Origin of the sequence: Thermoanaerobacterium xylanolyticum LX-11 (assembly GCF_000189775.2) — a bacterium.
In the GTDB taxonomy this organism is placed as follows: domain Bacteria; phylum Bacillota; class Thermoanaerobacteria; order Thermoanaerobacterales; family Thermoanaerobacteraceae; genus Thermoanaerobacterium; species Thermoanaerobacterium thermosulfurigenes.
This window is the reverse complement of record NC_015555.1, coordinates 445001-675686: the sequence shown is the minus strand read 5'-3', so window position 1 is coordinate 675686 and position 230686 is coordinate 445001. Positions and strand designations below refer to the sequence as shown.

At 35.2% G+C, this 230686-nt stretch carries 195 protein-coding genes, 1 tRNA gene, 2 rRNA genes and 8 riboswitches (2 of these 206 cut by a window edge); of the genes, 41 read left to right on the top strand and 157 right to left on the bottom strand.

Annotation, left to right across the window (positions count from 1 at the left end; all coding sequences use genetic code 11):
- The 5 genes from THEXY_RS03285 to THEXY_RS03265 form a co-directional block, all read right to left on the bottom strand.
- Positions 1-3250, bottom strand: the 5' portion of a protein-coding gene (locus tag THEXY_RS03285; protein ID WP_013787432.1) for a DNA polymerase III subunit alpha. 185 nt of this gene lie to the left of the window's left edge; the window shows 3250 of its 3435 coding nt (coding positions 1-3250); it begins with the start codon at positions 3248-3250; its stop codon lies beyond the left edge, outside the window.
- Positions 3251-3260: 10 nt separating this feature from the next.
- On the bottom strand, positions 3261-4568 hold the full coding sequence (locus tag THEXY_RS03280) for a DRTGG domain-containing protein (RefSeq protein ID WP_041592066.1): 1308 nt from the start codon (positions 4566-4568) through the stop codon (positions 3261-3263).
- 50 nt (positions 4569-4618) lie between these two features.
- A complete protein-coding gene (locus tag THEXY_RS03275; RefSeq protein ID WP_013297295.1) occupies positions 4619-4885 on the bottom strand; it encodes an HPr family phosphocarrier protein in 267 nt (88 codons plus the stop codon).
- Positions 4878-5843, bottom strand: coding sequence for a DNA-binding protein WhiA (whiA, locus tag THEXY_RS03270; protein WP_013787430.1), 966 nt, complete (start codon positions 5841-5843; stop codon positions 4878-4880). Before whiA ends, THEXY_RS03275 begins: the two co-directional genes overlap by 8 nt.
- 87 nt (positions 5844-5930) lie before the next feature.
- Positions 5931-6167 carry a hypothetical protein gene (locus THEXY_RS03265; RefSeq protein WP_013787429.1) on the bottom strand — a complete coding sequence of 79 codons (237 nt, stop codon included), beginning with the start codon at positions 6165-6167 and terminating at the stop codon, positions 5931-5933.
- 187 nt (positions 6168-6354) lie between these two features.
- Between THEXY_RS03265 and glgP the strand changes: the two genes are divergently transcribed.
- On the top strand, positions 6355-7974 hold the full coding sequence (gene glgP / locus THEXY_RS03260; RefSeq protein ID WP_013787428.1) for an alpha-glucan family phosphorylase: 1620 nt from the start codon (positions 6355-6357) through the stop codon (positions 7972-7974).
- A gap of 71 nt (positions 7975-8045) precedes the next feature.
- On the opposite strand, the gene THEXY_RS03255 is transcribed toward glgP, so the two are convergent.
- The 7 genes from THEXY_RS03255 to THEXY_RS03225 all read right to left on the bottom strand — a co-directional run bounded on the left by THEXY_RS03255 (position 8046) and on the right by THEXY_RS03225 (position 16021).
- The gene (locus tag THEXY_RS03255) at positions 8046-9770 is read right to left on the bottom strand and encodes a glycoside hydrolase family 13 protein (protein WP_041592065.1); all 1725 of its coding nucleotides are present in this window, start codon (positions 9768-9770) and stop codon (positions 8046-8048) included.
- 14 nt (positions 9771-9784) lie between these two features.
- A complete protein-coding gene (locus THEXY_RS03250; RefSeq protein WP_013787426.1) occupies positions 9785-10603 on the bottom strand; it encodes a helix-turn-helix domain-containing protein in 819 nt (272 codons plus the stop codon).
- A gap of 104 nt (positions 10604-10707) precedes the next feature.
- Positions 10708-11790 (bottom strand): hypothetical protein, encoded by a 1083-nt coding sequence (locus THEXY_RS03245; RefSeq protein WP_013787425.1) that lies wholly within the window; start codon positions 11788-11790, stop codon positions 10708-10710.
- The gene (locus THEXY_RS03240) at positions 11787-12770 is read right to left on the bottom strand and encodes an acyl-CoA dehydratase activase-related protein (RefSeq protein ID WP_013787424.1); all 984 of its coding nucleotides are present in this window, start codon (positions 12768-12770) and stop codon (positions 11787-11789) included. Before THEXY_RS03240 ends, THEXY_RS03245 begins: the two co-directional genes overlap by 4 nt.
- 131 nt (positions 12771-12901) lie before the next feature.
- On the bottom strand, positions 12902-13783 hold the full coding sequence (locus THEXY_RS03235) for a sugar ABC transporter permease (RefSeq protein ID WP_013787423.1): 882 nt from the start codon (positions 13781-13783) through the stop codon (positions 12902-12904).
- 4 nt (positions 13784-13787) lie between these two features.
- Positions 13788-14708 (bottom strand): carbohydrate ABC transporter permease, encoded by a 921-nt coding sequence (locus THEXY_RS03230; RefSeq protein WP_013787422.1) that lies wholly within the window; start codon positions 14706-14708, stop codon positions 13788-13790.
- A gap of 50 nt (positions 14709-14758) precedes the next feature.
- Entirely contained in the window at positions 14759-16021 is a 1263-nt protein-coding gene (locus tag THEXY_RS03225) for a sugar ABC transporter substrate-binding protein (protein WP_013787421.1), read from the bottom strand.
- Between the two features lie 661 nt (positions 16022-16682).
- Between THEXY_RS03225 and THEXY_RS03220 the strand changes: the two genes are divergently transcribed.
- Entirely contained in the window at positions 16683-18776 is a 2094-nt protein-coding gene (locus THEXY_RS03220) for a methyl-accepting chemotaxis protein (protein ID WP_013787420.1), read from the top strand.
- 64 nt (positions 18777-18840) lie between these two features.
- Here THEXY_RS03220 and THEXY_RS03215 read toward each other — a convergent pair whose 3' ends face one another.
- The 12 genes from THEXY_RS03215 to THEXY_RS03165 form a co-directional block, all read right to left on the bottom strand.
- Positions 18841-20973 carry an alpha-amylase family glycosyl hydrolase gene (locus THEXY_RS03215; RefSeq protein ID WP_013787419.1) on the bottom strand — a complete coding sequence of 711 codons (2133 nt, stop codon included), beginning with the start codon at positions 20971-20973 and terminating at the stop codon, positions 18841-18843.
- Between the two features lie 175 nt (positions 20974-21148).
- Complete coding sequence (locus tag THEXY_RS03210) at positions 21149-21973, bottom strand: carbohydrate ABC transporter permease (RefSeq protein ID WP_013787418.1); 825 nt, start codon at positions 21971-21973, stop codon at positions 21149-21151.
- Positions 21973-22851 carry a carbohydrate ABC transporter permease gene (locus tag THEXY_RS03205; protein WP_013787417.1) on the bottom strand — a complete coding sequence of 293 codons (879 nt, stop codon included), beginning with the start codon at positions 22849-22851 and terminating at the stop codon, positions 21973-21975. Before THEXY_RS03205 ends, THEXY_RS03210 begins: the two co-directional genes overlap by 1 nt.
- A gap of 77 nt (positions 22852-22928) precedes the next feature.
- Positions 22929-24269: an ABC transporter substrate-binding protein gene (locus THEXY_RS03200; protein ID WP_013787416.1), complete on the bottom strand. Its 1341-nt coding sequence runs from the start codon at positions 24267-24269 to the stop codon at positions 22929-22931.
- A 401-nt stretch (positions 24270-24670) separates the two neighbouring features.
- Positions 24671-30259 (bottom strand): alpha amylase N-terminal ig-like domain-containing protein, encoded by a 5589-nt coding sequence (locus THEXY_RS03195; RefSeq protein ID WP_041592193.1) that lies wholly within the window; start codon positions 30257-30259, stop codon positions 24671-24673.
- Positions 30260-30632: 373 nt separating this feature from the next.
- Positions 30633-31604 (bottom strand): YvcK family protein, encoded by a 972-nt coding sequence (locus THEXY_RS03190; RefSeq protein ID WP_013787414.1) that lies wholly within the window; start codon positions 31602-31604, stop codon positions 30633-30635.
- A 45-nt stretch (positions 31605-31649) separates the two neighbouring features.
- A complete protein-coding gene (gene rapZ, locus THEXY_RS03185) occupies positions 31650-32504 on the bottom strand; it encodes an RNase adapter RapZ (protein WP_013787413.1) in 855 nt (284 codons plus the stop codon).
- 5 nt (positions 32505-32509) lie between these two features.
- Positions 32510-33241 (bottom strand): PHP domain-containing protein, encoded by a 732-nt coding sequence (locus THEXY_RS03180; RefSeq protein ID WP_013787412.1) that lies wholly within the window; start codon positions 33239-33241, stop codon positions 32510-32512.
- A 7-nt stretch (positions 33242-33248) separates the two neighbouring features.
- The gene (murB, locus tag THEXY_RS03175; RefSeq protein WP_013787411.1) at positions 33249-34154 is read right to left on the bottom strand and encodes a UDP-N-acetylmuramate dehydrogenase; all 906 of its coding nucleotides are present in this window, start codon (positions 34152-34154) and stop codon (positions 33249-33251) included.
- Positions 34155-34311: 157 nt separating this feature from the next.
- Positions 34312-34482 (bottom strand): hypothetical protein, encoded by a 171-nt coding sequence (locus tag THEXY_RS13080; protein WP_013297276.1) that lies wholly within the window; start codon positions 34480-34482, stop codon positions 34312-34314.
- 13 nt (positions 34483-34495) lie between these two features.
- On the bottom strand, positions 34496-36892 hold the full coding sequence (locus tag THEXY_RS03170) for a heavy metal translocating P-type ATPase (RefSeq protein ID WP_013787410.1): 2397 nt from the start codon (positions 36890-36892) through the stop codon (positions 34496-34498).
- Between the two features lie 18 nt (positions 36893-36910).
- On the bottom strand, positions 36911-37225 hold the full coding sequence (locus THEXY_RS03165; RefSeq protein WP_013787409.1) for a DF family (seleno)protein: 315 nt from the start codon (positions 37223-37225) through the stop codon (positions 36911-36913).
- 175 nt (positions 37226-37400) lie between these two features.
- Between THEXY_RS03165 and THEXY_RS12310 the strand changes: the two genes are divergently transcribed.
- Together THEXY_RS12310 and THEXY_RS03160 are read left to right on the top strand one after the other, a co-directional pair.
- Complete coding sequence (locus THEXY_RS12310) at positions 37401-37553, top strand: DUF1540 domain-containing protein (protein ID WP_013787408.1); 153 nt, start codon at positions 37401-37403, stop codon at positions 37551-37553.
- Positions 37554-37738: 185 nt separating this feature from the next.
- On the top strand, positions 37739-38029 hold the full coding sequence (locus tag THEXY_RS03160; RefSeq protein WP_013787407.1) for a hypothetical protein: 291 nt from the start codon (positions 37739-37741) through the stop codon (positions 38027-38029).
- A 50-nt stretch (positions 38030-38079) separates the two neighbouring features.
- On the opposite strand, the gene THEXY_RS03155 is transcribed toward THEXY_RS03160, so the two are convergent.
- The 16 genes from THEXY_RS03155 to THEXY_RS03080 form a co-directional block, all read right to left on the bottom strand.
- The gene (locus THEXY_RS03155; RefSeq protein WP_013787406.1) at positions 38080-39351 is read right to left on the bottom strand and encodes an Nramp family divalent metal transporter; all 1272 of its coding nucleotides are present in this window, start codon (positions 39349-39351) and stop codon (positions 38080-38082) included.
- Between the two features lie 174 nt (positions 39352-39525).
- On the bottom strand, positions 39526-40818 hold the full coding sequence (locus THEXY_RS03150; protein WP_013787405.1) for a homocysteine synthase: 1293 nt from the start codon (positions 40816-40818) through the stop codon (positions 39526-39528).
- Positions 40819-40947: 129 nt separating this feature from the next.
- A riboswitch (SAM riboswitch) is annotated at positions 40948-41050 on the bottom strand.
- Positions 41051-41124: 74 nt separating this feature from the next.
- On the bottom strand, positions 41125-42831 hold the full coding sequence (gene polX, locus THEXY_RS03145; RefSeq protein WP_041592064.1) for a DNA polymerase/3'-5' exonuclease PolX: 1707 nt from the start codon (positions 42829-42831) through the stop codon (positions 41125-41127).
- 131 nt (positions 42832-42962) lie between these two features.
- Positions 42963-44150 (bottom strand): MFS transporter, encoded by a 1188-nt coding sequence (locus tag THEXY_RS03140; RefSeq protein WP_013787403.1) that lies wholly within the window; start codon positions 44148-44150, stop codon positions 42963-42965.
- Between the two features lie 12 nt (positions 44151-44162).
- Positions 44163-44558 carry a HEAT repeat domain-containing protein gene (locus tag THEXY_RS03135; RefSeq protein ID WP_013787402.1) on the bottom strand — a complete coding sequence of 132 codons (396 nt, stop codon included), beginning with the start codon at positions 44556-44558 and terminating at the stop codon, positions 44163-44165.
- The gene (locus THEXY_RS03130) at positions 44555-44887 is read right to left on the bottom strand and encodes a hypothetical protein (protein ID WP_013787401.1); all 333 of its coding nucleotides are present in this window, start codon (positions 44885-44887) and stop codon (positions 44555-44557) included. Before THEXY_RS03130 ends, THEXY_RS03135 begins: the two co-directional genes overlap by 4 nt.
- A gap of 76 nt (positions 44888-44963) precedes the next feature.
- Positions 44964-45024: riboswitch (Fluoride riboswitch) on the bottom strand.
- 24 nt (positions 45025-45048) lie between these two features.
- On the bottom strand, positions 45049-46236 hold the full coding sequence (locus THEXY_RS03125) for an MFS transporter (protein ID WP_230197630.1): 1188 nt from the start codon (positions 46234-46236) through the stop codon (positions 45049-45051).
- Between the two features lie 134 nt (positions 46237-46370).
- The gene (eno, locus tag THEXY_RS03120; protein WP_013787399.1) at positions 46371-47657 is read right to left on the bottom strand and encodes a phosphopyruvate hydratase; all 1287 of its coding nucleotides are present in this window, start codon (positions 47655-47657) and stop codon (positions 46371-46373) included.
- 60 nt (positions 47658-47717) lie between these two features.
- Positions 47718-47779: riboswitch (Fluoride riboswitch) on the bottom strand.
- Positions 47780-47859: 80 nt separating this feature from the next.
- A complete protein-coding gene (locus tag THEXY_RS03115) occupies positions 47860-49599 on the bottom strand; it encodes a dynamin family protein (RefSeq protein ID WP_013787398.1) in 1740 nt (579 codons plus the stop codon).
- A 99-nt stretch (positions 49600-49698) separates the two neighbouring features.
- The gene (locus THEXY_RS03110) at positions 49699-50118 is read right to left on the bottom strand and encodes a universal stress protein (RefSeq protein ID WP_013787397.1); all 420 of its coding nucleotides are present in this window, start codon (positions 50116-50118) and stop codon (positions 49699-49701) included.
- A gap of 1 nt (position 50119) precedes the next feature.
- Complete coding sequence (locus tag THEXY_RS03105; RefSeq protein WP_013787396.1) at positions 50120-51247, bottom strand: cation:proton antiporter; 1128 nt, start codon at positions 51245-51247, stop codon at positions 50120-50122.
- A gap of 168 nt (positions 51248-51415) precedes the next feature.
- Positions 51416-51475, bottom strand: a riboswitch (Fluoride riboswitch).
- 90 nt (positions 51476-51565) lie between these two features.
- The gene (locus THEXY_RS03100; protein WP_013787395.1) at positions 51566-53062 is read right to left on the bottom strand and encodes a MutS-related protein; all 1497 of its coding nucleotides are present in this window, start codon (positions 53060-53062) and stop codon (positions 51566-51568) included.
- Positions 53059-54594, bottom strand: coding sequence for a MutS-related protein (locus THEXY_RS03095; protein WP_013787394.1), 1536 nt, complete (start codon positions 54592-54594; stop codon positions 53059-53061). Before THEXY_RS03095 ends, THEXY_RS03100 begins: the two co-directional genes overlap by 4 nt.
- Before the next feature lie 63 nt (positions 54595-54657).
- A riboswitch (Fluoride riboswitch) is annotated at positions 54658-54721 on the bottom strand.
- Between the two features lie 70 nt (positions 54722-54791).
- Positions 54792-55724, bottom strand: coding sequence for a cysteine synthase A (gene cysK, locus THEXY_RS03090; protein WP_013787393.1), 933 nt, complete (start codon positions 55722-55724; stop codon positions 54792-54794).
- 150 nt (positions 55725-55874) lie between these two features.
- Positions 55875-56099 carry a copper ion binding protein gene (locus tag THEXY_RS03085; protein ID WP_013787392.1) on the bottom strand — a complete coding sequence of 75 codons (225 nt, stop codon included), beginning with the start codon at positions 56097-56099 and terminating at the stop codon, positions 55875-55877.
- Positions 56100-56180: 81 nt separating this feature from the next.
- On the bottom strand, positions 56181-57338 hold the full coding sequence (locus THEXY_RS03080; protein ID WP_013787391.1) for a geranylgeranyl reductase family protein: 1158 nt from the start codon (positions 57336-57338) through the stop codon (positions 56181-56183).
- 188 nt (positions 57339-57526) lie between these two features.
- Positions 57527-57634: riboswitch (SAM riboswitch) on the top strand.
- A 63-nt stretch (positions 57635-57697) separates the two neighbouring features.
- On the opposite strand from THEXY_RS03080, the gene metA reads away from it, so the two are divergent.
- Together metA and THEXY_RS03070 are read left to right on the top strand one after the other, a co-directional pair.
- Positions 57698-58615, top strand: a complete 918-nt coding sequence (metA, locus tag THEXY_RS03075; RefSeq protein ID WP_013787390.1) for a homoserine O-acetyltransferase MetA — start codon at positions 57698-57700, stop codon at positions 58613-58615.
- Between the two features lie 144 nt (positions 58616-58759).
- Positions 58760-60112, top strand: coding sequence for an APC family permease (locus THEXY_RS03070; protein WP_013787389.1), 1353 nt, complete (start codon positions 58760-58762; stop codon positions 60110-60112).
- 36 nt (positions 60113-60148) lie between these two features.
- Here THEXY_RS03070 and THEXY_RS03065 read toward each other — a convergent pair whose 3' ends face one another.
- The 6 genes from THEXY_RS03065 to THEXY_RS03040 form a co-directional block, all read right to left on the bottom strand.
- Positions 60149-62056, bottom strand: coding sequence for an acyltransferase family protein (locus tag THEXY_RS03065; RefSeq protein ID WP_013787388.1), 1908 nt, complete (start codon positions 62054-62056; stop codon positions 60149-60151).
- A gap of 213 nt (positions 62057-62269) precedes the next feature.
- On the bottom strand, positions 62270-63016 hold the full coding sequence (locus THEXY_RS03060) for a cysteine hydrolase family protein (protein ID WP_013787387.1): 747 nt from the start codon (positions 63014-63016) through the stop codon (positions 62270-62272).
- 40 nt (positions 63017-63056) lie between these two features.
- Positions 63057-63479: a PaaI family thioesterase gene (locus THEXY_RS03055; protein ID WP_013787386.1), complete on the bottom strand. Its 423-nt coding sequence runs from the start codon at positions 63477-63479 to the stop codon at positions 63057-63059.
- 25 nt (positions 63480-63504) lie between these two features.
- Entirely contained in the window at positions 63505-64071 is a 567-nt protein-coding gene (locus tag THEXY_RS03050) for a sigma-70 family RNA polymerase sigma factor (protein WP_013787385.1), read from the bottom strand.
- A gap of 264 nt (positions 64072-64335) precedes the next feature.
- The gene (locus THEXY_RS03045; RefSeq protein WP_041592062.1) at positions 64336-65025 is read right to left on the bottom strand and encodes a C40 family peptidase; all 690 of its coding nucleotides are present in this window, start codon (positions 65023-65025) and stop codon (positions 64336-64338) included.
- Positions 65022-65139, bottom strand: a riboswitch (cyclic di-AMP (ydaO/yuaA leader). (Overlaps the previous gene by 4 nt.)
- A 92-nt stretch (positions 65140-65231) precedes the next feature.
- A complete protein-coding gene (locus tag THEXY_RS03040) occupies positions 65232-66455 on the bottom strand; it encodes an IS110 family RNA-guided transposase (protein WP_013787383.1) in 1224 nt (407 codons plus the stop codon).
- A 407-nt stretch (positions 66456-66862) separates the two neighbouring features.
- Between THEXY_RS03040 and ku the strand changes: the two genes are divergently transcribed.
- The 3 genes from ku to THEXY_RS03025 all read left to right on the top strand — a co-directional run bounded on the left by ku (position 66863) and on the right by THEXY_RS03025 (position 70327).
- Entirely contained in the window at positions 66863-67672 is an 810-nt protein-coding gene (ku, locus tag THEXY_RS03035) for a non-homologous end joining protein Ku (protein WP_013787382.1), read from the top strand.
- Positions 67673-67674: 2 nt separating this feature from the next.
- A complete protein-coding gene (locus tag THEXY_RS03030; RefSeq protein WP_013787381.1) occupies positions 67675-68598 on the top strand; it encodes an ATP-dependent DNA ligase in 924 nt (307 codons plus the stop codon).
- Positions 68599-68665: 67 nt separating this feature from the next.
- Complete coding sequence (locus THEXY_RS03025) at positions 68666-70327, top strand: peptidoglycan D,D-transpeptidase FtsI family protein (protein ID WP_013787380.1); 1662 nt, start codon at positions 68666-68668, stop codon at positions 70325-70327.
- Between the two features lie 26 nt (positions 70328-70353).
- Here the strand turns inward: THEXY_RS03025 and THEXY_RS03020 are convergent, their stop codons facing one another.
- Both THEXY_RS03020 and THEXY_RS03015 read right to left on the bottom strand, forming a co-directional pair.
- Positions 70354-70722 (bottom strand): NusG domain II-containing protein, encoded by a 369-nt coding sequence (locus THEXY_RS03020; RefSeq protein WP_013787379.1) that lies wholly within the window; start codon positions 70720-70722, stop codon positions 70354-70356.
- A complete protein-coding gene (locus THEXY_RS03015) occupies positions 70709-71758 on the bottom strand; it encodes an FAD:protein FMN transferase (RefSeq protein WP_013787378.1) in 1050 nt (349 codons plus the stop codon). The genes THEXY_RS03020 and THEXY_RS03015 overlap by 14 nt, the downstream gene beginning before the upstream one ends.
- Before the next feature lie 165 nt (positions 71759-71923).
- On the opposite strand from THEXY_RS03015, the gene THEXY_RS03010 reads away from it, so the two are divergent.
- Both THEXY_RS03010 and THEXY_RS03005 read left to right on the top strand, forming a co-directional pair.
- Positions 71924-72634, top strand: a complete 711-nt coding sequence (locus THEXY_RS03010; protein WP_013787377.1) for a polysaccharide deacetylase family protein — start codon at positions 71924-71926, stop codon at positions 72632-72634.
- Positions 72635-72648: 14 nt separating this feature from the next.
- On the top strand, positions 72649-73194 hold the full coding sequence (locus THEXY_RS03005; protein WP_013787376.1) for a YkoP family protein: 546 nt from the start codon (positions 72649-72651) through the stop codon (positions 73192-73194).
- On the opposite strand, the gene THEXY_RS03000 is transcribed toward THEXY_RS03005, so the two are convergent.
- The 7 genes from THEXY_RS03000 to galT all read right to left on the bottom strand — a co-directional run bounded on the left by THEXY_RS03000 (position 73191) and on the right by galT (position 80988).
- Positions 73191-74474 (bottom strand): ABC transporter substrate-binding protein, encoded by a 1284-nt coding sequence (locus THEXY_RS03000; RefSeq protein ID WP_013787375.1) that lies wholly within the window; start codon positions 74472-74474, stop codon positions 73191-73193. The two genes, THEXY_RS03005 and THEXY_RS03000, sit on opposite strands and share 4 nt — an antisense overlap.
- A gap of 46 nt (positions 74475-74520) precedes the next feature.
- Positions 74521-75156: a ferritin family protein gene (locus THEXY_RS02995; protein ID WP_013787374.1), complete on the bottom strand. Its 636-nt coding sequence runs from the start codon at positions 75154-75156 to the stop codon at positions 74521-74523.
- Positions 75157-75234: 78 nt separating this feature from the next.
- Entirely contained in the window at positions 75235-75960 is a 726-nt protein-coding gene (locus THEXY_RS02990) for a YesL family protein (RefSeq protein WP_013787373.1), read from the bottom strand.
- A gap of 84 nt (positions 75961-76044) precedes the next feature.
- A complete protein-coding gene (locus THEXY_RS02985; protein ID WP_041592192.1) occupies positions 76045-77235 on the bottom strand; it encodes an ROK family transcriptional regulator in 1191 nt (396 codons plus the stop codon).
- Positions 77236-77246: 11 nt separating this feature from the next.
- Positions 77247-78236: a UDP-glucose 4-epimerase GalE gene (galE, locus tag THEXY_RS02980; protein ID WP_013787371.1), complete on the bottom strand. Its 990-nt coding sequence runs from the start codon at positions 78234-78236 to the stop codon at positions 77247-77249.
- Between the two features lie 17 nt (positions 78237-78253).
- Entirely contained in the window at positions 78254-79411 is a 1158-nt protein-coding gene (locus THEXY_RS02975) for a galactokinase (RefSeq protein WP_013787370.1), read from the bottom strand.
- Positions 79412-79428: 17 nt separating this feature from the next.
- Positions 79429-80988, bottom strand: a complete 1560-nt coding sequence (galT, locus tag THEXY_RS02970) for a UDP-glucose--hexose-1-phosphate uridylyltransferase (protein WP_013787369.1) — start codon at positions 80986-80988, stop codon at positions 79429-79431.
- A gap of 268 nt (positions 80989-81256) precedes the next feature.
- Between galT and THEXY_RS02965 the strand changes: the two genes are divergently transcribed.
- Together THEXY_RS02965 and THEXY_RS02960 are read left to right on the top strand one after the other, a co-directional pair.
- Positions 81257-81604 carry a nucleotidyltransferase domain-containing protein gene (locus THEXY_RS02965; protein ID WP_013787368.1) on the top strand — a complete coding sequence of 116 codons (348 nt, stop codon included), beginning with the start codon at positions 81257-81259 and terminating at the stop codon, positions 81602-81604.
- Positions 81570-81974 (top strand): HEPN domain-containing protein, encoded by a 405-nt coding sequence (locus THEXY_RS02960; protein ID WP_013787367.1) that lies wholly within the window; start codon positions 81570-81572, stop codon positions 81972-81974. The genes THEXY_RS02965 and THEXY_RS02960 overlap by 35 nt, the downstream gene beginning before the upstream one ends.
- A gap of 48 nt (positions 81975-82022) precedes the next feature.
- On the opposite strand, the gene THEXY_RS02955 is transcribed toward THEXY_RS02960, so the two are convergent.
- The 4 genes from THEXY_RS02955 to THEXY_RS02940 form a co-directional block, all read right to left on the bottom strand.
- The gene (locus THEXY_RS02955; RefSeq protein WP_013787366.1) at positions 82023-82382 is read right to left on the bottom strand and encodes a hypothetical protein; all 360 of its coding nucleotides are present in this window, start codon (positions 82380-82382) and stop codon (positions 82023-82025) included.
- A gap of 65 nt (positions 82383-82447) precedes the next feature.
- The gene (locus tag THEXY_RS02950) at positions 82448-82675 is read right to left on the bottom strand and encodes a hypothetical protein (protein WP_013787365.1); all 228 of its coding nucleotides are present in this window, start codon (positions 82673-82675) and stop codon (positions 82448-82450) included.
- A complete protein-coding gene (locus THEXY_RS02945; RefSeq protein WP_013787364.1) occupies positions 82617-84812 on the bottom strand; it encodes a heavy metal translocating P-type ATPase in 2196 nt (731 codons plus the stop codon). Before THEXY_RS02945 ends, THEXY_RS02950 begins: the two co-directional genes overlap by 59 nt.
- 30 nt (positions 84813-84842) lie before the next feature.
- A complete protein-coding gene (locus THEXY_RS02940; protein WP_013787363.1) occupies positions 84843-85079 on the bottom strand; it encodes a hypothetical protein in 237 nt (78 codons plus the stop codon).
- Positions 85080-85239: 160 nt separating this feature from the next.
- On the opposite strand from THEXY_RS02940, the gene THEXY_RS02935 reads away from it, so the two are divergent.
- Positions 85240-88101, top strand: a complete 2862-nt coding sequence (locus THEXY_RS02935; RefSeq protein ID WP_013787362.1) for a cation-translocating P-type ATPase — start codon at positions 85240-85242, stop codon at positions 88099-88101.
- A 23-nt stretch (positions 88102-88124) separates the two neighbouring features.
- On the opposite strand, the gene THEXY_RS02930 is transcribed toward THEXY_RS02935, so the two are convergent.
- The 17 genes from THEXY_RS02930 to THEXY_RS02850 all read right to left on the bottom strand — a co-directional run bounded on the left by THEXY_RS02930 (position 88125) and on the right by THEXY_RS02850 (position 107597).
- On the bottom strand, positions 88125-89411 hold the full coding sequence (locus tag THEXY_RS02930; RefSeq protein ID WP_013787361.1) for a sn-glycerol-1-phosphate dehydrogenase: 1287 nt from the start codon (positions 89409-89411) through the stop codon (positions 88125-88127).
- Positions 89408-90520 (bottom strand): GntR family transcriptional regulator, encoded by a 1113-nt coding sequence (locus THEXY_RS02925; RefSeq protein WP_013787360.1) that lies wholly within the window; start codon positions 90518-90520, stop codon positions 89408-89410. Before THEXY_RS02925 ends, THEXY_RS02930 begins: the two co-directional genes overlap by 4 nt.
- Positions 90521-90705: 185 nt before the next feature.
- Positions 90706-92187, bottom strand: coding sequence for an L-fucose/L-arabinose isomerase family protein (locus THEXY_RS02920; RefSeq protein ID WP_013787359.1), 1482 nt, complete (start codon positions 92185-92187; stop codon positions 90706-90708).
- A 36-nt stretch (positions 92188-92223) separates the two neighbouring features.
- Positions 92224-92865: an L-ribulose-5-phosphate 4-epimerase gene (locus tag THEXY_RS02915; RefSeq protein WP_013787358.1), complete on the bottom strand. Its 642-nt coding sequence runs from the start codon at positions 92863-92865 to the stop codon at positions 92224-92226.
- The gene (locus THEXY_RS02910) at positions 92834-94528 is read right to left on the bottom strand and encodes a ribulokinase (protein WP_013787357.1); all 1695 of its coding nucleotides are present in this window, start codon (positions 94526-94528) and stop codon (positions 92834-92836) included. The genes THEXY_RS02915 and THEXY_RS02910 overlap by 32 nt, the downstream gene beginning before the upstream one ends.
- A gap of 13 nt (positions 94529-94541) precedes the next feature.
- Complete coding sequence (locus tag THEXY_RS02905) at positions 94542-95939, bottom strand: L-fucose/L-arabinose isomerase family protein (protein WP_013787356.1); 1398 nt, start codon at positions 95937-95939, stop codon at positions 94542-94544.
- 91 nt (positions 95940-96030) lie between these two features.
- Entirely contained in the window at positions 96031-97011 is a 981-nt protein-coding gene (locus THEXY_RS02900; protein WP_013787355.1) for an ABC transporter permease, read from the bottom strand.
- Positions 97012-97026: 15 nt separating this feature from the next.
- Entirely contained in the window at positions 97027-98523 is a 1497-nt protein-coding gene (locus THEXY_RS02895; RefSeq protein ID WP_013787354.1) for a sugar ABC transporter ATP-binding protein, read from the bottom strand.
- 11 nt (positions 98524-98534) lie between these two features.
- A complete protein-coding gene (locus THEXY_RS02890; protein ID WP_013787353.1) occupies positions 98535-99506 on the bottom strand; it encodes an ABC transporter permease in 972 nt (323 codons plus the stop codon).
- A gap of 83 nt (positions 99507-99589) precedes the next feature.
- Positions 99590-100777, bottom strand: coding sequence for a sugar ABC transporter substrate-binding protein (locus tag THEXY_RS02885; protein ID WP_041592189.1), 1188 nt, complete (start codon positions 100775-100777; stop codon positions 99590-99592).
- Positions 100778-100968: 191 nt separating this feature from the next.
- Positions 100969-102450 carry an alpha-N-arabinofuranosidase gene (locus THEXY_RS02880; protein ID WP_013787351.1) on the bottom strand — a complete coding sequence of 494 codons (1482 nt, stop codon included), beginning with the start codon at positions 102448-102450 and terminating at the stop codon, positions 100969-100971.
- Between the two features lie 427 nt (positions 102451-102877).
- On the bottom strand, positions 102878-104272 hold the full coding sequence (locus tag THEXY_RS02875) for a glycoside hydrolase family 1 protein (protein WP_013787350.1): 1395 nt from the start codon (positions 104270-104272) through the stop codon (positions 102878-102880).
- Positions 104256-104765 (bottom strand): hypothetical protein, encoded by a 510-nt coding sequence (locus THEXY_RS02870; RefSeq protein WP_013787349.1) that lies wholly within the window; start codon positions 104763-104765, stop codon positions 104256-104258. The genes THEXY_RS02875 and THEXY_RS02870 overlap by 17 nt, the downstream gene beginning before the upstream one ends.
- Positions 104766-104844: 79 nt before the next feature.
- On the bottom strand, positions 104845-106170 hold the full coding sequence (celB, locus tag THEXY_RS02865) for a PTS cellobiose transporter subunit IIC (RefSeq protein ID WP_013787348.1): 1326 nt from the start codon (positions 106168-106170) through the stop codon (positions 104845-104847).
- A 58-nt stretch (positions 106171-106228) separates the two neighbouring features.
- Positions 106229-106537, bottom strand: a complete 309-nt coding sequence (locus tag THEXY_RS02860) for a PTS sugar transporter subunit IIB (protein ID WP_013787347.1) — start codon at positions 106535-106537, stop codon at positions 106229-106231.
- Between the two features lie 169 nt (positions 106538-106706).
- Positions 106707-107237 (bottom strand): glycine/betaine/sarcosine/D-proline family reductase selenoprotein B, encoded by a 531-nt coding sequence (locus tag THEXY_RS02855; protein ID WP_013787346.1) that lies wholly within the window; start codon positions 107235-107237, stop codon positions 106707-106709.
- Positions 107238-107264: 27 nt separating this feature from the next.
- Positions 107265-107597, bottom strand: a complete 333-nt coding sequence (locus THEXY_RS02850) for a PTS lactose/cellobiose transporter subunit IIA (RefSeq protein ID WP_013787345.1) — start codon at positions 107595-107597, stop codon at positions 107265-107267.
- A gap of 300 nt (positions 107598-107897) precedes the next feature.
- Between THEXY_RS02850 and THEXY_RS02845 the strand changes: the two genes are divergently transcribed.
- Positions 107898-110597 (top strand): sigma-54-dependent transcriptional regulator, encoded by a 2700-nt coding sequence (locus THEXY_RS02845; protein ID WP_041592061.1) that lies wholly within the window; start codon positions 107898-107900, stop codon positions 110595-110597.
- 36 nt (positions 110598-110633) lie between these two features.
- Here THEXY_RS02845 and THEXY_RS02840 read toward each other — a convergent pair whose 3' ends face one another.
- From THEXY_RS02840 to hprK, 9 genes are all read right to left on the bottom strand, one after another.
- Complete coding sequence (locus THEXY_RS02840; RefSeq protein ID WP_013787343.1) at positions 110634-111677, bottom strand: Gfo/Idh/MocA family protein; 1044 nt, start codon at positions 111675-111677, stop codon at positions 110634-110636.
- A 74-nt stretch (positions 111678-111751) separates the two neighbouring features.
- Complete coding sequence (locus THEXY_RS02835; RefSeq protein WP_013787342.1) at positions 111752-112672, bottom strand: sugar phosphate isomerase/epimerase family protein; 921 nt, start codon at positions 112670-112672, stop codon at positions 111752-111754.
- Positions 112673-112694: 22 nt separating this feature from the next.
- A complete protein-coding gene (locus tag THEXY_RS02830; protein WP_013787341.1) occupies positions 112695-113429 on the bottom strand; it encodes a sugar phosphate isomerase/epimerase family protein in 735 nt (244 codons plus the stop codon).
- A 10-nt stretch (positions 113430-113439) separates the two neighbouring features.
- Positions 113440-114525 carry a Gfo/Idh/MocA family protein gene (locus THEXY_RS02825; protein ID WP_013787340.1) on the bottom strand — a complete coding sequence of 362 codons (1086 nt, stop codon included), beginning with the start codon at positions 114523-114525 and terminating at the stop codon, positions 113440-113442.
- Positions 114526-114539: 14 nt separating this feature from the next.
- Complete coding sequence (locus THEXY_RS02820) at positions 114540-115532, bottom strand: LacI family DNA-binding transcriptional regulator (RefSeq protein WP_013787339.1); 993 nt, start codon at positions 115530-115532, stop codon at positions 114540-114542.
- Positions 115533-115803: 271 nt separating this feature from the next.
- On the bottom strand, positions 115804-117276 hold the full coding sequence (locus tag THEXY_RS02815; protein WP_013787337.1) for a long-chain-fatty-acid--CoA ligase: 1473 nt from the start codon (positions 117274-117276) through the stop codon (positions 115804-115806).
- 16 nt (positions 117277-117292) lie between these two features.
- Positions 117293-118228: an ROK family protein gene (locus THEXY_RS02810; RefSeq protein WP_013787336.1), complete on the bottom strand. Its 936-nt coding sequence runs from the start codon at positions 118226-118228 to the stop codon at positions 117293-117295.
- An 18-nt stretch (positions 118229-118246) separates the two neighbouring features.
- Complete coding sequence (locus THEXY_RS02805; protein WP_013787335.1) at positions 118247-118969, bottom strand: phosphatase; 723 nt, start codon at positions 118967-118969, stop codon at positions 118247-118249.
- Positions 118970-119027: 58 nt separating this feature from the next.
- Positions 119028-119942 carry an HPr(Ser) kinase/phosphatase gene (gene hprK, locus THEXY_RS02800; protein WP_013787334.1) on the bottom strand — a complete coding sequence of 305 codons (915 nt, stop codon included), beginning with the start codon at positions 119940-119942 and terminating at the stop codon, positions 119028-119030.
- A gap of 154 nt (positions 119943-120096) precedes the next feature.
- Here hprK and THEXY_RS02795 point away from each other — a divergent pair, with 154 nt between their 5' ends.
- The 4 genes from THEXY_RS02795 (at position 120097) to THEXY_RS02780 (ending at position 123919) form a co-directional block, all read left to right on the top strand.
- Complete coding sequence (locus tag THEXY_RS02795; RefSeq protein ID WP_013787333.1) at positions 120097-121077, top strand: biotin--[acetyl-CoA-carboxylase] ligase; 981 nt, start codon at positions 120097-120099, stop codon at positions 121075-121077.
- A 140-nt stretch (positions 121078-121217) separates the two neighbouring features.
- Positions 121218-122255 (top strand): ABC transporter substrate-binding protein, encoded by a 1038-nt coding sequence (locus THEXY_RS02790; RefSeq protein ID WP_013787332.1) that lies wholly within the window; start codon positions 121218-121220, stop codon positions 122253-122255.
- Between the two features lie 22 nt (positions 122256-122277).
- Positions 122278-123111, top strand: a complete 834-nt coding sequence (locus THEXY_RS02785; RefSeq protein WP_013787331.1) for an ABC transporter permease — start codon at positions 122278-122280, stop codon at positions 123109-123111.
- Positions 123112-123148: 37 nt separating this feature from the next.
- Entirely contained in the window at positions 123149-123919 is a 771-nt protein-coding gene (locus THEXY_RS02780; protein ID WP_013787330.1) for an ABC transporter ATP-binding protein, read from the top strand.
- A gap of 35 nt (positions 123920-123954) precedes the next feature.
- On the opposite strand, the gene uvrC is transcribed toward THEXY_RS02780, so the two are convergent.
- The 13 genes from uvrC to THEXY_RS02715 all read right to left on the bottom strand — a co-directional run bounded on the left by uvrC (position 123955) and on the right by THEXY_RS02715 (position 140914).
- A complete protein-coding gene (gene uvrC, locus THEXY_RS02775) occupies positions 123955-125808 on the bottom strand; it encodes an excinuclease ABC subunit UvrC (RefSeq protein ID WP_041592188.1) in 1854 nt (617 codons plus the stop codon).
- Positions 125809-125843: 35 nt separating this feature from the next.
- Positions 125844-127271, bottom strand: a complete 1428-nt coding sequence (locus tag THEXY_RS02770; protein ID WP_013787328.1) for a peptidoglycan D,D-transpeptidase FtsI family protein — start codon at positions 127269-127271, stop codon at positions 125844-125846.
- Positions 127243-128487 (bottom strand): FtsW/RodA/SpoVE family cell cycle protein, encoded by a 1245-nt coding sequence (locus tag THEXY_RS02765; RefSeq protein ID WP_013787327.1) that lies wholly within the window; start codon positions 128485-128487, stop codon positions 127243-127245. The genes THEXY_RS02770 and THEXY_RS02765 overlap by 29 nt, the downstream gene beginning before the upstream one ends.
- An 11-nt stretch (positions 128488-128498) precedes the next feature.
- Positions 128499-128900: an FHA domain-containing protein gene (locus tag THEXY_RS02760; RefSeq protein ID WP_013787326.1), complete on the bottom strand. Its 402-nt coding sequence runs from the start codon at positions 128898-128900 to the stop codon at positions 128499-128501.
- Positions 128901-128912: 12 nt separating this feature from the next.
- Positions 128913-131693 carry an excinuclease ABC subunit UvrA gene (gene uvrA, locus THEXY_RS02755; protein WP_013787325.1) on the bottom strand — a complete coding sequence of 927 codons (2781 nt, stop codon included), beginning with the start codon at positions 131691-131693 and terminating at the stop codon, positions 128913-128915.
- Positions 131694-131735: 42 nt separating this feature from the next.
- The gene (gene uvrB, locus THEXY_RS02750; protein WP_013787324.1) at positions 131736-133721 is read right to left on the bottom strand and encodes an excinuclease ABC subunit UvrB; all 1986 of its coding nucleotides are present in this window, start codon (positions 133719-133721) and stop codon (positions 131736-131738) included.
- Positions 133722-133822: 101 nt separating this feature from the next.
- Complete coding sequence (locus tag THEXY_RS02745) at positions 133823-134539, bottom strand: 2-phosphosulfolactate phosphatase family protein (protein WP_013787323.1); 717 nt, start codon at positions 134537-134539, stop codon at positions 133823-133825.
- Between the two features lie 12 nt (positions 134540-134551).
- Entirely contained in the window at positions 134552-135784 is a 1233-nt protein-coding gene (locus tag THEXY_RS02740; RefSeq protein WP_013787322.1) for a PDZ domain-containing protein, read from the bottom strand.
- Positions 135785-135793: 9 nt separating this feature from the next.
- Positions 135794-136993 (bottom strand): S41 family peptidase, encoded by a 1200-nt coding sequence (locus tag THEXY_RS02735; RefSeq protein WP_013787321.1) that lies wholly within the window; start codon positions 136991-136993, stop codon positions 135794-135796.
- A gap of 123 nt (positions 136994-137116) precedes the next feature.
- A complete protein-coding gene (locus THEXY_RS02730) occupies positions 137117-138256 on the bottom strand; it encodes a murein hydrolase activator EnvC family protein (protein ID WP_013787320.1) in 1140 nt (379 codons plus the stop codon).
- Positions 138257-138268: 12 nt separating this feature from the next.
- Positions 138269-139156, bottom strand: a complete 888-nt coding sequence (gene ftsX, locus THEXY_RS02725; RefSeq protein WP_013787319.1) for a permease-like cell division protein FtsX — start codon at positions 139154-139156, stop codon at positions 138269-138271.
- A complete protein-coding gene (ftsE, locus tag THEXY_RS02720) occupies positions 139146-139832 on the bottom strand; it encodes a cell division ATP-binding protein FtsE (protein ID WP_013787318.1) in 687 nt (228 codons plus the stop codon). The genes ftsX and ftsE overlap by 11 nt, the downstream gene beginning before the upstream one ends.
- A 32-nt stretch (positions 139833-139864) precedes the next feature.
- The gene (locus THEXY_RS02715) at positions 139865-140914 is read right to left on the bottom strand and encodes a PucR family transcriptional regulator (protein WP_013787317.1); all 1050 of its coding nucleotides are present in this window, start codon (positions 140912-140914) and stop codon (positions 139865-139867) included.
- 312 nt (positions 140915-141226) lie between these two features.
- Between THEXY_RS02715 and THEXY_RS02710 the strand changes: the two genes are divergently transcribed.
- The 5 genes from THEXY_RS02710 to THEXY_RS02690 all read left to right on the top strand — a co-directional run bounded on the left by THEXY_RS02710 (position 141227) and on the right by THEXY_RS02690 (position 146358).
- Complete coding sequence (locus tag THEXY_RS02710) at positions 141227-142351, top strand: class II glutamine amidotransferase (protein WP_013787316.1); 1125 nt, start codon at positions 141227-141229, stop codon at positions 142349-142351.
- On the top strand, positions 142348-143853 hold the full coding sequence (locus THEXY_RS02705) for a glutamate synthase-related protein (RefSeq protein ID WP_013787315.1): 1506 nt from the start codon (positions 142348-142350) through the stop codon (positions 143851-143853). Before THEXY_RS02710 ends, THEXY_RS02705 begins: the two co-directional genes overlap by 4 nt.
- 62 nt (positions 143854-143915) lie before the next feature.
- Entirely contained in the window at positions 143916-144359 is a 444-nt protein-coding gene (locus THEXY_RS02700) for a 4Fe-4S dicluster domain-containing protein (RefSeq protein ID WP_013787314.1), read from the top strand.
- Positions 144360-145625, top strand: coding sequence for an NAD(P)/FAD-dependent oxidoreductase (locus THEXY_RS02695; protein WP_013787313.1), 1266 nt, complete (start codon positions 144360-144362; stop codon positions 145623-145625). It abuts the gene before it with no gap.
- A gap of 1 nt (position 145626) precedes the next feature.
- Positions 145627-146358, top strand: coding sequence for a GltB/FmdC/FwdC-like GXGXG domain-containing protein (locus tag THEXY_RS02690; protein WP_013787312.1), 732 nt, complete (start codon positions 145627-145629; stop codon positions 146356-146358).
- 45 nt (positions 146359-146403) lie between these two features.
- On the opposite strand, the gene THEXY_RS02685 is transcribed toward THEXY_RS02690, so the two are convergent.
- Both THEXY_RS02685 and THEXY_RS02680 read right to left on the bottom strand, forming a co-directional pair.
- Complete coding sequence (locus THEXY_RS02685) at positions 146404-147519, bottom strand: ABC transporter ATP-binding protein (RefSeq protein WP_013787311.1); 1116 nt, start codon at positions 147517-147519, stop codon at positions 146404-146406.
- A gap of 224 nt (positions 147520-147743) precedes the next feature.
- Positions 147744-148199 (bottom strand): CBO0543 family protein, encoded by a 456-nt coding sequence (locus THEXY_RS02680; RefSeq protein WP_041592187.1) that lies wholly within the window; start codon positions 148197-148199, stop codon positions 147744-147746.
- Between the two features lie 124 nt (positions 148200-148323).
- A riboswitch (Lysine riboswitch) is annotated at positions 148324-148516 on the top strand.
- Positions 148517-148647: 131 nt separating this feature from the next.
- On the opposite strand from THEXY_RS02680, the gene lysA reads away from it, so the two are divergent.
- Complete coding sequence (lysA, locus tag THEXY_RS02675) at positions 148648-149970, top strand: diaminopimelate decarboxylase (RefSeq protein WP_195890945.1); 1323 nt, start codon at positions 148648-148650, stop codon at positions 149968-149970.
- Between the two features lie 38 nt (positions 149971-150008).
- On the opposite strand, the gene THEXY_RS02670 is transcribed toward lysA, so the two are convergent.
- Positions 150009-150608 carry a 50S ribosomal protein L25/general stress protein Ctc gene (locus tag THEXY_RS02670; protein WP_013787308.1) on the bottom strand — a complete coding sequence of 200 codons (600 nt, stop codon included), beginning with the start codon at positions 150606-150608 and terminating at the stop codon, positions 150009-150011.
- 138 nt (positions 150609-150746) lie between these two features.
- On the opposite strand from THEXY_RS02670, the gene THEXY_RS02665 reads away from it, so the two are divergent.
- Positions 150747-150822, top strand: a tRNA-Arg gene (locus THEXY_RS02665).
- A 13-nt stretch (positions 150823-150835) separates the two neighbouring features.
- Here THEXY_RS02665 and THEXY_RS02660 read toward each other — a convergent pair.
- A complete protein-coding gene (locus THEXY_RS02660; protein ID WP_013787307.1) occupies positions 150836-151252 on the bottom strand; it encodes a type II toxin-antitoxin system HicB family antitoxin in 417 nt (138 codons plus the stop codon).
- Between the two features lie 53 nt (positions 151253-151305).
- Positions 151306-151440, bottom strand: coding sequence for a type II toxin-antitoxin system HicA family toxin (locus THEXY_RS12710; protein ID WP_268257777.1), 135 nt, complete (start codon positions 151438-151440; stop codon positions 151306-151308).
- A gap of 248 nt (positions 151441-151688) precedes the next feature.
- Here THEXY_RS12710 and THEXY_RS02655 point away from each other — a divergent pair, with 248 nt between their 5' ends.
- The 7 genes from THEXY_RS02655 (at position 151689) to THEXY_RS02625 (ending at position 158541) form a co-directional block, all read left to right on the top strand.
- Positions 151689-152078 carry a YmaF family protein gene (locus THEXY_RS02655; protein WP_013787306.1) on the top strand — a complete coding sequence of 130 codons (390 nt, stop codon included), beginning with the start codon at positions 151689-151691 and terminating at the stop codon, positions 152076-152078.
- Between the two features lie 97 nt (positions 152079-152175).
- Positions 152176-152532, top strand: a complete 357-nt coding sequence (locus tag THEXY_RS02650) for a hypothetical protein (RefSeq protein ID WP_013787305.1) — start codon at positions 152176-152178, stop codon at positions 152530-152532.
- Between the two features lie 118 nt (positions 152533-152650).
- Entirely contained in the window at positions 152651-153634 is a 984-nt protein-coding gene (locus THEXY_RS02645) for an ABC transporter ATP-binding protein (RefSeq protein ID WP_013787304.1), read from the top strand.
- The gene (locus THEXY_RS02640) at positions 153600-154307 is read left to right on the top strand and encodes an ABC transporter permease (RefSeq protein ID WP_013787303.1); all 708 of its coding nucleotides are present in this window, start codon (positions 153600-153602) and stop codon (positions 154305-154307) included. Before THEXY_RS02645 ends, THEXY_RS02640 begins: the two co-directional genes overlap by 35 nt.
- Before the next feature lie 12 nt (positions 154308-154319).
- The gene (locus THEXY_RS02635; RefSeq protein ID WP_013787302.1) at positions 154320-155702 is read left to right on the top strand and encodes a GldG family protein; all 1383 of its coding nucleotides are present in this window, start codon (positions 154320-154322) and stop codon (positions 155700-155702) included.
- Positions 155699-156592, top strand: a complete 894-nt coding sequence (locus THEXY_RS02630) for a DUF4340 domain-containing protein (protein ID WP_013787301.1) — start codon at positions 155699-155701, stop codon at positions 156590-156592. Before THEXY_RS02635 ends, THEXY_RS02630 begins: the two co-directional genes overlap by 4 nt.
- 194 nt (positions 156593-156786) lie before the next feature.
- Positions 156787-158541, top strand: a complete 1755-nt coding sequence (locus tag THEXY_RS02625) for a cell division protein FtsA (RefSeq protein WP_013787300.1) — start codon at positions 156787-156789, stop codon at positions 158539-158541.
- Between the two features lie 42 nt (positions 158542-158583).
- Here THEXY_RS02625 and THEXY_RS02620 read toward each other — a convergent pair whose 3' ends face one another.
- Positions 158584-159567 (bottom strand): acyl-CoA dehydratase activase, encoded by a 984-nt coding sequence (locus THEXY_RS02620; RefSeq protein ID WP_013787299.1) that lies wholly within the window; start codon positions 159565-159567, stop codon positions 158584-158586.
- 129 nt (positions 159568-159696) lie between these two features.
- Between THEXY_RS02620 and THEXY_RS02615 the strand changes: the two genes are divergently transcribed.
- A complete protein-coding gene (locus THEXY_RS02615; RefSeq protein ID WP_013787298.1) occupies positions 159697-161217 on the top strand; it encodes an ATP-dependent metallopeptidase FtsH/Yme1/Tma family protein in 1521 nt (506 codons plus the stop codon).
- A 12-nt stretch (positions 161218-161229) separates the two neighbouring features.
- Here THEXY_RS02615 and THEXY_RS02610 read toward each other — a convergent pair whose 3' ends face one another.
- The 16 genes from THEXY_RS02610 to THEXY_RS02535 form a co-directional block, all read right to left on the bottom strand.
- Positions 161230-161910 carry a TIGR01906 family membrane protein gene (locus THEXY_RS02610; RefSeq protein WP_013787297.1) on the bottom strand — a complete coding sequence of 227 codons (681 nt, stop codon included), beginning with the start codon at positions 161908-161910 and terminating at the stop codon, positions 161230-161232.
- A 3-nt stretch (positions 161911-161913) separates the two neighbouring features.
- Positions 161914-163404, bottom strand: coding sequence for a hypothetical protein (locus tag THEXY_RS02605; RefSeq protein WP_013787296.1), 1491 nt, complete (start codon positions 163402-163404; stop codon positions 161914-161916).
- 15 nt (positions 163405-163419) lie between these two features.
- Positions 163420-164382 carry a coiled-coil domain-containing protein gene (locus tag THEXY_RS02600; RefSeq protein WP_230197627.1) on the bottom strand — a complete coding sequence of 321 codons (963 nt, stop codon included), beginning with the start codon at positions 164380-164382 and terminating at the stop codon, positions 163420-163422.
- Positions 164383-164396: 14 nt separating this feature from the next.
- Positions 164397-165977, bottom strand: a complete 1581-nt coding sequence (locus THEXY_RS02595; RefSeq protein ID WP_041592060.1) for a HEAT repeat domain-containing protein — start codon at positions 165975-165977, stop codon at positions 164397-164399.
- A complete protein-coding gene (locus THEXY_RS02590; protein ID WP_013787293.1) occupies positions 165964-167583 on the bottom strand; it encodes an Hsp70 family protein in 1620 nt (539 codons plus the stop codon). Before THEXY_RS02590 ends, THEXY_RS02595 begins: the two co-directional genes overlap by 14 nt.
- Before the next feature lie 43 nt (positions 167584-167626).
- Complete coding sequence (locus THEXY_RS02585; protein WP_013787292.1) at positions 167627-169570, bottom strand: MBL fold metallo-hydrolase; 1944 nt, start codon at positions 169568-169570, stop codon at positions 167627-167629.
- 80 nt (positions 169571-169650) lie between these two features.
- Positions 169651-170043 (bottom strand): dihydroxyacetone kinase phosphoryl donor subunit DhaM, encoded by a 393-nt coding sequence (dhaM, locus tag THEXY_RS02580; RefSeq protein ID WP_013787291.1) that lies wholly within the window; start codon positions 170041-170043, stop codon positions 169651-169653.
- 17 nt (positions 170044-170060) lie between these two features.
- Positions 170061-170702 carry a dihydroxyacetone kinase subunit DhaL gene (gene dhaL / locus THEXY_RS02575; protein WP_041592059.1) on the bottom strand — a complete coding sequence of 214 codons (642 nt, stop codon included), beginning with the start codon at positions 170700-170702 and terminating at the stop codon, positions 170061-170063.
- Between the two features lie 26 nt (positions 170703-170728).
- Positions 170729-171727, bottom strand: a complete 999-nt coding sequence (dhaK, locus tag THEXY_RS02570) for a dihydroxyacetone kinase subunit DhaK (RefSeq protein ID WP_013787289.1) — start codon at positions 171725-171727, stop codon at positions 170729-170731.
- Positions 171728-171887: 160 nt separating this feature from the next.
- Positions 171888-173519 carry a sigma 54-interacting transcriptional regulator gene (locus THEXY_RS02565; protein ID WP_041592058.1) on the bottom strand — a complete coding sequence of 544 codons (1632 nt, stop codon included), beginning with the start codon at positions 173517-173519 and terminating at the stop codon, positions 171888-171890.
- A gap of 54 nt (positions 173520-173573) precedes the next feature.
- Positions 173574-173939 carry a DUF1667 domain-containing protein gene (locus THEXY_RS02560; protein ID WP_013787287.1) on the bottom strand — a complete coding sequence of 122 codons (366 nt, stop codon included), beginning with the start codon at positions 173937-173939 and terminating at the stop codon, positions 173574-173576.
- Position 173940: 1 nt separating this feature from the next.
- Positions 173941-175209 carry an NAD(P)/FAD-dependent oxidoreductase gene (locus THEXY_RS02555; protein ID WP_041592185.1) on the bottom strand — a complete coding sequence of 423 codons (1269 nt, stop codon included), beginning with the start codon at positions 175207-175209 and terminating at the stop codon, positions 173941-173943.
- Positions 175210-175212: 3 nt separating this feature from the next.
- Positions 175213-176694, bottom strand: a complete 1482-nt coding sequence (locus THEXY_RS02550) for an NAD(P)/FAD-dependent oxidoreductase (RefSeq protein WP_041592184.1) — start codon at positions 176692-176694, stop codon at positions 175213-175215.
- Positions 176695-176835: 141 nt separating this feature from the next.
- Positions 176836-178326 (bottom strand): glycerol kinase GlpK, encoded by a 1491-nt coding sequence (glpK, locus tag THEXY_RS02545; protein WP_013787284.1) that lies wholly within the window; start codon positions 178324-178326, stop codon positions 176836-176838.
- 36 nt (positions 178327-178362) lie between these two features.
- A complete protein-coding gene (locus THEXY_RS02540; RefSeq protein WP_013787283.1) occupies positions 178363-179094 on the bottom strand; it encodes an MIP/aquaporin family protein in 732 nt (243 codons plus the stop codon).
- Between the two features lie 61 nt (positions 179095-179155).
- Positions 179156-179725 (bottom strand): glycerol-3-phosphate responsive antiterminator, encoded by a 570-nt coding sequence (locus tag THEXY_RS02535; protein WP_013787282.1) that lies wholly within the window; start codon positions 179723-179725, stop codon positions 179156-179158.
- Between the two features lie 241 nt (positions 179726-179966).
- Between THEXY_RS02535 and THEXY_RS02530 the strand changes: the two genes are divergently transcribed.
- Genes THEXY_RS02530 through THEXY_RS02520 form a run of 3 tightly spaced genes read left to right on the top strand, consistent with a single transcriptional unit; the run spans position 179967 to position 181830 of the window.
- On the top strand, positions 179967-180326 hold the full coding sequence (locus THEXY_RS02530; RefSeq protein ID WP_013787281.1) for an ArsR/SmtB family transcription factor: 360 nt from the start codon (positions 179967-179969) through the stop codon (positions 180324-180326).
- 1 nt (position 180327) lies between these two features.
- Positions 180328-181404, top strand: coding sequence for an ACR3 family arsenite efflux transporter (arsB, locus tag THEXY_RS02525; RefSeq protein WP_013787280.1), 1077 nt, complete (start codon positions 180328-180330; stop codon positions 181402-181404).
- Between the two features lie 15 nt (positions 181405-181419).
- Complete coding sequence (locus THEXY_RS02520; RefSeq protein ID WP_013787279.1) at positions 181420-181830, top strand: arsenate reductase ArsC; 411 nt, start codon at positions 181420-181422, stop codon at positions 181828-181830.
- Positions 181831-181883: 53 nt separating this feature from the next.
- On the opposite strand, the gene THEXY_RS02515 is transcribed toward THEXY_RS02520, so the two are convergent.
- The 18 genes from THEXY_RS02515 to THEXY_RS02430 form a co-directional block, all read right to left on the bottom strand.
- Entirely contained in the window at positions 181884-182513 is a 630-nt protein-coding gene (locus THEXY_RS02515) for a glycerol-3-phosphate acyltransferase (RefSeq protein WP_230197655.1), read from the bottom strand.
- Between the two features lie 20 nt (positions 182514-182533).
- Positions 182534-183619 carry a glycosyltransferase family 2 protein gene (locus tag THEXY_RS02510; protein ID WP_013787277.1) on the bottom strand — a complete coding sequence of 362 codons (1086 nt, stop codon included), beginning with the start codon at positions 183617-183619 and terminating at the stop codon, positions 182534-182536.
- Between the two features lie 42 nt (positions 183620-183661).
- Positions 183662-184576 (bottom strand): cation diffusion facilitator family transporter, encoded by a 915-nt coding sequence (locus THEXY_RS02505; RefSeq protein ID WP_013787276.1) that lies wholly within the window; start codon positions 184574-184576, stop codon positions 183662-183664.
- 20 nt (positions 184577-184596) lie between these two features.
- The gene (locus THEXY_RS02500; RefSeq protein WP_013787275.1) at positions 184597-185559 is read right to left on the bottom strand and encodes an acyl-CoA dehydratase activase; all 963 of its coding nucleotides are present in this window, start codon (positions 185557-185559) and stop codon (positions 184597-184599) included.
- A 1-nt stretch (position 185560) separates the two neighbouring features.
- Complete coding sequence (locus THEXY_RS02495) at positions 185561-186655, bottom strand: 2-hydroxyacyl-CoA dehydratase (protein ID WP_013787274.1); 1095 nt, start codon at positions 186653-186655, stop codon at positions 185561-185563.
- On the bottom strand, positions 186656-187654 hold the full coding sequence (locus tag THEXY_RS02490; protein WP_013787273.1) for an acyl-CoA dehydratase activase-related protein: 999 nt from the start codon (positions 187652-187654) through the stop codon (positions 186656-186658).
- A 92-nt stretch (positions 187655-187746) separates the two neighbouring features.
- Entirely contained in the window at positions 187747-189135 is a 1389-nt protein-coding gene (lpdA, locus tag THEXY_RS02485; protein WP_013787272.1) for a dihydrolipoyl dehydrogenase, read from the bottom strand.
- A gap of 19 nt (positions 189136-189154) precedes the next feature.
- Positions 189155-190552, bottom strand: a complete 1398-nt coding sequence (locus tag THEXY_RS02480; RefSeq protein WP_013787271.1) for an MFS transporter — start codon at positions 190550-190552, stop codon at positions 189155-189157.
- A 262-nt stretch (positions 190553-190814) separates the two neighbouring features.
- Complete coding sequence (locus THEXY_RS02475) at positions 190815-191180, bottom strand: hypothetical protein (protein WP_013787270.1); 366 nt, start codon at positions 191178-191180, stop codon at positions 190815-190817.
- 65 nt (positions 191181-191245) lie between these two features.
- Positions 191246-191452, bottom strand: a complete 207-nt coding sequence (locus tag THEXY_RS02470) for a 4Fe-4S dicluster domain-containing protein (protein ID WP_013787269.1) — start codon at positions 191450-191452, stop codon at positions 191246-191248.
- 33 nt (positions 191453-191485) lie between these two features.
- The gene (locus tag THEXY_RS02465) at positions 191486-191803 is read right to left on the bottom strand and encodes a NifB/NifX family molybdenum-iron cluster-binding protein (protein ID WP_013787268.1); all 318 of its coding nucleotides are present in this window, start codon (positions 191801-191803) and stop codon (positions 191486-191488) included.
- A gap of 150 nt (positions 191804-191953) precedes the next feature.
- Entirely contained in the window at positions 191954-193051 is a 1098-nt protein-coding gene (locus tag THEXY_RS02460) for a TDT family transporter (RefSeq protein ID WP_013787267.1), read from the bottom strand.
- Positions 193052-193177: 126 nt separating this feature from the next.
- Positions 193178-193462: an ArsR/SmtB family transcription factor gene (locus THEXY_RS02455; RefSeq protein WP_013787266.1), complete on the bottom strand. Its 285-nt coding sequence runs from the start codon at positions 193460-193462 to the stop codon at positions 193178-193180.
- A gap of 84 nt (positions 193463-193546) precedes the next feature.
- Complete coding sequence (locus THEXY_RS02450; RefSeq protein WP_013787265.1) at positions 193547-194581, bottom strand: lysylphosphatidylglycerol synthase transmembrane domain-containing protein; 1035 nt, start codon at positions 194579-194581, stop codon at positions 193547-193549.
- 15 nt (positions 194582-194596) lie between these two features.
- Positions 194597-195562, bottom strand: coding sequence for a delta-lactam-biosynthetic de-N-acetylase (pdaA, locus tag THEXY_RS02445; protein ID WP_013787264.1), 966 nt, complete (start codon positions 195560-195562; stop codon positions 194597-194599).
- 66 nt (positions 195563-195628) lie between these two features.
- Positions 195629-196201, bottom strand: a complete 573-nt coding sequence (cas4, locus tag THEXY_RS02440; protein ID WP_013787263.1) for a CRISPR-associated protein Cas4 — start codon at positions 196199-196201, stop codon at positions 195629-195631.
- Positions 196198-196467 (bottom strand): hypothetical protein, encoded by a 270-nt coding sequence (locus tag THEXY_RS02435; RefSeq protein WP_013787262.1) that lies wholly within the window; start codon positions 196465-196467, stop codon positions 196198-196200. Before THEXY_RS02435 ends, cas4 begins: the two co-directional genes overlap by 4 nt.
- A 105-nt stretch (positions 196468-196572) precedes the next feature.
- Positions 196573-198918: a sugar phosphate nucleotidyltransferase gene (locus tag THEXY_RS02430; protein ID WP_013787261.1), complete on the bottom strand. Its 2346-nt coding sequence runs from the start codon at positions 198916-198918 to the stop codon at positions 196573-196575.
- 129 nt (positions 198919-199047) lie between these two features.
- On the opposite strand from THEXY_RS02430, the gene THEXY_RS02425 reads away from it, so the two are divergent.
- Positions 199048-199980, top strand: coding sequence for a Na/Pi cotransporter family protein (locus tag THEXY_RS02425; protein ID WP_013787260.1), 933 nt, complete (start codon positions 199048-199050; stop codon positions 199978-199980).
- A gap of 62 nt (positions 199981-200042) precedes the next feature.
- Entirely contained in the window at positions 200043-201134 is a 1092-nt protein-coding gene (locus THEXY_RS02420; protein WP_013787259.1) for a GerAB/ArcD/ProY family transporter, read from the top strand.
- Positions 201135-201152: 18 nt separating this feature from the next.
- Here THEXY_RS02420 and glyA read toward each other — a convergent pair whose 3' ends face one another.
- Complete coding sequence (glyA, locus tag THEXY_RS02415) at positions 201153-202385, bottom strand: serine hydroxymethyltransferase (RefSeq protein WP_013787258.1); 1233 nt, start codon at positions 202383-202385, stop codon at positions 201153-201155.
- Between the two features lie 273 nt (positions 202386-202658).
- A complete protein-coding gene (locus THEXY_RS02410) occupies positions 202659-203594 on the bottom strand; it encodes a dipeptidase (RefSeq protein ID WP_013787257.1) in 936 nt (311 codons plus the stop codon).
- 148 nt (positions 203595-203742) lie between these two features.
- Here THEXY_RS02410 and THEXY_RS02405 point away from each other — a divergent pair, with 148 nt between their 5' ends.
- On the top strand, positions 203743-205167 hold the full coding sequence (locus THEXY_RS02405; protein WP_013787256.1) for a PIG-L deacetylase family protein: 1425 nt from the start codon (positions 203743-203745) through the stop codon (positions 205165-205167).
- A gap of 20 nt (positions 205168-205187) precedes the next feature.
- On the opposite strand, the gene hisIE is transcribed toward THEXY_RS02405, so the two are convergent.
- The 14 genes from hisIE to THEXY_RS02335 all read right to left on the bottom strand — a co-directional run bounded on the left by hisIE (position 205188) and on the right by THEXY_RS02335 (position 224909).
- Entirely contained in the window at positions 205188-205868 is a 681-nt protein-coding gene (gene hisIE / locus THEXY_RS02400) for a bifunctional phosphoribosyl-AMP cyclohydrolase/phosphoribosyl-ATP diphosphatase HisIE (RefSeq protein ID WP_013787255.1), read from the bottom strand.
- Positions 205868-206632 carry an imidazole glycerol phosphate synthase subunit HisF gene (gene hisF / locus THEXY_RS02395; RefSeq protein ID WP_013787254.1) on the bottom strand — a complete coding sequence of 255 codons (765 nt, stop codon included), beginning with the start codon at positions 206630-206632 and terminating at the stop codon, positions 205868-205870. Before hisF ends, hisIE begins: the two co-directional genes overlap by 1 nt.
- Positions 206629-207339 carry a 1-(5-phosphoribosyl)-5-[(5-phosphoribosylamino)methylideneamino]imidazole-4-carboxamide isomerase gene (gene hisA, locus THEXY_RS02390; RefSeq protein WP_013787253.1) on the bottom strand — a complete coding sequence of 237 codons (711 nt, stop codon included), beginning with the start codon at positions 207337-207339 and terminating at the stop codon, positions 206629-206631. Before hisA ends, hisF begins: the two co-directional genes overlap by 4 nt.
- Positions 207340-207361: 22 nt before the next feature.
- Positions 207362-207964 (bottom strand): imidazole glycerol phosphate synthase subunit HisH, encoded by a 603-nt coding sequence (gene hisH, locus THEXY_RS02385; protein ID WP_013787252.1) that lies wholly within the window; start codon positions 207962-207964, stop codon positions 207362-207364.
- A 16-nt stretch (positions 207965-207980) separates the two neighbouring features.
- Positions 207981-208565 carry an imidazoleglycerol-phosphate dehydratase HisB gene (gene hisB, locus THEXY_RS02380; protein ID WP_013787251.1) on the bottom strand — a complete coding sequence of 195 codons (585 nt, stop codon included), beginning with the start codon at positions 208563-208565 and terminating at the stop codon, positions 207981-207983.
- A complete protein-coding gene (gene hisC / locus THEXY_RS02375; RefSeq protein ID WP_013787250.1) occupies positions 208562-209617 on the bottom strand; it encodes a histidinol-phosphate transaminase in 1056 nt (351 codons plus the stop codon). Before hisC ends, hisB begins: the two co-directional genes overlap by 4 nt.
- A complete protein-coding gene (hisD, locus tag THEXY_RS02370; protein ID WP_013787249.1) occupies positions 209617-210900 on the bottom strand; it encodes a histidinol dehydrogenase in 1284 nt (427 codons plus the stop codon). The genes hisC and hisD overlap by 1 nt, the downstream gene beginning before the upstream one ends.
- A gap of 25 nt (positions 210901-210925) precedes the next feature.
- Positions 210926-211570 (bottom strand): ATP phosphoribosyltransferase, encoded by a 645-nt coding sequence (gene hisG, locus THEXY_RS02365; protein WP_013787248.1) that lies wholly within the window; start codon positions 211568-211570, stop codon positions 210926-210928.
- On the bottom strand, positions 211563-212723 hold the full coding sequence (gene hisZ, locus THEXY_RS02360; protein WP_013787247.1) for an ATP phosphoribosyltransferase regulatory subunit: 1161 nt from the start codon (positions 212721-212723) through the stop codon (positions 211563-211565). The genes hisG and hisZ overlap by 8 nt, the downstream gene beginning before the upstream one ends.
- A gap of 103 nt (positions 212724-212826) precedes the next feature.
- Entirely contained in the window at positions 212827-213522 is a 696-nt protein-coding gene (locus THEXY_RS02355) for an endonuclease/exonuclease/phosphatase family protein (RefSeq protein ID WP_013787246.1), read from the bottom strand.
- A gap of 93 nt (positions 213523-213615) precedes the next feature.
- Positions 213616-214575: a slipin family protein gene (locus tag THEXY_RS02350; protein ID WP_013787245.1), complete on the bottom strand. Its 960-nt coding sequence runs from the start codon at positions 214573-214575 to the stop codon at positions 213616-213618.
- Between the two features lie 127 nt (positions 214576-214702).
- Positions 214703-215791 carry a DUF1648 domain-containing protein gene (locus tag THEXY_RS02345; protein ID WP_013787244.1) on the bottom strand — a complete coding sequence of 363 codons (1089 nt, stop codon included), beginning with the start codon at positions 215789-215791 and terminating at the stop codon, positions 214703-214705.
- A gap of 12 nt (positions 215792-215803) precedes the next feature.
- Complete coding sequence (locus tag THEXY_RS02340) at positions 215804-216184, bottom strand: GntR family transcriptional regulator (protein ID WP_013787243.1); 381 nt, start codon at positions 216182-216184, stop codon at positions 215804-215806.
- 124 nt (positions 216185-216308) lie between these two features.
- On the bottom strand, positions 216309-224909 hold the full coding sequence (locus THEXY_RS02335; protein WP_049781473.1) for a glycoside hydrolase family 94 protein: 8601 nt from the start codon (positions 224907-224909) through the stop codon (positions 216309-216311).
- Positions 224910-225252: 343 nt separating this feature from the next.
- Between THEXY_RS02335 and THEXY_RS02330 the strand changes: the two genes are divergently transcribed.
- Complete coding sequence (locus THEXY_RS02330) at positions 225253-226449, top strand: IS701 family transposase (protein WP_013787241.1); 1197 nt, start codon at positions 225253-225255, stop codon at positions 226447-226449.
- A 44-nt stretch (positions 226450-226493) separates the two neighbouring features.
- Here the strand turns inward: THEXY_RS02330 and THEXY_RS02325 are convergent, their stop codons facing one another.
- From THEXY_RS02325 to THEXY_RS02315, 3 genes are all read right to left on the bottom strand, one after another.
- Positions 226494-227861 (bottom strand): RsmF rRNA methyltransferase first C-terminal domain-containing protein, encoded by a 1368-nt coding sequence (locus THEXY_RS02325; protein WP_013787240.1) that lies wholly within the window; start codon positions 227859-227861, stop codon positions 226494-226496.
- 126 nt (positions 227862-227987) lie between these two features.
- A 5S ribosomal RNA gene (gene rrf / locus THEXY_RS02320) occupies positions 227988-228096 on the bottom strand.
- 50 nt (positions 228097-228146) lie between these two features.
- Positions 228147-230686, bottom strand: a 23S ribosomal RNA gene (locus tag THEXY_RS02315); it runs 833 nt beyond the window's last position.

Here is a 230686-nt window from a genome sequence, read left to right as displayed (position 1 = left end):
TTACATTAAGCCACAGTTTTTCCCTTATCCTGTGTGTAAGTGGTTCGACTTCATCGCATAAAATCTTTGGCTCTTCATCTTCTCTTAAACTGACTTTGCCCTTTATTATAACAGGGAGATCTTCACTTAAAAATTTTGAATACCTTTCGTACACAGCAGGAAATACGATGACTTCGATGGTACCATACAAATCTGCAAGATTTACAAAAGCCATCATATTGTTATTTTTTGTAAACTTTATTTTTTTGCTCTCTACAATCCCTACCAAAACAACATCCTGATCATCAAAGGCAGATTTTTTTACAAACGAATCATCGCTATTTTTCAAGTCTCTGGTTGTACAATTTGCTATTCTTCGTATGTCGTCTTGATATTCGTCAAGTGGATGACCGCTAATATAAAGCCCCATAGTCTCTTTTTCCATAGAAAGTATTACGCCTTTAGAAAATTCTTTGATATCTGGAAGCGAATAGTCGATTTTATGGCTTTCTGAATCACTTTCAAATAAAGACATCTGTCCCTTTATATTTTTCTCTCTGCTTCTATGAATGCTTTCCATGATGCCTTCGTAAACAGCCAATAATTGAGATCTGTAGACACCAAATGAATCGAATGCACCAGCTTTTATGAGACTTTCAACGGCCTTCTTGTTTAATTGCATTTCGTCTATTCTCTCAAAAAAGTCTATGATAGAAGTGTACCTGCCATTTTTCTTTCTGTCTTCTACAATTTCCAGAGTGGCGTTTAACCCAACATTCTTAACAGCAGCAAGGCCAAATCTGATTTTGCCATTGACGACGGTAAAGTAGGAATAGCTTTCATTTATGTCTGGCGGCAAAATCTGTATACCAATCTTTTTTAGAACTTGTACATAAAAAGCCACCTTGTCCGTATTATCAACAAAGCTATTAAGCAATGCAGCCATGAATTCAACAGGATAATACCGCTTTAAATATGCTGTTTGAAATGCCACAACAGCATAAGCTGCAGCATGAGATTTATTGAATGCATAATTGGCAAAATCTATCATTTCGTCAAAAAGCCTGTTAGCTGTAGCTTCATCGACGCCTCTATTTACAGCTCCCGGTACAACGTAATTCCCATTTTCATCCTTAATTCCATAAATGAAGTTTTTTCTCTCTTCCTCCATGACCTTCATTTTTTTCTTCGCCATAGCACGGCGAACCAAGTCAGACCTTCCCAATGAATACCCTGCCAGATCCCTTACTATTTGCATAACTTGTTCCTGATACACCATGCAACCGTATGTGACATCAAGAATTGGTTTAAGAAGTGGATGTTCATACTTTATATTCTCAGGGTTATTTTTATTTTCTATGTATCTTGGTATTTGATCCATCGGTCCCGGTCTATAAAGCGATATACCCGCTATTACATCTTCCAACTTTTCTGGCCTTAGCTCTGTCATAAACTGTTTCATTCCAGATGACTCTAATTGAAATACGCCCTCAGTATCACCTCTGCTTATCAGTGCATAAACTTCTTTATCTTCAAAGTCAATACTGTCTATGTCAACATCTATTCCTCTGGTCTCTTTTACGATATCCAAAGTATCTCTTATGACAGTAAGTGTCCTTAAACCTAAAAAATCCATCTTTAAAAGACCTAATTCTTCCAAAGTCGTCATTGTAAACTGTGTGACAATAGAGCCTTCATTTTTTTGAAGTGGCACGTATTTAACCAGTGGTTCACTGGATATAACTACGCCAGCAGCGTGTGTAGAAGCATGCCTCGGAAGACCTTCAAGAGATCTTGAAATATCAATTAATCGCCTAATCTTCTCGTCTTTTTCGTACTTATCTTTTAGCTCTGGATTTAACTCGATTGCTTTATCTATAGTCATACCCAGTTCGAAAGGTATCATTTTTGCAATGACATCAACTTCAGCGTAAGGGAAGTTTAAGGCACGCCCCACATCTCTTATGGCAGCCCTGGCAGCCATTGTACCAAATGTTATTATCTGAGCCACTCTGTCTTCTCCATACTTTTTGACTACATAATCAATTACTTCTTGTCTTCTCTCATAGCAAAAGTCAGAGTCTATATCTGGCATGCTTACTCTTTCAGGATTCAAAAATCTTTCAAAAAGAAGATTGTACTTTATAGGATCAATCTTTGTTATGCCGAGGCAGTATGCCACAAGACTTCCTGCAGCCGAACCCCTTCCAGGACCAGTCATTATTCCATTGTCGCGGGCAAATTTAATAAAATCCCAAACGATTAAAAAGTAATCAACATATCCCATCTTTTCTATCACAGAAAGCTCGTAGTTTAGCCTTTCCATCACTTCATCAGTTGGATTTGGATACCTTTTATATAACCCATCAATACATAACTTTCTCAAATATTCATCAGACTTCATGCCGTCTGGCACTTCAAACTTAGGAAGCTTCGTTTTATTAAATTCAAATTCCAGATTGCACATATCAGCAATTTTTACCGTATTCTCCAAAGCTTCCTTGCAATAAGAAAACATCTCATACATCTCATCAGGTGATTTTAAATAAAACTGATCTGTTGGAAATGACATCCTGTCAGAATCATCCATATTTTTACCTGTCTGGATGCACAAAAGGACTTCATGTGCCAAATGATCCTCTTTTTTAAGGTAGTGAACATCATTTGTAGCCACAAGAGGTATGTTTAGCTCTTGTGAAAGCTTTATCAATTCTGAATTTACTTTTTCTTGTTGGCTTAAACCGTGGTATTGAAGCTCCAAATAAAAGTTACCTGTTCCAAAAATAGAGTTATAAAAAATAGCAGTCTCTTTAGCTTTTTCATAATCATCAGATATGAGATATGATGGTATTTCACCGCCAAGACATGAGCTAAGCGCTATCAGACCTTCACTGTGTTCTTTTAAGTACTGATGATCAATCCTCGGTTTATAGTAAAAACCATCAATAGATGCCTTTGAGACAATTTTCATCAAATTTTCATATCCAGTCATGTTTTTACATAGTAAAATTAAATGGTAGTTTAGATTATCTATGCCGTATTCTTTATCGTATAGTGATCTTGGAGAGACGTAAATCTCACATCCAATTATAGGTTTTACACCATAAGATACGGCTTCTTTGTAAAAGTCAATGGCACCGTACATGACGCCATGATCTGTAATAGCTATAGAGTTCATTCCAAGCTCTTTTGTCCTCTTTATAAGCTCTTTTATTCTGCATGAACCATCAAGAAGACTGTATTCGCTGTGAACGTGCAAATGTACAAACATCATAATCACCTTAAAAAAGTTTTTTGTTCTTTAAAAGCCTCAAAGACATCAGCGCTTTTGCAATCATTGTTTCTTCGTATAAAACCGATATCTCAACTTTGCAAAAATTACCGCTGTAGTCAATAATAGAAGTATTAACCTCAATTGTTTTTTCAGCTTGTAGAGGCCTTATAAAATAAACCAAAAAATTATCTACAACAGCATCAAATCTTTTATTTCTCGTTACTGATGATATGCCACATTCGCTCATAAGCATCATGAGGGCGCTACTGCTGACTGTTCCCAATTGGTTTACCATGTTTTGCGGTATCGTACCATAAAATTTCATCCCATCCTGAGTTTTCTCAGCATGAAAGTCTTTTAATAATGTGTCATTGATAGTCTCCTCGATCTGAGGTTGTTTTGCCATGTACTGAAGCGCTTTTATCACATCTTCCCGACTTATTATGCCGACAAGTTCTTTATTATTGGTAACAGGCAAAACCTCTATATTCCACCATATCATGAGATGAGCTGCGAAAGCTACAGTTGTAGTTTCAGTGACGTATATTGGATTTCTGGCCATTATATCTCCTATTTTATCATTATCGTCAGCTTTAGCTATTTCTCTTGATGTAACTATTCCAACCAAAGTACCGCTTTCATCTACAACAGGATACCTTGTATGGCTTGTCTTATTTAGCAATGCCTTCCAATCATTTACTGTCTGATTTGTCGTCATGTAGATAGGATTAGATGACATGATATTGCTTACAAGCAGTATCCTCTTCTTAGTCATCCTCTCATTGATTGCTTTGTTTATTAAGGTTGCCACAGTAAAGGTATCATAAGTAGTAGAGATCAATGGCAATGAAAGCTTATCTGCCAAAGTTTTAACTTCTATTTTAGCATCAAATCCACCTGTTATAAGGACGGCAGCACCTGCTTTTAATGCTGCCATCTGTGCATTATCTCTATTGCCGAGTATAATAAGATCACCGGGTTGAATATATTTTACCATTTCTTCAGTTGTCATGGCGCCTATCAAAAATTTATTAAGCTCTATATTGAGCCCATTCTCTCCGCCTAAAACAATTCCATCCACAACATTCTTTATTTCCTCGTAGGTCAGTCTATCAAAGGACTTGCTTTTAGGCTTTGTCCTTATGGTACCTGCTCTCGGAATAGTTGTCACAATGTACATGCTTTCTGCATCTTTTATGGCTTTATATGCAGTGCCTTCGCTTATCTTTAAAGCCTGCGCTAAACTCCTTACTGATATTTTGGTTCCTTCTGGCAGGCTTTTTAGATACTCCAGCACCCTCTCATTTTTAGTCATAAAAAAATCATCCTTCATGCAAAAAAGGTTTCCTAAGAAACCTTTTTAGATTATTCTTCTCCAAATTTTGAATCAATTAGATCAACAAGTGCCTTAATTGCTTCTTGTTCGTCGCTGCCATCAGCGATAAGTTTCACTGTATTTCCCTGTGCAACACCTAATGACATAATACCCATGATGCTTTTTGCATTTACCTTTTTATTTTCTTTTTCCACCCATATCTGTGATGAAAATTTGCTAGCCGCTTGTACAAATAAAGCTGCTGGTCTCGCATGAAGACCTGTCTTATTTTTAATTTCTACTGTCTTTTCAGTCATAATTGTTGACTCTCCTCTCTTTTAATTTTGATACTATTTCTTCAATTTTTCTTAATCTATGATTTACTCCTGATTTTCCAACAGGAGGATCTAGCATTTGACCCAATTCTTTAAGGCTTATATCTGGATATTTAAGCCTTTTTTCTGCAATCTCTTTTAAATTATCCGGGAGATAATTAAGCCCTACGCTGTTCTTTATATAATTTATATTCTCTATCTGCCTCAATGATGCATTGATGGTCTTTGTTAGATTAGCAGTCTCGCAATTAACAAGCCTGTTTACATTATTCCTTATGTCTTTATATACGCGTATATTTTCTAAGTTTAATAAGGAATTATGTGCCCCCATTATGTTTAGGACATCTACTATTTGTTCTCCCTCTTTTAAGTATACTACATAATTATTTTTTCTTGCAATAATTTTTGAATGCAAATGATAATTATTTATTAATTTGCTTAAATCCTTAGCATGATCTAAATTGTGCGTTATAAATTCCAAATGGTACGCCTTTTCTGGATCGCTAATCGAACCGCCTCCAAGAAAAGCCCCCCTAATATAGGCTTTTTTGCAACACTTTTTGCTAACAATGCTTTTGTCTATGCCATAATTTAACTTACTACCTTCACTGTCATACTTTAAAAGTCCAACTTCTCTCAATATGTTCTCGGCTGCGTCTTTGTCAGAGACTAAGATCAAATAACTTAAAGATTTTTTTAGTTGGCTATTTCTCCTCACCATCACCTCTGCCACGACATTGAATATATCTTTTAAAAGCTTAAATGCCAATCTTGCTACAGAAGCATTTTCAGTTACAAGACTTAAACTAATTCTTTGATGACCATATATAGATATTGAACCAATTGTTCTTATCAAAGCAGCAAGTTCAGCTAATTTGCAACAGTTATCGTCGGGGTATATTCTTGACAACTCGTTTTTTGTGATAGACGAAAAGGACATATAAATCACCTCGCCGGGTCCTATATCTATTATACTACATAATTTTAAAAAAACTCCTATAATTTTTTATAGGAGTCTAAAAATAATTTAGAAATCTAACTTTTTTCTTTCCCAATCTAAATAATCTTTCGAGGTTTTCCAGTCAGCTATTTCTCTTGATGAAAGCCAATCTTTGAATTCTTTATAGTCTTTCCACTCTTCATATTCGCCAAGCTCATTTAATCTTTTTGCAGCTAAAAATCTAAAAATATCAAGGCTTCCATACAGCTTTTCGTATTCTTTATAGTAGTGATAATCTCTTCCATATCTCTCATTTGCCTCCATAATCTCACCCCAATCACAATATGGAAAGATGGCACTTAGCCATATTTTAATATATACTGCATAATATTCACAAATCTCAAATAAGGTTACTTAAACATCCATTTGACTACAAAATTTTGTGCAACCCATTGCATTGCTGATTTTTTAATATTATAATATACTTAAAAGTTTTATAAGGAGGTATAATATGGATAGAGGAAAACTTCCAAGAGTAGCATACTTTTGCATGGAGTATGGGCTTCATTCAGATTTTAAACTTTACGCTGGAGGTCTTGGAATCTTAGCAGGTGATCATTTAAAAGCCGCAAAAGAATTAGGCATGCCGCTTGTAGGCATCGGTATACTATGGAAACAAGGTTATACAGAACAGCATATAGGCGAAGACGGTTATCCTTATGATGCATATCATAACTACAAATACGATTTTCTAAAAGATACAGGTGTAAAAGTAAAAGTTAAAATTAGAAATCAAGATGTATACTGCAAAGTCTGGCTTGTAGATAGTTTTGACAATGCTCCACTGTATCTTTTAGATACAGACATACCTGAGAATGGAGACAGATGGATAACAGGACAACTTTACGGTTGGTTTGGCGAAGAAAGAGTAGCACAGGAAATCGTGCTTGGAATCGGTGGCGTAAGGGCTTTAAGAGCGTTGGGAATTGACGTCGATGTCTATCACTTCAATGAAGGCCATGCAGCATTAGCAGCATTAGAGCTTATACGGGAGAAAATGGAAAATAAAAATATGATGTTTAATGAAGCTTGGAATGCAACACGACAAGAAGTTGTATTTACAACACATACACCTGTAATTGAAGGAAACGAATCTCACAACATAGAGCTTCTCATGTACATGGGTGCAAACAATGGTCTAACAATTGAGCAAATGGCTCAAATAGGCGGAGTTCCTTTTAATATGACTGTTGCGGGGCTAAGACTTTCACGAATCGCAAACGGTGTCGCAAAATTACATGGTCAGACGGCAAACAAAATGTGGGCACATGTTGACAATGCAGCTCCAATCATATCAATTACAAACGGTATTGATAGAAAGACATGGGTAGATAATAGAATTACGGAAGCATACAATAAAGGTGAAAATCTCCTGAAAACACATAATATAATAAAACAAGAATTAATTGATTTTGTATATGATCGCACTGGTGTAAAACTTGATTCTGATAAATTGTTAATAGGCTTTTCAAGAAGAGCTGCTCCTTACAAGAGAAGTGACCTAATTTTCACAAATGATGAAGTTATAGGTGAGTACTTAAAATCAAGAAAAATACAAATGGTGTTTTCCGGAAAAGGACATCCTTTAGACGATGTTGGTAAAAAAATTGTCGCAAAACTAATTGAGATGACCAAAAAATACCCAGAAAGTGTCGTATTTCTTCCTGATTATGATATGACAATAGGCAAAATGTTGACAAGAGGTTCCGATGTTTGGCTTAACAATCCTCGAAGGCCAAAGGAAGCAAGCGGTACATCTGGTATGAAAGCTGCTATGAACGGTGTATTAAACTTAAGTATTTTAGATGGCTGGTGGCCTGAAGCTTGCATTGACGATGTAAATGGCTGGCAATTTGGCGATGGATTTGAATCTGATGATGTGGAAATTTTAGATAAACATGACTTAGAAGCTTTGTACGATGTATTGTTAAATAAAGTTGTACCAACATATTACAACGATAAAGCAAAATGGGAAAATATGATGAGAGAAAGCATTAAAACAACCTATGATGCCTTTTCAGCAAATAGAATGCTTAAAGAATACTACGAATTAATGTATATAAAACGTTAAAATTCATATGTTTTAAGCCGGACTATTTGTCCGGCTTAAAACATAAAGATTAACTTAAAATATTCATTGATTTATTTCAAAATATAGGCACAGTTTGGCTCTAATGATACAATTTTACCCCTTATTTTTATCTTGCCCATTCCTAAAATATCTAGTTTCCCTTGTACGCCATTTAATAATATTGAATGCTCTTTGCTGCTATCATTTATTATTACAATAATAGATTTACCTTTGTATTCCCTTTTGAAGCTTATAATTCCATCTCTTGCATAAAGTGTCTTGTATGTTCCATATCTTAGTTCTTCATTTTCCTTTCTCAAAGAAATAAGCGTTTTATAAAAATTAAATAATTTTAAGTTTTGTTTTTCTTCATTCCAAATCATACATCTTCTACAATCTGGATCATAACCACCAACCATACCAACTTCATCTCCATAATATATATATGGAACTCCAATATATGTAAATTGGAAGACCAATGCCAGCTTCATCCGCACTACCATACCATTGCACATTGTCAAAAATCTCTCTGTATCATGGCTTCCTATTAGGTTTAACATAGCCCTATTAACACCATCCATATGCCTCATCAAATGTTCAGTTATAATAGTGTTAAATCGTTTTGCATCTATTCTTCTTTTTGCAAAAAAGTCAACAAGAGCATTCTTAAAAGGATAATTCATGACGCTATCAAACTGGTCACCATAAAGCCAAGGTGATGCATCATGCATAACCTCACCAACAATTATGGCATCATGCTTCGCTTTTTTCACAATCTCCCTAAATCTTCTCCAAAAATGATGGTCTATTTCATTTGCGACGTCAAGCCTCCAACCGTCGATGTCAACTTCTTTAATCCAATATTCGGCAACATTAAGCAAATACTCTTGTACATCAGGATTTTTGGTCATAAGTTTCGGCATTCTCCATTCATGATCCGCAAATGCTTCATACGATGGAATAGGTGTTGTTTTTATAGGCCATTCATAGATATTAAACCAGTCCCAATATTTTGAGTCTTTTCCATTCTTAATCACGTCTTGAAATGCGAAAAAGTCATAACCACAATGGTTGAAGACAGCATCAAAAATAACTCTTATCCCATTTTTGTGACATTTATCAATTAATTCTTTAGCCTTATGAGTGTCACCAAAATGAGGATCTATTTTATAATAATCTGTTGTATTGTATTTATGCGTTGACGGTGACAAAAATATCGGTGTCATATATATTGCATTAATTCCAAGATCCTTAAGATATTCAACTTTATCAATAATTCCCTGTATATCTCCTCCAAAAAATGTAGTTGATTCAGGTTTCTCACCCCAAGGTCTCACATTTTCTGGATCATTTGATTTATCTCCATTGTTGAACCTATCAGGAAATATTTGATATACAATGCAATCGCTTGTCCATTTTGGTGCAAAAAAAACGTCCATGTCACATATATAAGGATACTGAAAGAATCCGTGAAAACTATTTTCTGGTCTCCTTTGGTAGAATCCTGATTCTGTGTAATAAACTTTTTCGTTCCTATTAGATATTAAATAAAAAAAGTATGCAAATTTTTTGTTCAGTTTAATTGTCGTTTCATAATAATCGAATAATTCATTTGATTGAGTTAAAAACATTTCTTTTACTTTGAACTTACCCATCCAATCATACCTGTCACGATAAAAAATGTAACATTTTTTTATGTCTGAAGAAGCAGTTCTCAAGACTATATGAAGCTCATCCTTATTTAAAGGATATGCAAACGGAACATCGCTTTTATGATATACAGCTTGTCTTATCATGTAATACCCCTTTCTCATTTTTCAAGTTTTACAGTTACTGGTGCTGGAATATCAATGTGTGGTATTTCTTTGCCATCTACTGTTATTTTAGCATCTGGAGGATTACCCATCAAGATTTCTATGCTGTTTTTGACATCAAAAGTTTTTATCATGCCTGATGTCATCAAATACTGATAAGTATCCACACCATCCACTTTCACACTAACCCAACATTTTTGTCCAGGTATAGATAGATCGACTTTGTATGAATTATCGGCAGGTGAAATTTTATAATCAAATTCGCTTTTCGTGCTGTTTACCAAGTTGAAAGTAGTGTTTTTTTCGTTATTGCTATAAACATTATTGGCTGTTGTATTGTCTCTGTTATCATTTTGTATTTTATGGGTAGTGTTATTAGAGCTTTGCTCTGCACTTGGGAGAGGAGCCAGTCCTTTGTTTATCTGGCTTACCATGTAATATATACCAAATGCAAAAAGGCACACCACCAAAACTCCTATAAATGGTTTTATAAACCTTCTAAGGAGTGCTGATAAATCAAAAGAACTTTCTTCTTCTAAAAGTGTAGTTGCATGTTGTACTACATCATCCTTTTCTTTAGGTTCCTCAAAAAGATAGCTATACTTTTTTAATAGATCATTTGCATCTAATCCTACAGCCTCTGCATAACTCTTTACAAAACCTTTAGCGTAAACTAAAGCTGGGATTACATTAAAATCGCCGTCTTCTATCGCTTTCAAATATCTTGTACGAATTTTCGTAATCTCCTGAAGATCGTCAAGTGTCATTCCTTTTTTTAATCTCGCATTTTTTAATATATCACCAAGTTCATTCATAAAATCACCTCATAGTCGATCTTCCATAAAAAAATAAAATCTATTTATATACAAATATAAGTATACCAATAATTTATAATTTTTTCGATATCCAGATAAAAATTTTAATATTTTTTTATATTTTTCAATCTCCTCCTCTCCAATAAATCTTTAAAGGCTTCTAATCTTGTCTGATACCCAGCTTCACCAGTCTTTTCATCGTAACTTAAAGACATAACTGGTATATTCTTATCGCTACTTATTTTGGCAATTATTCCTTCTGCAACAATTTCAGGTGTACAAGTAAAAGGAAAAATTTGTATTATCCCATCGTAATTTTTTTCTGCATATTTTACAGTATTTGCGACAGTATTTAAACCGTGACCGCCGATATCCCTTTCTAAATACCCATGCGCATATTTTTTAAATTCCATTCTTTGAGGCAATTTAAAAGCACTGTTTATCAAATAATCTGAAAGAAAATCAGTTTTAGTAACTTCTATACCTAATTCATTCAACGATCTGCAAATATCTAAATTAGAAAAAGGCTCAAGCATAAGATATATTTCCCCTACCAAAGCAATCTTAAGCTGAATCTCTCTTTTTATGGTTGCATTTTGTTTCAACTTCTTCAATCCTTCTCTATAAATATCATCTAGTTCTCTTTTGTTTTTAGCATTTTTTATTCCGTCTATATATTTTTCAAAAATTTTAGTCGTAATTCCTGTTTCATTCTCATGTGCTCTTAAGATTAAAAGCTTCTTTTCAAATTTATCAGCAATTATCATTTTTTGAACAGCAAAAATAAAAGCCTTTAAAGCATCTCTCCAATATACGTCTGGAAAATACGATGAAAGTTCTTTTAAAAAACCAATTAACCTTCCGTGAGGCGGATCTAATATTATCATATTAAACTTGTATCCAAGATCAATCAATGTTTCTCTTTGTGCTTGTCCATAATAACCAAATCTGCAAGGACCTATACCACCCAACATTATTATAGTATCAGCGCCATTTTCAAGCGCTTCTATAAAATTCCCAAGATTTATCTTATATGGGAGACAAACAAACTCAGGCGAGTATTTTACTCCAATTGATAGTGTTTTATTAGTTACAGGTGGTGGCTCTACAACATCTATATTGATTCCTTCAAACATCGTCTTCAGTATCATATTTAATGAACCCATATGTGGATATGTTATTTTCATGCCATAATCTCTCCTTTTCGCCATCTTAACAAATCCATAAAGGCTTCTAACCTAGTATTTAAACCTGCCTCACCAGTATGTTCATCAATGGTTATGGGCATAAATGGAATCCCGCCATCTCTCTTGTAATCCCTTTCTAAAAGGTCATCAGTGATAGAGTCTGGCCCACATCCAAAAGCAGAAACAGATATTACCCCGTCCACTTCTTTGCTCTCGATAAAATATTTACCTGCACCTAAAATATCCCTTCCGTAAGTCCAAAATAAATCTTTTTGAAGTTTGCTGGCACCATTTTCAATTTTATCTCTTTCTATCATATTTGTCGTAAGCACATAAGCTCCCATATTCTTAAGCCTATTTATCAATCCCATAGATAAATAATCATCCATTATGTCATAGGAATGGGCTAATAAAGCTATTTTTAAATCCCCTTTTGTATTTGCATCTAATTTTTCCCCTTCCATAATCTTTATTGCTTCTGTATTTGAAAATCCTTCTCTAATAATGCATTCAAAAGTCCTTTGCCTTTTTAAAGATTTTTCGTATGCGTCTTTAATTTTACTTGTGCTATCAACAAACAGCTTGCCAACTCTCAAAATTTCTCTTTCCATAAACTCTTCTCCACGATAGTAATCAATCTTCATATCTATTATTTGTGGCAAATCAGAAATCAGATTTCTCACTAAGTCAGGCAAACCCAAAAATTTTGAACAAAGATATCTACGTCTTTCTACGCTTATAACTCGTGGAACAAATATATAATCAATACCTTTTTCCTTTAAATCAATCACATGACCTATAAATGTCTTGACAGGAAGGCAGGTTTCATCCACGCAAGTCTTGATGCCATCATCAATTATTTTTTTGCATGTATCACTTGAAGTAACCACTTCAGCACCCAGTTCTTCAAAAAATGTTTTCCACATAGGATAAAAGTTGTAGTATAAAAGTCCTTTTGGAATACCAACTTTTTTACTCATCTCTTACCTCCGAACTTTTTAATAAAATCAAAACACTATTATTTTTAACATTAAACGCCCATAATATACAAAAAAACACTGGAATACATTCCAGTGTTTACAGTTTGTTCCATGTGTAACATTTTATCCTTTTATCCTTTTACAGCACCAGCTGCAAGTCCCTGCTGCAAATACCTCTGCAAAGCCATAAATATAATTACAAGAGGCAATGATGCTACAACAGACGCTGCCGCAAATAATGTCCAATGGGCTGAAAATTGATTTGTAATAAATCTTTGCAGTCCAAGTGCTACAGTATAACTCTCAGGCGATTTCAGTACAGCACTCGATAATATAAATTCGCTATATGTCCCTATAAAGCTAAACAAAAATATTACAACAAGCATAGGTGCAGTAAGTGGCAATATTATTCTAATAAATATTTGCCAATATGATGCACCATCAACCAATGCCGCTTCATCAAGTTCTTTTGGCAATCCATCTATATAACCTTTTAGAAGCCATATATTAAAAGCACTGCCACCTGCAAGTACCAATATAAATACATACAAGTTATCGAGCAAATCTAATTTTGCCAAAATTCCGTATATCGCTGGCAAAGACATAAATGTCGGAAACATCTGTAAAATCAAAAGGGTCATTAATCCATTTTTTCTTCCAACGAATTTCATTCTGCTAAATGCATATGAGGAAGTAGATGTTAAAATAGATTGTATGATCGCCACACCAAAGCACAAAATCATGCTGTTTTTTATCCATGTTAATAGTTGTGTTTTCTGAAACAAGTCTATATAATTTTGAAAGCTTACTTGCTTTGGAAAAATCGTACCAGAGAAAAAAGCATCACCTGTCCCTAACGAAGCACCTACAACCCATGCTACAGGGAAAAGAATTATTACAATAAAAATCCAGATTATAACTCTGCTAACCCACAAAGTAACTTTCTCATTTGGACGCATTTTTCGATCTTCTTTTAATTTCTTTTTATTCATATTTGCATTAGCTGAATCCATCAATCTAGTCCACCTCCTCAAATGCATGCGTCATCCTCATATTTACATAGCTTAATGTCCCAATTATCAAAAATATAATTATTGACAATGCTGATGCCAAATCGTATCTATTAAATTGCATTGTCATTTTATAAGCCGCACTTACAAGTAAATCTGTAGTACCAGCAAAAGCCGTATCTGTTCTTGGAGGACCTCCACCAGTTATCAAAAACACGGAACCGAAATTATTAAAATTAAAAGCAAATGATGAGATAATAAGTGGCAGCGCCGATGACATAAGCATAGGAAGTGTTATAAGTCTTAACTTTTGAAACCAAGTAGCACCATCCAAATCTGCTACTTCATATAATTCTGGTGGTATGGCTTGTAATCCACCTAAAGATGCATTCATCATAAAGGGATATCCCATCCACGCACTGGCAATTATTATTCCCACTCTTGCCCAGAACGGATCAGTAAGCCAAGGAATTTTTGAAATATGCAAGTAACTTAACAAAGTATTTATCCCACCATAATCTTGATTATACAGACCCTGCCAAGCTAATATTGCAATTGTTGATGGCAATGCCCAGGGAATTATAAGTATAGCTCTATAAATATTCGTTTCCCACATATTTTTGTTGTTGAGTAAAACCGCTAAAAATAAACCTATGACATAATTAGCCAATGTTGCTATCGCTGCAAAAACCACCGTCCATAAAAGCACTGGTAAAAAAACCGTTCTTAACGGTCCATTGATAATATCTATAAAGTTTTTAAATCCTACAAATTGATATTGTTTAAAATGATTTAAGCTGAAGTTAGTAAACGCAATATATATAGTATATGCAATAGGTAAGAAACTTAATACTGTCATTGATAATATTGCAGGTGACAAAAACGCATAAGGTGTCAATTTGTCCCGAATTTTTGTTCCTGTCTTCATAAAATGTCCTCCCTCTAAAATAATTGGAAAGGGGCATTTAGCCCCTTTATTTATTGCTGAGTAGCAATACCCTGCTTTATCTGATTGACCATATCATCTGCTGCCTTATCAGGAGTTGCTTTACCTGATGTTACAAGCTGCAGTGCATTACCAGCCGGTGTCCAAACTGCTGTCATAGCAGGAATGTTTGGCATAGGAATAGCATTCTTAGCTTGTTCAGCAAATGCATTTAAAATATCATTGTTTTTAACTTCATCATTGTTTAACACAGAATTGAGAACTGGAATTCTATTACCTGTTTCAAAAAGAGGCAATGCCGTATTTTGAGCAAGATATTTTAATAAATCCCATGCTTCTTGTTGATGTTTAGAATTAGCGCTTACAAAAGCTGCCTGTACACCAGCAAATGAAGGCATCGGCTTTCCATCGACTGTTGGCAATGGAGCTACTTTAAAAGGAACATTTGCTTTCTTAAACCCATCAACATCCCACGGACCACTTATATAAAGTCCTATCTTTCCATTTTGGAAATTGCCTTTAGCTATATCGCCTTTAATATCGGCAGTCATAAACTTATAAGTTTTTACAAAATCCCTTATCAAAGACAAACCTTTTTTCGCACCATCATTATTTAATCCTATATCGTTTGGATCGAGAGCTCCTCCATTATTTTTAAATACATAACCACCATAAGCAGCCATAAATGCAAAGCTGTAGTAGAAATTATTTATATCATACTGGAATCCAACTTGCTGTCCAAGCTTAATCAAGTCGTCAAGTGTAGCTGGAGGAGTTTGAATTTTGCTTGTATTGTAGAAAAGTCCGTATGTCTCCATTGATAATGGTATTGCGTACATTTTTCCATCATATGAAACTGCATCTATGCTCATCGGGACATAATCAGATTTATTAATGACTCCGTCAGGTACTTCCGCTAAAAGTCCAGCCTTTTGGAATGTTCCAAGATTATCATGGGGCAATCCAAACATAATATCTGGCCCTTTACCGCTCTGAGCTGCCGTAGAAAATGCCTGGAAATCACTCTGATCAGCCAATACTTTTACTTTATTGCCTGTCTCTTGAGCCCATTTGTTAGCGATTTCTTGTACCTTAGCTATTTCAGGATCTGTCAAATGTGACCATACCGTTAATTCAACTGGCTCCTTTTTTTGCTGTGTCTGAGCAGTGTTATTAGAACTATTATCTGAAGACTTTGATTCATTTGTCTTGCTGCTTCCACAGCCGGTTAAAGCAACTGATAATAGCAATACCACGGCAGTAAGTATTGCAAAAATTTTTGTGTACTTTTTCATGTAAATCCTCCTCACAAAATAAAATTTTATGATTTTTTTGGGTATATCCCAAAATTTTATTTCAAACTTCAATATAAGCTTTTATTACAATGTTTACATGTGTAGTTATTGCATATCTGTCACTGCTTTACATAGATTTTCTATATATAAGTTCTAAAACCAAATAAAACGACAACGCACTTTATCTTTCTTCAACATAATAACAAATTGACGTACATTAACTAAAAAATGCTGCAGACAAACTTCACAATCATAATCTTTTACTATTATCATCCCCTTAGTGATTACTATTAAATTACAGCAATCGCTTTCTTTGACACTATTTTTAAAAGCGCCTAACTGCAAATAAAATTTGCAATCGCTTGCGCCATATCTAATATAATTGTATCTCCAGATTCAAATATTGTCAATATATTTTTTATAAAAATTATTATTTTTTGTTTATTACAAAAGTTACTTAACATTTCAATCAATGCTATTATATAATTGTTTTTAAATTTTTGTAATTACGATTTTTATTAAATTTCATTAAACATAAACAAAGCGATGTTAATTTCAAACTATTCTATATATTCCATTTGCAATTTTATGTATTAATGTTATAATATTATTATGCAATCGTTTGTGTTCTTTGCTTATTTAACTTAGAGGAGGAGTAATTATGAGCAAAAAATTGTTAATACCTCAAACCACTCATAAGCAAAAATTAAATTTAATTAAGCCAAATTTGCAAAAACTTGTAATAAACAACAAAAGCATTTTTACTAAGTTAATGATTTTTATTGCTTTAATTATAATTTTGCCACTTACATTTACAGGTTATATGTCTGCAAACAAATCTACTCAAATTCTAAATGCTCGCATCGACATTTCTAACAAGGATACTCTTGGGCTTATAAATAATTATGTAAATCTTTTTAAAAATGATGTAGAAACTCAGATTACCATTTTATCTGATAGCAGTCAATTATTAAATTACGGCAAAACAGATTTTGCAACAGATAATCAAAGTCTTCAAGACTTATTCACAAATATTTTAAATACAAAGAACAGTAAAATATCAATAATTTATTTTGCAACAACTGACAAAAAAATGATTCAATCACCAGATTTGCCTCTTGATTCGAATTATGATCCAACGGCACAAAAATGGTACAAAGACGCAGTAGAAAATCCCAACTCAATAATATGGACAGGGCCCTACAGTAATAATGGTACAAACGGTGCAGTTTTTACTGTATCAAAAGCTGTTAAAAGTTCATTAACATCTGCTGCCTCTGATGTAATAGGTGTTTTAGCCTTTGACATTAACCTTGATTCCCTTTCTAATATGATTTCATCAATTGCGATAGGTAAAACTGGGAATGTATATATTTTATCAAAAGATGGTATTATATTAGCAAGTAAAGATAAAAATAACCTTTTTACTTATATAACCAAAAAAAATTATGGCAAAAAGATGATTTCTTTAAATGATACTACCTTTCAATACTCTGATAACGGAATAATAAAATTTGCAACGATAAAAAATCTCAGTAACTTCGGTTGGAAAGCAGTTGTTGATATGAATTCTTCAGAATTCAATGATAGTGTGTCACAAATAAAGTATAATATAATTTTGTTTAGCTTAATATGCCTCCTGATAGGGCTTCTAATAGCATATTTTTTCTCAAAAGGCATTACATCTAATATAAAGAAGATCATGCAAATCATGAATGAAGCTTCAAAAGGAAACATAACTCAAAAAATAAATATAAAAGCAAAAGATGAAATTGGATTGCTTGCAAATGGTTTTAATGAAATGATTGATGGCATTAAAAATCTCATAATAGAAGTATTTAATGCCGCAAACAATGTTAATTTTTACTCCGAAAAGTTGACTTCTTCATCGCAAAAAGCTGAAATAATAACAAATGAAGTCGCTATTGCAATGAAAGAAATCGCAGAAGGCGCTCAAGAACAAGCTAAAGATGCTGAAAATAGTGCATCACTTACGGATGAATTAAGTAAACATGTAGATATTGCAATTAAGAATTCAGAAAACATAAACAATGAAACAAACAATGTAATTTACGCTACTAATCAAGGAATCGAAAATATAAAAGATTTAAGTGAGAAATCTAAATTAACTGATTTAATGCAGAATAAAGTAAAAGAATCGACCTCATATCTTAAGAAAAAATCAATAGAGATTGGCAATATCATAGAAACAATAACTTCAATTGCAGATCAAACTAATCTTCTATCGCTAAATGCTGCTATAGAGGCAGCAAGAGCAGGTAAAAGTGGCAAAGGATTTGCTGTTGTTGCTGATGAAGTCAGAAAACTGGCAAGTCAGTCATCGAAAGCAGCTAATACTATAGAACAGATAATAAGAGAGATACAAACTAACATAGATACAACATATAAAATTGTTGAAGATGCTACCTCATCAATAGAAGAACAAAATAAAGCATTGGACAAAACAATACATACTTTCTATGATATTCAGTCAGCTGTAAATTGTATTGTCAGTGAACTAAAAAAATTAAATAATTCGATGGAAAAGATATCGCAAAGTAAAACTAATATGATAACATCTATTGAAAATATAGCATCTGTAACTGAAGAAACGGCAGCATCTACTGAAGAGATCTCCTCATCTGCTGAAACTCAAAAAGAAGCGATAGATGAGATATTAAAATATGCAAGAGATTTAAATGCTATTGCTAATACATTAATGGCTGCTGTTAACAAGTTTAAGATAAGTACATAGATTAAGAATAAATTAAAGGTCAAGAAATCAAAACAATTAGATCTCTTGGCCCTTATTATTTTATTTACTGTTGCCAATTTACAATTACAGTGCCAGTACCAGATGATGGAACTGCATAAGTATGATTACTACCACCTTCCCATGTTATCGTATTGCCATTTTTCTTTATAAACTTAAATTGTATTGTTGTGCCCGCTGGAACACTTACATCATAATACCATGTAGGATACTGATATACTACCTGATTAAACATTGGTCCGATTGCTTTTGACGTATTCCAGTTTCCTAGCTCAGCCACATTACCAGTAAGATAAACATTCTCTCCATATACTGTACTTGCATTATTTACAACAAATCTAACACATACCTGATTGCCTGTAAGAATGTTAATATTATTATAAGTATTGCTTGTAGTACCACTTGAAGTTTTTAATGATACATTATATTTACCAGGCGTCACTGAAGGAACTTTTACTTTTACCTCTGTATCATTCCAAGAGACAATAGTACCAGCCGTTGAACCAAACAAAACTTGTCCGGTTGTCGTACCAAAACCTCTTCCATCTATTGTTATAGTTTGTCCTGCTTTTGTCATTGTTGGTCCAATATGTCCTATCAACGGAGAACTACTTGAACTTACATACTGCCATACTGCAACTTCACCGGCACCAAGTGTAAATGGTGTTACAGAACCATTACTTGCGACAGAAATACTATTACCATTCAAAAGTCCGCCAAGAACATCAGTATAAGTACCAGCAGGAAGCGCTGTATACAACCCTGTAATATTATAACTTGTTGAGAGGTTTCTATTTATAGCAACAAGAGCAACATTATTTCCAAATTTTCTTTCGTATATATAAACATCATTGTTTATCCAACGTTGCTGAGTAGTACCATAAGCAATTGCAGGATTGGATTTACGCAAAGGAGCAAGTTTTTTAATTACATTATATGCTGTAGTTGACGTATTAAATGACGTCATCATAGCTCTATTATAAGGGTCTCCGTTGCCTGTCATGTACTGTTCTGTTCCATAATATATAGCAGGTACTCCTCGTGAAGTCAATGTAAATGCTAATGCTTGTTCAACTGGACGAGTAGAACCGCCATTATAGAATCTATCCATATCATGATTATCAATAAAAGTAACCATATCATTTATAAAATTATAATCAGATGCAGTTGATTGAATCATTGAATCAAGTCCATACATAGTATCTGTATTATCCCTAAATACCTGCCTTACTTTTTGAGAAAACCTAAAGTCCAAAAGACTCATACCGCTTTCATTTGCAAAGTATGTGTTATTCGCATCAACTTCATTCGTTCCAAGGAACCACTCTCCAAATGTAAATACGGGCCTATAGCTCAATATGCTATCCATAAAATTTTTCTGCCATCCAAATGGCATATGTTTTACAGCATCTAAACGTATACCATCTATTCCCATATCAAGCCACACCTTAATTGCTGATTTTAAATATGAATCGATTGTACTATTCTGTTGATTTAAATCTGCTAAATCAAATAAGTTGCGATAAATACCATCTTCATAAGATGAAAAATCTGTTCCTCCATAATGATGAAAATACCCGTTTGTATCGTTTGTATACCCACCAAGCAATGTTCCATTGTCGTATAGCCTTCCATTCTCAGCATAAGTAGGATCTGTTTCAGATGCAGGTGAAGTATGATTGGGTGCAAAATCAATAATTACTTTTATGTTATGGGCATGAGCTGTATTGATCAAATTTTGAAAATCAGTAAAGCTTCCAAAGTATGGATTTGTTTTCTTAAAATCACGAGCCCAATAACCATGGTACGATGTACTCCCACCAAAAGTTGAATCAGGTAAGACTGCATAAATATTTTCTACAGGTTGAGATATCCAAATTGCTGTTACACCCATGCCTGTTAGATATCCATCATTTATCTTGTTGATAATACCCTGCCAGTCTCCGCCAAAGTACTTTTTTAAACTTGTATGTGTTGGATCATACAAGTCACCAGTTGGATTGTTACTGGTATTTCCATCAACAAATCTATCAGTGACAATCTGATAGATTACATCTGTCGAGTAATTGACAACATTACTTACTGCAGTATCAGAAGCTGCTTGTATTGGTGCTGTTAATCCAAAAACAAGTGTAAGCGAAAGCACCAGCACCAATAACAATTTAAACGTTTTTTTCATACAAAACCCTCCTTTTTAATTATTTTTTTGATTAGCGAGTTGTTTAATAATTTATTGGTTTTCCATCACTCCTTTCTATAATAAAAGCAATCGATATTATTAAGCAAAAATACTTTTATACCGATTGCATGTTGTCTATAATTTTAAATTAACTTGTTTAAATACAATATTTATCTTACTGTTTAACAGCACCAGCTATTATAGCTGTGACTAACTTTCTCTGTGCCAAGAAGTAGAAAATTACAACAGGTAAAATTGCTATTGTCAGTCCTGCCATACCGAGATTCCACTGCTTTGTGTACTGGCTAAAGAAGTAAAAAATCATTAGTGGAAGCGTCCTGGAACCGACTTTGTTTATGACTAAAGATGGCAATAAGTAGTCATTCCATATCCACATAATATCCAAAACTGCAAGGGTGATCGTAGTAGGATTTAATAAGGGTAGTATGATATTCCAGTAGATCCTAAATCTACTACAACCATCTATTAAAGCAGCTTCATCTAAAGATGTAGGTATCCCTTTTAACGCGCCATAGTATAAAAACACACCTAAACTAGACCCAAATCCCAAGTACATGAATACAAGTCCTGACCTTGTAAGAAAATGGAACTTACCAAATTCCGCCACTAAAGGAATCATCACCGATTGAAATGGAATAAGCATAGCTACCGTAAAAATCATATAAATAATCACACTGCTTTTTCTCTTTACCCTTTGAAGTGCATAAGCCGTCATAGAGGAAAATATTGCAATAATCAAAATGCTAACAACAGTTATTATTAATGTATTGGAAAATGCTTCACTTAAATTTAAATTTGCGGCTGCCGTTTTATAATTATCCAACATCAGACTTTTTGGAAGTGACAATGTGTTTGTAAATAGCTCTAATTTTGTCTTGAAAGAATTAACCAGTATTATATAAAAAGGAGATATCCATATCAATGAAAGTACAATTCCTAAAAATGTCAATAAATATTTTTGAACATGAACTTTTTTCATCACATCTCAACCTCTCTTTTCTGTGTCAAGTAAACTTGGACGATAGAAATAACAGCAATTATTAAGAACATTATTACTGCTTTTGCCTGTCCTACAGCCATCTCTTGAGCTGAAAAAGCTGTTTGATATATATTAAGTGTTATCATTTGTGTAGTATTGCCTGGTGCTCCAGCAGTTAATGATAAGTTTTGATCAAACAGTTTAAATGAATTTGAAAGCGTAATAAATAAACTCACTGTAAAAGCTGGCGCTATAAGTGGAAATACGACATTCCTAAATTGTTGCCATGAATTTGCACCATCAATCTTTGAAGCTTCTATTAAATCAGTAGGAATGCTTTCAATATATGCTATATAAATCACCATAACATAGCCTATCATTTGCCATGATGTGACAATCACAAGACCCCAAAAGCCAGTATTAGTTGTTGATAACCAGCCTCCAAGCCATCCAATATGTGTAGCATCTGAAATTGTTTGAAATACATCTACAAAAATGAAATTCCATATAAATCCCAATATAAGTCCACCTATTAAATTAGGCAAATAAAATGCTGTGCGCATAAAATTTCTGGCAAATATTTTTCTTGTAACAAGCATTGCAAAACTTAGTCCCACCACATTTATAATTACGATGCATGCTACAGCAAATTTAGCTGTAAAAAATATTGAATTCCAAAACTCAGCATCATCTTTAAGTGCCATAAAATTTTTCAATCCAATAAATACTGGTTGATTTATTCCATTCCAATCTGTAAATGAATAATATATTCCTATAATAAATGGTATTAATACGACAATAATAAGCGACAATAGTGTTGGAGCTATAAAAAGCCAATACCAAATACCGTTTTTAAAAAATTTAGCTTTTTTTCCCATTGTATTTACCTTCCTTCTCATTCATATTTGCAAAGTGGGAGAATACGACTATACTCTCCCACTATTATCTTTAATTATTATTTTCTTGCGTCTGCCCAGGCTTGTTTAGCATGTGAAATTACTTTATCCCAAGTTAATGAACCGTTGACATAAAGCTGAATATCAGCACCGAGAACATTTTGACCCCAATTGTTTGGATATCCCATAAATACCCATCCATATGTCTTTCCTTGGCTTGCTGCCACAAACAGTTGCATTCCAAGTGGATCTGATATGCTATTAGAATTGTACCCAGTATATGCCGGCACAAACTTAAACTGTTGAGTAACTATCTGTTTTCCTTCATCTGATGTGTACAACCAATCTAAGAAATCTTTAGCAGCTTTTTGAACATCTGCTGGTTTATCACTGTTAACTGCCCAATACATTGGAACACCTTCAGGATATGAATCTTCTTTATATCCTGGAACAGGGTATGGCAACATACCTATATCATTTTGTGCAAAATTCTTATCTAATGACTCTAATGTAGGATATACCCAGTTGCCTTGCTGAATCATAGCAACTTTTCCAGTTCCAAAAAGCTTTTCAACTTGCGTGCTGTAGTCAAGACTTGCTGTAGGTTGCACTGAATATTTATTCTGAAGATCAATCATCTGCTTCATTGCATCGCCATACTTGAATTCTACTGTCTTAGCATTAAATGCTTTCATAACATCTCCATCAAATTCTGGTGACAAAAATGCATTTGATAAATGGAGACCAGTAACCCAAGTTTCTTTTGCTGGAAAAGCGAATACAGCATCAATACCTAATTCTTTCTTCTTTGAATCTAACGTCTTTACAGCATTCACCAACGCATCAAAGGTCTTAATGCTGGATGGATCAATACCTGCCTTACTGAATATCTGTTTGTTGTATATTAATCCATATCCCTCTAAATCAAATGGTAAACCATAAATTTTGCCGTCTTGTGTCACACCAGTAAGAGTACCAGGAAGAGCAGCTTTTGCAGCTTTTGTATCTGACAAATCAGCTAATTTTGGCTTCCATGTAGCAACATCTTGTGGTCCACCTACATTGTATATTGCAGGCTCCGAACCTGAATTGAATTTGGCTTTTAATGCAGCACCGTAATCTTGTCCGCCACCTACAGTTTCTAGATTGATTTTAACATTAGGATTTTCTTTCATGTAAGTATTTATAGCATTCTGAAGAGCATCTTTTATTTCAACTTTGAATTGGAATATATCTAACGTCACAGGTTGACTCGTAGTCTCAGTTTTATTTTGAGTTGAGCTATTTTCTGAAGTTTTGCTCTGATCAGATTTAGTACTATTTCCGCACCCTGTTAACATCACTGAAAATGACATTAAAAGTACCAAAAGCAGTGCAATCACTTTTGAGGTTTTCCTCATAATTAAAATCCTCCTCTTTAATAAGCCAATTTTTTCTATTGACTTATACTATTTTTAGTTATAAAATTTACGCAGTTCCATATTTCTAAATCGTTTAATTGATTTTAACCAGTCTCTTGCGATTTTCTTTTTGTTTTACTTTTTGTTTTATATATAAGCGTTTTCACAAAACTTAATTTAAAACTGATAGTCATTCCCCCTTATCTCGATATTTCATGGAAAATTTGCAACCGGTTGCGCTTTGTTTAATTATATTTTATATCCTTTAATTACAAAAGTCAATAGATTTATTTATGATATCAAAAAAATTTAAAAAGATTATCTCAAATTATATTTTGAGAAAGATATGAAAATAAATAATTCATCTCATATCTTTCTCATCGCAACTAACTTATATATGATTATATGTTTCCGCTTTTCTCTAATAAGCCGTATATGATAGCTGCTGCTTCCGCTCTCGTAGCTACACCTTTAGGTGCAAACGCATTGTTAGGCTCTCCATTTACTATTCCTAATTTTGCTGCATTTGCTACTACATTCCTTGCCCAGTCGCTTATGGATTTGTCATCGCTAAATGATGTAGCACCTATGTTTTCTTCTTTGTACTGTGTCAGCATCTCGTATGCTCTCATTGCTATTGCTGTCATCTCTTCTCTTGTTATATTGTCATTTGGCCTTGCGTTCTTTCCGTCACCTTCGATTATTCCTGCTTTGTATGCTGCTTCTATTGCGTTTGCATACCAGTCTCCGCTCTTAACATCACTAAATTCTCCATTGTATGTTTCTTCTTTTATGTTTAAAAGCCTCAGTATCATTGCTGTGAATTCTGCTCTCGTTACTGTCTTATTGGGTTCATACTGAGTGTCTGTCATTCCTTCTACTATATGCCTTGATGCTAATACTTCTATTACGTCTTTCGCCCAATTGTCTTTTATGTCATTAAATGTCTTGTCGTACTCAAATGCCGCATATTGTGAGAAGTGCGTCGCATTGAATGTTATTGTTCCAGATGACACGTCTACTTTTCCACCCACGTATTCCCATTGATTTGTCGTTGGGTTGTAGTAGTAAACTGCTACTTTTCTTGGATCGTTAGCTTTTGATATATTTAATGTTACTTCTACTGGTTTTGCCAATGCTACATTTCCACTGCTACTACCTATTGTTATGTCTACTACATTAGAAAGCGGCATATAGTTTGTTACATTAGGCTTTCCATTGTCTTTTATAGATACATTGACGCCGTTTTGTATCTGGTTTTGGTTAAGTGCATCTTTTGTAAGTGCTATTGATGCGTTATCTGATTTTATGACGATGTCTTTGCCGTTAGCAGCACTTGTATCTAAAATGTCTTTGGAAATCTGCACGACTTTTTGCTGTCCTTGGCCTATTGTAGTTATGTCAAATACTACTTTCTTGTCTTTTGAATTTATTATCAGGTCTTTAGCTTTTCCTGCATCAAGCGTCAATGTAATAATGTTACCATTCTTATTGACTGCTCCAATTGTATTGTTTGTATTGTTTGTATTGTTTGTATTGTTTGTATTGCTGCTATTGACGCTTGTAGTACTTGTTGTGCTTGTACTTGTGCTTTCAGTGTTATTATTCCCTGCACTGCTTGAATTACTTCCACTTGTGCCTGTATTATTATTTCCTATGCTGCTTCCACTATTATTCTCTTGTCTATTTACATCAATCTCAATATCCTTTGTAAGTTCAGCTATTCTGCCTTGATCGTTACCATAAACACTACCATCATTTGGTTCAACATGTATCTTAATCGTATTTGCCCCATAATTTAAAGATACATCTTTAGTAAATACACCATTTTCATTTTGAACAAAACTATCACCATTTATTGTAACTTTAGCACCTTCATAAGTATTACCTTTGATTTGTATAATATTTGTATCAGAATCAACTGTAACATTATTACTATTTGGTGAATATATGAATATTGGTATATCCCTCCATCTATAAACTGTATCATTTATTGTCATTTCATTATTGCCTTGATTAACAATCGTTACTTTTCTGTTTGATGCAAGTTCATTTCCATATTCATCTTTTTCAACTTTGTCCCAACTACCACGTGCATATTTGTATTCTAATTGTGTTCCTTCATCAAGAGTAAGCGTAATGCTATAAGTATTGTCATTTATTTTTGTCATCTGTTGTGCTGATGGATCCCAAGTAGCATTAGGGAATGTTCCTGCCAAATTAACAGCATCTGGTGTATAATCTGGTACAGTTACATTAAAAGTAACCTTGATAGGAACTATATCTGGTTTTATAGTCACTACATTAGATTCTGTTCTGTTAAATGATGGGTCAACAGCAACAACTTTATAACTATAGGTTTTTCCATTGATTACACTTGTATCAACATAATTATAGACCTCATTGGATACAGTAGCTATTTTATTAAATGATGTTCCACCCTCAGATCTATAAATTTCATAATCGTATATCCCAACATTGTCTGTAGATGGGCTCCATGTAAGCGAGACCCTCGACGATTCTGTACCTGGTTGGTTCAAATAAGGTTCAGTTGGCTTTATTAAGTCATCCGAAGGACCAACATAAAACGATAATGTATTTGTCGTAAGCCAGCTTTGACCTTGATTATCTGAAAATCTCATTAAATATTCCCATTGACCTATTTTATCAGGTGTAAAACTTGCTTTGTACTGATCATTATTTCCTATATCTCCAACATATTGAGCATTTACCCAGGTAAAATCACTATTATCTACACCATATACGCTATTATATACACTGCCATATACTGAATCATAGACAGTACCGCCAACATATTTATACCCTAATTGCGCTATCATATTTAGACCTTGACCAGCACTATTTGTAAGTCCATCTGCCCAAACTTCTGCATAAATATCTTCTGTTGGTTTATCAACACCTATTATATGATTATCAGATACTTGTGTAAGATTTCCTACCCATCCTATAGGATACGCTGGATATGCTACTGCATCATTACTCATTTCGCTTTCATTGCCTAATTCATCGACTGATGATATTGCGTATACATATTTTAATCCATTTGTAACATTGGTATCCTCAAACGTTGTTCCAGTTACATTTGATGCTATTTTTTCATATAAACCACCTTCTACTGATGAACGATATACATTGTATCCTGTTGCACCATCAGATTGTGACCAAGATAAATCAACTTTACCGTTGCCAGATATCGCAACTACATTTGAAGGAGCTTGTGGAGCAGTTAAATCTTGCCCATCATCTGATATGAGCATTACACCGCTCATGGAAGGTACATCTATAACTATCTGCCCATTACTTATTGAATATGATGCATTATTGTTAATTAAATCTTTAAAAGTAACTCCATCTCTTAAAAACTTTGTAGTATCAATAGTTATTTGTTTATCTGAATTGCTCCTATTTATCGCAACAATTGCAGCACTATCAGGATACGACTTACCAAAAGCATCTTTGCCATTTATAATTCTCCTACCAATAGCATAAACATCATTTTGTGCATACAAAGTCTCCAAATCACCGGTTTTTAATACTTGATTGTTATTTCTTATCCTCGATATATTTTTAAAGAAATCTTGCAATGCAGTATCTTCATTTCCCCAAGGGAATGTTCTTCTATCATCCGGATCTTTGCCACCAGAAACTCCTGCTTCATCACCATAGTAAATATCCGCCATGCCAGGATATCCCATTTGCAAAATTGTTGCCAATTTAAGCTTTTGTTCTGCTATTTGTTTAGCAGCATCTGAGTTTTCGTTAGGATCTGCAGAGTTATATCCAAACACTGTTAGTATTCTCATTGTATCATGCGATCCAAGTAAGTTCATTGTTGAATAGAAAGCAGGCAATGGATATCTTTCATATATGCTCATCAACCTTTGGTCAAGTTTTGCTGCATCTATAGGATTGTGTTGACCATTTCCGTCATCAAAAGGTTGCCCAATCAAGAAATCGATTATGTCGTTTCTAAACTGATAATTCATAACTGAATTAAAAGAATCGCCAAGTAAATCAAGTGAGGCATCTCCCCAATTTTCTGCTATCATTGGAGCTTCAGGTTTTACAGTATTAATAGCATCCCTGAAATGTGTCCAAAAATCATGTGCAACTTCAGTTTCAACATCTAATCGCCAACCATCAGCGCCATCATTTAAATTTCCGTCTGGATTTAGCCAATACTTCGAAATCGCATTTTTATCATTTATTATAAAGTTAGCCCAACTTGTAACGTTATACTCGCTGCCATTCAACGACTTTATAACAGGCAAGCTATCATAGCCCCACCAACACTCGTAAGTACCGTCTGAATTAATGGTATACCAATCACCATACGGTGATAAAGATTGATTCCCTTCTTTCCAAGCTTGATATGCACCCAAATCTGGATACTTTCCATATCTATTAAAATAGATGCTATCATCACTGGTGTGATTGAATACACCATCAAGAATTATTTGTATACCTTTAGCGTGTGCATCACTCATTAACTTTTCAAAATCTTGTGTAGTGCCAAACATTTCATCAATCTTTGTATAATCAGCAGTATCATATTTATGATTTGAAGGTGATTCAAATATTGGATTTAAGTAAATTACTGATACTCCAAGTCCTTTCAGATAATCAAGTTTATCATCGATTCCTTTCAAATCACCACCAAAAAAGTCGTTTGACCAAATACCATCGCCAGTATAACCTAGTTTTCCAGCATTATTAGGATTATCCGGAAGGTCATTCCAGTTATTATGGAACTCTATTGGATCATTGCCACGGCTTAATGTCTTTGCATGATCATTAGATGTATCTCCATTATAAAACCTGTCAGGGAAAATTTGATACATAACAGCGCCTTTCATCCAATCAGGCGTATCAAAATTTTTATCGTATACAGTTAATTCAAAATCCTTATTTACAGTATCTGTTGCTTTTCCAACGCCACCAAGTTGGTCATCATTGTCGCCATAATAAGCAGTTTTAGTTCCATCTTTTAATATAAAGTAATACCAAATTCTCGTTGGATGATCAAAACTCAACTTTATTTCCCAATATTCATAATTACTATCAGGACTTTCACCTATTCTTGTCATAGGTAATTCCGTCCTCGTCTTGTTTATATCATCCCAATACGATATTCTGGCAGATTCGAGATCATGATTTTTGGCTTGAATTCTCAGTGTAACTGTTTGTCCCACTTTTATAGCTCCAAAAGGATTCCTAAAAAACGGATCATGCGTATCATGCTTTAGATCATCATAATATATGTTGTTATCTAAACCAGTAAGTGTTGGACTATAATTAGTCCAAATATTGTGTGTCTTTGCATCATAAAAAAATGTTATATCAGCATCGCTAATAACGTTTAACTGTATGTTAGAACCATCTTGTGCACCATTTGCACCATAGTTTTCATCCCATGTATTCCCTAATGTCACCTTATACTCATAGTTGCCCTTTGGAACATGCGCAGTATATGAATAAACATTGTCAAAATTATCATCTATCATTATAGCTGTTGATGTTCCAGGATCCCAATCGTTGCCTGCTCCAATAGCTGATTGAATTGTCCCAACTAATCTAGGTAATTTATCATTAGATATTGGAGTATACTTTGTAGAATCGGTTAAAGATTGTGTATTATAGTCAAACCAGAATGTAACATATGAATCATTTGTTAAGTTTAGCGTTAGATTTCCTTGAGATGGAACACCTCCACCAGCCCAGGAATGATTTAATGCAACTTTATACTGATAACTACCAGCTTTTAGTTGAGTAGGCGTAGTAAATTCATATAGTCCATTTCCTACATACTGCATTATGGTAATGTTACTATCTATATTCCAATTAGAATCACCCAGTTGGTCTTGAAAATCCCCCACGATATTTGCTACAATGCTTGCATTGTCAGCAGCATATGCATTGTGAAATGGCATTGAAGAAAATACTGCTGTCAATACTAACAAAAGTGACATAACAAAACTTATAAATTTTTTACTTAAAACTTTTTTATACACATTGATACCTCCCACTAAGTTTTTTAGATTAAAATAAATTAATATTTTATATCCCTATAGCCCGTTCTTTCACCTCCTTTTAGAGTCATTTATCTTCTGAAATTAATATAAAAATAAACTATTTGAGATTAAGAGTTGAATGTGCAAAATTTGCGCAACCGATTTCTTTCAAATAATATTATATTATCATTGTTAAAGAATGTCAATAATGTTCATTGATTGAGTTTTGGAGAAATTTTAATAATAGTTTGAAAGCTCTACAATATTGCTTTCAACAAATAAATTTACCAGATTTTTTATTTGCTATGAAATAAAAAAGACTATGGATTTATCATCCAATTAGCCCCATTAGTATCTCTGCAAGCTTTTGCTCATCATGCCTTATGTAATTGTTTCTTATTGCTAACACATCTTTTTCAATGACTTTTATTCCCTTTTGCTTAAAACTTTCTACATCATAGCTTACAGGTTGCGACATGTCTTCTCTATATCTATCTTTGTACTGATAAGGAATTTCACCATTATTTACAATGACATAATCAAGAGATTTTAATCCATGTAGAAAAAGTGCATCAACGTGTGCATTGGCATCATAACCAATTGTCTCGCCAGGTTGAGTCATTATATTACACACATATACCTTAATTGCTTTTGACTTTTCTATTGCTTCACAAACATCATTAACTAATAGATTTGGTATTATGCTGGTGTATAGGCTACCAGGACCTAAAATAATTTCATCAGCTTCCATGATATCTATTAAAGCTTCTTTTACCGGTTTCGCTTCTTTAGGTTCTAAAAATATCCTTTCTATTGGACTTTTTTCTTTCATTTGAAGTTTCGGTATTAGAGATTCTCCATCTATGACTATCCCATTTTTTAACTTAGCCTTAAGTTTGACGTCATCTAACGTGACAGGCAAAACCTTTCCTGATACAGCTAAAACCTCGCTCATCTTTTTGACAGCTTCTTCAAAGCTATTTGATATGCCATTCATTGCGGCTAAAAAAAGATTTCCAAAGCTCTGTCCTTTAAGCATTCCATCAGTAAACCTGTACTGTAAAAGTTTTTCCATTGTAGGCTCAGTATTTGCCAACGCCAGTATACAGTTTCTTATATCGCCAGGCGGTAACATGCCTAAATCCTCTCTTAATACACCAGAACCTCCTCCATCATCTGCAACTGTTACGATTGCAGTAATATTATGTGTATACTTTTTAAGTCCTCTAAGCATTGTTGATAATCCTGTACCACCGCCAATTACTACAACTTTTGGACCATTTAAGTAAGCAAAATTCTTCATACAAGCAACCCCTTTGCAATAAGTCATCTAAAAGGATAATATCGCTTATTCTTCTCTAATATCTCTATGATTTATTATAGCTGTGTAATCCCTTTTTCTCAGTAAATCGTATAATGCATTCGCAATTGTTACAGATCTATGTTTACCGCCTGTACATCCAACAGCTATTACAAGCTGTGATTTGCCTTCCCTTATATAAAATGGCAGTAAAAACTCTATCATGTCTTCCAACTTATTTAAAAATTGTTTTGCTTCTTCCCATTTCATAACATAATCCATTACTTTTTTATCATTTCCGGTAAGTGGTCTAAGTTCATCTATATAGTACGGATTTGGCAAAAACCTCACATCGAATACAAGATCGGCATCAAGGGGTATACCGTATTTAAATCCAAATGACATTACATTTACGATTATACCTTTGAATTTTCTTCCTTCGATGAAAATATTGTACAATTCCTGTTTAAGCTGAGCTGCAGTTAAATTCGTCGTGTCAATGATGCTGTTTGCCATTTTTCTTATTTCCGCAAGTTTTTGCCTCTCATCTTTTATTCCATCTATTATGGAGCCTCCATCTGTAAGAGGATGTCGTCTCCTTGTTTCCTTAAATCTCTTTATCAATGCTTCATCTGAAGCCTCCAAAAAGATTATTTCATAGTCATACTTATTTTTCTTTAGATAGTCTATAGCAGAAAAAATATCTTTAAATAGTTGTCCACCACGTAAATCCATGCCAAGAGCAACTTTATCAATATCTTTAGAGCCATAAAAGAGATCAGCCAACTTCGGTATCAATGCTGGAGGAAAGTTGTCAATGCAAAAGAATCCGATATCCTCCATCGATTTTAATGCTTGGCTTTTCCCTGCACCTGAAAGACCGGTAATTATCACAAATCTCATTTGTATCACTCCTTAGCATTTATTATATCATTTGTTGTAAGTCCCGCTTCTTTCGCAATTTCGATTCCTCTTGCAAAATCGCCAACTCTCGACGGTGTGTGTGCATCGCTGTCAATTACGAATTTTGCACCAACAGATTTTGCTATTTTCACGTATTCTACAGTCATATATCCGTGGCTTGAGTTTATCTCAAGAGCCGTTCCTTTAGCTTTTGCCGCTAAAGCAAGTCTCTTTGTATCTATATCGACTTTTGCTCCAGGATGTGTAATTATATTTATATTGTATTTATTTATGGCTTTTATCATTGCATCTGTATTCTGCTCTCTTACAACAGTTTTTAAAGAACTAAAGTATTTGCTGGCTGCATTTTCCCCAAATAGATGAATAAAGTTATAAAAATCAAATGGCGCAACACCCGTATGATAACCCATAAGCAGTATATCTATATATTTTAAAAGCTCATCATCCACATCGATATCGCCATTTAAGCTTATAAGATTTGCTTCTACTCCCATTAAAACCTTTATATCAGGAAATTTCTCATTCATTCTGTCTATTTCATCTCTGATTTTCCTGTAATTGCGACTCCTTACGCCAAAAAATATATGCCTCGGTCCATGATCAGTAATAGCGATTTCTTTAAGTCCTTTTTTAATTGCAGCTTTTACATTATCTTCAATTGTACCTTTTCCATGGCTAAATACAGTATGTGTGTGATAATCAGCAAAAATTTCCATCCTTAAATTACCTTTCACCAATTATTTTAACTTCCGTCTCCAGATCTACGCCAAATTTGTCTTTGACTGTTTTTTTAATGTATGCAATTAGATTTAAAACGTCATCTGCAGTCGCATTACCTTTATTTATGATAAACCCACAATGTTTTTCAGACACTTGCGCACCACCGATTGTATATCCACTAAGTCCAGCATCTTGAATCAATTTTCCTGCATAAAATCCTTCTGGCCTTTTAAACACGCTTCCAGCACTTGGGTATTCCAGCGGTTGCTTCATTTTTCTCAATCCATTTAATTCGTCCATTTTTGCTTTTATGTCCTTATAATTTCCTTTTTTTAAGTGAATCCACGCTCTTATTGCAATCAAATTATCTAACTGTATTAAACTGCTTCTATACCCAAATCTCATGTTACCATTTTTTACTTCATAAATAGAACCATCTTCATCAATAACTTCTACTTTTTCAACTACGTCTTTTATTTCAGGACCATACGCCCCGGCATTCATTGTGATAGCACCACCTAATGTGCCTGGTATACCGCTGGCAAATTCAAACCCTGTGAGTTCATTGTCAAGAGCTGTATTTGCAATCGACGAAAGCAATGCACCAGCCTCCGATACAATCATCTCACCATCTACAGAAATTTTCCTAATAGCAGTAAGTTTTATCACCACACCCCTTATTCCTTTATCTGAGACTATGATATTTGTTCCGTTACCAAGTATAAAATAAGGTATATTTTCGGCTTTTATTAAGCCCATAACTTTTATCAGTTCATCCACGCTTTGAGGTATAACCAGTACGTCCGCCGGACCACCAATCCTAAAAGATGTATGTCTTGACATAGGTTCATTTATATATATATCTTCATCTGAAACCACTTTCTTTAACATTTCTGCAATCTTTTCCAATATATCAACTCCCTACATGTATTTACAGGAAATTTTCGTTCAGTAATATTTTATCAACTATTCTCATGTTTAATTCCTTTTTGTTTTCCTCTTAGAGTATAGCACTTTTTTAAAGCATAAAAAAGACAAAAAAATAGAAGGCTTTTTAAAACCTTCCTCAAACATTGTAACATACTTTAAATCTTTTACTAATGCAGCCCTCAGAGTCATAAACACTAACAACAGCCGTACACTTTTTGATCTTAATCTCGCAATTGCAATCCCTGCAAAAATATAGGTTATTGCCTATTTTACCCACATTAGTGCTTTTGCAATTTGGGCATTCCATATAACTCACCTCACTAATTAGCTGATCTGAACCTCCTCAGCCTTAAGGCGTTTGACACAACTGATACTGAACTAAATGCCATTGCACCCCCTGCAATAGCTGGATTTAAAAGACCTGCTGCAGCAAATGGAATTCCTATTGTATTGTAGATAAAAGCCCAAAACAGATTCTGATAAATATTTCTCATGGTAGCTCTGCTTAATTTTATCGCTGTCACTAAACTCATTAAACTACCACTTATAAGCGTAATGTCTGACGTCTCAATTGCTACGTCCGTTCCAGTCCCTATAGCAATACCTAAATCTGATTGTGCTAACGCTGGAGCATCATTTATGCCATCTCCAACCATTGCAACTATTTTACCCTGTTTTTGTAACTTTATAACTTCCTCCGCTTTTTTTTCTGGTAAAACTTCTGCTAATACGTGATCAATACCAACTTGTTTTGCAATGGCCTCAGCAGTTCTTTCATTGTCACCGGTTATCATGTATACATCTATGTTTAAAGCTTTTAATTCTTGTATAGCCTTTGCTGAATCTTCCTTAGGTACATCGGCAACCGCTATTACACCTAAAGCCTTACCTTCAGATGATAGAATCATAACAGTTTTGCCTTCATTCTCAAGCTTTTCTAAAGAAAAACTTATGTCAGATGTATCTACGTTCTCTCTATCCATCAACCTTCTATTCCCAATATAATATTCTTTTTCGTTAATTATAGCACAAATACCGTAGCCTGGTATAGTCTCAAATTTGCTCGGATCTGGCAATTTTTCGCAGTTTTCCTTTGATTTATTCACAATTGCTTTGCCAAGCGGATGCTCAGAATTTTTTTCAGCTATTCCAGCAATATACAGCAAATCGTCTTCCTTCAATTGACTAAATGAAATGACATCGGTGACTACAGGTTCTCCTTTTGTAATAGTACCGGTTTTGTCTAATACAATAGCATTAATCTTTTTTGCTTTTTGCAAATATTCGCCACCTTTTATAAGTATGCCATTTTCTGCACCTTTACCTGTACCTACCATGACAGATGTAGGCGTTGCAAGACCTAATGCGCAAGGACATGCAATTACAAGTACAGATACTGCACTTATTACACCTTCGTTAAGATTTCCTAATACAAGGTACCATATCAAAAATGTAACAATTGCTATTCCAATGACTACAGGTACGAAAACTCCTGATACCTTATCAGCGATCTCTTGGATAGGTGCTTTTGAGCCTTGTGCATCCTCAACCATTTTTATTATCTGTGATAGTACCATATCTTTCCCGACCTTCGTCGCTTTAAACTTAAAAGTACCTGTCTTATTTATTGTCGCACCTATTACTTCGTCATTGACATTTTTATCAACAGGAATGGATTCTCCAGTTATCATGGATTCATCTATAGTAGAACTTCCATCTACAATTATACCATCTACAGGTATTTTTTCACCTGGCCTTACTACAACTATATCTCCTACCTTTACTTCTTCAATAGGTATGTCTATTTCTTCTCCATTTCTTATGACCCTTGCAGTTTTCGCCTGAAGCCCCATAAGTTTTTTTATTGCTTCAGATGTTTTGCCTTTTGCTATAGCTTCAAGCATTTTTCCTAATGTAATAAGAGTAATTACAACGGCCGACGCTTCAAAATACAAATAATTGTGTACTTCTGACATAGGCTTAGTAAAAACATTGTACAAACTATAAAAATATGCAGCAGATGTACCGAGAGCAACTAATGTATCCATGTTGGCTGACATGTTTTTTAAATTATGCCAAGCACCTTTGTAGTATCTATATCCAATAATAAATTGAACTGGTGTGGCTAAAAGTATTTGAAACCACGGCGCTTCTAAAATTCCTGTAGGTAATTTAAAAACTTTTAATACCATAGCAAGAAGAAGCGGAAAAGTCAAAATCGAAGATACAATCACCAAAGCTTTTGTTTTTTTTATCTCGGCTTCTCTCTCATTTTTTTCATAGTCTAATGCATTATCTTTTTTTTCTTTCGCATCATAGCCGATGTCTCTTATGGCTTTTGCCATCTGTTCTACACTTATAGCATCTGAATTATATTCCACAGATGCCTCCTCTGTGGCAAAATTAACGCTTGCTTTATATACACCAGGCAATTTATTCAAAGTCTTTTCTATTTTAGTAGCACATGAAGCACATGACATGCCAATCAATACAAGATCTGCTTTATCCCTTACTACACCATATCCTAAATCTTCAATTTTTTTCGTCATATCATCTATGTCAACTTTTTCTGGATCGTACACAACTGTGGCTTTCTCAACCGCTAAGTTAACATTAGCTTCATCAATTCCTTCTAAATTTTTAAGACCCTTTTCTATGCGAGCGGCACAAGACGCACAAGTCATGCCGGTAATTTTTAAAGTAGCTTTTTCAGGCATATAAATCATCTCCTCAAATTATATTGCTAATGCCTCACCAATAGCTTTTAAAATCATTTCTTTAGGTGGCACACCGGAATTACGTCCATTCACTTTATAAACTCTGCATCCATAAAGAGGTTCATCATTTCTTCTCTCTTTTTCTATGTCTTCTCCATTGATATGAATTGACGGTGAACCTAAAAATTTATATCTATATGCATCTTCTTCAGACTCTATCTTTACTATTTCTATATCATCTTTAATATTTTTTTCTAATAAAACCTCTTTTAACAATTTTAAAGCTGGCTCTGAATTAGGACATCCTTCGAAGTATAAAAAACGAATTTGCATTAAAAACACTCTCCTATTTAACCGTTTTATACCCCTTAAGGGTATTGTAATTTTATTATATAATTCCGATATGTTTATGTCAATATTATTTTGACGTCTTTTCATAAGCTTATGTATAACTACATCCTTTATGCAAATAATAATTCTTGATTAAAATCAATTGGAGGTGTTCTTTATGAATGCAGAAAGCGTAGTAAAATGCGGTGTTAACACATGCGCATATTGGAAAGATATGAGATGCCATGCACAATCAATCGAAGTGAATCCAAAGACCCCGACAGCAAAAACCAGCGCAGAAACTGAATGTACAACATTCAGGTCAAGATAAAGATATTTTAAAAGAGCTGAATAGTTATTTATTTCAGCTCTTTTTTACGAACTAAATATATTTTATGGAAAGCCTTATGGAGTCTTCAGGCGGTAAAAGGCGGAGAAAGTGCTTTGGTCTTCATAAGATCTTTATAATTGCATTGTATAATAAAATCACAATAAAAAAACTAGGGGGAATTTTAAATGAGAAAGAAAGTTATAGCTATATTCGCAGGCACGCTAATAATAGGTGCTATAGCATTTACGCAAATACCTGCATTAAGAGCAAAGGCCGATACAATTAATAACGGCTATGGGTTTAACATGATGGGTTCAAATTTCAACTATAGTGCCATGTACAACTACATGAAAGGACTTACAGCGAAAGATGTGCAAAATATGATGGGTGGAAATATAGATGAAAAAGATGCGCAAAATATGTTAAATGCATGCACAAATGCGCTAAAGAACGAAATCAACGAACAGCAAAAGTAATTTAGGAGCCTTTGGCTCCTTTTTTTACGTAGTTTAATTCGTATCTGAAATCATATCTGAAACAACGTGAGAATTCCCAAAGAACATACAAGTAAATATATTATCGCAAGTACGATTTTTTCCCAATTTTTTAATTTATATTTTTCAGGTAATGCCTTCCATCCAAGCGCTATCAAAAATCCGAGGACAATTGGCAAAAGCAATGAATTCATTATTTCAACTGAAATTGTCAATGTTACAAGGGGTACTCCTGATAAGACGATAATGGCGGAAACAATAATACCTGCAGCATATAATCCATAAAATATCGGAGCTTCTTTCCATGATGAATTAAGGCTTCGCTTAAAATCCATAACTTCACCTAACGACCATGAAGTTGCCAATGAAACAACAACAGCTGCTATCAAAGAAGCACCGATAATACCTGCTGAAAATAAGATTTTGCCACCAACCTGACCTACAAATGGTATAAGTGAATCAGCAATCTGCTGAATATTCGTAAGTGAAACATTTGGATTTATCCGTCCAATAGTGGCAGCCGTTAATACAAGTACAACCGCCATGATTATCTGAGTTACAACTGAACCGACAGCAGTATCAATGCGGCTAAACCTTATCGATTTTTCTGTTAATTTTTTGTCTATCACAGCGCCTTGTTGGTAAAATATCATCCAAGGCATTATTACGGCTCCAACATTGGCTGCTATAAGAAGCCTATAAGATTCATCGTAGAAAGGCTTCTGTCCGATAATCCCATTTATTATTGACGAAGTATCGGGATGTGCTAGTATAACCGCTGGTATAAAGCTTAGTTCAAATAATCCGATAAATATAGCTATGCGTTCAACAATAGTATAACGTCCAAAGCCTGTTATTAATATTAAGGAGATTGATGCAAGTGATATGCTTATCCACTTTGGTATGCCAAACAATAAGCCAACACTGGCAATACCAGAAAATTCTGTGACTAAAGCACCTATAGCAGAAACCACAAGTGTTAAAACTGAAAACCATGCCCAACCTGCACCAAACTTTTCCTTGATCAATTCGCCATGCCCTTTACCAGTCGTTATTCCAATACGTGTTGTAAGCTCCTGCACAAAATATAAAATTGGAATAAGCAAAAATTGCAGCCACAACAAGCTATAACCCCATCTAGCACCCGACTGTGCCGATGTTATAATAGATCCTGCATCAGTATCTGCTAACATAACAGTAAGCCCTGGGCCTATTGTTGCAAGTAGTAATAGAATAGTAGATTTATTCTTTTTTGATCCTTCAAATTCATGAGATAGTGTATGTTCGTTTTCGTTCAAAGGCATTTAAGCACCCCTTCTGCATAAATTTTTCTTAACCTCAGTAAACCATAAGAAAAGCAAATTCAATTTTTACAATTCTTTGATTCTGAAATTCATTCTCAATTAGATTATACAATATATTTCACCGTACTGCAATATCAAAAGCTCTCTTCTATTCTGAAGAGAGCTCTATAATATTTATTCTGCTGCTTTTTTAAGTGCTTGATCAAGGTCATACAATATGTCGTCGATGTCTTCTATGCCTATTGAAAGTCTTATTTGGTCAGGGGTTACACCTGCTAATGATAATTCTTCTTCGCTTAATTGCGAATGTGTCGTGCTTGCTGGATGAATTACCAAAGACTTTGCGTCACCAACATTGGCCAGCAATGAGAATAATTCAAGGCTGTTTATGAATTTGATTCCAGCATTTATTCCACCTTTTATTCCAAATGTCAATATCGCTCCTGCACCCTTCGGCAGGTATTTCTTTGCAAGCTCATGGTATTTGTTTTCTTTAAGTCCAGGATAGTTTACCCACGTCACATTGGGATTGCTTGCTAAGAATTCTGCTACTTTTTGTGCATTTTCCACATGTCTTTGGACTCTTAATGACAAAGTCTCTAATCCTTGTAAAAATAAAAATGCATTGAATGGACTTAAAGATGCACCAGTATCTCTTAAAAGCTGTACTCTCAGTTTTGTGATATATGCGGCAGGTCCAAATGATTCAACATATTTGATTCCATGATAGCTGGGATCTGGCTCTACAAATTCAGGGAATCTTCCGCTTCCTGCCCAATCAAATTTTCCTGAATCTACTATTACTCCGCCTATTGATGTTCCGTGGCCTCCTATAAATTTTGTCGCTGAATGTACTACTATATCTGCCCCGTATTCAAACGGACGGAAGAGATATGGCGTTGCAAATGTGTTGTCTACAATTAGCGGTATTTTATTCTCATGGGCTATTTTTGCTATAACCTCAAAATCAGGTATATTTATCCCGGGATTTCCTATCGTCTCTATATACAATGCCTTTGTTTTGTCTGTTATTGCTTTTCTGAAATTTTCTGGATCATCTGGATCTACAAATGTCGTTTTAATGCCAAGTTTAGGCAACGTTAAAGCGAAAAGATTGTATGTTCCTCCGTATAATGTGCTGGCAGATACTATTTCATCACCTGCACTTGCTATATTTAAAATCGAGTATGTTATAGCAGCAGAGCCAGAAGCTGTCGCAACAGCACCAACACCACCTTCTAAGGCTGCTATTCTCTTTTCAAATACATCATTGGTGGGATTCATAATTCTTGTATAAATATTACCTGGTTCTTTAAGGCTAAATAAAGAAGCGGCATGTTCAGTATCTTTAAATATATATGACGATGTTTGATAAATTGGCACTGCCACTGCACCTGTAGTTGGATCTGGTTCTTGCCCCGCATGCACCTGCAATGTGTCAAATTTTAATTTTCTTTCTTCACTCATCTAAATCTCTCCTCTATATAATTTTAATTTAAATAAACAAATTAAATTGATTCTTATAATGCACCTCTTTTCATTTTGGTATATTAAAAGCCCTCTTCGATGTAGAAGAGGGCTAAGTTTGCGCCGCTCCTCTCATCTCTCAGGTTTCCCTGCAGGATTTGGCACCAGACGCATTATATATGCCGGTTGCCGGGTTTCATCGGGCCAGTCCCTCCACCACTCTTGATAAGAGGTTTCATATTCAATTTGTATTTTAAACTATATTAACACTTTAAATCATTAATGTCAATAGGTTTTCTTGGAATTTTATTTTAAAACCTTCTTTAATTCGTCATATTCATACGTATTTATCACATCTTTCGCTTCAAGCCAACCTTTACGTGCAATGCCGATGCCATATTTCATATCATCAAGTCCTTCTATCCTATGTGCATCTGGGCAAATTGCAAATTTTACACCTTTTTCTTTTGCATATTTTATATATCTCCAATCCAAATCAAGCCTGTATGGACTTGCATTTATTTCAATTATTTTCCCGTATTCAGCAACACTATCTATAATTTTATACACGTCAATGTCATAACCGTCTCTTGCAAGGAGAAGTCTCCCTGTTAGATGTCCAATGATTTTTGTGTATTTATTTTTTATAGCTTTTATTATTCTCTCTGTCATGTCGTCTTTAGTCATTTTAAAGTTAGAATGAACAGATGCGATGACAAAGTCAAGTCTTCTCAATATATCTTCGTCATAATCAAGTGAACCATCTTTTAATATATCAGATTCTATGCCTTTTAATATTTTTATATCACTATACTTGTTATTCAATTCATCAATTTCATCCAATTGCCTTAAAACATCTTCTTCTTTAAGTCCATTTGCATAAAATGCAGATTTACTGTGATCTGTAATACCAATAATTTTATAACCGCAATCTCGTGCAGCATTCACCATTTCAGAAATTGTATTTGCACCATCGCTGTATATCGTATGTACATGAAAAACCCCTTTGATGTCTTTTTCATCTATTAATATGGGAAGTAATCCTTTTTCTGCTGCTTCAATTTCACCCATATTCTCTCGAAGTTCCGGTGGAATATATTGAAGAGCTAAACTTTTAAATATGTCGTCTTCATCATAGCATTTAACAAGCAAATCATCTTTAAATAGTCCATATTCATTCATTTTTATTCCCATTTGCTTTGCCCTATGCCTCATAGCTGTATTGTGCTCTTTGCTACCGGTAAAATGGTGCAATGCATATGGAAATTCCTCATCTTTAACAACCCTTAAGTCTACATTTATGCCAGATTTCAATATTACGCTAGTCTTGGTTTCTCCCTTGGCAACAATATCCCTTATACCTTCATATTTTGTAAATACGTCCATTAGCTTCTCAGGATTGTCACACGTAGCAAGAATATCTATGTCTTTCACCGTTTCTTTTCTTCGCCTTAAACTTCCCGCAATCTCGCATCTTATTGTCAATCCACTATCAACAAGATATTGTTTTAATGATGTGGCCTCTAAATATGCATCCATAAATAGATGCTTACCACTAAACTGTTTTATAAATTGTATACCTTCAAGGATTTTTTTCTGTGTTTTTTCACCAAATCCAGGTAATTCAACAAGTCTATTTTCAATACAGGCATATTCCAATTCACCAACCGTCTTTATATCCAATTTGTCATACAATGTTTTTATCTTTTTAGGTCCAAGACCTGGTATTTTCAACATCTCAATTAAGCCTTCAGGTATCGATGCTTTAAGATTTTCATAGTATTCAAGTCTGCCTGTAGTAATAAGCTCTGTAAGCTTTTTATTAAGCGCATCACCTATACCCTTCACATCTTTTAATCTATCTTCTTTTATTAATTTCTCAATATCGTCGTCAAGAACTTCTATTGTACGGGCAGCATTATAATACGCTCTCGACTTAAAAGGATTTTCACCTTTTAATTCTAATAAAAGCCCTATTTCATTAAGTATATCGGTAACAGTTTTCTTATCCATACTCATCACATCTCTTTAATTTAATCTAAATAATTGCCGATATATTCTTAATATATTATATCATTTTTACTGTAAAACAAAAATAATAAAGTATGGTTCATGTGTAAACCATACTTTGATTTATAGTTTATTTACTTTTCTATTCTAAATATAGTTATAAAAATTACAGCTAATATTGAGCATCCAGCGCCAAAATAAAATGGAGCGGAAGGTGCAACTTTATCCCACAGATACCCAGCAATAAAACTGGCAGGCAGTGCAAGGATACCAATAGAAGCATTGTACAATCCAAAAGCTGTTCCTCTATTATTTTCATCTACAAGATGCGCAACAAGAGACTTTGCTACACCTTCAGTCGTAGAATAATAAATACCGTAAATTGCATATAAAATCCATATATGCCAAGGCACCCTGGCTAATGCAAATCCAAGATAAGTAACTGCATAAATTAACCATCCAATTTTGATTACATTAACCCTTCCAATCTTGTCAGACAGTATTCCGCTGGGCACAGACAGTAAAGCATAAAAAAGGTTAAACATGGCAATGATAATAGGTATCATGGCTGAACTTACGCCTACGTTACGAGCTCTTAATATCAAAAATGCATCACTGCTATTTCCAAGTGTAAATATTAGCATAACTATGAAAAACAACAAAAATTTTCCTTTGAATATAGTGAAATCAAATTTAAACGGTGTACTGACATTATCTCCTTTTCTTTCGACTACGAATAATCCAATAAGCAATATTGTAATAAAGCCAATAAGCCCTGCAACTAAAAATATTATCCTGTATTTCGTCTCATCTATGTATTTAGCAAGCAAAACCATTAACCCTGTTGTGATAAGTGGTCCAATAAATGAGCCTAACGTATCAAGCATTCTTTGAAATCCGAATGAATAGCCCATGTTTTTCATTTCAGATGACTTTGCAACAAGTGCATCTCTTGGAGCATCCTTTAAACCTTTACCAATGCCATCAGTAAAACGCAATCCAAACGTCATTGCTGCACCATTAGTCAATGATAGAAAAATTCTTCCTATTGCAGAAAATAAATATCCTATAAAGACGATTGATTTTCTCTTTCCAAGTTTGTCAGATATTATGCCAGAAACAATCCTCATAATACTGACAATCGTTGTTACGCTTCCCTCAATTAACCCTACGGTTTCTTTACTTAAACCTAATATCTGAGTGTAAAACGTTGGCAAAATAGGTTGTATCATATCCTGGCTTAAACCACCAAAAAAAGCCACCCATCCTAATGTCTTAATATTATTGACTGTACTCTTATTTTGTCTTTCTTTATTATCCATTTTATTATCCTCCTAATTAAATCTTGATTTAATTTTTTCTAAAGCAATTAAGGCGATGTTCTTTGATAAAACTGAAAAATTATCTATATTTTCTTTAATATAATTATATACATCTTTATCGCCTATTTCCCCTAATGCTGCTACAACAGCTTGTTCAATGTAGGGATCTCTTTCCTTTCTGTCCTTCTTAAGATACTCTATTAAAGTATTTTTAGCTTCTTTAATTTTTAGTTCACCAATAATCTTTGCTGCCATATACTGTACATTATAATCAGGATGATTTAACGCCGTAATAAGTTTTTTGCTATAATCATCATTTGTAATATTTTTAAAATCATACCCACATTTTTGACATTTTTCATCGCCAATATCAGCTATTTTAAAGCAGTTAGGACATATATACCTCATTCTTCATCAGTCCTTATGCCAGAAAGTCCTTTTAAATAATTGTTTTCTGCCTCATACCCTTTTAATTTAATATCCAGTGTTTGATTATCTCTTACTAGCTGGAAATATTTAAATCTCATAGCGGAATACTTTGATGCCAACATTATAAGCTGTTTTCTTATATCTTTATCATCAGGATTTTTTCGTTCCATCCAATACGCTTTAATACCCATCTCAAAAATAGCTCTGTAACAGTCTTCACTGCTGAAACCGTCCTTTTCCAAATCCTCTTTTAATTCTTTTATTTCTTCCATTTGTTCGTCACTTATTTCAAATGATACTTTCTTCATCACGATCATCCTTTCATATATCAACTATTTTTTATTATCATGCTCTATCCTTAAAGTAAAACAAAAATAGCTCCTACTAAATGTAGAAGCCATTAGCCATCAAAGCAATTAAGGTGAGCTTCATCACCATAATATTCTTTTAACTATATTATACCATAAATTTATCTGCTTGATCTAACAAATAACACATACCAAAAAAGCGCAATCATTTCGGCTATTATTGAATATAGAAATATAAAATTGATAGAATGAGCATATAAGTATCCGAAAATAGTACTTCCTAAAAACATAGAAAATCCTGTAACAGCACTGAATACACCAAACGCCTTGCCTCGCTCAGAAATATACGTAATATCGGTAATTACAGACCTCATCGTAGTTTCTTGCATACTTGTAATAAATCCCCATATAAGCATTGAAACGATAGCCAAAACTGGCATATTTGAAAAGACCATGAAAGTCATCAAAAAGGTCGATATTGGAAGCACTGCTAACGACAAAAAACCTTTCTTGTCATAAAATTTTCCAATGAATACTGCACTTACTCCATCTACCGCCATTGCTAATGCGTACAAAAGTGGAATAGCATCTTGGCTTAACACTTTATGACTCAAAAAATGATATGAAATAATCGGATAATTAGCAAATCCGAGCATTGCAAAAAATATAAAAAGCATGTAATATAAATACTGCCTTGAAAAGTTTTTATTCAACAAATCTACATTTTTAGATGCATTTTTTGTATTTTTCTCCAATTCTGCAGGATTAGTGACTTTGCTTCGAGCGTATATTACAAATATAACAGTAAGTATTGCTGGAATCCACATCAAAATAAAGCCCGTCTTATAACTACCAGCAAAAGATATAACAAAAGTAAAAATCAAAGGTCCTATAATACCACCAATTTGATCAAGCAACTCATGTAATCCAAAACCTAATCCAGTTCCTATTTTTTTACTTACATGTGATAAAATAGTATCTTTTCCTGGACTTCTTATTGCTTTTCCGGTTCGCTCCAATATTATTAACAGCGCTGCTATTGGCCATTTACCTGTAATAGCTAAAAGAGGTACAGAAATAAGCATTCCATATCCTAATATCGTCCAAAGCCATGGTTTTGATGTCTTATCTATAGCATATCCTACTGGTATTCTAATAGCAGACGCCAAAAATTCACCAATACCCGTAACAATGCCAACGATTAGTGCATTTGCACCTAACAACTTCAAATATGGACCATACACACTTCTTGCACCTTCATAAGTTATATCTCCAAATGCACTAACTATACCAAGTAGAAGTATAACACTAATTGCCACTTTTTTATCTTTATCATCAATTTTCATCATATCAAATCCTTTTTGCTGTGGTCCTTTTTTTATTGCTCTTCTCGCTAATTATTTTAATTAATAAATTAGACCAAAATGGCTAACAACAGTCATTAATTAATGATGCTGTTAGCCATCCTTTCTAAACTCTATAGTTATTTCCTTAAATTATAAAATATATCTTTTCCTTTAAATACAGCGCTATCTCCCAATAACTCTTCAATCCTTAAAAGCTGATTGTACTTAGCTATTCTTTCAGTCCTACATGGAGCACCGCTTTTTATCTGTCCAGCATTTACTGCTACTGCTACATCTGCCATTGTTGTATCTTCTGTTTCACCTGAGCGGTGGGAAATAACAGTAGTATAGTTAGCTTTCTGAGCCATTTGTATTGTATCCAATGTCTCTGATAAAGTGCCTATTTGATTCAACTTAATTAAAATAGAATTGGCAATATTTTTCTCTATACCCTCTTTAAATATCTCTGGATTTGTAACAAAAATATCATCACCTACTAATTGAATCTTGCCACCAAGCTGAGACGTAAGCAATGCCCATCCATCCCAATCATCCTCTGCAAGTCCATCTTCAATGGACACAATAGGATATTTATTAATCCATTCTGAATAGAGATCAATCAACTCACTTGATGTACGACTTACTTTTTCACCTTCAAATACATATTTTCCATCAATATAAAACTCAGACGCAGCAGGGTCAATCGCTATAGCTACATCTTCTCCTGGTCTGTAATCTGTTTTTTCTATTGCCTCGATTAAAAGTTTCAATGCATCTTCATTTGTCGAAAGATTCGGAGCAAACCCACCTTCATCACCTACAGATGTGCTAAAGCCCCTGCTTTTTAAAACATTTTTTAAAGTTTGATAAACTTCTGAGCACATTCTCAATGCAGTCGAAAAACTATCTGCACCAATAGGAACAATCATAAACTCCTGGACATCAACAGTATTGTCTGCATGTTTTCCTCCATTTAATATATTCATCATTGGCATCGGCAGTTCGTACGAATTTGTGCCTCCAATATACTTAAAAAGCGGTATATTTAAATAATTCGATGCTGCCTTAGCCACTGCCAACGATACACCTAAAATTGCATTCGCACCAAGCTTTGACTTGTTTTTTGTGCCATCTAATGAAATAAGCAAATGATCTATTTTTCTTTGTTCAAATACATCCATATCAGTAATCTCTTTTGCAATAATGTTGTTGACATTGTCAACTACATTTTTAACACCTTTGCCATGATATCTCTTTTTGTCATTTTCCCTTAATTCTACGGCTTCTTTTGTACCTGTAGAAGCTCCAGAAGGAACGGCTGCCCTTCCTATAATACCATTTTCCAATATAACGTCAACTTCTACTGTAGGATTCCCTCTTGAATCTAAAATTTCCCTTGCTTTTACTGAAGTAATTCGTGGCATAATATGTATCCTCCTTTAGATAATTTTAAATTTATAATAATAAAAGCTGATAACTCCTATACTTATATAGAAGCCATCAGCTAAAATTAGCAATTAAGGTGAGCTTCATCACCTAATAAAATTATTTACTTTTAACTATAATTTTCTAACTATAGTTTAAACAAATTAATTGTAGAAGTCAATATCTTTTTAGGATGATTGCCTAATTTTTGGCAATTATATCATTTAATTTGCTTTTCAATTCGTAAATATTTTTCAACATATTTAGATACAAATCTTTTTCTTTTTGAAAGCTATCTTTGTCAAGTTCATAATTAGTTTTTGTTTTAGCAAGAAGTTTTTTAACCGTTTCAAACATAGATTGCAATTTTGAATTCATATCCTTTTCAAATTCACTAAAACTTTCTTCAATTCTTCTTAACAAATCATATCTTATACGGCCTAAATTTCTATCAATATCTACATGAATCCTGCTTACAATACCATTTAATATAATCTTGCCAGCAATTTTTTTGGGCAAGAAATAAGTAAAAATTACCGGATCGATTTCCAATGCATCTACATCATATCCTATTTTGTACGTAAATTTACTTTCTGATGTAATTCCATCTCTGCACTTAAAATATTCTAAATCTATACCAAACAACTCATTTGCCACAGATTTTATTTCATCAATGACTTCATTAATCCTTGAAAAATAATTTGATAATGCCACATTATACTGTTTCTCAATATCCCTTTCAATTTCCATTTTTATTATTTCAAATTCTTCTACTATTGTTTTTTCAACATATTCCTCAAGTTCTCGTTTCTGATCAATTCTACTTAATTTTAAAATGCTGTTATAATGTTCTTTTGTTCTTTCTGAAACTCTCAAGCTTAAATATTGTTTATATTCCTCGACTTTCTCATCAAAATTTTGTAAAATATTTTTCATGTCGCCTTGAAATAATAAATATATTTCATTTTTATTTTTCTCAACTTTTCTAATAAAGTTTTCAAAGGCTTTTATATTAGATTCTAAATGTTCTAAAGGAATTTGTTTTAATTTTATGCTGCTTTCAATAAAAGTTTGGCACATTGAAATGATCCGATCAATATTTTTAGCATAACTTTCAAGCAATACTTTTTCTTTTTCTGTCATTAGAAAATTTTGTAAGTCAACTTCAAGCTTTTTTGCTCTACTCTTTTCAATTGCTTCATTATCTTTCGAAATTTTGCCTTCTAACGCCAATTTAGCAGAAATTGGATATATAATAATATTATCATGCTTCGTAATTTCTTTTATAATATTTTCATTAAATTTAATTATCTCATCTAATTCTATTTCACTTACATAGTCAATTTTGTTTAAAACAAAAAATATCTTGTTGACATTCTCTGATATTTGAGACAAAAACTCTTTTTCCAATTCACTTATAGGAGGATCCACCGAAAGTAAAAAAATCACAGCATCAGCTTTATTTATATAACCATATGCGACATCTGTATTATGCTTGTATACCGATCCAATACCAGGTGTGTCTATAATTACTACATCATTGCTTACAAACTCAAAAGGATATCCTATATGTATCTCTTTGACTTTTTTTATGTTTTTAGGATTGTTCTTCTCTGTGCAGTATAAATCCAATTCTTTTACATCAATATTATCAATCCTACCATCTTCGTACAGTACTTTTGCCCATACTTCAATACTATATTGAACTTTTGTTATAACAGATGTTAAGGGAACGACTCCTGTAGGAAGCATATCAATTCCCAATATATAATTGGTGAATGTCGATTTTCCTCTTTTAAATTGTCCTAACACTACAAGATAAAAGACATTACTGCTAAATTTATCTTTAATATCTGATATAGCATCTTCTATTGCTTCAACACTTATATCTTTTGATATACTTTCTACTTTTTCAAATATTTCATCTAATTTTTTCCTCATACTACTATATCGCTCCTTCATTGGATTACATCCATATTGTAAATTTGAAATTCAGGTATTGACATACCTGAATTTCAAATTTTATATAGCCACTACATATTATTTTACAATAAGAACAGAACATTTTGCATGCCTTGCTATGTTTTCTGCAACGTTTCCAATAATATACCTTTTTACACCGCTATTACCTTTTTCACCCACAACTATCAAGTCACATCCATGTTTTTCTGCAAAGCGGATTACTGAATCCACAGGATGACCTGTTATCACTTCTGTAAATACTTTTATCCCTTTTTCATTAGCCAATTTCCTTGCATTTCCAAGTATCTTCCCATAATATAATTTTGCTGAATTTAAAGCCTCATCTACTTCGTCTTTTGAATTTACAAATTCCGGAATATTAGCAACCGATATCAAATATGCTTCACTATTATTTATTTGCGCTAATTCTAAAACAAATTCATATGCTTTATTTGCATATTCCGACCCATCATACGCAAGTAAAATTTTTTTAAACATTCTAAATCTTCCTTTCTATATCATAATCTTGCGGTCTGTAAAATTTTTCTGCAATTAATGTAGGTACAATTGCACTTAAAATAACTACAGTAACAAGAATAGTGTACTGATTACTTGTTATTATTTTATGAGTTAATCCAAACATTGCTGATATTGTTCCAAAAGTAAGACCTGTAGACATTAGAAGAGTTGTATACATTCCTTCTTGTTTTGAAAATTTAAATACCATAGTAGTTGGTTTTACCGCTATATATTTTGTTGCAATTTTAATTAAAAGTAATATAACAATCAAAAGAATATTTACTATTACACCATGAAGAGAGACGTATAATCCCGCTTTTATAAAGTAAAAAGGTGTAAAAATAGCAAATGCTATTGATCTCATACGGAATAATAAATTCTTTTCTTTTACAAAAAAACCTGATACCATTAATCCAAGTATATATGCCGGAAGAACAGCTTCACTATTTGCCATAGAGGCTAATCCACCTGTTAAAAATAGAAAGAAAAATAGATATTTTATTTCTAATTGCCCTACTTTATTGCCATATACTGCAAAGAATTTTTTTGTAGCAGAGGGCATAAATACAGCTACTACTACTGTAATAACTACAAATAACAACATCCACTTGTTATAGTTTGCAAAAAGTATCCCAAGCACTAAAACTGTACCAAGATCATTGATAAAACAAGCAGCTAAAATAATTTTCCCAAGTTCCGTTTCATTAAGTCCACTTTCCACCATTACAGCATACACAACTGCAACAGAAGTTGTTGAAAGAGCAATGCCAGCAATTTCAGAAGCTTTAAGAGTCCAATCTGCAACAAAATGCGTAAAAGCAAAAGCTCCTGCAAAAGGAAATATAAGAGCTAAAAGCCCTATTGTGATGCTCTCTTTAAACTTTGACTTTAAGACTATTGGATCAACTTCTGCTCCGGCTAAAAATGTCAAAAAAACGCTTCCAACGCCTCCTAAAAACTCTACCCACTGATTTGTTTGAAATCCTAAATAATTGCCAGCAATAACCCCTACCAAAATCTCAATTAATGATATAGATATACCCGTCCAATCAGCAACCAATCCTGCTATCAAAGCTAAACCTAACCACCAACTATAAGTCAACCACATTAGTACAACCCCCTAATTATTCCATTTATTATGAATTTTTTTGTTAAAATGGTAGGAGCTATCAGCATCCTGGTGCATTGCGCGAGCTCCATCGCTGAACATTTCAAAATATTACACTTTTCTTAATATCACCCCCTATAAAAGAAAATAGTTCCTACTGGTTTTTTAAACCACGTAGGAACTATTAGCCTTATGGCAGTTTGAGTGAGTTCCATCACCTTTATGCATCTGTTAATACAATTATACCTAAAATATTAAAACTTTTCAATATAATAGTAAAAATAAAAATCTCAATCTCTCCATCAAATTTTAATCAAATCAAGAATTTTTAAATATCTTCTTGTACAAATCTTCTCCATAGCTAGTCTTTAGCGGTTCACCCTCAACTAATTTAAAAGATCTTTCACCATTAGGTTTTCTTTCGGCTCTTAAAAAAATCGCATTGTCCATTTTTTTATCGTACAAGCTGCGTGATAATTCATAAAGATGAGTGACAAAAAATATCTTTACTTTAACTTCCAGTAATGCACTTATTATCTGTCTTGAAATCTCTGAGCCTTCCCTTTCATTTGTAGCTGCAAATGATTCATTAAAAAGTATCATGGAATTTTGCTTTATATTATCAACAATATCACTCATCCTGCTTAATTCTTCGTCTAATTTACCGCTGTTCATTTCTTCATCTTCTTCTCTTTTAAAATGTGTAAATAATCCAATACATATATTTGATGAAAATTTCTCTGCTCCCACAAACATGCCAGACTGCATCATTAACTGCGCCAGGCCAATGCTTCTTAAAAATGTCGTTTTTCCCCCTTGGTTAGCACCTGTTATGACGAAAAGATCTTTTCTGTCAGCATTCAAATCATTTGACACTACTTTCTTTTTCATCGTCAGAGACAAGCTTATATCATATAAACCCGAATAAGAGTGTCTTCTATTCTCTGCAGATAAAGGCACAGGAAAGCATATAGGTTCACCTATTTTAGTAAGTTCTTCATACAGATTAATGCATCCTACATAAAAGGCTAATTCTGTTTTAAGCATTTTAAAAAAGCCATTAATGTGATCTGCAGACTGCGCTAAAGCATTTGCTGCAAGATTTATGCCTCTATCTTTTAATTCTGATAAAGCCTTCATGCCACTTTCATCCCGATCGGCAATGTAAAAAGTAAAAGCCGAAGCCTTTTTGGAAAAAATCTTTTCAATTAAACTCTGTTTGATTTCATTAGGCCTTCTGAGAATGTAATTAATCCCTTTATTACCTTTTCCCAATTCCGCACTTATCAATACTCCATTTTCAAATTTCAATTCTTTTAAATGTGTTTTTACAGTTTCAATGTACTCATCATTTAATTCTTTTTGTAGCATTGAAAATAATGATTTAAAACCTTCTGATTCAAATTTGTGAAAATGTTCTTCCGCAATCTTTCTCAATTTAATAAGCATATCAACATACATGTACATAAGCTCAATTGAGCTATGCAAAATTGACGATGGATAGCTGCTAAAAATGCTCCAAAAATTTTTTTTCTCATTTTCCAATGTTTCTACCGCAATGTCATAAATGCTTCTTATTATAGAGGGATATTTTAGACAATCTTTGAGAATATCCTGACGATAAATTATCTCATTTACATCATTTATACTTGTTAGAATGACTTTATAAGCTACATCGTACAAAAACTCATCACCTTGTGCCATAGCATCAAAAACCGCATTCAATCCCAAATCCTGTACCAATATTTGTTCATTCCATGGCAATTCCTGTTTCATATCAAAATCGCGATTTTTGTACAGCAAAAATGTCTTCATCTGTTTACACGCTCCTTAATATGCTCATAGGTAAGTCTGTATTTTTCCGCAATTGTAATGGCATAAGACAAACCATCAGCAGGCTTTCTTACAACCTTATAGGTTCTAAGCGATGGATTATCAGGTACGACCGTACTAACTACACTTACAGTCTTTTCGTTATAAGTGGATAATTCATCTATAAATGTAACCCAAACACAAAGCAAATCCAGATCTATAATTCTATCCATTACCTTTTTGCTGAGAAAAATAGCATCTTCCAGAGTAGTAGAAGTAAATATTTCATTCAGTATAACAATGCTATCTGACGTAGCTTTTGAGAGAATATCATAAATCCTAATCAATTCATCTTCTAATTTTCCGTGGAGTTCATTTACATTTTCTTCTCTTTCAAAGTGTGTAAAGATATTGTCATATAAAAATAGCCGCGCTTTATATCCTGGAACAGGGCATCCAATGCTGGCAAGATAATGAACTTGTCCAAATGTCCTGGCAAATGTCGTTTTACCACCTTGATTAGGCCCAGATACAACAAAGATTCTCTCATTGCCACTTAAGTAAAAATCGTTTGTGACGACTGTCGATTTATTAGAAATAAGTTTATTAGCTAATGCCAAATCAAAGCACCCATAGTCAAAAACTTCTTTTGATTGGCTTTCAACCTGTGGATAACAAAATTTCAATCCTACATCTTTAAACTTTGAAATAAATTCCAAATATGACATGTAAAACTGTACCTCACGTTCAAATGTACCGATTTTATCATCTATAAAATGGCTATTTTTAATGCAGTAATCATCAAGCTCCTCAAATATTTTTTTATAAAGTTGGGCTACCAAATCTAAAATTTTTGCTTCCACGTGATTCATATCATCGTACTCTGAAAACTTCTTCCTATAATCTTTTACCTCTCCTTCTTTAAACTTTTTAAAGGTTTCTTCCACAATGTTACTATAATTTATCTCTGATTCGTATTTGCTTACTTTTATACTGTTTCCTCTTATGAGTATGCTGTACTTTACAGATGATAAGTCCTCTTCAAGTTTTTTTGTCGCTTCATTCAAAGATACAAAAGAATTACTATTAACATAATTTAAAATGTATTCTCGAAATGCAATAAAGCCAGTAGAATTTAAATCTATATGTGTTAAATCATTAGCAAAAGAAACTACAGCATCAACATATAAATTAACTGCATCTAAAAACCATCTTTCCTTTTGATATTTATAATAAATCTTATCAATCTTTTTTAAAGCTTCCCTCATATGCTGAAATTTTTCAGAAAAAGATTTTACAGACATAAAAAGCGAATTGTTTTCTAATTCTTTCATTATTTCTTGGCGATATACGATTGTTTCTTTGTTAATAGGCGATTTATAAAAAAACGGTTTAAGGTTATATTCGTTTCTACCGAATGTTATTGCATCTATTATTTGATCAATGTTCAAATCTTTAAAAAATACTGGTTCATTTAATAAATCAACGTTTGTAATATCTTCAGCATTTATAAACAATATACTTTGAAACGCCATTTGTTACACCTCCTGAACTAATTAAAGTAGCAAAATAATATAAAAAGCCGATAGCTATCTACATTATTTGTAGAAGCCATCAGCTTTTCAGCAAATTAAATGAGGGAGCTTCATCCTCTTCTTTTATTGTCAAGTATATTATATCATTTTATTCATCAATATGGAAGAACTTTTTTGATCAATATACTATCCTTTCATTAATCTTGATACAGTGTTGTTGACAGGTATCTTTCACCTGTATCGGGAAGCAATACGACTATCGTCTTGCCTTTATTTTCTGGCCTCTTTGCAATCTGAGTCGCTGCAAATGCGGCTGCACCTGATGATATTCCAACTAATAATCCTTCAGATTTTGCCAATGCTCTTGACGTCTCAAATGCCTCATTATTCTTAACCTGGTATATCTCATCAATGATTTCTCTATTCAAGACATCAGGTACAAATCCCGCGCCTATACCTTGTATCTTATGTGGACCAGGTCTTCCACCAGATAGAACTGGAGAATCAGCAGGCTCAACTGCTACAATCTTTACATCAGGTTTCCTTGATTTTAAAACCTCACCAACGCCTGTAATTGTCCCACCTGTGCCAATGCCTGCAACAAATATATCCACATTGCCATCAGTGTCTCTCCATATTTCTTCTGCTGTTGTCTTTCTATGTATTTCTGGATTGACAGGGTTTTTGAACTGTTGCGGTATAAATGCATTTCCGTACTGCTTTGCCAGCTCCTCAGCCTTTTTTACAGCTCCAGACATGCCTTCCGCCCCTGGAGTCAAAACTATTTCAGCACCAAGCGCTTTAAGCAAATTTCTTCTTTCAATGCTCATAGTCTCAGGCATAGTCAATATTAATCTGTATTTCTTAGCCGCTGCAACAAAAGCCAGCGCTATTCCTGTATTGCCACTGGTTGGCTCAATAATAACAGTGTCTTTGTTTATAAGCCCCTTTTCTTCTGCATCTTTAATCATAGCATATCCGATTCTGTCCTTTACGCTGCTTAATGGATTAAAGTACTCTAATTTTGCTATAAGCCTTGCTTCAAGATTATTTTCTTTATTGTAGTTTGATAATTCCAATAGCGGCGTATTGCCTATTAAATCCGTAAGGTTTTTTGCAATCTTTGCCATTATATCCTCTCCTTTAAATTATACTATTCCGATTGGATTTTATGTAATAATTATATAGCAAAAAAAGCCTTTTGTAAATAACATTTTTAAACTTATTATACATTAAATATAAAAAATAACCGCATTAGCGGTTAAGCATAAATAAAAATATTAAGCTTCATATCCTGCGTCAATAATCGCTTTTTTCATGTCATCTATAGTAACTTTTTTAGGATCGTATGTTACAGTTGCATTGGCCTTATCCAAGTCTACTGTCGCTTTTGACACTCCATCAAGACCTTTTAATGCTTTCTCTACAGTCATTTTGCAATGGTTGCATGACATGCCTCTCACATCAATCGTTGTAGTCTCACCTTTTGAACCAAACAAACCCATATTTAAATTCTCCTTTCATATACTCATAAGGGGTATCACCTATAAATAGTTTAATTTAACTACAGTTTAAAGTCAATTACTTCATGACACGTTTTTTTCTACTTTAATTTTCGTCTTAGAAGTCATTACCCGCAGTGAATACATTGGAACTTTTAATTTAAAATTCTTATATGTATTATCACCCATCATTATATCTACAAAGTATGATAGCACATTAGGAAAATATCTTACTGATTTTTCTATGAAATCCATGTTATTGTAAGTAAATTGCGCTAATCTATATGCCCAACCAACATCTGGCACAACTTCTCTATTGAGTCTAATAGTGTATTCATCCAATCCACATTCTCCACTGAAATGCTTTTTTAGAACATCAAATGATATGTCTGCAGTAAGCAAAGCATTGTATATTCCTTCGCCTGTAAATGGATCAGCAAGCCTTGTAGCATCTCCAATCAATATTATTTTATCGTTGTTAAATACACCATCGCTCCCATCAGGAAACGACAACTGATGCCCGTAAATTTTGCAGTCTTTTATATTTCCGTCCACATTTTCCTCTATCATTTTAGATAGCATTTCTTTTATGTCTGAAACTTTGTTTAAAAAAGTCCCGACACCAATAGACAATCTGTCACCTTTGGGGAATACCCATCCATACCCATATCTTATTGCATTGAAATCTACCACAACTTTCCCTTTTAATCCATCGATTAAGCTATTATCCACGTATACTTCACCTTCAAGTGCTATGCCTTTTTTGCCATTTATTAAGTTTGCTTTATGTGCCACATTGCTGTTTATTCCATCTGCACCTACTAAAACCTTTGTCTCATATTCACCCCTGTCTGTCACAACGACAAGTCCCTTATCATGCTGATAAAAGTCATAAAATAATTCACCATCATATATTTCACACCCATGATAAGCTGCTTTATCTATTAAATATTTATCAAATTTAGTCCTATCTACTTGGTATATTATGGGCTCACCAGTCTGCAAAGCTATTGTTCTATCATTAGGAAATCTAAAAATGATTTCATTTGTAATATCTTCTACGCATTGGCTTATATCAATATCTAATAATTTGTAACACCTTTTAGTTATTCCGCCACCGCAGGCTTTGTACCTCGGAAAAACATGCTTTTCTATCAACAATACCTTATATCCTTCTTTAGACAGCTTTCTTCCTAATGTAGATCCTGCAGGTCCTCCACCAACAATAATTACATCATACATTTCTTTCACCTCTAAATTCAATTATAATTGCAAAACATACTAAATAAAAGCCACAAATTGGATTATTTTAAGCTATTCATAAACAAACAATTGTCAATATAAGAATTAGCGAAAAGTGTCCTTCATATTATTGACATCAAACTTCAATAAATATATAATTATTTTAACAATTTAATATCGTAAATCAAAACTCATCAAGAGTGGTGGAGGGACTGGCCCTGTGAAACCCGGCAACCGTCATATTTTATGAAAATGGTGCTAATTCCTGCAAAGCTTATAGCTTTGGGAGATGAGTAGATGTGATTATCTACGCCTCATCTCTGAGGTGTTTTATTTTTTACATTGAAGGAGGTTTGCAAATGCCCATCAATATACCAAATGGTCTACCTGCCATCGATATTTTAGCTAAAGAAAATATATTCGTAATGGCTGAAGAAAGGGCAATTCATCAAGATATTCGCCCTCTTAAGATCGCCATCTTAAACTTGATGCCTACAAAAAGTGTGACAGAAACACAGCTATTAAGGCTACTTAGCAACAATCCACTGCAAATTGATCTAAAATTTCTCTATGCAGCATCACACAAATCTAAAAACACTGCGCCAGAGTATTTAGAAGCTTTTTACAAAACATTTGATGACGTAAAACATGAAAAATTTGACGGTCTCATAATAACCGGAGCACCAGTGGAAACTTTGGACTTTTCAGATGTTGATTATTGGCATGAGCTTGAAGAAATAATGGAATGGAGCAAGCACAATGTATTTTCCACTTTTCATATTTGCTGGGGTGCTCAAGCAGGTCTATATTATCACTATGGCATTCCTAAATATCCTCTGAAAGAGAAAATGTTTGGCGTATTTTTGCATAGAGTATCTAAGAAAAATGTCGACTTATTAAGGGGATTTGACGACGAATTTTATGCACCCCATTCAAGATATACGGAAGTCAGAAAAGAAGATATAGAGCTTGTAGATGACCTTGAAATACTTTCTGAATCCGACGAAGCAGGCGTATACATAGTAGCTTCAAAATCAGGCAGACAGATATTTGTGACAGGTCACTCTGAATATGATCCTTTGACGCTAAAATCCGAATACGAAAGGGATTTAAAAAAAGGCATTCCTATAAAAATACCAAAAAACTATTTCCCAGGAGATGACCCTAATAATGAGCCAATTGTGAAATGGAGAAGTCATGCAAATCTATTGTTTTCTAACTGGTTAAATTACTATGTATACCAAAAAACACCATACGATGTGAATTCAATTGAATAAATATTATTTATGCGGGTTATAAAGCTCGATTTTATATCCTGCATTTTTTATATCATTTTTGCAAAATTATTCATTGACTTTTTCACTTTCCTGTGCTAATTTAATTATGCTATTTCAAAAACTTATAGAAAGGAATTGTACTATATGGACAAAACACAAAAGCTTAAAAAAGACATTGGCCTATTTATCGCCACAGCACTTGTAACAGGTAACATGATGGGTTCCGGCATATTCATGCTTCCTGCTACACTTGCATCTAAATCAGGTCCCGGCGCAACAATACTGGCATGGCTTGTTACAGGCATTGGATCAATATTGCTGGCATTGTCATTTGCAAATTTAGGTTCAAGAATTCCAAAAGCTGGTGGCCCGTATGAATACTCAAAATTAGCTTTTGGAGACTTTATAGGTTTCATCAATGCGTGGTTATACTGGAATGGTTCATGGATCGGAAACGCTGCCGTCGTTATCGCAGTTGCCAGTTACTCAAGCGCCTTATTCCCGATTTTATCACAAAGTCATTTAGCCGCTTTTATATACACTAGTGCTATATTATGGATTTTTACAATAATTAACATTATAGGTGTAAAAAGAGCTGGCTCAACTCAAACAACTATAACTGTTTTTGAAGTATGTCTTTTTTTGTTCTTCATAATCGTATCAGCAGTACATTTCAAGTCAAGCAATGTGATGCCATTATTTCCTGCAGGAAAAGGCATGAATACTTTGTCTGCAGCAGCTACTTCAACACTATGGGCATTTATAGGACTTGAAACAGCCTCAATTACTGCTGAAGAAATCAAAAACCCTGAAAAAAACGTAAAGTTAAGCACCATATTCGGAATTTTGATCGCGGTAGTAATGTACTTAGCCATAAACCTCTCGGCAATGGGTGCAATACCGCAAAGCCAGCTTGCGAAAAGTGCTTCTCCAATAGCAGACATCCTCAAACAGTTCTTAGGGAAAAACATTGCGAATGTCATAATTGTAGGCTCTGTCGTAAGTGTGCTTGGCACAACCGTTGGATGGCTTTTATCTACAGCTCGTGTGGCTTATGCGGCAGGGAAAGATGGCCTGTTTCCAGAAGTTTTTTCAAAAGTACATCCTAAGTACAAGACTCCTCACGTATCATTGATTATAGGATCGGTACTTGTAAATCTTTTGTTGCTGATGAATTACACAAAATCTCTGGTTTCCGCGTTTAATTTTATAATACTGTTGGCAACTTTATCTTTCTTGCCCGTGTACGCTTTTACAGCCGCATCTGAAATGATACTTCTTATAAAAAGAGACAAAAACGTCAGCGTATTAGGCTTTATAAAGAATTCGATTGTTCCGCTTTTAGGCTTTGCATACGCCATGTGGACAATATACGGCTCTGGAGCCGAGACTGTCATGTACGGATTTATAATGCTTATGTGCGGCATACCCTTCTATATATACATGAAGTACAAAAATAGCTCAAAGCTAAACGAGATTCGAAAAGTCTTAGAATAATTACAGGCTGCAAAATGCAGCCTTTTTACATCATTTTTAGTTGTCTTCTTTTACCTCATTTGCTATAAGTGAAGCAAAATACTTCGCACCACTGGGCTCTAAGTGAACCGCATCAGGTGAAAAGAATGAATCATGTCCATAGCTGGCTTTATACCAATCAATTAAAGTAGTGTGTGGATATTCTGAAGACACTTTTGACAACGTCTCATTGACGATGCTTTCCCAAGGGCGTGGGACGCGGACATTTACCAATATTACGCGTTTTACAGGCTCTGCGCTCTTTAAAAACGATAAAAGCTGGTCTTCAGTGAAAGGCCCATTTGTCCCCAACTCAACTATCAATGTGTCTATTTTTCCTTTCGCTTTGAGGTTTTTCACGACATCTTTTGCTTGATACATTTGTCTTCCTACTTTGCCATCAATCGTGATTCCCGGCAGCATCTCTTCCAAGTAAGGCTTTGTATCTATCAATATCGAATCGCCTATTATGGTTATACCCTTTCCATCCTGTACAGGGCTAATTATAGAATCACTGTTATTTGATGCCGCTGAGCTGGGATTTCCGCCTTTATACGGATAGTACTTAACATCTCTCCTATTATCTGGCAGATTATCATTGTAGTCATGCACATCACTGCCTATATTGCTACTGCTTTCTATATAAGATGGTGAATCTGAAGCACCATTTGCAGAACCTGAATTTAACGAAACTGATGCGTTGGCCGGTATGATTCCACTCATACCGGCAATAAAAATGCCCATTAAACATACGGATAATGAAACTAAAGCAGATGTTTTAAGTGTAGGTAATATTTTCCCTTTTTTAAATCTTAATGATTTTAAGTCGTTTATGATTTTTTTAAGTGCGCCATGTCTTATTGGATCCTCTACGTATTTCCATGACAAAGCAGAAATAGCGATAATCATAAATACCTGTAGCAGCGCCCGAATAGGATTTAAGCCTTTTGTATCTACAGGCGGTGTCGTCAAAATAAGCACTGGAAAGTACCAAAGATATACTCCGTACGACCTTGCTCCCAACCATCTTAATGGAGCGCATCCTAATATTTTCCCTAAAAAGCTTTTAGGATGTGCTGACACAGCTACCACCACAGCAGTTATTGCAGATAGCAAATACATGCCACCTCTATATACAAAAGAATCGTATTGATTGACGTACATAAGCATAGCAAAAATCAAAGCTATTGCCAAAAATCCAATCACATCATAAATCAATACTTTTCTTTTAGCTTCATTGCTGGAAAATTTATTGCTGGGAAGAATCAATGCTAAAGCCGATCCTAAAAGAAGCCCAAAAGCCCTGGTATCAGTGCCATAATATACACGGCTGGGATCCATGCCTGGTGTGTACATTACGCCCATTACTAAAGCAGAAAGTACAGAAAGCAGCAAAGTGATAATAAAGATATACTTTTTCTTCTTTATATACTTAAATGCCGCAATCAATGCTAACGGCCAAATGAGGTAAAACTGTCCTTCAACAGCCAGTGACCATAGATTGCCAAACGTCGATTGTGGTCCAAACTTAGCAAAGTAAGATACTTTATGGAATATCAGCCACCAATTGTTGACATAAAGCAAACTTGTTATGGCATCACCTTTAATAGATGAAAGCCTTGAAGCATCGAAAAGCGTAACATAAGAAGCGACTACAATTACCATAATAAAAAGAGCTGGAAATAGCCTCAACATTCTGCGCTTCCAAAAATTTTTTAAATCAACTTTATTGTTTTTCTCCCACTCCGATGCAATTATATTTGTAATCAAGTATCCTGATAACACAAAAAATATGCTGACGCCAAAAAAACCACCCTGCAAAAAAGTCAGATTAAGATGATATCCAATGACAGCAAGCACAGCTAAAGCACGGAGTCCGTCAAGTCCTGCCATGTATCTTGCGTTTTCATTTAAAGGCTTTGGCACTGAAATCCCCTCCTAAGATCCCTCACAATAAAAAGCAATTTGTAACAAAATTCTTCATCAATCATCTCAAATAGCCATTTTTCTATAAATCCATTATATATTATCAATATTACAAGAGCATTACAACTGATAAATAAAATATAAATATCTTATAAATATTTATTAATAAAAAGAGCCCTTTATACGTTAAAGAGCTCTTTAAAACTTTTTATTTTATTCTTCCAGCAGTTCTTTGACAATATTTATGCCATTAAGCTTCATGTGGTATAGAAACATAGTATGTGTTAAGTCACCATCATGCGGGACTATTTTAAGCCTTTCCGCCGTCTTTACGCTTATATCGTAAGTCTCAACACAATTTTCAGGCACAATCACATTGGCACTTAAATTATTGGCGTTTGCAATCATCTTTATAGAAATCGCCGTCTGATACACACACAAATCAGTGCAATTGCCAACGATGATAAATGTAGATTTACCTCCTTTTAACATGGTGAATACCTTCTTCAAAAACTCATTTCCATCACCGTCTTCTCCGCCGAAAAACACGTTTAACGAATTTTTCTCGTACACATTTGGCTTGTCCTTAACCACCTCTAAAAGCTCCTCTACGATACGGCTTTCATCTGTTCCTTTGACACAATGCTCTGGATAATCAACAAATTCTGTTGCACCTTTCACATGGGCATCATTTACAAACATCACATTTTTTATGCCCATCCTGTATGAAGCTTTAATGAGGCTCTTTATATGCTCTATAATCCCTCCTATTCGAGGACTGGACAAAGCCCCACTTTTGCAAAAACCGTTTATCATATCAACGACGATAATCGACACATTGTCAGCACTCCCAGCATCTTTTATGACGGTGCTTAACTTCATGTCATCTAAATTGCTATAAAAATCAAACAAATAATTTAAAAAAGGTCTTGTATTGTACAAAAAACTATCAAAATTCATTTTCATGGCCTCCTTTCATCTTATTTTTATTGTATACCATTTAATCTATGCAGTAAAATGTCTCGCGGGAAGATCCCACAAGCTTGCCATCCTGATTGTATGCATCACATACTGCAACAGCAGTCGTCTTGCCCATGTGGATAATCTTCCCTATTGCCTTGATTCTGTCTTTGGCTTTTAAGGGCTTTATATAGTTTATATTCATCTCGAGAGTCACCATGTTTTTCCCCATCGTTTTCGCAGCAATCCCCATAGCCGTATCCATGAGAGAAAACAATACACCGCCGTGAGCAATCTCAAAGATATTTAGATGTTTCTCGGAAATCGTCATTTCCATCGTCACTTTACCACTGCCAAGCTCAGCAATCTCCATGCCGATTAGATTGTGAAACTGAGCTTTTTGATTCAGCTCGATTATTTCTTTGAATAATTCTTCATTTATGCCGAGATTTTTAGCTTCCAAGTATACATCATCCTTTCAAGCCGTTTTACATAATTATATCATTTTTTATCAAAAATCTTAATCTATCTAAAGCTCTGTCTTTAAGTTTAACAACGCTTTGATAGCCTACTCCCAATTCTTTTGATATTTCAACAAGTGTCTTCCTTTCGAAAAAGTAAAGCATTATTATGTTTTTCTGCTTTCCAGTAAGGCCATTCAAAGCTTCCTTTAAATCCTTTCTCATGATATCATTAAAAAATTTTTCTTCTGGCGTAAGTTCATCGCTCTCTATCAAATCGATGATCTCATTTTCCTCCTCATCTGCCTTTACATTCAAAGAGAGAAAAGATTTTTTCTTTCTGTAGGCATTTAAAAAGTAAAATTTAAGCTGCATACTGCTATATGCTATGAATTCCTTGCCTTTTTTCTCATCAAACTGATGGATAGCAGCAATAAGCACTTCTCTTCCGTCTTGAAGCATATCATCAAAACTGTCGTATGGAAACTTTTTTGCTAATTTTATCAAAAGAGGATTAAACTTTTTTAAAATCTCATAGACAGAATCCTTATCACCACTTTTAGCCTTAAAGCACAGTTCATTATAACTTATCATCTACTACACACCTCACATAAGTGAGGACCGGTCCCTTTCAGTGCAGCACTGTGTTTTAATTATATTAAACGAACAAACGTTTTGGTAATTGCGAGTTATAAAAAGTCAATGTAGAAAATTTATAATAATCAGTTATTTGTGCCATCACTTTTCAGCAAAACAAAGATTTCCATTTAAGACTTTATTGAATTTCTAAAAATAAAAGAGGCGCATATGTTAAATCAAAAACATATACGCCTCTATATAGATGCTCTCTTTTAAATTTTAATAATATCTTCTTGCGCCTATATAGTACGTCCTAAACCAACCGCTAAAATCTGCAATAGCAGCCTTATTAAGGGAATCGCTCATGTGTATTAAACGATTATCTCCTATGTATATACCTTCATGTGTAGGACCACCGCCTGATGTAGAGAAAAACAATATATCGCCTGGCTGAAGATCAGATAAGCTTACAGCTCTACCACCTGCATACTGGTCATACGTAGTTCTGCCGATGCTTTTTCCAGCTTGCCTAAACACGTATTGAACAAATCCAGAGCAATCAAAACCTGCAGGTGTAGTACCACCAAAAACATACGGTACTCCAAGATATCTTTCTGCAATACTTACTATGTCAAAATTTGATGGGCGCTCATAACCACCCCTTGATGAAACGCCAGTTACAGTCGTCCTATTTAATACTGCCTCTGTAGCTGGTCCTACAATTCCATCAGGAGATAGTCCATACCTTCTCTGCAGTGCGATCACTGCGCTTTTTGTCTTGCTGCCAAATATTCCGTCAATACCACCTGTGCTATAGCCAAGTCTGTTTAACGTTTGCTGCAGGCTAACCACCGCTTGTCCTTTTGAACCGTATTTCAAAAGCTCCATCGCAAATGCACTTGGCGCTTGCATAAGTGTTATTGACACTACCGCTGTTGCCACTATTTTTTTGTAATTCAACTCATTCATCCTCTCTTTATGCCTACGAGGTTAGTTGACGGGTTCGGTAAAGAGCAACCCTACCGCATACGCGGATTCACCCCAAAGATATCCCCCGCTCTTTCGATTAGGCATGTTTTATTTTACTATGAAAACTTATTATATAAGTAGCTAAAAAAGCGCAGACTTCCCCTCCAGCTTTAAAAATAGACTTTAAAGGGAATTAATGGTAATATTTATATTTGTTGTGTGGCAATTTCAGGTTCCCATCCTAATGCATATAGTTTTTTTAGGTAGGAATTAATCTTTCGCTCCTTGTTAAACTGATTATAATAATCTTCTCCAAGCTCTTTATACGGTTTATTTTCTTTAAGCATATGGTAAATGGCAATCAACATTGAGTGAGCTACTGCCACTATTGCACGGTTCTTTCCGCGTCTTACAACTAAACGTTGGTATTGTGCATAAAAGAATGTTCCTTCTTTTTTTACTGCAGATTTTGCACATTGAATTAAGGTGGTTTTTAATGTCTTATTCCCCTTCGTCGTTTTGCTGTTTCGTCGTTTGCCTGCACTTTCATTGTTGCCTGGGGAAAGCCCTGCCCAACTTGATATATGCGCATCACTCGGAAAGCGCTTCATTTCTAATCCAATTTCCGCTAGAATCGTTTCTGCACTTTGTATTCCTATGCCTGGAACTTCATCAATCTGTTTAATTGCTTTTTGATATTTGTCCAAGTAATTCGAAATTAGTTTATCCATATCTTCTATACGTCTACCCATATCATCTATATGGTCAATGATATTTTTAATTAATTGTTTCTGAAGGGGAGTAAGTACACCATCCACTGCTTTCATAATTTCAGGAATTTTTTTATGCATTGAACCGTGAAGCAATTCTTGAAGTTGTTCTTCATCTAATTTCTTGCCTTCTAAAAGAGCATTTAATATTCTCCTGGAGCTTTTGCCATTGATATCGGAAGTAAAGCTAGATAATTTGATATTAGCTCCTTCTAACATTTTTTGCAGTCGATTCAATTCACGTGCTCGTTCCTCAATTAGGCTTTTGCGATAGCGAGATGCTTCACGCAATTCTCTTTGCTCTCTATCAGGAACATAGCTAGCCTTGAGCAAACCATGCTGGAGAAGATCTGCAATCCATTCTGCGTCTTTTACATCTGTTTTCCGTCCAGGAACAGCTTTCATGTCTCTTGCATTTACTACTATAGCATCTAATCCGGAAAGCTCGAATATGTTGTATAATGGTTTCCAATAAGAAGCAGTGCTTTCCATAGCTATCATTTCACACTTTTCATTAAGTAGCCATGCAGTGAGCTCTCTTAATTCTGCTGTTGTTGTTCCGTACTCACGGATTTCCTGATCATTGCCATGTTTAAAGCAAGCAACTATCATTTTTTTGTGTACATCAATCCCACAACAACGCTCGTATAATCTATCCATAACCTTTCACCTCATAAAGGAAGATTTTACGGCGTGGCTCCCTTATATTTCCTTATTTTACTATGCGTCCTTTTGAACATTTTGTTCTGGACAGATGGTGGTACAAAAAGGAAGCCCGATCAGTTTATTTTACGGGTTTGAAAATCCCAAATAAAACTCGGTCTCTGTGCCGTATAATCTAATTATATCACGATTACTGCTGTCTAACGTGATAGTTTTCGTTTATCGTGATGCTGTCAAAGCATGATGTTTATTTTAATAAATTTAATAAAAAATTTATATTTTTAATAATTATTAATATTATATAGGCAAATTGTATCAAAGTCAACCACATTCCATAAATTACCTGAAGATTGTGAGTTTTTCATGGTTATACTAATTAATAAATATCGAAAGAAGGTGAAAAAATGCGCTCGATGTGGAAGGGTGCCATCAGCTTTGGCCTTGTCAGCATCCCCATAAAACTTTATGCAGCCACAGAAGACAACTCCATCCATTTTAGACAGCTTCACAAGGACTGCAAATCACCTATAAAATACGAGAAGATTTGCCCTGTGTGCAATAAAGAAGTTTCTGATGAAGAAATCGTAAAAGGCTATGAATATGAACCAGGAAAATTTGTCATCATAGATGAAGAAGACTTAGAGAGAATTCCAAAGTCAACAGTTAAAACGATAGATATTATCGATTTTACAGATTTAAGGCAAATAGATCCCATATATTTCGATAAGACATACTACATCGCACCAGATGAAATAGGTGCAAAACCATACGTACTTCTAAGAGATTCTATGAAGAAATTAAACCGTGTAGCAGTCGCGCGGGTAGTAATCCGCTCAAAGCAAGATTTAGCCTGCATAAGAGTTTTCAATGACAACTACATGGTTATGGAAACAATGCACTTTCCTGATGAAATAAGAAGTACAAATGAGCTTCCACCTATCCGCAATGTAGATCTTCACGAAAATGAGGTGAAAATGGCTATAAAACTTGTGGATACTCTGACATCTGATTTTTCCCCTGAAAAATATGATGACAACTACAGAAAAGCCCTGATCGAAATAATCGAGTCAAAAATTCAAGATAGAAAAATTGAAATACCTGAATCGCCAAAAGAAGAAAATGTCCTGGACCTTGTAAGCGCATTAAAAGCCAGCATCGAATCAGTAAAAGGAGAAAACATTGCAAAAAAATCAAAAAAGAAAAAAGGTGCATAAAGATGTCCCTGATGGATGAAAAAATTTCTCCTATGCTGGCTATATCGGGAAATGTATTTGACGATCCAAGTTGGGTGTATGAAATCAAATGGGATGGTTCGAGAACAATAGCATTTCTTTCATCTACTACAAAACTTCAAGACAGAAGGCTAGTAGATATAAGCCACCAATTCCCAGAACTTATGGAAGTAAATAAATGTCTAAAATCAAATGAAGCCATACTTGATGGCGAGCTAATCGTTCTAAAAGACAATAAACCAAGTTATAGAAACATAATGATGCGAAAACACCAACAAAACAAACTAAAAATAGAACTTTTAAGTAAATACAATCCCGCAATATTTATAACATGGGATGTAATATATGTTGATGGAAAAGAGCTATTAAACTACCCACTGATTAAGCGCAAAGAAATTTTAAGTAAAATCGTCAGTGAAGGCAATCTAATAAGGATATCTGATTATATATTTGGACAAGGCAAAACTTTATTTGCGGAAACTGGTAAAAAGCAACTGGAAGGAGTAATGGCTAAAAAGGCAGACTCAAAATATTACTTAGGGAAAAGAAGTAGTCTATGGCAAAAATTCAAACACCACATAATACTAAACGCTGTAATATTGGGGTATAAAATAGATAAAACAGCGTTAGTCTTGGGTCTTTACAACGAGGATGACAAACTTGTGCACATTGGAAATGTAGAATCTGGAATATCGCAAAAAGAATTATCATCATTCTTAGAAGTTGCCAACGATCTTAAGGTCAACCCTGAATTTTACGGTCTTGCCATTAACAACGTTCAATGGATAATGCCTTTTATTGTATGTAAGGTTAAATTCATGGAATGGTCAGAAAATTTCAAAATGAGAGCACCGTCTTTCTTAGAATTTGCCTTAGATGTGAAACCTACCGAATGCAGATTCATGTAAACCAATTGAAATATGCACATTATTGATTTAAAATAAAATTATAAACTTACAAGGGGGATACTTTCAATTGGCATCAATAAACAAAAAGCGCATTTTGCTGGTACTAATTACATTTTTATTTTTAATCGCATGTCTTGTAGCACGACTTGTATGGCTACAGATTGTAATGGCTCCAAAATATTCACTTGCCGTCAAAAATCAGACAACATCCAAGATAGTATTAAAGCCAGAAAGAGGAATTATTTACGATGCAAATGGAAATATCCTGGCCACTAATGTAAGCGGCGGCGATGTGTACGCTGCACCTAAAAATATAACACATCCAGATGCAGTCGCAGACAAACTGTACAACTTATTAGGCATGAAAAAAGATTCACTGTATAAGCTTCTCAGCAATAAAAATTCTGAGTGGACTGTCCTTAAAAAAAATGTCCCATTGGACAATGTAAACAAGATAAAAAAGTTAAACCTTGCAGGCATATACGTAGAAGATACAAGCATTAGAAGCTATCCAGACGGTAGTCTATTATCACAGACATTAGGATTCACTGGTGTAGACGGAAACGGTCTTTATGGGTTAGAATACTCGTTTGATAAATATTTAAAAGGAATATCAGGATTAGAAGTAGCCACAACTGACGAAGTAGGTCATGTCATAGGACTTCCCGAAAAATTGTACGAACCAGAAAAAGGTGATGACTTAGTCCTTACTGTCGACTCAGTGATTCAGGGATATGCAGAAACAGCTATAGAAAAAGCTTATGAAACTTACAGTCCAGCTAATGGCATTTCAGCAATCGTGATGAATCCAAAGACAGGTGATATCTTAGCCATGGCAAATTTTCCTGATTTTGATCCAAACAATCCAAATAAAGTCAGTTCCATCGACACATGGTCAAATCCTGCTGTGTCTTATCTGTACGAACCAGGCTCAGTATTTAAAGTAGTAACAGCATCTGCTGCATTAGAAGAATCTTTAGTCACGCCAAATGAGCAATTTTATGATCCTGGTTACTACATAGTATCAGGCCATAGGATAAATAGCTGGACAAAATTAGGAAATATCGATTTTTCACAAGCAGTAGCAATGTCCAGCGATACAGTATTCATGAAGATAATTGTAGAACGGCTTAAATTAAATACATTGTACAAGTACATAAACGCCTTTGGATTTGGAAGTCCAACCGGAATACAGCTTCCGGGTGAAGCATCTGGCATGATAATACCAGAGAAAAACGTTCATCCTGTTGACCTTGCATCCATGTCTTTTGGACAAGGCATAGCAGTAACACCACTTCAAATGATAGATGCTTTTTCAGCAACTATAAATGGTGGATACTTGATGAAGCCAAATATAGTAAAAGAAATAAAATCAGGTGATAAAGTCATAAAAGAATTTAAACCTCAAGTCATAAGACAGGTTATATCGCAGGATACGTCAAACACAATGAAAGAGTTGCTTAAAAAAGTCGTTGATGAGGGGACAGGAACAGCATGCCAAATACCTGGCTTTACTGTAGGAGGAAAATCTGGCACAACTGAAAATTATTCACCCGGGAAATACACAGCATCTTTCGCTGCATTTGCACCTGTTGACAACCCTCAAGTAGCCGTCTTAGTAGTCATAAGAAATCCTACTAAAAATGGCCACATGGGTGGCGAAATCGCAGCACCTGTCGTAAAAGACATACTTTCAAACACATTAAGATATATTATGATAAAAAAATAGCCGTTCATTTTAAAATGTGCGGCTACTTAATATACTACGTCGTCTACTTCTCCTTTTTTACCTCCTATAACTCTCACCACTACTCTATTAGGGAGGCATACTATTTGCTGTCCTTCTTTTTCTATCCAGCCTGTTTTAACACATATCTGATCTGGACAATTGGCTTCTTTCATTCTTACTTTACCATTTTTTATCTCAACGACATTTAAATGCTGGCCATTACGAATTGTCACTGTTTTATCCACATTCAGCGGCAATTCTTGGTACTTAGAACCATTTACTTCTATTACAACATTGGTACCAGTTCTTGATAGCGCCTTGTCATAAGCAAAATAAGCAGAAACAAGAGAAATAATCAAAAGCACTCCTATTAAAATTTTATCACCTATTTTCATACAGCTTAAACCTCGAATCTGTTATCTTTAATTTTCCTTTAAGTCCTGATGTCGCATATACTTTATAATCTGGTGTAACAAAGATTGCGTCTACGCCAGGCATACTCTCTATCAATTTCATCCCTTTGTCAACACCTAAAATAAAGGTGATTGTAGATAAAGCATCAGCATCAATAGACTTAATATTAGTAGAAACTATTGTTGTACTGACGACGCCGCTTTCTGCAGGATAACCTGTAAAAGGATTTAATATGTGATGGTATCTTTTCCCGTTTTGAATAAAATACCTTTCATAATTGCCAGATGTGTCAATAAGCATGTCTTTGCCTGAAACAATGGCAAAATACGTACCCTTATCTCCAAAAGGATTCTGTATTCCTATATTCCAATTGGAGCCATCTGGCTTTGAACCATAAAGGTATACGCTGCTGCCACCTAAATTTATAAGTGCGTGTTTTACACCATTCTTTTTCATTATACTTTCCAGTTCGTCAGCAGCAAAGCCTTTAGCAATTCCTCCCAAATCGATTGCCATGCCTTTTCTGCTTAATTTAACCTCATCATTCTTCTCATTCAGCAATACATCTTTGTAATTTATGTATTTCATAGCATCCTTAATTTGGCTTTCCGTGGGAACATGGGCATGATCAGTGCCGATACCCCACAAATTCACCAACGGAGCGATAGTTATATCGAAATAGCCACCACTTATTTTCCCGTACTTCAATGCTGTCTTTATTACGTAAAATGTCTCTGGATTTACTTTCACATACTTTACACCAGCATTGTCATTTATCTTTTGTATGTCGCTGCCGCTTTTCTGGCTGCTCATAAGGTTGTCGATTTCTTTCAATTTGTTCATAGACTCGTCAACTGCTTCTTTTGCATTTCTTCCGTATGCAGTAACTTGCATGACAGTATCCATCATAAAATCAGTACGTGTATACTGTTGATCACTGTTGCCACACCCTACAACGGATACAGAGATAAATATTATCACAATAATTGCTACAAACTTTTTTATAAAATGTCTCATTATCTAAACAATCCTCTCAATTAAGTTAAATTCGCCTCTTTTTATTATAAATTTTTTTTCTAAACTCTTCAAGCAAAATAGCATTAGCATTCATTTCAAGCACTATAAACTTGTAAGATTCATTTTTTACGTATATAATCTTATTGTAAGGGGGAAACTAGCGGAATGATAAAATTCATGATAAAAATTTACATACTTTACTTAGTCTTAGTAGCACTGCTTCCTACTATGCTGGGCCGTATTTTCCACTACAATGTTATATATACAAGCAGAAAAAAGAAAGTACCATGGATAGCGATTACTTTTGATGACGGTCCAGATCCCGAATACACGCCTACACTTTTGTCCCTTTTGGATAAATACAATGTTAAAGCGTGCTTTTTTTTGTTAGCAGACAAAGTCGAAAAGTATCCAGATTTAGCCAAAGAAATCGTAAATAGAGGTCATGAAATAGGCATCCATGGTTATAAGCATCACATAAACTGGTTTTTGGGACCTGTTGCTACGTACAAGGAATTATTGAGATCGGTTGAAATTATCTCTCAGATTACTGGAAAGTATCCTTCATATTATAGACCGCCATGGGGATTATTTACAACTTTTATTTATCGGTATTCAAAAAAATTAGGTATTAAAATAATTTTGTGGAGCTACATGAGCTGGGATTGGAAAGTAAAAGACCCAAGTTTAATAGTAAATCGCGTATTAAACAAAGTAAAAGGCGGAAACATTTTGATATTTCACGATAGCAGCGACAACATAGGGTCAGACAAAGAAGCTCCTGAAACAATGCTTATAGCTCTTGATAAGATAATAAGTGGAATAAAAGAGAAAAACTTAGAAATTGTCGATATAAACAAATTTATTTTTTCGTAAACGGGGTAATCATTATGAAAAAGATTTTTATGTACATTTGGTCTTTGTGGGAATTTGTATTTGCAAAATTAAATAATATCCATACAGTAGGCGGAGATGATTCTGAAATAAGAATCGCAATAAAGAAATACAAAGGCAAAAAGATCGTGCTGAAAGATGGCACAGTTCTAAATAAAGGCGATAAATTTGCCGAGCTTCATTTAAACAATAAAGTCCTCACAGAGATAACGTCCAGAAGCAATTCGCCTATCGCCGTTGGCATCATAGCGCTAAAAAGATTTAAAAAATCTTTAAAAGCGTTAAAAAATTATATCAATGAAAATCATGATTTTGATGATGTAAATGTATTTATGGGATACACACTTTTTAATCAAGGTGTGGAAATGCTGGGCTTTGAAGTAATGGATATGAAATCACCTCTTGAAAGATTCATAATCACCCATTATGAAAGCTTTCTTTTAGGCATATTTCACCCTGAAGGGTTTAAGCGGCTTCGCAACAATAATTTTACGGCAAAGATGGTTTTGATTACGAAAAATACTATAAACAGCCGCTACTAATTTAATGCTTTTTGGATTCTTTCCAAAATCACTTTTTCGCTTTCTTTATTTTTTAATCCATCTATTAAGGCTTTATTGATCATAATATTTTTGTCATGCCAATTCTTCGGTATATTATCAGTATACTTCACTGCCATGTCAATTTTCTTCATAATTTCATCGGTTATAGGTACATCCTTCTTTACTGGAATATACCCTATTTTCTCCACGTTTTCTTGAGAATCTACAATAAATTTCACAAATTTAAACGCCATATCCAATTTCTTTTTATCGCTCTGCTTTGTGATGCCGTAACCGTAAATTTTGGGAGACATTGTGATAGGTACATCGCCATCTCCTTCTGGATACAACACAATATCAAACTGAAAAAGTTTATTCTTGTTTTCAAGGTATTTAAGGTATTGGACTTTGTAACTTTCATCGACCAAGGCAGCGCTTTCTTTATTAACTGCAAAACTATCCCATATTTTGCCATAATCACCACTAAAAGACACAGGATCTATCGCACCTTTTGAGTATAATTCTATCAATTTTTTAAGGCCAGACTCCGCCTGTGGTCCCTTAAATAAAACCATTCCTTTATCATCAAATATATTTGCACCATCTGCCATCAAAAACCCCCAAAGATTATAGCTTCTTTCCATATACATAGTTATTCCATAGAAATCCTTTTTTTCTTTTTTCCCCTCTTGATATGTAAGCTTAGTCATATCATCTGTAAACTCTTCATAGCTCCACTCTCCATTTTGAGGAACTTCCACTTCTTTTTTGCTGAACAAATCGCTGTTTATGTAAAGGATACTTGTGTACATCCCTAAAGGAATGCCATAAACACTATTATTATAAATAAACCTATTGAGGACATCTTCTTTTAATAAATTCTTATAACTTTTATCAAGATATTTGTTAAGCGGCTCTAATTTATCATTGTAGATAAATGGACTGTCTGAAGTTATAGGGATTATATCAGGTTTACTATTGCCAATTATATCATTGACATCATAATAAAAATTTCCATTTTTAATTGGCTCAAATTCAATTATAACCCCTGGATGCAAATATTCAAAATCCTGTATCTTTTTCTTTATAAAATTAAAACCTATCGGATCATCGACTGACCAATGGGGAAAATCGCAAAATGTAATTATCCCCCTGTAATCTTCATCATCTGTCTGTGTAAAGTTTATTTTGCCTGTTTCATACAAGTACATATAATATGGCCATGTGACTAAAAAAGCAACAATCAATAAAATTAAAAAAAGAGTAAAAGGCTTTTTCATAAGATTCACCTCTTACTCTATCTATATTCACATTAAACATTCCATATCACTCTTTATTTTTACTGAGTTCACTTATTTCTTTTTCTAATGCGTCCATCCTCGCTTTTAGATCCTGTGCTTCTTTTAATGCATCATCTCGCTCTTTCTGAAGCTCTTCTATGATGCTTTTTGCAATCTCATCACTATCACTTCTCATTTTTGATAACTGCTCGTCTTTGTACTTTACAGCATCTTTTGCAATAACATCGATGTTTTGTTTTGCTGCATCTGCTAAATTCTTCATCTTTTCAGATACCGTCATCGCACCAGAGACAGCACCAACAGCTATTGGCTTCAAAGCCCTTTTTATATTCGGCCCTATAGATGCAAGTATAACTGCAGCACTTATCCCCAGTAAAAAACCTTTTGTAGTATTTGTACCCATAAAATTGCCTAACATCTTAAATCTCATCGACACATTGTCTTGCCACGTAAGCTCATTGTTTCCAGTCTTACCAAAAAAATCATAAGCTCTCTTAAAGCTATTTTGATGTGATTTCTCATCAAACAGCACTTTCTTAAAGATATTTCTCACATAAGGATTGCGAATCTTGTCCAAATCAGCCATGTACTGTTCAATCGCCAGCGCTTCACTGTTTATGCCATCTGATAAAACTTTCATTATGCTTTCCTTATTTTCCATATATATTTTGCTCCTTCCATAATGTGTAATATAAACTAACGTTAGTTATATTATCCATTATGGAAAGTTTTATGCATCCTACTGATCTTCAGGTTTATCTTCCATTTTTTTGTTTTCTTGATTGACTCTGCTATCAATATACTTCTCAAACACACCTCTATCATACACGTTTATGGCAAGCCCAACTAAGCTAAATCCAATGACAATAAGCGGAATAAACGCAAATAAAATACAAAGCCCAACCAATAATAAGCTTAATAGCACTATGCCTATCGTCTGAGGCAACTTTATGATTGAAAATATCAAAGCATTTTTATATATATGCTTTATCTTTAAATCATACGTAACCATCAAAGGATAAATATAGACATTCATGAGAACAAGTATAAAACCAATAAATATGGTAATATAGCTACCTGCAATTTTTATAAAACCTGCACTGTATGAAGAATAAATTTTGTAATTATTGATTAATATAAAAGCTGCTAAAGCATTTATCAACGTAATTATAAAGCTTTGCTTGAAATTTTTAACAAACCCGTCTTTGAAATCATTCCAAAGCCACACATTTCTATTAAGTGCATGATTCCTAAGCACATTATTAAATCCCGCCAAAGCAGGTCCTATCGTCACGATAGGTATACACGATACAATTAATAAAAGATTAAGGCTTATAAGTTGCCAGAAATTGTTCTTTAAAATGTCAAAAAACAAAGACATACCCTTCTTAGGAATATCATCAGCTTTTAAATCAGGTCTATGTGGATCGCCATAGTACATTCTATTAAAAAAATTTCCAAACATCGTTTACCTCTCCTATATCAGTCTATACTTCAATTATAAATGGTATGTACAGATTTTTCAATGACAAAAAAATATTAGATAGCATTACAAAATACTATCTAATATTATATTTGATATACCCATCAAGGCCGTATTGTAATCTGGATTTGAAAAGGCAATGCTGCAGGATGAATAATTTGCTTCAAAAGATCTCCTTTTAATAGTATCCAATACAACGTCTTCTATAAACTTTCGACCTCTCACTATTCCTCCTGATATAAGCACCAACTCTGGGCTAAAGACATTGACTATATTTGCAATGCCTATGCCTAAGTAAATGGCGATCTTGTTTAACTCAGATAAAGCAACTTCATCCCCTTCTTCCGCCGCTTTGTACACAAATCTGGTTGTTATATTTTCCAAGTCTCCGTTGACGTATTCAGATACAAGAGAATAAGATCCCTCTTTTATCCTTTTTACCACATTGTTTACCAATGCTTTTTCAGATGCCAAAGCTTCAAAACATCCATAATTGCCGCAACTGCATTTAGGGCCGGCAACGTCGATTGTAGTATGTCCTATCTCACCAGCCATGTCGTTAATTCCTCTGTATATTTTGCCATCCAATATTATTGTAGAACCTATTCCATGTCCTACTTTTAAAAACACGACATTGCCGACATTTTTAGCAATTCCGTTGTAGAATTCGCCTAAAGCCATGGCTCTCACGTCATTTTCAACAAACGTAGGAATCCCAAATTCTTTTTCTATCATGTCCTTTATAGGCACATTTTTCCACCCTATGTTAGGAGAAAATACGGATATGCCTTCGCTTGACTTTACAGGACCTCTAACTACTATGCCGATCCCTGCTATCTCTTTCTTTGAAATATCTTTTAAATGCCTTATTCTGTCGAATAAAAGTTTGAATATGCTTTCCGAATCTTCCTTTTTTATATTATCAACCTTTGATTCTCTTATGGTGAGTTCAGCATCCAATAGGTACTCTTCCATTATATCTGTACCGATTATTATCACGATTATATCAAAAGCTTCATTGTTTATCTTCAATATGACAGGTGGCCTGCCACCGCTGGATTCCCCTAATTTGTCTTCTTTCACAAGTCCGTCTTCTAAAAGCTTGTTTATGATATTCGTAACTGTAGGCGGCGTCAAATTCGTTATCTTTGCTATTTCAGACCTTGATACGTATTTGTTGTGACGTATCACATTCAATATGAGACTTTCATTCATGCCTTTTAATAATTTGTAACTTACAGGTATCAAATCTGCCAAAATTACCACCTCTATTTGTCTCCAAATCCATAAGGATTTGATTTATGCCATTTCCACGCAGACTCTATAATCTCCTCAAGTGAATTATGCTTAGGATTCCAACCCAACTCATTTATAATCTTGTCCGATGATGCTACCAATTTTGCAGGATCTCCTGGTCGCCTTGCAGCAATTTTTGCTGGTATAGGATGTCCGGTTACCTTTCTCGCTGTTTCAACAACTTCCTTCACTGTAAATCCTTCTCCGTTTCCCAGATTGTATATTGCACTGCTACTATCCCTTCTTAGCTTATCTAATGCTAAGATGTGGGCATCGGCAAGATCGGTAACGTGTATATAATCTCTTACACAAGTGCCATCCTTTGTATCGTAGTCATCACCGTAGATTTCTACGAAATCTCTTTTCCCTAATGGCACTTGCAATATAAGCGGTATAAGATGTGTTTCCGGATTGTGATCTTCTCCTATGACGCCACTTTCATCGGCACCAGCCACATTAAAATACCTAAGCACAACATGCTTTATCCCATAAGCATTGTCACACCACTTAAGCATCTTTTCCACAGCCAGTTTAGTTTCGCCATAAGGATTTGTAGGAAATGTCTTGTCATCTTCTTTTATCGGAACTCTTTCAGGCTCTCCATATGTGGCAGCAGTTGATGAAAAAACTATCTTTTTAACGCCGTATTTAACCATTTTTTTAAGTAAGCACATCGTCCCATAAACATTGTTTTCATAGTAATCCAACGGCTTGCCAACACTTTCGCCTACAAGAGAAAATGCCGCAAAATCAATGACAGCTTCTATGTCATTTTCTTCAAAAACTTTGTCCATAAATTCGCTGTCCCTAATATCGCCGACGTAAAGCTTGCCTCCAATTACCGCTTTTTCATGGCCTGTTATCAAGCTGTCAACTACTATTACATCTTCTCCTCTTTTAAAAAGCTCATATGCAGTATGACTGCCAATATATCCAGCGCCACCGCACACTAAAATAGACATACAATATATACCCCTTTCTATTTTATTTCTTTTGCTCCGTCTCCTACACCCGTCACATATATTGATGGCTCATAACCTATTCTTTCTTTGTACCCTTTCGTCACTTCTTTAATGAAATCTTCTATAAATTCTTCTTTGACAATGCTTACGGTACATCCACCAAATCCTGCACCTGTCATTCTGGAGCCTAAAACGTAATCTAATTTAAGCGCTTCATCGACTAAAGCATCCAATTCCTTGCCGGTAACTTCGTAGTCATCCCTTAACGAATTGTGAGATTGTACCATCAATTGACCAAATCGTTTAATGTCATTATTTTTTAACGCTTCAACAGCATCCAAAACTCTCTCATCTTCTGTCACAACATGTCTTGCCCTCTTTACTAACACATCATCTGGTATCAAGTATTTGTATCTATCGAATTCTTCCAGTGTAACCTGTCCAAGATTGTCTACATCCAATTTTTTCTTAAGGTAACTTAATGCAGCCTCGCACTGACTCCTTCTCTCGTTGTACTTAGAATCTTGAAGCCCCCTTCGCTTATTTGTATTTGATATAACTATCCTGTAACCATCTAATTTAAGTGGAACGTATTTATAATCAATTGTATCACATTTTAAAAATATAGCATAGTCGGCTTTGCCCATTCCTACAGCAAATTGATCCATTATACCGCAATTGACGCCGACAAAATTATTTTCAGCTTTTTGACACATTTTAACTAATACAACCCTATCAATCCCCAAATTTAAAATTTCATTCATAGCAACACCAGTCACAAGCTCTATCGATGCAGAAGAAGAAAGCCCTGCTCCATTTGGTATATTCCCTTCGTACAAGGCGTCAAACCCTCTTAGCTTATAACCTTCATCTTGCAAAACTTTCAAGACGCCTTTTGGATAATTTGCCCAATCATCTTTTTTATCATAGATTAATTCGTCTATGTCCACCTCGACTTTAAGATCAAAGTTTAGTGAAGAAAGGCGTACCTTTCCATCATCTCTCATTCTTATGGCCATAAACGTTCCAAAGTCAAGAGCACATGGGAATACATATCCGCCATTGTAATCTGTATGTTCCCCTATTAAATTTACCCTGCCTGGCGAGTAAAATAATCTTACCCCTTCGCTACTTCCATAGATTCTTTTAAATTCTTCCACAATCTTTGTTGCCATTTAATTCCTCTCCTTTGTTAAATTTTTTTAAAATGTATACTATCTAAAAACTTATCAAATGCCTCTTTTCCCTTCTCATCACGCTTAAATACGCCTGCATCCAGCAGCACTTTTAAGAAAATTTCACCTACCTCATCTTTTAGTACAACTTCTGCCTCTTCTCTCTTAAGATTCACACCGTATTTATTTACAAGCCCATCAATCCATGGTACATGCTTAAAAAGCGGATCATCTGCAGAAATCTCTTTTTTGTCGTATTTTCTGTTACCTGATAATATCATTTCTATCTCATCAAGTTCTTTTTTTAACCTTCCAGGAAGAATAGCAAGCCCCATAACTTCAATAAGCCCTATATTTTCCTTCTTTACATGGTGAAGTTCCTCATGTGGATGAAAAATACCATAAGGGTACTCATCAGTAGTACGGTTGTTCCTCAGGACTAAATCCATCTCATAAGCGCCATCACCATTTTTCCTCGCAATAGGTGTTATTGTATTATGCGGTACCTTCTCACCACCAACTGTGCTATAAGCAATTATATCAACAGATGGATCGCTGTAATTTCTCCACTCTCTTAAAATCATGGATGACGCATCAATCAATTCTTCTTTATTTTTGCTTGAAAGCCTTATGACTGATAGAGGCCACTTCAATATTCCAGCATCTAAATCTTTAAACATTTCATTTCTATAATGTTCTTCTACCTTTGCTTCCTCCATAGGAAATACATGGCGCCCACCTTGAAAGTGCTCATGGGATAAGATGGAACCACCTACTATCGGTAAATCAGCATTAGAACCTATAAAATAGTGTGGAAACTGATCTATGAAGTCCAACAATCTGATAAACGTCTTTTCTGATATTTGCATTGGCACATGCTTTTCATAAAACAATATGCAATGTTCATTGTAGTAAACATAAGGCGAATACTGAAAATACCACTGCTCTCCAGCAACCTTTACTGGTATTACCCTGTGATTTTGTCTTGCTGGATGATTTAAGTTACCGCTAAATCCAACATTTTCCAGGCACAAAAGGCATTTAGGATAATTTGTCTCTTTTAATGCTTTAGCTGCCGCTATGTCTTTTGGGTCCTTTTCAGGTTTTGAAAGGTTAATTGTAATCTCCAAACTGCCGTATTCTGTATCCGTCCTCCAATATTTATTTTTCGCAATTCTATCCATCCGTATATAATATGAATCCTTTGATAAGCTGTAAAAATAGTCTGTAGCTTTTTCAATACCTGATACCCTTTTTATATCATCGAATTTTTTTATAACTTCAGACTGTCTCGGCATCAATAAACCCATAATCCTCGTATCAAAAAGATCTCTATTTGTAATCGTATTTTCCTTGAAAAAACCTTTTTCGTATGCATAATCTAAAAGAGAATTGAGAATATCATGTGGATCGTCTAAATCTACATCATCTACAATGCCATTGTATGGCTCCTGTATCTCAAACAAATCCATCAATGAATTGCGACATTGGATATAGTCTGTACCTTCTATCATGCCGTGCTTCAAAGCATATATAAGCAGTTCTTCAATTTTTAGTGAAGCTATATTAGCATCCATAGTACACATTCCTTTCATATTCATTGTCATCTTAATAACATGATACTACATTCTTTAACTTTTTTCAATATTTTAATAAAGTTAATTTACACTAAAAAAGCCCAACGTTTAGTTGGGTTTTATGGAAATTCCTATTTGATAATTTTATTTGCTTGCTTCAAGTACAGTTGTATTCTATAATGTTTATAGAGGGCATTATTAAATCGTCATAATATCTATTTAGACTGTCAAATAATAATAGTGATTATGAAAAATAGCAGGTGATTAAATGAATATTCAAAATAAAGACGAGCTAGAAATTATTAAAAATCTAATACTCAGTAATATTGATGCTGATAAAATATATCTTTTTGGCTCATATGCTTATGGAACACCATCAGAAGAAAGTGATTATGACATATTTGTAATTGTACCTGACAACAGTATTCGACCAATAGAAGCTATGCAGCTTTTAGGCGATTTATTATATAAAGTTCAGACAAGACCTGTTGATCTAATTGTGACTAAATCAAGCGATTTTAATAGTCGCAGACGCTTACCTACGCTTGAAAGAAAAATTGCAAGAGATGGGGTATTATTATATGAAAAAAATAGACATAGTAAAAGAATGGCTTGACTTTTCAAATAAGGACTTCTCTAGCGCAAAATTTCTTTTAAACATGCACCCAGCTCCATTTGAAATTATATGTTACCATTGTCAACAAGCTGTAGAAAAAGTTTTAAAAGCATATTTAATTTATCACGATGTTGAACCATTGCGAACTCATGATTTAAGATTGCTTTGCAAAACGTGTTCAAGTATTGACAATGATTTCGATGAAATAAGTAAGTTTTGCTCAAGCCTTACAGTATATGGTGTGCAGCCAAGATATCCATTTGAAATTGAAATAAACGAAAGTGATGTACTTAAAGCCATAAATGATGCGGAATATATAATAAACTTTACTGTTAAAAAAATAGGATATAATACAAAAGATTATCAATAATTCGGATTACACTAAAAAAAAAGCCCAACGTTTAGTTGGGTTTTATAATCATTCAGCAGTTTTTAATCTGCTTAACTCACCTTCTAACATCTCTATCCTGCTTTTAAGCTCATTTACTTCTTTTATAGCCTTTTCTCTCTCTTTTTCTAAACTGTCTATTTCGCTTTGGTATAAATTTTCACCTTCGACGCCGTCTCTATCATTGTCATTAAACATTTTTGCTATTCTGTCTTTGCCTTTATTGATTACAAAAGATGCCTTATCAGCCATATCATAAGTGCTTTTTACACCATTTATTAGAACTGGCTTTGCCTTTTCCTTTGCTTTTGGAAATAAAATATAACTTAATGCAGCAACACCAATTCCCCAGAAAAAGCTTCTACTTCCTAAAGTTTTAGCGATACCCATTGAAGTTTCCTCCCTTCATAGGTTCTTCTATTATTTTATCCCGAAAAAAATATATTATTAAATCGCTATTTTCCAAAAATGAGTGTCCTTGCAATAGATTTATACAATTCTTTAGCTTGGTGTTTTTCGCTCATCTTTACAGCATACTGTAAAAAATCATTAATTGTTTCTTGCCACAATTTTACAATTTCATTTTTAGTTGATTTATCTTTTGAATACTCTGCAAAAGATATGTCAACCGTCTGTCTTAAAACTTTCGAAGCTTCTTCGAATCTTTTTTTCATTTCTTCCATCAGAAATAATCCTCCTTGATGAATATTTATAAACTTTAATAGAATTTGCCAACACGATTAATTGATTCATGCTGTGTAGCATTGCTGCCGTAAATGGATTTACTTTACCAAAAAGCGTCATTACGTATTCTATATAGCTCATTGTTGATGCTATAACATGATTTTGCTTTATCACTTCCTTTGAATACCTTGATAGCTCTATCAAATACGGTATTTTTAAAGGATTTTCGTCGATTACAGCAACATCAAGCGCTTTTAATATCTTTTTACTTATGGGTCTTCCTAAAATAATTCCAACATCGGCACTTCTCATGGCCTTCACATCATTTAGTCCATCGCCGACCATTACGACAGTTTTACCATCATATTTTTGCCTTTTTACAAAATTCTTCTTCTCATCAGGCGATACACTGCTAAACGCATTAACTATACCTAATTCATAAGCCACTCTATCTGTCGGCTCCTTGTCATCACCTGATAAAATATAAATACTATCATCGTTAAAGCCTAATGAACGTACAAGTTCTACTGCAGCTTTGCTCTTCTTCTTAAGCACATCTTTCATTCCAATGACTCCAATAGCATTCCCGTCAACAGCGACGTATATTACACCTCTGTTTAAGCTTTTTAAAACATTACTGAGATTTTCTACATCATGTAAATCAATATTGTTTATCTCCATAAACCTCTCATTGCCAACATACATTTGTTTCCCATCTACACAAGCAAAAGCACCCATGCTTTTGACTTCTTTTCCATGAGAAAAATCCTCAACCTTTATCCCCATATCATCTGCTTTTTTAATTATAGACAATGCTGCAGGATGTACGACACCATATTCTGCAGACGCGGCTATCTTTAGTATATGATTTTTGTCAGTACTTGATGACGGCAAAATTTCACTTACAATAGGTCTGCCTTCCGTAAGTGTTCCCGTTTTATCAAAAATCAGCATATCAGCTTTTGCCATATTTTCGATTGCAGATGAACTTTTTATCAATATGCCTCTCTTTGCCGCATTTTTGACAGCTATACCATAGACACCAGTAGAACCATGTGCAAAAGTACATGGGCATAAAACAAGCATTGATGATATTCCCTTCAATATATCCTTTGTATAAAATGACACAAAACCTGTAATGAAAAAAGACAGCGGTATAACTTTGTTAATATATACGTCAGCAGTATTTGTAATATATTTCTCCCTTGATTCTAATTCCACAATTTTGTACAGATCTTCTATGCTCTCGTTTGCCTCAATGTCAGTTATTCTGGCCTTTACTTCCCCATCAATAAGCAATGATGATTCAATTATTTTATCACCTTTTTGCTTTTTGACGTATTTTACTTTTCCTCGTATATACTTTTCATCTACGATTGCACTGCCTTCTACTACTTCGCATTCAAACGGCGCCACATCACCTTTTTTAAGTGAAATCACATCGCCTTCATTAAGTTCCTCTACAGGTACTTCTATTTCTCTTCCCTCTAATGCCATCCACACTTTCCCCGGTTTTAATCTAAGGAAGCTTTCTAATGCTTTCTTATTATAGTGTATGTTTAAAGAGTGAATAAAGACACTTAAATTGACGAGAAAAATAACCACAAGCCCCAATATGCTTTCTCTTATAAAAAGCATTATGGTAGTAGCAATTGTTATCATCAAATCGCCATTTATTTTGCGTTCCTTAAGCAGCGTATTTATGCCACTTCTAAATATTGGATATCCAGCAACAATCGACACAATTGATGATATGCTTAATAGCCCATAATGGCCGCTTAACGGTGATTTGCCAGCGAATATGCGCTTTAAAACGGTGTAAATCGTAGCAGCTAATGGCATAGCTACCATCACAAATTGAGTCTTTAATGGCAGATCTTCTGGTTCATACGGCTTTACATTATCATCTACATCATCTTTGAAAATCGCATTTATGATTTCTCTTTTTATTTCTCCTAATGTCCTGCCTTCGTATTTTACAAGCACTTTTCCAGTAATGCTGCTGGCATTTACATATTTGATTCCTTTAGAGCTTTTTAAATAGTGATTTATCTTCTTTTCAAGGGATTTATCTTTGTAAAGTGCATCAAAGCTTAGCCGCGCTAATCCAGGCAACGAAAAAATCTCTCTTATCATGTCAAACCTCCAATACATGCATAATCCCTCTTATGAGGGATTATCTGCTGTTTCAGGCTGTGTCTTTATTTTTGATTGAGTATGTTGATACTGGGCTTCGGCTATTATGTCTTCTACTTCTTCTTTCACATTTATAGCCAATTCTTTGCCTTTATCGGCAAGAATCATAGCAGTACCTACAAGCCCTACTGCTAATTTCTTTGCCGGTTTCGCCAATAAAAGTGCTATTCCCAATGCTCCTACACCAATCCAAAACTCTTTGCTCATCTTAAAGACCTCCTGTCTATTTTTATTTATTTTAACCGGCATTTACAAATAATATTAATAAAAGTCATCGAAAGCTGTCATCATTCAAAATTTTTCCTTATGTGAAATAAAAAATTTTGGACAAAATATTTTTATTATAAAACGTTCTGGAGGTATGAAGATGGAACTCATAAGAAAATATACATCATATACAAAGCGAATCCGATTTTCCGTAAGCGGCCTATACAGAAATGAATTGTTGGCAAAAAGGCTGGAAAAAAATCTATCTCTCAAAAGCAGAATACTAAGTGTAACAGCTAACCCAATGACCGGAAACATCATCATTACTTTTGACGAAAGCTTAAAAGTCGAAGACATCAAGAAAGAAATATACAAGATAAAATTCAATATAAGGAATACAAAAGATAATTTTCCTATCAAACAGCAAGCTCAATACCCTTGGCACATCATGACAAAAAAGCAAATAGAGAAAGCTCTAAACACAGATATTGACTATGGACTATCAACAGTTGAAGCTAAAAAAAGATTAAGTACATACGGTTTAAACCAACTGATAAACGGTAATAAACCATCTTTTTTTAAAATGATGCTAAATCAGGTGAACAACTACCTTTTTAAGATACTTCTTTTTGCTGGAGGCATTTCTTTTTTGATTGGGGATGTAGCTGACTCTATTGTGATAATATCGATTGTCATATTAGAGTCAAGCCTTGGCGTGCTTCAAGAGTACAATGCCGAAAAATCTCTAGAATCGCTACACAAGTTGACATCACCCCGATCATCTGTTTTAAGAGACGGTAAAATTTCATTGTTAAGCTCATCAGAACTTGTACCAGGCGATGTAGTGATTGTAAAACCAGGAGATATTGTACCCGCCGATGCTCGCATAGTGGAAAGTAAAAATTTAGAAACTGATGAAAGCTGTTTAACAGGTGAGTCACACCCATCATCAAAACACGATTTGGTGATATTAAAGGATGATATTCCATTAGCTGAACGAAAAAACATGGCTTACTTGGGAACAAGCATAACCAAAGGATACGGCAAGCTTATCGTAGTCTCAACCGGAATGTCAACAGAAATAGGCAAAATTGCAAAAATGTTAAACGAAGAAAGAAATACTTCAACACCGCTTAATAAAAGCCTTGAAATTTTAGGAAAAAACATAACAATAGCAATCATAGCAATCAGCTTCAGCATTTTCTTAAGCGGAATAATAAGAGGCAAATCTTTTTCACAGATGCTCGGAATAGGCATAAGCCTTGCAATAGGAGCCATACCGGAAGGCTTATCTACTATTGTGACAATAGCTTTAGCTTATGGTGTACAGCGAATGGCAAAAAGAAATGCTATAGTGAGAAAACTTAATTCTGTAGAAACATTGGGAGTAGCCAATGTTATATGTACTGATAAAACTGGAACACTTACAAAAAACGAGATGACAGTGAAAGAAATACGAACCCTTGACAAAGTATGGACTATATCAGGAATTGGGTATACACCAATAGGTAGTTTTTATAGTGACAATGTCAAGATAAACCCAAAAGATGATAAAGACCTATATTCAATCTTGCAATACAGTGCTATGTGCTGCAATTCAAAATTAATTAAAAAAGGAAACGATTGGGCAGTATCTGGTGATCCAACAGAAGGTGCTATAATCGTTGCAGCTTCAAAAGCTGGCATTGAAAGTAAGGAATACGAAAGAATTGATGAGATACCTTTTGACTCATCAAGCAAATTCATGACTGTCGTAATCGATGCTGTTTCATGCAAATTGGCCATATCAAAGGGTGCTCCTGATGTGATTTTAAATAAATGCAGCTACTTTTTAAGAGCAGGCAAAGCTATAAAATTAGGGAAAATAAACAAAAACAAGCTCATAAAACATAACGATGAAATGTCTAACAAAGCATTAAGAGTTTTAGCTGTTTCTTACAAGATTTTAAACGATGAAGGCAACAATGTTGACAGTGATTTTATATTTGCTGGTCTTATAGGCATGGAAGATCCACCAAAAGATGAAGTTAAAAATACTATTGAAGAATGCTTGAAAAATGGAATTAATGTTGTCATGATAACGGGAGACCAAAAAAACACTGCTATGTCAATAGGAGAGAGAATCGGACTTTTAAAGGACAAAAAAGCAATTTCTGGTCAAGAACTTGATAAAATGAATGACAATGAGTTAATAAACCTTATAGATGACGTAAACATATTTTACAGAACTTCTCCCCACCACAAGCTAAAGATCGTCAGAGCTTTAAGAAAAAAAGGGTACATCGTTGCCATGACAGGAGATGGCATCAACGATGCACCAGCAGTAAAAGAAGCGAATATAGGTATAGCAATGGGTAAAGGCGGAACAGACGTTACAAGAAACGCCTCTGATATAACATTGGCTGATGACAATTTCACAACAATTGTCATGGCTATAAAAGAAGGTCGCGGCATCAACGAAAACATAAAAAAATTTCTAAGGTACGTTTTGTCAGGAAACGTTGGCGAAATCATAGCTTTAGCCATGGCATCAATGACAGGTATGGATATGCCACTGACATCAAGTCAGATTTTAAGCATAAATCTTGTAACTGAAGGAATACCTGCACTGGCATTAGGCGTAGAACCATCAGCATTAAAACTTAAAAAAAATGAAAATACCCAACTGCTTGACAACAAATTATATAACTACATACTCAAAAGAGGTTCTTTAATAGGATTTACGACGCTATTTGCCTTTAAATACGGAGAAACGTTTAGAAATCCCGTCATCGCCAAAACTATGGCATATTCAAACTTAGTCATGGCACAGATGTTTAACGTATTTGACGCAAGACGCGCCGAAATGCCTACACCAATATCTCAAAATAAATTATTGTTGCCATCTGTAACAATATCTATCGCAACGCTATTGGCAACCATATACATAAATCCTATTGCAAATATATTTGGAAATGCAAAGCTTAACCTTATGGATTGGTTCATCGTACTTGTAAGCTCTGGCTTAATTAGCAGAATTTAATAAAGAATTGAGAGCTTTATGCCTCAATTCTTTAGCGCTATGTCAAATATCTTATCTATATTTATGTCTTCAGCAAGCCTTAATATCGTGTACCTCTTTCTTACCTCTTTTGCATTCAACAAAACATCTTTAAGTTCATCATATTTAAGGTCAAGATAGACAATATCATTTGGTGCACCAGCATCATTTAAAAGCTCATCCACATACTCCACCGTCGGCACATTTTCTGATACCCACTTCCGCATCATATCCCAGTTGTCCAAAATCCTCTCCTGTCTCATCTTTCTCTCATTTTCATCCAAATAGTAATAACCTATATCGTCAAAAACCTCAGATGATAAACTTCCAAAGTTCTTGTTTATCCTAAATTCAAACTCTTCTTTTGATTCACTTTTTCTTTCTTTCATCATTTTAATAATATCATCTTTGTCAAAAGAAAATACAGTATTGTAAAGTTTAACAACAATTTTCGTCATGATGCCTACCTTCGCGCCATGTGAATGCCGAATTTCTCCGTTTGAAAGCTCTCTCATTTCTATGAAGTGTGATAAGTGGTGCTCAGCACCCGATGCAGGCCTGGAATTTCCAAACTTAAGCATCGATATGCCTGACAAAATTAGCGCCTCCATAAGCTTACTCACAGCACTTTCATCTTTGCTTTTTAAGCTTTTGCTGACATTTACACATTTATAAAGGGACTTTTTCACATCATCTGCGATTTCTTCAGAATAGTCTTCTCCCGTTATGATGCTACTTACATACCAATCAGCCAATGATGTGAATTTGCCAATAATATCTCCAAAACCTGATGCAATCATATCATAAGGCGCATCTTTTAGGACTTTAGTATCACCTATGATAAATATAGGATACGTAGCATCGTAAGTTCTTTTAAAGCCATTTACAATAAGAGGCGACACCGATGACGCATATCCATCCATTGATGGAGCTGTTGCAACTATGCCGTAAGGTATTTTCGCTCTACTGCTTATAAATTTCACAACATCGTTTATTGTTCCTGCTCCAACAGCAATCATAGCCTCGAAGTCATCTTTAAGATGTATCAACACTTCACCTACTGCTTTTTCATCAGGCACTAAATTTCCACTTCTATTCAGATTACACAACAATACATCGTACTTTTTATCTTCTAATACATTTTTTAGAGTCAATCCTGCAACTTCGTAAGTATTTTTATCACACACAATCAATACTTTAGAATTTATACCTATCTTGTTTAATATATTCGGGACATCATACAAGGCACCACTGCAGATTTCTATCTCCTTTATCCTTGTGCCATCATTCATCGCACTTCCTCCAATTCGATCTCCTTAGTAGAATTCCTAATCCTTATTTCAGGCTTTATGCGAATATTTACAGGATTTGCAAAAGCCTTTTTCCCTTTTTTTATTAGGTCAAAGAGAGTCGAAGCAGCAAGCCGCCCCATCTCTTCTTTAGGATGTATGATGGATGTAAGCTTTACATTGGAAAGCTCTGCATAATCAGAATCATCAAAGCTTACGATTGAAATATCATCAGGCACACTGTAGCCTAATTCTCTTATTGGATCTAAGATCCACATGGCGATTTGATCGTTGTAGCTGACAATAGCCGTCGGTTTATTGACCCACTTTGAGTATATCTCGTATATTTTTTCCCTTGGCTTTGTCTTCATTTCCTCTGTCGTGTAAAAGATTATGTTGTCTTCTTTGATTTTAATATTGTGTTCCCTTAAGGCTTTCACATATCCTTTGTACCTATTAAGGCCCTGGTTATCATCGCTTTTAAATATGCCTATTATGTTTTTGTGTCCAAGCTTTATAAGATGGTCTGTCGCCATGTATCCGCCGCCTTCATCATCTTGAATGATATAAGATGGATTTAATTCTTCATAAAAGCTATTTATAAAGATGTACGGTATCCCTTTGTTTTTTAACTCATCAAAATAATTTAGATTGATATGGGGCAGTGCACTCTTAGTAGGCTCGATAATCAATCCCCTAATATCCTTTGTCAGGACATTCTCTAATATGTCCATCTCAGTCTCAATGCGGTTATTCGTATTGAAAAGCAATATGGAATACCCATTTTTAGCTAATATTTGATCGATTCCTTTTATGATCCTTGGGAATATATAGTCATTTATATACGTCGTTATAACTGCAATATTTTTATTATCATAGCTTTTCACAGAATTTCTATCAGCACAAAAAGTTCCCAAACCTTGCTTTCTGTAAAGCCACCCTTCATTTTCAAGGTCATCAAGAGCTTTCCTAATAGTATGTCTGCTTACACCGAATATTTCCATCAGTTCACTTTCAGTTGGCAGTGGATCATCTATATTTATATTGTTTTTTATTATTAAATTGGTAATATAATCTTTTACTATTTGATATTTTGGCACATTTTCTTCCAAAATTGAACATCCTCCCTCACATCATATCTACCTGTATATAATTATATCGCTTACTTAAAATATAACTAAATCTCAAATCTGACAAAATATTTATTAAATATTCGTCACAATTATTTTATTTTTTAAAGTAAGGTAATAAAATTATCACCTGAAATCATCTTAACAGGTGATAATTCAAAAACATCTTATTTAAATGGGTTCTCGTTTTTGTACAACATTGAAGCTGGCTGATTGAATGAAACATCATCTACGCCTAATAGCTTCATGGCAGCGTACAATACTTTACCTGCATGTTTAAATGCGACTCCAACATGATGCGGAAAATTCTTTTCTATCAATACATGCCTGTAAAAGCGAGCCATCTCTTTAACCGCAAACACTCCAATGCTTCCAAAAGACATAGGATCTATATCAAGTACTTCACCTTCTGCCACGTAACTTCTAAGCTTAGTATCTGCAGTGCTTTGCAACCTAAACAGAGTTATATCGCCAGGCCTTATTGTGCCCTCCAATGTTCCTCTTGTTATATCAGGCTCTTTATCAGGTTCTAACAACCTGTGCATTATTCTCTGATACTTCATAGAGAAATTTTTCATCATGCAACTGCTGGTATTGCCACAGTGAAATCCCATAAAAAGATCGCTATTTTTATAATCACCTATAATTTCCTTATTGCTTTCATACATATCTTTGGGCACCGTATTGTTTATATCAAGAAGCGTAGCTGGTAAGTCTGTAGCGCATGTTATGATGTACTCGCTAAGTGCTCCATAGATGTCTGTCTCACAAGCCACAGGTATGCCATTTGCTGCAAGCCTTGAATTCACAAAGCATGGCACAAATCCAAATTGAGTCTGAAACGCTGGCCAGCACTTATTTGCAAACACAACATATGCCGATGCACCTATATTTTTTTCTATCCAATCTTTTAATGTAAGTTCATACTGTGCCAGCTTCGGCAGTATCCCACCAAACATATTGCCAGAACCTAATTCCTTTTCCATATCTTTTATAACATCTGGAATCCTTTTATCATCTTTATGATTATTGTAAGCCTCAAAGAGATCCAATTCTGAGTTCTCCATTATCTCAATCCCTAAGTCGTACAAAGGCTTTATAGGAGCGTTGCAAGCAAGAAAATCCTGCGGCCTTGGACCAAAGCTCATTATTTTTAGCTTCTTAAGTCCAAGTACCACTCTTGAAATATCTTTAAAATCTGATATCATATCACCTATTTCATCTGCATATCCTACTGGGTATTCTGGTATATAAACCCTCAAATTTCTCAAATTCAGATTGTATGATGCATTAAGCATTCCACAATACGCATCGCCACGCCCATCATAAAGATTGTCCTTTGTCTCCTCCGCTGCGGCTACAAACATCACTGGACCATCAAACTTTTGTGCAAGCATCGTTTCAGGACCTTCAGGTCCAAAATTTCCAAGGTATACAACAAGCGCATTTACGCCTAAATCGTAAGCTTCTTTCAGTGCATTCATAGCATCTATCTCATTCTCTACAGTTGTGGTGATTTCACTTATAGATATGCCTTTTTCAATACATGCTTTTACTACCGCATCTCTTCTTTTCTCACTTAAAGTGATAGGGAAACAATCCCTGCTGGTAGCTACAATTCCTAGTTTAACTTCTGGTATATTTATCATGCAAAATCCTCCTTCATTAAATTAACATCATGTTTTTCATTGACCATATTTCGTCATATATCTCTCATGTGCTCTTTTCACTTCTTCATCTGGTATCACATCAGGTGTACCTAAAAGCAATGATAAATGCACAGTCTTCGCTGTATCTTCTACCATAACAGCAGCTTTCAAAGCTGCTTCAGGTGAATTACCAATGGTAAAAACACCGTGATTTTTCATAAGTATTGCAGGACTTTCCCCTATATAATCTATGATAGCCTTCCCTATCTCTTCTCCACCAATCTTGGCATAGGGTCCTACAGGAATTGCGCATCCAAACTCGTCTGCAATAGCTGTAAGATAAACTGGAATTGACCGGCCAAGTGCTGCAAAACTTGTAGCATAGGGTGAGTGTGTATGGACAATTCCATTCACATCACTTCTATGTCTGTAGACATAAAGATGTGTAGCAGTATCAACTGATGGTTTTAGCTTACCTTCAACCACATTACCATTCAAATCCACGACTACCATGTCTTCAGGTGTCATGTCATCGTACAAAACTCCACTGGGCTTTATGACAACAAGATTTGTCTCAGGGTCTCTACCGCTGACATTGCCACTTGTCATTGTGACCAAATTATTTTTAGGAAGCATCATGTTCATTTTATATACACGTTGTTTTAGGTTCTCTAACATCTGAAACCACCTCTTTTATCTTTTTAAGCCTTTTCATCACATCATTTGCACCTCTTCCAAAGTAATCATGAAGCAGTTTGTATTCCTGGAAGAGCTTCTCGTAAATTTCCACATTCTCTGAAATAGGCTTGAATGTCTCGTCTTTTAACTTTGGTATTACTTTAGCTGCTTCAAATATGCTGTCAAAACCTCCATTTTCCCTTCCTGCCGCAACTGCACCAAACATCGCTGCACCTAACGCAGGTGTCTGGTTGGACTTGGAAACTTTAATCTCTAAATTTGTCACATCAGCGTATATCTGCATAAGCATCGGATTTTTTTCAGGAAGTCCACCACAGGCGTAAAGCTCATCTATCTTTATGCCATACTCATTAAATGTGTCTATTATCATACGTGTACCGTATGCTGTTGACTCAATCAAAGCTCTGTATATCTCTTCAGGTTTTGTCCTAAGAGTCAATCCTAAAATCAAACCAGTAAGATCCGCATCAACCAAAACAGATCTATTTCCATTAAGCCAATCCAGTGCCAGAAGACCACTTTCTCCTGGTTTTAACTTTGAAGCTTTTTCTGTCAAAAGCTGATGCACAGATACGCCTCTTTCTTGAGCTTCTTTTTTGTAATCATCTGGAACGCAATTATCTACAAACCATGCAAATATATCCCCTACCGCCGATTGCCCGGCTTCATATCCGTAAAATCCTGGTACTATGCCGTCTTCCACTACTCCGCACATACCCGGTACTTCGACTTCTTTGTCACCTAAGACTACATGGCATATAGATGTACCCATTATCATGACCATTTTCCCCGGAGATGTTACACCTACTGCCGGCAACGAAACATGTGCATCGACATTGCCTACAGCAACAGCAATGCCGGGTTTCAAACCAATCATCTCGGCCATTTCTTCAGTTAATTCACCTGCTTTTGTACCTAAAGGATATATATCTCTTGATAGCTTTTCATCTACTACATTTTCAAGCCTTTCATCTAATGACTTAAAAAATTCCTTTGAAGGATACCCCTTTCTCTTATGCCAAATAGCTTTATAACCTGCAGTACAGCTATTTCTCCTCTCATTGCCAGTAAGCTTCAATATCACCCAATCAGTCGCTTCTATGAATTTATCTGCTTCTTCATAGATATCTGGAGCCTCATTTAAAATCTGCCATATCTTCGGTATCAGCCATTCGGAAGAAATCTTTCCACCATACCTTGCTAAGAAATCCTCGCCTCTTTCAGATGCAATTTTATTTAACATATTTGCTTCAGGCTGTGCTGCATGATGCTTCCATAGTTTGACATACGCATGTGGATTTGATTTATATTCTGGTAAATCGCACAACGGCGTACCATCTTTTTTTATAGGAAGCATCGTACATGCCGTAAAGTCTATGCCAATCCCCACCACATCATCTTTATTTATTCCAGACTTTATTATCACATCTGGAATTATCTTTTTTAGAACTTCAATATAATCATCAGGATGCTCTAATGCCCAATCCTGCGGCAATACTGTCCCATCTGGAAGCTTCTCATCCATCACACCGTGTGGATAGTTCATAGTCGAAGAAGCTACTTCCTCTGCTGTCTCAAGATTTAAAAGCAACGCCCTTGCGGATTCTGTACCATAATCAATACCTATTGAAAATTTTGCCATGTCACCAACTCCTTTACACTTCAACATATTCGATATCTAATAATTCGCATAAAAGCTTCCATCTTTTAGTAGCATCACCTAATGTCAAGCATTGATGATGTGTACCACCATTTTTAAGCCAACCATTAAGGCATTCTCTAACTCCATTATCAGGTTTAAAATGGAAATAAGGCATCTCTATATTCTTTGCTTCTTCTGTATCTAAAATTTCTCCCTTTGAGACGACAAGTCTATATTTTTCCCCTTCCAAGGAGACTAATGATGCCAGTGTCGCAATACCTGGTTGAGCCATAAACACCACTGTTGGAGGATTATCAAGCTTTCCTATTCCAAGCTCTCTATCGACTAATTTTATAGGTCTATCCTTCCTGGCTATCTTCCAATTGCCCTCTCCCATGTGGCTCATCAAAATTGAATTTCTCTTAAAATCCATCGCATACATCTCGGTAAAATGTGCATCGCCTATCAAAACATGACCTGCTGCCACCAAGCTTGCTGTAACTACATCACCCTCTGCCGCATAGCCATATCCTTCTGCCATCAAGTTTGATGCCGCCATCATGTGTATCTGTTTAAACCTTCCATCGCCTTTAAACACATCAAAATGAGCGCTAAAGCCAGCGTATCCTTTCTCCTCAAGCAATTTCTTAAATCCTATTTGAATCCTTGCAGCATACCTGTGGCTCTCCTCACTTAATTTAGGATCTATATAAAAGTTCTTCTTGTTTTCTTCTATTACTTTGTCAATTTCTTCATTCGTAGCTTCTTCCATATATCTAAAAACTTGGCCAATATACTCTTGGTTTATTTGCGGCCCTATTTTCCTTGTAAAAGCTGCATCATCACCCATTATGTCATACATGCCGTGCATTCTTCCAAATTGTGCAATCTTCATATTCCTCAATGCTTTTACTGTCTTTACAGTTTTAGCCCAGTCATTCACAAAATTTTTAAACGCATCAGAATGCCAATCTTCAGTTATGATTGGGCATGTTATACCCATTCTCAGAATAATATTTGAAGTATCCTGTGCACCGTGAACACCTTGATTATACGTTAAGTCTCCCATATCCCAATCACCTGTCACAGTGCTTTCTGGCTGTATATTTGCCAGCATAATTGGAAGTCTATTATTTCTTAGAGCATTCACAAGGTTTGTAGCTGGCCCGTAAGTCAGCATGACGATCATTATTCCGTCAAGATCTTTATCATTGAATTCTTTAACTATCCTCTCTATATCATTTCTATTTTTAGCGGCACCAGGGAAATAAAAATCAGCAATATCACCTAACCTGTTTATAACTTGTTGTGCATACATCTCTTGCCTTTCGGTGATACCTGGCAACATATCATCATATAACTCCTGCATAATGCCTAAAAAGCCTATCCTGGGTCTTTCATCTTTGTACACAATAATCACTCCTTTGGATTTATTTAAGATTTTTGCTTAAATCTTTAAAAGCTAATTAAAGCTTAATCTCCAAGAAAATCGCATTTTTAAATCACTTAATAATATGCAATGATTTTCTATCACTGAACAATGCCACAACCAATAAGAATATAACGCCTTCTATTAATTGTTGAGTTTGAGTTGTAAGACCTATCATATTTAATCCTGCAGATAAAACTTTATATGTCAGTACACCTGTAATGATGTTTGAAAAACGCGCCATAACACCTCCTGTGATTGGCAATCCTCCCAAAACTAATGCAATTAAAATTTCTGTCTCAAACATGCTTCCACCTGATGCTGTTACAGATCCAACCTCAACAACATTTATGAATGCTGCAAATCCCGTAATCATTCCAGCTACTATATACATTATCCATTTGATCTTATCAACATCTACTCCAGCAAATCTTGAACCAATTTCCCCAGCACCAATTGCTTTTAGATAGATTCCCAACTTAGTAAAGTGAAAAACCAAAAAAGCAATTAGCAAAATTGCCACTGTTGATATTAATTTAACTGTTACTGTATTATAATTTAAAATGTCACTTATCGCATAAACAGGTGAATTCGTCGTCAAATACGCAATAAGCCCACGAAACAAAAACATTGTACATATTGTGACAATAAATGAAGGTATTTTACGCTTCACGTGAAAAAAACCATTTATTGCCCCAATAATCGCTCCTGCAATAATTGCACCTACAATCGCCAATAAAATATTAAAACCAGATAGATAAGAAAATACTATCGATGCAATTCCAAGTATAGATCCTTGAGAAAAATCAAGGCATCCCATAGTCATGATAAAAAATACTCCAATTGAAGCAATCATCAATACGTATACTTCATCAAGTAATAATGTTATATTTATTGGGCTTATAATTTTACCACCTGTTAACATGGTAAAAATAACCAGTACAACTACCAGCCCTATCACTGGTAATATACTTCTTGCAATTGGTTTTTCTAAATATCTTTGTATTTTGTTTTTTACACCATTTATCTCAACACTATTTTGCAAGTCAGTCATACATTTCACCCTCACTTAAATCATTTTCATTATTAAATCTTCTTCTGTCAAATTAATGTCCCTCATAAATTCTCCGTTGATTTTTCCATCTTTCATTATTAAAATTCTGTCACACATGCCTATTAATTCTAAAATTTCTTCAGAAATTAAAAGTATTGATTTGCCTTGATTTTTCATCTCAGTCATCAGATCATAAATATCAGCTTTAACTTTAACATCAATACCTCTGGTTGGACTATCTAATATAAATATTTCAGAATTTTTAGCAATCCACCTTGCCAAAGCAACTTTTTGCTTATTGCCACCAGATAGGTCAGATACCAACTGATTGACATTTTCCATTTTTACACTTAATACTTCTGCGTATTTATTAGCAAATTTACTTAGTTTACTATTAAATATTATGTTGTGTTCTTTTAAATCATCTAATGATGTAATGCAAATATTATCTGAAATTGTATCATTAACTATAAGCGATTCATTATCCCTATCCTTTGAAACATAGGCAATGCCATTTTTTATGGCAACTTCAATAGAGTTGATTTTAACTTCATTATTAAGAATAACATCGCCTAATCTATTAAATGATGCTCCAAAAATTGCTTTGCCTACCTCATGCATTCCACATTCGCTAAGTCCACCAATTCCAAGTATTTCTCCTCTGTGTAATTCAAAGCTGATATTGTCGAACTTTCCTGGCACAGTTACATTGCTTAATTTTAAAACTGTTTCTTTAAATACCGGTTTTTCGTAATCTGTACGATAATAATGTCCGCTTAATTCTCTTCCTACCATTAACCTTTTTATATCATCTTCCGTCACTGAATCACTATCTACTGTATCAACTACTACACCATCACGCATTACAGTAATGCGATCAGTCCATTTGATTAATTCATCTAAATCGTGAGTAATAAAAATAACAGTATTTCCTTCTTCTTTTATTCGTGTCATCTGCTTATATAATAGTTCACGACCATTTTGGCTTAAAGCAGTAGTTGTTTCATCAACAATAAAAACTTTTGGTCCAATATATATTGCTTTAATTATTTCGATAAGTTTTCGCTCTTCAAAATTATATTTATCGATTAAATCTGTCGCATTTATGTTACTACATTCGTATTTCTCCAATAACTCTTGTGCTTCTTTATTCATAGAAGCAATATTTTTAATGCCATGTTTTATAAATTTTTCTTCATTACCTAAAAAAATATTTTCCGCTACAGTTAAACCCAATATTGTACCAGCTTCTTGGACTATTATAGAGATGCCATTTCTATTTGCTTCAACAAGTGATCTTACCTTAATTTCTCTGTCTTCTAAAAAAATTTTCCCACTGTTTATTTCATAAATGCCTGATATCATAGAAACCAATGTAGATTTCCCAGAACCATTTTCTCCAATTAAGCCATGTATCTCCCCTCTTTTAAATGATAAAGTAGCATCTTTTACCACATGATTACTGCCAAAATATTTGTTTAGTTTTTCCACTCTTAAAATTTCTTCTTTCAATATCTTTCACCTCACTTGACAACAATGCCTCTAACTGGTTTTGTAGTAATTGTAACTATCAACAACAAAGCTATTCCTGTAACAACATTTTGAATTGTAGTTGGGGCACCAATAGCAACAAACCCATTGAAAATTAATGAAATTATAAATTCACCAATTATGATAGCTATTACAGGCGTTCCATATTTTCTAAATGACAACCCAAAAAAAGTACCCATTAAAGGTGTAAAATTCATGCTCATTGATGACATGCCAGATGCCGCAGTCATAGAAGTCCCATAGCTGATATTTAGAATGCTCATAATACCGACTAAGAAACCGCATAACACATACGATAATACTTTAAATCTATTTACATCAACACCCATATTTTTGGCTAGATATTCATTGCTGCCTATTGCATACATATAAGTTCCCATTTTAGTGTATTTAATGACTAAACTCACAAATATAAAAGCACATATTGCTAAAATTACATTATATGGGTATGTCCCAAAAGCACGATAATTGGGCCCTAAGATTTGCTCTTGTCCTTGTGTCGCAAAAACACTTAAACTTTCATATATTAGTGAAAGTCCAACAGTAACAATCATTGAAGGTATATGAAAATTTATATAGACAATACCATTCAATAAACCTATCAATGTTCCACTAACAATAGGTGCTAAAATTAACCCTAAATATCCATAATGTTGTGAAAAATAGCATGCTAATATTGATGATAAAACAAGATTAGCACCAATGCTAAAATCCCATAATCCCATGGCAACGATGAAATATAAACCACATCCACCAACCGCATAAATTAAACTTGACTGAAAATATGATAAAAGTCTTCCTGGAGTTCCAAAATTATGCGGTGAAATCACTTTAAAAATAAACCAAAAGATTACTGTAAGTAATATTAACAATAAAATACCAAAATATTTTTTAAAGTATACATCAATACTTTTTCTTTTGACAAAATCCGTACTACTACTCATCATTATCACCCGCCTAATTTGTATTTTGCCGTCAGCCGCTACGACTGACGGCCTTTTTGAAACTTAATCTAATTTATTAAATCTTATTGTCCACCATGACGTTTCTTCACATCGTCTATAGACAAATTCAATGCTTGCTCAGCTAATTGCTGGAATGAATCATTTGCCATTGCTTTTATTTCTTCTGTATTGTAAGGCAAACTATCTACAAAGTATTTCTGATAGTCATTGTATTCGCTTGGAGATGAAACATATAGATACGGGAACTTTATCTCATAAAAACTATTTTCAGGTTTTACGTATTTGCCTCTTATTGCGTTGTAAACCATCATAAAAGCGTATAATGGATCTGCAAAGTGACCACCTGATTCAGCAGTCATTGCACCGCTTTGCAACTCTTGTCCTAAGTCAGGCAAAAAGTCTGTAGAAACAACACCTATTTTACCAGTCTTTCCAGCATTCTTAATAGCATTTAATGCACCAACTAAAGGATCTCCTCCACCACCTGCAACGATTAATGCATCCATCTTTGGATATGAATTCATCAATGAAGTAGCTGCAGACGCACCACCATCAGCAGTTGTACCAGCATATACAGGCTCTGTCATGAAAACTTTATCATTTGGATGATTTTGATTCCATTGATCAACAGCTTTCTTGTAGCCTTCCCATCTTAGTAGGAATGTAGCATCGCCTGGATTCCATCCTATTAAACCTATAAATCTCTTACCTTTGTTTATCAAGATATTTGCAAGGTTATATCCATTTACGACTTCATCTTCATGAACTGCACCAACATAGTATTTAGATTTTTGTGCTTGTTCATATATTTGTGGGCTTCTATCTTTGCTGATTATACGGAAAAACTGTGCGAGATATACATGATATTGATCAGCAGTTTGAATCGCTGATGCCATTTCCGAATCAGCAGAGTTACAAATTATTATTCCCTGGCATCCAGCAGCAGCTAACGTTTTGACACTGGCCGTAACCTTTTCAGAAACATGTCCTTGATCTACATACATCAATTCTACGCCAAGTGCATTTGCTGCATAATCAAGCATTTTTTTGACTTGACTACCAAGAACGTCTGTTGAGCTCCAAATAGATACACCAATTTTAATTTTTTTATTAGAATTTGAATTTTGAGTTGTTGAATTGCTGCTATTAGTGCCATTATTCTGTGCTGTCTTGTTTGAACTGCTATTGCCACATGCGCTTAATGAAAATAACATTGCAAGAACTAAAATTGAGGCAATAATTTTTTTCATTTTTTTCACTGATAAACTCTCCTTTCATTTATTTTTTGTGTAATTGATTGTATAATTATATTGGATATTAATTTATTTCAAAGGATTTTTCCACTCAGATGCCTAAAACATATTTAGTTTGTCTTTTTAACTATAATGGAAAAATCCTTATGAAACCAAATTATAAAATAAACTACTTAAATCATTTTTACTCATCTCGCTTCTACCCCTACAACAGCCATCTTAGGCAATGTCATGACTATCCTATTTTCAACAATTTTAATTTCATCAAATTCTTTTGGTACAACTTTATTAGGATTGTCAAAAGTATTATGTGCATTCATTTCATCAGCACTTAAAATTGTACCTGTTGCTTTACTTACTTTTGCTCCTCTAAATTCACATTCCACTGTTACCGATTTTTCAGGATTTAGATTGCACAGAGAAATATGAATTTTCCCACTATCATCAGAAGAAACAGTTGCTGTTACTTGAGGAATGCTTTCTTTTGAATCTATATTATATTCAGGCGTATCGATATTAAAATCTAATAATTCTGCATCTTGATGAACTTTATACATGTCAAATACATGATATGTTGGTGTAAGTACCATTGTGGGTCCATCTGTAAGAATTACTGCTTGTAAAACATTTATAGTCTGTGCTATATTAGCCATCTTTACTCTATCGCAATGTTTATTAAATATGTTAAAGTGAATGCCTGCAACCAAAGCATCTCTCATTGTATTTTGTTGATACAAGAACCCCGGATTTGTGCCTGGTTCTACATCATACCATGTACCCCATTCATCTACAACTAATGCAACTCTTTTTTCAGAATCATATTTATCTATAATAGTGGAATGTTTTGTTATTAATTCATCCATGTACAAAGCTTTCTTCATAGTCATAAACCATTCTTCTTCATCAAAATCTGTAGCTGAGCCTTTTCTTTCCCATGTGCCTGGTACTGTATAGTAATGCAAACTTATGCCATCCATGTGCTTTCCAGCTTCTCTCATCAACACTTCTGTCCAATTATAATCGTTTGTATTAGGTCCACAAGCAATTTTAAATATCCTATTGCTACCAAAATTCCTGACATATGTTGAATATCTTCTATATACATCAGCATAATATTCTGGGCGCATATTACCGCCGCAGCCCCAACTTTCATTTCCAACACCAAAGTATTTAAGCTTCCACGGTTCTTTTCTTCCATTTGAGGCTCTCAAATTTGCCATTGGCGATTCTCCATCAAATGTCATGTACTCTATCCATTCTCTCATCTCTTGAACTGTGCCACTTCCAACATTGCCACAAATATATGGCTCTGCATCCAATAGATCACATAGTTCAAAGAATTCATGCGTACCAAAGTGATTGTTTTCGATTACACCACCCCAATGCACATTAATCATCTTGGGCCTTGATTCATAAGAGCCTATGCCATCTTTCCAATGGTATTCATCCGCAAAACATCCACCGGGCCATCTCAACACAGGTACTTTGATCTTCTTTAATGCTTCAACAACGTCTTTTCTAATCCCATCTATATTGGGTATCTCCGAATCTTTTCCAACCCAAAAGCCACCATAAATACATCTTCCCAAATGCTCAGCAAAATGACCATAGATATTTTTACTGATTTTACCCTTTTTGTTATCTACATTGATAACGATTTTTGCTAACATACATATACTCCTTTAATTTAAAAGTTTATTTCACATAAACAAATACTTATCTATACATTTAAAATGATATTTTTAATTTATACGTACATCTTATATTAATATATATTCTACATGTTTTTTAAAATTCCTCCTTGTCTTTTAAAATTTTTTTAAAAATTTTTATGCTTAGAATTTTTCCCTTAGATTATCAGCAATTGTAAGGCAATTTCATCTACGTGCTTATAAATTACATATAAATTTATTATTGTACGTACATCTTATATATAAATATATTCGACGTCATTTCTAAAATTCCTTCTTTGTTTTAAAAATTTTTTTATTTTTTTTATAACGACTTCATACTTTCTCTTCCGAATAAGCTGTAAATCAAACATAAAAAAACGCCCTCACCACTTGTGAAGGCTTTAAAACAGAGAGAAATTTAATTTTATTCACTAAATCCATTATTTTTCGCTAATTCTTTATACCAATATCCACTTTTTTTGATGGTTCTATTTTGTGTGGTTATATCGACTGATACGAGTCCATAGCGGTTTTTGTAGGCGTTTAGGAATGACCAGTTGTCCATGAAAGACCACAGGTGATAGCCTTTTACATTGCATCCTTCTTCAATCGCCTTATGAAGCCATTTTAAATGACCTTTGATGAAATCTATTCTGTAATCATCTTGGATTACACCGTCTTTTATGAAACGCTCTTCTCCTTCTACACCCATGCCGTTTTCTGAAATATACGATTCAATGTTTCCATAATTGTCCCTTACATTTATCAGGATATCGTATATTCCTTTTTCGTATATCTCCCATCCTCTGTACGGATTCATCCTTCTTCCCGGCATTACATACTCATCAAAAAACCAGTCGGGTGTAAATACTCCATAAGGATTTGGCATGTTTTCTTTTGCTTTTACTCTTCTTGGTTGATAGTAATTTACTCCAAGGTAGTCAACTGTATTATTTTTTATAAGTTCAAGATCATCTTCCGTATATACCGGCAAGTGATTGTAGCTTTTTAAAAGCTCTACAAGTTTATCTGGATATTCTCCTTTTACACATGGATCTAAAAAGCTTCTATTAAAGAGAAGATCAGCTATTTCTGCCGCTTTTAAATCTGCAGGATGGTTGCTGCGAGGATATGAAGGAGTAAGATTCAGCACAATACCTATTTTACCATCTTTAATCTCTAACTTTTTAAACTCGCTTATTGCCATTGCACTTGCCAGCACAGTATTGAAACACACCTGTATAGCTTTCTTAAAATCCACAATGTCTGGATAATGAAAATTATAAAGGTATCCTCCTTCTGCTGGAACTATCGGTTCATTGAAAGTAATCCATCTTTTCACTCTATCTCCAAAAAGCTCAAAGCATGTCTTGGCATAATTCTTGTAATTCTCCAAAACTTGACGGCTTTCAAAACCTCCAATGTGCTGCATCTCTATCGGCATATCAAAGTGGAACAAAGTAGCTATGGGCATAATGTCATTTTCTAAAAGCTCGTTTATTACATTATTGTAGAAATCTACTGCCTTTTTGTTTACTTCACCTACTCCACCAGGAATCAATCTTGACCACGATATAGAGAATCTAAATGAATTGTGACCTATTTCTTTCATCAATTTTATGTCTTCTTTATATCTGTGGTAAAAATCAGACGTCACTTCGGGTCCTACACCGTTAAAAAAACGGTTTGGCACTTGCTTGTACCAGTAATCCCATACATTCATTCCTTTTCCGTCTTCACTCGCAGCACCTTCTATCTGTGTTGCAGATGTGGCAGAACCCCACCAAAAACCTTCTGGAAATTTATACTCTTTTGCCATTTTTCTTTCCTCCTCTTGCTTTGTTAGTCACATAGTTTGTAATAAGTTTTTCCCCACCTAATGATATTAGAAGATAACCTATGGAAAATACTATCACTAAGGGGCCAAAGAATTCTTCCAATACAATACATATTGCCAGTGCATGCGTCGCATAAACTATCAAATCGTAATAGTTCAATTCTTTTTGTTTCTTTATAAGTACCACAACATAAAAGACAAGTGATAGCACAAGCGACGACGCTATCAAACCAATGTATAGAAATATTAGTGAAGATGCAATATTTTTTATTGATAGTTTTAAATAGCTATTTAAAAATACTGAAAAATTGCCTGTAAATAGTGATATTATAAGTTTTATAAGCGTTAAATAGATAACACCAAAAATCGTCAAGATAAGGTCAAATCTGAGAAGTTTTATTATAGATTCGCCTTTTAATCTTTTGTAATTTTGAGGCATAAAAAGGCTTATTTTTAGTTCTTCCAAAACACCCATAAATTTTATCTCCTTACACCTTTTAAAATGTTTAAAGCAATTAGACGATTACGACTGTAACCGCCTAATTGCAATTATATCAGCCTTTTTGGCTTTCAACAGCCATTGCTTGCTCTTGTTCAAGGTACTGTCTATCTACGACTCTTAAGAATGGCAAGTATATGAAAAATGAAATCACTAATTCGATTATTTGCCATATAGCACCGCTAAAACCTGACACCAAAAGTCCTCCAATGATAGGTGGTGTCGTCCATGGTATTACAACACCTGTTGGGTGCCCAACAAGACCTATTGACATGACGATGTAAGTCAAAGTAGCTAAGATCATCGGCGTCAATATAAATGGTATTACCATTATTGGGTTTAAAACAATTGGAAGTCCGAATATTACAGGTTCATTGATATTGAATAAACCAGGAACTATAGCAAGTTTTCCAACTGTTTTTACCTGTCTTGATTTTGAGAAGAAAAGCATAGCAAGTACAAGTCCTAATGTGCTTCCTGAGCCACCTACCAGCATGTACATATCGTGGAACTGCTGTGTTATGATGTGTGGAACTGGATGACCAGCTTGGAATGCCTGTAAGTTCTCTGCTGCAAGTGCCAACCATATTGGTCCCATGACAGATCCGACTACGTTTGCGCCATGTATACCAAACGACCAGAAAAGTCCTTCGAAGAAGTTAGCAATCAGCGTAGCAGGCAGTGTATCGCCAAGTCTTGTCAAAGGTATCTGCAACACTGTGTAAATAAATTGATGTATTGTACCGTAAGATGTCATAGCAAACAGCATTCTTATAACATCGATGATGATAGCAACTATAGCCGCAGGAATCAACGCAGAGAAAGCCTTTTCAACTGCAGGTGGAACACCTTTTGGCATCTTAATTACCCAGCCTCTTTTTATAACAAATCTTACGATTTCAACTGACAGTATTGCCGTTAAAATGCCTACAAACAGACCTTTTGAGCCCATCCAGTCAACTGGTATGCCGCCGCTTACTTGAATTGCTTTTTTAGCTCCTTCAGGTGTATAATTAACTATAAACGGTGTAAATATCAAAAATGCAACGAGTGCAGTTGCAGCCGTGTTTAAACCATCAATCTTGTAATGCCCTGCGAGGCTGTATGCAATGCCAAATACTACAAATATACTCATTATTGACATTGTAGCCTCAAAGGGCCTCATAAAGAATGTATTCCAGTTTGGTCCGAAAGCCTTTGCCATAAAATCAGAATATCCAGGTATCGGCAAAAACGCCAGCAACAAGAAAACAGCACCTATTGTAATGAGTGGAACAGCAAGCATAAAGCCATCACGAATTGATGTCAAGTACCTATTTTCAGAGATTTTGCCCGCTATAGGCATCAATTTTTCCTCAAGCGAATCTGTAAACTTACTCATTTTATAACACTCCTTATCTTAAATTTGGATTTTTGTTTTTAAAACTTATAAATGAGAACTATTTATTAGCCATGCTTAAAGCTTGGTCTAACACTTTTTCCCCATCCATCATGCCGTAGACGACTGGATTTATCACATCTACAGGCACACCTTTTTCACTGCATATTTTCTTTGCTTTTGGCAGGATGAATTTTACCTGCGGACCTAAAAGAACCACATCTGCTTCTTCAACGTATTTTTCCATCTGTGCCTCAGGATATGCATCGACAGCCACCTCTATGCCTCTTGCTTTTGCTGCTTCTTCAATTCTTCCAATCAACATGCTTGTGGATGAACCTGAAGAGCAAAATAGAATAATCTTAAGCATTAACGTTTTCCCTCCTTTCAAAAAGCTTTGTTTGTAAAAGCAATTTTGCATTTTATCTTCAAGGATTTCCCTACTAAATATCAAGACAAGAACTATTAAAACATCTTAAAAAGAGGGAAATCCCTTGAAAGCAAAAGTATTCAATCCAAAAACATCGGTATCACCTCTTTTAATCCTGCGGAAAATATCCTTCCTCTTCAGGAGATCCTATAGGCTGTCCTTGAGCCAACTTTACTGCAAACTTTGATATCTTTCTTAATGAATCGTTTAGTCCTATACCGCCTCTATTTGGAGTTTCTATGATATATATCTTTTTTCTGAACAATTCTGTACCTGTGTTGTCTTTTGACATAGCCGCAAATGCAGGAATATTTAATTTCTCTATGACGGCTTCTGCCAAATATCCACAGCAATCACCGTATCTTTTGTAATTTAATGCAGGACCACATATGACAACATCTGGATTAAACGCCTTTATCATGCTTAATAATTTTTCAATAGCTTCATCCTTATTTTCAAGAAAATAGTTATCACCACATATTACGGTGCCAATTATGTCACCGCCGTTTCTCATCATGGTGTTTTTCAAAAGCATCCCCAATCCTATAGCACCAAACTGAGATTGAGGTTCCATATTCATTTTTTCATCTGTTCCGTATCCTGCTTGAACTTGATTTAAAAATTGTACCGCTTTAATCATTTTATCCTCCTATTTAGTGTTTGATTTTTATTTTGTCACGCATGTATGAAGAACTGGCTCCAACATCTTTCTAAGCTCAATAATCTCTGATATGAGATTTTTCTCTGATATAGCAGTCATAAGATGATCTTGTGAATGCACGAACAATATAGAAAAATCTAATTTTTCGCCCGATGCTTCTTTTTGCAACATGCTGGTCTGCACATTATGTGCCTTCTCAATAGCCTCATTAGCCTGGGACATAAGTTTTTCAGCTTCTTCAAATTCGCCGTCATATGCCTTTCTAAGCGCTTCATGTGCATATGCTCTTGCTTCACCTGATTGTATAATGATTTCCATAACTATTTGCTGCAAATCCATATTATTTTCCTCCTTGAATTGGTTTTATCTATTTTGGGGTTCACTAAATAATATATGCAAAAACCATGCCAAAACACTAAACTGCGTAAAAAGGCCGCAATTTATGCCGTCCATGCACTTTAAAGCGAGTAGTGTTTATTAGTGTTTAATAAAAATCTGCATATTGTTTTATTGTTTTTTATTAGTGTTTTAATGTTTTAATAGTGTTTAATCCAGTAAATCACTATTGAAAAACTTATTGCGAAATATATAATAAGATATAGGTATAGAAAGTTACTTATGGCAAAGGGGATCTTTAAATTGAAGAGAAAAGACTTGATTTTAAAAAAATTAATAGAGCTAAGCAATGGAAACGGTATAGACGCTATGACATTAGCAAATGAGCTAAATATGTCGCGAGCAAACGTTAGTCATGAGTTAAATCTTTTGTGCAAGGAAGGAAAAGTCGTAAAGTCAGATGGCAGGCCAGTGATGTTTTCACCTGTGTTTGAAAACACAAAAAGCAATTCCAGTGACAGCAAATTGTATGAGCTGGACATGCTTATTAAAAACAATATAAGCCTAAAACAAGCTGGTGAACAGGCAAAAGCTGCTATTTTATATCCTCCCAAAGGAATACACTGCTTAATATTAGGTGAAACAGGTGTGGGAAAATCTACTTTTGCGAGAATAATGCACAAGTATGCCATAGATATGGGAGTAAAAAAGCCTGACGCTCCCTTTATAGCTTTTAACTGCGCAGATTACAGCAACAATCCTCAACTTTTGACAGCACAGCTATTTGGGGTTAAAAAAGGCGCTTACACAGGTGCTGATACCGACAAAGAAGGACTAATCGAAAAGGCAAATGGAGGAATCTTATTCCTTGATGAAGTACATCGCTTGCCGCCTGAAGGGCAGGAGATCTTATTCACTTTCCTCGATACTGGGTATTTTAGAAGAGTTGGCGATGTGGAAAACAGGACATCTGACGTATTGATCATATCGGCTACAACTGAGGATCCTTCTTCATCCCTTTTAAATACATTTACAAGAAGAATACCGATGATAATTAAAATACCGCCACTTCGAGAAAGGACTTTAGAAGAAAGGTTTTACATTTTAAAAAGGTTCTTTAAACATGAAAGCATAAAGCTAAACAGAGATATATTCGTGTCCCTTAATTCCATGAGAGCGTTTTGTTCATATGACTGTCCAAACAACATCGGTCAATTAGAAAGCGATGTCAAGCTTATATGTGCAAAAGTCTATTCAGAATTTTTGACTAATAAGAAAAATGACATAAGGATCTGCAGTAGAGACTTGCCAGACTATATAAAGAAAGGATTATACACAGATAAACAGCACAGGATGCTGTGGAATGAAGTCATAGGTGACGATATAGAGTTCTTTAAGTTTTCCCCTACAAACGAAATAGAGGAAATTCCAACTGCATCTAACGATAACAGCATTTACGAGATAATAAACGACAGACTAAGGCAGCTTAAAGCAAAAGGTATATCTGATATAGACATTGAATCGATTTTGGAGAAAGACATAGCAAAGTACTTCCACAAGCAGATATACGGTATAACTGAGGAGAAAAACAAGCAGAATTTGATTCATATTTTAGGAGAAGACATAATAAGCATTACAGATAGGATCGCAGAACTTGTATCCGAACTTCTTGGGAAAGATCTCAGCCAAAACAGCTATACTGCACTGGCTTTACACTTAAACACGCTTATTGAAAGGGTCAATAAAAATAAGCCTATTGTAAATCCCCAACTGTCAAAAATAAAGCAATTGTACCCAAGAGAATTTGAAGTTGCAGTGGAAGCTAAAAAAATCATAGAGAAATATTTGAACGTTTCGATTCCAGAAGATGAAGCTGGATTTATCGCAATATTTCTCATGTCCGACAAGGAATACATCAATAAGCAAAACGAGAAAGTTAAAGTTATCATAATTGCTCATGGCAATTCTACTGCCACATCCATGGCAGATGTGGCCAACAAGCTACTGGGTGAAAATTATGCAATAGGCTTAGACGCTCATCTTGACAAAAGTCCTCTTGAAGTCTTAGAAACTTTAAAAGATTACGTGAGAAATGATATGAATCAGGCAGGATATCTTCTCTTAGTAGACATGGGCTCCCTTACAACGTTTGGCGAAACGATTGAAAAAGAGTTTAACGTGCCAGTAAAAGTTATACCGCTTATTTCCACACTCCACGTCATTGAAGCTACCAGAAAAGCGTTATTAGGCATGCCTCTTAACAATATTTACATGAGCGTACAGTCCATAAATTCTTATATGGAGAACAACATGGATTTCGCCCCACTGATAAGCGACAAAAAGAAAATCGCAATCATAACAGCATGTCTCACTGGTGAAGGCGCCTCTGTTGCGATTAAAAGCTTCTTGAAAAACAACTTAAAGTACGACAAAGATTTATTTGAGATAATACCAATTGACAGCCTTGATAAGCACATAACAATTAAGAAAATTGATGAAATACAGGAAAACATGGAAATAGCTTTTATCGTATCGTCTTTCCCATTGGAAACTAATATTAAACAGTACAGCATGAATGACGTTTTAAGCTTGAAAGTCATGAAAGAATTGCAAGAAATAGTAGATATTAAGACAACCCTTATCAAAATGGGCAATGTCCTAAAGGAAAACATCGATAATATTGACGGAGAAGAGCTATATAGCGACATACAAAACACAATAATGAAGCTTTGCGACACGCTGTCGATTTGCTTTGATGATGACATGCTACTTGGCATAATACTTCACTTTGCTTTTATGGTAAGCAGAATCAAAAAAGGAGAAAAAAGCATTAAGTATATAGGGAAAGAAGAATATATTAAAAGCAACAAATCATTGTACAATGCAGTAAAGAAAGCATTGACACATTTAAACACAAAATATTCTATAATAATACCAGATGATGAAATATGCTATATAATGAGGTTTTTCCAAGAAAAAGATGCTCTTTTCAATATGATATAAAAAATCCCCTGTGCATTATGCATAGGGGATATCATTTTATAGCTCAACAGCTTTTCCTATATAGTTTGATTTAAATGCAGCTTCTATTATCGAATAAACTCTTTTTACTTCATCTGGTTTTACTATAAGCTCTGCTTTTCCTTCAATCGTATCGCGGACATTCTCATAAAACTCTATCCACTCTGTGTTTACATCTGGAAGTTCAAAATGATCTTTTACTTCTTCTGGTCTCGGTGCAAATGTGCGGGTCGGTCCTGCCGTCGTCTCTACTATTTCCGCATCAAATTTGTCTGCAAGCTTATTTAGCTTGACAATTTCACCATGTCCTTCAAAATCATCTACTACCAGTGTCCCTTTATTTCCGCCCACAAACCATCTTGGCAATGGCTTTAGGCAAAATGTTCCAACTTCTATCTGTGCAGATAAACCATTGTCAAATTTCATCAACAGTTTGAAATAGTCGTCTACATCTTTGTTTAATACACTAAATAGTTCAGCGTAGACTCTGACTACTTTATTCGGGATCATATACAAAATCTGATCTATAAGGTGGACGCCCCAATCTAAAAGCATCCCGCCGCCGCACTCTTTTTTATTCCTCCAACCGTAAATTAATCCACCTGCGCCGTGTACTCTGCTTTCGATTGTATAGACATCACCAATCATACCTAATTCTACGGCTTTTTTCACTTTATTAAAGTCTTTATCCCATCTGCGGTTCTGATGTACTGTAAACACCACGCTGTTCTTCTCTGCAGCCTCTATTATTTCATCTATTTCTTTCATTGACATTGCAACAGGCTTTTCAACTATAACATTCTTTCCAGCATTTGCTGATGCCACTGCAAGATCCTTATGCACATCGTTGGGAGTTGCAATTAATACGGTATTTACTTCCTCATCTTTTAAAAATTCATCCAACTTATCATATCCTCTAAGTCCAGCTTTTTTCGCTACATCGATTTGATATGCATCAATATCGTACGCCGCCACTACATCTACACCTTTAACTTTTGGTGCGTTTTTATGATGCCACATTCCCATTCCACCATAGCCTATTATTCCAAGTTTAATTGGCATCTTTCTACCTCCTACTGTGATTAAATAAAAACATTTTATAGACAAGTAGATTAAACTACTTGTCTATTTGGAATTTATATGAATTGTTTCAAATGATCATACCCTAATTTCAATCCTTCTTTGACTTTTTCCTCGCTGCCTTCATACAGCGGATCTTCATGCTCAATGCTTATAACCCCATCGTATCCTACATCTTTTAAAGCTTTTATAAACTTGTTCCAATCCACTTGACCAAGGCCAGGCATTCTAAACCTCCAATAGCCTGTTTCGCCTTTTTTATGAAATTGCCTGTTAAATACGCCATACCACTCAAGCTTATCTTTGAAAATTTCAGCGTCTTTTGCATGTACGTGGAAAATTCTATCCTTAAATGCTGGCACAACTTTTACATAATCAATTAGCTGAAACAAAAGGTGAGATGGGTCTAAGTTAAGTCCAAAATTCATAGACGGTATTCGCCTAAACATCTCCTCCCAAAGCTCTGGAGTAAATGATATTGTACCAGGAAGTCCTTCTTTCTGCCAACCTTCCATCGGACAATTTTCGATTATGACCTTTATTCCTTTGCTTTCCGCATAGCTCACTATGTCACCAAAGACTTCTTCAAATTCATCAAAGTTTTCTTTTAGGTTTTTCTCAGGATTTCTACCTATAAACGTTCCAACCATAGATGTACCTAACATTGCTGCAGCATCTATGCATTTTTTAGTGTGATTGTTTATAAATACCCTCTTTTCAGGATCAGGGTGCAAATTATTATCATAGTATGCCAAAGACGATATGGAAAGACCCAAATCTTTCAAGTATTTCTTTGTTTCCTCAGCTTCTTCTTCTGTCAGCGTTTCTACATCTATGTCACAACTGGAATAATCTCTGTCGTTTAGCTGCGGCCAACAAGCAATTTCTAATGATTTAAACCCATTCTCTGATGCCCACTTAGCCTTATCCAAAAGTGGCATGTTTCCTAAACAAACTGTTAAAAATCCAAGATACATGATTTATCTCTCCTCACATTTTTCACATTTTCTTTATATTATCAAAGCTTATCTTAACACTTTCAAGAGGCGGCCTTTTGCAAACATCTTGTTCAACTATAAGCCAATCGACACCTGTCTCAAGTGAAGCGTCTATAATATCCTTAATATTCATAATACCTTCGCCAATCTCAGCAAAATCCTTTGTTGCATCATCCATATCCTTTAGATGTACCAAAGGCACACGACCACTGTAGTTTTTAATGTAACTTACAGGATCTTCTCCAGCATATTTGACCCAATACGTGTCTATCTCTGCCTTCAAAAATGCTAAATCAGCATTTTCATAGAGCAAATCCAATCCGTATTTTCCGTCAAAGTTAACGAATTCATGATTATGGTTATGATAGCAAAAAATCAATCCTTTTTCTGCACACTTCTCTCCTATTTCATTAAAAAGTTTCGCAGTTTCAATGAAATCCTCTTTCCCCTCGTATTTGTTCCAAGGGCATACAATGTATTTGTTTCCTATTTCGAGGTTGTACTCTATTTCTTCGTCAAGATTGTTTTTTAGCACATCTAAACTTATGTGACTTCCAGTCGGGGTCAATCCAAGTCGTTCTAAATGTCTTCTTAGTTCATTTGCCTTTAAGCCACCATATCCAGCAAATTCAACACCTTTGTACCCTATCTCTGCCACTTTCTCTAAAGTCCCTACAAAATCGTCTTTCAATTCATTTCTTACAGTGTACAACTGCAGTGACAACGGCAAATCCATATAAATCACCCTATTCATTAAAATATACTGGCTTACCAGTCTTTGATGATGTGTATATAGCCTCTAATATCTGTGATACTACATATGCCTCTTCTGGCTTTACGACAGGTTCCGTATCGTTTATAATACTTTCTATCCACAATCTTGCCTCCAAGTCAGCAGCATCTTCTGCCTTTCCTTCGTAAAATGCCACACCACCTGAACTTAAATCGATTTTTGTAGTGTACAATCGCCCATTCATCTCTCCATTGATCCTAAGCCCATCTTTCATGTCTGCTCCACCTTCTGTCCCGCACAATGTGGTCTTTGCTTCATCTACATCGAGAGAATTTAAGGCCCAACTGGATTCAAGAATGATCGTTGCACCATTTTCCATGGTTATAAAGCCAAAAGCCGAATCTTCCACCGTAAATTTATCAGGATCCCATGGCCCCCAAGCATTCGCTGCATTCCTTCTTTCAGCTAATTTACGGTATGTATTTCCGACAACGTATTTAGGCTTATAGTTGTTCATCATCCAAAGGGTTAAGTCAAGTGCATGTGTTCCGATATCTATAAGAGGCCCTCCACCTTGCTCTTCTTCGTTTAAAAATACTCCCCATGTAGGAACAGCGCGACGCCTTATAGCATGTGCCTTTGCAAAGTATATCTCACCTAAGATACCGTCTTGACACAATTTGTGCAAATACTGAGAGTCCGGCCTAAAGCGATTCTGATATCCTATTGTCAACTTCTTTCCAGTTCTTTTTGCAGCATCCAGCATCCGTTTAGCGTCATTAGAAGTCTTCGCCATAGGTTTTTCGCACATGACGTGCTTTCCAGCTTCTAATGCGTCAACTGTTATATCTGAATGTGATTTATTTGGTGTACATACGTGCACTACATCGATGCTTTTATCCTCTAAAAGCTTTCTGTAGTCATTATATGTCTTAGCTCCATCTACACCATAATCTTTTGCAGCTTTTAATGCTTTCTCCTCTTTTACATCGCAAAAAGCAACCATTTCTACGTTGTCAAGCTTTGATAGGGACGGCATGTGCTTGCCATTTGCTATGCCTCCACATCCTATTATTCCAATTCTTATCTTCTCTCCCATAAGAATTTCCTCCTTCATTTTACAGTAGAATGCCTTATTATCAATTCATGCTCTAAAACTATGTTCTCTTTATAACCTCCTTTATTTTCTATTTGCTTTATGAGTAGCTCCATAGCAGTACAACCTATATCATACTTTGGCTGAGACACCGTTGTAAGAGACGGATTGTACATGGAAGCAAAGCTTATATTGTCAAATCCAACAATGCCAATGTCGTCAGGAACCTTCAAGCTATTTTCATAACATGATTTAATTGCCCCAATGGCCATTATGTCTGATATAGCAAATATTGCCGTAATCTCTTTATGATCTTTTAAGAGACCTTGCGCTGCTCTGAAGCCGCTTTTAAATGAATAATCGCCATACCTTATGTAATCGGGATTAAACGAGATTCCTGAATCCTCTAAAGCGCTTTTATATCCTTCTTCCCTGTGTTTTGTAGACAAAAAATTATTTTTGCAGCTAATGAGCCCGATGTGCTTATGCCCTAATCCAATCAGATGCTTTACCGCCTTATACGATGCCTTGTAATTGTCTATAGATACATGTGAAACATTTGCACCCTCCTTGTACTCGCAACACTGGACAACGGCGTATTTTTCTCCTATCTCGTTAAGCTCGTCTTTATCCATCTCAGGCGCCATAAAAATCACACCGTCAGACAACCTGTTCTTTAAAAGCTCCAGGTACATCTTTTCTCTCTCTATATTGGAATCTGTATTGCAAAGCATCACACCATACCCATTTTTTTGTGCCACATCCTCTATGCCTTTTACTATCCTTGCGTAAAAGGGATTTGATATTGTGGGAAGCAGCACCAACACCATTTTAGTCTCCATCCTACGAAGATTGCGCCCCAAAAGATTGGGATTGTAGTTTAGCCTTTTTATAACAGATAAAACTCTTTCTCTCGTCTCATCCGAGACGCCAGGACTGTTATTCAAAACCCTCGATATTGTAGCAACAGATACGCCAGCTTCTTTGGCAACATCTTTTATCGTTATCATAGCAGCTCCTTCGTAATTGATTACTATAATTTTAGGTGAAATTTCCTTAAATTTAACTCACTAATAACTCTTTCTAAAAATATTTTGCGTAACGGATTACATTAATATCATAAAACAAGTTTTCCGTCATGTCAATTTCAATAAACACTTTTAATTTTATATTTCCAGTAATTTAATGCATCTACCTTCAAATAACTTTTGTTTGCTTCAACTTTTGAGCAGTTCAAACTTGTCCTAAAAACAAAAACCACGCTCATGACGTGGCTTTTGTTCATTTAAGCAACTTCTTTAACACCTTCCCAGTTGGACTCTTAGGAAGTTCATTGACAAACTCAAATATCTTAGGAATTTTATACTTTGCCAATTTATCATGCAAGAAGTTTTGAAGCTCTTTTCTGTCTGCAGTCATTCCATCTTCCAACACAATAAATGCCTTTACTTCCTCACCCTTATATTTATCACCAACTCCGATGACTGCTGCTTCTCTTACTGCAGGGTGCTCCATAAGGGCTTCTTCTACTTCTCTGGGATATACATTAAATCCTCCCAATATAATCATGTCTTTAAGTCTATCAACTATATAATAATAGCCATCTTCGTCTTTTTTTGCAACATCACCTGTATGAAGCCATCCATTTCGCAAAACCTTTTCTGTCTCCTCTGGCATATTGTGATATCCTACCATTATGTTGGAACCTTTTAAAATAAGCTCACCTACTTCACCAACTGGCACTTCATTGTTGTATTCGTCTACTATTTTAGCTTCATTGCACGGAAGAGGTAGCCCTATGGAGCCTGGCTTCCTTATTTCATCAACTCCAAGGGGATTCAACATCGCTACAGGCGCAGCTTCTGACAATCCATATCCTTCAACAAGCGGAAAATTAAACTTTTCTTCAAATCCCCTTTGCACTTCTGGCGCTAATGGCGCACCGCCTGAGATAGCAAGCCTTAATGCTTTAAACTGTCCTTTTTCTACCATTCTAATCAAAAATGCAAAAATAGATGGGACACCGCAAAATACAGTTATATCTTCATTTAAAAGCGTCTCCAACGTATCCTTTGGCATGAAGTTGTCTTTAATAGTTACTGTGCTGCCAAGATATAATGCAAATAGCACATTTACAGTCCATGAAAAGCTGTGGAAAAGCGGCAACACGCATAGAAAATTATCATCTGGGCCTAAATCAGATATTTCATCCATCGCCACTACATCAGCTTCAAAATTTCTATGTGTAAGCATAGCACCTTTTGGCTTGCCAGTTGTCCCTGACGTATATAGGTATGTGCAAACTTCATCATCATCTATCTCAACTTGCTTAAAATCATCGTGTTCCATAATTTTTTTCTTTGTGTCATCGCTTAAAACTACTATGTTTTTTAGATTCAGCTTTCCAAAAGCTGATATATCCACATTTTTAAGAACGACAGGATGCACCACAATAGTATCCGCTTCAGATTCTTTGACAACGTACTGGATTTCTTCCATCGTGTACATGAGGTTTAAAGGAATAGTAACAGCTCCAGCCTTTGCAGAACCTAAATACGAAAAAACAAATTCCGGGCAATTTGGCATGCTAAGTATTACTTTATCCCCTTTTTTGACGCCTAAAGATTGAAGATACGCTGCATAACTATTTACATACTTTGGCAAATCGCCGTATGTTATAGTTTCACCTTTAAATTTTATCGCAACGTGATCTTTTAAACCTGCGTTTTTCTCAAAAAACTCATAAATCTTCACATTAAAACCCCTTTTCTTAAAGAATTGCTGCGCCTATTATTCCAGCATCATTTCCAAGCTCTGCTTTTCTAATGTCAGCATAAGGCAGATCTTTAAAAAGTATGTTTTTGCTTACTTCTTCTTTAAGCGGCTTTAAAAGGAAATCACCAGCATTAGCAACACCGCCACCTATTATGACTACTTCTGGATCAAGTATGTTTATGATATTGACAATTCCTATTGCTAGATACTTTACGTAATCATTAAATATAAGCATTGCTGTTTCATCAAATTGCCTTGCAGCATCAATTACGTTTTTAGCCGTTATGGACTCAATCTCTCCGCCTGCCAATTTGAGTATAAGAGAATCGCTGTTTTTCATGACAGCCTTTTTGCCTTCTCTGATTAATGCCGTTGCAGACGCAAAAGTCTCAAGACATCCTACTTTACCGCAATTGCACAAAACCCCATTGTCTCCAATCACAATGTGCCCCAGCTCAGGAGCAAAATGGTGCGAACCGTTAAACACTTTGCCATTTAATATAAATCCGGAACCTACACCTGTGCCCAAAGTTATAGTAACAGATGAGTTTGTACCTCTTCCAGCTCCAAATACACCTTCCGCAAGCGCTGCTACATTTGCGTCATTGTCCATGTTTATAGGCACATCGATGTATTTATGTATTTCCTTTACTAATGGCACCTTTGTCCAATATAAATTCACAGCTCTTAAGACAATACCTTTTTCGTTATCAGCAACACCAGGAACACCAATACCCATCGACTCAATTTGAGATACGTCAAGCCCACACCTTTTCACAAGTTCCAGCGAAATTTCAGCAATGTCTTTAGCAATAGCAGCATAACCTCTTTTAGGCTCTGCAGGTCTCGATCCTGTCGCTACTATTTTCCCATCCATGTCGACTAACCCAACAGCTATGTTTGTTCCTCCTATATCAACGCCAATTCTCATATTACACTCCTCCTTAACTCAATTTCTAAGTTTTCCCTTTGACTTTAAATACGCTTTAAACTTACCTACATCTGTATTTAAAATATTTTCCTCTCCAATATTTGCGCTTTCAATTACTTCCACTGCCTTGTCAAATCTTCCTACATCAAACGATATATGTGCATCGCTTCCAACACAGATCTTCACATTTTTCACCGAAGCTTTTTTGGCTATTAAAAGGCAATTGTCATAACTTCCAACTCTGGAAGACACAAAAGAACTGTTGTTTATCTCTATACACGTATCGTATTCCAATGCCGCTTCTATTACTTTATCGATATCAATTTCAAACAAAGGATTGCCAGGATGGCCAATGATATCTACATAAGGGTTTTTCATCGCATTGATGATAGCTTCCGTATTTGATTCTACATCCCTGTAAGGAAAACACACATCGTGAAGACTGGCAATAACGACATCCAACTTCTTCAAGATTTCATCTGGAACATCGAGATTTCCATCTCTATCGATTATGTTTGCTTCAACACCTCTTAGTATTTCAACGCCATATATCTCCCTCGGCATGACTTTTAAATTGCCAAAGTGAAAAATATGTGGTCCACCAGGCATTTTAGGCCCATGATCGGTCATGCAGATAAGTTCAAGACCTTTTTCAGATGCTCCTTTGGCATTTTCCATTATTGTACTATAAGCATGTCCACTTGCTACCGTATGTGTATGTGTATCAAGTAAAAGATTCATCAGGCTTTACATCCTTTCGAATATAAAAATTTAAAACAATCACTACAACAATTATATTTTATGTGGAAATCTGTTTCAACAATTTTTTATTAAGCTCATGAGCAGCGTTATAGCCCATTTGCTTTTGCCTGTGATTCATGGCTGCCACTTCCACTATTATGGCAAGATTTCGCCCCGGTCTTACAGGTATAGTCAGCTTTGGAACTTTTATGTCTAAAAACTTTATGTAATCGTCATCAAGCCCCAGCCTATCATAGTACTTATCCTCATCCCACTCCTCCAGTTGTATCACCAAGTCGATGTTCATGTTGTCCCTTACTGAACCGACACCGTAAAGTGTCTTTATATCAAGTATTCCTATTCCTCTTATCTCTATATAATGCCGTATTATATCAGGTGAACTTCCTTGTAAGACGTAATCGCTAATTTTCCTTATCTCCGTTGCATCATCAGCCACAAGCCTATGACCTCTTTTTATAAGCTCAAGGGCTGTCTCGCTTTTTCCTATACCGCTTTCTCCCAATAAAAGCACACCAACGCCATACACATCTACAAGATCTCCATGAATAGTAATCTGCGGTGCCAATTTTTCTTCCAAATAATTAATGAGTCTGCTTATGAATTTTGTAGATGATTCCTTCGTCCTTAATAGATAACGACCATGTTTTTGTGCCGCATCTACGATTTCCCTTTTTATATTCAATCCCCTTGTGACAATTACACAAGGCACAGGGTATTCAAAAAATTTATCAGCCCTTTCTGCTAACAAATCAAGAGGCATTCCGTCTATAAAAGCTGTTTCTACCATCCCTATGACTTGAACTCTCTCTTTAGCAAAATGCTCATAAAATCCTGAAAATTGAAGACCCGGTCTGTTTACATCACTTGTGGTTATATCGATCTTTTCCTTAGCTTCTACTATAACTTCTAAGCTCAGATCTTTAATTAAATCCTCAACAGATACACTTAACAAATCTATTACCTCCTAACCGGCACTGCTGACCTTTACATTAATTATATTATTTTATATCAAATATGTAAATAAATTACCTTATAAACAAAACTATTTGTTGCAAATTATTTTTCTTGTATAATAGACTTGAATCTAAAATTGAGGGTGAGTAGCTTTGCTAAAAAATGATGTTTTATCGATTTTGAAATCAAATAAAGGAAAATACACATCAGGTCAAGATTTGTGCTACAAGTTAAATGTTTCAAGGACAGCAGTGTGGAAGTGCATAAATGAGTTGAAGTCAGACGGTTACATCATAGATTCCAAACACAAATCAGGATACATTCTGATGGAAGAACCTGATATCATAAATTACACTGAAATATCTCCAAATCTAAAGACTGATTTTATAGGAAGAAACTATCTGTACTTCGATACAATATCATCTACAAATGACTATGCAAAAGAAATAGCTTCAGATTCCCCTGATGGAACGACAATCGTTGCAGAAGAACAGACATCTGGAAGAGGCCGCATGGGTAGACTCTGGGTTTCTTACAAAAAGCAAGGTATATGGATGTCTATTATACTTAAACCAGATATAGCACCTAATGACGCAGTTAAGCTGACACAAGTTGCAGCAGTATCATTAGTAGACGCAATAAAAGAAACAGCAAATTTGACATCTTACATAAAGTGGCCAAATGACATAATCGTAAATGGCAAAAAGGTTTGTGGAATCCTGACAGAAATGAATGGCGAATTAGATAAAATAAATTTTATAGTAGTAGGCATAGGAGTAAATGTCAATGTTGACAGTTTTCCAGTTGATTTGCAGGATAAAGCTACATCTCTCTCCATTGAGGCTTCGAAAAAAATAGATAGAAAACTTTTAACAGCATCTATACTAAACAATTTTGAAAAATATTATCGTACATTCCTTGATGAGGGATTTTTGAATATTAGAAATCTGTGCAAAGAATACTCTTTGACATTAGAAAAAGATGTAAAAGCCATTATGAACAACAAGGAATATGTAGGACGAGCTATTGACATAGACAATGACGGTAATCTCATCGTCATGTTTAAAAACGGCGAAAAAAAAGCGATAACATCTGGTGAAGTGTCGATAAGAGGTCTGACTGATTACATCTGATATATTTTCAAATATACGCATTACACACTGAAGAATCAATTGTGTTTAGTCGAATTTATTAACATTTGATAGAACCTTTTATTTATTTGTTGAATAAGATAAAGTAAAACTTATTCCAAATAAATAGAAGGAGGCGCAACATGAAAAAAATTCTTTCATTTCTTTTTATACTTTTATTTATCATCTCTATAAGCGGCTGTGGGAAAGAGCAAAAAAGCACAGCCGTAAACAAGATAGAAACTGTAAGAGTAGCATTTGATGATTCCCCGTCTGAATCAGGTATAATTTTAGCTGACAAATTAGGCTTTTTCGCAAAACAAGGTATAAAAATCGAATACGTAAAATTTAATTCAGGTGCTGATGAACTTTCAGCAATGGCATCAAACCAAGTTGATGTAAGCAGAGGAATAATAAACGCAGGACTTTTCAATGCTTGGAATAGCGGCATAGATATAAAGCTTGTAGCAGATGGAGGACATAATATACCAGGAAAAGGTTACTTCCAAATAGCTTTAAAAAAAGGATTGGGGCAAAAAGTCAAAGACTTTAAAGATTTAAAGGGTTTAAGAATAGCAATAGCATCTACAGGATCAATAAACGAACTTTTTGTTCAAAAGGCATTAGAAAAAGGCGGTTTAACTGACAAGGATATAACATTTGTTGTTGTGGATTCATTCCCAGATATGCTAACCGCCGTCGCCAATGGAAGCGCAGATGCAGCTATGGAAATAGAGCCTCTCATAACTAAAGGTGTAGAAGAAAACATACTTGAATGGTGGAAAGACCCTGATGAATACATTAAAGGCGAAGAAATATCTGTTTTAATGTACAGCCCAAATTTCTCCAAAAACAAAGATTTGGGCAACAGGTTTATGATTGCTTATCTACAAGGCGTTAGAGCATACAACGATGCATTTATAACAGGCAATAAAGACCAAGACAAGATAATAAGAATACTCACAAAATACACGTTTGTAAACACACCAGAAACATTTAAAAAGATGAAGCCACCAGGACTTGACCCAAATGGTCACGTATTAAAACAAGGTGTTTTAAATGATCTAAATTGGTACATGAGCAAAGGAATGGTTAAAAAAGCACCTGATGTCAATAAATTTGTAGATGACTCGTACGTTGAAAATGCATTAAAAGTTTTAGGACCATATAAAAGTCCATAATCTGGCATAAGGGGTGATTCGCTTGAACAGCACAAATGTATTAGAAAAAAGCAGCGCAAAAACAAGTGTAAAAAACAAAAAAGATAAAAAACTCAAAGACGAAGCAAAATCCAATAAGTTTATACAGCAGATAATCTCTCCCATAGCCATTTTAATCCTTTGGGAAATATTGGCTGATTTAAGGTTGATTGACACCAGATTTTTCCCTGCTCCGTCTATGATATTTCACTCGTTTATAAATCTTTTAACAACAGGTATACTCTTAAACGATCTGTCTGTAAGTCTTTTTAGAATCATCGGGGGATTTATAGTAGGAGCTGTACCTGGGCTTATAATCGGGCTTACAATGGGGCTTTTCCCCATAATCAGAAATATATTAGACCCTATTGTAGCTGCCACATATCCTATACCAAAATTAGCTTTAATGCCACTTATCATGATAATGTTTGGACTTAACGACTTAGAAAAAATAGTCGTCATCGCAATAGGCACTTTTTTCATCGTCCTTATGAATACAGCAGCAGGTGTAATAAATTTAGATAAAATATACATGGATGTAGCCAGAAACTATGGAGCATCGAAAAAAGACTACTACTTGACAGTTGCCCTTCCCGGAGCACTGCCGATGATATTTACCGGGTTGAAGCTTGGCATGGGAATGGCTCTCCTACTCATAGTAGCTGCCGAAATGAACGGTGCAAGCTCAGGCATAGGGTATAGAATATGGGAATCCTACAATATATTTGATATACCTGCCATGTTCGTTTCCTTCATAATCATGTCAATATTAGGATACGTATTTACAATTATTCTGGATTTAATAGAAAAATTGATAATTCCTTGGAAGCACAGCTAGCGCATCAAACCAATTTCAATAAAGATGGTGATAAATTATGAAAGATGTTAAAGTTGAATTAAAAGATCTGACAAAAAAGTTCAAAATCAAGAAAAATATCGTAACTGCTTTTGAAGACATTTCTTTGCAAATCAAAGAAGGTGAATTTTGGTGCTTCATAGGTCCCAGCGGATGTGGAAAAACGACACTATTGCGCGTATTAGCAGGACTTGAAGCTCCCACAGACGGGACAATTTACATTAAGCATGTAGATGACAGCAAGCCTCTTAACTCCATGGTCTTTCAAGAACACGCCATATTTCCATGGATGGATGTAAAAAACAATATCGCTTATGGTCTTAAAATGAGAAAGATAAAGCCTAATCAAATAAATGATATAGTAGACTTCTATATAGACAAGATGGGTCTTACTCCTTTCAAACACGCTTATCCACACCAACTATCAGGTGGCATGAAGCAGAGAGTTTCCATCGCCAGGGCATTTGCCAATGATCCAGAAATACTGCTTATGGATGAACCTTTTGCAAACTTAGATGAACAAAATAGGGTTCTCCTTCAGCAGGAACTTCTAAAAATATGGGAAAAAAGCGGAAAAACAGTCATATTCGTCACCCACAGCATAGACGAAGCTATATTCCTATCAGATAAAATAATGCTTATGACCAGACATCCTGGTAAAATAAAAAACATCTACGATATAGACATAAAAAGGCCAAGGATAATCGAAGAAATAAGATCATCACCGCAGTATGCAGATATATTTCAGGATATCTGGCTAAACTTGCGCCAAGAGGTATCATATTCTTAATGATGCCTCTTTTGTTATAATGTTTTTAATTTCGCTTATCCATGGCTTCTAAAATAATCATATACGGCATTAGCAGCTTTCTCGTTCATTCCTTCAACTTTTTTAAGTTCATCGACTGTTGCATTTTTAATGCCATCAATTGTCTTAAAAGCATTATACAATGCTTTCATTCGCTTTTCACCAATGCCTGGTATATTTAAGAGATCGCTTCGTAACTTTTTACTTTTTGTATCTTTATGGAATGTAATAGCAAATCTGTGGGCTTCATTTTGAATTTCAGCCACAAGCCTAAAAGCCCTGCCTGTCATAGGCATATCTATTTCTCCATCAGGTGAAACTAATCCTCTTGTCCTGTGTTTTGAATCTTTTACCATACCATACACAGGAATCTCAACATTTAATTGTTGTAGCGCTTCTATTACTGTCTTGACATGCCCCAGTCCACCATCAACAAGAATGAGATCTGGCATAATGTGAAACTTAGCCTTATCCTCTTTAAGTTCACCAGTCTCAATCTGCTTTTGCTCTTTAAGCCCATGAGATATTCTCCTTGAAATGGCCTCTCTCATGCTGCCGTAATCATCTTGTCCCTCCACCGTCTTTATGATAAACTTTCTATAGGACGATTTATGAGGTTTTCCATCTACAAATACAACCATCGATGCTACATTATCGGTTCCCCTTATATTTGATATGTCAAAAGCCTCAATTCTCTCGGCATAGTCAATTCCTACAAGGTTAGATAACTCTGATACAGAATCATTTTTATGTCTTTCCATCTTTAAGCTTACGTCATTTTTTAAAGCTTCAAGGGCATTCTCATATACCATATCTACCAGTTCTTTCTTCTTACCCCTTGATGGAACGACGATAGACACTTTATTTCCACGCTTTTCAGAAAGCCATTCCACCAAAACATCCTTTTCTTCCATGTCCACATCCAATATGATCTCTTTTGGCACATACGGTGCACCGTCATAAAATTGCTTTATAAAAGATGCCATAATATCGCTTCTATCCATGTCATCAGTATTTTTCATAAAATAATGCTCTCTGCCGCTTACTTTTCCATCTCTTATAAAAAACACTTGAATGCAAGCATCTTCTGCACTTCGTGCCATAGATATTACATCTTGATCTTCTAAAGATGCAGAAATTATTTTCTGCTTCTCTGATGTCTTCTCAATTCCGTATATTTGATCTCTTAATTTTGCAGCCTTCTCAAACTCCATGTTTTCCGCTGCCTTTTCCATCTCTTCCTTTAGCTTTTTAAGCAGCACATCCCGCTTGCCTTCTAAGAACATCAAGACATCATCTGTCAGTTTTTTGTATTCCTCTTTTGTTATACGGCCTGTACACGGCGCTGAGCACAATCCGATATGATAATACAGACATTCTCTTCCTTTGCCCATATCTCTCTCTATGTTTCTGTTGCATGACCTTAAAGGAAACATATGTCTTAAAAGTTTTATCGTCTCCCTTACCGCAAACGCGCTGCTGTAAGGTCCAAAATACTTAGCGCCATCCATATCAACCTTCCTGGTAAAGACGATCCTTGGATAGTCTTCATTTACAGTTATCTTTATATAAGGGTAGTTTTTATCGTCTTTAAGCAGTATGTTGTACTTAGGCTTATGCTTTTTTATTAAGTTGCATTCCAATATTAGGGCTTCCAATTCTGTATCTGTCACAATGTACTCAAAATCTGCAACATGCTTTACCATTGTTCTAACTTTTGGAAGCTGATTTGCCTGATTTTGAAAATACTGCCTTACGCGGTTTTTTAAGATGACAGCCTTTCCAACGTAAATTATCTTGCCGCTTAAGTCTTTCATTATATAGACGCCTGGTTTGTCAGGCAATAATTTTAATTTTTCTTCAATGTTTATCATATCATCACCTTAAATGGTATATTTACACTATATCAATAGCCTAAATACGCCTTCATGATTTCTCTGGCAATAGGCGCAGCAGTAGCTCCACCAGCGCCGCCATTTTCTATGATCACTGAGACGACGATCTTTGGATCGTCAGCAGGTGCAAATCCTACAAACCAAGCATGTGCTTGCCCATGTGGATTTTCTGCGGTACCTGTTTTGCCTGCAACAGTAATCCCTGATATCTGCGCAGCCGTACCTGTACCTTGCTGCACAACACCTATCATAAGTTGTTTTATTTTATCAGCTACATCTTTTGTTATCGGATTTAGATATTTTTCGGGTGTCGTCTTTTCTAATATCTCTCCGGTGACTGGATTTTTGACGTAATCCATAAGATATGGTTTCATTATAACTCCACCGTTTGCAGGTGCCGAAGCCATCAAAGCCATCGTAAGCGGCGTCACTAAAATCTTGCCTTGCCCAATGGAACTTTCTGCTAATTGGACCTTTCCGTTTATTAACGGAATTGATGGAAACTGATTCTTTTCAACAGGTATGTCAAATGGAACGCTGTCATTTAATCCATACTTGTTGGCCATCGCTTCTAAATTCGAACGTCCCAATTGAAGTCCTATTTTTACAAAAGAGGTATTGGAAGAAACGTAAAATGCCTTTTGAAACCCTATAGTCCCATAAGCTATGTTGTCATAGTTTGTAATCTTATTCCCATCAACTGTTACATACCCTACATCGTTAAATGTTTGATTGTAAATATCCGGTTTGTACGTCAAAGCAGCAGAAGCCGTTATGATTTTAAATATTGAACCTGGAGGGTACAATCCCTGTGTAGCCCTATTTAAGACGACGTGATCAGGGCTATTCATCACACTGCTCCAGTTTTCGCTTAAAGTATTTGGATCGTAGGATGGTGACGATACTAACGCCAACACTGCACCTGTTTTTGGATCTAAAGCCACTACAGCACCTTTTTTGCCTCCTAATAAGCTATACGCCAAATCCTGCAGTCTTTTATCTACAGTCAATACCACATCATCGCCAACCTGACTTTTGCCTAAGACAGTCTCTCTTAAAAAAGTCATAGGATCTGTATTGATCATTCCCAACAGCTCTCTGTCGTACGTGTTTTCTATGCCTGTACTGCCTTGTTGATATATCCTCCTGCTGTATCCGATTATATCTGCAAAAGGCACCCCATCAGGATACTGCCTAATTTGTTCTCCATTTACAATAGTGCTTTTTGCCAGGACATTGCCATTTCTATCGTAAATACTGCCTCTTAAAATCTTTTTTTCCTGTTCAATCAGCCTTTTGTTATAGACGCTGTATGAACTTGTGATAAGTTTATTCTTTTCATATAATTGAAAGTAAGAAAGATACGCTATGAGGCTAAAAAAAAGAATTGAAAAGACGGCAAAAAGTATTTTAATGTTGCGGTTCATACTGTTCAACATCCTCATCCTCTCTTACTGCGATGCCGTTTAACATGCCCAATGTTATAAAGCTCATTACCATTGAGCTTCCGCCGTAGCTTACAAAAGGAAGTGTCACACCTGTCAATGGTATGAATTTTATGACGCCGCCTATTATTGTAAAAACTTGTAAACTGAATATACTGGTAAGTCCTATAGCAATCAAAGCGCCAAACTCATCTTTAGCGTCAAGAGCGACTTTTATACCTCTGTACATTATCACAAAGTAGACCAAGATTATAGCAACAGCACCCAACATTCCAAACTCTTCACTGATGGCTGAAAAAATAAAATCGCTGGCCACAACCGGAATATATTCGGGATGACCCATGCCAAGACCAGTGCCAAAAAAGCCTCCTGCACCTATTGCAAAGAGAGACTGGGCAATTTGGTATGTCTTTCCAGGTACATCCATCCACGGATTTAGCCATGCCTGTATTCTAACGCGAACATGGTTAAAAAGAAAGTACGAAATAACGCCTCCAATTCCTAAAAAAGCTACACCTACGCCTGTGTAAAATACACTTGAAGTTGCCACAAATATCATGAACATCGTTGTGAGGTAAAACAGTAGCGCAGTACCAAGGTCTTTTTCAATCACCAAAATTCCTACAATCAAAATTGTTATTGCGCCTATTTTTATTATGTCGTTTGTGGTCTTATGGTCTTTTAAATACCTTGCAAGGTATATTATATAAATTATCTTAACCACTTCAGATGGCTGTACTGAAACGGAACCAAACGTAAGCCAGTTTTTAGATCCACCTATTTCCTTTCCAAATATAAATGTGGAAAACAACAATATAAAGGATATTGCTAAGTACACGTAGTCTCCGTACTTAACCTTGTAAAAAAAGTCATAATGGAGAGAAGCGTATGATGAAGCAAAGTACAAAATAAAGCCTATAAATATCCAAGCAATTTGCTTCAATATCAAATCAGGCGCCACTCTGTATATCATTATGAGGCCCATCTCTGCCAAGAAAGAGCTTAGTATAATAAGCTGAATTTCTCCCATCGGAAAAAGCCTAACATGCAAATAATAAACAATGTAAATAAGCGGCAAAAAGGCTATCGTAAAGTAAATCGTATCAAACCCTTTAGGCTTATGATATATAAAAAGTAGCATAAAGGCGATTACAAATATCAAAAAAACATCTTTCATAGCCTTCGAGCCAGTCTTAACATACTCTTCCATCAGATACCACCTTAAATCAAAAATCTGTACTCTTCATTCCCCAGTTTTATCACATCTTCATTTTTTAATCTAACAATGTTTTTTACACGCCTACCATTTACAAACGTCCCATTAGTGCTATTTAGATCTTGTATGATGTATTTTTTACCTTTTTTTCTGATCATGGCATGTTTACTGGATACATAAGGATTATCAACGACTATATCGCAATCGTCGGCTCTGCCAATTGTTGTCACTTCAAAAAGGTTAAAGCTACCCATACCTGAAAGAGAAACCAACTTTGCCTTTGTAATCTCTCTCTCTTTTCTTACACCTTTAATGTCAAGGTAAATAATCTTAAAAACTCTGTACAAAAAAAGATATATAAGCAGTAATAATACATATTTTAATATGTTTGCTGCCAGTTGATACATAAAAACACCTCATTATCTGGCAAGAATTTTTTTCAAAAACTGCCCCGTATATGATAGGCTGTTTTCAGCCACTTCCTCTGGTGTGCCAGTAGCCACAATAGTTCCTCCTCTGTCTCCGCCCTCAGGTCCCATGTCGATGATGTAATCAGCAGATTTAATAACGTCTAAGTTGTGCTCTATCACAATTACAGTATTGCCTCCGTCCACAAGCCTGTTTAGCACATCCAAGAGCCTGTCGACATCTGCAAAGTGAAGACCTGTAGTAGGCTCATCAAGTATATAAACCGTCTTGCCTGTAGAACGCCTTGATAATTCAGTTGCCAATTTGACTCTTTGGGCTTCGCCACCAGAAAGCTGCGTAGAAGGCTGCCCTAACTTAATATAACCTAATCCCACATCATTCAATGTCTCCAACTTGCTTTTTATCCTTGGTATATTGGCAAAAAACTCCAACGCTTCTTCCACCGTCATATTTAAGACATCAGATATATTCTTACCCTTGTATTTTATATCCAAAGTTTCTCTATTATACCTGTTGCCTTTACATACTTCACATGGCACGTATACGTCTGGAAGAAAGTTCATCTCAATCTTTATTATACCATCACCACTGCAGGCCTCGCACCTTCCACCTTTGACATTGAAGCTAAAGCGACCAGGTTTATAGCCTCTCATCTTGGCATCTGGCGTATTTGAAAATAGTTCTCTAATAGGATCAAATACACCTGTATACGTGGCTGGATTTGATCTGGGGGTTCTTCCTATAGGTGACTGATCGATGTTTATGACTTTGTCTATATTCTCAATTCCTTCTAATGCAGCATATTTCCCAGGCAAGTCCTTTGCTTTGTACAATTTTTGTGCCAGCGCTTTGTAGAGAATTTCGTTTATAAGGGTACTTTTGCCTGATCCAGACACGCCTGTTATACATATAAGTATGCCAAGTGGAAACGTAACATCTATATTTTTTAAGTTGTTTTCAGCTGCACCGCGAATTGTCAAGTAGTTACCATTAGGCTTTCTCCTTGTCTTTGGAACATCGATTTTCTTCTTCCCACTCAAATACTGACCAGTAAGAGATTCTTCACATGCCATTATATCTTCTACTGTTCCTACAGCAACGATTTTACCGCCATGTTCTCCAGGACCTGGACCTACGTCGACGATGTAATCTGCAGCAAACATGGTATCCTCGTCATGCTCAACTACAATCAGCGTATTTCCTTGGTCCTTCAACTTCTTAAGGGAATTTAAAAGCCTTTCGTTATCTCTTTGATGAAGCCCTATGCTGGGCTCATCAAGTATATAAGTAACTCCTACCAATCCTGAACCTATCTGGCTGGCAAGCCTTATCCTCTGAGACTCTCCGCCTGATAATGTACCTGCATTTCTTGAAAGAGTAAGGTAATCCAATCCTACATCTTTTAAGAAATTAAGCCTTGCTTTAATTTCTTTAATTATTTGATGTGCAATAAACTCCTCTCTTTCTGTCAATTTAAGTTCATCCATAAATTGCAGAAGTTCTGTTACAGAAAAATCTGTCATCTTGTTTATAGGTATACCACCTACAGTGACAGCCAACACTTCGGGTTTTAGGCGAGCACCATGACAATCAGGACATACGATTGGCCTCATGTACTTTTCTATTTCTTCCCGCATAAAGCTTGAATTAGTGGAATTATACCGTCTCTCCAAATTACTTACTATTCCCTCAAATCCATGTCTTTTACCGTTTTTATCTTTCCCATACAGTAAAACATTTATCAAATCATCGCTGTACTCTTCTAATGGAGTATTCTCACTATATCCATAGCTTTCTACAAGGTTTAAAATATTTTGATACGTGTAACTTTCCTGTGATACGATAAATCCAGAAAACACTCCATCTTTTAACGACTTGCTTCTATCTCTTATAAGCAAATCCGGATCGATTCTCATAAATTCACCTAACCCAGCACACGTTGGGCAAGCACCGTAAGGGCTATTAAAAGAAAACATCCTTGGAGAAAGTTCTTCAATACTTATGTTGCAGTCAGGACATGAATACTTCTCAGACATCGTAAAGCTTTCTTGACCTATGACGTCAATTGTGACGATTCCATCTGACAGCTTTAGTGCAGATTCTATTGAATCTGTAAGCCTTGACTCGATATGTGGCTTTACAATTATTCTGTCTACAACAACCTCTATAGTGTGTTTTTTGTTTTTTTCTAATTTTATGTCTTCGCTTAAATCGTACATTATTCCATCTATTCTCACTCTGACGTATCCGCTTTTCTTTACGTCTTCCATGAGCTTTTGGTACTCGCCTTTGCGCCCTCTTATGATAGGCGAAAGGACTTGTATCCTTGTGCCTTCATCCAACTTCATTACTCTGTCCACCATCTGATCAACTGTCTGCATGGAAATCTCTCTGCCACATTTAGGGCAATGTGGTATACCTATCCTTGCGTACAATAATCTCAGATAATCGTATATTTCTGTAACCGTCCCTACTGTAGAACGGGGATTTCTATTCGTAGTCTTCTGATCTATAGATATTGCAGGTGACAAACCTTCGATGTACTCCACATCTGGTTTATCCATCTGACCTAAAAATTGTCTCGCATAGGCAGATAGAGACTCCACATATCTACGCTGTCCTTCTGCATATATCGTGTCAAATGCCAATGACGATTTCCCTGAGCCAGAAAGCCCAGTTATGACGACAAACTTGTCTCTCGGTATTTCAACGTCAATATTTTTCAAATTATGGACTTTTGCACCTTTAATTACGATTTTATCTATTGCCAATTTGCTTCTTCCTTTCATGTGTTTGAAAAATTGCAATAGCAATCATATAGCATTTTTCATCATCTTTTGAAGTTCAAATATCCTATCTCTGAGTTTTGCAGCTTTTTCAAATTCAAGGTCTTTTGCAGCTTTTTTCATCTCTTTTTCAAGTTCACTTATCATTTTCTCAATAGATACTTTGTCTATTACTTCTGCTTTCTTCACCTTATAAGTGCCCTTATCTTCTGCTACTTTTGTAGCCTCTATCACATCTCTTATGCCTTTTACAATCGTCTTTGGCGTAATACCGTGCTTTTTGTTGTATTCCATCTGTATGGCTCTTCTTCTGTTGGTTTCGTTTATGGCGTTTTTCATAGATTCTGTTACAATGTCTGCATACATGATGACTTTTCCATCGGCATTTCTCGCAGCACGGCCTATAGTCTGTATAAGTGAAGTTTCCGAACGCAAAAAGCCCTCTTTATCTGCATCGAGAATAGCAACTAAAGCCACTTCAGGCAAATCCAAACCTTCTCTCAACAGATTTATTCCAATTAAGACATCAAACTTACCTAACCTCAAATCCCTAATTATCTCCATTCTCTCTATCGTTTCAATATCCGAATGCAGATATTTCACTTTCACACCCATGTCCCTAAAATAATCTGTTAAATCTTCGGCCATCTTTTTTGTCAAAGTCGTGACTAATACTCTGTATCCTTTTTCCACAGTCATTTTTATCTCGCTTAGTAGATCATCTACTTGTCCTTTAACAGGTTTAACAACCACTTCTGGGTCTAAAAGCCCTGTTGGTCTTATTATCTGCTCAACAACTCTTTCAGAATGCTCCAATTCATATGGACCGGGTGTAGCAGAAACACATATTAGCTGATTTATCCTCTCTTCAAATTCCTCAAATTTCAAAGGTCTATTGTCAAATGCAGACGGAAGCCTAAAACCAAAATCCACCAAAGATTCTTTTCTGGCTCTATCTCCATTGTACATGCCTCTAATCTGCGGTATTGTGACATGTGATTCATCGATGAACATTAAAAAATCATCAGGAAAGTAATCTAACAGGGTATACGGCGGGCTTCCAGCGGCCCTGCCTGATATATGCCTCGAATAATTCTCAATTCCAGAACAATACCCGACTTCTTGAAGCATCTCGATATCGTAATTAGTCCTCTGTTTAAGCCTTTCAGCTTCTAAAATTTTCCCTTGATCTTTAAGCTCTTTATACCTTTCTTCCAGCTCTTTTTCTATGCTTTCTATGGCTTTTTTCAACTTTTCCTTCGATGTAGCATAGTGTGATGCTGGAAAGATAGCCACATGGCTTCTTTCACCGATTATCTCGCCAGTCAATACATCTATTTCTGTGATTCTATCGATCTCATCGCCAAAAAGCTCGATCCTGATTGCTTTGTCAGATGATGATGCTGGGAAAACCTCTATTACATCACCTCTCACTCTAAACTTGCCTCTTACAAAATTTATGTCATTCCGTTCGTATTGAATGTCAACAAGTTTCTTCAAAATCTCATCTCTATCTTTTATCATGCCAGGCCTTAAAGAAAGCATAAGCTCCTCATAATCCTCCGGATCACCTAATCCGTATATGCATGAAACACTGGCAACGATAATCACGTCTCTTCGCTCGAAAAGGGCTGCAGTAGCTGAATGCCTAAGTTTATCAATTTCTTCGTTTATGGATGCATCTTTTTCAATATAAGTATCTGTCTGTGGAACATAAGCCTCTGGTTGATAGTAGTCATAGTAACTTACAAAGTATTCTACAGCGTTCTCTGGAAAGAATTCTTTAAACTCTGCGCAAAGCTGAGCTGCTAAAGTCTTATTATGTGCAATTACAAGTGTAGGTTTATTGACATTCTTTATGATATTTGCCATAGTGTATGTTTTGCCAGAACCGGTGACCCCCAACAATGTCTGACACTTAAGGCCTATGTTTACGCCTTCTGTCAATTTTCTTATTGCTTCCGGCTGATCACCTGTAGGCTTATAATCTGATACAAGTTTGAACTCACTCATTACAAACACCTTCTATAAACAATTCCCAAGCATTTTATAATATTATACCATATATAAAAAATCAACACAAACATATGTTTTTAGCCGGCATGTGCCGGCTTTCAACATATCTTTACTACACCATTTATGTATTTAGGAACAATTGAAAACATATCTATCCTTGTGCAAAACTCCACATCATCATGATAACCTAATTTTTCAATCCTGTTTAAATGATAACCATATTTCATTATGTCTAAAACATTGTCTTTAAATGATTCATATAGAAAATATGACGCCTTCGACAAATCGTCACTTTCATACGGCTTTAGTTCTTTAAGCTTATGCAAAATAGCACCTGCAGTTATAATATCGTCGATGGAGAATTTACCCTCAGTGCCAGCACAGATGATTACTACATCTTTATCTTCTTTTTGGATGTATTCTGCAATAGATGAAACATTTAAAAGGCATCCAACAACCACATCATCTGATGAAGAAGCCTTTTTTAAAGCCCTCGTACCATTAGTAGTCGTCAATATGATAGTTTTTCCTTCTACAACATCTTTTGAATATTCCAAAGGCGAGTTGGAAAGATCAAACCCATCGATTTTGACGGCATTTCTCTCGCCACCTAATAATATTTCATCTTTGTCAAAATTGTAAGACAGGTTTACAGCTTCTTCAATATCAGCTACTGGTATAACCTCTTTTGAACCATTGACGAGGGCTGTCGTTATGACACTGGTAGCCCTAAGCGTATCTATCACAACCACCAATTTACCTTTCAATGTTTTATCAGAAACAGCATTGTATGTCTCATAAGTTTCTACAAACATCTGCTTTACCTCCTAATGCTTTTTCGTAAACTTCCGCAACAAGCTTTTTATCAACCCCCCATTTTCCATCTCACTTATGCTGTATAAATTATCTGGATACTGCGGTACGATAAGCAGTCCAAGCCAATTTATCCCCTTGCAATTTCTGTATTCATATCTGACAAAACTGCCATCAGCCTCTCTTACTGTAATAAACAATATGGTTGGATTGGTTGAAAGCAATCTTTTAATATCATCTTCACTGTTAATCTGAATATCATTTATCTTTAAAACCACATCGCCTGGCTTTATTCCAATTTGTTCAGCAGGAGAATTTTTTACTACAGACAGCACCATCAAACCAGTATCTTGGTATTCAAAAAGTGGTTTTTTCGTCTTTTCTTCCCTCTGCCCAATTATAATGATTAACTCGTGTGCCAACGGTCCAAAGAAAGCCGCAATCCATTTGAAAATATATATTTTAATGCTTAAAAGAGATAATCCTATCAATATTAAGCTAAAACCCAGAAGCCTTATTGATGATCTATGCGCTCTTTTCTTAGGCATCTCTGTAAGCGCTATATCTCCATACCCAAGTGCAGCAACTACAGGCATCATGATAAATACAATGTCTTTTAAATTTGAAGAAGGTCCTAAGAGAGGCCACCAATCAGGCATGTTTATGGATGAAGCACCACCTAATATGGCTGTCGTCGTAGACAAGGCAATAAACGGTATAGGCCAAAATTTCTGCATCGTATATCCACCGACAATATTACCGTTTTTTAGCCTTACGAATACCGGTATGCTATTTGCTGAACCATCCAAGTAAATGAGTATGCTTTCCATCAGATGGAGAATGCCCACAATAGCCATAAGCCCAGATACATTTACATTTGGATATCCAATCATCAAGCTTATGAGTGATACAATCCCGCCAGCGTAAGAAAAACATATATACCTTGGATTTATCAGCATAAGCAGTATAGCAAGCGGAAATACGTACTCTATGCCAATATTATCTATTGTTATTCCTAGAAAAACTATCACTATGCTTCCTAAAATGCCTATCAAAAAGCCATATATAGTAGAATCTAAAACCTGGTCTTTAAGGGATGTTTGCTCTTTTCCCACCATCTGCCTTTCAATCTCTACATTTCTCTTGTACTGAAAGTAAATAAAGGCAACGACAAGCCACATGAAAGGGTTTAAAATCATCAACGCAATAGATTTAATTATAAGCCATATTAAATTAATGTATATCATATAAACACCTTATTTGATCTCTGATTTTACTATGTCGTATGCTTTTATAAGCTGTGTATCGCCTTTTAAATCTGGTGTGTCCGTCACGACATAGTTTTTTGGAAGCTCGACAACGTAGTTTGGTTCAATGCCCTTCCCTTGAATGTTTACACCGCTTGGCGTGTAGTACCTTGCAGATGTGTACTTAAGGGCAGTGCCATCGCCAAAATCTATGACAGACTGTACCAAACCTTTGCCAAATGTCTTTGTACCCACAAGCACACCGACTTTTCTGTCTTTTATTGCCCCTGACAGTATTTCAGAAGCACTGGCGCTTCCACCATTAACAAGGACAGCTATCGGCTTTTGCAACCCCGGCCCTTTTGCATATATCACTTGGTCATCCTTACTTTGTCTGCCTTTCGTAGATACTATAAGCCCCTTTGGCAAAAGTTCATTAGCAATATTGACACACTGCTCCAATATGCCACCTGGATTGTCTCTTAAATCTATGATAAGTCCTTTTAAGCCCTGTGATTTAAGACCATCGAGAGCCTTTGTAAAATCAGCAGATGTGTTTTCATCAAACATCGTCATCTTAATGTAGCCTATGTTACCTGGCAGCATAGTGCTGCTTACCGTCTGCAGTTTGATTATCTCTCGCGTCAAAGTCTTAGTAATAAGCTTATTGTCTCTCATCAAAACAAGTGAAACTTTCGTGCCTTGAGGCCCTTTCATCAAAGAAACAGCTTTATCTAAATTATTTCCATTAACCTTAACATTGTCTACAGATACTATTATGTCGCCAGATTTTATTCCAGCTTTCTCTCCCGGCGTTCCTTTCATTGGCGAAACAACTACAATATGCCCATCTTTGTCAACTGAAACCACGATGCCAACACCCGCATAAGAGCCTGTCGTCTGTGTAGTGAAATCTTGGTAATCTTTCTTATCCATGTAAACCGTATATGGATCTCCAAGGGAGCTAGCAAGACCCTTTATCGATCCATCAACAAGTTTAGATTGATCTATCTTATCGACATAATCATTTGTCAGTATGTTCTCAACTTGAAAAAGCTTGCTGTATTGTTTAATAAGGTTGTACTCTTCTCTTGGCACAATCACCGAACCACCGTATGCAAGTGGTACAAGCCTTGTGAGGTAAAAAGTCATTATGCTGCTTACAAATACAAGTAAAACCGCACCAGCAACCATTCTTTTTTTATTCATATATTTATCCATTCCTTTCTTTAAAGCCAAAATATTAAACTGCCAAATATCAAAACAGTTCTCTAAATTATATGATGTTACATCTTATTATACAATAATATGGTGACAAAAAAAATAGACCGGTTATTTTAACCAGTCTATAGGATTTACAGGTACTCCATTTTTTCTTACTTCAAAATGACAATGCGGTCCTGTCGACAATCCAGTGCTCCCAGCTCTTGCTATTTGTTGGCCTCTTTTCACCGTTTCACCGACTGTAACTAAAAGTTCGGAGTTATGACCGTATAAAGTAGTTATGCCACCGCCATGATCGATTATTACCGCATTTCCATATCCACCATAGTATCCTGCGTATATGACTTTGCCATCTGCTGCAGCAACTATAGCGGCTCCATATGATGCAGCTATATCAATGCCTGTATGCATTATATACTCATGCAAAATAGGATGATACCTTGTGCCAAATGGCGATGTTATTGTTGAACTGCTGGGAACAGGCCATCCAAGCTTTCCACCTGTATAAACCGTGTTAGAGGACTGCAATTTGGCTATGGTGCTCTCCAATTGCTTTGACTGCTCTAAAAGAGCCTTTTCTTGCTCCTCATATAGCTCTTGCTGCCTCTCTAAATCTCTCATAAATCCTTCCCTGGATGACAAGGCAACTTGAATATCCCTCTTTCTGGCTTCAACTTGATTCTTGTAATTTTCTGCATCCTGCTTTGCGATAGTTAATTGCTTCGTCTTTTCCTCAACAGTCTTTCTCTGCTGCTGATACGAATTTAGGAGATTGACATCAAATCCAACAAGCCTTTCTACTAAATCAAGCCTTGTTACAAAGTCAGCAAAGCTTTTTGCACTTAAAAGCACATCAAGATAACCTGTTTCTCCACCGCTTATGTACATGGCTCTTACTCTTCCTTTCAATATATCCCTTTGACTCTCTTCCGCCTTTTTTGCCGTATCAAGCTCTTGCTGTGCTTTATTTAATTTTGCTATCGCATCATTTAATTTCGCCTCTGCATCGTTAAGCTGTCTTGTAGTATCGTTCAATTTCATATCAAGATCTTGTATTTCCTTTTGTATATCCTGCTTCTGACTTGCAATCTGGTTCTGCTTAGCCTTGTTTTGATTTATGGCACTTTGAACATTGTTTAATTTGTTTTTTGCATCTTGCAGTTGGTCAGCTCTGGGAAATGATGTCGTAAGAAGCATCACTGAAATTAATAATGTAAAAATTATCTTCCTCCATTTTCCTTCCTTCAATAATATACCTCCTCAGACATTTAAAAATCTCTTTATAGATATACCACTGCCAATGGCACCTATTAAAGAACCCATAGCCAAAAAGTACACAAGTGATTGCCTTATCACGACACCTGCAGGAAGAAGCGTAAATATAATCAGTTTGTTGTTCACAAGGTCTGAAGCATATCCGTATATAAAACCTAGGATAGCTATAGCCAGCACTGAACCGACAAGCCCCAATACAATGCCCTCTACAAGAAATGGCCACCTAATGAACCAATCTGTAGCGCCAATATACTTCATGATGTTAATCTCCCTGCGACGTGCAAACACTCCCAATTTAATTGTGTTTGAAATTATTACAACTGAAATTATAAAGAGAATAAGTATCACAAATAGGCCAACAATCCTTATTATCTTTATAATTCCCAGCAGTTTATCTACCACATCTTGTCCATAGCTTACCTGCGTTACACCATCAATCTTTTTTATCTTTTCTGACACTTGCTTCATCATGTTTGCATCTGTCACTTTGACTATAAAAGACTGCGGCATCGGATTGTCATTTTCCAAGCCATTTACTAAATAGCTTTTGTCACCCAACTGCTTTTTAAAATTATTAAGAGCGTCTTTTTTAGACTCAAACGTTATGGATTTTACACCGCTTATTGCCTTTATCTCCTCACCCACTTTTGCCACTTCAGCAGCATCATAATTATCATTTATGAATGCTTTAAGCTCCAATTGCGATTCAACTTGGCTGGCCATAGAATCCACGTTAAGTATGATTATCAAAAACAGCCCTAATATCAGCAGTGCCGCCGTAACAGAAGTAATAGATGCAACTGTCATCGCTCTGTTTCTTTTGACATTCGTAAGACCTTCTCTTATGTAATATGCTGCAGTGTTAAGCTTCATATCCGTAAACACCTCTCATCTCATCTCTTACTATATTTCCCTTTTCAAGAGCAATGACCCTTTTCTTCATCGAATCAACAATATCTTTTGCATGCGTAGACATTATTACAGTTGTTCCCCTTTTATTGATTTCAGACAGCAATTTTACTATTTCCCATGACGTATCAGGATCCAAATTTCCCGTAGGTTCATCAGCCACAAGAATCGAAGGCTCATTTACAATCGCCCTTGCAATTGACACCCTCTGCTGTTCACCACCAGACAATTGCTGCGGATACGAATTGGCTCTCTCGCTTAATCCAACTAAAGACAAAACCATCGGTACCCTTCTTCTTATATACTTAGGCTCAGCTTCCACAATCTGCAGTGCAAATGCTATATTCTCATACACTGTTTTATTCGGCAAAAGTTTAAAATCCTGAAACACTACGCCGATATTTCTTCTTAAATACGGCACTTCTTTTCTTTTTAACTTTGTTATATCTTTTTTATCTACAAAGATACTTCCTGTAGTAGGAATTTCTTCTCTCAAAAGAAGCTTTAATATCGTAGATTTTCCAGCACCACTTGGCCCCACCAAAAAGACAAACTCGCCGTTATCAATCGTAAAATTGATATTTGAAACAGCGATAATGTCATTTTTGTACTTCTTTGAAACCCCAACAAATTTAATCATTTCCTGCAACATTCCTTTCGAAATTGTTTTTACTATGGTAAAAATTTCGCAAACGTCATTAAAACCTTAAGTATTACGGCATCATTAAACTGTTTAGGATCAAATCCTGTTAATTTATGTATCTTATCCAATCTATAAACTAAAGTGTTCCTATGGATGTACAAATCTCTTGATGTTTCACTTAAATTCAAACTATTCCTAAAAAAAGCATTGAGAGTCGTAACAAGTTCATCGTCATTGAAATAATCTAAATTGCCATCTGTAAAAGCCATAAGAAATCTCTTAATGTCATCATCTGAAAGCTTCAACAGCAGATCCTCTAAAGCATAGCTTCTGTAAAAGTAAATCCCTTTCTCATTGTTATCAATTTTTTCCCCAAATTTCAATGCTATAAACGCTTCATCATAGCCTTTGCTTATCTCTTTAAAATTGTAGGCTTTGTTTGAAACACCCATATCTATCCTAATATATATTTCGGATTCAATTGTATCCTTTAAAGTTTTTGCAGCCATATCAATATCCGTTAAAGCTGTCTCTAAAAGCAAAACAGCAAATCTATTTTCACTTAGAATGATAGTTTGAAAGCTGTTCTTTTCAAATATGTGACCTACTATCTTATGAGCATCATAAATCTGCTCACTTGACTCGATTATTATAACTCTATAAAGTTCTTTTTCTTCGATTTTAAATTTTTGAAAGTAATACTCCATCTCATCGTCTTTTAAATCACCTAAAAGAAGCTTTAAAAGCAAGTCGTCTTTCGACAACTGATTTGCAATGTGTTCAAAGCTCATCGATAACAGCATGACAATGTTTCGAGCCTTCTCACCAGTACCTTTAACACCGACAGTCAAGAAACGCCATCCGTTTACAAATATGTTGTAGAAAGTCATGGCTTGACATTCGTATACATCCTTTTTGTCTATAAATTCTCTGTTTACGACAAAAATTCCTTCTTTTTTTAAAGAATTTTCTTCACCTGAAAAGATCAACTTGCCATCTTTATCGATGAGATATATTGGAACATCTACATATCTTTGAAAATCTCTAACGGCTTTTTTAATATTATCGTAAATACTCATACAATACCACCTTAATATAAAGTATATAATAATTATACAATATTTTGTAGTAGAAAAAATAGGTATTGTAGAAATTAACAAAATTTTGCCGTAAAATGTCACAAACGTTTTTGGGTAAAACAACTTTATGAATTTCTACATTTTTGTATTGCAATTTTCAAAAAATGTAATATAATATTGATAACACTCTTATCAAGCTGAAAATTTGGTTTCAAACGGTTTACTGCAAGAATATGCTGCAGTAAACTTTTTCTAAAAATTGCAGTTTACAAAAAAAATATTGCACATAAAAAATTTTAAGGGGGTTATAAAATGTTGAAAGAAGGAAATATAAGGATACCTTCTGGGTGCGCTATTAGCGGCATAATAGATAGATCTGGAGCGGTTTTTTCTGGCCAGATAATTGCCGATTCGATTGCAACGATGCATGATAGATCAAACGGCCTTGGTGGTGGTTTTGCTGCCTACGGCATTTATCCTGAGTTTAAAGAACATTACGCATTCCACATGTTTTACGACAACACAAAGGCAAAACAGGAAACGGAAGAACTGCTTAAAGCAAATTTCGTCATAGCTTACGAGGAAAAAATACCTACAAGAAAGACAGAAAGCATAAAAAATGCGCCTCTTATCTACAGATACTTTGCATTACCTAAACTTGAAGTATTAAATGCCAATGAAATTACCGACGAAGATTTCGTCGTTAAGTTTATCTTCAATGTAAATAAAAACGTGGATGGAGCGTATATTTTCTCCAGCGGCAAAAACATGGGTGTCTTTAAAGCGGTTGGTTATCCAGAAGACGTGGCTGAGTTTTACAAATTGGAAACTTACAATGGCTACATGTGGACAGCTCACGGCAGATTTCCTACTAACACTCCTGGATGGTGGGGCGGTGCACATCCTTTCAATCTCTTAAACATATCAGTAGTACACAATGGAGAGCTTTCTTCTTATGACACAAATAGAAAGTATTTAGAAGAATTCGGATATTCTTGCACACTTCAGACAGATACCGAAGTCGCTGCATATATCTTCGATCTGCTGTTGAGAAAGCACAATCTACCCGTGTCTTTGGCAGCGAAAGTCGTAGCGTCACCTCTGTGGAATCAAGTTGAACGCATGCCTCAAAAGGAAAGGGAACTTTATCACAGTCTCAAAATGATATACAGCAAAGCTTTATTGAATGGTCCTTTCTCGCTAATCGTAACATACGATAATGGCTTCATCGCCATCAATGACAGGATAAAATTAAGACCATTAACAGCCGCAAGCCACGGTGATGTAATTTACGTCGCAAGCGAAGAATCAGCTATAAGGCAAGTCTGCAAAAATCCTGATAGAGTATGGATACCTAAAGGTGGAGAGCCTGTAATTGCAGAGATGGACCAGCAAAACGTCTCTGAGATTTTCAATAAAAAGGAGGTTACTGCATGAGCCTTAATTACCTTACACCAGAATTTAAAGTGATAAGAGATTACGATAAATGCATAAACTGCAAAGTCTGCATGAGACAATGCGCAAATGAAGTACACAGCTACGATGAAGATTTAGGCAAAATGGTAGCTGACGATTATAAATGCGTAAATTGCCAAAGATGTGTCGTAATGTGTCCTACACATGCTTTAACAATAGTAAAACATCCTCAAGTTTTCAGAGAAAACGCCAACTGGACTTACGATGCCATAAGAGATATATACAGGCAAGCAGAAACAGGAGGAGTTCTTCTGTCAGCCATGGGAAATGACAGGCCATACCCTATTTACTGGGACAAGATGGTGATTAATGCAAGTCAGGTTACGAACCCTTCTATAGATCCATTAAGAGAACCAATGGAGTTAAAAATTTTCATAGGGAGAAAGCCAGATAAAATAGAATTAGACGAAAATTTAAACGTAAAGACAAAAATGCCTCCGCAGCTAACATTAAATTACCCTATAATGTTTTCTGCCATGTCGTATGGTTCAATAAGTTACAACGCTCACGCATCACTGGCAAGAGCAGCAAAAGAATTAGGAATATACTACAATACTGGTGAAGGCGGTCTTCATAAGGATTTTAGAAAATACGGTCCTAATACAATCGTTCAAGTAGCATCAGGTAGATTTGGAGTTGATAGGGAATACTTAAAGACTGCTGCGGCAGTTGAGATAAAGATTGGTCAAGGGGCAAAACCTGGAATTGGCGGTCATTTGCCTGGTGAAAAAGTAAGCGAGGACATTTCCGAAACAAGAATGATACCTGTAGGCAGCGACGCCATATCACCTGCACCACACCATGACATCTACTCAATTGAAGATTTAAGTCAGTTGATATATTCGCTAAAAGAAGCAACAGACTACAAAAAGCCTGTCGGTGTGAAAATAGCTGCAGTCAACAACGTGGCAGCCATAGCATCTGGCATTGCAAGAGCTGGTGCTGACTACATCGCTATAGATGGTTTTAGAGGCGGTACAGGTGCGGCTCCAAAGCGCATAAGGGATAATGTAGGCATTCCAATTGAGTTTGCCATCGCATCAGTAGATTCAAGGCTCCGCTCTGAAGGTATAAGACACACCATCTCCCTCATCGCAGCAGGCAGCATAAGAAGCAGCGCTGACATAATAAAAGCTATTGCGTTAGGCGCTGATGCAGTCTATATAGGCTCTGCGGCGCTCATCGCACTTGGTTGCCACATGTGTCAACAATGCTACACTGGAAAATGCAATTGGGGAATAGCCACTCAAGATCCTAATCTCGTAAAAAGATTAAACCCTGAAATAGGATATAAAAGGCTTATAAACCTCATTACAGCTTGGGGCCATGAGATACAGGAGATGCTTGGCGGTATGGGTATAAACGACATTGAAAGCCTAAAAGGCAACAGGCTTATGCTAAGAGGAATAGGCATGACTCAGAAAGAACTGGATGTATTAGGCATACTGGCAGCCGGAGAATAAAATCTTTTAATATTACTTTATTAACTATTAATCTATCATATTGAATGAAAGGATTGAAATATATGAAGAAGGTTTATGCCAAGGAAGAAGTTTGCGTCGGATGCAAACTTTGCGAGGTATACTGTATAACATCCCACTCCAAGTACAAAGATGTTTTGAAGGCATACAAACTCGACAGTAACCGTCCAGCTCCAAGAATCGTTGTAGAAGAAAATCGTCCATTATCCTTCTCGCTGCAGTGCAGACACTGTGATGATGCTCCCTGTGTAAAGGCTTGTATAACAGGTGCAATGCAAAAAGATCCTGTAACAGGTGTTGTAACTTGCGATACCGATAAGTGTGTAGGATGCTGGACATGTGTCCTCGTATGTGGATTTGGAGCAATCGTAAGAGACACAAACAATAAAATTGCTTCAAAGTGCGATCTATGTGCAGAAGCTGGTGAGCCTGCCTGTGTAAAAAACTGTCCTAACGAAGCTCTTGTTTTTTCAGAAGGAGGTATTTAGATGAATATAGTAATAATCGGAAACTCCGCTGCAATGGTTGGGGCAGTGGAAGCCATCAGAAAGTACGACAAAGCGTCAAATATAACCGTCATATCTGATGAAAAATACCACGTGTATTCAAGACCTTTAATATCGTACTACCTTGCAGGGACAGTTACAGAAGAAAAAATGGCTTACAGAGACAAGGACTTTTACCAAAAAAACAATGTAAAAACCATTCTTGGTGTAAAAGCAGTATCCATTGATGAAAACAAGAAAAATGTAATGCTTGAAAATGGCGATTCTGTATCATACGATAAACTGCTTATAGCAACAGGTGGCAAACCCTTCGTCCCTCCAATAAGCGGACTTGAAAAGAAAAACATTCAGACATTTATAAAACTTGACGAAGCAAAAAGCTTAAAATCAAATATCAGGCCAAACTCAAAAGTAGTCATCGTCGGGGGCGGACTGATAGGGTTCAAAGCCGCGGAAGGACTTCACGAATTAGGTGCAGATGTCACCATCGTTGAGCTTGCCGATAGGATTTTAAGCACTATCCTTGATAATGAATCCGCATCTATAGTAACAAAAAGGCTTACAAACGACGGTATAAAGATTAAGTTAAATACAACAGTAGACGAAATTATAGGTGACGACTATGTAAAAGAAGTCCATTTGAAAAATGGTGAAACATTGGCTGCCGATCATCTCATATTTGCAATAGGCGTGACTCCAAATACAGATGTTACAAAAGGAACATCCATAAAAGTCAATCGCGGTATATTGGTAGATAAACATATGAAGACTAACCTTGACGATGTATACGCTGCTGGAGATGTGGCTGAAGGATACGATATGCTTATCGATTCAAACAGAGTCGTGCCTATATGGCCCAGTGCCTACATGCAAGGAGAGATTGCTGGTTTAAACATGGTAGGCGTTGAAAGTACCACAAAAGGTACATTCCCAATGAATTCCATAGGCTACAAAGATACTTACATCATTACAGCCGGAATCATAAATCCTCCAGATAGCTCTTATGATGTGATAACAAAAGCTGATTATGACAAAAACTCTTATAAAAAAATTGTGCTTAAAGGTAACAATATTTTAGGCTTCATACTGATAAACGATGTTGATAGAGCAGGAATATATACAGGACTAATAAGAGACAGAATAGATGTTTCCCCATTTAAAGATCATCTTATGAAAGATGATTTCGGATACGTGTATTTCCCTAAAGACTTACGTAAATCCAAAATGTTGGATCTGGAGGTGCATTAATGTGAAGACAATCGATGCAAAAGACATGCATTATAAAGACTTAAACGAAATGATAAAAGAATTAGTCAATTCAGGAGAAGATGTGATAAATTTAAAAAATGTGAACGGACAAAGGTATATAGGAGATAACTTGAATGGTAGTACCAAAATAAACATAGAAGGTACGCCAGGAAATGACTTAGCTGCATTTATGGACGGATTGACTATTGAAGTGTTTGGCAATGGTCAAGACGCCATTGGAAACACCATGAACGATGGAAGCATAATAGTCCACGGTCATGTTGGAGATGTTGTTGGATACGGCATGAGAGGCGGCTCCATGTATATAAAAAGCGATGCCGGATACAGAGTAGGTATCCACATGAAACAGTACAACGACAAAGTTCCAGTAGTTGTAATAGGTGGAACGCCTGGAGACTTCTTCGGTGAATACATGGCAGGTGGATGCATGATAGTGTTAAATTTAAGCAACAAGAAAGATATCGTTGGTGAATACTGCGGGACTGGAATGCACGGCGGTGTCATATATTTAAGGTGCAATGACGTAGAAGATTACAAGCTTGGAAAAGAAGTCATAAAAGAAGAAGCAACAGAAGATGATTTAAAGGAAATAAGCAAATACATCAAAAACTTTTCATCGTATTTCAAGTACGACTACGATAAAATAATGAATCACAAGTTTATAAAGCTTCATCCTGCAGGTCATAGGCCTTACGGAAAGCTGTATGCATAAATAAAACCCATAGGAAGAATAATCTTCCCTATGGGTTTTATTGTTTTATCTATTTAATATCGTCTGCTCTGTCTGCTTGTCAAACAGATGGAGTTTATTCGTATCAAGACCGATTTTGATTATATCGCCAGCTTTTGCTGTCGATCTTGGATCAACTCTCGCTGTAAGCGGCTGTCCTTGCAAATCGAGGTAGAGATATGTTTCAGAACCCATAAGCTCTGTAACATCTACTTTAGTCTCAATCACGCTATCTGGATATGCTTCAAGGAAAACTTCCTCGTCATGCAGATCTTCTGGCCTTATGCCTAATACAACTTCTTTGCCTATATAGCTTTCATCTTTTAACCTCTTTACGATTCCATCCGGAACCACAACTTTAAAGCCTTTGAAAGATGCATAAACTTTTCCATTTTCGCTTTCAAGCCTTGCATCTATGAAATTCATCTGTGGACTTCCAATGAAACCTGCAACAAACAAATTATCAGGATGCTCATATATTACTTGTGGCTTATCTACCTGCTGTATAACGCCATCTTTCATGACGACTATTCTTGATCCCATCGTCATAGCCTCTGTCTGATCGTGTGTTACGTATATAAATGTCGTCTGCAATCTGTCATGAAGCTTTGCAATCTCTGTCCTCATCTGAACCCTAAGCTTTGCATCCAAGTTTGAAAGAGGCTCATCCATGAGGAACACCTTAGGATTACGAACTATAGCACGTCCTAAAGCAACCCTCTGCCTTTGTCCACCTGACAATGCCTTTGGCTTTCTCTTTAAATAATCTTCTATGCCAAGTATCCTGGCTGCTTCCTTTACTTTTTGGTCTATTTCTGCCCTTGGCACTTTTCTAAGCTTTAAGCCGAAAGCCATGTTGTCATAGACTGTCATGTGTGGGTACAGAGCATAGTTCTGGAACACCATCGCTATATCTCTGTCCTTTGGTGGAACATCATTTACTAATTTCCCGTCAATATATAACTCTCCTTGACTTATCTCCTCAAGACCAGCAACCATCCTCAATGTAGTAGATTTACCGCATCCAGATGGTCCGACTAAGACTATAAATTCTTTGTCTTTAATCTCCAAGTTGAAATCTTTAACAGCCGTCACTCCACCCTGATATGTTTTGTATACATGCTTAAGAATAACATCAGCCATCTTTCGATATCCCCCTTAAAATGGTAAACGTTTGATACTTATATTATAATATTATTTTTCAGTATTTCAAATATACAATACCTATGATATTTACATTGTTTTTTTGTACATTATTAATCATCCACTTTTTCTTAATCTGTCTAAATATCTAAACCACATGTAAACAAGTATTGAATCTATAGAAACAATTAAGATAAATTTAAGCATACTTATCCCCCATTCAGCTATCTTTCACTTCTCATCCACGGCGCTAACTTAAATATCGTAATTAAATTACCTAAAGACATCAATGCCAAAACGTCTATCGTAATGCTGTAAAAATAATGCCAATGTATATATTTAAGTGCTCCAGACAGCTTTAATGCGAACTCTAACCCAAAAAACAAAGCAGTAGATACAAAGACATTTATAAGCCTCAATATTCTATTCTCCGGATAAGTCTGGGCGTATAATATGCCTATCGTAAATGGTGCGCCAAATGTAAAAAAGAATGATGAATTGAAAATCTTTAAAATGTCGTACCTAAAATCGTACAATTTTAAGTGAAACGCCATATTATCAATTATTAACTGACAGATAGCAGCTAACAGTCCTGCCCATATCGTATACTTTATCTGTTTTAAATCAATAAGCAAGATGAAAATTACCCAAGATGCTATAAAAGTCATCAACCACTGCATAACATCACCCCTTGAAAGTCTCATTATTGATTATTCCCTAAAGATTTATAAATATGTTGACACATTAAGTTTTTAATGGTATCATATTAAAAAAAATAAATACTATGTACCTCATCTTCCTTGAAGGTGAGGTAGAGGAGCGGGGCATCAAGAGTAACATGCATTAGGCTTTAAGGAGTCGATGATTGCATGTGAAAGGGATAAATCCGCCGAAGCGTGTAGATACCTTAATATCTACATAGCTGGGCCTATGCATAAGATGTATAGGACTGTCACAAGTAGTTAACCCGGACTATTTGTGATGAGCTATCTCGCTAAGGGAAAGGAGGTATTTCTATGTCTATTAAAGCACAGCTAAAGAAAATACCTTAGCTGTTTTTATTTATACATTGATTTTGATATTTTAAATTAATAAAGTGATGGAGATGATTTTGTGTTTCAAAAGAACATGCGCATAAATTCAAAAGGTCATTTAGAAATTGCTGGGTGCGATACCGTAAAGATAGCAAAGCAATACGGTACTCCCCTTTACGTTATAGATGAAGAGCTATTAAGAGAAAATTGCCGTTCCTTCTACAACGGTTTTAAGAAAAATTATCCAGGAAATGAAGTGATTTATGCCAGTAAGGCATTTATGACAACAGCCATATGTAAAATCATAGAAGAAGAAAATTTAGGATTAGACGTAGTATCCGGAGGTGAACTCTATACAGCACTAAAAGCCGATTTTCCTGTCCAAAATATATACTTCCACGGTAACAACAAATCAATAGACGAGCTAACGATGGCATTGGAATACAACATAGGCTGCATCATAGTCGACAATTGGTTTGAACTCAATATGCTAAATGAACTGGCTTTAAAGATGGGCAAAAAACCCAACATTTACTTAAGAATTTCACCTGGTGTAGAAGCCCATACACACGAATACATTAAAACTGGTCAAATAGACTCTAAGTTTGGATTCCCTCTTTTTAATGGCGATGCCCTCGACGCCATAAAGTACGCCTTGACGCTGGATAATGTAAATCTAACTGGTTTACACTGCCATATAGGTTCACAGATTTTCAGCTACGATTCGTATAAGGCAGAAATAGATATAATGATGAACTTCCTTAAAAAAGTAAAAGACACTACAGGTTGGGAAGTCGAAAATCTGGATTTAGGCGGTGGATTTGGAATAGCTTACGTTGAAGAAGATGACCCACAACCTATAGAATTAATAGCAAGCGAGATAATGAAGACAGTTGAAGAATTTTCAAAGGAATTAAATATAAAAAGGCCCAACATAATAGTAGAGCCAGGTCGCTCTATAATTGGCAATGCAGGCACTACGCTTTACACTGTTGGAGCGATAAAAAACATTCCTGGCGTAAGAAAGTACGTCTCAGTTGACGGCGGAATGGCTGACAATATACGTACAGCTTTGTACGGTGCAAAATACAATGCAATTGTGGCCAACAAAGCTCGCAAAATAAACCTTGAGAAAGTTTCTATTGCAGGGAAATGTTGTGAATCTGGTGACATGCTTATATGGGACATAGATTTACCACAGCTTGAAAGTGGCGATATAATAGCCGTAACGTGTACAGGCGCTTACAATTACTCAATGGCAAGCAATTACAACCGCCTCCCTCGACCTGCTGCTGTACTTCTAAATAACGGTGAATCAGATTTAATAGTAGCCAGAGAAACTTATGATGACTTAATCAAAAATGATGTAATACCAGAGAGACTTTTAAGTGAAAACAAAAAGATCATAAACTATTAAAAGGAGCAAAATGCTCCTTTTAATTTTCTCAAATATTCTTATTCACCCTCTGAAGCCGCTTCAGTAGACTCCTCTGCTGCTACATCAGCATTCTTTGGTGCTACTACTGTCAATATAACCTCGTCAGAATCATCTACCTTCTCAACACCTTCAGGAACAACTACATCTTTTACAAGTATCGTATCTCCTATATCTAAATTAGATACATCTACTACAATCTCTTCTGGTATGTCTGTAGGCAGAGCCTCAACATTAAGCTCCCACTTCTGATGCTGTACTAAAAGACCTTTGCTTTCAATAACGCCTACACCTTCAAATTTAAGCGGTACTGCTGCTTCAACTTTCTCATTCATAGACACTCGCTGAAAATCTATATGTATCAGCTTTCCAGTCAATTCATCCTTTTGTTCATCTTTCAGTATTGCTTGATGCGTAGCACCGTTAACTATCAAATTGAGGAGGACATTCCTGCCGTGTTTTTGTACTATTGTGCGAAGCTTACCGGTTTCGACAGCTAGCGGAATGCTCTCCATGCCTTTTCCGTACAGTATGGCAGGAATGTAGCCTTTTTCTTTCAGCTTGCGGGCCGCATTCTTACCCGGTGTTCTCAATACAGCTTCAAGTTCGACATTTTGCATTGTCTCTCCTCCTTCGTAATTATTTTGTTCAATTTTTAATTAATTATAGCACTACATAGCGAAAATATCAAATTTCTGTCAGCAAATACGGTTGACTTATGCCTTTTAAAAAGGATATAATGTAGTATGAAGTTTTGTGCGCCTGTAGCTCAGTGGATAGAGCGTTCGGCTCCGAACCGGGAGGTCGCAGGTTCGATTCCTGTCAGGCGCACCAGAACGCACCCCTCTTAGAGTGCTTTATATCTATCTGTTATTTTTAATTGTTCTTTTAGTGCATATTGAAGTACTTGTGAAAAGTTTATGTTTGCATTTTCTGCTGCCTCATTTAACCATCGTGGGATTGTTACTGTTTTATTTACACTTTTATTGGCCATTTCATCACGAACAGGAGGCATGTAAACCTCGATAAGATTTACAAAAGCACCTTCAGGAACTTTTATCTTTTCTGGAGCTGTTGGTATTGGAATTGTTTCGTTATCCTCTTCCAAATTGTATATATAAAGCTCTAAAGCATCCTTAGCCATGTATAATGCTTCATCAAGTGTATCACCTTCAGTTATGCATCCAGGAAAATCTGGAAAAGTTACAGTATAACCGCCGTTTCCATCAGACTCAAATACAGCTGGGAAAATATATCTATCCATAACAAAACCTCCTTTTATTTTTTTATGTTATCCTTTTATGCAAACAGAATTTTTTATTTTAACCCTGCTTGCTTTAGGATTGAATTCAATGTTTTAGGCTTTAAGTCTTTGTTGTGATATGGAATTTGAATTTTGCCTGGTTTTGAAGAATGTATCATATGTACATGAGAGCCTCTCTGATTTTTTATTATTCATCCTTCTTTCTGAAGCATTTTTATTAATTCCTTGGGTTTCATTTCCCTTACTCCTGACAATTATATCATAGCACGTGTATATTACACGTATCAATAGATTTTATAAAAATTGTAAAAATCTTAACATAATATATTTTTTTATAAATATTAAACCTTCTAAAATGATTTTTTAAGCACATATTATATTACATTTGCATATTATATCATTGTCATTACTCAATAATTTATTGGAGGTTGAATTTATGGAATTATCAATTGAAGAAATTAAAAACTATTTTGATCTTTATAACAATAAAAAAGATGAAGGTCAAACTCATAACCACGAATTTTTAGGAAGTACCATGTTAGCAGGTGAACACGAAGAAGAAGATCACAACCACAGATTTGCTGGTGTCACAAGCCAAGTAATAAAAGATGGTGATAGCCATGTCCATGCAATCTTAGTAAGCACAGATTTTTATGAAGATCATCATCACGAAATTGGTGTAATAACAGGGCCAGCTATTGAAGTCGGTGACGGTAAGCATGTTCATTTTGTAGAAGGCAAGACTACTATTGACGATGACCACTATCATAAATTCGTCTTTGCAACTTTGATAGAAGATCCGATTTCAAAGCATAAACATTGTTAAGTTTTTAATCGACATTTTAAAATACCCGGTAAAACCGGGTATTTTTTCATAATACATATTTATCTTAATTAAGCCCAAAATATATTTGGGTGATTTTATGAAAATAAATGGATATTTTTACAGTTTAGAAAGCGCCAATAAAGCTTCTGCGTATTTAAAAAGCATGGGATATAAAGCGTACATCGACATTATTGATAAATATGCAGATACTTATAATGACAAACAAAACATAGCTGGCACAGAAACAGGACCTACACTGGCATCACTTGTCTTAAAATCTGGATACACTTTTGACATAAGAAAAAGTCCTCTGTTGATGTCAGATCCCACGATAAGTGGAATGGGTTATTACGATGAAACTGCCGATGCTAATATACAGCTTAATGTAGAAGTCAGTGATGATAAGATAAACGATGTAGTAAAAGTTATCAGTTCTTTTGGCGGCTTAACATAGGGCTTTTTAAAGCTCTATGCTTTTTTTATTTTAAAATTCTCTTACATTTTATTAACAATTTGTTAATAAAAGTTGGTTATAATTAAGTAGTATATACAAAAAGGAGGTTTAGCCGCGTATGATGATTGAAGTAAACAACGTTACCAAAGTTTACGGAAACCGCAAAGCTGTTGACAACATAAGCTTTTCTGTTGACAGCGGAGAAATAGTAGGATTTTTAGGCCCCAATGGAGCTGGAAAAAGCTCAACGATGAAAATGATAACTGGTTTTATGCCACCAACATCAGGCACAATAAAAATCGCTGGATATGATATTATAGAAGATTCTATAAAGGCCAAAAAACATATTGGCTATCTTCCAGAAGTTCCACCATTGTATTTAGATATGACTGTAGAAGCGTATCTAGCTTTTGTCTGCGAATTAAAAGAAGTCCCAAATAACAAGAAAAAAGCCACAGTAGATAAAGTCATAGGTGAAGTTGGTTTAGCAGACGTAAGAAAAAGGATCATTAAAAACCTTTCAAAAGGTTATAAACAGAGAGTAGGTCTTGCACAAGCAATAGTAGGAGATCCAGATGTATTGGTGCTGGATGAGCCGACGGTAGGTTTAGATCCAAAACAAATCAAAGAAATAAGAGATATAATAAAGGAATTAGGAAAAAAACATACAATAATTCTAAGTACGCATATTTTGCCAGAAGTAAGCATGATATGCGATAGAGTTATAATCATAAACAAAGGTAAGATTGTGGCGGTAGATTCAACTGAAAATTTGACAGACACCATAGGAAAATCAAAACGATATTTCCTAAAAGTAATAGGTTCTGTAGAAAAGATATCTACTACTTTAAAAGGAATAAATGGAATTAAAAGCTTTAAATCAAAAGCAGATTCAAAAGAAAATTGCATCGATGTAGATGTTGAAACAGATGTAGACCATGACCTAAGAAAAGAGATTTTCTTTTCCTTTGCAAATCAAAGTTTGCCTATCATTGAATTTAGGCCTGTAAACTACAGCTTAGAAGAAGTCTTCCTACAGCTTACAACAGATGAGGAGGTAAATGATAATGAAAATGCTGACAATATACAAAAGGGAGCTTAAGTCCTACTTTCTTTCGCCTCTTGCGTATGTACTTGTGGGCTTTTTGCTGCTTATATCTGGATATTTCTTTGCGACATTTGTCCTTTCAACGCAGTACGCATTGATGTCACCAGTTTTCGGGAACATGGTGTTTGTATTCATGTTTGTAAGCCCTATTTTGACTATGAGATTAATATCAGAAGAAATGAAAAATGGCACAGACCAACTGCTTATGACATCACCTCTTAGGATAACCGACATGGTTTTAGGAAAATACTTTGCTGCATTGACTGTCTATACATTATCTTTGGTGGTTTCTTTAATATATCCTTTGTACCTTAAAATATACAGCACACCTGACTTTGGGCCAATTTTGACAGGATACATTGGGACATTTTTGATGGGTGCAGCGTTTATCGCAATAGGCATTTTTGCTTCATCTTTAACTGAAAACCAGCTAATTGCAGGCGTTATAGGTTTTTCAATATTGCTGCTTTTTTGGATAGTTAGCTGGCTGGGAGATGTTTTCCAAGGAACGGCAAAAAACATTGTAGACAACATTTCGCTTTTACAAAGGTTCACTAACTTTCAAAACGGTGTTTTAAGCTTAAATGACGTTGTCTTCTACTTGAGTGTGATAATTTTCTTTGTTTTTGTCACTATAATGGTAGTCGACAAAAGACGCTGGAGTTAGGAGGTAATTCTATTGAACAAACTCAGATTAAAATACGGAAGTAACATGGTTTTATCAATCGTTATTTTACTTGGCATATTGATCTTTGGCAATCTAGTATTGGCTCAAAAACCTGTAAAATGGGATCTCACTAAATCAAAACAGTATACCCTTTCTGATAAGACGAAGCAAGTATTGAAAAATCTAAAGACAGATGTGACAGTCTACGCATTTTTCCAAAATGACAGTGCGAAGTCACAAGTCCAAAATCTTTTAGATGAATACACAGCATTGTCAAAAAGGATAAAAGTCCAATTCATCGATCCTGACAAAAATCCATCCCTCGCACAAAAATACGGAATTACAGATTACGATACAACGTTATTTTTAAACAGCAAAGACGACAGCAAGAGACAGATCGTAAATTCATACGACATTTTCACACAATCTCAAGAAACCGGTCAGAATATTTTCAGCGGTGAGCAACAATTTACTCAAGCAATAATCAATGTCACCGAAGTCAACAAAACAAATGCTTACATCATTCAAGGCCATAATGAGGTAAACAGCACAGATTCCCTTACGACCTTTAAGTCAGCATTGCAAGGTGAAGGCTACAGCGTAAATGACCTTAATATTGGTCAAGCTGGTGGTATACCAAAAGATGCCGGGCTTATAATCATTGCCAATCCAAAGTCAGATTACACTCAACAAGAAATGAATGCTATAATGGATTATCTGAAAAAAGGCGGAAAGGCCTTCATCATGATGGGAGCTGAAAATGGCCCTCTTACTGAAAAATCAATCAATGATCTTTTGTCGAATTGGAATGTAAAAATTGACAATGACATAGTTGTGGATCCTTCAAGAAACTATTTTATGGACGCTTTATCGCCTGTACCAGAGTATGGATACCATGACATCACTGACAAACTGGAATCAGCTAATTTAGCAACTGTTGCTCCAAGCTCCAGAAGTATAACTTACAAAGCGTCAAGTAGCAGCAACATCTCGGTTCAATCATTCCTGACCACCAGCGACAAAGCATGGGGAGAAACGAATTTCAACAGCAAGCAAGCATCTTACGACAAAAACGACATAAAAGGACCTTTAACATTAGGCGTTACCATCTCTGACAGCAAAACAGGCATGAAGATAGTGGTGCTTGGAAACGACCTTATGGCTACAGATAGAGTTATAGGTTTAGAGGGCAATAGAGATCTCCTTATGAATAGTGCAAACTGGCTTACAAACAAAACAGTACAGATCTCCATAAGTCCTAAATCTCTTGACTACGCGACATTATTCATGACAGGAAAACAAGCTGACTACATGTTCATAGTCACAGTTATAGTTATACCTTTAGTTATTTGGATCATAGGCGGCTACGTCTTCTTCAGGAGGAGAGCTTTATGAAGACTTTTAGAAACACTATAATAATGCTTTTAATTCTCGGCGTACTTGCAGGATACTATTATTACGCAAAATCTACAAAAAAGCCTGCGCCGTCTACAAATATAATCAACATAAGCAAAAGCAAAATATCTTCTGTAGACATAAAAGATGCAGGCAATGAATTGGCTATTGAAAAGAGTGGCAGCACCTACAATGTAACAAAGCCTGTCAGTTATAAGGCAGATAGCACCAGCACAGATGATCTGTTTAATTCGATTTCAGGCCTTAAATACAGCAGAAAATTTACAGATACCGATGTAAGAAAATACGGTTTAGATAAATCTGATTTTACAATATCTGTATCATCTAAGGACGGAAAAAATGAAGAATTGCTTGTAGGAAATAAATCACCTGTGGGAGATTCATACTACGCAAAGCTTAAAAATTCTAATTATATATACGTTGTAGATGCCAGCTCGATAGAAAACTTTCAAATAACCAGTAGCGATACCTTGTTTAATTACTTAGACAAAGACGTGTACACAATGTCAAAAGACAAGATTTCAAAGATAACATACACAGATTCCACTGGAACTTACAATATAGAAAAAAACAAAAGTGGAAAATGGGTATACAATGGCAAAGAAATAAGCAGCGATAATTCGGAAGCTCTCCTTAATGACATTGTTTTGTTGAATCCGACAGGCATCGATCCAAACAAAAAAATTGTTGGAAACAATTCAAGTTTTACACTGACAATATCTGACGGAAATAAAAGTGAAGAAGTTAAATTTTTGACTAATGACAATGCCACATACTATTTGCAAAAGAATGCAACTCAAATTGGATTGTATATATCAAAAGACCAATTAAGCAGTTTATTAAGCGATATAAAGAAAGTGATAAAATAAGGAGTCGTTGTACTCCTTATTTCTTTGCCGTTTTAATAACATCTTCTTTAATCATATTCTATTTGTTCCTCTACAAAAATTACTTTTAAGGTAAATAAAAAAATTGTATAATGTATAATATGAAATAATGCATTTATCTAAAATTTATTTAAAATATATTTTTGTTTTACGATATATTTTTCGGGGGAATTTTGATGAACGATAATTTGATTTTTTCACTTGACATAGGTACAAGAATTGTTGTAGGTATAGTAGGTGTACCAGAAAATGATAGGCTAAAAGTCTTAGCTGTCGAACAAATGGAGCATACAGATAGAGTTATGTTTGACGGCCAAGTTCATGACATAGACAAGGTGGCATCTGTCGCAATCAAAATAAAGGAAAAATTGGAAAAAAAGCTCGGAATAACGCTTAAAAACGTTAGCCTTGCTGCCGCCGGAAGATCTCTCAAAACCAAAATGGTAAGAGTCGAAAAAAACATTGAGGAAAACTACATAATAAAAGACAGCGACATAGATAACCTGGTACTGTCTGCATTGAACACAGCAAAAGAAGAAATATCCCGAGAAAGCCACACTTTAAAGTACCACATGGTGGGCTACTCCATAAAAAGCTTTTACTTAGACGGCCTGCCTATAACTAATCTTAAAGACCATACAGGCAAGGAAATCTCTGTAGAGATAATAGCCACATTCTTGCCGTATGATGTAGTAGAAAGCTTATACTCCGTAGCAAAAAAAGCAGGGTTAGAAGTATCATACCTTACATTGGAGCCAATTGCAGCAATCGGCGTTGCAATAATGCCACAAATTAGAATGCTTAACATAGCGCTTGTAGATATTGGAGCAGGTACATCTGACATAGCCATTTCAAAAGACGGAAATATCATATCATACTCAATGGTTCCATTTGCAGGTGATGAAGTAACTGAAACCATACAGCAGCATTACCTTACTGATTTTAATACAGCAGAAAAAATCAAAACTACATCTAAAAAAGATATAAAATTCAAAGACGTTATAGGACTCCAGCATCAAATATCTCGCTTAGACGTTTTAGACTTAATATCGCCTGTTGTCAAAAATCTCGCGAAGAAGATCTGCGATGAAATAGTAAAGTACAATGGAAAAAGTCCATCTGCTGTATTTTTAGTTGGAGGCAGCAGCAACCTGCCAGGCATAGCAGAGGAAATAGCAAAAAATCTATCTATACCGATAGAAAGAGTTTCAGTAAGAGATGCCAGCACTATTGCCGTCGTAGATTATAAGTGCAAAAAATTAAAAGGTCCAGAGTACATAACACCTATAGGCATCGCATACTCCACCATGAGAGACAGAAAAAAAGATTTCATAACAATTTATTTCAATGACGAAAAATTAGAATTATTAAACCTGAAAGAAATGACAATAATGGACGTACTTTTAAAAACCAACTTTGATTCAAAAAGATTAATCGCAAAGCCAGGTAAAAATTTGTCATTTTCCCTTAACGGTGAAAATATAATCATAAAAGGTCAAATAGGAACACCAGCTAAAATTTTAAAAAATGGCAAAGTCGCAAATCTTAAATCTAAAGTAGAAAATGGAGACAAAATAGTGGTCGAAAGTGGCATAAACGGAAGTGATGCATCTATCTCGATTCGAGAAATAAAAGAAAAATACAACGCATCTAAAGTCACTGTTAATAATTTAATTGTAGATGACGATTATATGATAAAAGATGGAGACACAATTAAAACAATCATTGATGAAGAAGATTGCTTTTACGTATACATAAATGGCGATAAAAAAATTCTCACAGGTAAACAACAGTATATATTTGTGGATATATTTAACACTGTAGACTTCGACATACCTAAAAATAAAATTCCTGAGATGACCTTAAACGGCAAAAAAGCATCGTATACGGACATCTTAAAAAAAGGAGACAAAATAGAAATACTTGTTTGATGATAAGGGCCAAATTAGGCCCTTATATTACAATAAGCGTCACTATACACTTTGTGAAAAGATATTTTTGTTTGTTGAATTTGACCATTTGCCACACCTGTCTCCCCAACGTGATACGACTTCTTCGTCTTTTATAAACTCAACAACTTCACAATTGTTTGAACAGCCAGAACATATAAACCCCTGTGCTTTATAATCAATATCGGCAATTTCAAATCCATTAAACTGTGTATATCCTTTTTTCTTTACAGCTTCTTTAGCAAGTATTGCAGCACCTATTGCACCCATCACTCCATAATATTTTGGTACGAATACTTCCATCCCTAAAGCTTTTTCAAAGGCAGCCTTTATGCCTTTGTTGGCCGCTACACCTCCCTGAAATACTATAGGTTCTCTTATATCCTTTCCTTTCCCTACATTGTTTAAATAATTTCTAACTAATGCTTCGCATAAACCGTTTATTATATCGTTAAGAGGATATCCCATCTGTTGCTTATGTATCATGTCAGACTCGGCAAACACTCCGCATCTGCCTGCTATCCTTACAGGATTTTTTGACTCCAACGCCAAATCCCCAAATCTCTCTATTGGTATGTTAAGCCTGTACGCCTGTTGGTCCAGAAACGAACCTGTTCCTGCAGCGCAAACAGTATTCATGGCAAAGTCAACTACAATCCCATCCCTTAAAATGATTATCTTGGAATCTTGACCGCCTATCTCAAAAATCGTATGGACATCAGGTATCAAGCTGGACGACGCAATTGCATGTGCAGTAATTTCATTTTTGACGATATCTGCACCTACCATGATACCTGTCAATTGCCTTCCACTTCCAGTCGTGCCGACTCCTTTTACATTTACATCGCCATTAAGTCTGTCTCTAAGTTCCATCAAAGCATTTTGAACAGCTTTAATTGGCTGTCCTTGTGTCCTCATATAAACATAATCAATAACCTCATTGTTTTCATCTATCAAAGCCACATCTGTGCTGACAGATCCAACATCAATCCCAATATATGCATCCATTCAAATTTCCTCCTTTGCAACAATTTACTTTGAATCCAAAATTACCCTGAACTTTTATATTTATTATCTACGCATAATTTGCAATTGTGGGCAAAAACTATTGTTAGTAAATCACTGGGGGCGATGGCTATGAAAAAAAACTTATATATAATATTATTGACACTATCACTGTTAATAAACATTGTTTTAGGCATGTTACATAGTAAAAATGGAAATTCAGCGCTTATAATAATTTCCATGCTGACTCTTTTGCTTATAGGGTACATGCTTTACAAAAACAAAGTGTCTGAAATGATGCCTGTAAACCTAAAAAATGAATTTCCACCCAAAGAAAAAGAATCCAGCAAAAAGGTCAATATTACATTCAGAGATGTTGCAGGACTTGATGAGGTTATTGATGAGCTTAAAATCATCATCGATTTTATAAACAACACTGAAAAGTACGACAGGATGGGTGCTAAAATACCAAAGGGAATACTTTTTTACGGTCCGCCAGGTACAGGCAAAACCTTGCTGGCAACTGCTTTAGCAGGTGAAACAAATTCCACGTTCATCTCTGCATCAGGTTCTGAATTTGTTGAAAAATACGTAGGCGTTGGAGCCAGCCGCATAAGAGCGTTGTTTGCAAGAGCTAAAAAATCAACACCAAGCATTATCTTCATAGACGAGATCGATGCAGTTGGAAGCAAGCGAAATAACGACAACAATTCTGAAAAAGATCAAACATTGAATCAGCTATTAGTTGAAATGGATGGGTTCAACAGCAATGACGGGATAATCGTAATAGGTGCTACAAACAGGCTGGATATGTTGGATGAAGCCCTTTTAAGGCCTGGAAGATTTGACAGAACTATTCACATAGGAAATCCAAACGTAAAAGCCAGATTGGAAATACTGAAAGTACATACGAGAAATAAACCTTTAGACACTGACATATCGTTAGATGAAATTGCTAAAAAAACTCACGGCATGACAGGAGCACACTTATCGTCTATATGCAATGAAGCTGCCATTCTTGCTGTAATAAGGCACAAGCAGAGAATAGGAAGAGAAGAATTTGATGAAGCAATAGAGAGGGTCGTCGCAGGCCTTCAAAAGAAAAATCCAGAAGTATTGGAGAAAGAGCGCAAAATTGCGGCACACCATGAAGCAGGTCATGCCATAATCGGAAAAATATTAAACTCCAGCACAGTGGAGAAAATATCCATCGTACCACGAGGAGAAGCCTTAGGATACGTCTTGAACTTTCCAAAAGACGATGCTTTTTTGATGACAAAAACAGATTTAAAAAATAAGATAACCATGCTTTTAGGCGGTCGTGCCGCTGAGGAGATAATGTTTAATGAAGTATCAACTGGTGCAGAAAACGACCTAAAGGAAGCTACAAATATCTCCTATCAAATGGTTTGCAATTATGGCATGAGCGAATTAGGCCACAGAATATATGACATTAGAATGACAAAAACAACAGATAAAATTGACGCTGAAGTAAATAAAATAATCAATAACTGCTACACTAATGCAAAGAAAATCCTCTTAGAGAAAAAAGACAAGATAATCTTAATAGCAGAAAGATTATTGTCTAACGAGACGATAACGAAGGAAGAAATCGACGAATTGATGAAAGACGAAAAACAAATGTGCATATAAAATAGGCCTTCTTTAGAGGCCTATTTTACTGTCTTTTTTCCCTTTTAATAGAAAAGATACAAATCCAATTATAATGTATGTAATGATTGAATTCCTGAAAGTCAAATACGATATGTCACTGAAAAAACCTTCCGGAAGCATCTGAATTAACTTATCTCGAGTTACATCTAATTGCCATAAATTATTGTCAAAAAAAATGTGGTGAAAATATATAAACCATCTGTTAAAATCTAATGAAACTATGGCTCCTGTAACGAGTAAAAACAATATCACAAAAAGCATACCTCGGTATGTATGATAAAAGACATCCTCTTTTCTAAAATACAGAAACAAAAAAGCCAAAATATAAATAAATATCATTAAGTTTCTAATCAAAAAGCCATTCTCAAAAAGCTTTCTGACATCTCTCATATGTTCCAATTCCCTATCATTAAAAACCTTCTGATTTTGTCCATCTATTACAGCGTCTATTTGAAGGCTTTCAGATTTCCCATAAAGATAATCTTGAATTCTTAATGCAACTTTGCTTAATTGCGATTTATCCATACCTGTAACGTACTTAACACCGTATTTGTCAAATTCATTTATATAGAAATTTAAATTAAACGCCAAGTACTGCAAATTCGAAAGTAAGACAACCAAAAATAAAAGCACAGTCATAATTATAGATACAGTTTTATTTGTAACTTTCATTCACTACAATCCTTCCTTGACGTTTTTTAAAAGAGCTTCATACAAAAGCTTGCTGTTTTTCATGTCCTTGTACAACTTTATCCTTTTGTCGACACTTTCCATTATGGCAGCCTTAACATTTGACGTCGTCTCAAACTCCAAAGAGCTTTTTAAATAGTTTAAAAACTCATTTTCAAAATTCCCAGGAACAGGTATAATTCCTAAAAGCCGCCTCATGCGCACCTTTCTGTAATCAGGATTCATGAACTTTGCTATGTCATCTATCATGGAAACAAGGTTATTTATCTCGCCTTCAACAATGCTTCCATCTATTATATCGCCTGTGATGTCGTCAAATTCGTCGCTGTCATCATTCATCAGATTTTCGTACTCAGCTAAAATTTCTATATCATTCAGTATACCTTCATCTATCAATGTATCTATCTCATTTTCAAGATAATTAACATCACTTAACAGTCTATTGTAATTGTAAAGCTCAAAATACCAATTAGAAATATTTTCGTTCAACATCTTTAAAAAGTCTTTGACTTTCTTCTTTGTATATCTTTCCTCGTATATACTGCTGTAAATGTCAAAAAAGATTTTTATTTTAGGTTCCTCATGCATAATATCTTCTATCTTTTTGTCTGATTTATAAAATATTAAAAGTCTATTTACGATCCTTATGAGCGAATAAACTATTTCTCTTACATCCTGTATCTTGCTTAAAAGCAAGATTGTATCTTTTAAATACATCTCCAAATCATCTTTTGCAGCATTCTTTAAGTCCAATGTCTGAAGCTCATCTATCTTGTTGGCTATCTCTGCAAATTTATCCCCATAACCTTCTACCAATTTTCCATAAAAATTTTCCTCTATCTCAAAAATGCTCTCTAAAAGTTTCTCGTAGCCATTGTATTCATGGATCAAACCACTTTTCATGTAATCAAAAAACCTCTTTCTGGAAAGGGCAAAAGGTATAGCTGATATGACTTCCTGAATCCTCTCAAATTTCTCATCTTCATTTTCAAATACAAACTCTTTAATTTTATCGTAAAACTCATCAATGCTTATATTAATTTCATTCTGATTAAAAATCTTTAATTTGTCATTAAACACATCACTGCAATACCTTGCTTCCACAAAATACCCAAATAGCACTTCAAGATCTGCTTCTAACTTATCCTTTTCCTCTTGAAGCGTTTTTATGATGTTATCCTTAATCTTCATGTCTATCTGTCTATAATGCCTGATCCTACTGACAACATCTCTGTAACTTTCAACAGTAACGTACAGTTGGTTATCTACACTTTTTATAAACTTTAAAACACCACTTCTCTTTAAAATGATGTCATATAGATATACAGATTCATATATAAGTTCTAAGACGCAAATTGTCATGATTATGCTTTTTTGTCTTTTAAATACTTCTTTAAGAGCTCTCGAAATATTAGTTTCATCATTGTTGTCTTCAATTAGTATCTTTTTAAGTTTTTGAATCTCATCATGATGCATTGTTACACCTCGCAATTATGAATTTTTAAGCATTTTTGATAGATCGTCCAACAAAGAGTAATCATCGTCTTCTAAACTTACTGCCGATTGCAAGTGAGCGGTTCCTACATAGTTAGATGCAATCTTCTTCTCAATATTAAATATCAGCTCCTTGATTTCAGAGAAGTTTTTCTTTATTTCCTGATTGTCTTGTTGTAAATCCATCAATATTTTATTTAAAGAAACCTTTAAATTTTCACTTTTTTTCTCCTTAGCCATGCTTTCATTTATGAGTTTTACTACGTGTTTGTCAAATTCTACCCCTATATGCTCCAGAATCATTTCCAAACGTCTTTTTTCTTGTCTTAAATCCTCCAATCTTTTGTTTAAAGATGCTATTTCCTTGTCCTTATTTTCCAACACCTTTTTTAAATTGTCCACCTCAATTATATTCTTTTTTTCTTCTTTTATCAATTTGTCCTGCAATTTTTCTACTTCTCTTTCAAGCTTTTTGACCTTCTTGAGTAAGTCTACGCTATCTTTTTGATTCATTATTCTATCATCGTCTTCTACCAATTTTTCATCAGCCACATCCACATTTAGCTCCATGGCTTTATTAATTATATCACCAAGTTCCTGCCTATTGTCAATAAGAAGCGCAGAAACGACATTTTCACGTCCATAATTGCGGCATAACTCAACGATGTTTTCTTCCATTTCGTCAACATCCATCTGGCTTATCTTCTCATAAAGATCTTTTTTTAGAACCTTCCATGTATCTATTAAATCAGCATAGTCAAAATTTCCTTTTAATATTTCTTGCCTTAGTATAGGAACGATTTTTGATGGAGGGCTGGATTTTTCGTTTAGTCTAAATCCGGCAAGCTTCTTCTGGAGATTTTTGTCCTTATTAAAAGGTCTTATCAATACGCTGTATGGTAAAGAATATAAAAATATATCTAAACATTTGGCAATATCTATTCCATTTTTGTCTAACAAGACACATCTTCCCTTCATGCTTTTATAAGTTTATCTTTTCCTTTGTAATTCCTCTCAATAATCTTTTGTGCAAGGTATCTGATTCTGGTGCTATCGTTAAACGACGCATCAATAAAAATCCTCTCATTTATGATATTGCTTAATAAACCTGTGTTCTTGCCTAAAATTTTGTAAATAGTGTATTGAATCTCTTCTTTCTTTGTTGTCTTAAGTTTTAAAATCAACTCTTCAGCCATGCTGTCATCAATGTTGGTGTCTAAAATCCTTAATGCGTTTAAGCATGCAAAGCCGTCATTATTTCTTATTAAGTATCTGACGCCATTGGTTATTTCCTTGCTTATCTTGCTGTCTTTAAATCCTTTAAGCCTTTTAAGCTCTTTGATTGCACATGATATGTCGCTGTAAGAATTATTTGGAGATATCAAATACTCAAATAAGCCTCCTAAGTATTTTATCTCACCTAACTGCACTAATGCAGACATAGTATTTATTCTAAGTTCCTTATCATTCATATACTTTTTGATTATGTCTTTTGCCTCAAAAGCTTCTAAATTTGCCAGTGACGTTATGATACAAGCCTTAACATCATTTTTGAAATTCTCATTCTCCAGCATATTCATCAAATATTTTACAGCCTTTTTGTCCTTTGTATATCCTAAACCTATGATGATGTTCATTTTATCTTCTATCAAAGGAGATTCCAGCGCTTCAATAAGCTTATCTGTTGCATTTTCAATCCTCATCTTTCCTAATGTTATAGCGGCTTTTTGATTGTACTCATCATTGTAAAGCATCTTCGACAAGCTTTCTATCGCCATCTCCTTTGAACGAGATATAACATTTGAATAGACTGTATTGAGGCTTTTATTCTCGTTGTTCATGTAGCACTTCAAAATTTCAGACAGTGCATCTTCTCCAAATCGTGAAAGCCTATCTATAAGTCTAAATGCCACATTTCTTTCATTTACACTGAACCCATTGAATTTATTCACCATGTTTAAAATAGGTCTTACACATCTTTCGTCACCAATGTCCAAAAGACATTCCGCAGCTTCGATTTTTAAACTTTCATTGTCAAACAAAAGCAAAAGCGTATCAAAAGCAGACTTTTCCTTAATAGTCCTTATGACTTCTATTGCTATTTTCATCTGAAGATCCCATGACCAACTCTTTAGCACACTGATAAGAGCATCTCTCCCTGCCTTGCTTAAATTGCACACCGATACTAAGATCCTCAATATAGATTGGTAAATATTCCTATCACTTAAATTCAGTGCTTTCGTGCAGTATAAAAACATTTCAATAGGATTCTGCTCTTCCTCTAATATGCTTTTAAATAAATCTATGATTTCAACTTCTATTAAATTCACACCTTTTTCGCTTGTTGAACCTAATTTAAGCGTTTTTTCATAGATAAGCCGTGCATTTACATCAGATATATAGTATTCAAAAACCTGTTCTTTAGCTGATTCCACTTTTTCAGCATTTGCAGCAGCTCCTAAATATCCTTTACCTTCTTTGATTTCTTCATTGTGTATATTAAAAAACAAATCTCTGTTTTCTTGAAGCAAAGCTCTCCAATTAACAGCCATCATACAACACCTCTTTATCAAATGTGACATCTATTCTCTGCTTAAAATTTCCCGTAACCCATGCTTCTAAATGCAATATCCTGTTTTTATCAAAAGTCACTTTTATAGAAATAGGTGTACCAGGCTTTATAATATCAGTAAACGTCAATTGAACTGATTTAAGCCTTTTCATCTTTGGATCGTAAATGCTTTTCCCTGATAAAATGTCAAGCTTTATTCCTGTAGCATTGTCTACTTTTACAATGCTTTCATACACTTTTTCATAAGGTGCTTTCGTTCCTTGGCTTACTAATAGAACTGGCAAATTATTTTTCACATCAAGGTAAATATTCTCTGCTACTACGGGATATATGATGATTTTTCCTTTTTCAATTTTCTTTTTGTTTTCATTGTAATAATTATACAATGCAGCACCTTTTGCTACTGAATACATAGGATCTAAGTAGCTTATAGTTTTCTTGCCAAAAAAGTTCTCTATCGTTTCCCTAACAGTGCTGTAAGCCGTCATGCCTCCCACTAAGAAAACTTCGTCAATATCTTCCTTTTCTAAATTAGCTTTATTGAGAGTATCAATTATCGGATCTATTATATTGAACCCTAAATTGCCGCCTTTTGTAAGTAAAGGCTTTATACACTCATCATATTCTTTTTTGCTTATTTCAAATTCAAATGACTGCCTACTGTAGAAATTTTCTAAACTATTTCTATACACAACATCGCCATATTCTTCACCTGTTAAACCACTGCCTATAGATGAAAACATGATTCTGGCTTTCTCAATCTCCAGCGACAATACGCTAAATATATATCGCTTTACATCAACATTAGGCAACATTCGCTTATAATCAACATCATTTAAAATAGAATACTTGTGCAATAAATACAGAACTCCACATACATCAAAGTCAACGCCTCCAAGTTGTGTATGAGGAGATATTGCCAATTCTTCAACTTTATAATCATCACCATTTATTTCCACATTCATTATGGATACGTCACAAGTGCCTCCACCTAAATCAAATACCAAAACTTTTTTTGGCTTGCTAAAATCGTGAATGGCGTATCTTTTATCGCTTAACTTTTCTTCATAAATTAGATCCAACAATGCCGCTGTAGGCTCTGATATAAAGATAAGCTGATCCTCTAAAAATCCTGCCGATTTAGCTGCATTTTTAGTAGATTCAATTTGGTCATGATTAAAAGATGCCGGAACTGTTATGACAGCACCATGTACTCTTTCACCATAAAATCTTTCAACGTTTGCCTTAGCAACAGACAAAATTTTCTCTGCCACATCTTCTGGAGTATACTTTTTTTTGCCAATTTGCCACACATGATTCCTATTCCCTATATAATTTTTGCTATTGTATATTACACGATCGTATTCAATGTTTTTCATATTTTTAGCCAATTGGCCTATATATTCATTTCCGCCATCATCCACGTAAATGCAGGATGGCAACGTTTTTTTTACTGTTATACTACCGTTCTTATCAGAGATTTGCTCTATATCTAAAATATCAATTTTCACGTTGCCATCTTCTGTATAATCAGCACACGCCACGACCGTATTAGTAGTTCCAAGGTCAATACCAATATATGGTTTCATTTTTCCTCCTTTACTCCCTCATGGTAAAATAAATTTAAAGGCTCTACGGAGCCATAACGTCTACATCATCAAACATATTCAAAATCTCCTCAATATTAAATGTACTATTTGTCTTTGCTCCTCTATGAACAATATAAACCTTTTTAGGTGTCAATTTCAAAAATACTTCTAAAATATCCTGCAGTATCCCATGGTTGATAATAGGAATATTCTCCTGCAACATAGATATAGGTTTCTTTATGTTGTTGCTTATGTTTAGCAAAATCGCATTGTCAAATGACATCAACTCCCGCCCGTACACAAAAGAAGTACTGCCTTCGGTAAGATTGTCCGAGCTGGTCATTACCAGACAATTTCCCAGCGAAATTTCCTTTCTTATAAATTCCCTTTTGCTATCATACAATTTTATGTCATTTGCATTTAATATGCCATTTCCGTAGATAGGCCCTCTTACTTTTTCATATAACATGGTTATATACGACAATGCTCCATCAACATACACATTGTACGGCATATATTCAAAGTTTCTCTTCATAAGCATCAATAAATCTTGAGCTTTCCCTACAGCAAATGCAGGTATAAAGCCAACACCACGATTGGCTAATTCCTCTATCACTTCCAGAATCAACTTATCTTGAATTGTCTTATCATAAACGCTAAAGCTTGACGTATATCCAAACGTAGCTTCAGTAATCAGCACATCAGCGTGCATTCCATCAGGAATTGTAAGACCACTATTTGTCTCAACATCTTTTACAGTAAAATCGCCTGTATAAAACACTGAAAAACCACCAATTTCTGCGTAAACCCCGCAAGCCCCCAATATATGTCCGGATGGAATAAGCTTCACTAAGACTCTTTTGCCTTTCACAGATTCATCAAAAAGGCAATCGGTCAATGTCATGCTGTTTATTTTATTCAGCAACTTATAATCAGCATCATTTAGATTTAAATCCTGCATATTGCTGTTTTTAGAAAAAAATCCGTTCAATATATATTTCGTCTCATAAGACATAATTATAGGACAATTTAGTCCGCTTTTTATAAGGTTTACAATGCCCCCGCAGTGATCAAGATGGCAATGTGTAATAATGAGTAAATCAATATCTTTAATATCAATGCCAATTTTTTTTAAATTCTCGTAATATATGTGATCATCTTTAAAGTTAATTCCACAATCTAATAATACATTAACATCATCGTACGTTATTAAGTAACTACTACCACCCGTACCACCACCTTCTAATAAATTAAATTTAAAAAGACTAAAATCCCGACTTTCACGATCTCTATTGCTATAAAGTTCGTAATACTTTTTTAAAATAATCTTATTTTCGGGAAAGTGCCTAAAATATTTAACCTTTCTAAGCTCATCATCCCCTTTAATACCCCACTGTATCATTAGCCTAATCATTCTCAAATTGTCGTGATTAAGCTCATAAGCCTTCCTCAATTCAATATACCATCTCTCGTTTCTATCATCTTTGTACACCTCTGCCAATACAGTATGTATTAATGACTGAAAAAATCTGTCAGTATTTTTTTCTGCCATATATAGTAGTTCGTCCTCAATTGAATAATTCCTGCTTTTATTTTTAAAACTTAATATAAAAATATATAAATTTATCCAATTATTTTCTTCATCGTAGTTCATCAATTGCTCATATATGCCATCTTTTTTTAGCGACAATTCGAACATATCAAGCAACAGCACACATTCAATAAATAATGATATGTTATTCTTAGATAAAATAATATTATCAAAAATGTTCAAAAAGTGCTCTTTCGCATCTTCAATAATACCGAGATAAATTTCAACTTTAATTTGCCATAAAATTAAGTATAAGTAAATACTTCTATCGAGATCGCTGACGAGATTTTTCTGTTTGAAAATGTATTTATACGCATCCATGTACCTCCTTTCTTCTACATATGTTTTAAGTTTGGTATCGTATTCAGAAACTATGTGATCGTAAATTGACTTCACCCCCCTCTGTATATTATATATTTTAATATTTTTTTATAAAAATTTCTACAAAAAAATAAAGCCTGGTTTCATCCAGGCAATTAAATCTTAACAAGATTTTTAGCCGCTTCTGCTACTGCTTTAACTTTTAATATGTCACTGCCTATTGAAGCTTCTACGCTTGCAGCAATCGTTCCTTCAACAAGAGGCGCATCTGCTATCTCAACTTTTCCCGCGTATTCTTCATCAAGAAATTCTAACGCCATTTGAGCACTCATTACAGAACTTCCTAAATCAACTAAGATTAAAACGCCGTCGCCGCTTTCGCACTTTTTTATTTCTTCTACGATTTCGTCTACATTTGTGCCTAATCGCCCATCTTTGGTGCCGCCAGACTTGCCTATCCTTATTTTCCCTCCTGTCATCTGGTCAGCTAATTCATACAAGCCATCTGCCACCTTCTTTGAATGAGACACAATAACTATACCTACCATTAGATCCAATCCTTTCTTCATTGTTGCAACTTATCTACATAATCAGCAACAGTTTTTATCATCAAATAAGCTGATGTTGCTCCAGGATCCTGATGTCCTATGCTTCTTTCGCCAAGATAGCTGGCTCTGCCTTTTTTTGCAGCAATGTCTTTAGTCATTAAAACACCATTGTATGCATTATTTGCCGCTGCTTCTATAGCTTCTTTTAAACCACGTCCTTCACTTAATGCTTTCTTTAACTCATTCAAGGCAGGCTCCATCGAGTCGATCATAGTCTTGTCTCCTACTTGTGCTTTTCCTCTTTCTTTTATTCCAGAAAGACCAGCCTCAAACATCGCGACAATGTCATTTTCATCTAATGTGTTTTTGCCTGATACTACATTTCCCATTCTCATGAAAAATGTTCCATAAAGTGGTCCAGATGCTCCACCAACAGTAGAAACTAAAACCATACCAACATTTTTAAGTATTGTGCCTATGTCTTTATCTGAAAATTGTGTCATCTTATCCCTCACTGCTTTAAATCCCCTATCAAGATTTATGCCGTGATCAGCATCACCTATTGCTGCATCCAGATCTGTAAGGTATTGCCTATTATCTTCAATTGTCTTTACTATGTCATTTAAAATGTTTACTACGTCTGTCTTTCTCAACAACAATATCATCATCCCTTTCGGCTCATATCTTATAATTGCTTAAAGGCAGGTGTATCTGCTGATGCATCTAAAAGCGATTTAAGTTCTTCATCAAGTTTTAAAAGTGTTATTGAAAATCCGCTCATCTCAAGGGACGTCATGTATTCACCCACGAAAGTTTTATAAACGTTGATATTTTTTCCCATAAGGTATTCATTCACTTCTTTGTTTGCTATGAAAAGCTCTGAAAGAGGTGTAGCACCAAGGCCATTTACCATCAATGCCACTTCATCACCGTCGTTAAACGGCAAGTCAGAAACAATTTTGTCCATAAGCTCAGCAACTATCTCTTTTGCACTTTTTATCTTCTCCCTATGTGTACCAGGTTCACCGTGTATTCCAATTCCTATCTCAATTTCATCTTCTTCAAGTGTAAAGCTTGGTTTTCCTGCTGCAGGCACAATGCATGGTGTAAATGCCATTCCCATAGACCTTAAATTCTTTATGACCTTTTCTGCAACTTCCTTGACTTCTTCAATCTCAGCCCCTTCTTCAGCTTTAGCTCCAGCTATTTTATGGACGAAAACAGTACCTGCAATACCTCTCCTGCCCTGCGTATATGTGCTGTTTTCAACAGCCACATCATCATTCACAATCACTTCTGAAACCTTTATACCATCCATTTCAGCCATCTCTTTTGCCATCTCAAAATTCATTACATCGCCTGTATAATTTTTGATTATGAGCAAAACACCTTTTCCGCCGTCAACAGCTTTTATAGCTTCATAGATTTGATCAGGCGTTGGCGACGTAAAAACAGCACCTAAGCAAGCTGCATCCAACATGCCTTTACCTACATACCCTGCATGTGCAGGCTCATGTCCACTGCCACCACCGCTTACAAGCCCAACTTTCCCCTCTACAGGAGATGTTTTTCTTACTACAACATCTACATTATCAAGCTTTCTCAAGTATGTTGGATATGCGTAAAGAAGTCCTGCCACCATTTCCTTTACAACTTCTTCAGGATTGTTAATGAGCTTTTTCATGATATTAACCCCCATATTTTTTATTTTTTTATATCTACTGCAAATTGTATGCCAATAAAAAAGGTCATATGCAGATGAAAATGTCAGCATATGGCCACTTCAATGAAAAGATTTTTATTTTTTCTTGGTAAAAAGTATCAATCATAAATGAATCCTGATATTAATTTTCAACCAGATGAAATTTTCTCGCTTTAGCTGCAACTGTTTTATGGGTCAATCCTAAGGCTTTTCCAGCTTTGTTAAAACTTTTATACCTGGATAATGCAGCTTTGATTATTTTATACTCATAATTTTCCATCTTTTCAATATCGTAATTGTCGCCTAAATATATTACCTCATCGTCTTTGCTGTCTTTTACATTTTTTATATACGATGGAAGATCATCGAAGTCAATGTACTCTTTATCGCTTAATGTTATGCACCTTTCAATTAGATTTTCAAGCTCTCTTATATTTCCCGGCCAATCATACTTTATCAGGGATTTTATGGCTATGTTTGTAATAAAATGAACATTTCTTCCAAGTTTTTTGTTCATCTTCTTTATAAAATGCTCTACCAAAACAGGAATGTCCTCTTTTCTATCCCTTAAAGCTGGCAAAAAGACAGGTATAACATTTAACCTGTAGTAAAGATCTTCCCTAAATGTGCCATTTTTCATAGCTTCTTCAAGGTTTTTGTTTGTTGCCGCAATTATCCTTACATCTACTTTTATAGTCTTTATTCCACCAACTCTTTCAAACTCTTTATCTTGAAGAACCCTTAAAAGTTTTGCTTGAATTTCTATTGGTATATCTCCTATTTCATCCAGGAAGATCGTCCCTCCATCAGCAAGTTCAAACTTCCCTATTTTCTGCATTATTGCGCCAGTAAACGCTCCTTTTTCGTGACCAAAAAGCTCACTTTCTAAAAGTGTGCTTGGTATAGCAGCACAATTTACCCTTATAAAAGGTTTATCGTGTCTTTTGCTTGAATAATGTATCGCATTAGCAACTAATTCTTTTCCTGTCCCGCTTTCGCCTCGTATTATTACGTTAGAATCCGTTTCTGCCGCTTTAGATGCCACCGTCAATGCATCTTTCAATTTTCCGCTGTTACCTACTATTATGTCAAAGGCTTTATCAAGTTTTCTGCTCCTTTTAAGTTCTCCTTCAAGGTACTCGATTTGTGGAAAATCTTGAAATACAACCAATGAACCAGTAATGTTGCCTCCAGCATAAATAGGAGTCATGTTTAAAAAAAGCGTCTTTTCACCTATGACGTATTTTTTGTTTAAAAACTCACTTCCATATTTTAAGACTTGACTTACATCTATATCTGACATAACTTCACTTATATTTTTGCCGATTGCCTTATCAAGGCTAAAACCTGTTATTTTTTCAGATGCTTTATTAAATATAGTTATGATTCCATTATCGTCCGTAGCAATTATGCCAACTGCAATGGAGTTAAATATTTCTTCGTACGCAATAGACGTATTCTTTAAAAGCTCATATGTTCCACTCTCGTCATTCACCTTTTTTAAATCCACTAAAAAAATCTTTTTAATCTCTTCCATTGAAGAAATGCAGTTATCTCCTTCTACGATTATATCAATATCATCGCCTTCTGATGCAAAAAAAGTTATCATGGAAAGCATGCTATTGGCAGGCACAAGCCTTGCGCTTTCAGCTTTTTTAAGCATAACTTTGACATTGTCCTTTTTGCATACGTCATTTACTCTCCTGACTATCATTGCAGATATTTGCGAGTGTATATTAATTGGAGACTTTATTCTTTCACAAATTTTCTCCATACTTTGCATTCCTTCCTCATTAAAATATGTCATAATTAATAAGCCACTAAACACTTATTTGCTGTAAAGATTTCTCGTTGCAATAACATCCACACCAGTATTTAAGATGTTTTTGACAACGACATCACCTACATTAATCGGCGGCTTTAAAGTTATTTTAGATAGTTCCATCACTGCTTTGCCGATAAGCTCTTTTGGAATTGGCTCTTTAGTCCTGACAGAAACTACTGGAAGATGACCCTTTTCAGCTTTTACTATTGTAGTCAGAGTCCTTTTGGGAGCAATTATCTCATCTTCAGCATACTTTAATCCTCTTTTGCACTCATATCCTGTGATATTTACAATTTCCTTTCCTTCCATTTCTACAACCAAGCGACAACCATTTGGGCATACAATACAAGTTAATTCTCTTTTTATCATATTATACCACCTCTACTTCGAATGTGATTTCATCTGCAGGAGATAGATCATCTCTTAAAAATTTTTCCTTTGGCACATCTATTAATATCATCTCTCCTGGTGTCAACCTCTGCATTTTTTTCCTGGCTATCTCTCTGTCACCTGATTTCACGGCGATATAAGCGTTTTTGTACACATCAGTAGGCCTCATGTGAAATTTAACTTTTGCATCTATATTATCATAATTTACTATTTGCGGCACCACATATCTAATGCCTAAACCAGCTTTCACGACGATGTATCGCCCTTCTTTTATTAACATATTATTAATGTACTTTACTGCAGAATCAGCCGCCAGCCTTGCTTCTTTTGTAACATTGTCCACAAGATCGTGCACTTGCAACACATTGCCACAGGCAAATATTCCTTCCACATTCGTTTCCATACTTTCATTCACAAGCGGTCCCCCAGTAACGGGATCTAACATTATGCCTGCACTTTTTGACAGTTCATTCTCAGGAATCAAACCTACAGATAATATTAAAGTATCACAGCTTATGTATTTAGCTGTGTTTAATATTGGCTTTCTGTTTTCATCTACCTGTGCTATCGTCACACCTTCAACTCTTTCTTTACCGCGTATTTCTATCACAGTGTGGCTTAAAAGAAGCGGTATGCCAAAGTCATCTAAACACTGAACAATGTTTCTGGTAAGTCCACTGGAATAAGGCATAAGTTCAACAACAGCTTTTACCGTAGCACCTTCAAGCGTAAACCTCCTGGCCATTATAAGTCCAATATCACCAGAACCCAATATCACAATCTCTTTGCCAGGCATGTATCCTTCCATATTTACATATCTTTGTGCCGTTCCCGCCGTAAATATCCCTGCAGGCCTTGTGCCAGGTATGCTGATTGCACCTCTTGGCCTTTCTCTACAGCCCATCGCAAGTATTATCGCTTTCGCTTTAATCTCCATGACGCCATTTTCTTGATTTACTGCTTTAACTACTTTATCGCTTGATATGTTTAATACCATCGTATTAAGCATAATCTTTATTCCATATTCATTTACCTTTTCTATAAATCTTTCTGCGTATTCCGGCCCAGATAATTCTTCTTTGAATTCAATAAGTCCAAATCCATTGTGTATGCACTGCTGAAGTATTCCTCCCGGATAGCTGTCCCTTTCGATTATTAAAATATCTTTTACACCTTTTTCATACGCTTCAACTGCTGCTCCAAGTCCTGCAGGACCTGCACCAATTATTACTATGTCGTATTTCATCATCATCTACACCCCACTTTTTAATAGTTCATTGTACAAATTTACGACGTATTCTTTCGCTTTAGCCGTCAAAATATTTGAATTGCCGCCAAACTTTGTGACATTAAGCGGATCTACATTAAGCTCTCTTGAAAGTATCTCTAACACTCTGGGGCTGCAAAATCCACCTTGACATCTGCCCATGCCAGCTCTGGTCCGCCTCTTTACGCCGTCAATGCTTTTTGCGCCAACAGGCCTTCTTATGGCATCAATTATCTCACCTTCAGTAACTGTCTCACATCTGCAAATGATCTTTCCATAAGCAGGTTCTCTCTTTATCAGCTCATTTCTTTCTTCATCTGTCAATTCATTAAAGCGTATGACAGGCTTCCTCTTGGGATTGAAATTATCTTTTTCAACCATTTTAAGTCCTGCATCTTTAAGAATTTCTCTTACCATCTCCGCAATTGCTGGTGATGATGTGAAACCAGGTGATTCAATGCCTGCTACATTTATAAAACCTTTAACATCTGATTCGCTTATAATAAAATCTTCGCCATATACATCTGGCACAGCCCTTACACCAGTAAATTGTGTTATCGTCTTCCTTTCGTTAAATTTTTCAACGCTCTTTTTGGCGCCTTTTATAGCCTTCTCCAATCCTTTGTAAGTAGTCTTTCGAAATTCCTTATTGGATATATCCTCAGACGTAGGACCTATAAGCAAGTTGCCATCAACAGTTGGCGACACCAGTATTCCTTTTCCCATCTTAGTTGGTACTTGAAATATGACGGTATTTGCCAAATAGCCTTCTTCTTTATCTAAAATCAAATATTCGCCTTTTCTTGGATGAATCGAAAAATGTTTATCGCTTACCATATTGTTTATCACATCTGCATAAAGCCCTGCCGCATTGATTACGTATTTGCTAAAATACTCTTTCACTTGTGTTTTTACCCTAAAAACATCGTCTTCTTTATCTATAGATATGACTTCTTGATTAAATACAAATTCGACGCCGTTTTGTGCAGCATTTTCAGCCAAGGCTATTACAAAACCGTAAGGACATATAATACCTGCTGTCTTTGCATATAAAGCAGCAACAATTGTGTCGTTTATGTTTGGTTCAATTTCCTTAACCATATCCGAAGATATAATAGACATATTCTTGACGCCATTTTTTAACCCTCTATCATACAATTTATAAAGGCTATCTACTTCATCTTGTGAAAATGCGGCAACAAGTGAACCAACTCTTTTCATTGGAACATCTAAATCTTTACAAAGCTCATCAAACATCTCATTTCCTCTTACATTTAGTTTGGCTTTCAATGTACCAGGCACTGGGTCGTATCCCGCATGAAGTATAGCACTATTGGCTTTTGATGCACCACCTGACGCTACATCATCTTCTTTTTCTATAAGCAGAACTTTAATGTTGTATTTAGATAATTCTCTGGCAACTGATGAACCTACTACACCGCCGCCGATTATTATGACATCGTACATTTTACCATCCCTTTCAGCTATCAAATTCTTAAAAAAAGACAAAGCCATATATAGCCGGCTATCCGGTTATATATGGCTCTCCTATTCTCCGCCATCCTAATATTCAATTGTATCTTTTGTTTATCAATTTAATTATACCACTTAATCAGCCCAATTCATAGACCTTTCTACGGCTTTTTTCCATCCCGCATAAAGTTTTTCTCTTGTTTCATCATTCATGTTAGGCTCGAAATGTCTGTCAACTCCCCAATTCTTAGCTACTTCTTCTCTGCCACTCCAGAATCCTGTAGCAATACCTGCAAGATATGATGCACCTAATGCAGTCGTCTCTATGACAGTAGGTCTATCTACAGGTACACCTAATATATCTGCCTGGAACTGCATCAAGAAATTATTTGCAGATGCTCCACCGTCAACCTTTAATGCACTTAACTTTATACCAGAATCATCCTGCATAGCCTCTAAGACGTCTCTCGTCTGATACGCCAAAGATTCTAACGTTGCTCTTATAATGTGCTCTCTTTTCACACCTCTTGTCAAGCCCAAAATCGCGCCCCTTGCATACATATCCCAGTATGGTGCACCTAATCCCACAAATGCCGGCACAACGTACACTCCATTTGTGTCACTGACCCTTTGAGCGTATTCTTCACTTTGCGGTGAATTGTCAATTATCTTAAGCTCATCTCTTAGCCACTGTATAGCAGCACCAGCTATGAATATGCTTCCTTCTAAAGCATATTCAACTTTATCATCGATACCCCACGCTATCGTGGTAAGCAAACCATTCTTGGATGGCACAGCCCTTTCGCCTGTATTCATAAGCATAAAGCATCCGGTTCCATAAGTATTCTTAGCCATTCCTTTGTCATAACAAGTCTGACCAAATAGTGCTGCTTGTTGGTCACCTGCGCAACCTGCTATAGGTATTTCAACGCCAAATATGCTTTTGTCCGTGTATCCGTATACATAACTGGACGGCTTAACATCAGGAAGCATCGATTCTGGAATGTCAAGATATTCTAATATGTCCTTATCCCACTTCAATTCGTATATGTTAAAAAGCATCGTACGAGAAGCATTAGAATAGTCTGTCACATGTGCCTTTCCACCAGTCAAATTCCAAATTAACCAGCTATCAATATTTCCAAAGTAAAGATCTCCATTTTCTGCTTTCTCCCTTGCACCTTCTACATTGTCAAGTATCCATTTTATCTTCGTACCCGAAAAATAAGCATCAACTACAAGACCAGTCTTCTTTAGAATTTCTTTGTCAAACCCACTATTTTTGATTTCATCGCAGATAGGTGCAGTCCTCCTACACTGCCAAACTATCGCATTGTACACTGGCTTGCCTGTGTTTTTATCCCAAACCACAGTCGTCTCTCTTTGATTTGTTATGCCGATTGCTGCAATATCTTCTGCCTTAATCCCAGTTTTCTCAAGCACCGCCTTAGCTACTTCTATCTGAGAATCTAAAATCTCCATAGGGTCGTGTTCAACCCACCCTGGATTAGGGTAAATCTGCGTAAACTCTTTGTTTAGTGATGCAACTATATTTCCACTGTGATCAAAGATTATTGCCCTTGAGCTTGTGGTGCCTTGATCTAATGCCATTATATACTTTGACATGATATGTTCCCCCTATATTTATTTTACTACAATTTTTTATAGCATGCTAACAAAAATTTGATATACTAATGCACCTAATAATCCTCCAATAATAGGGCCAAATATAGGTACTATCAATCCATATTGCCAGTCAGAATCACCTTTTCCAGCTATGGGTAATATTGAATGTGCAATTCTTGGTCCTAAATCTCTCGCTGGATTCATAGCATAACCAGTCGGGCCACCAAATGACAGTCCTAACCCCCATATCAGTGCAAAAATGACACCTGGCGAGATACCATTTACAGCTTTTACAGAACTAATTCCCAATACCGCAAATACGAGAATAAATGTGGCAATTACCTCCGTTAAAATGTTTGCTGGTATATTTCTAACAGCCGGTGTTGTACAGAATATTGACAATTTACCTAATTTATCATCTGTTTCTGCCCAATGTGGAAAATATAACAGCCATACTAAAACACCACCTGCAATGCCACCCAGCAATTGTGAAACAATATAACCAGGTACGTCTGCCCATGGAAATTTACCAAATGCAGCCAATGCAATTGTCAAAGCTGGATTTAGATGTGCACCACTGATATTGCCAAATATAAAAGCAGGTATTCCAACTCCTACTGCCCATCCAGTAGTAATTACTATCCATCCTCCATTATGACCTTTTGTTTTGTTTAATACAACGTTCGCAACAACACCATCTCCAAAAAGTATCAAAATCATTGTACCTAAAAATTCTGCAAAATATTTCCCTGTCAATGATACATTCATCAATACCCTCCTATTTTCTAAAATTTTAGCAAAAAAAACAGAAAACTACATTACCTCCTTGTCAGTCGATAAACCAAAGACTTTTTTCACTTGTAGAAACTGCTACTGCGCCAGAAGAAAGAGCATTTATCACATCTTCTTTTGTTTTAACTAAACCACCTGCAATAATAGGTTGATACACTTCCGTAGTAAGCTTTTTCGTCACATCATGTGCAACACCTGGCATCACCTCTATTGCAGTTGGTTCAATCTGCTTAATTGAATTTAAACCTGTTTTTAGCGCTTGCGTATCGAGAAGAAAAATGCGCTCAATACAAGGAATATTCAACTCCTTAGCATATGTAAGTATATTAGTACGCGTAGAAATTATACCATCTGGTTTTACTACTTCCTTAAGATACTCCACCGCCTTATAATCTTTACCAAGCCCTTCTACTAAATCAAAATGAATGAATGCTGTTTTCTCATGTGATTTAATGTCATCAATTGCATCTTTCAATATCAATATATTGCTTGTCAGCAAAAATATCACTTCACAGTTAGATGAGTAAACATCTTTTATATCTTCTAAATTTCTTATAGCTGCGATAATAGGAAAATTTTTAATCCTTTCAACAATGAAATTATCCACATCAATTCCTCCTATCATTTTATAAATGCAAATTGTATGCCAACACATCTTCATTTATTTTAGCATAAATATAATCTACAAGTTGATATATAATATCAAATTTATAAATTTGTATGGTAATTTATATCAAAATGTATAATATCAATACTAATAGAAATAATTAAGAAAATAAATTTGACAGATTGGTTTTGTTAAGCTATAATATGAGTATAATCAAATATAATCATAAGGAGGGTAGCTATTGAATATTGTTGGCGTCTTTAAGGCATTATGTGATGAAAACAGATTGAGAATATTTAACCTCTTATCACAAGAAACATTATGTGTATGTGATATAGAAACCATTTTAAACATGACTCAATCAAATGTTTCCCGCCATCTAAATAAGCTAAAAAGCGAAGGGATCATAACATTTGAAAAAAAAGCCCAGTGGGCTTATTACAAAATTGATGATAATTTTATAAAAGAAAATAAATTATTGTATGATTATCTGACTGGCACTTTAAGCAATTATTCGCAATTCATTTTAGACAATGAAAATTTAAAAAAACACAAAGAAAGTAAGTTATCTTGCGAACAGTTAACAAGAGGAGGTAATTAAATTGAGTGAAAATAAAAAAGGTTTATCTTTTCTAGATAGATTTTTAACTGTATGGATTTTATTAGCAATGATTATTGGTATTTTGATAGGATATATTTTCCCTAATTTTGCAAATATGCTTAATAAGCTTAGCATAGGAGCAACGTCGATTCCAATTGCAATTGGGCTTATTTTAATGATGTATCCACCACTTGCAAAAGTTAAATACGAGGAAATAGGAAAAAGCAAAACTTCAAAAAAACCTTTTAAAATTGCAATTTTATATAACTGGTTTATAGGACCTTTAGTGATGTTTCTTCTTGCCATTATATTTCTTCACAATTATCCACATCTAATGATAGGTGTAATACTGGTAGGACTTGCAAGATGCATTGCAATGGTATTAGTCTGGAATGATTTAGCAGATGGGGATAGAGATTTTGTTGCTCTTTTGGTGGCTTTTAACGCTATCTGGCAGGTAATCACTTATTCCATATTTGCTTATGTATTTATAAAAATACTTCCTCCGATTTTTGGTGTTAGCACCAAAGCAATTAATTTGAATATCTCTATAAAAGATATTGCTACATCTGTTCTTATATATCTCGGCATCCCATTTGTTGCAGGGGTTCTATCGAGATTGTTACTTGTTAAAGCTAAAGGAAACACATGGTATGAAAAAAATTTTATACCTAAAATAAGTCCTATTACTCTTATAGCACTTTTGTTTACAATTATAGTTATGTTCTCTCTAAAGGGAAAATATATAGTAACATTGCCTTTGCAAGTTTTAATGGTTGCAATTCCACTGACGCTATATTTTATTATAATGTTTCTAATGGGATTTTTCACATCATACAAATTTAAATACGGATATTCAGAAAGTACAACTGTTGGTTTAAATGCGGCAAGCAATGACTTTGAATTGGCAATAGCAGTTGCAGTTGCGGTTTTTGGACTTAATTCAAATGAGGCTTTTGCAAGTGTAATTGGCCCATTAATAGAAGTTCCTGTAATGCTAATGTTAGTTAATGTAGCCTTGTATTTTAGGAAAAGGCTCAACTGGAATAAAAACAAAGAATCAAACAGTGAAAAATAAGAGAGGAGAATTTTTATGAAAGTAAAAGTAGCATTTATCTGTGTGGCAAATTCATGCAGAAGTCAAATGGCAGAAGGTTTTGCGAAATATTTAGGTTCTGATATATTTGAAGCATACAGCGCTGGTACAAAACTTGCTGAAAGGGTAAATCCAAAAGCGGTTGAAGTTATGAAAGAAGTAGGCATCGATATAAGCAGTCATCGCCCAAAATTATTAGATGAGATACCTCCAAAAGTGGACATCTTGATTACTATGGGATGCAATGTAGAATGCCCATATATACCTTGCAAGTTAAAAGAAGACTGGGGCTTAGATGATCCCGATGGAAAACCAATAGATGAGTTTAGAAGGACAAGAGACATAATTGAATCAAAGGTTAAAGAACTTATTGAAAGAATTAAAAACAATGAAATAAACTTAAATTAACGCATATCCACAATACCCTTTTTCTATTTAAGCCAGCAAGTTTTCTTGCTGGCTTATCTCATAACAGCGTTTTTTTCATGACGTTTATCATAAACATCTTTATAAAGCTTATAAAGCTTCTCCTTATTTGTATATGTAATGATGAGAAGGTTAGCAAACCATATATCATAAATATACATTTGGTATGATTTGTAATAAAGAAATAATACCAAAGTCAACATTCCAACTACAACCATCAATCCATCTACTTCAGATGATGTAGCTTTTCCCTTGTTTAAAATGACGGCTATGACATACAACATAGCCAATATAACAGCGTATGCAATAGACACTCTAAATGATGTTAAAGCACTCCATACACCAAACGTAACAGCTATTCCCTTGCCACCACGCCATTTTAGAAAAGGAGAAAAAACATGACCTAATATCGTGGCAACAGCTACAGGAACTATTCCAATGCCGCTAATATATCCCTTTGACATCATGAATAATAGAGGAAAATAGCCTTTTAAAAAGTCAAGAACAACTCCTAAAATACCAAATTTGTATCCAACTGCATGCCAGAGATTAAATGCACCGGGATTTCCATCACCGTAATGACGTATATCTTTTAAAGCTAATAAGCCTAACCAGTATGAAAACATCATTGAACCACTTAGAAATCCTATTAAGACAAAAAGCATTATCAATGTAATCCCCCCCTTTAAACCTTAATCCTTCTCCCCTTCCATGTGACGTATCCTAAAAAGAAAACTTGGTACAATGAGTAAACCATGATGTATATAAAAAATAGCGATGATAGTATATGAAATAAAGGAACTATGATGCCATAACGCCCTGTCCAGTTGTCTATATAAATTATCTGCAATGTGTACATAATGTAAAGCACCAAAAACAAACCAAACAAATCACTTTTATAAAATGCAAGAAATGGAGTAATAAACTCTACCGCCAATAATCCTATAAGCCATAACGCTATAAGAATTATCGTCGCAGTTTCTAATCTGGATGTGCTTAATATCGCTCCTTTTCCAAACCCCTCTACTTCACTTTTTATGCCGTATGGATACATCCTAAACGAAATTAGATCGTATCCTATGAAATTCTGAACATTTATACCATTTGACGTAAATTTCTCTCCTAAATTTAAATCGTCCAAAAGCTCTCCCTTTATGCTGTAATGTCCGTTTACCTTTTCATAATCTTCACGAGACACAACAATACAAGAGCCATACATTCCTTTTCGTGGATTGTATTTTTCAAATGGCGATGTAAATGCAAAAATCCCCAAAATATATGGTATCAATGAAAGCTTTTCATAAAATTTCTCAGGGCTATGATATGGCACAACAGATATAGCTCCATTTGCCTTCTCCCTCGCTTTCACCAATGACTCCAAAGCACGTGGAGATAGCCTAACATCAGCATCGATGAATGCAAATACATCGCCTGTAGAATTTTTATATCCATTCCACAAAGCCCACGTCTTCCCAGTCCAACCATCAGGCATTTCAGTATTTCTTATAACTTTAATGCCATAACTTTCAGCGATCTCAAAAGTCCTATCTGAGGAAAAATCATCAACTACAATTACTTCATAAGGCATATACGTCTGATTTTTTAAAGACTCAAGTATATATGGGAGATTTTTCTCTTCATTTCTTGCAGGGATTATGACAGAAATTTTATAATGCCTTTTAAGAGGCTGATTACCATAAGTCACCTTCAAATTTCTAAATAAAACAAAACCAGAAATAATGCCTAAAAGCAAAAAAGCACTGGCTATCATTTCGCATCACATTCCTCTCCCATTTTAAATTACAGAAATGTGTTAATTAATAGTATCATCAACCTTTTTTATCAAGCCAACATCTTCACAACATTCGTACTCCATCTGCAATGTAACATGATGTATGTCAAACAATTCATCTAAAACAATTTCAATCTGTTCCATCACCTCTTTTGATTGACTTACTTTAACATCATCTTTTAAATTTACATGGCATTCAAAATGTACATCGTCGTCATTTGTCTGCCAAACATGAACATGGTGAATATTTTTTACATTTGGTAATTTCTCAATTTCTCTTTTTACAATTTCTAAATCTATGTTTTCAGGTGTTCCTTGCATAAGTATGCTCACAGATTCGTTGATTATTTCAAAGCTTTCTTTAATTATATATATACCAATTAAAACCGTCAATAGCGGATCTATCCAATAAATTTTAAAAAAATATATACATATTCCTCCAATAACTACTCCTACAGAAGACAAGGCATCTGACAGAAGATGTACGTAGGCAGAACGAATGTTGAGATTTTCTTCTGCATTTTCTTTAAGCAGAAGTACCGACGATGCATTTGCCAAAAGACCTATTAGAGCAACTACAATCATTATAGCTCCATTGATAGGCTCTGGATTGAAAAATTTTATATAAGCCTCTTTAAACAAAAATACCGATATTACAACCAAAACGACTGAATTAAAAAGAGCTGCAAGAATTTCTGCTCTCTTATATCCAAACGTCATCCTTTCATTATTTTCCTTCTGTGATATCAACATAGCAAAATAACTAATTATGATAGATATAGCATCGCTAAAATTGTGAAGCGCATCTGATATAAGGGACAAACTTCCTGAGAATAGCCCTCCAATAATTTCTGCTGCTGTTATTGAAAAATTTAAAAACATCGTTGTTATTAAGCTTTTCTTAGTTTTGACTTCATGTTCATGATGATGAGCCATTTTAATAACCTCCCAATTTTTTAAACTATAGAATTAGACCATTTACCACACTTATCGCCTGTCATTGCAATCGTCTTGCCATTTGCCTGTATTTTAATAACTTCACATTCATTTGGGCAACCATTGCAAATAAAACTAGTTGTTACAAATTTCTCTTCAGAAATTTCAAAACCTTTAAACTTTGTCGGCTTATTTGTTGTCTTTATATGATTTTTTGCTATCATTGCAATTCCAATCGCACCCATTACATCAAAATGCTTAGGTACAATAACTTCTTCTCCAATTTCTTCTTCAAATGCCTTTTTAATTGCTACGTTTGCTGCAACACCTCCTTGAAAGACATAAAGAGGTTTTAATTTCTTTCCTCTTACAAGGTTATTCATGTAATTTCTGACTAAAGCCTTAGAAAGACCCTTTAATATTTCAGCTTTGCTAAATCCGTACTGCTGTTTTGATATCATATCTGATTCTGCAAAAACAGTACATCTGCCTGCTATTCTAACATCTCTTTCAGCAGTCAGTGCAATTTCTCCAAAATCCTCTATTTTTATTCCAAGCCTCTCTGCCTGATGATCAAGAAACGATCCGGTTCCGGCCGCACAGACTGTATTCATTGCAAAGTCTGATATGATACCATCGTTAATAATTATTAACTTAGAATCCTGTCCTCCTATCTCAAATATCGTTTTTACATCTGGATAATAATACAATGTTGCTGTAGCATGTGCTGTAATCTCATTTTTTACTACATCTGCTCCTAAAATATATCCTAAAAGTTGCCTTCCACTGCCAGTTATTCCAATCCCATTTATATTGCTATCACCAATTGCTTGATAAAGCTTTTTAATTTCACTTTTTACTATATCTACTGGTTGTCCTATATTCCTTGTATATGACTTAAATAACAAATCGTCTTCCTCGTCAATTGCTACGACATTTACGCTAACAGAACCAACATCAACACCAATGTATATATTCTTCATACTACTTCACCATCTTTGCCATTAATTTTTTATTTTTTACCACGTCAATAAATGCTTCAATCCTTGTCAATAAATTTGCAGTAGCTGACTGTTCATCAATGGAAAGAGATATAATTGGAAAATCATATTGCTTAGATATTTTATCTATTATACTCTGAGAAATTAATTCCGGTAAACATCCAAAGGGCTTTAAGTGTATGACACCATCAAATCCCCTATCTTTAAAATCCAAAATTGCACCGATCGACTGTTTTGCATGACCACCTATTATTATCTCTATATATTTTTCTGCTTTTTTCAAAATATCATGTTCTTTTTTATTGATCTTAAAAGGCAGTAAATTATTGTCTATCCATTCTGATATATAATGAGCTCTTTCCACTTCTACTCCATATCCATTCAAAACTTCTTCTATATTGTTATTTATAGATGGCTCCATAACAACATATATTTCACCAACTATACCTATTTTTATTTTTTCGCTCTCAGGAACATTGCATATCTCAATATTATTAATGCGTCTATATGCCTCTTTTTCTACAAATAATATATCATCAGGCATTCTAATTCTTCTATACAACGATAATATTTCATTCCAAGCTTTTGTAAATTCGCCTTTGTTGCATTCATAAGCTCTTTTTTCTTCTATTATTTTTTCTATTTTATCCATAGATTTTGCCATTTTATATACAGTGTTTACTATTCTTAATACGTCTGTCCACGTATTTTCTCCTTTAATCCTTGATATTTTCTGTAAGAAGCCTTTAAAATCTCTTTTTGGTTCATCCAATATTATAAAATCCACTTCATACCCCATATTCTCTAAAATTTTCTTCTGTGCTTCTCCATAGTAACCAGCTCTACAAGGTCCATTACCCCCAGATGTTATTATCGTATCTGCTCCTAACTCAATAGCTTCTAAATATGTTCCCAATATGACTTTCAAAGGAAAACATGCAAATTCAGGGCTATATTTAACACCATAATTTATTGTCTTGAGAGATGGCTTTGGCGGAGTTATAACATCATGCCCTAACAATTCAAATAACTTTTCATAAATAAGTGGTGAACCCATATATGGAAAAGTAACTTTCAATTAAATCACGCCTTCCGAAGTGTTTTCAACTTTAACTCTTTTCAATTTTTGCTTTTTTATTCTAACAAGATCAATAAACGCTTCTATACGTGTCAATATATGACTTTCTCCCGTTTGCTCATCTATTCGCAATATCATGTACGGTTTCTTTGCATTTTCTGAATCTATAGAAAGAAACGGTTCAAGAATGGAATCAGAACCACATCCAAAGGCTGATATTTGTATTATGCCATCAATAATATCCATTTCCATAAAATTATAAGCAGCTCCCATTATCTTATTAGTAAACTCCCAAAACATCTCTTTTTTAAAACGGCTTTGATACTTTTTGATTAATTTTTCATCTAACATATCAAATGTAATGATTTTTACATTCATCTTTCTCAATGTATTTATAAGATCCATATTCATAAATCTGTCGTAAACATTGTATACATATCCCAATAAACCTATTGTAATATCGCCATCATATTTTTGAGGTGTATCTTCATCCAAAAGTTCATTTATATCAAAACCTTTTTTATTTAACTTTCTAAAAGAGAGCCATTCTTCTCTTGCTCTTTTTAATGCTTTTTTTAAATCATATTTACTTACGCCTAACCTCACTATGAAATCTTTGTAAATCTTAAAATCAGAAATATCATCGTCTTTAGAAATTATGCTATTCGTCAATATCTTGTCATCAATGTCATCAAACAATCCCTTAATCATGTCTGGCAATCCCATGAATTTTGGACACATGAATGTACCTTTGCTTAAACTTACGAATCTAGGAATATATATATAATCAACATTTTTATCTAAAAGATTTATAATGTGTCCAGTATACACTTTCATTGGAACACATATCTCTGGCACTGCTTTCTTAACGCCTAAATCCAATATGACTTTCGATGTGTCTTCAGATAATACCGTTTCTATTCCCAATTCTTTAAATAGAACATCCCAAAACGGAAAATAATAATAATATAAAAGCGCCTTTGGAATACCAATCTTCATCTCTTTGCTCTCCCGATAATCATGTTAAATCCTATATATTATTGGACATACGTATGCAAGCAATAAACTTGCATACGTAGCATAATAAAGTTTTATAAAAGATTTAATGCTTTCTCTGCCGCTTCAGTTATTATTTCGCTTAATGTAGGATGTGTATGGATGCTTGCAGTAATATCCTCAAGCCTACCATTCGTCCTAATTATATATGTTGCTTCCATTATAAGCTCACCAGCTTCTTTTCCTACTATCTGCATACCATAAAGCTTATGAGTCGCAGGGTCGACAATCATCTGAACAAATCCCTTATCATCACCTACAATCAATGCTCTTGCATCCTCTGAATAAGAGAATTTGATAACTTTGTAACCTAAATCAGTTGCTTTTGATGAGTCAATGCCAACACTTGCCGCCTCAGGTTCACAGAAAATCGCATGTGGTATTGCATTGTAAGTCATCGGAACATTGCTCCCCAATATTGATTTCGCTGCAATAATTGATTCTCTTGTAGCCGCATGTGCAAGCATAATTTTGCCATTTACATCGCCAGTTGCATACACATTTGGGTTTTCTGTTTGCATAAAATCATTTACTGGTATCTCTTTATGATTTCCTAATTTTATTCCCAATAATTCTATATTTAAGTTTTCAGTACGAGGTCTTCTTCCAACTGCTACCAATACTTTTTCAGCTGATACCGCATTTTCGATACCACCTTTTACATAGTTGACCTTAAATAAGTCATTTTCTTTAGAAATTGATGCTACTTTAGCATCTGTGTAAATATCTATATTGTATTCTTTTAAGCCTTCTTCTACTGCTTCACTTACTGCAACATCTTCAGTAGTCAATATCCTTGGAAGTGCCTCAATGATAGTGACCTTTGTATCCATTCTAGCAAGCATAGATGCTATTTCAACACCAATATATCCACCACCTACTACAACCATAGATTTAGGTTTTGTTTTTAGTTCAAATACATCTTCACTAAACATTATACCTGGCAACTCAATTCCCGGTATAGGTGGTTTTACTGTCTCAGAACCTGTAGCAATAATAAGCTTATCAAATACAAGCCTTATCTTCTCCTCTTTTGTTTCAACTTCTACAACATTTTTGTCTGCTATAGTAGCCATTCCATAATAAATGTCCAATTTATTCATTTTAGAAGCTTTTTCAGCTCTTGTAACACGTGCATTTAATATTTTATCTTTTCTTTCCTTTATGGCTAAAAAATCGACATCAATATCATTGTAATTAAGTATTCCGCCAAAATTTTTAAACTTTTTTATATCTGCATATCTTGTAGCCGTCTCAATATATATTTTTGATGGAATGCAACCCTCAAAAAGACACGTTCCACCTAAGCCAACACCTTTTTCAACAAGGGCAACTTTAAGGCCATTTTTGGAAAGCATATTGGCTCCCGGTGTTCCACCAGGCCCTCCGCCTACCACAACAACATCATACTTTAGTTCCTTCACTTTAATCACCTTTCTTTTATTAATTTGTTTTATTTCTAATTGCAGATATTGCAGCACCTATAAAGCTCAATACTGCAGCAATATAGTAAACTATATGAGCACTTTGAAGAAATTTAGTGCTATAGTTTCCTGTGTAATGCTTCATAAATGCTGTAAACAATGCAACAGAAAATGCCATGCCCATTACCATGCCTAAATTTTTTACAAGTTGCGTAATGCCATTTGCCGCTCCTAATTTATCCTTAGGAACGCTGCCCATTATACAGCTATTATTAGGTGACTGAAACATTCCAAGAGACAATCCCATAAGCCCTACATACACTAAAACTAAATAAATTGGTGTATTTATTTTAACATTTGCAAGCAGTATGAGACCAATTCCATTTATGACAAGTCCAGATGACGTCAATGCTACAGCTCCTATCCTATCAGAAAGTGCACCACTAAAAGGAGATATTATAGCCATTGCCACTGGAAAAGCCATCATATATAATCCTGATGTCCCTACACTTAATCCAACAACTTTCTGATAATAGAAAGGCATCAAGACATTTGGTGAGTACATGGTCATAAACGATAATAATGAAGCTATAACTGATGATGTAAAAGTGATATTCTTGAATAAGCTTAAATTTACAACAGGATGTTCTTTTTTTGTTTCAGCTATAATAAATATGACAAATGACACTGCAAAAATGATTAAGCTACCATAAACAATAGGATTATTTATCCCATACTTATTTATATCCGAAAATCCTAATATGAATGTTACTATTGAAAGCACCAAAAATATAGAACCAGTAAGATCAAATTTAAAATCTTTTTTTGCACCTTTTCTATCTAAAGGAACTGAATAGTACGAAGCTATAAATCCCAAAATAGATACAATAAATGTCAAATAAAATACAGATCTCCAACCCCAAATTCCAGTTACATACCCTCCTAATGGAGGACCTGCAATACTTCCTATAGCCATAGTAGTAGCCAGCAAGCCTATATTTTTACCTCTTTCATTAGGTGGATAATTTTCTGTCACAATGGCCATTCCATTTGCCATTACCATTGCACCACCTACTGCCTGTAAAGTCCTCATCACTAAAAGCATTGTAAGATTTACAGATAGACCACACAGTAGCGTAAAGATTGATATTATAAAATATCCCATATTGTATATCTTCCTTCTGCCATAATTATCAGCTATTGTGCCGAGTATCGGCAAAAGTGCAGACATAGTAAGCAAATAAATGGTGGCTATCCATTGAACAGTATTTATGTCTACTTTAAATTCTTTTGATATGACAGGAAGTCCCACATTTACAACACCGCTGTCAAACATAGACATAAATGCGCCTATCATTACGGTATACAAAATCCACTTCGATTTTGTATATCCATTTGAATCACCCATATTGTTCATAATATTCCCTCCAGATTTATAGAACTCTTTTTAATATATTGTTACCTATAATACCTATTTAATAACATTTTCTGTTCTCGACAATTAATTTATACTATACCATAGCAGGGTATAATAGAAGCAAAATATATATTTGAAATTTCAAATATATTATATACCGATTATTGTCATATGTCAATTTATGATTTATTTTTAAACTGCTGCGACTAACATAATTAAGATTATTTAGCAATCGCAGCAGTTATATTATATTTCTTTTATTTTAACCTTGTTCTTTTTCTTTAACAGCCTTTTTAATCTCATTTATTACTTGCTCTGTATTCATATTTCTTATTTCTATACCGATATGCTTTTCTCTGTCGAATCCTACTGCATCAAAAGCATCCCTGTACATTTTTCTCTGCATTACTGGATCACATGCAGCAACGTATAACTCATCTATATCTGCACCTTTCAAAAGTTCACGCAAATACCTGTCGCCATCCTCTGCGCAAAGTTGTGGATGCAATCCTACCCATTCGAATATATTTTCTCTTCTCAATGTGTTTAAGACTTCGAATGTGTCCATCTCCTGAAATGAAGGACATGTGCCTTGGCATACACATAAAAGCAATCCCTTTTTGCTCATTTTATTATTCCCTCCAATTAAATTTATAATTTTTTAAAATCTTTAAACGAGATTGTAAATTAAGCTTATTTATTGTCGCCAAAATAAGATATAGCATCGTTATCGCATATCTTCTGGCAACCTCTGCAGAATTCTACACAGTTGTCAGGATTTATTACAAGCGGAAAACCATCGTCGCCTATTGTATAAACATCGTGTGTGCAGAAATTAACACACTGGTAGCACTGTATGCATTTATCGTGGTCAATAATCGGATACCAATTTTTAGCCATGTCTTTCACCCCCTTTCAATCTTTTTTCAATCTTTAAAATGACTTTAATATATCTGCTATTCGCCCTAATGTTACAAGCTTTACTGATATGTTGTTCTTTAAAAGTTCTGCTTTTATTTCTTCACTTATGTTCATCACAACAAAAATCTCAGCATTTGTCTTTGAAATAAAGTCCACAAAATCTTTTGCATTCAATTTTTGATCATTGTAAAATATATTTTCTACATTTTTTACTTTCTTTAACTTACCATCTTCTACCTCTGCAACTGTAATGTATTCAGAATTTACAATATCACTTCCTATATCGCTGTTAAGTCCCAAATGATTTTTTGATGCAAAAGCTATAATCATCATCGCACCTCCTTTTATTTCTTGATTCGGTTTTTCGAATCAAATAGCCAAAAAAATAACTATTTGTTCTAAAAAAATATTTCATAAATTTATAAAATATATTATAGGTTGCCTGTGTAATGTAGCAAATAGCTACATTACACAAGTTATTTACTTTTTATTTTTAGGTTCCTGAGGGACCAAAAGCTTTCCATTAAATGTCCCAACCAAAGATTTTATAAAAGTGCTTATCCATAAGACAATCAATAATGCAGCTAATAAAAGTGTGTACCAGTACACTATTTGAAGCTTCACATACATATATACATTAAATGAAGAAAGCGTATATGCTGAAAGCGGGAATATGAAGGCCCACCATGATAGTGAAAAAGGAATTCCACCTTCTCTTAAATATTTGACAGTTATAGCAATTGTGAGAACAAAAGCCCATATTCCAAATCCCCACAAAATAAGAGATAACATTTTTAGAGAATCAGTGGTTGTAATAAGGCCAACTAATTTCGACGCATCAGCGATCCCCATTAAGCTTAACGTCCCTACGCCTATAGGACCTAAAATTATCCAAAATGTAGGTGTAGCCATAGCATGAGGCATTTTATGATTTATAAACCTGTTTAATATTATACTGCTAAGTATTATGAATAGAAACAAACCTATTCCAAAAAACACAATATCAGTAAGATTTACAATCTGTGCTACACCAATACTTTTCTTTGCATAAGCTTTCACAAGCTGATTTCCAAGAAGCGGTATTACTATACTTGCCACAGGTGTTATATACCATGAATTATTAGTTAGTTCTGGGCTTACTTCATCCATTAACATCATATTGTATGTTACAAATACGCCAAAAATTAGAGCTAATAACACACCATAAGCCCATAGTATAGTTCCAAGAAACACTACAAAGCTCATATTAAAGAAATCTTTTCCTATGATAAAGAAATTAGTACCTAAGATAAGTCCTCCAACAGGCATCGTGACGAAAAAGTTTGACATCACTGGATGTCTTAAATCATCTTTTAACTTATCAAAGTGCAAAAACCATCTCGCTGTCCATGGCCCAACCAACAATAAAAACAGAATAACATTTAACCAAAAGATTATTACAGAGAGCGGCTTTAAAAACGCCATTTTACCGCTTAGCATATACAAAACATTTGCTAAGCCTCCTGTCCCCATGACTGATGCATACCAAGCAGGGGAAAAGTGCCTTACAACATCATTTAAACTAATTTTTTCTTTCATCTCAGACCTCCTATAATATTTTGCTAAATCAATAATAGTATATCTTGGTTTTTGTCATATGTCAATATATTTATTGAAATTTTATTTTTTTATTCGGTTATTCGAATATATCGGATAAGCAACTGCCTACTCACCAACTATTTTCTTAACTGAATCTATAATTTTAACCATGTCCTTATTTTTAAGAGTATAATAAATCTTCGTCCCTTCCCTTGAATCTTTTACTATCCCATTTGCTCTTAACACCATAAGATGTCTTGAAATATGAGATTGGTCAAGATTCAAAACAGCCATCATTTCACAAACGCACATCTCATTTCTACTTAGAAGCTCAATAATCTTGATTCTTGTCGGATGCGACAGTGCTTTAAAGTACTCAGCCGTCTTGTCGTACAAATCAATTGTTACCATGTTATCACCCTTCCCAACTAATTATATTCGTTTTTTCGAATAAAGTCAATAAAAAGATTTTTAAGGCGCAATGTGGTAAAATAATCATTCAGCGCCTAACGGCTTGTCTGTATCTTTTCTCATCATTAAGAAAAATCCTATTCCTGATGCAATCAAATAAACGTAGTATGTGAAAAATCTCCATATACCTATAAACACACCTAATAGATGATGTGGAACTATATTTGAAAATATACTGGCAAAGCCAACTTCAACAAATCCTGCCCCACTTGGTATCACATTATAAGCAAGAATATCGTAAAATATAATTTGCCTTGATATGACAGCTAAAATATTGAATTTTATGTTCATTGCTATCATCAAAATTGGTGCAATGCTGTAAAACAAAGTCCAAAAAAGCATAGCGTACAAAAGCTGTGATATTAAGAGCTTTCCTCCCGAACTTACCATGAAAAGTTCATTAAATCTGTGATTGTATTCAATAATTTCAGTTTTTGTATTTTCAAAAAACTTTTTATACCTTTCACCTGAGAAAAAACTTATGCCAGCAATCAAATTTACTACAGAGATTAAAAAAGCTGGCCTCAATATTATATAGATGAGAGCTATCAATAAAATCAGTAGTATAAATGAAACCAATATGGCAAATATAGATAAAGCATGCGTAAGCTCCAACTGCTTTCTAAAAAATATCAGTAAAATAGGAGGTATCGTGCCGAAAAAAATACCTGAAAACAAAATCTTGGCTGTAAAAATCATAAGACTTTTATTTGGTGGTATCTTTTTTTTGTTTAAAAGGTAAATAGTTATTGGAAGTGCACCTGAACCAAATGGAGTTATATAACTGAAGAAAAAAGTAGCCAAATTGAACTTAAATAGATATCCAACGCTTAGATCTTCTCCTAACGCCAATAGTAAATCCCTTATCCTATAAGTATCAACCATCAAGCTTAAAAAAATAAAAAGCAGCATGATGCCAATGTATATAGGATTTATATTCATAACATCTTTTAATCCTTGATACCCTGAAAATTTCATTATGATGGCTATAGCGCCAAAGCTTAAAACAAACGCAACAGCCATCATGTAAAAATTCTTCCTCTCTAATATATGATTCAAAATTATCCCCTCGCTTTATTGGCTTATATCATCTAAAGTCTTAAATACATATCCCTGCGCTTTTATATCTTTTAATATCCTATCAAGAGCCATCGTATCATCTTTTGAGACAGCATGAAGCAGTATTACTGCTCCTGGATGAATTCTGGCCATAACGGTATTGTAGCTTTCATCAGGACCTCCTGGCAGTGGCTGCCAATCAGCAAGAGCAAGACTCCAAAACACCGTCTTATATCCCAAAGACTTTGCTATATACAATGTCCTTTCGCTGTACTCACCCATAGGTGGCCTCAAATAATGCATATCTTTTCCTGTAAGCTCTTTAAACATTTCAGCAAGACCAGTTATCTCGGTTTTAACTTTTTCATCTGAAAGCTTAGGAAGACTGGGGTGATTTACTGTATGGTTGCCTACTATATGTCCTTCAGACACCATTCTCTTAACAAGATCACCATGCTCTTTAATATACGGACCCGTCACAAAAAAAGCCGCTTTTACATCATTTACCTTTAGTATGTCTAAGATTTTAGGTGTATATCCGTTTTCATATCCTTCATCGAATGTCAAGTACACGTATTTTTTTGTTGTGTCGCCTGTAAATATTCCATCGTATTTTTTTATAAGGCTCATAGCTTTGGATGTAATCTCAGGCGTCTTGTGATCAGGTAACACCCTCATACCCCATCCGTACAATGTATTATCAAGGCCTTGTGCATTTATCAAAGAATTACTGTACACATTGCTATTCACGGTGTTGTTTTCCGTAATCTTAGTATCACTAACATCGTTAGAAGTATTTTTAGCTGAATTATCTTTCCCGTTATTGCTTGCCACACTGCTATTTGTCTTCACATTCACACTTGGCTTTTGAACAGACTTCTTTTCCACATTTGTTGGATTCTTGGTTTTCAGAAAGCTGCAAGACGCTGTCGATAAAACCATCACTATGACAAAAAATAAAACACCTAACTTTTTTAACATTTTATCATCCTCATTTCAAAAATATCTTCTTATGTATTTTTTGCATTCAGATGTTTTGTATTCTTATCAGATTTTTACTTTGCTTCCTTTATATATTTCGCACACAGTGTCTCTACATGGGCAAAATCTGCACTTTATAAAATCCCCTTCCACATCAGGGAAAAACTTTTCTTCCTCTAAGAGTCTCATCTCTTTTATAATTTTAATAAGTTCTCTTCTAAGACCTTTCGTATTATATACTTCAAACATCGTATTTTGATAGACGATTCTACCCCGTCTTACTTTTTTACCAAATTCTTCTTCTATTATCAAAAAATAAGCAGTCAATTGCATCACATCTTTCAAAAATGGGGAATGTCCTTCGGCTTTTGAACTTTTTAGCTCCAACGGTATCAATTCATTCCCAACATCGTAAATATAATCTGGCTTTCCACTTATGCCATATTTTGAAGATTTTAAAAGCTTGCTGTACATAACGCCGTCCTTTTTTACCTCTTCCTGCTTATCTATGTATATAAGCTTTCCTCTTTTGAAACCGATTGTCCTTTTCATCTCCTTATAAGGAGGTCTTTTTTCTGCAATCTCCTTCAAGATGACGTAAAGTATTAAAAGTGTAAAGACAAAATTTAACACTATCATTTCAAAAACCCTATTACAATAGCTACAAAAGCCAAGAGAATCAATATGGCTATAGCTATTTTCTTGTATTTTAACTTTACAATATCTCTATAGTATTTCTCATGATACTCAATGCCTTTTTTAAAGTTGCTATCTTCATACCTTATGCCGTTTTTTTCTCTCAATTCATTTATATATTTATGTCCGTACTTTTTTTCATAGTACCATTGATATGGGCAATACAAGTATTGATTTATCTCAGAAGCAGATATGTATTTGTTTGACATATTATCACCATTCTAAGCAAAAATAAAAACATTGCAGATCATTCCACAATATTAACTATATCAATTTTTAGGTTCATCTGCAATGTTTTAGACATTAATTTTTTATTAACTGTCTTTAGACTTTATTATTTCATTCACATATTCAACATACTTGTTTAAAAGTGCCTCTGCTTTTTCCTTTGTGGGAGCCTCTGAATATATTCTGCATGCAGGCAGCTCTGAATCTGGAACTAACAAAACCCAAGCATCGCCATAATTAAACCTTATCCCATCTAAAAACATCGATTTTTCATCCTTTTTTTCGTAAAACTTTCTTATTATCAAACCCTTGTCCTTCCAATTACAGTTTATCACTTTGTTCAATTTAACCCTCTGTGGTATAGACTTCTTTAAATCAGACAATTTAAGCTTGTTTTTGCTTAAATATTCAACTAATCTCAATGTAAAATTTATACCGTCGAAACTAAGGCTAAACTGAGAATTCTCATCACCATTATTACTTTCAATCTCAAACATTTTTTTCATCTTCTCGCTCTGAGAGATTTTACTAAACCTCGTCTCGATGCCAAGCTCTTTCGACATTTCACTTAAAAATTGAGAACTATTGAATGGTATTATAAACTTACTTTTCCCATTTTCCTTGCCGACAAGTATCCTCAAATAATCCAATTCATCTTCATCAAGCAAATGTCCTTCATCATCATAAATTTCAACATTTTCTCCATCATCTGAAATCTTAATACCCATATCGTAACTTGCCACAGCTTTTTCATAACCGCGACTTTGATTTAACAAGCTTAATAAACTTCTTGTGGTCTGACCAATAAAATTTACATTTAATTTTTCAAATGAATCGCCATTTAAAGATAAACTTTCAGCGTACTCCTTATTTACATCTACTATAACTTCGTCATTTATAACATTGGCTATACTATAATCGTTGATCTTGTATTTATTCAATATCTTTTTCTCTACATTTCTGTCCACGTCACACCCATTCTCATCTATTAAAATAATATTTACCGTTTTTTTATCTATTTTTTTTACAAATACGCCTGCTTTATATCCATTTTTTTTGATAGAATACCTCATAGCAGGCAGCATGGTAGAATGAGCATTGTACACCTTTCTTCCCACTGAAATTATCCCATCTTTTAAAAGATTTAAAGCTAATCTTGCGTAAGAATCATCCACACATCCCACAAGTATCTCTCCATCAAATATGCTGCCTATTACTTCACCTAATCTTACCAAATTGTCAGGTGTAAGATTATCATGCAAATTCCCCTTTATCCCTCTATCTCCAAACAATGACGCTTCATCATTATTTCCCCACACAACATCTCTTTCTACTATATTCCCTGTTGATATGATTCTATTAGGCCATATTTTCGTATTTGGTTTAATCTCACAAAACGATTGAAGCTTAGATTTTTCACCTATTATTGAATTATCAAAAGTCCTGACGTTATTTTCGGTAATTGCTCCGCTGCAAAATACAGTTCCTCTGATTTCGTTATTTCTTCCAATTTTTACATTGTCCCAAAGTACGCTATTCTTTAATGTTGACATAGGTCCTACATAGCTTCCACTTCCAATTATTACATTCGGTCCTATCACTGCACCATCATCTATAATAGCACTGTCGCCTATTATTAATGGCGGAACAAGCTTGGCACTCTGAGATATAAAAACATTTTTACCAAAAATCATTCCATCTTTGCTTATTTTCTCTTTAAATCCAAGATCGATATTCCCACTTAGGAGATCAAGGTGGCTTTTAAGGTATTGAACTCCATTCCCTATGTCACACCAGTAATCGTTGCTGATGTATCCATACACATGAACATTTTTTTCAAGCAGCATTGGAAATAAATCCTTGCTAAAGTCAAATTGCCTGTTCTCAGGTATGAAATTTAGAATCTCAGGCTCTATGATGTAAATACCTGTATTTACAGTATCGCTAAATACCTCTCCCCATGATGGTTTTTCTAAAAACTTCACGATTTTTCCATCATCATCTGTTATCACAACGCCATATTCCAATGGAATATCTACTTTTGTAAGCACCAATGTCACTTTCGAACCTTTGTTTTTGTGAAATTCATAAGCCTTTTTCAGATCTATATCTGTTATCACATCGCCGCTTATTACCACAAATGTATCATCAAGAAAATCAGCAGCATTCTTTACGCTGCCTGCTGTCCCAAGTGGTTTATCTTCCACATAATACTTTATCACGTCACCGTATTGCTCATACAAATAATCTTTTATCTTGTGAGGCAAATAAAAAAGGGTTACACCCACATCATTTATGCCATACTTTTGAACATGGTTTATAATATGCCAAATAGCTGGCTTTCCAGCCATAGGTACCATAGGCTTAGGAATTCCACATGTCAACGGCCTTAACCTGCTACCCTCACCACCAGCCATGATTATAGCTTTCATATCATCACCTTCTATGATTATTACTACTAATTAGTATCCAGAAAAAAAATCATTTTATACAAAGTCATATTTAATAGTAATATTTCAAAATCAAAATAAATATGTATTAAAAAAACGCTGGAGGTCAAAATGGTAAATACGATCTTTTTCATAGCTTTAGGTATCGCAATTTTTCTCCTTGGACTTTTATTTTTAACTTCATCGTTAAAAATCATTTCAAAGCACAAAGTCAAGACACTTATTGAAAAATACACAGGGAATATATATTTATCAATATTTATTGGATTCATTCTGGCCATAATGATGCAAAGCAGCAGCATGATTACAATAGTAGCAGTTAGCATGGCTGATGCAGGACTTCTAAACTTGTACAGTGCAGCAGGCATAATAATGGGAGCAAATATCGGAACAACGATTGCCGTTCAACTCTACGCATTTGACCTTTACAGTGCTGTACCTTACTTGATTTTTTTAGGCTCCATTTTAAGATTTCAAAAGCAAAAAACATTTAAGTTCATCGGCAATATACTTTTGGGCTTCGGAATCATATTTGCGGGACTAAAAATAATTGATATAGCCGTTTCACCACTTAGAAATTTTTCTGCTATAAAAAATTTTGTCACTATGACAGAAAACCCATTTTATGGCATAGCAACTGGAATCGTCATGGCACTTATCATGCAGTCTAGCACATTTTGCATCGCAATGCTTCAAGTTCTTGCAAATGTTAAAATAATGCCTGTATACAATGCCATCTACATCGTGTATGGACTTAATATAGGCACGTGCTCTGAAGCTTTATTGATAAGCATTGCCACAAACAAAGAAGGAAAGAAAATAGCTATTTTTAACGTGCTTTTTAATCTAATAGGAACAATCGTTTTTCTCCCTTTGACACACTATTACTATAAATTTTTGAAATTTATTACTCCAGGCAATGTGTCTTTGCAAATTTCAAATAGCCATATGTTCTTTAATATTGCTTCAACATTGTTGGTTCTACCAATAATGAAATACCTGTTTTATTTTATAGAAATTATGTTTGAAAATGGTTCTAAGTGAGTAAAAACAAAAAATTATTCACAACATAATAATATAGAATAGCAGATTAGGATGTGAAACTAATGAATAAAATAACGTACAAGGAACTTTTTTCTGCAATGCTGGCGTTTGAATTAGGAAGTGCTGTATTATTTGTATTAGGCGCGTCTGCAAAGCAAGACGCGTGGATATCAATATTGCTGGCAACTGTCGCTGCACTGCCACTGGTCTACTTATACGTAACACTTTATAAAATGCACGATGGAAATCTGCCTCAAATTTTGGAAGTCACATTTGGAAAGGCATTTGGCAAAGTGCTTTCTGTAATTTACGCCATTTACTTCTTGTACATAGCTGCCCGCGTAACAAGAGATTTTGCCGAGCTTAATATAGGTACCATATACAAGCAAGCACCTGTATCAGCCTTTTCAATTGCAATTTTGGTTGTAGTTATGTACTACCTTGTGTTCGACATAAGCGTTATGATAAAGTCTTCACACGTGCTATTGCCAACTTTTATTATCATGGCATTTTTTCAATTCATTGGCGTATTCAGCGTAAATTGTGTAACTATAAAAAAAATTTTTCCTATCTTAGGAAATGGACTTATGCCTGTAGTAAAAGCTGCATTTCCAAATATTCTCACATTTCCATACGGTGAGCTTATCACATTTATGATGGTGTTCCCAGAATTCAAGTTTAACACAAATAAATTGACCAAATATTGCTTTGCATTAGTTGTAACAACAGGCCTTTGGCTTGCATTAAACACAGTGGAAATATTTTCAGTCCTTGGAGTAGCAGAAGCGACAAGGGCAAATTTCCCATTTTATGAGCTTGCACTTATAATGAAATTTGGAACTTTTAGAAATCTTGACCCATTTTATGCAATAGTAACTGTTATAGGAGGTGTCATAAAAATAACTGTCTTTACGTATGCCGCCATAAAGACAATACAGACGATCTTCAACTTAAAAGAGTACAAATTTTTGCTTATACCTGTGGGCACTATCGTATACGCCTTATCTATATTAATAGCTGATTCATACCCACTTCACATTCTGATTGGGCTTAAATTGACGACGCTTTATATTCATGTGCCGCTGCAGATAATCATACCACTCATAGCATTGATACTGTCATTCATAAGAAATCCTAAAACAAGTAAAAAATAAATAAGCCTAACTACAGGCTTATTCATAAAGTGGATATTTGTCGAGAAGTTCACTTACTCTCTTTTTAGCTACATCAACGTAATTTTCATCTTTTAAAACATTATAGATTATATCAGCAATCATATCCATATCATCTTCATTCATTCCTCTCGTAGTAACCGCTGGTGTTCCAAGCCTTAGGCCTGAAGTGACATTAGGACCTAATGGATCGTTTGGTATGGCATTTTTATTTGCCGTTATTCCTACATAGTCAAGCCTTTTTTCTAATTCCTTGCCTGTGACGCCAGTCCCTCTTAAGTCCAATAACATCAAATGATTGTCTGTACCACCTGAAACTAAGTTCACTTTTCTGTCCATAAGGCCATCTGCCAAGGCTTTTGCATTTCTCACGATCTTCTTCTGATATTCTTTAAATTCTGGTTTTAATGCTTCATTAAAGCATACTGCTTTTGCAGCGATTACGTGCATCAGTGGACCACCTTGTACTCCTGGAAAAACAGATTTATCGATGGCCTTTGCGTGAACCTCTTTAGATAAGATTATGCCGCCTCTTGGCCCTCTTAAAGTCTTATGTGTTGTAGACGTTACAACGTCTGAATACTCTACAGGATTAGGATGAAGTCCTGCCGCTACAAGTCCTGCAATGTGTGCCATGTCTACCATTAAATATGCTCCAACTGAATCTGCAATTTCTTTAAATCTCTTAAAATCTATTATCCTGGGATACGCGCTTGCACCTGCTACAATAAGCTTAGGCTTGTACTCTTTTGCTAATCTTTCCAACTCATCGTAGTCTATAAAACCAGTGTCTTCCCTTACTCCATAAGGTATGATGTTGTACAACTTGCCGGAGAAATTTACTTTGCTGCCATGTGTTAAATGTCCACCGTGTGCCAGATTCATGCCTAATACTGTATCACCTGGATTTATCAATGCAAAATAAGCTGCCATGTTGGCTTGAGCGCCAGAATGAGGCTGTACATTTGCATGCTCTGCTCCAAAAAGCTTTTTAAGCCTCTCTCTTGCCAGCTCCTCAACTACATCGACGTACTCGCAACCTCCGTAATACCGCTTTCCAGGATACCCCTCAGCATACTTGTTCGTAAGCGGTGAACCCATCGCTTCCATGACTGCAGGGCTTACAAAATTCTCTGATGCGATCAGTTCAATCTTATTTTTCTGCCTTTTAATCTCATTAGAAATTGCATCAGCCACTTCAGGATCTACTTCTCTTATAATATCGATATTCATTGTCTTACCTCCAATTTTTATTTTCACTATACAGCAATAAAGTGCTATATTTTTATTATAATTACTGAAGCTAAATTGTTCAACAAAAAAGTATAAAAGTTGACACTAAAATATAATCTTCTGAAAATTTATTTATCAAATAATTTTTTAATAACCTCTTGATTTTTATTTGAATTATATGTATAATGTATTCTTGGTCAAAACAATGACTCCCCCTTTAACATATGCAAGCCCCAATTAAATCATCGGGGCTATTTTTTATTGTAAAATTAATCAATGTAAGATTTCTTTTATTATTCTTTCGAAATTGCCGTGTGATATTAAATCTATTTCTTCGTCGTTAAAACCTCTTTTTTTAAGTCCTTCAAGTACCTTGGGAAAACACGATACATCATGAAGCCCAACAGGTGTCTTTTCTATGCCATCAAAGTCTGAGCCAAATCCAACATGCTCTGCACCTACTAATTTCGCAATATATTCCACATGGTCAAGCACATCTTCTATTGTAGCATTGCCATCTTCTCTTAAGAAATCAGGGCAAAAATTAATTCCTATGACGCCATTTTTATCAGCAACGGCCTTTATCTGCTTATCACTTAGATTTCTCGGATGATTGCAAAGAGCTTTACAGTCAGAATGGGACGCTATAAATGGCTTATCACACAAATCTACAACATCCCAAAATCCTCTTTCATTTAAATGTGATACATCTACGATCATTCCTAACCTGTTCATTTCTTTTACGACACTTTCACCGAATTGCGTGATGCCGCAATCCTTGCATCCTAATACACCATCACCTATGTCATTTCTAAGGCTCCAAGTAAGCGTCATAGCTCTCACACCCAGTCTATAAAACATCCTTAAGAGAGACAAATCGCCTTCTATTGCTTCACCGCCTTCTATTGACAATAATGCGCCTAATTTGTTTTTATTTTTTGCTTCATCAATATCATCACCACTTAAAATCAATTTGATTCTATCGCTTTTTTCTATGGCTTGATAAAGTTTATCGATCATCTTTAACGTTTTTGCTGCAGCATCTTTTTTCATAAATTCTGGTTCAACAAAAGTGGCAAATACTTGAAGATGTACCAATCCTTCTTCCAATCTAATCAAATCAATATGCCCATCTGTATTTTTTATCGTCATGTCTCTTCCGTATTTTTCAGCCAAGTACAGCGTGTCACAATGAAAATCAACTATCATGCCAATGCCTCCTAAAAATTTTCTCTCAAATAATATTTTACGCTTATGGTTATACATTACAAAAAATTTTTCACATAAAATCTCAATTTTTTAACAAATTATTAATAAATATATGCTACAATTATGACATAATTGGAGGTGTGAAGCGATGAAGGTGAAGAAATATTTAATAATTACTATAATTGTATTATCGCTATTGGTATCATATGTTATGAATTTAAAGACCACCTTCGCAAATCTGACAGAAAAAAAGCCGGAGCCGGAATTTAAAAATCCCGGACAACGGATACTTGTAATTGTACCACACCCTGATGATGAATCTTTAGGAATGGCGGGAGTCATACAGCGAGCAGTAAGCCAAAACATTCCGGTAAAAGTAGTCATAGTTACAAATGGAGATAGCTACAAAAAAGCTGCTGCTGTACTTACAGGTCATGTAAATCCTACACCATCAGACTTTTATAAGCTTGGCCTTCAAAGACAAAGTGAAAGCATAGCTGCAATGGCAGAACTTGGCCTTCCAAAAAACGATGTAGTATTTTTAGGCTTTGCTGATGGTAGCACTCGTTTTTTATGGAGCGATTTTTGGGACAATAACGTTCCCAGAATTAGTGGCGGAACAAAATCCGCATTTTCCCCCTATAAAAATGTGTATAAACCTGGCATAGCATATACAGGAAACAATCTTGAAAATTGTATACAAGAAATCATAAAATCTTTCAATCCTACAGATATTTATTATCCAATGGCAGATGACGTGCACCCTGATCATTGGGCTGTAAGCAATTTTGTAAGATATGCCATCGTAGCCATGAACTTAAATGTACGAGAGCATATGTTTCTGATTCATCATCCACAATGGCCTGTCCCATGGCTTTTAGAGCCAAACAGACCGCTTCTTCCACCTGTTGATATGGCTGACAGCAATACAAAATGGCAGGTGTTCAAATTGACGCCAAGCGAAATCCAAAAGAAGGAAGTAGCACTTAAGAAATACAAATCTCAAATTGCTGTGATGGAACCATTTTTAATGGGATTTGTAAGGCAAAACGAGCTTTTTGGCACGAAACCTGTAATAAATATAAAGGATGTCAGCACGCTGCCAAATTTAAATCAGGCAGAAATGCCATACACATTGTTTAAAGTTCCTGCAGGGGGCGTATTAAATCAAGAGATATACAGAAGCGCAGATCTCACTGAGATGGCATCATTTTACTACAGAGGAAATGAGCTTTACGTAGGAATGAAGTCATTGGCACCTATATCAAAAAAAGTGGCTTATCATTTGGAAATGAGGCTATTTTACAAAGGTGATATCAAAAGAATAGATATAGGACTGATAGGCGGAAAACTTTACGAGTACAGAAAGGCTAAAAATTCCATCTACAATGTCCCAATTTCAAATCCAGTCTTTAGTAAAAATGTAGTCTGGATTAAGATTGACATTCCAAATACGCAAAATTTGAATTATATATTTATGGGGGCTGATTCAATATATAAAAACAAGTTGATAGACAAGATTCCTTGGAACGTCTACAAAGTCGAAAATAAGGAAGCATCGCAAACTACTTAATTGAAGTTTGCGATGCTTCCTTATTTTGTCTCTTTTCTCATTTTGTGTTGTTCTTTAAATTCATCTGTTTTGTAATACCTTCTTGAAAGTTCATCATACACATCTTCAAGGCTTATTTCTTTTTCTACCATCAAAACCAATAAGTGATAAATATAATCAGCTATTTCATATATTATTTCTTCCTTGTCACCTTCTTTTGATGCGATCAATATTTCAGTGTTTTCTTCCCCAATCTTTTTCAAAATCTTATTCAATCCTTTTGAAAAAAGGTAATTTGTGTAAGACCCTTCTACAGGATTTTCTTTTCTACCTTCGATCCTTCTGTAGAGATTTTTTAAGATTGATTCACTTTCATCACCTGAAAGATCTAAAATGCTTCTGTAAAAGCAGCTTCTATTGCCTGTATGACAAGCAGGTCCATCCGCTTCAACCTCTATAAGGATCGTATCACCATCGCAGTCGTATTTGATAGATTTAATGTGTTGAATATTGCCGGATGTTTCGCCTTTATGCCATAAGCACTGCCTACTTCTTGAGAAAAAATACGTCTCCTTAGTTTCTAAACTTTTCTCAAGACTTTCCCTGTTCATGTAAGCCATCATAAGGACTTCCTTTGTCTTATAATCTTGAACGATAGCGGGTATCAATCCATTATCATCAAATTTCAATTCATCAATGTACATAAACACGATCCTTTCCATCAAATCATCCTGACAGGTATATGGTTATCTTTAAGATAACTTTTGAGTTTATTTATCTCAAGCTCTCCATAGTGAAATAGAGAAGCTGCCAATGCTGCATCGGCTTTTGCCTCCAAAAAAACCTCTTTAAAGTGTTCTTTGCAGCCTGCACCGCCCGATGCTATAACAGGTATTCTTACATTTTCAGCCACCATTCTCGTCAATTCAATATCATATCCGTTTTTCGTTCCATCTGCATCCATGCTTGTAAGCAAAATCTCACCAGCGCCTAAGTTTTCTACCTTTTTTGCCCATTCTAATACATCGTATCCTGTATTAACACGACCCCCATTTATATACACATCAAAGCCTTTGCCATCATTCTTTCTTTTGGCATCTATTGCAACAACGACGCATTGGCTGCCAAATTTCTTTGCAGCATCTTTTATAAGATCTGGATTCTTAACTGCCTCGGAATTGATTGAAATTTTATCTGCTCCTGCCTTCAGTATTCGTCTGAAATCATCTACAGTCCTTATTCCTCCACCTACAGTAAGGGGTATGAATACTTTCTCCGATGTCCTTCTTACAACATCTATCATTATATCCCGTTTTTCATAAGACGCTGTAATATCTAAAAAGACTATCTCATCAGCACCAGCTTTATTGTATTCCTCTGCTACATCTACAGGATCTCCGGCATCTTTCAAATTTACAAAATTCACGCCTTTTACAACTCGTCCATCTTTTACATCAAGACAAGGTATAATCCTCTTTGAAATCATTGTACGACCTCCAATGCGTCCTTTAAATTTATTCTGCCTGTATAAAGAGCTTTGCCTATTATAGCTCCAAATGCTCCAATGTCTTTTAATCTCCGTATGTCATCCAATGTGGCAATTCCTCCAGAAGCAATGACATTCAACTGAGTATTGACGATATTTTTTATTGCGTCAAAATTAGGGCCCTCCATCATTCCATCCTTTTTAATGTCTGTGTATATGACCGTACTAAGACCTATATCTTTAATCTCTTTTGCAAGTTCATCATCTTTTATGTGGCTTTTTTCAAGCCATCCTTTTGTAGCAACATATCCGTCTTTTGCATCAATTCCCACGATAATTTTATCTTTATATTTTTCAGTGATCTCTAATAGCAATCGCCTGTCATGTACTGCTACACTGCCTAAAATGATGTAATCAACACCTAAATTAAAAAGCTCTGAAACAGTTTCAATGTTTCTTATTCCACCGCCTACTTCTATTTCGTTGTCAAATGCTTTTCTTATTTTTTCGATAGAACGCAAATTCACAAGGCGTCCTTCTTTAGCCCCTTCTAAATCGACAATGTGAATTCTTTTAGCACCATGATCTCTCCAAGCCTTCGCTGCATCATCTGGTTTTTCATAGTACACTGTACTTTTCTCATAATCTCCCATTGTAAGCCTTACACATTTACCATCTATTATATCTATAGCAGGTATAATAAGCATCAAATCCCTCCAAAAATCAAAATCATATCATCTCTGCAAAATTCCTTAATATCTTAAGCCCAATGTTACCACTTTTTTCAGGATGAAATTGGCAAGAAAATACATTGTCTTTACATACAACAGCAGGTATTGAAATTCCATAATCAACTGTCGCACATATATCATCTAAATCTCCATTTGAAAGATAATACGAATGGACAAAATATACGCTGTCTCCATCCCTTACCCCATTTAAAAGTTGATTATCCTTTTTTATGATGAGAGAATTCCAGCCTATATGTGGCACTTTTAAATTTGTCTTAATCTCAGATATTTCGCCTTTTAAAATGTGCAATCCTTCAGTCTCCCTGACTTCAAAGCTTCTATCAAACAAAAGCTGCATGCCAAGGCATATACCTAATAGCATCTTTCCCTTTTCCACTTCTTCTTTGATGGCATTTGAAATTCCTCTTTTATTTAATATCTCCATAGCGTCAGGAAAAGCTCCTACACCGGGCAATACCAGCGCTGCAGCATCTTTAATTTCTTTTGCATCATCGATGATTTTTGCATCATGCCCAATATATTGGAATGCTTTTTCTACGCTTCTTAAGTTTCCCATTCCATAATCTACAATGCCTATCATTTAAACACCGCCTTAATTATAATGAGCCTTTCGTTGATGGTATTCCATCTATTCTGTCATCTATTTTTGTCGCTTCATCTAATGCACGTCCTAACGATTTAAAAGCACCCTCTATTATATGATGTGTGTTTATGCCATGTAGCATTTCTACATGAAGCGTAATCAAAGAATTAAACGCAAATGCTCTAAAAAAATCTTCTACAGTTTCCGTTTCAAAGTTCCCAAGCAATGTGGAGTCAAGCTTCAATTTGTAATAAAGATATGGTCTTCCGCTTATGTCAACTACCGTTCTTAAAAGCGCTTCATCCATGGGGACGTATGAAACACCGTAACGCTTAATCGACATCTTGTCATCTAAAGCTTTTAAGAAAGCCTGCCCCAACGTTATACCTACATCTTCGACAGTATGATGTGTATCAACGTGCAAATCGCCTTTTGCAACCACTTGCAAGTCAAAAAGACCGTGTTTCGAAAAAAGAGTTAGCATATGATCTAAAAAGCCTATTCCAGTATCAATTGATGAATTTCCTTTCCCATCAATGTTTATCTTCACATATACATCTGTCTCATTTGTCTTTCTTCTAATTTCCGCTTCTCTCATACTAATATCTCCTTAAGACATTTTAAAAAATAACTATTTGCTTCTCTCGTTCCAATCGTCACGCGAAGTGCATTAGAGAGGATTTTGTCTCCTAAGAAATTTCTCACAAGTACGCCCTTTTCCAATAGTTTATTGTACACATAGTAAGCATCATCAAATTCTATCAGCAGAAAATTGGCCTTAGAATCATACACTTTTAAGTTGCCTATTTCCTTTAATCCATCCTGTAAAAATTTTCTTTCATTTTTGATGTAATCAACTTTTTCGTCAACTCGTCCTTCTTCTAAAACACTTAATGCAATTGCTTGCGATATGCTGTTTACATTGTAAGGTGATTTAACCATATTAAGGCAACTAATTACATCAGAGTTTGATACTGCATATCCAACTCTCAATCCTGCAAGGCCATACGCCTTTGAAAGGGTCCTTAATACAATAAGCCTTTCAAATTTTCCAATCAAATCAACTACTGTATCTCCATAAAATTCATAGTAAGCCTCATCAACAACCGTAATTCCATCGTTAACCTTCAGTATTTTTACTATGTCATCTCTATCTAATGTAGTACCTGTTGGATTGTTGGGATTGCATAAAATGACCATTTTAGGATTAAATATATTTATTGTATTTATGATTTCATCGACATTATAACTGTAATCATCTTTCAAGGCCACTTCTACATTTTTTGCACCAGCTATTTGAGAATACACTTTGTACATGCTGAAAGACGGTACGGGGTATACGACACAATCATTCTTTGAGACAAAAGCGTTCATCAATATATGAATTATCTCATCAGAACCATTCCCTACAAAGATATTTTCTCTGGTTGTGCCACAGTATTCCGCTAATTTATCTCTCAATTTTAAGCTTACAGGGTCCGGATACCTATTGACATTCGCACTTTTTACTATTTCCTGAAGATTATTCATAGTAGCTTCAGGAAGGCCAAAAGGAGTCTCATTTGCATCCATTTTATACATACATTCTATTGTTGGGACTTCGTAATTCTTAAAACCCTTTATCTCATCCCTAATCAAATCGTATATCATTATCTGTACCTCACTTTTATGGAATTAGCATGTGCAGTAAGCCCTTCTGATTCTGCAAGCCTTACTATGTCATCTGCTACCTTCATCAGCGATTTTCTGTCGTAGTAGAGGATGCTCATCTTTTTAATGAAATCATCAACGGAAAGCGGCGAAAAAAACTTCGATGTTCCACTGGTAGGAAGCACATGGTTAGGACCTGCCATATAGTCTCCTAAAGGTTCTGGCGAATTTTCTCCTAAGAAAACCGCACCTGCATTTTTTACTTTTCCTATCATCTCAAAAGAATTTTCTAAAACAAGTTCTAAGTGCTCAGGTGCTATTTCATTTGCTATGCTTAATGCTACATCTAAGTCATCAACGACAATTATGGCTCCATAATCATTTATTGATTTTTCTATTATTTCCTTTCTTTCAAGATACTTAATTTGCCTTTCTATCTCCATCTTTACACTCTCTGCAACCTCAATCGAAGTGGTGATTAAAACCGCAGATGCCATAACATCGTGCTCTGCTTGCGACAAAAGATCTGCTGCAAGATAGGAGGGATTGCCACTTTCATCAGCCACTATTAAAACTTCGCTTGGTCCTGCCACCATATCGATGTCTACGAATCCATAAACAGCTTTCTTAGCCATCGCAACAAATATATTTCCTGGTCCGACTATTTTATCCACCTTTGGCACAGATTCTGTTCCAAAAGCCAATGCCGCAATTGCCTGAGCTCCACCGATTTTATATACTTTTTTGATTCCTACTTCATTAGCAGCAACCAACACAAATGGACTTATCCCCACCTTTATGGGCGTAACCATAATAATCTCATCAACTCCAGCAACTTTTGCCGGAATGCTGTTCATAATGACAGAAGATGGGTAAGAAGCAGTTCCACCAGGCACGTAAATACCCACTTTTTCTAAAGGTCTGATTTTCTGACCATACACTATACCGTCTTTAAAATCCATCCACGTCTTTTGCTTTTGATTTTGGTGATAATCTTCAATATTTTTTATGGCTTTCCTTAAAGACGATAAAAAATCGCCATCTACTTTGCTGTATGCATCATCTATTTCTTCTTGTGATACCATTATGGTGCTCTCGTCTATTTCAACACCATCGTATTTCAGTGTGTAGTCAAACAAAGCCTTATTTTTATTCATCTTTACATTTTGAATTATTTCATAAACAATATCCTCTATCCTTTTATCTTCTAATTTTGATCTATTAGTCAACTTTTCTATTACTTTGTAATCAATCGAGCTTCTAAAATCGAAAATTTCTATCACTATCACCAGCTCCTTCAAATCAATACTAAGCCTTAAACATATCGCTTTCTATAGCGCCTTTTAATTTGTATATTATTTCCTTTATCCTTTCACTTTTTGTCTTCATGCTGGCTTTATTTACGATAAGCCTCGCGCTAGAAGAAAATATCTCCTCATACACTGTAAGTCCATTTTCCTTTAGAGTTGTCCCAGTCTCTACGATATCCACTATGACTTCAGACAACCCTACTAATGGAGCCAATTCTACAGAACCATTTAATTTTATAATTTCCACATTTTCTCCTTTTTTTTTGTAAAATTCTTCAGCTATAGCTGGAAATTTAGTCGCAACCCTCTTGTTGCTCAAAAAATTATCCTTCTTATTCAAAGGGCCTGCAACAACCATTTTACATCTGCCAAATCCCAAATCAAGAACCTCGTAACAGTCTCTTTTCAATTCCAAAAGCACATCTTTTCCGCAAACACCCAAATCTGCAGCACCGTGCTCTACATAAGTAGGCACATCAGATGGCTTTACAAGTATAAAATTGAGATTATTTTCATGATCGTATATAAATAATTTTCTCGAAATCTCATTTTGAATGTTTGTAGTTATGCCACATGATGCAAATACTTCAAAAGACTTTTCTGCCAATCTCCCTTTAGGCAGCGCTACTGTTATGCTATCCATCTTGCACACCTGCCTTGATAATTTCATCAAATTTCTTTCTGTTAGCATATTCACTGTTGTCCATATTTACAAGTTCAGCTATATTCCCTTGCTTTCTCAATTTCACTGCGATGTCGTATGCAACTTTTCTGTTTTTTTCATCAAAAACCACTGCCACCCTCTTAGGCTTTTTAGTGGTTATGCCGCTTTGACTTTGAAGTGCTAACATAGCTCTTTCAACGCTTATAGCAAAACCAGTAGCTGGTAAGTCTTTGCCGTAATTTTTCAACAAGTTGTCATACCTGCCACCTGCACAAATTGCATAACCAAGGTCTTTTACAAATACTCTAAATATTAGTCCTGTGTAGTAATCGATACTTTGAACCATGCCTAAATCAAATGTAATGTAACTATCCATGTCAAAATCTTTTAAAATGTCATAAACTCTCTCAAGATAGTTTAAAGCTTTCATGGCACTTTCAAATCCATATACGCGTTTTGCTTCTTCTACAACATCTATGCCCCCAAAGAAAAGTGGCAAATTAGCTACCAATTCATAGTTACGCCCTGTAATATTGTTGTATTTTAAAAAATATTCGATCTCTGACTGATTCTTGTCTTTAAGAAGTCCTTTTAGAATATCTTCTTCCTCCTTAGTCAGCCTCAACTCACAAAGTATCGATTTAAAAAATTCTGCTTGACCAATATCTACTTTAAAATCTTTTATCTCAATGTTTCTAAGAGCTTCAATTGCAACAGATATACACTCTGCGTCAGAATATTCATGATTTCTCCCTATAAGCTCTATTCCTGCCTGTGTAAATTCCCTCATTCTGCCTACTTGTGGATTATCATATCTAAAAACATTAGCAATGTAGGAAAATTTAAGCGGATATTCATTGTATTTTGTAGATGCTATTCTCGCCACTTGTGTCGTAACATCAGGTCTTAATGCCAGTAGATCTCCTTTTTTATCAAAAAACCTGTAAATATTGTTTTCATCGAAAAAAATTCCCGATGTGACAGAAAAGTTGTCAATGTACTCAAATGTAGGCGGCATTATCTCTTCGTATCCTGATAATTCAAATGTATTTCTCAATATATTTTCTATGTTTCGCTTGAATCTCAACTCATCAGGCAAAAAATCCTGTACTCCGTCAGGTAAATTCTTCATCAAAGCACCTCTTATACTATTTTACTTTATTTTTGTAAAGTGATAAAGTAATGACTTGTTATTTAAATAATAATTTATTTTTGTCTATGTGTCAAGTACATTTTCAAAAATCACACCTTAAAGAAGCTACTACCGGTAAATGATCTGATAAAGTAGAGTCAATAGCCTTTATTGATTCAACGCGCATGCCTTTTGAATGCATTATATAATCTATTCTGACATTTTCGCATCCATCCACATAAGTGTGAAAAGCAGAATTTTGAGTATTTACAGCATCTTTAAGCACTCTGATTATGGTAGAATAAGCTTCTTCTCCAGGTGTCTCATTAAAATCCCCCGTCATAATAACCGGATATTCCAAGTTCGAAACGATTTTCAATATTTCTTGTGACTGCACCAATCTCTCTTTACGATTAAGTCCCAAATGGGTAGTCAAAAACCATATCTTTTTGTTTTCATTTAGCTGTATCAACGCTGTCAATACACCCCTTCTTTCACCTTTTGAGTAAATGTGATGATTCTTTTTCTTTACAATAGGATACCTGGAAAGTATTCCATTGCCAAACGATCCAAACCCAATTCTTAAATTCGGTCCAAAAGCATAATGCATTTTAAGCCTTTTTGCCAGATACTTAATCTCGTTTAAAAAATATGAACGCTTTAAAAACACGTCAACCTCTTGCAATCCGACAATATCAACACCTATTTCTCTAATCAAATTAGAAATCCCGTACAATGTCAAATTTCCTTCAATATCCTTTCCACCATGAATATTGTACGTCATAACTTTAATAATCATAATATCCCTTCATTTCACTGAATTAATTCCAACAATATTATATGCTTAATAAATAAAGCAGAACCCCAATCGAGATTCCGCTTAACATCATGTTCATTGCTTTTCCTTTTTATCTTCCACAAGCTTTGTAAAAACGTTAAAAAGCTCTATGGGTATAGGGAACAATATAGTAGAATTTTTTTCAGCAGCTATTTCTGGAAGCGTCTGAAGGTATCTCAACTGCAATGCCGCAGGCTCTGTGGATATGACAGCAGCAGCTTCTTTAAGTTTTTGAGATGCTTGAAACTCGCCATCCGCAAAAATGACTTTGGCCCGTCTCTCCCTTTCTGCTTCCGCCTGTTTTGCCATAGCCCTTTTCATCGTATCCGGAAGCTCAATGCTCTTTATCTCCACTGCCGTAACCTTGATTCCCCAAGGATCCGTAGCTTCATCCAACAACTCCCTAAGCTTTTCATTAAGCTCTGCTCTCTTTGCCAGCATCTCATCAAGTTCATGCTGACCAAGTATTGAGCGCAATATTGTTTGCCCAAGGAGTGTGGTGCTTTGAGTATAATTTGCAACCTTCGTTATAGCTAATATAGGATCAAACACATTAAAGTAAACAACAGCATCAACATTTACAGGAACATTGTCCTTTGTAATGACTTCCTGCTTTGCAACATCGATTGTAAAAGTCCTTAAATCTACTTTTATTACTCTATCTATTCCAAATGGAAATATAACATTAAACCCAGGTCCTAAAAGTCCAGACAATTTTCCAAATCGAAACAGAACTCCCCTTTGGTACTCCGTAATTATTTTTACCATGCCAGGTAGTATTATAAACGGTATGATGACTAATACAATTCCAATCACTGCAAAATTGACGTTCATATTTATTACCGCATATACATCAAGACCACACCAAATTATGAACGTCACCAGCATGAAGTAGAAATTTGCCATGATCTTTCTTGATGCTGCTATTGCCATCCATACAATCCACCAAATACATTCAATAGCGAAAACACCAATAAAGACAGTGCTTAAAATTGAGATTGCCGATGCATCCATACTATTGCATCTCCTTTCTAAAAATCATCTTCAATTCTAATATTACCCAATTAATTTTCAATTTCAAGCATTAAATTATAAATTTTACATTAATTTTTAAATTGTTTCATATGGAACAAACTGTAAGTCATTTTATTAATGCTATCACTAAAATTATCAATATAACCGCCAATATAAATAGCCACGCTGTTGGCCTTGCAAAATTGAAAGTCCACCCTACGCCAAATCGCTTCTCTACAAACAACGCTGGATCGTCAGGATTATAGTAAATGAGCCCTCCTTTCCAATATTTATCGTCGTCTCTATCAACTGATATCAGCTTCTCATTTTCTTTATTTATTTTTATCCTTTCACCACCTTGACCGGTCTTTATAGATAAGATTATCACAGCGATTATTATGATCAATGCCAACAACAATGAAAAAATAGCCATAATATTTTGCCAACCCTTACCTACTCCGTATATAATAAGCGCTGTTACCATCAACATAGCATTAATTAGAATAGATGTAAACACGACGAAACCCGACCATATTCTCCTAAACCTTAAGTTCTTTTCCTTTGAAATCTCTGGATCCGAAGGATCTATCTGTTGTTTAGCTAATTCAATCATCTTGAATGCAAAAAACATCAAACCGGTCATAAACGCCTGTACTATGCATATTGAAAACACTGACAAAATTGACTTATCAGCAAATGAATCTGCTTCACCTCGAAAATTAAAATGCATTGGTATTCTTTGTGGTATCTTCGGATACATATATATCCCAACAACTAATGTCAAAATTGCTATCGCTGCAGGCAATAAAAACCATAAAGGCGATACAACTATCTTTTCCTTTCTAAAATCTATGTCTACAACTGCTACTTCTTTTTTCCCTTTGCTCCACTCTCTTTTAGATTTTAATGCAGCTATTTCATGGTGGGCTTTCATATACATTGCAAACATAATGATTACTTCAACAAAAATACCACCAACAGCAAAATTTATGTTTCTCATTCTGCTGATGACAAGAATCAAAAAGATTAAACTTACAGTCAAAAAATTTATTATATAAGAAGTTTTAATCCTTTGAAGCTCTTTATCATTTAAAAAGTCCTTGGGAACATGGACACCAAATACAATAGTCTTGCGAGTAATGAATGGTGTAATAACACCTATTATGATTAATATGAAATATGGCATCAAAAGATTGATAAAATACAATCCCTTCACTTAAAAGACCTCCTATTCTTCGTTTTTAAATTTATGCAATATATCTTCACATATCTTCAATATTTCATCTTGCATCATTCCTCTTGAATACGCATTTGCTAATATTGGCTGAAGATCTTTCTCCAATTTCTCGATAAAATCATCATCGGCAAAAGCATTTTTAGTTACAACGTAGCCTTTCCTTCTATGAACGCTTAGAAATCCTTCATCTTTCAAAAGATCGTAAGCCTTTTTCACTGTATGAAGATTTATGCCGAAATCACTTGCTAATTGCCGTATTGATGGCATCTCATCGCCTTCTTTAAGCAATCCTAAAGCTATTCCTTCTATTATTTGATTTTTTATTTGCGTATATATGGGAACATCTGACTCAAATTCTATCTTTAACAGCAATGTCCACCTTCACCTCCACTGTAATATCTGTTATATATATAGTATAACAAATATTACAAAAAGTCAATCACATCTATAAATCATATAAGAAAAATCAGCAGATAGACTTCATCTGCTGATTTTTTTATGCTTTGACAGATACTCTCGTTCCCATGACCACAAAAACATGATGTATCTTCCCATCATCTTTTAGAATGAATTTGTTATCATCAACTACATTCCCATCTACAGAAACTTCACGTACGCCTCTGTTGACCATTTCGGGGTTTTCCACTTCGATTATATACTTCGTGTCATTTTTGTACATGTACTCTATTTTATACTTCGCCCAATCTTTTGGAACGCATGGATTGATGACAATTGCATCTCCTTCTTTTTTAAACCCTAAAATATGCTCAATACCAACTCTGTACATCCATCCTGAGGAACCAGTATACCACGTCCAACCTCCTCTGCCTGTATTCGGCTCCACGGCATATACATCGGCTGCCATGACATAAGGCTCTACTTTATACCTGGAATTTTCTATAAGTGTCCTTGTATGGTTTATAGGATTTATCATAGAGTAAAGCCTATAAGCCTTGTCGCCATCACCAATCATTGCGTAAGCCATTATAGCCCATATTGCAGCGTGGGTGTATTGACCTCCATTTTCTCTTACGCCAGGCACATACCCTTTTATATAGCCAGGATTCAAATCCCCTTTATCAAATGGCGGCGAAAGAAGCTTAATTATTGCATTGTCGTAGTCCACCAAGTAATTTTCAAGTGCATCAAGTGCTTCTTTCACTCTATCCCATTTTGCTGCACCTGAGATTGCAGCCCATGATTGCGCTATAGAATCTATTTTGCACTCATTATTCTGGCTTGAGCCAAGCGGAATTCCATTATCAAAGTACGCTCTTCTATACCAGCTTCCATCCCAGCCGTACTCTTCAATTGATTTTATTATGTCATTGGCAACTTCTTCATATTTTTCACACCTTTCATGGTCATTTTTCTCAATGCATATCTTAGAGAATTTTTTAAGTGTTACGTACATAAACCAACCAAGCCATACACTTTCACCTTTTCCTTTATTGCCTACCATATTCATGCCATCGTTCCAGTCTCCAGATCCCATCAGCGGTATTCCATGCTGCCCAAATTTCAGTGAATGTTCTATAGCCCTTATGCAGTGCTCATAAACTGTGGCAGTTTCATCTGATACCTTAGGTCTGCCATACCTTTCATCTTCGTCATCTTTTAATGGTTCTTCATTTAAAAACGGAATTTGTATATCTAATATTTTTGTATCATCTGTTACGGAGACATAATCCGCAACAGCATACGGCAACCATAAAAGGTCATCTGAGTATTTCGTGCGTATTCCTTTGTCGGTCACGGGATGCCACCAATGGAGTACGTCACCTTCTTTAAACTGATGTGCGCAAGCGTTTAATATTTGTGCTCTCGTAAGCTCTGGTGCAACGTACACAACATTCATAGTATCTTGTAGTTGATCTCTAAATCCGTATGCACCACCTGACTGATAAAATGCAGACCGAGCCCAAATCCTACATGATATGGTCTGATACAATAGCCAACCATTCAAAAGCAAATCGAAAGATTTGTCAGGTGTCGCTACATTTATTGTGCCGACGAAGTTGTTCCAGAACGTATTGACATAATTCAATGCCTCTTTTACGTTATTGATATTCTTGTAATAACTCATAATCCGTCTGACATCATCTAAAGACATTCCAGTTCCCAACAAAAATGACAGCTCTTTTTCTTCATTTTCTTCTAATTCGACAACAACTTGAATCGCGGCACATGGACTTAAACCAATTCCTACATTATTCGATAGAGATTCCATTTTTAAAGCTTCAGGTCGTTTAGTGTCAAAATCAGATCCCAGAAATTCCGACAGGTTTCCTGTATATGATTGAACTTTGACAGATGAACTTATAAAGGAAATCCTGTCCTTAAAATCTTCATTGTACACATTTCTTATTAAGAGCCCATCGATTTCTTCATTCATCTCTGTAACCACATATGGCGATGTTATGCTTTCTGAAACGCCTAATACAGGTTTTATAAAGTAATACAAACTCAACCTTCTTTTCTCGCCACTTACGTTTTTTAACTTTACAAGCGATATTTTAACGGTATCGTTCATAGGCACAAACTCTAACATCTCATGGTTAATCCCTGAACATCCATGTTTAAATAAAGAATATCCGAATCCATGCTCAATCACATATTGTCCCTTATCCCTTAGTGGCTTTGGTGTTATCGTCCAATATTCACCTGTAAAGTCATCTCTTAAGTACAGAATCTCCCCGCCTTCGTCCAAAACAGGATCATTTGACCATGGGGTGATTTTATATTCTCTGCTATTTTCTGCCCATGAAAAACCGCTTCCTGATTCTGAAACTTGAAATCCAAATTTATAGTTTGATACAACATTTATCCATGGCATAGGCGTTACCTTGTCATCATCTAAATTTATAACGTATTTATGTCCATCTAAAGAAAATCCACCATACCCATTGCTGTAATGCAATTGCAGATTCTCTCTAAGCGGAACTGGATATGTTTTTTTCTTATTGTTTTCATCTATATGAAGCAATTTGGCTTTTTTATTTTTCTCAATATCATCATATTCAAGTTGCTTCTCAATAGGCATATCAGCAGTAAGAGATAATTTTGCAACTGTATTTAACAAAATGTAATCTTCCTCTTTTAAACTACTTCTATTTATCAGAAACACTCCACCAAACTGCCCCATTATGTTATATGCAAAACTTCCATTTATTACGTCTTTGATTCTATCGCCCAATGCATCAATATATCCACCTTTGTCATTGTTTAAAATCACTAAATCTACGTATAGCCCTTTCATTCTCCAATATTCATGAGCCTTAAGAAGCTTTTTTAATACAGGCAATTCCTCTTTTTTGCATATTTCTAAAAGAACTATCGGTATATCTCCGGATATTCCGTATGCCCACAGTCCAGATTGACCTTTTTGATTTTTTAATATTGTATCTTTTTTTGCTATCCTGACGGGGCTTGAAAATACTATATGTGGAAGCATCTTTTGAAAAAGCCCTAACTCGTCTGATTTAAGATTCAAGTAATCTAATTCAACTTTACCTCTGGATACTGACATTTCAAATGCTCTTTCCGTCGCACTACCATTTTTGTACTTGTTCGCCAATTTCACTGCTTCTGCCTTTGACTCTGCCACAGAAGTAATGTATACAACTTTTACCGTTTCATTTGGATCTAACTTAATCCTCTTTCTCAATGACATGATAGGGTCCAAAACAGAGCCATCTGAATTTGACAATGGTCTATCTGTCTCTAAAGCAACAGGATTCCTTAATGTCCGCCCTCTGCCAATGAATTTAGCCCTGTCTGTCTCAAACTGAGTATCGCCTACCGTCTCGCCACCATCTACGTATACAGCATGAGCAACCCACAAATATGACTTTTTTAAATCTCTGGGTCTTCTGTTTGCAACTATCATGTCGCTGTCAAACAATATCTCTGTTTTGATAAACAGCTTGTTAAAAGCAGGATGCGCAATGTCTGCATTAATGTCGCTTAAGACTGGTTCGAAATAGCTTGTAACTTCCAGCACTCTATCATGTTCGCTGTGATTTTTTAACGTCACACGCCTTATTTCAACATCGTCTTCCGGTGATACAATGACTTCCGTTTCTGTATCGATATTCCCGACTTTTTTAATGAATTTAGCCATATCTTGCTTAAATACAACTTTATATTTTTCATCTTTCGCAAAAAATGGAGCATAAGTCGTAGACCAAGTGGTATTTGAGTTTACATTCTGGACGAATATAAACGTCCCATGAATTTCATCTAAACTGTTTTTCCACCTGGTTATGTTTATTCCTTCCTTCTTACTGTAACCTGTTCCCCTATCTGTCAAAACAACAGAATAATCACCGTTTGATAAAATATGCACCTGCGGAAGGATATCATCTATCTCTTCTACAACCCTTACGGCCTTAACTTCTTCTTTCTTTTGCTCTTCAAATTCCTTTTGTGCCTCTACTTCTTCTCTAAGAATCATTGGGCCATTTGGTACTTTCTCCTGCAACAATATTTCAACAGATTTTATATATGGATCTGAATGAAATCTTTCCTGCATCACGTTTTTATTTATAAAATTGTTTAGTGCAAGCATGCTCATGCCTAAATGGTGAGACATGAAACTTTTGACTATAGCATACTTTTTCCCATAAGGAATTCTTTCCGGCGTAAAGTCGACAGCCTCATAAAGCCCATACTTACCTTCTACTCCAAGGTCTTTCAATCTTTTAATATTTTCAACAACAGATTTTGGATCTACCCTGAGGGATAGAATCGCACCATAAGGCGCTATAACAACATCTCGAGATAGTCCCCTCTTAAGCCCAAGCCAAGGAACACCAAAAGCTTTGTACTGATAATTAAGTTTAATATCAAATGAGTAAAAGCCTGACTCCGATATTCCCCATGGAATACTGTATTTTTTTGCATACTTCTTTTGCATCATTACGACAAATTTGTACGTCTGATCCAAAATAGTATTTTTAAAATTTTTCATTATCAAAAGCGGCATAAAATATTCAAACATTGTACCAGACCACGAAATTAACCCTCTGTGAGCATTTTCTCCTGTCACCATTCTCCCCATTCTAAACCAATGTTTTGCATCAACTTCCTTCTTTGCTATAGCTATAAAACTGGCTTGTCTTGCTTCAGAGGCAAATAAATCATAATACGATTTAGTCAATTTTTCATCTTCTATATTGTAACCTATTGAAAAAAGCTGCCTTTTCTCATCAAACAATGGCCTAAACTCTGTTTTCTCTATAAGAATATTTAATCTAATTATCAAATCTTCTACTTTTTCTATTAAATGCTTAACATTTTCGTAAGGCTTTATAAACTTTTCTCTATTAGATGACGGCATTTCTAAAATTTTTTCATACATTGCCTTCAAATTATTTAGCGTAGTATCTTTGTTTAACTCAAACATTTGTTCATATTCGTCATAATTATAAAATGGCACAAGCTCATCCAATTCTTTGATATCAGAATCAATGGTTTCAACAATTTTCATATACCATCCATCATCATCATTAAATTTGATACTGCTTAAGCCGTCTCTAAGTTGATTCAAGCTTCTATGCCAGTCTTCAATGGTGTAATCTCCTTCAAGCATCTCATATTTTATCTTTTTACTTTTTAATTCGTCATTTACGATCTCAATTAAGTCTGATAAACCTGCTGACAATTTTTCAGTCAATGGCATGTCTGGAACTTTTTTAAGGCCTTCCTTAAGCGCTATCATATACCCAACAAGATTTCCACTATCTACCGTAGAAATATAGTATGGCTTCAATGGCTCTAAGTCGTCTGTTTTGTACCAGTTGTAAAGATGTCCATGCCATTTCTCCATCTTTTCAATAGTGCTGACCGTTTTATCTATTCTATCAACCATTTCTGAAGTAGTGATATATCCAAAGTCTCTTGCCGATATTGTAGAAGTCAAGTATAAGCCTATGTTGGTAGGCGAAGTCCTTCTGGCAATACCCGCATACGGATCTAACTGAAAATTATCAGGAGGCAAGTAATTATCATTTTCAGTCACAAAATCCTCAAAATACCTCCAAATTTTCCTGGACAGTTTTCTTAGCTCTTTAATATCACTTTCTTCCATCATAAACTCACGTTCAACAATAGGACTGCTTATCCGATAAGCAATGTACGGCGATGCAAACCATATTAAAGAAATTAAAATTGAGTATGGTAGCATATCACGTTTAAAGTACATGCTCACCAAGATTAAAATAGCCCCAATGGGAATTGATACCAACATTCTTTTTAAGAAACTGATAAAATCATTTTTAAGTTGCCTTTCCATATCAGCCGCGGTAACCCACTCTAATAGATTTTTTCTTGATACATAAACTCTGTAGATAGTTCTAACTACTGCATCTATCATTAAATAGCCTTGATAAGGCAGAAATGCGAACTGCAATAAGCTTGCGTAAAACGTGTTTTTCAAGCTATTTGCAAGCAAAATGCTGTGGTTACTCATCTCTTTTGATTTTTCCAGCACTGCATCAATTGCTGCTGCTATAAATGGTTCAAATAAAGCTAATATCACTACCCCATACATAACAAAGCTTTTATAAGGCACAAGGTTACTTAAAAGAAGCAAAGCCAAAGCAAATGGAGCAACAAGGCTTCTCCTTAGGTTATCTATTATCTTCCATTTTGAAATAATCGAAAGAGGATTTTCCATATAGTTACCCTGTCTCGTCTTAATTCTTCTTGAAAGATACGGCAAAAGCTGCCAATCACCTCTTACCCACCTGTGCATTCTCATCATATATGAGTTGTATTTAGACGGAAAACCATCAATAAGCAGTATATCAGTCACAAGTCCTGCCCTTATAAAAGAACCTTCTAAAAGGTCGTGGCTTAATATGGAATTATCAGGTATTAAATCTTTAAGTATAGTTCTAAATACTTCCACATCGTAAATACCTTTTCCAGTAAAAATACCTTCTCCAAATAGATCTTGGTAAACATCAGATACAGCAGTTGTGTATGGGTCAATGCCACCATTGCCAGCAAAAATAGAAGAAAACACGGTGGCTGACGAAGACAAAATATCCACTCCTATCCTTGGTTGCAAAAGCCCATATCCTTCAACAACTACATTTTTCTCACTATCAACAACTGCCTTGTTTAACGGGTGCATCATTGTCCCAATAAGCCGTTTTGCAGTATCCATGATCAAATTTGTATCCGCATCAAGTGTTATGACATATTTTATTCTGGGTAGTTCTTCAACATTAGCACTTTTTACGTAGAAACTGGTATCATTTGAACCCATTAATAGTTCATTAAACTCTACTATAGCACCTCTTTTTCTCTCCCAGCCCATGTAAGCATTTTGTGTCTGACAATATACGCGTTTTCTGTGAAAATAGAAAAATATGTCTTTCCCCTCACCGTATTTTTCATTAAGCTCTTTTATTCCACCAAGAGCCGTATTCACTATTTCTTCGTCATCCTCCAATTTCTCCTTGTTTGTGTCTTTAAAATCGCCTACGATAGCAAAATAAAGATTGTCCTCTTTATTTGAAATATATGTTATTTCTAATTGTGCTAAAAGCTCTTTAACTCTCTTTACACTTGTCAAAAGTACAGGGACTATAACCATTGTGGCAGCTTCTTTAGGTATTCCATTTTTTAATTCAATTTTAGGTATTATAGTAGGTCTTTTAATGTGTATTATCGCCCAGTTTACTGCCTGTATTACAAATTCGCTTATAGGAATTATCGAAATAGCTGCCAGAATAAATGCATATATAGCTGCCAAACCATTAAATATTAACAAAGCCCATAAAGCAGCAGACGCAAAAATGGTCAAAGCAACTATAGACGCTATATAAAAGATGGCTATATGGCTTTTTACGACACGCATTACTTTTACAGAATTTTTCTTATGCCCTATCTTGCTTTCCAGTATGCTTCTGCCTTTGCCTATTATATAAAATCCTACATGATTTATGTATTCAGGTTTATTATTGTCATTTAAAACTTCCCTCGCACACTCCAAGGCTTTTCTTGCAACAAATGTCTCCGATGTTTTATACCTCTTGGCTATTTCCTCAATTTGATGTCTGTAATAATCTCTCGATTCAAAATCCATCATTTCATACGTACCATCAGGGTCTTGCCTCAAAATCTGTTCTACATTGCTAAGCTTCTCAAATATTTGAGACCAATCCAACGTTGACACATATTTAAGGCTTGTTATTGCATTGCCAATTGAAACTTGTCTTGCGGCTAATATCTGATGATCTAATTCAACAATGTCTGCAATATTTGTATCATACTCTTGAAGAATCCTATCGATGTACTGTACGATTACCGTCGAATCATCGCCTTCCATCCTAATCCTTTGAAGCAACCTTTCAAAAAAAGACGTAGGAATCTTCCCAATAGTCATAACTTTGTCATGTATTAATTTTTTAATATCATCAAATGTCATATTTTTGTTCGAAAATATTATATTTGCTACTTCATCCGCTTTGCTCCACTGCTTCTGCGTTATAGTTATTTTCTCAGAGCTCTTTTTTATGTTTTCTATTAAAGCAATTTTTATCATAAGTCCAAGAGCCCATAATTCACCGCTTGACAAAAGCGACTTTGATTGATAGGCATTGATGAAATCTATAATTGTGTCTTCATCAATTTTCCCGTCCGTATGGGACACTAATTCCATGGCAATAGCGTACACTCTCGGATAACCTTTCAATATGCTATTCTTAAGTCCAGGAAGCCCTGAATAATAGCCTTTTGATAGGCTCTTTCTGATTTCTTTAACTTGTTCTTCGATTATGTAAAAATTGTCTAAAAGCCATTCAGCATCTTGCGATATAGACTGCGTCCTTTCTGCCAAGTTGATATTTTTGTATACGAATTTTATGTAATTATAGCTTTTATTCATGCGAGGTATAAGCATGTAATTTAGTTTAGTATCTCTCATTATGTAATGGTTTTGTGCTAATTCTTGGGCGTGTTTTTTAAGCTCATCGTGATTTAATAAAATATCGTGTAAATTAGCTTCTTCATAATAATTACTTTTATTCTTCAATTTCTCATAAATCATAAGTGAAAAAAGCGTAAACAAAGCTCCAATTAGCATGTGTAAAAAAGTAGTCAACTCCAAGAAAAACACATCTCCTTTATCCCAAAATACTTACAAAATTATTATTCCCAATTTCACATTATTTTTTCTCATCAAAAATAAAAAACTCAAAATCATAGACAATAATATTCACAAAAAAAGATGATGCAAAGTCATATGCATCATCTTATACAAAATAAAATTTTTTATTTTCTTACTATAGATGAGAAAATTCACTAACATAAATTACCATAATAAACTTACATGAAAAAATTTAATAAAAAATAGAGACAAATGCACGCTTTTATGGTATTTAATATGTTGTTACACTATAACAATATTAACCATAGGAGTGGAGCAAATGTCTCATAATAAAAGAATAACAGAAAATTCATCAATAATCCAGTACTTAATGAAATTAAATTTTGCATTATATTTTACTAAACCTGTTATTCGTCATATTGTAGAATTTATAATTGCTGCCACTCAAAAAGGTTATAGTGGTACTGTTACAGATATAGTTAATTTAAGCCTTGCTAATTGCCATAGAACCACGTTTGGCAAATTCTTAAGCCAAGGTGTTTGGAATATAGAGTATGCATGGAGAGCTATAAGGCGAGAAGTTATTTGCATTATATTTGAATTATCCCAAACTAGCAACAAGCCGATATTTGTGATTTTTGATGATACTATTGCTGAGAAGACAAAGCCTTCGTTACAGGCTAAACATACTATCCAGGCAACAGGATTCCATCAATCACATTTAAAAGGGAAGCAAGTTTGGGGACATCAACTTCTTACCATGATGCTATCTTGCGGCAATGTGGTATTACCTTACTGTATTGAACGCTATGAAAAAGGTGGTAAAAGCAAAATCGAAAGAATATGTGAAATGGTATCTATGCTTCCAATACCTAAAGGACCAGCATATGGACTATGCGATTCATGGTACATAAACAAAAAAGTAATAGAAGCACATTTCGAAAGAGGATACCATCTCATAGGAGCACTAAAAACTAACAGAATTATCTATCCACAAGGCATTAGAATTCAGATAAAAGACTTTGCCCAATATATCGAAAAGAACGAAGTTCACCTCGTTACAGTGAACGGTTCTAATTACTGGGTATATCGCTATGAAGGAGCCTTAAATGGAATAGATAATGCTGTAGTAGTATTGTGTTGGCCTGAGAAAGCTTTTAAAAATCAGAATGCTCTACATGCATTTATCTGTACTGATACTGAATTAGATACCGAGACTATTCTAAATTACTACAGTCAAAGATGGCCTATAGAAATATTCTTTAGGCAGACAAAGAATAATCTTGGACTAAATACATATCAAGTACGATCAACAAAATCAATAGATAGATTATTATGGCTTATATCATTGACATACCTGTATTGTACGACTTCAGGTGACGAATATTGCAAATTTGGGCAAGGAATAAAAATAGTACGCAAAGAAGTACAAAAGCAGCGTGTTCAATGGCTGTATGAGCGAGCTAATAATAAAGTACCTATTGATGAAATTTTAGAAGAACTACAGTTAGCATAGGCGTAGTGCATCTATTTTATGGTAATATTTGTTATCAATTTTTCTCATCTATAGTTTCTTAAAGATTTGGGGTAAAAATTCTTTATAACTCCTTTTACAGCTTTTCCCCAACCTATCGAATAACCATCTACTGTTAAAAGTACCCATCCATCGTCAACATCAGCATTTAATGTTTCACCGTGAATGTACCTCTCTATTTCTTTATCTTTTAAATTATAAATCATATTTACATCGTCTTTTTTTAATGACATAGCCAACCAATGTGATGGCTCAAATCTTTCCTTTTTAAATTGTCCCAAATCAAATCCAGGTTTGTAAACCTTCAAGCCTGATAAGTTCATTTCATAAGGAACATAATACACATGCTGACCAATTTGGTATAAGTTTAATTCATCTAATCTTGCTTTAAGGTACTTTTTTGAAAAATCATAAAAAAGATCTTTTGCTGCAATTTTTTTTATGTTAAGCTTCTTACTTGCTTTGTTGCCATCGTTAAAACTCCCTTTTTTTCTCAATTTGGTTATAAAGTGTCCTTCACCTTTGATTAAATGTGGCCAAAGCCTAACACATTTTTTTAAGTCGCTGCACCCATTGACCCATTCAGGATGACCATTATCAAATCCCTCATGGTTATAAATTTCTATTAATTCAAAATCGCTGTGGTTTTTTAGAAAATAGTCGATTACACCTTCGTTTTCTTCCGGCGAAAATGTGCATGTTGAATATACCATTATTCCACCAGGCTTTAACATGTTTGCTGCACTATCTAATATCTTTTTCTGTCTAAGTGAACAGCTTAATACATTTTCCAAAGACCATTCGTTTATAGCAATCTCGTCTTTCCTAAACATCCCTTCGCCTGAGCATGGAGCATCAACGAGTATTTTATCAAATACTCTTGCAAATTTATTTTCTAATCTTTCAGGCGATTCATTTAAAATTACGACATTTCTTATACCCATTCTCTCGATATTTTCTGCAAGAACTTTTACCCTCTTTGAATTAATCTCGTTTGATACTAATAAACCTTCCCCTTTAAGCTTTGAAGCTATGTGTGTAGACTTACCGCCTGGGGCCGCGCTTAAATCTAATACCATATCCCCTGGCATAGGATTCAACGCTTCCACTACCGCCATAGCACTTGGCTCTTGAATATAATACAAACCAACATCATGGTAATAATGCTTCCCTGGTTTATCATCTTGGTTGTAGTAAAATCCTGTGTCACACCATGGCACTGGAGATAAATCAAATGGAGATATTTTTAAGAACTCCTCAACTGAAATCTTTAACGTATTGACTCTAAGTGCTTTATATGGCTCGTTTTCATATTCCATCATAAACTTTTCAAAATCATCTTTTAAAAGGAGCTTCATCTTTTTTGCGAAATCTTCTTTAATCTTTATAACCATTCCATCACCTTAATCACAATACTTTAATATTATTATACCCTAATCCCTTACACATGTCCTTCAATAATCATAAAAATCAAAAAAGAGATAGTCCATTTAAAACAGACTACCTCTTTTATAAATTTTTACCGGCAGCGACCTACTCTCCCGAGTAATCAGTACCATCGGCGCTGGAGGGCTTCACTTCCGTGTTCGGTATGGGAACGGGTTTTTAACCTCCGCTATTGCCACCGGAAATCTTTCGTTCATTTTTCTTAAATGAACTTTGAATACTGCACAATGCTAAAGGTCAAGTCCTCGACTTATTAGTACCGGTCAGCTGAAAGTATTTCTACTCTTACACCTCCGGCCTATCTACCTCGTCTTCTTCAAGGTGTCTTACTCTGGCACTCAACTCTACCTACTGCAATCTATTTTATTTCATTCCCTAACATTTGTACATAGTGCTTTTTCCCTTCAGTAAGTATAGTTGAGTGCCAGATGGGAAATCTTATCTTGAGGTGGGTTTCACGCTTAGATGCTTTCAGCATTTATCCCTTCCAAACTTGGCTACCCAGCTGTGCAAATGGCTTTGCAACTGGTACACCATCGGTTTGTCCACCCCGGTCCTCTCGTACTAAGGGCAGATCCTCTCAAATTTCCTGCGCCCGCGACGGATAGGGACCGAACTGTCTCACGACGTTCTGAACCCAGCTCGCGTACCGCTTTAATGGGCGAACAGCCCAACCCTTGGGACCTACTTCAGCCCCAGGATGCGATGAGCCGACATCGAGGTGCCAAACCTCCCCGTCGATGTGGACTCTTGGGGGAGATCAGCCTGTTATCCCCAGGGTAGCTTTTATCCGTTGAGCGACGGCAATCCCATTCTCTACCGCCGGATCACTAAGCCCGACTTTCGTCCCTGCTCGAATTGTCTTTCTCGCAGTTAGGCTACCTTCTGCCTTTGCACTCTTTCGCGCGATTTCCTTCCGCGCTGAGGTAACCTTTGGACGCCTCCGTTACTTTTTAGGAGGCGACCGCCCCAGTCAAACTGCCCGCCTGTCAGTGTCCATATGCCGGTTTACGGCTCCTATGTTAGAATTTCGGTAATATCAGGGTGGTATCCCAACGTTGGCTCCATATAGGCTGGCGCCCATATTTCTCTGCCTCCCACCTATTCTGTACAGATATTACTAAAATTCAGTGACAAGCTGCAGTAAAGCTCCATGGGGTCTTTCTGTCCTGTCGCGGGTAACTCGCATCTTCACGAGTACTACAATTTCACCGGGTCCCCCTTCAAGACAGCGCCCAAGTCGTTACGCCTTTCGTGCAGGTCGGAACTTACCCGACAAGGAATTTCGCTACCTTAGGACCGTTATAGTTACGGCCGCCGTTTACTGGGGCTTAAGTTCAGAGCTTCTCCGGCACTCAACTCTATCTACTAAGAGTTTATGCTTTTGGCTATTCTTTCTTTTAACCATCTTCTTGCATTATGAGATTTTTTTAATTGCTTTTCTCTCTTTTGGGCATCTTCTTTTGCTTTATATGCTTCATAGTAGATTAGTTCCCATTTATGCCCTTTTGTGTATTTGTTTAGTCCTTTATTATGAGCTTCTACTCTTTTCTTTATATTCTCTGAATAGCCTGTATATATGCCTCCATCTTCATTCTTTATTATATAGACATAATACATTTCTTTCACTCCTAATAGGTATAGTTGAGTGCCGGATGACCCTTCCCCTTAACCTTCCAGCACCGGGCAGGCGTCAGCTCCTATACTTCGTCTTTCGACTTAGCAGAAACCTGTGTTTTGGTAAACAGTCGCTTGGGCCTCTTCTCTGCGGCCTTTCGGCACTCCTTCTCCCGAAGTTACGGAGTCTTTTTGCCGAGTTCCTTAATGAGGGTTCTCCCGCTCGTCTTTGGATTCTCTCCTCGCCTACCTGTGTCGGTTTATGGTACGGGCACCTTATCCTCGATAGCAACTTTTCTTGGCAGCCCCTTCGAAACTTCGCCTTTCGGCTCCCCTTCACAGCTCTTATGAGCTTTGGTACTTCACTCAAAGCTCTTTTCGTCGCTGCTTGGACGTGCTCTACCAACCGCACGCTTTCTTATCTCGCTGCGTCCTTGCTTCTCTTTTGACGGATTTCGGTGGTACCGGATTTATTACCGGTTCTCCATCGCCTACGCTTTCGCCTCGGCTTAGGTCCCGACTTACCCTGGGCGGATTATCCTTCCCCAGGAATCCTTAGGCTTTCGACGGTAAGGTTTCTCGCCTTACTCTCGTTACTTATACCGGCATTCTCTCTACTGTACTGTCCAGATTCGCTTTCGCTTGTCCTTCGTCCTGTACAGTACGCTCCCCTACCATTCTTTCTTTAGAATCCGTAGCTTCGGTGGCATGTTTTAGCCCCGTTTATTTTCGGCGCGGGATTTCTCGACCAGTGAGCTATTACGCACTCTTTGAATGTATGGCTGCTTCTAAGCCAACATCCTGGTTGTCTTGGAAATCCTACTTCCTTTTCCACTTAACATGCTCTTTGGGACCTTAGCTGTCGGTCTGGGCTCTTTCCCTTTTGACCACGGATCTTATCACTCGTAGTCTGACTCCCAGGGTCTCAATATGGCATTCGGAGTTTGATAGGGTTCGGTAACCTCTTTGGCCCCTAGTCCATTCAGTGCTCTACCTCCATATTTCCTTCCCCCTGAGGCTAGCCCTAAAGCTATTTCGGGGAGAACCAGCTATCTCCGAGCTCGATTGGAATTTCTCCGCTACCCACAATTCATCCCATGACTTTTCAACGTCAACGTGGTTCGGGCCTCCACCAGATCTTACTCCGGCTTCACCC

Coding starts and splice junctions, on each gene's coding strand:
- THEXY_RS03050 (WP_013787385.1), bottom strand. CDS start 64,071: ATGATAAGTTATAATGAACTGTGCTTTAAGGCTAAAAGTGGTGATAAG.
- THEXY_RS02430 (WP_013787261.1), bottom strand. CDS start 198,918: ATGAAAGCTATAATCATGGCTGGTGGTGAGGGTAGCAGGTTAAGGCCG.
- eno (WP_013787399.1), bottom strand. CDS start 47,657: ATGCCACGAATTACTTCAGTAAAAGCAAGGGAAATTTTAGATTCAAGA.
- THEXY_RS03085 (WP_013787392.1), bottom strand. CDS start 56,099: ATGGGTTTGTTTGGTTCAAAAGGTGAGACTACAACGATTGATGTGAGA.
- THEXY_RS02950 (WP_013787365.1), bottom strand. CDS start 82,675: ATGGAAGAAATGAAAAAAAGATTCGAAGAAGCTTCGAAAGTTTTAAGA.
- THEXY_RS03280 (WP_041592066.1), bottom strand. CDS start 4,568: ATGACTAAAAATGAGAGGGTGCTGGAGTATCTAAAAAGCCTGCCAGAA.
- THEXY_RS02650 (WP_013787305.1), top strand. CDS start 152,176: ATGAAAATAAATGGATATTTTTACAGTTTAGAAAGCGCCAATAAAGCT.
- THEXY_RS02880 (WP_013787351.1), bottom strand. CDS start 102,450: ATGTTAGCAAAAATCGTTATCAATGTAGATAACAAAAAGGGTAAAATC.
- THEXY_RS02735 (WP_013787321.1), bottom strand. CDS start 136,993: ATGAATAAAAAAAGAATGGTTGCTGGTGCGGTTTTACTTGTATTTGTA.
- THEXY_RS03020 (WP_013787379.1), bottom strand. CDS start 70,722: ATGAAAATAGGTGATAAAATTTTAATAGGAGTGCTTTTGATTATTTCT.
- THEXY_RS03155 (WP_013787406.1), bottom strand. CDS start 39,351: ATGCCTTTGAACGAAAACGAACATACACTATCTCATGAATTTGAAGGA.
- THEXY_RS02590 (WP_013787293.1), bottom strand. CDS start 167,583: ATGAAACCATATATTGGTATTGACCTTGGAACTACTAATACGGTCGTG.
- THEXY_RS02565 (WP_041592058.1), bottom strand. CDS start 173,519: ATGGAGAAAATTTGTGAAAGAATAAAGTCTCCAATTAATATACACTCG.
- THEXY_RS03100 (WP_013787395.1), bottom strand. CDS start 53,062: ATGAAGACATTTTTGCTGTACAAAAATCGCGATTTTGATATGAAACAG.
- THEXY_RS02910 (WP_013787357.1), bottom strand. CDS start 94,528: ATGGCAAAATTTTCAATAGGTATTGATTATGGTACAGAATCCGCAAGG.
- metA (WP_013787390.1), top strand. CDS start 57,698: ATGCCCATCAATATACCAAATGGTCTACCTGCCATCGATATTTTAGCT.
- THEXY_RS02350 (WP_013787245.1), bottom strand. CDS start 214,575: ATGGATGCATCGGCAATCTCAATTTTAAGCACTGTCTTTATTGGTGTT.
- hisH (WP_013787252.1), bottom strand. CDS start 207,964: ATGATAGGCATTGTAGATTATGGAATGGGAAACTTAAGAAGCGTAGAA.
- THEXY_RS02915 (WP_013787358.1), bottom strand. CDS start 92,865: ATGTTAGAGAACCTAAAACAACGTGTATATAAAATGAACATGATGCTT.
- THEXY_RS02955 (WP_013787366.1), bottom strand. CDS start 82,382: ATGGGTATCGCTAAAACTTTAGGAAGTAGAAGCTTTTTCTGGGGAATT.
- THEXY_RS02655 (WP_013787306.1), top strand. CDS start 151,689: ATGGAATTATCAATTGAAGAAATTAAAAACTATTTTGATCTTTATAAC.
- THEXY_RS03235 (WP_013787423.1), bottom strand. CDS start 13,783: ATGGATTCAGCTAATGCAAATATGAATAAAAAGAAATTAAAAGAAGAT.
- THEXY_RS02610 (WP_013787297.1), bottom strand. CDS start 161,910: ATGAAAGTTACAAATAAAACTGTATCTATAATTATGACTGTGCTTTTA.
- THEXY_RS02510 (WP_013787277.1), bottom strand. CDS start 183,619: ATGATAGCCAGTGCTTTTTTGCTTTTAGGCATTATTTCTGGTTTTGTT.
- THEXY_RS02860 (WP_013787347.1), bottom strand. CDS start 106,537: ATGCTTAAGATTATTCTATTTTGCTCTTCAGGTTCATCCACAAGCATG.
- THEXY_RS02625 (WP_013787300.1), top strand. CDS start 156,787: ATGAACGATAATTTGATTTTTTCACTTGACATAGGTACAAGAATTGTT.
- THEXY_RS03205 (WP_013787417.1), bottom strand. CDS start 22,851: ATGGGAAAAAAAGCTAAATTTTTTAAAAACGGTATTTGGTATTGGCTT.
- THEXY_RS03230 (WP_013787422.1), bottom strand. CDS start 14,708: ATGAAGACAGGAACAAAAATTCGGGACAAATTGACACCTTATGCGTTT.
- THEXY_RS02645 (WP_013787304.1), top strand. CDS start 152,651: ATGATGATTGAAGTAAACAACGTTACCAAAGTTTACGGAAACCGCAAA.
- THEXY_RS03060 (WP_013787387.1), bottom strand. CDS start 63,016: ATGAATTTTGATAGTTTTTTGTACAATACAAGACCTTTTTTAAATTAT.
- dhaM (WP_013787291.1), bottom strand. CDS start 170,043: ATGGTAGGTATAGTTATTGTGTCTCATTCAAAGAAGGTGGCAGATGGC.
- pdaA (WP_013787264.1), bottom strand. CDS start 195,562: ATGTTAAAAAAGTTAGGTGTTTTATTTTTTGTCATAGTGATGGTTTTA.
- THEXY_RS02480 (WP_013787271.1), bottom strand. CDS start 190,552: ATGAACAATATGGGTGATTCAAATGGATATACAAAATCGAAGTGGATT.
- THEXY_RS02825 (WP_013787340.1), bottom strand. CDS start 114,525: ATGGGAGAGAAGATAAGAATTGGAATAATAGGATGTGGAGGCATAGCA.
- THEXY_RS03215 (WP_013787419.1), bottom strand. CDS start 20,973: ATGAAAAAAACGTTTAAATTGTTATTGGTGCTGGTGCTTTCGCTTACA.
- galE (WP_013787371.1), bottom strand. CDS start 78,236: ATGTCTATTTTAGTGTGCGGTGGCGCTGGATATATTGGCAGTCATACT.
- THEXY_RS02680 (WP_041592187.1), bottom strand. CDS start 148,199: ATGCAGTGGTTGATGACTTTTATAGCATCTTGGGTAATTTTCATCTTG.
- THEXY_RS02920 (WP_013787359.1), bottom strand. CDS start 92,187: ATGATAAATATACCAGAAGTTAAACTAGGAATTGTAGCTACCAGCAGG.
- THEXY_RS02835 (WP_013787342.1), bottom strand. CDS start 112,672: ATGTATCTTGGATTTTTAACAGTTTGTTTAGGAAACATGCCACTTTTG.
- THEXY_RS02620 (WP_013787299.1), bottom strand. CDS start 159,567: ATGGATGCATATATTGGGATTGATGTTGGATCTGTCAGCACAGATGTG.
- THEXY_RS02335 (WP_049781473.1), bottom strand. CDS start 224,909: ATGCTAATTGGAGCTTTGTTTACGCTTTTTTCACTTATGATTTATGAG.
- THEXY_RS02900 (WP_013787355.1), bottom strand. CDS start 97,011: ATGACTGACTTGCAAAATAGTGTTGAGATAAATGGTGTAAAAAACAAA.
- hisZ (WP_013787247.1), bottom strand. CDS start 212,723: ATGAAGAATTTACCTGACGGAGTACAGGATTTTTTGCCTGATGAGTTG.
- THEXY_RS02700 (WP_013787314.1), top strand. CDS start 143,916: ATGAAGAAGGTTTATGCCAAGGAAGAAGTTTGCGTCGGATGCAAACTT.
- THEXY_RS02405 (WP_013787256.1), top strand. CDS start 203,743: ATGAAGGTGAAGAAATATTTAATAATTACTATAATTGTATTATCGCTA.
- THEXY_RS12310 (WP_013787408.1), top strand. CDS start 37,401: ATGAATGCAGAAAGCGTAGTAAAATGCGGTGTTAACACATGCGCATAT.
- THEXY_RS02930 (WP_013787361.1), bottom strand. CDS start 89,411: ATGAATGATGGCACAAGGATAAAGGAGATAGAAATCTGCAGTGGTGCC.
- THEXY_RS13080 (WP_013297276.1), bottom strand. CDS start 34,482: ATGGAATGCCCAAATTGCAAAAGCACTAATGTGGGTAAAATAGGCAAT.
- THEXY_RS02550 (WP_041592184.1), bottom strand. CDS start 176,694: ATGTACGATGTCATAATAATCGGCGGCGGTGTAGTAGGTTCATCAGTT.
- THEXY_RS02885 (WP_041592189.1), bottom strand. CDS start 100,777: ATGAAAAAAATTATTGCCTCAATTTTAGTTCTTGCAATGTTATTTTCA.
- THEXY_RS02660 (WP_013787307.1), bottom strand. CDS start 151,252: ATGGATAGATATATTTTCCCAGCTGTATTTGAGTCTGATGGAAACGGC.
- THEXY_RS02715 (WP_013787317.1), bottom strand. CDS start 140,914: ATGAGTATTTACGATAATATTAAAAAAGCCGTTAGAGATTTTCAAAGA.
- THEXY_RS02630 (WP_013787301.1), top strand. CDS start 155,699: ATGAAGACTTTTAGAAACACTATAATAATGCTTTTAATTCTCGGCGTA.
- THEXY_RS02705 (WP_013787315.1), top strand. CDS start 142,348: ATGAGCCTTAATTACCTTACACCAGAATTTAAAGTGATAAGAGATTAC.
- THEXY_RS02945 (WP_013787364.1), bottom strand. CDS start 84,812: ATGATAAGAGAGATTTTTTCGTTGCCTGGATTAGCGCGGCTAAGCTTT.
- THEXY_RS02760 (WP_013787326.1), bottom strand. CDS start 128,900: ATGTATCAACTGGCAGCAAACATATTAAAATATGTATTATTACTGCTT.
- THEXY_RS02710 (WP_013787316.1), top strand. CDS start 141,227: ATGTTGAAAGAAGGAAATATAAGGATACCTTCTGGGTGCGCTATTAGC.
- THEXY_RS02745 (WP_013787323.1), bottom strand. CDS start 134,539: ATGTTTGTAGAAACTTATGAGACATACAATGCTGTTTCTGATAAAACA.
- THEXY_RS03150 (WP_013787405.1), bottom strand. CDS start 40,818: ATGAGTGAAGAAAGAAAATTAAAATTTGACACATTGCAGGTGCATGCG.
- THEXY_RS02505 (WP_013787276.1), bottom strand. CDS start 184,576: ATGGCTCATCATCATGAACATGAAGTCAAAACTAAGAAAAGCTTAATA.
- THEXY_RS02455 (WP_013787266.1), bottom strand. CDS start 193,462: ATGGTAACAATTGATTTGTACGACAAGACGGCTGAGTACTTTAAAGCA.
- glpK (WP_013787284.1), bottom strand. CDS start 178,326: ATGTCAAAGTATATAATGGCATTAGATCAAGGCACCACAAGCTCAAGG.
- THEXY_RS03000 (WP_013787375.1), bottom strand. CDS start 74,474: ATGAAAAAGCCTTTTACTCTTTTTTTAATTTTATTGATTGTTGCTTTT.
- dhaK (WP_013787289.1), bottom strand. CDS start 171,727: ATGAAAAAGCTCATTAACAATCCTGAAGAAGTTGTAAAGGAAATGGTG.
- THEXY_RS03110 (WP_013787397.1), bottom strand. CDS start 50,118: ATGTTTAAAAAAATTTTACTTGCGTATGATGGGTCGGAATATGCAAAT.
- THEXY_RS03080 (WP_013787391.1), bottom strand. CDS start 57,338: ATGTATGATGTAATTATTGTTGGTGGAGGACCTGCAGGATCTACATTA.
- THEXY_RS02870 (WP_013787349.1), bottom strand. CDS start 104,765: ATGGGTGTTTTGGAAGAACTAAAAATAAGCCTTTTTATGCCTCAAAAT.
- hisB (WP_013787251.1), bottom strand. CDS start 208,565: ATGAGAGAAGCGGAAATTAGAAGAAAGACAAATGAGACAGATGTATAT.
- THEXY_RS02605 (WP_013787296.1), bottom strand. CDS start 163,404: ATGCATCATGATGAGATTCAAAAACTTAAAAAGATACTAATTGAAGAC.
- THEXY_RS02410 (WP_013787257.1), bottom strand. CDS start 203,594: ATGATAGTTGATTTTCATTGTGACACGCTGTACTTGGCTGAAAAATAC.
- THEXY_RS02965 (WP_013787368.1), top strand. CDS start 81,257: ATGAATATTCAAAATAAAGACGAGCTAGAAATTATTAAAAATCTAATA.
- THEXY_RS03170 (WP_013787410.1), bottom strand. CDS start 36,892: ATGCCTGAAAAAGCTACTTTAAAAATTACCGGCATGACTTGTGCGTCT.
- THEXY_RS02640 (WP_013787303.1), top strand. CDS start 153,600: ATGAAAATGCTGACAATATACAAAAGGGAGCTTAAGTCCTACTTTCTT.
- THEXY_RS02470 (WP_013787269.1), bottom strand. CDS start 191,452: ATGGCTAAAAATTGGTATCCGATTATTGACCACGATAAATGCATACAG.
- THEXY_RS03140 (WP_013787403.1), bottom strand. CDS start 44,150: ATGGATAATAAAGAAAGACAAAATAAGAGTACAGTCAATAATATTAAG.
- celB (WP_013787348.1), bottom strand. CDS start 106,170: ATGAGTAAGTTTACAGATTCGCTTGAGGAAAAATTGATGCCTATAGCG.
- THEXY_RS03010 (WP_013787377.1), top strand. CDS start 71,924: ATGATAAAATTCATGATAAAAATTTACATACTTTACTTAGTCTTAGTA.
- THEXY_RS02780 (WP_013787330.1), top strand. CDS start 123,149: ATGAAAGATGTTAAAGTTGAATTAAAAGATCTGACAAAAAAGTTCAAA.
- THEXY_RS02805 (WP_013787335.1), bottom strand. CDS start 118,969: ATGAATCTTTTACTTGATACACATACACATACGGTAGCAAGTGGACAT.
- THEXY_RS03180 (WP_013787412.1), bottom strand. CDS start 33,241: ATGGAAATTTTTGCTGATTATCACACACATACTGTATTTAGCCATGGA.
- THEXY_RS03240 (WP_013787424.1), bottom strand. CDS start 12,770: ATGAGTAAAAAAGTTGGTATTCCAAAAGGACTTTTATACTACAACTTT.
- THEXY_RS03160 (WP_013787407.1), top strand. CDS start 37,739: ATGAGAAAGAAAGTTATAGCTATATTCGCAGGCACGCTAATAATAGGT.
- THEXY_RS02670 (WP_013787308.1), bottom strand. CDS start 150,608: ATGCAAAATGTCGAACTTGAAGCTGTATTGAGAACACCGGGTAAGAAT.
- THEXY_RS02465 (WP_013787268.1), bottom strand. CDS start 191,803: ATGATTATAGCTTTTGCATCAAAAAATCATTTGGGACTTAACAGCGAT.
- ftsE (WP_013787318.1), bottom strand. CDS start 139,832: ATGATTAAATTTGTTGGGGTTTCAAAGAAGTACAAAAATGACATTATC.
- ku (WP_013787382.1), top strand. CDS start 66,863: ATGCGCTCGATGTGGAAGGGTGCCATCAGCTTTGGCCTTGTCAGCATC.
- THEXY_RS03220 (WP_013787420.1), top strand. CDS start 16,683: ATGAGCAAAAAATTGTTAATACCTCAAACCACTCATAAGCAAAAATTA.
- THEXY_RS02500 (WP_013787275.1), bottom strand. CDS start 185,559: ATGAAGAATATATACATTGGTGTTGATGTTGGTTCTGTTAGCGTAAAT.
- THEXY_RS02840 (WP_013787343.1), bottom strand. CDS start 111,677: ATGCCAATTAAACTTGGAATAATAGGCTATGGTGGAATGGGAATGTGG.
- hisIE (WP_013787255.1), bottom strand. CDS start 205,868: ATGGAAAGGATCGTGTTTATGTACATTGATGAATTGAAATTTGATGAT.
- THEXY_RS03105 (WP_013787396.1), bottom strand. CDS start 51,247: ATGTGGTTGACTTATAGTTGGTGGTTAGGTTTAGCTTTGATAGCAGGA.
- THEXY_RS03095 (WP_013787394.1), bottom strand. CDS start 54,594: ATGGCGTTTCAAAGTATATTGTTTATAAATGCTGAAGATATTACAAAC.
- THEXY_RS03245 (WP_013787425.1), bottom strand. CDS start 11,790: ATGAAAATAACATATCCACATATGGGTTCATTAAATATGATACTGAAG.
- THEXY_RS03125 (WP_230197630.1), bottom strand. CDS start 46,236: ATGATGAAAATTGATGATAAAGATAAAAAAGTGGCAATTAGTGTTATA.
- hisG (WP_013787248.1), bottom strand. CDS start 211,570: ATGGATAGCATAACAGTAGCGCTGCCTAAAGGGAGATTGGCAGAAAAG.
- THEXY_RS03255 (WP_041592065.1), bottom strand. CDS start 9,770: ATGATAAGACAAGCTGTATATCATAAAAGCGATGTTCCGTTTGCATAT.
- THEXY_RS02765 (WP_013787327.1), bottom strand. CDS start 128,487: ATGGAAGAGTATGTTAAGACTGGCTCGAAGGCTATGAAAGATGTTTTT.
- THEXY_RS02425 (WP_013787260.1), top strand. CDS start 199,048: ATGGTAAATACGATCTTTTTCATAGCTTTAGGTATCGCAATTTTTCTC.
- THEXY_RS02820 (WP_013787339.1), bottom strand. CDS start 115,532: ATGATAACGATAAAAGATGTTGCCAAAGAAGCTGGCGTATCTGTTGCT.
- cas4 (WP_013787263.1), bottom strand. CDS start 196,201: ATGATAGTGTTAAATTTTGTCTTTACACTTTTAATACTTTACGTCATC.
- THEXY_RS03005 (WP_013787376.1), top strand. CDS start 72,649: ATGAAAAAGATTTTTATGTACATTTGGTCTTTGTGGGAATTTGTATTT.
- THEXY_RS02790 (WP_013787332.1), top strand. CDS start 121,218: ATGAAAAAAATTCTTTCATTTCTTTTTATACTTTTATTTATCATCTCT.
- THEXY_RS02995 (WP_013787374.1), bottom strand. CDS start 75,156: ATGGAAAATAAGGAAAGCATAATGAAAGTTTTATCAGATGGCATAAAC.
- THEXY_RS03045 (WP_041592062.1), bottom strand. CDS start 65,025: ATGAATGAGTTGAATTACAAAAAAATAGTGGCAACAGCGGTAGTGTCA.
- THEXY_RS02740 (WP_013787322.1), bottom strand. CDS start 135,784: ATGATATACATTAATTTAATATGGCTTATAATTAAATCTATTGCGTTG.
- THEXY_RS02520 (WP_013787279.1), top strand. CDS start 181,420: ATGAAAGTAAAAGTAGCATTTATCTGTGTGGCAAATTCATGCAGAAGT.
- cysK (WP_013787393.1), bottom strand. CDS start 55,724: ATGGCAAAGATTGCAAAAAACCTTACGGATTTAATAGGCAATACGCCG.
- lysA (WP_195890945.1), top strand. CDS start 148,648: ATGCGCATAAATTCAAAAGGTCATTTAGAAATTGCTGGGTGCGATACC.
- THEXY_RS02515 (WP_230197655.1), bottom strand. CDS start 182,513: ATGCTTTTTGTCTTAATAGGATTTCTAAGTGGTTCAATGATGTTTTCA.
- THEXY_RS02875 (WP_013787350.1), bottom strand. CDS start 104,272: ATGGCAAAAGAGTATAAATTTCCAGAAGGTTTTTGGTGGGGTTCTGCC.
- rapZ (WP_013787413.1), bottom strand. CDS start 32,504: ATGAGATTTGTGATAATTACCGGTCTTTCAGGTGCAGGGAAAAGCCAA.
- THEXY_RS02555 (WP_041592185.1), bottom strand. CDS start 175,209: ATGATGAAATACGACATAGTAATAATTGGTGCAGGTCCTGCAGGACTT.
- THEXY_RS02850 (WP_013787345.1), bottom strand. CDS start 107,597: ATGGATTTGCAGCAAATAGTTATGGAAATCATTATACAATCAGGTGAA.
- polX (WP_041592064.1), bottom strand. CDS start 42,831: ATGGATAAGAAAACTGTTACCGATATACTTAATGAAATAGGGCTTTTA.
- THEXY_RS03225 (WP_013787421.1), bottom strand. CDS start 16,021: ATGAAAAAGTACACAAAAATTTTTGCAATACTTACTGCCGTGGTATTG.
- hisF (WP_013787254.1), bottom strand. CDS start 206,632: ATGATTTCAAAGAGGATTATACCTTGTCTTGATGTAAAAGATGGACGA.
- THEXY_RS03115 (WP_013787398.1), bottom strand. CDS start 49,599: ATGAGGAAAAAATTAGATGAAATATTTGAAAAAGTAGAAAGTATATCA.
- THEXY_RS02990 (WP_013787373.1), bottom strand. CDS start 75,960: ATGTTTGGAAATTTTTTTAATAGAATGTACTATGGCGATCCACATAGA.
- THEXY_RS02560 (WP_013787287.1), bottom strand. CDS start 173,939: ATGATAAAAAGAGAATTAACTTGTATTGTATGCCCAAATGGTTGTCGC.
- ftsX (WP_013787319.1), bottom strand. CDS start 139,156: ATGAAGCTTAACACTGCAGCATATTACATAAGAGAAGGTCTTACGAAT.
- THEXY_RS02960 (WP_013787367.1), top strand. CDS start 81,570: ATGAAAAAAATAGACATAGTAAAAGAATGGCTTGACTTTTCAAATAAG.
- THEXY_RS02330 (WP_013787241.1), top strand. CDS start 225,253: ATGTCTCATAATAAAAGAATAACAGAAAATTCATCAATAATCCAGTAC.
- THEXY_RS03130 (WP_013787401.1), bottom strand. CDS start 44,887: ATGAAGAAAGTATCATTTGAAATAAGTGACGAACAAATGGAAGAAATA.
- THEXY_RS02325 (WP_013787240.1), bottom strand. CDS start 227,861: ATGGTTATAAAGATTAAAGAAGATTTCGCAAAAAAGATGAAGCTCCTT.
- THEXY_RS03250 (WP_013787426.1), bottom strand. CDS start 10,603: ATGAATGAACTTGGTGATATATTAAAAAATGCGAGATTAAAAAAAGGA.
- THEXY_RS02830 (WP_013787341.1), bottom strand. CDS start 113,429: ATGGATTTGCCGTTGTCACTGCAGTTGTACACTGTAAGAAATGAATTG.
- THEXY_RS02890 (WP_013787353.1), bottom strand. CDS start 99,506: ATGAGTAGTAGTACGGATTTTGTCAAAAGAAAAAGTATTGATGTATAC.
- THEXY_RS02685 (WP_013787311.1), bottom strand. CDS start 147,519: ATGGCTGATGTTATTCTTAAGCATGTATACAAAACATATCAGGGTGGA.
- THEXY_RS03275 (WP_013297295.1), bottom strand. CDS start 4,885: ATGACTGAAAAGACAGTAGAAATTAAAAATAAGACAGGTCTTCATGCG.
- THEXY_RS02935 (WP_013787362.1), top strand. CDS start 85,240: ATGGAACTCATAAGAAAATATACATCATATACAAAGCGAATCCGATTT.
- uvrB (WP_013787324.1), bottom strand. CDS start 133,721: ATGAGTGAGTTCAAACTTGTATCAGATTATAAGCCTACAGGTGATCAG.
- hisC (WP_013787250.1), bottom strand. CDS start 209,617: ATGATATACGATTTGATTAGGGATGAGATAAAGGGTTTTAAGAATTAC.
- THEXY_RS03070 (WP_013787389.1), top strand. CDS start 58,760: ATGGACAAAACACAAAAGCTTAAAAAAGACATTGGCCTATTTATCGCC.
- glyA (WP_013787258.1), bottom strand. CDS start 202,385: ATGAATATCGATATTATAAGAGAAGTAGATCCTGAAGTGGCTGATGCA.
- THEXY_RS03190 (WP_013787414.1), bottom strand. CDS start 31,604: ATGAAGAATTTTGCTTACTTAAATGGTCCAAAAGTTGTAGTAATTGGC.
- THEXY_RS02460 (WP_013787267.1), bottom strand. CDS start 193,051: ATGAAAGAAAAAATTAGTTTAAATGATGTTGTAAGGCACTTTTCCCCT.
- THEXY_RS02855 (WP_013787346.1), bottom strand. CDS start 107,237: ATGATTAAAGCGGTACAATTTTTAAATCAAGTTCAAGCAGGATACGGA.
- THEXY_RS02615 (WP_013787298.1), top strand. CDS start 159,697: ATGAAAAAAAACTTATATATAATATTATTGACACTATCACTGTTAATA.
- glgP (WP_013787428.1), top strand. CDS start 6,355: ATGGATAGAGGAAAACTTCCAAGAGTAGCATACTTTTGCATGGAGTAT.
- THEXY_RS02975 (WP_013787370.1), bottom strand. CDS start 79,411: ATGGCAACAAAGATTGTGGAAGAATTTAAAAGAATCTATGGAAGTAGC.
- galT (WP_013787369.1), bottom strand. CDS start 80,988: ATGGATGCTAATATAGCTTCACTAAAAATTGAAGAACTGCTTATATAT.
- THEXY_RS03200 (WP_013787416.1), bottom strand. CDS start 24,269: ATGAGGAAAACCTCAAAAGTGATTGCACTGCTTTTGGTACTTTTAATG.
- THEXY_RS03030 (WP_013787381.1), top strand. CDS start 67,675: ATGTCCCTGATGGATGAAAAAATTTCTCCTATGCTGGCTATATCGGGA.
- whiA (WP_013787430.1), bottom strand. CDS start 5,843: ATGTCCTTTTCGTCTATCACAAAAAACGAGTTGTCAAGAATATACCCC.
- THEXY_RS02695 (WP_013787313.1), top strand. CDS start 144,360: ATGAATATAGTAATAATCGGAAACTCCGCTGCAATGGTTGGGGCAGTG.
- THEXY_RS03165 (WP_013787409.1), bottom strand. CDS start 37,225: ATGCAAATTCGTTTTTTATACTTCGAAGGATGTCCTAATTCAGAGCCA.
- THEXY_RS03040 (WP_013787383.1), bottom strand. CDS start 66,455: ATGGATAGATTATACGAGCGTTGTTGTGGGATTGATGTACACAAAAAA.
- THEXY_RS02595 (WP_041592060.1), bottom strand. CDS start 165,977: ATGATGGCTGTTAATTGGAGAGCTTTGCTTCAAGAAAACAGAGATTTG.
- THEXY_RS02420 (WP_013787259.1), top strand. CDS start 200,043: ATGAATAAAATAACGTACAAGGAACTTTTTTCTGCAATGCTGGCGTTT.
- THEXY_RS03195 (WP_041592193.1), bottom strand. CDS start 30,259: ATGTCACTTTTGTTAGTATTGACAGCAGTATTTTCTTCAATGCCATTT.
- THEXY_RS02490 (WP_013787273.1), bottom strand. CDS start 187,654: ATGAAGATTGGTATTCCAAAGGCGCTTTTATATTATTATTATTTTCCG.
- THEXY_RS02540 (WP_013787283.1), bottom strand. CDS start 179,094: ATGAATGTATCATTGACAGGGAAATATTTTGCAGAATTTTTAGGTACA.
- hisA (WP_013787253.1), bottom strand. CDS start 207,339: ATGCTTATTATACCTGCTATAGATATAATAGATGGTAAATGTGTAAGG.
- THEXY_RS03015 (WP_013787378.1), bottom strand. CDS start 71,758: ATGAGACATTTTATAAAAAAGTTTGTAGCAATTATTGTGATAATATTT.
- THEXY_RS02355 (WP_013787246.1), bottom strand. CDS start 213,522: ATGATTATTAAAGTTATGACGTACAATATTCATGGTGGAAAGGATATT.
- THEXY_RS02940 (WP_013787363.1), bottom strand. CDS start 85,079: ATGAGCAAAGAGTTTTGGATTGGTGTAGGAGCATTGGGAATAGCACTT.
- THEXY_RS03135 (WP_013787402.1), bottom strand. CDS start 44,558: ATGAGGTATATATGTCCTAACTGCTTTAAAATAGCTGATATTGGCGAT.
- THEXY_RS02770 (WP_013787328.1), bottom strand. CDS start 127,271: ATGTTGAACAGTATGAACCGCAACATTAAAATACTTTTTGCCGTCTTT.
- THEXY_RS02810 (WP_013787336.1), bottom strand. CDS start 118,228: ATGAGAATTGGCGTTGATATAGGAGGAACAAACATAGCTGTTGGGTTA.
- THEXY_RS02475 (WP_013787270.1), bottom strand. CDS start 191,180: ATGAGCAAAAAGGGATTGCTTTTATGTGTATGCCAAGGCACATGTCCT.
- THEXY_RS02435 (WP_013787262.1), bottom strand. CDS start 196,467: ATGTCAAACAAATACATATCTGCTTCTGAGATAAATCAATACTTGTAT.
- THEXY_RS03265 (WP_013787429.1), bottom strand. CDS start 6,167: ATGGAGGCAAATGAGAGATATGGAAGAGATTATCACTACTATAAAGAA.
- THEXY_RS03210 (WP_013787418.1), bottom strand. CDS start 21,973: ATGAAAAAAGTTCATGTTCAAAAATATTTATTGACATTTTTAGGAATT.